This window comes from Hymenobacter arcticus, from assembly GCF_054779975.1.
The window spans coordinates 1-178573 of the sequence record NZ_BAAGXF010000011.1 but is presented as its reverse complement, the minus strand read 5'-3'; the positions used below and the strand labels follow the sequence as shown (position 1 = coordinate 178573).

Here is a 178573-nt window from a genome sequence, read left to right as displayed (position 1 = left end):
GCCCGCCGTATTCGGCCCCTTACTCGTGCTCGCGAGCGTCCAGGCGGGCAATTACTTCCTCCAACGTCAAGACGCCCCGCACAAACTGGTCGAGCAGCAAGCGTTCGTACATTTTAGGCATTAACGGCGTGCCCTGGGCGATATTCAGCGCGGCCGTTACCAGGCGCTGGCGGCCGTGCTCCGTGTCCAGCAGCGAAGGTTTCCGGCTCAGATGCAAGGAAAGGGAAGGCTTCATCCCCCAAAGTTCGCCCCGCGTGAAATGCTATACAAGCTGAACCAAGGCCGGCATTGCCGCCGGGCAACTGCGCCCGCTGCGCGGCCTGACGAGCCAGGAGGAACAGTTAGCCCAATTGCCCTAACGGGAATTTCTGTTCTTACTCTCGTATGATTGCGTGGCCTCAAGGTGAGGCCAGCCAGAAAAGGAAACGGGGACATCATCTTACTCTAAGTGCGGGGCCCTGGCGGTCTTGACACTGAGCGCTAGAAACGGTGCTCCGTTTTCCGTTTTGCCTGAAGACTGCACAGTATGGAGGGAGCGAGGAGGTCGCAAGGCCCGGAGCATCCCGCATTTGTACGAGAAAAGTTGCGGTAAAACCTAGCCTGGCTATGTCTATTTCCTCTTTTTATGTTGTTCGCATATGGCTGCGCTTCCCTCCCCCATGGCCCTCCTAAAATGCGTGGTAGGCATCGACATCGCTAAGGATAGCTTCGTCGCTTGCTTTGGCCAATCGTCTCTTAACCAGCAACTCCATTTCGGTAAAGAGACGACCTTCGACAACACGGCAAGTGGCTTCGCGGCGCTGCTCAGCTGGGTGGCCAAGCAACACCTGAGCGGCAGTCCTCTCTGGTTTGTGGTGGAAGCCACTGGAGTCTACTACGAAGAGCTGGCCTATTTCCTGGCGGATAACCAGCAGTTGTTGAGCGTGTTACTTCCTAATAAGGTAAAGCATTTTGCTCGCAGCACTGAACTCAAAAGCAAGACCGACCAGCTGGATGCGCGCCTACTTTGCCGCCTGGGTCTGGAGCGGGCCTTACCGGCCTGGCAACCACCCACCCCGGCCCTGCGTCAGTTGCGCGCCCTGGCCCGTGAGCGGCAAGTACTGGTGCGGCAAGCCGCCCAACTCAAGATTCGGGCGCATGCCTACCAGCATAGCTATCAACCCGATAGCCGGACGTTAGCCCGGCTAGCTGCTCAGCAGCAACTACTGGTCAGCCAGCTCAAAGCGCTGGACCAGGACTTGGCTGACCTGTTGAAAGCCGAGCCCGAGCTAGCCCGCAAACTAGGCCAGCTAACCAGTATTCCGGGCATCGACCTGACGACGGCCATCGTCATCGTGGCGGAAACGAATGGCTTCGTGCTCGTTGAAAACGAACGCCAACTGACCTCCTACGCGGGGTTGGACGTGGTGCAACGCCAAAGTGGGCTCTCGGCCCACGCCACGCGCATCTCGCGCCGGGGCAACGTGCGCTTACGCACGGCGCTCTACCTGCCGGCAGTCAGCAGCTTACGCTACAATCCCCAGCAAATGGCCTTTTATGCCCGCTTGCGGGCCCGTCAACCCAGCGGCAAGCCCGGTGTGATTGCCGTCATGCGCAAACTGCTCGTGCTCTGCTACTCGCTCTGGAAGAATGATTGTGTCTACGACCCGCACTACCACCCAGCGCACCTGACTGAAAAAGAAGTAGCCCCGACCACGTGAACGGGCCGAGGCTACACAGGATGAACTCGAAAGCTCTCCTTAAGAGAGCTAAAAATACAGAAATTTTGTCCGAAAAGCAACCCTTTTATCACAGTATCTAGCGCTACCCCTAGTGCTCGAGAGCATCAAAAAGTGTGGGGCACTTCCATTACCCGGTCAGTACTGGCGCAACCGTAATGCCTACTTTCCTAACCTGAAACAATCACTGATGGCCGCTTAAGCTTGACTGCCCCACACTTTTTGATGCTCTCCGGCCAGTAGACAAATCCCAGTTGGTAGACCCCAGTAACCTAGCCCACCATGCCACCGAACGCAACGGCTGCAACGGGCAACTGACTCTCGACGTGCTGCCCGCTACCAGCAGCGCGAGCGCGAGGCTCGCGCCATGTCAAGTTCCGTAATCAGCCCATCTCGTGAAGCTACAGCTGGAAAGTGCGTTAGCGGAGTTGCCTGTTCTTACTCGTGTGCTCCCCGAAGTAAGGCACTGGTTTGGGCGATGGCGTAGGTCAGGCTCGCTACGAGTTGCGGGACTTCGTGCCCATCGGCAAACATAGCCTTGGCCACTACCAGCGGGTTGCGCGTTAGTAGTTCGCGCCACTGATGCGTCCACTGCGGGGCGGGGGCCACGGGCCGGGCAATGCCCAGCGCCTTGGGTCCCAGGTAACCGTGCGGAAAATTCAGGCCGTTCTGGAGCGCCGTCAGGGGGTCGGCCGTTGAGTAGTAGGCCTCAATCAGGTACGCCTGGGCCAGCATATACTGGTGGGAGAAGCAAAACGGGTAGCGGCCGACAGTGTTGGCGTGTAGGCCAGCAGCATTGAACGTGTAGCCCCGCGCCCCGGTCACTACCGTGGCGGCGGCGGCCAGCGTGCCGCCGAGCGAGTGGCCCGTCGTCTCCAGCAGGTGAACCGGCTTTTTGCGGGCTACCGCCTTGGCTAACTCCATGGCTTTTTTGTACTTGGACTGCGTCGTTTTCAAGCCCAGGCCCTGCCACACGTCTGCGAATCCGCCTTTGGTCAGGCTGGTCGTGCCCGCATAGGCAATGACGACCTTATCCGGGTGCTAGAAGGTACTTTTGTATAGGGCAGCCTGAAAATCGATTTTAGCGTCGAACAGCATCGCGGGTGACACGCCGAGTGCGGTCAGCTCCTGGGGACTTAGCAACTGCCAGCCTGCGGGTTCGGGCACCTGGGGACTAGCCCGAAGCTGGTACACATGTTCGCTAAGCCGGGCGCGTTCCACGGCCACGCGGAGGCGTTCGAGGTGGGCCAGGGTGACTGGCACCTCGGCGTCGGGGAAAGGCAGTAGCCTGGCCCGCGCCGCTTGCAGGAGGTAAGATTGGGCCTCGGGGCAGACTGGATGCATAAATAGGGAAGTAAACGGAAAAGAGCAGTTCCTGCGGCAGGAGTTGGCCAACCTCAGTCGGACGGGAGGCGGGTAACCTAACGTTTCACGAGATACGAATAAAGCGCCTTGATAATTAGTAACGTAGGTACCATAGTTAGGACTTACGCAAAAGCCAGTGTTGGCTGTATTAATTCATGGCGCCTATACGCATCTAAAAACCCTTGTTTAAGTTGATAGACGGTCTTTTGGGTCTGGTAGGCGGCTTGTTTGAGGCGGGTCCAGGCCCGCACGGCCAAGGCAATGTGGTTGCGCTGGCTGCGGGCCAGCCGGCACTGGCAGGCTTGCACGCCGGTAAGTTGCTTGAGTTCGCGGTGAAACTGCTCAATCGTCCAGCGGACACTGCTTTCTTGCGCAGCAGCGGCCGTATTCAAGGGCTCGACCTCATTGGGGAGGAAGTAGTCCGTCCGGTGGGGGGACACCAGTACGCGGAAAAGTTTCAGCTTGCAGTCCTTCGGCATGCCCTTCACTTTCAGAGTTTTGCCGGTTTATACCGCCGCCGACCAGGGCAGGCCACGGGCTGGCAGGGCGGTTGGTCGCCCGAATCGTCGACGAGGCGGTTGCTCCCAAACGCTTGAAGCGCGTTTTCAGCGGGCAGTAAAACGTTTTTTCTGCTTTGAGCAACCACTTGAACAGGGCCGTGGTCGCGTACCAACTGTCCATCAGCACGGTGCGATACGAAATACCCCGCGGGGCCAGTTGCGCCAGTATTTCGGCCACATGGTCCAGCTTCGTCTTGCCGTCGGTTTCGGGGGCGAAGAGGCGGTAGTCGATGAGCCAGAATTGGTCGGTTTCGGGGTTGACGTACACGCAGGTGACCAGGCCGATGCCGGCAAGCACGCCGTGGGCGTTGCCGCTGTACTGGCGGCGCACCAGCTCGATGCGCCAGCTGTGGTGCTTGTCGAGCACCGTGTCGTCAAACAGGACGTAGCCCCGCGCACTCAATACGACCTGCGGGCGCACTGTTGCCAGAGCTGGCGCGGCGTGAAGTGGCTGGTCTTGAGAAAGTAGCGCCCGTTGTCGTGCGTCAGGCCCTGCAGGTGCTCGGCCAGGTACGTGCCCGTGTAATTCACCTGGCTACTCACCAGAAACTGCCCGTAAAGTTGTGCCGTCACTTTCATGGCTTTTCTTTTCAAGTTACCCCTTTTGCGTAAGTCCTAACTTTGACAATGAACATCGACTACGCCCGCGTCTCGACCCGCGACCAGAATCTGGAACTACAACTTGATGCCCTGAATAAGGCCGGGTGTGAAACCATCTTCCAAGAATATACTTCTGGGGCCACGAAAGCACGCCCCGCTTGACAAAAGTCAGGCAAACACCTGATGATTGTTAGGTAACAGACTGAAGCAGAAGGATACTTTTAGGTCCCTGTCTGGGCCGTTACCTCGGCTCCATTAGCGAAGGAACCTCGGGCGCTGCCCCGTCCCGCTTGCCATTTACCCTTGGCCAGGCCCCCATTTAGCCTTAGCTCTTATGCCTGCGCTTTCAAGTCCTTCCGCGCAGCCGGTTTTCGCAACGGTGCTCCTGGTGCTACTGCCGGCGGTTACGTCGGCCGCGGCGCGGCGCGAGCGGGCGGCGACCCGGGTGGCCCTCGATGGGTTGCAGCGGCACCTGGGGACGGCCATCAAGGTGCTGCCCGTCGACGCGGCCGACCACCCGGCCGTTGTTCGCAGCTTCGACGGCCGGGACCTGCCCGCTTGCGTGCTGCTACGCCACGGCGTGGAGCTGTGGCGGCAGCAGGGGCTGCCCGACGGCGCCGGCCTCGCGGCCCTGCTGCTCCAATCGCCCCCGGGAGCGGCCACCGGCCCGCTTTTGCCGGGCAACCCGCCGCTGAAACCGTGAAATCGGACCATTACTAGCGCGATTCAGGTTAGTGCCCAAAAGGCAGGACAGCACACCATATATGCGCCATATGCAAGAGAAATTGGCTGAGTCGTTATCGCTGGTTGAGAACCGGGCAACAAAATCAACGCTAAGAAGATTTTTACCTATTGCTCACCTATCAGTGCTTCATTCCTATTTACCGCACGCGCAGCGGGTGCCGGATTCATGACTCAAAATATAAACAATTGCATTTGAGCACAAGGGAGGGGGCAGCAATTGTCGGGAAACATGCACAAGTGAGTGACTAATGACCTATGGTCAGGCTTACGAGCTAAGCGGCTGGCAGCACATAGGCCCGAATTTGTTGAATCTGGTGCCTGTCCAGCGGCTTTTGCAGAAGCCCGGCGACCATCGGATACGTTTTGGCGCGGGCTTCATCGGAGGGAGCCACTAAGGAGGTGAGCAGGTACACGATGCATTGGTCTTGCAACTGCACCTCGTAGCGTTTTAGTAAGTCCAAAAAGTCCCAGCTGCTTAGCAAGGGCATGTGCAGGTCCAGCAGAATGACTTGCGGCACCAGGCCGTTGGGTATCTGCTGCCGCAGAAACGCCAGGGCGTCGGTGGGGGATTGAAACGAGGCGGCCGTGTCCGACAAGCCCTCGTGCCAGAGGAGGCGCTCCGTCAAAAACGTGGCAATGGGGTCGTCATCAACTAAGAGCGTGTGCATGGCTAACGGGCTCAGCGGAAGGTGATGGTGAATTGGGTGCCTTCGCCTACCACACTGCTTACCTTGATGCCCCCGCCCAGGCTCTCGACGTGGGTTTTGGTCAGGTACAGGCCCACGCCGCGGCCGGGGTACTGCGGGTGGAACCGCTGGTAGAGCTTGAAGACGTCCGCGCCCGCCCGGGCCAGGTCGATGCCCAAGCCGTTATCGGCTACGACGATTACCTGGCCTTGTTCCGGTTCCTGCGTCGCCGTCAGCCCCAAGCGCAGCGGTCGGCGGGCATCGCGGTATTTGATGGCATTAGACAAGAGGTTATAAAAGATGCTGTAGAGGTAGGCCCGGTTGCCGCGCACCCGAAAACCGGCGGGAATAATGGTCCGCAGCGTGCCACCGCAGTCGTGGAGCGGGGCGTGCAGGCTCTGTTGCACCTGCGTCACCACGTCGGCCAGGAGCACCTCTTCGGGCGCGGCCAACTTCACCTGGTCACGAATGAGTAGGATGGTGTTGATGTCAAGCAGCACTTGGTCGAGCTGGTGCAGGCTGGTTTGCAGCAGGGTCCGGGCAGACTCAAATTCCGGGGTGTTCGCCTTTACCAGGCCCAGCATGTCGGCCAGCCCAAGGGCGTTGGCCAGCGGCGCGCGCAGGTTGTGCGACACGATGTAGGTAAACTGCTGCAAGTCGGTGTTGTGGGCGAGTAGCTCCTGCTGCTGTTGGGTTTTTTCGGTGATGTCCCGCGATACCAGCTGCACCCCCACCACCTGGCTGCCCTCGCATACCGGCAGCAGCACCACGTCCCAGTGCCGGGGTGCCGAGCTACCTTGCGCGGTATACGCTTCGAAGCGGACGACCTGGCCGGTGAAGGCTTCCGCCAGCTTTTCCCGGTACAGGCCCCTGGCTTCCAGCGACAAAAACTTGTCGTACCGGTGGTTTACCACTTGCTCCTTCGTCTTTTGCACCAGCGTGAGAAAGGCTGGGTTGGCGTCGAGAATAAAAGCCGCTTCATTCTGATACACAATGAGTTCGGACGTGTTCTCGAACAGCGCGCGAAACCGGGTGTCGGGGCTAGCGAGAGGCGCAACGGCTGGCATAGGCGGGGGAGGTTAAAAGCGCGGCTGCTTCCGGGGCGCAGCACCTGGCCGGGGTACGGGGCCCGCCTAGGTCAACTTGTTGCGTTCGAACTGCAGGTCGCCGCTCAGCGACTCGTGCTTGAGAATGGACTCGTGCACGATGCGGGCCTGCCGGCCGGTTTGGTCGGCTTTGCTGAAAAACAGGGTCGCCACGGCTTCCTGCAGGTTGTCAGCGAAGTGGTGGCCGAGGTTTTGGAGCAGCATCTTGGTTTCTTCCAGCCCGCGCATGGCCTGGTAGAGCAGGCTTTCGACCGACTCGGTGACTTCGCTCAGCAACGCGCTGACGGTGTAGGCATGGCCGGTGTGGCAGCGGTAGCGAATCAGCTTGCCTTCCACGAGTTGGGTGAGCGCGCCGTGGCAATCGGGGCAGGTGAAGGGCGTGAGCTTGCCTTTGTCGATGATGCCCAGCTCGAAGCCGCCGCCCTGCTTGGCAATGGTCAGCTCGATTTTAAGCAGGTCGAGCTCGGCGGCGGGCAGGCGGGTTTTGGCGGGGGCCCGCTCCTGGGTGAGGCGCACGAGCAGCGCCGGCAGCTGGGCTAAGGGCAGCACGTAGTCGGCCGCCACAAATTCCAGGGCGTTGGTGGGCATGGAAGGCTGCTCGGCGTCGTGGGGCTCCTGGACTACCGATACGCCGCCCATGCGCTGTACGCTCCACAGGCCGGAGGTACCGTCGTCGAGGTAGCCCGTGAGCACCACGCCAATCACGCGCGGCCCGTAGGTGTAGGCGGCCGAGCGGAACAGGGCGTCGATGGAGGGCCGGAAGCGGTTTTCCTTGGGGCCGCGCGTCACCAGCACCCGGTTGTCTTCGAGCAGCAGGTGATGGTCGGGCTGGGCCACGTAGATGACGCCCGCTTCCACCACGTCCCCGTTCTGCGGCTGCCGCACTTTCAGGGCCGATACCGAGCCGAGTAGCTGCGGCAACAGGCTGGGCGAGTCGGCCGCCACGTGCAGCACCACAAAAATGGGGGCCGGGAAGTCGGCCGGCAGGGCTCTGGCCAGTTCCGTGAGGGCCGCTACCCCGCCGCTGGAGGCACCGATAACGATAACGTCGCGGAAGGGCTTGCGGGTCTTTGCAAAGGGGGGCATGCGCGTCGGTTTAAGTTAAGGGTGGGGGGCTAGCGGCAGCGCCAGCCAGGACGGCGTCCGCCGGGAGCGCCAGCTCATGCAGATGAAACACCGTACCCAGCTTTAGCCCGTGCAGGTAGTGGCGCAGCTTGGGGTGCACCTGGTAGAGCCAGATGCGTGTGCCGCGCAGGTGTAGGTGCAGCAGCTGCGTCACAAAGCGGCACACGCCCAGCGGGTGCGGTAGCAGCTGCTCGCCGCAATCGACCAGCAGTTGGGGGGGCGGCTCGGCCAGCAGGCACGCCAGCTGCCTGGGCGTTAGAGCGGGCAGGCGCACGGGCAGCAGCGTGGGCGCCTCGCCGGGGCCAGTCATGGAAGTGGGGCAGGGAGCTGGCATAGCACAAGGGGGAAGTGCGGCGCAAACCGCTGGTGACGTAACCCGACCGGCCCGCCGTAGCGGGCCACCCTTCAGGGCCAGCGGTATTGCCGCTGGCCCTGCTAATGCCTTGCCAACAAGGCGTTCAGGCACTTGTACAAAGGAAAAGCCCCGCTGCGGGCCTCGCCACCGCATATGTACCCCATTTGCCGGGGCGGATACCCGTTTGCATCTCCGTATTTATACGGCCCCTTTGACCCGCCTAGTCGCCAAAGTGCCGCGTGGCTAAGTCACGCCAAGTCAACCATTTGAGATGGGCACTGCGCCGGCCGGCGCGGGGCCGTTAAGAATGGAGCAAGCCGTACTCCATGGCGTACTTCACCAGGGCCGCCGTGTTGCTGGCACCCGTTTTTTCCAGCAGGTTCTGACGGTGCGATTCCACGGTGCGCTTGCTGGTGAAGAGCTGGTCGGCAATCTGCTGATTGGTGAGCCCGGTGGCCACCAGCTGCAGGATTTCCCGCTCCCGGTGCGTGAGCGGGACACCGGGGGCCGCCTCGGGGCGGGCGGCGTCCAGCAGCAGCATTCTGTCCAGCAGGCCCAGCCCGATTTCTGAGCACAAAAACCGCTTGCCCGCCGCCACGCCCTGCAGGGCGGCCACCACTTCGTACTTGCCCGCGTTTTTGAGCACGTAGCCGTGGGCGCCCGCCGCCAGCGCCTCCCCGATGGTGTGCTCGTGGGTCATCATGGAGAGCAGCAGGATGCGCAGGTGCGGGTGCTCGGCGTGGAGGCGGTGGGTAGTGGCCAGCCCGTCGAGCACGGGCATATTGAGGTCGAGCAGTACCACGTCGGCGGCCACGGTGGGCAGCTGGTCGAGCAGCTCCTGCCCGTTGCTGGCCTCGCCCACCACCTCAAAGAGCGGGTCGGCGGCGAGCAGCGTGCGCAGGCCGTCGCGGATAAGGACGTGGTCGTCAACGATAAAAATGCGAATCATGGCTAAGAAAATAGGGGTAGGGGAATGCGCAGGCGAACGTGCGTACCAAATTCGGGCGAGGAGTCGATGGCCACGGTGCCGCCCAGCAGGGCCACCGCGTTGCGCAGGGTGCGCAGGCCCAGGCCCTCGGCTGCGGTCTGCGGGTCGAACCCGTGGCCGTTGTCCTCGGCCCGCAGGCTCACCCAGCCGGGCAGGGTTTCGAGCTCCAGCAGGGCCTCGGTGGCCCCGGCGTGCCGCACAATGTTGTGGGCCAGCTCCTGGGCCAGGCGAAAGAGGGTGACCTGCACGGGCTGCGGCAGCGCGTGCTCCTCGCCCCAGATTTGGCACTCGACCCGTAGCGGCGGCACCGATAAATCGCGGCACACGTCGCGCACGGCCACGGCCAGGCCAAATTTGGCGAGCGAGGTGGGCACCAGCTCGTGGGCCAGGGTGCGGGTCTGGCGCATGGCTTCGGCCAGCAGGCGGTCGGTTTGCTCGTGCAGGGCAGCCAGGGCCGGCAGCGCGCGCAGCGCGGGCGTGTCGAGCTGGTCGAGGTGCAGCTTGGTGGCGTAGAGCACCTGCCCCAAGCTGTTGTGCAGCACTTCGCCCAGGCGCTGGCGCTCGTCTTCCTGGGCTTGCAGGATGGCCAGCAGCAGCTCCTTGTGGCGGTCCAGCTTCAGGGCCAGGTTTTCGGCTTCCAGGCGCTGCGTGTCACTCACGTCGAGGCACACGCCCAGCACCCGCACCGGCGGCCCCGGCGTGGGGGGCAGCGGCACGGCTTTGAAGCGCACGGTTTTTACGGCCGCCCCCACGCGCAGGCGCAGCGCCTCGTCGAAGCGGTCGGTGCCGGCCATCAGGGTGCGCAGCAGGCGCGCGGCCAGGGGCCGGTCGTCGTCGAGCACGGCGTCGAGAAAAAGCTGGGGCCGGACCGGGCTGCCCACCGGCCGGTCCAGCAGGTGGTAGAGGCCGTCGGACCAGGTGAGCTTTTGGGTGCCCAGCTCGTAGTCCCAGCTGCCCATGCCGGCCACCTCCTCCGACTGCTGGAGCAGGGCCAGGCCCTGGGTCTGGCCCTGCTCCAGCAGCTTGCGGGCCGTGATGACCTCGGACGTCAGCACCAGCAAGCCGTCTTGCCGCACGGCAATGTGGCGAAACCAGTGCTGCATGCCTTCGCCCTCGTACCACCCCTCGAAATCGGCCGGCTCCCCGGTGGTGGCGACTTGCAGCAGCCGGGCCAGGACGCCGGCGGGTACCGTTTGCGGAAACATGGCCGTGAAGCGTTGCCCCGCCAGGTCGTCGCGGCCCACCACTTGCTTGTTGAACGCGTTGAAAATCAAGATTTCAAAATCCTCGGCCTGGTCCGTCACGTCGCGCAGGATGCGCATGACGACAAGGGCGGTGGGCGAGGCGTCGAACACGGTTTGCAGCAGGTGGCGGCTTTCGTGCAGCTCCTGGGTGCGCTCGGCCACCTGCTGCTCCAGCCGGGCGTTGAACTCCAGCAGCTGGGCCTCGGCCTGCTTGCGGACGCTCACGTCGCTGGCCGCGCCCAGCCAGCCCGTGAGCTCGCCCCCCGCCCCGAGCACCGGAATGGCCCGCGAATACGTCCAGCCCACCGTGCCGTCGGCCCGCCGCACGCGGTGCTCCAGCTCAAACGGGCTTTTGTGGCGGATGGCCTCGGCGATGGCGGCCCGCACGGGGGGTAGGTCTTCCACCGGCAGGTATTCCTCCACCCAGGTGTGGGTGGGACACGGCGTGTCGGCCAGGAAATTCTTGCCGATGAGCTGCTCCATGTGCGTCCAGTCGGCACTCATCCGGTACACGGTGTCGGAAGTGACCGTCACGAGCAGGCGGAACTGTTCCTCCGATTGGCGCAGGGCTTCGGCGGCTTCGTGGTCGGCCGTCAGGTCGAGCAGTACGCTGCTCACGCGCACCGGCTTTTCCTGCTGCCACTCCACCACGCGGCCCACTTCGGAGAGCCAGCGCACGGCCCCGTCGCTGGAGCGCACGATGCGGTAAGTGGCCCGAAACTCGCCGTGGGCCTCCACCTGCTGGCGAATGCCCGCCCACGTCGCCCGGTCGTCGGGGTGGGTCAGGGCCACGGCCTGCGCCAGGGTCAGCGTGCCCTGCGCGGGGTCGAGGCCCAACATACGAAACCGCTCGTTGTTGCCCCGCATGGTGTCCTGCTGGTAGTCCCAGTGGCAGATGCCCAGGTGGGCCAGCTCCACGGCCTGCCGCAGCTGGTCTTCCGATTCGCGCAGGGCTTCCTCCGTGCGCTTGCGGGCCGTGCTGTCGGTGAAGAGCACGCCCACGTGCCGGTTTTCGAGGGCCCCGATGGGAAAGGCATTCACGTTGAACCAGCGCCCCAGCGCCTTGCCTTCCGCTTCGAAGCGCGTCGGCTCGCCGGTCTGGGCCACCCGGCCGTAGGTTTCGAACCAGTGCTGCTCGTGGGCGGGGGCCAGCTCGCGCATGGTTTTGCCCAAGGCGTCGTGCAGGCCGGTTAGCTGTTCAAACACCGGATTAACGTCGAGGAAGCGGTAATCGGTGGGGCACTGCGCCGCGTCGAAGAAGACTTCCAGGACGCAGAAGCCCTCGTCCATGGAGTTGTAGAGCGTGGCGTAGTCGTCGGTGGCGCGCTGGGCCAGCTCGTCTTTCAGGCGCAGCAGCTCCTGGGCCGCCTGCTCGCGCTCGGTCACGTCCTGCATCAGGCCTAGCAGCCGCACGGGCTGGCCCTGCGCGTCGCACTCGACCCGGCCGTGGGCCTCCAGGGTGCGCAGCTGGCCGTCGGGGCGGTAAATGCGGCGCTGGTAGTAGTAGGGCTGGTGGTCGGCCACGGCCTGCGCCACCACCTGCGCCACGGCCGCCACATCGTCGGGGTGCGCGCGGGCCTCAATACCCGGCAGGTCGGGCACGAACGCGCCGGGCTGCTCCCCAAACAGCCGGAACAGGCCGTCCGAAAAATGAAACTGCCCGGTGGCCAGCTCCAGCTCGTAGCTGCCGGTGCGGGCCACCACCTCGGTGCGCCGCAGCAGCGCGTCGGTGGCGGCCTGCCGGGCCTGGGTCCGCAGCTCTTCCTGCTTCTGCGCCGTGATGTCCTGCCAGTACACCACCCAGGTATCGGCCTCGCGGGAGCTGGCCATGCCAATCCACTGCTGCCGCTGGGGCAGGAAAAAGGCGCCCGGCGGCGGCGGCAGCTCGCTCGGCACCAGCTGCAGGGCCCGCTGCAGGTCGGGGGGCAGCGTGCCGGTGGTGGCCGGCCCCAGCCGCTGCCCCTGCAGCGCATCGGCCGGGGTGCCCCACCACTGGGCGGCCTGCTGGTTCACGCGCAGCACCGTGCCCTGGGCATCGAGCACCACCACGCCCCACGGCAGGCCCTGGAGCAGGGCTTCGGTATCGGTGCCAGTACCAGCGGCAGCGCCGGCAGCTAGGGGGGCAGCGGGTAGCCCCGTTGGCGCATCGTGGGGGGAAGGAGTTTGGCGCATCCCCAAAGGTCGGCAACACGGAGTAGCTATTTGCTTATCCAAAAAAGGTTTAGGCCTGGCCTCCTGCTAAAGAGCAGAAAACTACCCCACGCAGCGAGGCGAGCCGGTGGCCCGGCCAGCTAAGCCTGGGTGGTTGCGTGCAGGGTGGCGTGCACCTCCAGCCAGCTCAGCTCGCCGGCCACGTAGCCGGCGTACAGCTGCCGGGCCAGCGCGGTGGTATGCCTTTTCAAACTGGGCAGGGCGTCCTGCATCTGCCCAATTACCCGTGCCCGCTGCTCCGGGGTTTGGGCACTGGGGCCAAAGCGTGTATCGTAGGCCATCTGCTAGCAGTTACTGAAGAGCGCCGGGATACGCTTCAGTAAAGGTCCGGCCGCGAAAAGCGCAACGCACTGCGTTCGATACCCGAATAGGGCTGCGGATTATACGTGGTTTTGCCCTAAAAAATCAGGGAATAGTTTTCCCGCTACCCACCTACATGGGGGCCTGCCAATCAGCTGGTACCGGCTGCCGGCAGGGGCTACCAGAAGCAAACCGGACTGGGCTGCCGGCAGCATTTCCGGTAATTAACAGGAGCAGTTATGGTATAAATACGTAGTGTAAACCACGTATTTACCCCGCCAAAAACCGTAATCAAGCGGAGGTACCCGGCTTGGCCGGGCTGTTCCTTTGTAGCCTTCCGTAGTGGCTGGTGGGATGCCAGCCTTCGGCAGCTGCCAGGTTTGCTGGGCCGCCCAACGCGGTGACTGCACCGGGCTCAGCGGTCTTATTGCCTTACTCCCTACCCCCGTTTTTATGCGTTCCCCTCCTGCCACGCCGCTGGCCGAGCCCGCCGCTACCGCCCTCCTGCTCGTGAACCTGGCCGCCGTAGATGCCGCGCTGCTGGACCGCATGCGGCGCCAGCCCCAGCCCCAGCTCCTCATCAATTGCGGCATGCAGCCCTGCCGACGGGGGCTGGGCGTCTGCCACTTCCTCTCGCAGCTGCTGCTGTTGCGCCAGCGTGGAGCCAGCGTCTGGCTGTGCAACGTGGACCCGCTGCTGCGTCGCTGCCTGCAGCAGCTGGGCCTCGCGGCCAGCTTCTTTTTGACCGAGTAGCCCATGAGAGCGCTGGCCATCCTCACTGACCCGGTCTACACCAAGGCCGCCGCCCCATCCCGGCTGCACCGCTGGCTGGCTCGCTTCGTGCAGGACGAGCGCGATATGCCCTTTGCGTACCTGCTGCTGCAGCTAACGGCGCTGCTGCCGCTGGCGGGCCTGCTCTTCGTGCCGGCCCTGCGGGGGGTAGCGTGGTGGGGGGTGGCCGGCCTCTACCTGGGGCTAAGCAATCTGCGCTTCAAAGGGCCCTTCGGGCTGATGCTGCACTGCACCAGCCACCGGGTGCTGTTCCGAAAAAAATACGGTTGGCTGAACCACTACCTGCCGTGGGTAATCGGGCCGCTGTTCGGGCAAACCCCCGAATCCTATTTCACCCACCACCTGGGCATGCACCACCCGGAGAATAACCTGGCGGATGATACCAGCTCGACCATGTTCTACCAGCGCGACTCGTGGGTCGGGTTTGTCTGCTACCTGGCCGACTTTCTGGTGCTGGGCGTGGCGCGCCTGGTGGGCTACTTCACGCGCCGCCGCAAGACGACGCTGCGCCGCCGCCTGCTGCGCGGCGAGCTGGCCTACCTGGCGGCCGGGCTGCTGCTGGGCTGGCTCAACCTGCCGGCCACGCTGGTGATGCTGGTGGTGCCGCTGGTGCTTTCGCGGGTGGTGATGATGCTCGGCAACTGGGCGCAGCACGCCTTTATCGCGCCCGAAGACCCCGGCAACTGCTACACCAACAGCGTGACCTGCCTCAACACCCGCTACAACCACCGCTGCTGGAACGACGGCTACCACACCAGCCACCACCTCCAGCCGGCGCTGCACTGGACCGACCACCCCGCCCACTTCCGCCAACACCTGGCCGAGTATGCCCGGCACGAGGCCATCGTGTTCGAGGGCATCCACTTCCTGCACATTTTCTGCTACCTCATGGGCCGGCGCTACGACTTGCTGGCCAGCCACTTCGTGGAGCTGGCGACCCCCCCGCGCAGCGAGGGCGAAGTCATCGCCTTGCTACGCACGCGCACCCAGCGCCTGCCCCGCCAGGTAGCGTAGCCCCGCCGGGTAATTTGCCAATCTGTTCTGCCATACCCTATGAAATCGACTTATTCAACGTTCCCTTTTTCCGCTTACCTGCCGTATGCCCTACCCCCCGCTGCCGGGCCAACCCAGCCAGGTGCGCTGGCGCTGGAAGCAGCGAAATCGGCTGGTTACCAGCATTTAAGGCAACTGCTGGGGCAATTGCCGGTAGCCATGTACTTGGTGCGGGGGCCGGCGCACGTGCTCGAAGTAATGAGCCTACCCGCCGCCGCGGCCTGGGGCTGCTCGGTAGACCAGGTGCGGGGCCAGCCCTTCTTCGAGGCCCTCCCTCACTTGCGCGGCCAGGGCTACGAGGCCGCCTACGCCACCGTGTGGCAAACCCACCAGGCAGTAACGTGGCAGGAGGCCCCCCTGACAGTGGCCCAGGAACTCCCGGGGCCGACGGGGCTGGGCTATTTCAACGTGTCCTTTCAGCCTTTCTACGAAGGCCGGGGCCGCCTGACGGGCATTTTGGTAACGAGCCAGGACGTAACCGAGCAGGTGCTCGCCCGCCAGCAGGTGGACTACGTCGCGGCCGAGCTAGCAGCCACCAATGCCGGCCTGGCCGACTACGTCCGGGAATTGACCCAGGCTGCCCACGCCGCCCAGGCCCACGCCGAAGCCCAGACCACCCTGTTGACCCAGTCGCTGGAACAGGTGCCGGGGGCCATCGGGCTGCTGGTAGGCACCGACTACGTAATTGAGGTGTGTACCCCCGGCCTGCGGGCGCTCTGGGGGCGCACCCTGGCGCAGGTGCTGCACCAGCCGCTGTTTGCGGTGCTACCCGAGCTGCAAGGCCAGGGCTTGCCCGAGCTGCTTGCTGAGGTGGCCCGCACGGGCGCGCCCCTTGCCGGCCACCAACTCCACCAACTGCCTGGGCCGAGCGCACCCACGACTGCCGCAGTCCAATTTAGCTATTACCCCTTACGTCCTGCGCAAGGCCACCCGAGTGCCATCGTCGCCGTGGCCAGCGTCGGGTGCGCACCCCAACCAGCCGACCAGTAGAGCCAGCCACTCCCCAAACTCCACCCGCCCGTCACCGGGCCAACGAATGAGATTACCTAAACAAGAAGAAGAGCACCTCCTTATCCAGCGCCTGTACGCGCGGGACGAGCTGGCCATGACGCATTTTTACCAGCAATATAAACCGGCCTTGTACTACCGAATTTTTAGGGTGGTGCGCCAGGCGGAGCAAGCCGAAGATATCCTGCAAGAATGCATGCTCAAGTTTTGGCTGGCCTTCCCCACGTACGATGTCAACAAGGGCCGCCTGTACACGTGGGCCTTAAGCATTGGTCATAACCTGGCTATCGATAGCCTGCGTAAGCAACGGCAAACGGCCCCGCTGACACACGCGCTTTCCGAGGAATTGGCGGCCGGCCTGCGAGCACCTACTCTCTTTTACCCCGAGCATATCGGCGTTCGCGAGTGGGCCGGGCGGCTGAGTCCGGCCGACCAGCAGCTCGTAGACTTGCTTTATTTCCAAGGGTATACGCAGGTGGAAACTTCGCAAATGCTGGCCCTGCCGCTGGGCACCATCAAGTCTCGTTCCCGCCGCATTATTCGCACGCTAACGCAAGCGGTCACCTAGCCCGGTAGAATAGAACGATTAGCCTAGCCGTTGAGCCAGCCAGAAGTAGGGGAAACCGACCCGCCGTTTCGCTACCTCCGGCTGTAGCTGACAGAACCTGTCGTTTAGCTCATTAATAGCTTTATTCTCTGGCGATTGAACAAGAAAATCAGGCTAATCGATGGCGACGAGTCAGGTGCTTTAGTGGCAGAATTCATTGGTGCCTTCTCCACTCCTATTTAAGATGGCCTTCCTTCTATCTACCTGAATGCTAGCCGAGACACTGCTGCTCGGGGCAAAACAACGGTGGGCATACCCCGTGTCAGGCAACAAGGCGGGAATCCCCACCGCACGGAGCATCCCGATAAACCAGTTAAATGCACTTCTTATAGATGCTACTTCAGGCAAATGAATAAATCATCTTCTCTCACTGTCGCCGAACAGGTTGTAACCGCCGAACTGGCTTACTACCAGCAGGGTGCGAGCTGCCTCCTGACCGTAGCCGACCAAACCACGTGGCAAAGCCAGCAAGCGGCGTACCAGTTGCTAACAATGCCAGCGCCGGTAACTTTTGGGCGCTTCGTGCTGGAACGGCACGGGTATTCGCTGCACCACTTCATGGCCACGCACCTAGACCCAGCTGCCTGGCATTACTGGTTTGCCCAAGGCGGCTTGCTCATCCCTTTTTGAAGGATAGTATAGCTTTGATTGAAAAGCTAATTTAGAAGGCAACCGGTTAGCTTTTTGCTTATTCATGTCTCTTCCCGGCTGATTTCGCCTGGTCCATCCTGCTCGGCGGCCCAGTGTGCCAGCTCGGCGGGCGAGAGGCGCGCCGCCAGGTAAGCGCCCATCGAGTAGCCCCGGCGCTCCAATACGTGCCGCCGAAAGCCGGGTAGCGTCAGCCAGTTGCGGGGGCTCAAGAGCGACAGTTCCGCCTGGTCAGCGGGGGGCAGGGCTTCGTACCAGGCTAGTAGCTCGGGCATGGTAATCGGCTCGGCATCAGCCAAGCGGTAATACGCGAGTACCGTCGCGGCGAGCTGCTCAGCCGGCGTGAGGTCGGAGGGAGGAAAGTCCATGCGTAGTAAAAATGGCTGCCAATGCCTCTTGGTCGAGCTAGTCAGGTACTTCACGTGAGGAAGGACTGCATCGCGGCCAGGGTTTCAGTCGGGGCGCTCAAGTGTGGGCAGTGGCCCTTAGCTTGCAGTGTGCTGCTGAGCCAATGGCAGCTGCACGTAGGTTTCCAGAAAGGCCAGCCCGTTGAGCACGGGCATATTCAGGTCGAGCAGGATGAGCCGGGGACACGCCGCCGTCGGCGGGGCGCTGCAGGTCTGGTCGAGCGTGCGCAGGGCCTGCTCGCCGTTCTCGGCCACGAGCACCTGCTGGGCCACGTCCATGCGGGTCAGCAGCAGCTTGTTGAGGTAGTTAGTAGTGGGGTCGTCATCGACCAGCAGCACACTGGCTAGAGGTGGCATAGAGTTGGGGGGCGCTTAGACGGGGAACGTAACGGTGAAGGTGGTGCCCACGTTGGGCTGACTCCGTACCTGGATGGAGCCGCCTGGGTGGGCCCGGTGTGCGCCAGCTGGAGCCGGGAAATATCGGTGAGCTGGGCAATCGTGAGCTGAAAGCGAGCCACCGTGTCGTCGAGCAGCGCCAGCAGGCGCGCCACTACCTCGTCTTGCTGCACCAGCGGGGGCAGGGTGTCGCGCAGGGCTAGTAGGATGCCCTCGATGTTGGTAATCGGGGCTTTCAGGTCGTGGGAGGCCATGTAGACGAACGTGTCCAGGTCCACGTTGGTGCGCCGCAGCTGCTCATTGACTTGCTTCAGCTCGGTGATATCGATGGCGGCGCCCACGTAGCCAAACAGCTTCCCGCCCTGCAGGTAGCTCGGGGCGCCCTGGGCCAGCAGCCAGCGGTACTGCCCGTCGTGGCGGCGCATCCGGTGCTTGAGTACGTAGGGCAGGCGCTGCGCGATGGCCTGCGTTAAAGTATGCTGGGTGAGGTCCACCTCGTCCGGGTGGAGGTAGGGGCCCCAGCCCGTGGCGAGGTACACTTTCTTTATCGACTTCCCTTAGCCCGCTACGTGGCAACCTTTGGCAGGGACACTTTTACCCGATAGCCCGCCGTATTCGGCCCCTTACTCGTGCTCGCGAGCGTCCAGGCGGGCAATTACTTCCTCCAACGTCAAGACGCCCCGCACAAACTGGTCGAGCAGCAAGCGTTCGTACATTTTAGGCATTAACGACGTGCCCTGGGCGATATTCAGCGCGGCCGTTACCAGGCGCTGGCGGCCGTGCTCCGTGTCCAGCAGCGAAGGTTTCCGGCTCAGATGCAAGGAAAGGGAAGGCTTCATCCCCCAAAGTTCGCCCCGCGTGAAATGCTATACAAGCTGAACCAGGGTCGATTAGTGGCTGATTTCCAGGCGCGCCTCATTCAGGTTGCAGAAGCTGCCGCCATCGAGCAGTTCTGTCTTGAGTCGACTCCAAAACGATTCGGCGTGGGCATTATCGTAGCAGTTACCGCGGCGGCTCCTGCTTTGTACGGCTTGGTGGCGTGCTACTAAGTCCTAAAAGTTGGTGGCTGAATACTGACTGCCTTTGTTGGAGTGGACAAGTAGGCCAGCTGGAGGCTGACGTATGGCCAGGGCCCGGCGCCTTGCCTCGCTCACTAAGTCTTCGGGCATGGATTCGCGCACGTCCCAGCCCACCACTTTGCGGGAGTAGCGGTCGAGCCAGGTGGCCAGGTACAGCCAGCCCCCGCCCTGTTTGGGCACGTAGGTGATAGCCATCCAGTAGGAAAGAGCCCCCGCATGGCCAAAAAGGCTATGCGGGGACTCTTTCCTACTGGATGCTTCACCAAACCCACAAGTAGCTTGGTAAGGAAGCTAGCTTATTGGCGCTCGATGTGCAGCGACTGAACCAAGGTCTTGCCAGAGTAAAGCGAGGCAATATATTGGCCCGGTACTATTGACGCGTTGGGCTGCCATTTAATATCGGTTACGCCAGCCGGGTAACTTTTTGCCGCAATGGTGGCTACTTGACGGCCTAGCACATCGCGAATCTGCACGGTGAGGGTAGTGGCCTGTGCCAACTCTAAATGCAGGGTGGTGAGGCCCGTCGAGGGGTTAGGATATGCGGTGGCCATCGTGAGGGTAGGCGCTAGTCCCAGCGTTTGGCTGGGAGCTAACTGCGCTAGCGCAATGAGTTGTGCTTTCGTGCCGCTCCAGGGAGCTTGCACGTAGGGGAAAGCAGCTTTAAGCGTCGTGTCGTTCTTTTCGATGCCGGTCGTGAAGGTCAGCACGTTGCTGAGCTGCAGCGTAACCGGGTCGGTAGCGGTGGCATTGAAGTCGTCATACCACAAACCCAGGGAGGCCAGCACCACACCGCTCACCGTTTGCAACTCAATGCGGGGGGCGTCATCTTCGAGGCGGCGACCATTCGGAAAGCCATCCATGTTGGGAATGAACTGGAGCGCCGCGCTGGTATTGTAGCGCGCATCTGTCAGGCCGAGCTTAGCGGCGGCCAATAGTCCCTCCGAGCTGAAGTCGGGCGAATTACGCGGCGTAGTTGGCACGGCCATATTCAGGCGCAGCATATCCCCGATTACGGGCAAAAAGTTGTTGATAAAGGGCTTACCAGCGGCCAGCGGATTGCCGCCCTTGCCGGTAGCCAGTTGGAACGGAATGGCATTTGGTACCCCAGTCAGGAAGATGGGCAGGATGTCCACCGAACGCGGCTTGCCAGCTTGCAGCAGGATGGGGCCATACGTGGGGTCGGCAAATACCGTTCCCGCCCGCTGAGCGGTGGTGAGCACCGAGAGGCCATCGGCCCCGTTGCGGAAGTCAAAGCCATTGGCGGGCAGGCCCGCCCGGCCGGCCAGCGACTTCGATTGAATGCGCAGCTTGCCAAAGCCGGGCACTGCTTCGCCATAGTACGTTTGACCGGCTGGCTTGGGCGCCGCCCCATTCACGGGCGTATTATCGGCCATGTACAGCGCTAGCTCGGGGTTCACGAAGTTGGCCTGAAACGCCGCATTTTCCGTGTAGGGCGTGCGGGCGTTGAACTCGTCTTTGTTGCCTACTGGGTTCACCACCTCATTGTCAAGCGGCATGCCCAGGCGCGATACCTGCACGTAGTTGCCCGAAAAAGTCTGCGCGCCAGTGGTAGTGCCAGTAGCAGTGGGTTCTACCAAGGTCTTTAGCGAGGGGCGGCTAGCTGACGCCCACACCCCAATGACATAGTCTGGGTCCAGGATATTAGCGGCCATGGCCCCCGTTTTACCTGTTTTCTGCAAGGCGGAAATCGGAATTTGCAGGGCAATGGTATTGACGTTCTTCCGCGCCAACCCGTCGCGAGCGTTAGTAGGCCGCACGCCGCCCAGGTCCTCAATGGCGCCAATATCCACGAAGAACGGGTCATCCACGGGGCCGCAGAATACTTTGCCGCCGCCAGCGGTGGTAATGGCACTGGTAATCAAGGCGTCATAGCTAGGGGCGCCCAAGCCCGCCGGCCCGCTGATGGCGCGCGGCCCGACGTTGTAGGCCGGTACCGTGCCCGCGGCTACCACCGTGGTAAAGGCGGCCCCCCGCAGGCTCTGCTCCAGCTTGTAGGTCGTCTTCAGGTTTTCTCTACCCAGCCGAATATTGAAGTGGGTGGTAGGGTCCTCGTTGGTACGCGTGAAGGTGAAGCGGTACGTAATGTCATCGCCCGTCGTGGTGGCGTCGTTCTTGATGTGAATCTCATACCGAATATTCTCGCCGAAGTGGTAGTAGTTCGGCCCCCCCTGCGGCAGCTGAAACGGAATAAAGTCGGCGATGATGTCAATCATCTCCGCATTGTTGGGGTCCCGGAAGGCATACACGTCCGTGTTGTCAGCCAGCGGGTCATCGGCAATGAGCGGCGCCTCGCGGTGCGAGGAGGCCTCCAAGTAATTGGTATGTCCGCTCCACGTGAGCAGGCCGCCGATAGCGGCAGCAGCTAACGCTACTTGAAGGGCAGGACGGGTAAGCAGTTTTTTCATGAGGAAAGAAAATGGGGAATAGAAACTGAAGGGTGGACTAGCTGCGCAGCAAGTGCTTAAGACGTAAAAAATGAGTTGTTTACACCGCTATAAATATAGGTACGGCGAATCTTCCCCCGCAGATTAAGTCCGGCGCGAATACGCTTGAAATAGGTCCTGTACGCTTCTTTATTTAGTAGGCCAATGGTCAGGCCCCCAAAGGGGCACCATAGGGAATCAGGGCTTACGCATCAAACAGCTTACACGGCTTTTCCTGCACTTGGAGGCACATTCGGTTAGGAAACCTGGCGACAGTAAACGGTAGTAAAATAGCTCTGGAAAGCGCGAAATCACTTGCTGAATTTTGATGCGTAAGCCCTGGCATAAGCACTCGGCCAATTTTGATGCGTAAGCCCTGACCTAAAATAACCCTAAAATGCGTAAGTCCTAAAAGGGAAGCTGACAGCAGGTAGAAGCCTGCGGGCGCACCGCATCATTTTCAGCTCCGTTGTAACCGGAACTTTCGTTACTGCTAACAAAAAGCGCGCTGAACAATTAGTCAGCACGCTGCTGATTTTGAGTAAAGACAGGCAATGATTTTCTGCCCGTAATCACCGGTAAAGCACGTTACTTGCTATCCGTATCCAGGCTTTTCAGATAGGCCACCAGCACGCCGCGCTGTGCGGAGGTGACGACGTAGAAAGGGTGGGGCGACGTTTTACCGCGCTTGGGGTCGAGCAGCTCGTCGAGGCTGTGCACCGAGTCGTCGTGCAGGAACACGGGCTTGCGCGCCAGGTCCAGCAGCAGCGGCAGGGCGTTGCCGCGAATGCCGCCGCCAGGGCTGGCATCCACTACTATCATCTTATCGTCAAACGTACCGGGCGCATTCTGGATGGGCGTGAGCGGGGGCTGGCGCTGGGCCAATACCTTGGGCACGTAGCCCGGCCAGATAACGTTCATCGGCACGAGCTTGCTTTGCACCGCGATGCCCTGGTTCGTGTTGTGGCAGTCCGTGCACTTCTCCGAAACGAAGAGGGCACGGCCTTGCGCGACCAGTGCCGGGCTGGTGACCACGCCTTTGGGGGCTTGCAGGCTGTTGACGTAGGCTTGCAGGTCGCGCAGCTTTTGCTCGTCAACGCGCTTGCCGGTGGGGGTCGGCGGGTCGCCGGCCTTGCCCTGCATATGAGCCGTCACGTAGGGGTAGCCCGTGACGCCGGTGGCGGCCAGCACCCGCTTGTAGCCGGCCAGCATCGAGTCGCCGGCCGTGGCCCCGAGGCCGTGGATAAACTGCATTCCACCGGGCGACAGCAGGTTGCTCTGGTCAAACAGGGCCGTGTACACCGTGTTGTTGAAATCGTTCAGGTCGCTGTTCTGACCCGACGAGCCGTAGGGCGCAGCCAAATCCTGGCGGAAGAAAGGCGTGATGTGCACCGGGTTGCCGTTGCCATCAGGCGAATCGTCAAACATGCCCACCGGGTAGTATTTCGGGTTGCTGAAGTAGGCATCAAACTCCGCTTCCGTCGACTTAGCCGTCAGGCCTTTCGGAGCGCGGCCGATGGTGCTGCCATCGGGCCCGACCAATTGCGAGGTGGTAAAAAATGCCCGCGTATTACCACAAGTAGCCAGTAGCTTGCCCACGTTGAGTGAGTGGGGAGTAGGCCCGTCGATGCGCTTGCCGATGGTGCCTTTGCCCGTAAGCTCATACACCGACTTGTCGGTGACGGCGTGGCACAGCGCGCAGGTCACGCCCACTTTACCGCCCTTGGGTACCATGCCAATCACGGCGTTGGCCTGCACCAACTGGTCCAGGATACCGGGGTCGTTGAGGTGAGGCGCTTTACCCGGCGAATGGTCCGTTTTGACCTCGCTGGCCAGGGTAGTTTTCAGGCTGGCCGGAATGGCATCAGCATCGAAGTTCACGCCGGCTTGCAGGGCTTGCAGCACCGTGAGCTTAGCCGTTTTCATGCCCTGGGGCATCCGGGCGGCGTCGGTCCAGAAGCCCTCGTCGCCGAAGGTCTCGTAGCGGTACACATCGCGGCCGGCCGCGATGCTGCCCGCGTGCAGGGCGGTGCTGGTGGCGCCGCTTTGGGTGGTGTCGCCCACGGCCTCGTGGGCGGTGGTCGCCTCGGTGGTGGCGGTCGAGCCGCCGCTGTTGCAGGCCACGGCCGCCACTACGGCCAGGCCCGACGCCACCAATGCGGGCCCTCTGAAATATTGAAAAGTGAACATTGAGTAGGGGTGAAGGAGGTGGAGAAGCACAGTTCCCTAGTCGGGCAGCTGGTTGATGTCGGTCGGCTCAACCTTGGCCACTACTGCGGGTCGCAACGTCTCAGAAGCGGGCCGTCCCAAAAGAGAGTTCCGACCCGGCACCGGGTCGGAACTCTTGCTGGATGGGTGGCTACGCGGCTGGTTCGCCGCGCACTTCGAGCTTGGTGGCAAAAGCGATGAGGTCGCGGTTAAACTTGTCCTTCTCCGTAATAAAGAGGCCGTGAGGAGCCCCATCATACGTAATATAGGTCGTGTGCTGCAGGTGCTGGCGCATGCGCTCGGCGCTGTTTTGGATAGGCACTGTCTTGTCCGCCTCGCCATGCACAACGAGTGCGGGGACCGTAATGCTTGCCAGGTCCTGGCGGAAATCGGTTTCCGCGAACGCGTGGCCGCACGCTACCGTGGCCTGGTGCGAGCCCAGCGCGGCCAGCCCAAACGACCAGTCCAGCACGGCCTGGCTGACGGGCTTCGAGAGCAGGCCTTCGCCGTAGAATTGCTTGCCGAAGGTTTGCAGAAAGTCAAACCGGTCCTTGGCGAGGTTCGCCTGAATATCGTCAAAAGTAGATTGGTCCACCCCGTCCGGGTTATCGTCCGTCTTCAGCAGGTACGGCGTCACGGAGGAGACGAAGGCCACCCGCGCCACGCGGGCCCCGCCGTGGCGGCTCATGTAGCGCGCCACTTCGCCCCCACCCATCGAAAACCCGACCAGCGTGACGTTTTGCAGGTTCAGCGTGTCGAGCACGGCTTTCAAATCGTCAGCCAGCGTGTCGTAGTCGTAGCCTTCAAAGGGCTGGGACGAGTGGCCGAAGCCGCGCCGGGTATAAGCAATTACGCGCAGGCCGTGCTTGGGCAATTCGCCCAACTGGTAGGTCCAGGCCTCGTGGCTCTGGGGCCAGCCGTGAATCAGCACCACGGGCGCGCCCTGCCCTTGGTCGGTATAGTGAAGTTTAATGTCTTCGCCGTTGGCGTCCTGACCGACTTTGAGGTAGCGCATAGGAGAGAAGAGAAAAGCAAGTGATTGCTAACGGCGACTATTGGAAAGCCGCTTTGAGCCGCGTGGCGGCAAAATCCTGCGCGTCGTTGGCCGGCGGCACCACGGCATAGGTGCCGAAGAACTCGTGCGTGGTACCCGCGTACAACTGGTAGGTAGTGGTGACGCCCGCCGCCGTCAGCTTGTCGCGCAGCGACATGCCCTCGGTTTGCAGCGGGTCAATTTCAGCGGCAATGATGGTGGTGGGGGGTAACCCTTTCAGGTCAGCCACGTCGACCAACGAAATCAGACGGTTGTCGCCATCGGCGGGCGTGGTAAAGTACAACCCGGTGAAATACTGAATATTGGCTTTGTTGAGCGGCACCGCGTTGGCGTACTGCTGGTAAGAAGCCGTGTTCAGGTTATTGTCGGCCACGGGGTACACCAGCAGCTCGTGCACGGGCAGCGTCAGGCCGCGCTCGCGGGCCAGGATGCACACGGCAGCGGCCATGTTGCCGCCCGCGCTCTCGCCGGCCACCGCAATTTTAGCGGGGTTCACGCCGAGGGTCGCCGCATTGTCGCGCACGTACTTATAGGCGGCGTAGGCGTCTTCGTGGGCCGCCGGAAACTTGTTCATGGTTTCGGACGCCAGCCGGTAGTCCACCGAAAACACGATGGCCCCCGTGCGCTCGGCCAGAGTCTGTGCCGAGGGCTCGTACACGTCGAGCGAGCCAATAACCCAGCCGCCGCCGTGGTAATACACGATAGCCGGGCGGGCACCGGTGGCCGCGGCCGTGGGCGTGTACACGCGCACCGGCACGCCATCAGGGGCTGAAGCCGCCGTGTAGGCTTTGGGCAACACCATTTGGCTGACGGTGACGGCGGCCGCCGGCGCACTGCGGTTATTCTTGGCCAGCAGCGTGTTCACGGCATCGGTCACGCTATGCGTCATGCGGGCCTGGCGGGCCGAGAGGGTGGGCAGCATCGGGTCATTGAAGGCCATAAACTGCTCAATGACCGCCCACATCTGGTCATTCTCGTTGGGCGCGTAGCTGGGCTTGGCCGTAGTGGGCTGGACGAGGCTGGGCGACGAGTCGCCGTCTTTCTTACAGGAGGCGAGCGGGGTGCCCACCGTAGCCGCGAGGGCAGCGAGCACGAACACGCGCGGCAGGCGGCCCAGCGAAGAGCGGGTTGGGGATGAATGAAGGTGTGGCATAGAGTTGGAAAAGGAAGCTGGGTAACGCATACGCACCCTAGCCGGGCTGCTCAGCGCGAAGGGACGAGCTGGCCGCTACCAGGGACGAGTTGCTTGCCCAGGCCGGTGAGCGGTCCGCCGACCTTTCTTTAGGAAATGAACTGCTGGAGAAAGTGTTGCAAGCTTTCGCTGTAGCTGCGCGAGGAGCTTAGGTGCGTGCCATCGTGCAGGGTCATCAGGAACTCGCCGTGGGCCCAGGGGTGCAGTTCCTTGACCTGCTGCATGTTCACGATAAGCGAGCGGTGGATGCGCAGGAACTGGGCCGGGTCGAGCTGCTGCGCCAGCTGGCTCAGGGTGGTGCGCAGCACGTGCTCGGTGCCCTGGGCATGCACCGTGACGTAGTTGGCCGCCGCTTCCAGGTACTGGACCTGGGCCGTGGGCACGAAGTAGTAGCGGCCCGGCTGCTTGATGAGCAGCTGGGCCGGAAAGGTGGTCGCAGCGGGCGCCGGCGGCAGGGTGCCCAGTAACGCGGCAAGCGGCTGTTGGAGCGCGCCCCCCTGCTGGTGCTCGAGGCGCTGGCGTACGTGGGCGAGGCAGCGGGCAAACCGGTCCGGGTCCAGGGGTTTGAGCAGGTAGTCGACGGCGTGGTGTTCAAACGCTTGCAGTGTGTACCGGTCGTAGGCCGTCACGAACACCACCAGCGGCAGGCGCGGCACGTGCTGCACGCGCTGGAGCACCTGCACGCCGCTGAAGTCCGGCATCTGCACGTCCAGGAAGACTAGGTCGAGGCTGCTATCCCCGCTGAGCGCCGCCACGGCTTCCGTGCCGTTGCTGCACTCGCCCTGGATGGTGAAATCGGGCCGCTCGGCCAGCAGCTGCCCAATGCGGCGGCGGGCCAGGGGCTCATCATCGACGAGCAGGGTGCGGATGGGTTCCAAGGGCGGGGGCGAGGGCTTAGGTTAGAAAAGGCAGTTCCAGGTGGACGGTTGTGCCCTGGCCGGGGGCCGGGCGCAGGGCCAGGACGTAGCGGTCGCCGTAGAGGGCCCGCAGCCGCTGCTCGGTGTTGGTGAGGCCCACGCCCCGCGGGCCGGCCGGCGTAGGACCGGGGCCCGAATCCCTTACTTCCAGGATAAGTTGCCCGTCGCGCCGGTCGGCCTGGATGTGCAGCTGCCCTTGGCCGCCCGCACTCAGGCCGTGGCGCACGGCGTTTTCGACCAGCGGCTGGAGCAGCAAGTGCGGGACCAACGCGGGCAGGGCCGCCGCCGACACCTGGTACGTGACGGCGAGCCGGTCGGAAAACCGCAGCTGCTCCATTTCTAAATAGAGCCCGATGAAGTGCAGCTCGTGCGAAAGCGGCACTTGCTGCGACTCGGTGTGGTCGAGCACCATGCGCAGAAATTCGCCGAGCTTGGCCGTCATGCGCTGCGCTTTGTGGGGCTCGTCGCCGATGAGGGTGGCAATGGCGTTGAGGGTGTTGAAGAGAAAGTGGGGGTTGAGCTGCTGCTTGAGGGCCAGCAGCTGGGCTTGCACGAGCTGCATTTCCAGGCGCACAGCGTCTAGGTTGCGCCCCTGCCATTTGTCGTGGTAGTCCAGGGCGTAGGCCACGAATAGGACCATCCAGTAAATGGGAATCCAGACGTTAACTGACGCCAGAATGAACGCCCACGACGCTTGCACCCCAGGCGCGCCGCTTAGGTAAAGCGCGCCGACGTACAGGCTGCGGTAGAGGATGGTGAGCCCCACGCTGGCCCCAGCGTGCACCAGCAGGTAGGGGAGCCAGTGTGCGCGGCCCGCCGTCAGGTTGAAGCGGGTGGCCAGCCGGAAGACGACCGGGGTAAGCAGCGTGCCAATCAGCCCGTAGATTAATGGGCCCAGCAGCAGGGTGCGCCAGTGCAGCGGCGTGGCCCCCGTCAGAGCCTGCCCGTACGCGAGCACCATCATGAAAAGCGTAAACACGCCCCAGGCCAGGGCCACGCGCAACCAGGTAATGCGATGAAATAAGGACATGCGGAAGAAAACGAACAGGCCCTCTCCAACGCGTAATCCAGGAGGCGAGTTGGCGACGCCTTCCTGCTTGGACGTGCGGGTGCTGGGGCGTTGCTTCGGGGCAAGCGCGTTATTAACCGGCAACCGGCTACCTGTAGGATTAGCCCCTTTTTAAACGCAGCGAATTACTCCTCTGTTTGGCCAGGACCCAGGCAATCATTCCAGCGTCCGCCGGTTTGCCTGGCGGGAAACGGGCAGGTAGTCACCTGCGCAAGTCGCTTTCTCCCCTAGGCAAACGCCGGGAAGGCGGGTGCGTATAGCGCCGACTTTATTTAGGTTATTTGATAGGTTAGCCGCCATGAGTGAACAGATTGTAAAAACATGTTTAAATAATATTAATGTCTTGACTGTCAAAATATTAACAAGGATACTAGTTAGTTCTTTGCGGGCTTTTGTTGCGCTCTGCAACCAACACTTGCCGGCTAACTATCTACAGCAGCGTTAGTGTTTCGCTCAGCTAGCTATCAGCTACTTGTTCCAAGCTGACCGGTAAGCGAGCTACTAACTAATTTTAAGGAATGACTATGCTGCCCCACCTGATGCTTCAGCCCCGCTCGCGGCGTTCCCAACAGCGACGTCGCCGCCGCCGCATGCTCTTGGTCGTGTTGCTCGGGGCTGCCTTAGCCGGCGGTGCGTATTTGGTCCACTAAGAAATCACTGAATGTGCCGGATAAAGGAGGGCCAACCAAATTTTAACTTAGTGCCGATGGGTAAAGGTTATTATAACTTGTTCTCTAATTTACTTAACTGGGCGATAAGTACGATAACTAACGCTTATCGTACCCAAACTATCATTTCTGAATGGCAATCCTGAATTGTCTTCAGCGCAGCCTTTATAATTAGGAGTAGTTAGATTCTGGTTAAATAGGTAGCGTTCCTGACAGGTAGGGGAGAACAATATTTACTTACCGCTACCTAGTTGAGCTGAGTGAAACCAGTCATTTCACCCACCGACAAGAAACGCTTTTCTCCACTGCCAACTGGCTCACTTTACTGGGAAGCGTACACCCCGCCGATTTTACAGAGGCCAGCCAGAAAGAAGACGAGTAGGGGTTTGAGCAATGCCAGCATGGAGCACGAGTTGAGAACATAAGCGTTAGCTGTTGAGATAGGTGCTGCGGCCTATTCCCGATGACTTAGCGCAAACGCGACGCCTAACGAGACTTCCACGCCGCCAGGGGAGAGAAAATGCACGGCGTCGCGCAGCGACTGTCGGGAAGACTCCGCTAGGTACTCGATGGGGTCGTCGCCGAGCACGAAGCCGTAGCCGAGGGTGCCCAATACGGCAAAGCGCGGCGTGGGCTGCCAGCGCAAGCCGCTGCGCAGGTGCAGCAGGTTAGTGGAAAGGAAATTGATGTGGGCTTCCTCGCTGCTGGTGTAGGTATGGTCAAAAACGCGGTGCGCCTCCGTTACGTGTACGTCCTGCCGGCCACCGCTGTGTACCAGGTTAGCCCCGAAAAAGGGTGATACCCGGTGCTCAGGGGCGAGGTAATAGGTAGCGCCCACGCCTATTTTGATGCCGGTGATGCTAGCCCCTACCCCGGCGTTCAGGTCCAGCCGGTGGGTGAGGAGGTGGCTGACGTCTAGGCCCCACCCGTAGGGAGCACCCCACCCGAGCGTGAGGCCGAGCGAGGTGCGCGGGTAATGGCAGGCCGGTGCGGGAGCATCCTGGGCATGGGCAGCAACCGCTTGGACGGAAAGGGCAAGGGCCAGGAGGATAGGGCGAGAGAAGCACATGAAGAAAAGGTTGTTTTCGAGGTTGAAAAGGGTGCGGCTAAGAATTCAAGCTGTTGACGGAGGCGGCCGGGGGCTCGGCCCGGGCCAGCAGGCCCACCCGGACGTACTGCACTAGGCCGGCGCGGTTCCAACAGAACAGCCCCGCAGCCAGGGCGATGTACCCCCACCCCATACCGGTGAGCAGCCGCACGCTGCGGGCCTCGTCGTGCTGAAACACCCACGCCAGGACAAACTGGACGCCGAACAGGACCAACAGGATGGCGGCGCTGGCCAAGCTCAGCCGCAGGCGCAAGAGCAGGGCCACGGCGAACAGGGACTGGGCAGCAGTGAGAAAAAACTCCTCGTGCTGGCGGGCATCCAGGGGAAACGAAGTGAAGTGGCCAGCCCCAAGGGCATACACTACCGGAATCATGCCCACGAGCAGGGTCCACTGATTGATTTTATCGCTGACCAGGGCCCCGAGGGCGGCCGTGGGGCGATTGTTGAGCACGAACAGCACCACCAGTACCACTTCGGGTACCTCGCTGGCGAAGGGCGCTACCCACTGCACCAGCAGGAACTGGTTAACGCCCAGGGCGCGGCCGGCAGCGAGCAGGGCTTCGGCAAAAGGCTCAGCGGCCATGACGATGACGGCCACGGCCACCGCGGTCAAAACCCCCATAATCAGCCACTGCTGGCGCACGGGCAGGGTAGCCAGCACGGCGGCGGGGCCGACTTCGTCGTCGTCATCCTCGGGTTCGTCGGCCTCGCCGTGGTCGGCTTTGGGCAGCTGGCTCAGGCGCCAGAGGTAGGCAGCGAAGATGCCGACCAGCACCCCGAAATCAACGAAGCCGATGCGGCCTTTCCAGACGATGACGAAAGAATAGAGGCTAGCAAGAGCCAGGTAGGCGATTTCGGCCGCATTGTCCCAATTCAACGCCACGGCCCGCTTGCCGCTGTGCCACCAGTAGAGCCCCACAATGAGCGGCCAGCCCGCGCCGATGAGCAGGCGGTTGGCGCCGGTCATGTTGGCAGCCGAAATGCCGGCGTAGGCGGACGCTGGGTGCAGGCCAGCCTAATAAGTGTAGTATAAATCCACGGCGTACTCGGGCAGCACCGTGACCAGGGCCAGCACGCCGATGACCAGGCCCTGCGAGACGTGCTCCTCGGCCGCCTCGGCACCCCACGAGAGCAGGAAGCCCGCGCCCAGAATAGCGACGAAGAAAATGGCGGCCTCCAGCACCGGGGCCGCATGGGTGCCGGTCAGGCGCAGGTAAAAGCCGGGCAGCGTCGCGGCCACGGCCAGGGCCACGTAAAGGAAGAATTTTCTCATGCCTAGAAAAGCCTAATGAAGTAAGGAAGTAGATCAGGTAGTGCCGGTGAGGGCGCGGGCTTCGTGCCAGGCGTGGCGGGCTTCCCAGAAGCAGTAGCCGGCCAGGCCCAGGCCCACGACCGTATCGGCCCACCACCAGCCCCGCCAGGCGTTCAGCCCCAGGCCCAGCAGCACGGCCCCCGCCAGGGCTGCGTCCACCAAGGTCACGCGCCCCTCGGTTTGCAGCACGGGGTTGCGCAGCTGCCGGCCGATGCGGTGCTTGCCCCAGGCCAGGGCCAGCATGAGCACGCAGGTGAGGGTTATCCAGCCCACGCCCAAAGTTGAAGGCGCCGGGCGGACGGCATGGGCCCAGCTCCAGCCGCTTTGCGCCACCAGGTACAGGCCCAGCGCCAGAAATGCCCCGCTAAGCCACCGCAGCGCGGGTGCCTGCCGGCTGCCCCCCGTGCCGCGCAATTCCCACAGCACCACGGTGGAGGCCCCGATTTCCAGCAGCGTATCCAGGCCGAAGCCCACGAGGGCTACGGAATGCGCCGCCGGAGCCGCCCAGGCGAGCACCGCCACCCCCAGCACGTTCCAGCCCAGGGTGGCGTATTCCAGGGCGATGCCGCGTCGCAGCAGCGTAGATTCATTCATGAGAGCCGGAACAAAAGAAGTGAGCGTGAGCGGAAAGGGAGGAGCAGGAAGGGATTTTTACCGGCACGGGAGTTGACCGGGGCCTACCCATCGCCTTACTCGATTTAATCGTCGTCGCCGTCGCCCTTTCCGCCACTGCCCTTATTTTGTTGGGCCTGGAGATAAAAGGCCCCGTTGACCACGATTTGGGCGTTGGCGGGCAGCTTATCGACCGGCGTAACGGCGGTGAAGCCCTTGGCGGCGGCGCCGGTGCGCACCTCGTGCTTTTCGTAGATGTACTCGTTGCCGGTGTCCTCGCGGCGGGTTTTGACCAGCGTATAGAGGTAGCTGGCCTCGCCTTCGGGCACGATGGCCGCGTCGGGTACAGTAGCCACGGCGGCGGGCGCGGCGGCCGGGTCCACGTCGATGACGGCATTGACGAACAGGCCGGGCAGCAGCTGCTCGTTGCGGTTGTCTTCGATGAGCGCGCGCACCTTCACGGTTTTGGTGGCGGCGTTAAAGGCCGGGTCGATGTAGGATACCTTGGCCTCGGTAGCGGGCAGACCGGGCAGGCTGGGAAAGGTGACGTGCACGGCCTGGCCCACGTGCACCTTGCCGAAATCCTGCTCGAATACCTGCAACTCAACGAACAGCCGGTGGGTGTCCAGCACCTCGAACAACGGGCCAGCCGGCGAAACCGAGGCCCCGAGGGCTAGCCCCGGCAGGTAGCGCAGGCGCCCGGCGAGCGGCGACCTGACCGGGATGCGGCTCACGAGGCGGCCGGCGCGCAGCGGCCCCAGGGCAATGCCCAGGGTCGTGAGCCGGCTTTCCAGGCTGCGCAGGGTGGCGCGGGCGGCGTTGTAGTTGGCGGCGGTCTGCTGCACGTTCTTGGCCACGCCCACCTGCTCGGCCAGCAGGGCCTTCTGGCGGTTATAGTCGGTTTCGAGGAACACGAACTGGTCGCGCTGGGTGAGGTAGTCCTGCTGGAGCTGCACGAAATCCGGGTTTTCCAGCTCGGCCAGCACCTGGCCCTGGCGCACGGCCTGGCCCTCGGTGACGGGCAGGGCGCGGATGATGCCGCCCTGGTAGGCGCTCACGCTGGCCCGGCGCTGCGGCGGCAGACTGAGCGTGCCGGTGGCCTTGACTACGTTGCTGACGTCCTGGGTGGTGAAGCGGCCCAGCCGGAGGTGGATGGCCCGCACCTGGTTTTCGGACAGCTGCACCTGGTTGGGGTCCAGCGGCGGGTCGGCGGCTTTAGCGGCCGCCGGGGCTTTGTCGTCGCCGTCGTCGGCGTCTTTCTGGCCGCAGCCGGCCAGGAGCAGCGAACAAACGAGCAAGCGGCCCACGGTGAAATAGGGAAACGTCATGGCAAGGGGGCGGCTGCCGGCGCTAGTAGCGACCGAGCAGGTAGGTCAGGGTGATGATGCTTTGGTTATAGAGATTCAGCGCGTCGAGGTACTGGCCGCGGATGCCGTAGGCCTGCGTGAGGGCCGCCACGTACTCCACGTAGCCGACCTCCCCGGCGCGGTAGCTCTTTTCGGCCACGCGCACGATTTCGCGGGCCTGTCCCAGCCCCGCGCTTTCGTAGTAGCGCAGCGCCTCGTCGGCTTTGCTCACTTCCTGCACCTGCTGAATAAAGGCCGTTTGCACGTTGTTGCGGGTGTTGGCCAGGTCGGCTTCGGCTACCCGGATGGCCAGCTCCCCGGCCTGGGCGCGGCTGCGCTGGGCGCGGGAGAAGATGGGTACGTTGATGGCCACGCCGTAGCCGTAGTAGCCGCCTTGCCCGGCCTGGGTCTGCTGGTTGTAGGCGGCCGAGAAGTCGGGCAGGTTGCGGGCTTTGAGCACGCGCTGCTGGGCCTGGGCCACCACGAGCTGCTGCTGAAAAAGGGCGAGGGTGGGGTTGTCACGGGCCAGGGTCGTATCGGTCAGGGCCGGGGGCAGCGGCAGCTTACGCAGGGCGTCGGCGGGCAGGGCGAGGGCCTGGGGGGCCCCGAGCACGCGCTGGAGCTCGCGGTCGAAGATGCGGCGGTCGGCCTCGGCCTGGCGGTGGGCCACCTCTACCTCGCGGGCGCGGGCGGCGGCCGATACCTGCTCCAGGTAGGCCGCTTCGCCGAGCCGGTAGCGCACGGCGGCGGCGCGGGCGAAGTCCCGGTAGAGGCTGTCCTGATTGGTGAGCAGCCGCAGCCGGGCCTGCCCGTAGGCGAGCTGGTAATACGCCGCCTGCACGTCGCGGCGCAGCCCGGCCTGGGTGAGGGCGCGGGTGCGCTCGCTCAGGGCCACCTGCTGGCGCAGGGCCTTGGTCTGCCACGTGTACACGGTAGGAAACTCGAAGCTCTGGGCGACGCCATAGGTTTTGTTGCCGAGCAGCACCGCGTTGTTGTCGTAGCTGTAGCTGAAGCTGGTGCGGCCCGGCTCCACGGCCGTGCCGAGCAGCGCCTGCTGCTGCTGCACCGAAAAGTTAGCGCTCTGAATGCCGGGGTTGCTGCGCAGGGCCTGGTTCAGGGCCGCGTCCAGCGTGAGGGGCGTGGGACCGGGTTGTGTCTGCCCGTAGCTGCGGGTCGGCAGCAGCCAGCTGCCCAGCGCGAGCAGGAGCACCAGCCCGGTGGTCTGCCCCGGATGGCTCCTGGTGGAGGAGGTTGGCGCGGTTTCCGTTTCGCCAGGGCTTGCCGCAGTCCCGCGCCCCCCTTTGAGAAAGAGGCTGTAGAGAATCGGCAGCACGACGAGCGTGAGCAGCGTGGCCGTAACCAGGCCGCCGATGACCACCGTGGCCAGCGGGCGCTGCACTTCAGCGCCGGCCGTATTGGACAGCGCCATCGGCAAAAAGCCCAGCGAAGCCACGGCCGCCGTCATCACCACCGGCCGCAGGCGGGCCGCGGTGCCCAGCCGCACGCGCTCCAACACATCGTGCACGCCCTCAGCTTCGAGGCGGTTGAACTCGCCGATGAGCACGATGCCGTTGAGCACGGCCACCCCGAACAGGGCGATGAAGCCCACGCCGGCCGACACGCTGAATGGCAGGCCCCGCGCCCAGAGCGCCACCACCCCGCCGATGGCCGAGAGCGGAATGGCCGTGAAAATCAGCAGTGACTCTTTCAGCGAGCCGAAGGTGAAAAAGAGCAGGCTGAAAATCAGGGCCAGCGCGACGGGTACCGCAATGCTTAGCCGCTGCTGGGCCTCGATGAGGTTCTGAAACTGCCCGCCGTAGCGGATGTAGTAGCCGGGGGGCAAAGGCAGCTGCTTACCCAGGACCGCCTGAATATCCTGCACCACGCTTTGCACGTCGCGGCCCCGCACGTTCAGGCCCACGGTAATGCGGCGCTTGCCGTCCTCGTGGGATATCTGGGCCGGGCCGTCTTTCAGGTCGATTTGCGCCACTTCGCCGAGCGGCACCTGGTTGCTGTCGGCCAGGGCCACGGGCAGGGCCCGCACGTCGTCGATGCCGGTGTGGTGGGCCGAGTCGAGGCGCAGCACCAAATCGAAGCGCTTAGCCCCTTCGTAAACCGTGCCGGCCGTGGCCCCGGAAAAGCCCGTGGCCAGCACATCGGATACCTCGCTCACGCTCAAGCCATATTGGGCCAGCCGGTCGCGGTTAAAGGCCACCGTGATTTGGGGCAGGCCGGCGGTGCGCTCGGCGGCCACGTCCTGCGCCCCGCTGATGGGGGCGATAAGGGCGGCGGCCTGGGCGCCGAGCGTGGCCAGGCGGGCCAGGTCTTCGCCGTAGATTTTTACGGCTACGTCCTGCCGTGCCCCGGAAATCAGCTCGTTGAAGCGCAGCTGGATGGGCTGCGAAAACTCGTAGCTCACGCCGGGCAGCACCGCCAGGGCCTTTTTCATCCGGTCGGCCAGCGCCTCGCGGGTGCTGGCGGAGGTCCACTCGGTCTGGGGCTTGAGCAGAATGGTGACCATCGCCACCTCGATGGGGTCGGGGTCGGTGGGAATGTCGGCCACGCCGATGCGGCTCACTACGCTCTTCACTTCGGGGAACTGCCGCCGCAGGATGTCCCCGACCTGGCCGGTAGTAGCTACGGTCTGGCCGAGAGCGGTGCCGGTGGGCATGTGCATCTCAATGGCCATGTCGCCCTCATCGAGCGTGGGAATAAACTCGCCGCCCAGGGTACGGAAGAGCAGGTAAGCGCCCGTCAGCAGGGCCACGGAGAGGCTGAGCACCACGGTACGGTGGCGCAGCGAGGCAGCCAGCAGCGGCGTATAGCCCCGCTGCACCCGCGCCATGAGCCGGTCGGAAAAGGTCTGCTTGGTATCCGCTTTGCGGCTGAGCGCCAGCGCGGCCATCATGGGCACGTAGGTGAGCGAGAGCAGCAGGGCCCCGATGATGGCAAAGGCCACGGTTTCGGCCATCGGCCGGAACATTTTGCCCTCGATGCCGGCCAGTGCCAGGATGGGCAGATACACCATCAGAATGATGATTTCCCCAAACGAAGCCGACTGCCGGATGCGGTGGGCCGAGTCATAGACGGCCGCGTCCATCTCGGCGTGGGTTAGCGCGGGGGAGCCGGCGGGCCGGCCGTGGGCCACCCGCGAGACGATGGCCTCGACGATGATAACCGCGCCATCCACCACCAGGCCAAAGTCGATGGCCCCCAGGCTGAGCAGGTTGCCCGACACGCCGAACAGGTTCATCAGGCTGATGGCAAAGAGCATGGCCAGCGGGATAACCGAGGCCACGACCAGCCCCGCCCGCCAGTTGCCGAGAAACAGGATGAGCACGAAAATCACAATCAGCGCGCCTTCCTCCAGATTTCGGGTGACGGTGTGGATGGCCCGGCCAATCAGGTCGGAGCGGTCGAGAAAGGGCTCGATGAGGACGCCCTTGGGCAGGGACTGCTGCACCTGGGCCATGCGCTCCTTCACGCGGCTTACCACCTGGTTGGAGTTTTCGCCCTTGAGCATGAGAATCACGCCGCCCACGACTTCGCCCTCGGTGTTGCGGGTCATGGCCCCGTAGCGCACGGCCGCCCCGAAGCGCACGTTGGCCACGTCGCGCACCAGCACCGGGGTGCGGCCCCGCACGGCCACCACCGTGCGGGCCACGTCGTCGAGGTTTTTGACCAGGCCCAGGCCGCGGATGAAGTAGGCCCGGGGACCTTTCTCGATGTAGGCCCCGCCGGTGTTACGGTTGCTGCCCTGCAAGGCCGTCAGCAGCTCGCTCATGGTGATGCCCACCTGGCGCAGGCGCTGCGGGTTCACGGCCACCTCGTACTGCTTGCGGTAGCCGCCGAAGCCGTTGATTTCGGCCACCCCGGCGATGCCGGCCAGCTGCCGGCGCACGGTCCAGTCCTGCAAGGTGCGCAGGTCCATCGCGCTGAACTGCCGCTCGTAGCCCTTCGCGGGGTGCAGCACGTACTGGTAAATTTCGCCCAGGCCGGTGCTGATGGGGGCCAGCTCGGGCGTGCCCGAGCCGGGGGGAATCTGCTGGATGGCGTCGAGCAGCTTTTCGCTCACCAGCTGGCGGGCCCGGTAGGGGTCCATGTCTTCGCGGAAGACGATGGTGACGTTGGAGAGGCCGAAGCGCGAGATGGAGCGTACCTCGATGACACCCGGCACGTTGGCCATCGCCAGCTCGATGGGGGCGGTGACGGTCTGCTCGATTTCCTGCGTGGCCAGCGCGGGCGAAATAGTATTGACCTGCACCTGGTTGTTGGTGATGTCGGGCAGCGCGTCGATGGGCAGCTGGGTGAGCGAATAGCTACCCCAGGCTACGAGCAGCAGCATCAGAAAGCCGATGACCAGCTTGTTGTGGATGGAGAAGTGGATTATCTTGTCAAACATGCGCGCATCGGCTCGTACAAGCGGGGTAGTACCCCGCTAAAAAAAGGTCGTGGTGAGGCGGTTGCGGAGCCAGCACTGCGCCCCCGACGTTGCCGGCCCGACGTTGCCGGTACAAGGCTACATGCCAATTCTATGCGGAGCTTATGCCGCAGTCGGGCGGGTGCTCACCCGCACTATATGCAGCCCTTCGGCCGACTCGTAGGTGTAGCGCAGCCCGAAGCCGTAGTGGCGGCACACCTGCTGCACGATGGACAGGCCGAGGCCCGGCGAGGCCGAGCCGGGCTGCTGCTTCTGGAACCGCTCGAAGTACCGGGTGGGGTCGCCTGAGAGGGCGGGGCCGGTATTGCGAACTTCCAGCGTGTGCGGGCTCAGCCGCACGGTCAGCGCGCCGCCGGGGTGATTGTGCTTGATGGCGTTTTGCAGCAGGTTCACCACCAGCGAATCGGCCAGGGCCGGGTGCATCCGCACCGGCACGGGGTCGGCCGCCTCATACGTCAGCGTAAGTTCTTTGCCGCTCACCAGCTCTTCCAGCAGCACCAGCTTTTCGGCCACCACTTCCGCCAGTCGCAGGGGCACGGCGTCCGGAAACTGGCCGTTTTCAATCTTGCTGAGCAGGGTCAGGCCCTGGTGCAGGCGCGAGAGGCGCAGCGTCGCGCCGTACGCGTCGCGCAGCAGCGGGGCCATTTCCGGGTTGCGGGCCCCCAGTTGCAGCAGGCGTTCCAGCTTGGCCTGGAGGATAGCCAGCGGCGTTTGGGTTTCGTGCGCCGCGTTTTCGGTGAATTCCTTGAGCGACTGATACTCGGCCCCCAGCCGTTCGCTCATCTGCGTGAGGGCCTGATTGAGCTCCGTAAACTCGTCAATGCCCGTGGCGGGCAGGTGCAGGGTGACGGGCTGACGTTGCAGCTCGTAGCTGCGCAGGGCGGCCAGGGTCTGGTGAAACGGCTGCCAGAGCCGGCCCGACAGCCAGCGGTTGAGCGCGGCCAGGCTCAGCAGCAGGCCAATGAGCACGGCGGCCAGCACGGAGAGTACCACGCCCAGGGGACTGTCGTTTTCGAGCAGCGACTTGCGCAGCGTTACCCAATAGGTCACCCCTTTTACCTGCACCGGGAAGTGCAGCTGCCGGAAAGGCTCCCAGCGCCGCCCCACCGGGTCGTATTCCAGCGTGTCGCTGAAGCCGGCCGGCCGGGGGTGGCGGCTCAGCGTGCGCTGGTCGCCCAAGGGCGCGGGCAGCCGGCCGGTGCGCTGCAAAATGGGCGTGAGGTAGCCCCGTTCGGTGACGAGCTTTTCCTCCATTTCCGTGCGTAGCGCCCACACCAGCCCCGCGTAGAGCGCGGCCGTGCCGGCGGCAAAGAGCAGAGCTGCCAGCAGCAGGTAGTAGCGGGTAGTGGTGGCCAGCAGCTTCATTCGGCGCTCAGCTCGTAGCCCAGCCCGTACACCGTGCGGATGTAGTCCACGGCCCCTTTCTCTTGCAGCTTTTTGCGGAGATTTTTTAGGTGGTTGTAGATAAAGTCGAACGAATCCGACGTGTCGGCCGCGTCGCCCCACAGGTGTTCGGCGATGCTTTCCTTGGTGAGCAGGCGGTTGGGATTGGCCAGGAAGTAGAGCAGCAGCTCGTATTCCTTGCGCGTGAGCGCCAGCAGCTCGTCGCCCACCAGCACCTGGGCCCGGTCGGGGCGCACGGTCAGGTCCCGGAAACGCAGTTCGTTGTGCCCCTGAAAGTGCCGGCGGCGCAGAATGGCCTGGACGCGGGCCGTCAGTTCGGCCAGGTGGAAAGGCTTGGTGAGGTAGTCATCCGCGCCCAGCTCCAGGCCCCGTACTTTGTCGTCGAGCGCCCCGCGGGCTGAAATGATAAGTACGCCGGCCGGCAAATTATCGGCTTTGAGGGTGCGTACCAAGTCCAGGCCGTCGCCGCCCGGTAGGGTCAGGTCCACGAGTACGCAGTCGTAGCGGTAGAGCTTGATTTTCTCGTGGGCCTGGGCGTAGGTGGCGGCTTCCTCGCAGCGGTAGCCGTCGCTTTGCAGGTGGGCCACCAGCGAAGTGCGCAAGGTGGGCTCATCTTCCACAATTAGAATTTTCACAATCGAACGGCTCAACGGGTATATCGTATTTGAGCTACGGCCCAAAATATACCGGAAATCATCCTCTCGGACGTAAGCTGAGCGTTAATAATGAAGCTAGTGTACGTCCGAGAGGATGATTTCAGGCAACGCAGTAGCACCCGGCGGCCCTGGGGGTACGGCGCCCCACTCATACCCCGTTTTGTAAGGCGTTTGTTGAGCGTAGGGCACCAGCTGGTAGTGAAAGGAAAGGACCTGACCTTCTTGATAAGTCACGTTCGTGGGCAGATTAAATACCTTGGCCTGCGCGTAGAGCTTGCCTTGATAGCCTTCCAATGTTAGCGGAGCCACATCGACTATCCACCGCGGCTGGGTGTTCTGCCCCGGCATATCGTAGGTCAGTTGCATTTTTACCAATCGCCCGGTCGTGGCCCCGTCAGCAGGAGAAACCTCTCCTTTTTTATTGCATCCGCTCATAGCTAGCAGGCTAATACTGGCGAGGGTCAGGAGTCGATAAGCTTTCATAGCGCACGGAAAGGTTTACTAAATTGTAAAATACTTGCTTATAATCCTGCCAACTGCTCAATGCGACAAGGCGAGTTGCGTATCGGAAACGGTGAGTTCGGGTAGGAGAAGCGTCCAATACGGCATCGGGCCCAGATAATACGTCTCTACGAATGTTTTCCAAGCCGACTGCTGGGCGTAGGGTACGAGGTGGTAATGAAACGTAATGGGTCGCCCGGCTTTATAAACTGCCGTATCAGGCAGGTCGAATACCTTGACCTGCTGGTAAAGCTTGTCCCGAAATCCCGGTTATGAATCAGGCGCGATGTCCACAATCCAGCGGGGACGGGAATTCTTATACTGAGGGTCTGAAATCATTTCTACCTTCACCAAGCGGCCAGTTACCAACTCAGTCGCCGGTGTTACATCGGCCTCTTTCTGGCAGCTGTTGCTCATAGTCAGCAGACTAATAGCAAGCAGGGCAACGGGTAGACGAGCTTTCATAATGCGGGCGATTTAAACGGTGTGTTGCGCAAGCACCGGCACGGCGAGCACTGGGCTAGCAAGTCGTAGTAAGAGCAGTTTCTTCATAGCCGAACGGGCAGGCGCACCGCTGGTTTACGCGCGCACTAGTGAAGAGCCTACAGACTTCTAATTGGTTGCATAGCAGCAGTATTAATCTAAAAGATATTGCTTTGTATCTTAAAGCAAGAAAAAGGCCGGTCCTTGCAAACTAGCAGTTTCTGCTTAAAATTCTACTTATCGCTACCTATATGAGCCGAGTGAAACCAGTCATCTCACCGACTCCTTTGGTGCGATAAGGAAGTCTTATAATACCTAAACTCCCGCTAGTCTACTCGGGCATACCTGAACCCAGATGCGATAGTAAGGAACCCTGTGCATCCCGGAATGGCTGCATTACTTCGCTTGGCGTGCCCAGCAAATTTGATAGTAGACCTGCTACTTCGTTGGCATAAACCATTGCTTCAAACCAAAGCGTGCATTCTATGGCCGGTGGGAGTTGGATAAATGAGGTGGTCGAGTGAAACAGGAGAGAATTGAGTGCTAATTTCCCCATCTCATGGAAAAAGCCTCTTCCTCCAAACGGCCGCGCTATGATGCCGCCTTCCGGGCCGAAGCCCTTCGTCTGGCCAGCGAAAGTCGCTCGACGCTGGCCGCCGCCCGTGCGCTGAATATCAACGCTAAGCTGCTCTACCAGTGGCAGAAAGCGGCCCAGCAGCCCTTGCCCGCTGACCCGGTGGAAGCCGCCGAGGTGCGCGCCCTGCGTCAGGCCAACAAACGGCTGGCACAAGAGCTGGAAATTTTAAAAAAAGCCATCGCTATCTTCTCGACTACCCCGACCCCGTGAGCCAGCTGCAGTTCATTGACCAGCAACGACTTCACTATTCGGTGCAACTGCTCTGCCACGTGCTGGCTGTCGTGCCTAGCCGCTATTACGCCTGGTGCCAGCGGGCCGAACCCACCGCCGAGCCTGCTTGGGAAACCGCGATGGTCGACGTGTTTGATGACCATCAGCGGCGCTACGGCACCCGCCGGCTGCAAGTCGAACTGCGCGCGTTGGGCCACCGCGTGGGGCGACAGGCCCTGCGCACGGCCTTGCGTCGCCACGGCCGCAAAGCCTTGCAGCCCAAGGCTTTTACGCCCCGTACGACGGATTCGACCCACGGCAAGCGCTGTGCCCCCAACCTGCTGCTTGACCAGCCGCGCCCGACCCAGGCCAATCGCGTGTGGGTCAGCGATATCACCTACTTACCCCTGGCCAACGGCAACTGGGTTTATTGCTGTGCCTTTCAGGATGTGTGCACCAAGCAGGTGGTGGGCTGGCAAGTGCGGGCTGACATGCCCGAAGCTCTGGTGACCAGCGCTTTACAACGGGCACTGCTCGCGCAACGACCCCGTCCAGGTCTGATTGTCCACTCCGACCGCGGCGGTCAGTACGTGGGCAAGGTCTACAAAACCCTGCTGCGCAACGCCAAGGCCCAGCTCTCGCACAGTCGCCGCGGCGAGTGCTACGACAATGCGCAGGCGGAGAGCCTCTGGGCGCGCCTCAAAACGGAGCTACTCGAAGCCCGCGAGTGGCCTGTTTTTACGGACCTAGCCGATGCGCAAGCCAGCGTCGCCGATTATTTTGACTACTACAATCACAAACGCCGCCACTCCAGTATTGGCTATTTAAAGCCTTATCTCTTTCATCAACAACGACTTGCCAATATCGCCTAATTCTCTCCTGCTCAACTAGAACACCCCATTTGACTACGAGTTAAGCTTTTCTGAATTGGGCATGACGGACCTCTTTGTGCTGGATTTGGTACGGTTCTCCCATCAGATAGCCTCATTTCAAGTTGAAGTTTATAAAACCTCGTGGCCAGTCGAAAAGCCTTTCGGCAACGACATTGACACATTCGTGCAGGACGCGACGGGCCACTACGATTGGTACGCGCTGCAAGCCAAAGTAATGTCGCACGAGGGCGTGTTTAAAGACCTTAAAGTCAAGAAGCCTGGAACGGTTGAAGAGCAATGGCACAAATTGCTACTGCATGAGTACCTGTTTGGCAGCCAAGCATTTTATCTGCTTTACGTGGGAAAGTCAAAAACCAGTTTTCCCACCACGCCGCCAATCTGGTCGGACTGCAAGGGGCCGGCATCGATTGCCGATTTTGGTCTAACGCTGGTAAAGGCGCTGGATATCATGAATACGGTTGCCAGCACCTCGCCCATGCCGTTTAGCGATGTTTTCCCCAGCGTAGCAGAGCCGCTACGCTCGCTTTTCTGCTGTCCGCGTAAAGCACCAGAAAGGGCCACTAAATTTAGCAAAAAAGATATCCTGCCCCCCGCTTATAAGCGGGTATATGCGCGAGGAAAAGGTGACGACCCGTACCGGGGCTATAACCACTCGGATAATTTCCTACCGGATGGCTTTGCCCCTATCCGCATTTTAATCGACCTCAACCCGGATGTGGTGAATGAGAAGGCTACTAGCTAGGAAGTGGTAACAGTCACGTAACCACAAGACGGTCGCCGCCAAATGCACGAAAGCCAAAAAATGCGCGTCGAGCTTGTCGTAGCGGGTCGCCACGCGGCGAAACTGCTTCAGACGGCTGAAAAGTCGCTCAATGGCTTGGCGCTGAGCGTAGCGCACGGGGTCGTAGGCGCGTGGCTGACGTCGTTTACGTCGGGGTGGAATCACGGCGCTGGTGCCGCGGGCGGCCAAGGCGGCCACGAGCGGGTCGGCATCGTAGCCGCGGTCGGCGAGGAGATAGGCCGGGGCCAAACTGCCGAGCAGCGTCAAGGCCTGCGGCGCGTCGTGGCGCTGACCAGCTGTCAGGCAGCCACGTACGAAGCGGCCTTGGGCGTCGGCGAGCACATGCAGTTTGCTGGTCAAACCGCCGCGGCTGCGCCCGATGGCTTGCGGCCCGTTTTTTTGCGCGCGCCGCTAGCGTGCTGGTGGGCCCGCACGGTGGTCGAGGCCAGCAGCAACGTGTGCAGGGCATCGTCTTGTTGCACAGCCGCTAAGACCTTGGCCCACACCCCACTGCGCGCCCAGCGCTGGAACCGGGTGTACGTGGTGTGCCAGTTGCCCCACTCCGCGGGCAAGGCCCGCCAACGGCAGCCGTTGCGTGCCAGCCAGAGCACCGCTTCCACAAAGCGGCGGTTGTCTTGCCCACGGCCACCCTTGCACCCTTCCCGGCCCGGAAGCAATGGGGCAATCCGCGCCCACTGCGCGTCCGTCAACAAATACTCCATGCCCAAACATACCCCAGACTGTTAACACTTCCAGCTAGTTAAGTCAAGTGGTAGTTGGTGGAACTGAAACGAGCCTTGCGCAAGCTCACGTGTGTAGGTTTTCACCTAGCCGTGTACGGCCCGAAACTGGGCCATAATTTCTTTCTCGCTGCCCGTAGCTTAGGCCGGGTCAGGGAAATTATAGTTTACTTGGCTGAGGAAGAAAACCCTGGGCAGACCTCATTGGCGTGGTCACCTACCGTAATTACGTAGTTGAACGGCACGGCGGCGTAGTCCTCGACGTGGTTGCTAGTGTGGTGACTAATAATTCGGCAAGACGCATTTTTACGACTTCCTTTTCTCTCCTAGCCAGGCAGATAGCTATTGCGCTATCAAATAGTGGCCGTAAACGTTACCAACTCCGCTAATGAGATTTCAAGCCCTTCGGCCAAGCAAACGAGCACATCCAGCGTAGGCGCTGTCTGGGCCGTCTCCATGCGGTAAATCGTCTTCTTGGTAATGTCGGCCGCATCAGCCAGCGCCTGCTGGCTCCAGCCTCGTGCCTCGCGTAGGCGCCGTAGGTGTTGCCCAAACGCCTGAATACTGGCCGGTTTCTTCATTTCCGCAAGCTCCGGCTAGCCCGGCTGAATTTTGTGGACATATAGTTCTCCTTTTGCAAAAAGGCGCGTAAGTTTGCACATCTGCTCTCCCTCTAGCCCAGCAGCTCGTTGCCCTTATGTGTTACCGTAAACACCTACGCCAGGTGCGCCACGCCCGTCGCCGGGCCAAGGCGCAGCAGCGGGCGCTGCTGGCGCTGGAACTGGAAGGCTTCGTGGCCCTCACCCTGCACACCGTTACGGAAACGCTGACCGTGCCCATCGAGCGGGCAGTGGGTGCCCAGGTGGCCGATACGTTACGCGAGGCCTTACGCGAGCGCCGCCGGGCCCTCAAAACCGAGGCCGGGCAACTACGGCGCGATGGGGGTGAAAATGCTTATCGACAGGGTAAAGCCGCAACGGTGCCGGCTGCCCAGCCCCCGGAAGACCCTATCGACCGGGCTCCCCCGCCGAGCGAGGCGCCGGCCCCACAGAACTGACCAACTCGGCCAGCGAAATCTCCAGGGCCCGGGCCAGCGAGACGAGCACGTCCAGCGTCACGGAGTAGCGCGCCGTCTCGATGCGGTAAATCGTGGGCTTGGAGATATCCGCCTCGTCGGCCAGCACCTGTTGGCTCCAGCCGCGCGCCTCCCGCAGCTGGCGTAGGTGCTGCCCGAAGGCCTGCAAAATCACCTCATTTTTCACTCCGGCAAGCTGGACTTAAAAATCAGCGCCTCTGTAATCACATGTGATTGCTTTTATACTTTCTTTCCTATCTTGCAACCGCTTTTGCGCCCCAGCCATTCTTCTTGTCCATGATTACGCCATCTGCTTCCGTACTCGCTGCCCCAGCTACCCGCGTGCCCTACACCCAGGCTACCTCCCGCCAGTTGGTCCAGGTCTTGGATTACGTAGTAGTCGAATTGACGCAACACTTTCCAACCCTGAATTTTCCATCCTGGAGCCATTGCCTGAGCCGGGAGCAGCCCGATTTATGGGTGGATGAGAACGGGGCTTTTCTCGATGACGAAGACCTAACCCGACTAACGCAGCGCTTGGCTACTTCGCCGGAGCTACCGCAACTCAGCCCCGCCATTTATCCCGACCAAGCCTGCTACCTAGCTCGCTACGTGGTCAACTGCCAGGACCAGGCCCTACGCGCGCTGACGGAAATTGAGGCGGCACCCCACGCCTTTGGTGATAGGGTGTACGCGTTGGTGCTTGACCTGGCGGCCGGCAACGGCATTGCCCAGCAAGTCTACCGGGTCACTCACCGGCAAACTCCCCCCCCTCTGGCCGTCCTGACCCGGCCGTCGCCCGCCTGGCTGCGCCCGCCCGTATCGCCGCCGTGCGCCACGCCCGCGGCGAGTTGGCTTATGCCGATACGGAGTTCACAGCGGCCGCAGCAATCCTTGGCACGGAAGCAGGGCAGTAAGCACCAGTCTTTCTCATGCGCACTGCTTTGCACCGACCAATTGCCTTCTGCGTCAGTCTGTTCACCCACTCACGCGGTTCCGGCACCTATTCAAGGCACCATTCTCTCCTGCTTATACAGGAATCATGCTGCTTAGCGACTTATGTGGCTGCCTGGTCTTTACTAGCGCCCTGCCCGAACTGCTCAAGTACTTGCTGCTGACCACGCTCAGCTCCGCGCCTCGCCTGCGCGGGGGCTGGCCGCCATAGGACTGCTGACGCTGGGCATAGGCCTAGCATTCGGAACCTTGCTAGGGGTCGTAGCGCCCCATATAGCTGACCCTTTTTTCTGTAATCGCCTACCCGTGTTTTTATGCCGCCGCTCCGCTTTACTTATTCTTCACTTCTACTAGTTACCGCCACCCTGCTGGGCAGTTGCTCCCAGCAGGGGCCGGCGACTTCCTCCGCTGACTCGGCTGGAGCATCCGTCCCTAAGCCTGCTCCGCAGTTTCCCTTTGGAACTAAAGTTGACTCGCTTAATGGCGTGGCGGGCCATTTTTTCGGCCAGCCGCTGAGCGCCTTCCCAAAAATGGAACTGCTCCCGGCCAATCCGGGCGAGCCCACCCGCACCTACCGGGCCCCGCAACTGGCCACCGGCAACTGGTTTGCTAAGCACCAGCGCGAGGTACCCTATCAGTACTATGACTTCGTTAACGGGCAGTTCTACCGCTTCCGGGCCGTGGGCGAGCCAGCCACGCTACGGGCCGAGGCCGAGTTTCTCTTCGGGCAGGGTCAGCAGGCAGGACCGCAGCTCTTTTGGGAGGGAGCCCAAGCGCGGGCTGTCTACTCTGAGCAGGCCCGGGGGCTGGGCCGCGAAGGCATGCTCCACGTACTCAGCAAGCCGCTTGAGGCTGCGCTGGCTGCCCAAGCCCAGGCCAAACTTAAAGCGGAAAATGCGCAATAAGCGAACACAGGATGCTAAATAGCTGACCGGCCTCTAACGCTAACAGAATGCGTGAGCTGTCCCGACTGGTGAGCAGGGGTCCTGCGGCTCAGCATCCCCTGGCTGGGTCACGTCCAACTCCTATACGCTACTGCCGACTACGGCGCTGGCACTTGCAAAACAGTTAGGGATAGAGATAATTGGCACCGGCCAGCCACCCTACCTGCTACCCGAGTTAATTTGCCAGCGCGACTCTGGCTGACCTGGCGGCCCGGTAGGAACGCACTAACCCGCGCCTGGGCCTGCGCACGTTGGCCGCCCCGCGCCTGATTACCAACGGGTAAGGAGCTGCCTGGGCTACTTATCTCCACCCGGCCAGCAACTGCCCCATGCTTTTTTCGCTCCCCACCCGTCACGCCCCCTGGGTTGCGCTAAGCTGCTTAGTGGCTCTTCCTGCCTCGGCTCAACAGGCCGGCGGCTTTACCCTCAGCGGCCAGGACGCGCGGCTGGCTGACCAGACGCTTTATCTACTACCCGCCGAGCGCCCCGGGCACGGGCAGCCCTGGCCGGCGCTGGACTCCGTGCAAGCTGACAATACGGGTCGTTTCGCGCTGCGCGGCCGAGTACCCAATCCAAACGCGTACTGGCTACGCGCTGGCCGTACCGGGCTCCCGCAGCTCGTCCCCTTAGCCAACCAGCAGGAGCAGCTAACGGTGCGGATTACGGAAGCGTCCGGCAGCACCCGGCAGGCGCCGGTTTACCGACTACTACTCAGTGGCTCCCCTGAGGTGGCGCTTTTGCAGACGCTGGCCCCCTACGTGGCCCTGCGTAGCCAGGCCGCGCCGGCCGCCGACGCGTCGCTGCGCCGCTTGCAACAGCTAGTGCGCCAGCAAGCCGCTTCCTACCTGGCGCCCTACCTGGCTTATACCTACCTACGCCCGCAGCCCCAGGCCCGACCCCTGTTGGACTCGCTCATCATTCGCTTCGCTCACGAGCAGCCCGCCTCTTCCTACCTGACTCGCCTGCGGGCACGGCTAGCCGCGCCCCGTTCCATGGTCGCTGGCGAGAGGGCGCCCGACTTTACCCTGCCCGACGCGCAGGGCCACCCGTTGACGCTGAGCACCCTACGGGGCCGCTACGTGCTCCTCGACTTCTGGGCCTCGTGGTGCGCCCCCTGCCGGGCCGCCAACCCGGCGCTGCTGGCTGCCTACCGGCGCTACCACGACCACGCGCCCGGCTTTACCATACTTAGCGTTTCCGTGGATGAGCAGCCCGCCGCCTGGCAGCGAGCCGTGACGCAAGACGCCTTGCCGTGGCCGCAGGTACTCGACCGGCAGGGCCTGCAGGGGCCTACCGGCAGGGGCTACCAACTAGTGGGCGTGCCGGCTACCTACCTACTGGACCCCGATGGGCGTATCATGACCACAGCGCCAGCCGGTCCCGCCCTGGAGCGGGAGTTAGCCCGTCACCTGCGGTAAACCCCAATGGCCAGCCGCTCGGCTCCCAGTCTTTACTTAGTAATCTGCGAGATTTCCAATTTTTTATCTCGTTTACTTAGGTCCACTACCCCCTGCCTAAGTGCCTGCGCGGCCTGGTCGCCCTGCCTTACTTCCGCACCGCTTAATTGCGCCCCACCCAACATACCCTGCACCTGTTCGTTGCGAGGAGTGTGGGTGTGATAATGCACCTGTACTTCCAAGTGCCCGTGGCCATCATTGAGGACTTCGCTAACGGCCGCCCCACATTTCAGCAGCTCTTCCCGAACGCGGCTGGCTAAGTGAGGGCTATCCGACTTCCGCAGCTCAAACACCAGCGTAGCCTGGTTGAATTGCCCCTCCCGCTCACTCCACTGCGCCTGCGGCACGGCTACCCCCGTCGCGGGCGCATCGGGTGTGCGCAGGGGATGGGGTGCTTCGTAAATACGCGCCGCGCTCCTGTCCTGCAGTTCGTTCAGCTTGGAAGCAACCTGCTCCTGGTTGCCCTGGTGCACCGCAAAGCAGTAGGGTAAGTGGGCTAGCTGCCCGGCCGTAGCGGGCATCACCTGTCCCGTGGCAACCCCGACAGCTGACAAAAAGGTGCGGCACTTTTCCAGCCGCTCTTCCGCTGAGAAGCTTGCATTAGCGTCCAGTTCAATAAATCCGTACTGCACCAGCAGGCGTCCCATAACTGCTTGGGCGGCGGGCGGCACGGGTACTTCGTCCGGCGTGAACAGCTCCCCGCTGGCTCGGTGCCGAACTCCAACCAGTTGGCCGCTCTCCTGCGTCACCACTTCCAGGCCCTGGCCGTTCAGTAGGAACGCGAAGGAGGCGCCCGTCTGCTGGGCCGTAGTGGCGGCAGTAGCTACCTGCTGCCGCGTCTGGTCTGCCAATTCTTCCCGAACCTTCCACGCAGCGTCCCAGGCCGCCTCATTTGCTTCAGCTTGCTTGGCGGCTTCCCACCGTTCGAATTGCTCGTCCAGCGTGAGCGGCGGCTCGCTGGCTGGGGAGTCTCCTGACGAGTCCGGTTTCTCGGCCGGCACCTCAACCACTGCTGCTAAGGGCGATTTAAATTGTCCCGTTTCGGAGGCAGCCGACGGTACCGAAGGCACGGTCACCAAACTTTCTGCTGCTTCGCCGGGCTGCTGTGCATACGCTTGCTGCTGCGCTACCAGGGTACGAGAGAGTGCCTGCAGCGTGCGCTCCAGCGACTGCTGCGCGTCGGGAAAAATCAGCTTTTCCTCCGGAAAGGTTACCAGTTCAGCAGTGGGTGTTGGCAGTACGGTAGGCACCCTAGCAAACGCCTCTGCGCGCTGAACCAGACCCGTTGTCAGGTACGCGTAGGGCGCGGGAGTGTAAGTTCCTCTTTCGGAGTTTAACTCGATTTGCCGCAGCCGACGGTAGAAAATAACGTCATAGCCGCGTGCTTCAGCGGCGGCTTTTACCTGCTGCGGGTCCAGCTGCTGGTACTCACTCCGCTTACTGTTCACCCGCACTACCTGCCCTTGCAGCCGCTTATCCCGGGCTTGCAGCTGCGCGGGAGTAAGCGCTTTTTTCTGCTGGTTGGCGGCGGCCCGTGCCTGAATATCGAGCGCCTTTTCCGCCACTTGCTGTTCCCTACTTGGAGCTACCTCACCACTAGGAATATGAAATTTTCCTAACCCCAGTTGCTCGTCCAGCTGCACGCACGCCTGCGCCTGGTACTGCACCCGACTGAAATGATTAACCGTTGCTAGCGGGTTGAGCGTGTGCTTTTGCGTCGCATCGCGGGCCGACACGATAATATGCACGTGCGTTTGCAAGCCCGGCTTTAGTTGTCCCTGTACACCTACATCAGTACCCCGACTTTTCCGCTCTTCGTGCACCGTCGCCGCCCAGACCAAGTCCGCTTCGCGCAATTTGTGTCCTGATTTGAATTGAAAGTTTTTTGCGTATAAGTCCATCGCCTGCTGCATGTACGCCGCCAGTATTTGCCCGTCAGCGCCTAATGCTGCTAGTTCTTCTGCGCCAGGACTAAGCACCAGCGAGTAAAATTTAGCTGACGTCGCTCGCAAGCCTTTTTGATTACCATCAATCAGCGCTACTACCTCATCAGCCATGAGTAGTGGCTTGTCGGGTGATGTAAAAAAAGTCGCTTCTCGGCCGTTTTCTTTAGCCTCTTTTTCCAGGTAATTAGTCGTTCGACGGGCACTACCGGCATTATCAAACACCTTTTGACCATTGGTCTTAGGATTAATAACCTTAACGTACATTGCAAATCAGGGCAGAAAAGATACAACAACAGCACGCGAAGCAAAGAAACAACCAGGCGTAATACGTGCTAAATAAACCACACCCAAGGAGCCCATTCGTTAAGGTACGGGCTCATTATCTGGTAAAATAATTTGTGAAAATAGCTTAGTTGGCAGTGGGCGAATAGCCAGCGTGGTCAATTCAACTGGCATAGTTTCCATCAACTTGCGCAGCTCCACTACCCTGTGAAGCGTGACATGCATATCGTGCCTCTGACTGCTAGCGGTAAGGTCTGCAGCCGCAAGAGGCATATCCTTAAATTTGAGTAACAGCTCCTCCAGCAGCGTGCGATTCAAATGCGTTTCTACACCCACCCCAAGAATTTTCTCTACTAACGGCGTAAGAATCTGCGTCTGCATTGTAGTTTGCCGGAGGAGAATACCGGCTTCAATCCGTGCCAGATAAGTCATCATTGTTACCTCCTGTGCCATTTGAAATCTGTACATATCTTGTTCCAAGGTGTGCAGCTTTTTGGTCAAGTCATCACTTACCTGGCTCAGAAGTTTGCGCATGTTGTGACTCATCTCATTGATTTCAGCCCGCGTCTTAGCTGCCTCCATTAGCACGCTGGTCTTCGTGGGGTCCAGGCCAAGTTCCGCGTAATTACGAATTGCCGCACTAGCAAAATTCCTTTGATGCGTGTTCAGCTTCTTAGAAATTCGCACCAGCATGGTGTACGCATCGGCTTCGAGTGCCACCCCTGTTTTAATTGAAGCAGTAGATTTTGATGCAGTTTTTTCTACTGACCTGCGTGCGGCGGACCGTTTAGGTAGTAAGGATTCTTGCATGATACGCAGCGGCTTAGAACGCTGATTCCTGGATAGCTAGGGATAAAAAGCCGGTTTTTAACACCTTGATAAAAGAGCAACTAAAACCTAAATTGAAACAATTTATTACCAATTCTACTCTGATTTTCAGCTACTTAAAACATTTTATAATTTTTAAACTCATTATTAATTGATAATCAATGAATTAGCTTCATTTTGAGCGCGTCCTCTAGCTAACTAATACTATCAATTACCTGCCTAAGCCACTGTAACCTCTGTAAGCTACTACTGAAAGTTGTATTAGGCTAGCATCCATTCACTAGCAGCGCCATAATCCGAAGCTATAAATGGAATACAATCTCTGTTAGATGCCCAGTAGACTGATTACTTCCCTAACCTAAGTTGGTACCAGTACCTGCTATTTCTATCACTACTAGAACACTACTTATTTGCACCAGACGCACTGTTCCATGTCAGTTTCTGTCAACTATTTTGTCTATAAGTGGTCAGTAATGACAGCACATCGGTCACCAACCATTAGTACTAAAGCAGCAAGCTTAACCTCGCACTCTTGTGATACGGGGCTCCTACTCTTCCAAAAAGAATGGCTAATAAGCTTACAAAGGCTGCCGCATAAATGACAAGTACTTGACTACTCCTCGCTTATACTAGCAACAAAATGCATCTTACTTGAGCGTGCTTTCCTCTGCTTAAGTTAGCCATTCTAAATAGTACTTGCCATCGATTGTCAACACATAACCACTCAGTACACATCGTTTTTTGTGACAACTAATCTTCAACTGAATCCCACCTTGGTTTCGCTATGAGTTATTCAAAAACAAGCCTAGTGACTAGTAAGCCATTTATTTAGTACGCTCTTCTAAACGCTAAGTTGACACAACACCCTGCGCCTAGAGTTGCTTTACGTTGGTTATTCCGTGCGTATTATTGCCCTGCGTTGCGTTTACCTTGCAGCATGTAGCACCACTATTTCTTCACTCACCCTATTTTCACCGCCATGAGCACAGATTCAACTCCCACTAATAGTAAACCAGTCAAGCTAGGTTCCCCTAAAAGAGGACGTACCCGTGTTAAGAAGGCCGTCGCTCTGCCAGATGCTCCCATTATTTTGCCGAAAGAATTGGCAATGGTTGTAGACTATCATGCGTACATGAGCAAGCATTCCGGCACGCAGCTGACTTATGAGGAAGTGATTCAGGAAGCTATCATCAACCATGTCGAAGCATTAAACAAGGTTGGCATCCAACTACCTCCCATGATGGCTGAAAGTGTCGCAAGATTCAAGGCTACTCATCCCACGTTTCGAACCGGTTCTGCTACAGCCAGCGAATAAGTACCTACTATTTTTTCTTGTCTTAGCTGGTTAAGTACGTTAAACTAACCCCTGGAAAAACGTTTGCCTTAACTGTCACTGCTGTGGGCCCAAGACGATTCCACGTAACCAGCTGAGTCAAATGTTTTATTCTATTTGTTTGACAGCACCTAGTAACGACGCTTAAGTTTCGCTGCCTGCTGGGGGCGACTGAACGCTTACTCGCAAGGTCAGCATTGCTTAGCTAAGGCTCAATAAAAAGTAGGCCCTGGCAGCTTCCTAGTAAGTAGGTGTGCGGGTGGTTCACCTACCGTTAGTAGCGAGCACCAACTTGCGTAGACTGTGTAGGGAGTAGCGAGGGCCAGGCATTAACCTGGTGTAAACAAGCTACCGAAAGCTAATTTGGCCTTCTTCCCTTCGTTGCTTCTTCACAAAGTCAGTTTCGAACCAAGCAGGAATAAGTAGCAGTGGCTATTAATTGGCAATGTCATCCCGCCGTCAGCTCACGCGCTCTTTTCATCGGTCTTTCTATTTCGTTTTCTTTATGATGCCTGCTTCCACCAATACGCCTGCCAGCGTAGCCACCCTGCGTAAACAAGCCCTCCAGGACTACGTGCTAGCAACCGTGAAAGGCCGACGCGTAGCCGGGGCTGCGGTGGCGATGGGAGTCGGTAAAACGCTCATTGGCCTACGTGATATGGAGCGCTTGCTACCCCCTGGCCCGCTGACTGAGCCAGGTACCAAGCCATTTCTAGTAGCCGCCCCTACCCAGGCCATCCTGGATTCCTGGCCGCAGGAAGCCCACAAGTTTGGGTTGGAGTACCTTCTGGAGCATATCGACTTTACCACCTACCGCTCCCTGAGCAAGACCCTGAGTAGCGGCCACTACCACAAGCTCTACCTCGATGAGTGTCACGCGCTCAAGGATTCGCACGAGCCCGGGTTGAAAGCCCACGTGGCGCGGAAGAAAAGCATCCTGGGCCTGACCGGCACCCCGCCGGCGCAACCAAATTCCGAGAAGGGCCGACTCGTGGCTACCTACTGTCCGATACTCGTGGACTATACCACCGATGAGGCTGTGTTAGCGGGGCTGCTCAATGACTACCGACTAGTCGTGCATCGATTGCCCTTGAGTACCGTGCGCGACTACCAGCTCACCTTCAAATCGGGCAGCCAGCTGCTGACCAGCGAGCGGGAGAACTACCACTACTGGACGAACCGGCTGGCCAACGCGGCCCAGGACTCACTACCGGTGGATACGCTGCGCATCCTGCGCATGCAGGCGCTGATGAACTACCCCGGCAAGGGCCGTTACATGACTCACCTGGCCAGTCAGTTCTCGGAGAAGGTACTGTTCTTTACCTGCAATCAGCAGCAGGCTGAGCAGCAAGCCGCGCATACTTATCATTCCAAGAACAAGCATAGTCAGGCCAACCTGGAGAAGTTTAACGCGGGTGACATCCAGCGCCTGGCCTGCGTGGCCCAGCTCTCGGAGGGCATCAATATTGCCAACCTGCGAGTAGGCATTATCTGGCACGCCTTCGGCAACGAGCGCAAGGCTGCACAGCGCATCGGCCGGCTACTGCGCCTCAATCCCGACGAGACGGCTACGGTACACCTGCTTATGTACCAGGATACCGTCGACGAGCAGTGGGTGGCGCAGGCGCTGGCCGCCTTTGACCCTACCAAAGTCAGTTACGTGGACGCCCACCTGCCGCAACTGGGAAACAGCGAGGTAGCCTAGATAGGCAGCCCAACGGAGAAGTCTATTACCCTTGCAGCCTTGCTACCTGGAATAGTTACGCTGGCAGATATTGAAGGCAGCGGTAGAACTGACGCTAGCTAACCCAACTGCTTATCAGTGCAAGGCGTTTAAATAATGTAGATACACGGGTCTGCCACCCTGCGAAGCCTTTTGTTACACCATTTACTTCGATTCGCCGCTTAACTTTCTGAAAGTCATTACTTAAAGACTCAAAAAAATCGACTCACTTTGTTTTGAGTCTTTAAGACTTCTTTCTCTTTCTTTAACTTATTTAGGTGCTGCCTAACTAGCTGAATTTCAAATTTTTATTAGACTTAACTAGGGAAGAAATGCCGCCTAATTGGGGAAGGAATGCCGTCAACTAAGGAAAAAATGTCGTTGAAGTGCGGAAAAAATGCCGCAAACTAGGGAAGAAATGCCGTTAACTAGGTTGTACGGACAATTAGCGCAGCCACAATAGGGCGGAAACAAAGTGGACCATTCCCAAGAAGCTACTGGCTGTTTTATCGTAGCGCGTGGCCAGTCGGCGAAACTGCTTGAGGCGACTGAAAAAGCGTTCGACTTTGTTGCGGTCGCGGTAGAGATTGCGGTCAATTATGCGTTGGACAAGGCGATTCTTTTTACTTGGAATCACCCCTTGGGCTCCCAAGGCTCTCACGCAGGCGAGTACAGCGTCCGTATCATAGGCTTTATCGGCCAGTATGTTGCCTGCGCCTTGGGCGGCCGACAGCAGCTCCGCTGCCCGCCGGCAATCCGCCTGCTGGCCGGGGCCGAGTACCACGCGCAGTGGGTTGCCCAGCGCATCGACTACGGCGTGGATTTTGGTCGTCAGCCCGCCGCGGCTACGGTCAAGGGCTTCGTCGCCGACACGGCTTTTTTTCGGCTGCCTGCCGCTTGGGCGTGGGCCCGCACCACGGTCGAGTCAAGCATTACCCAGTCCAAATCGGGTTCCTGCACGGCCTCGAACAAACGTTGCCAAATACCTTTTTGGGCCCAGCGCCGGCTACGTTTGCGCAGCGTGTCATGCTTGCCAAAGCGGGCCGGTAGCGCGCGCCAGGCGCAGCCGTGGCGCGCCACCCAAAACACGGCGTTGAGAAAGAGTCGGTTATCGACGCCTGTGCGGCCTACATCGCCAGCTTTACCCGACAAATGGGGCGCCAAAGCGGCCCACGCATGGTCACTGATTTCATCCAGATTAGTCACGAACGCAAAGATAATTGCCCGTACAACCTAGGGAAAATTTCTAATTTCTTCCTTGGTTTGCGGCATTCCTTCCTTGGTTTACCTCCCCCATCCATGAAAGGGCTCCAGACCACGAAGCTGAACGAAGTCGCTTTCCTGAGCAACACCATTATTCGCTCTCCCCTGTACCTCAGCAATATCGAGGCCCGGCTGTTTGCGCTGGCGCTGGGGTGCCTGCACCAAAAAGAGGAGTCGCTGGAGTTCTCCGTGCACTTCAATGACGTGACAACCACCTCCCGCAATGGAGGCAGCCAGTAGACGGTGCTGCACGAAGCGCGCGCCCGGCTTACCCAGCCCCTCATTACGCAGGATAAGAGCAAGGGCAAGCGGCGTAGCGATGCTATTCCGCTCTTTACTATCATCACCCTGGACGAAGGTACGAGCCTGGTCACTGGCCAGTTCAACCCCATTCTGAGGGAGTATTTGCTCGGCCTTGCCGGCAAGTTCACCACCGTGGAGCTGGAGTCGCTGCTGACGCTGAAAAGCGCTCATAGCCAGCGCCTGTTCTGGATTCTGCGCAGCTACCACAATCAGACCTGGCAGGAGCCCATCTCGTTTGAGCAGCTGCGCGAGTGGCTGTTCGGGGAAAATTCCGACGTCTACCCTCTCTGGAACGACTTTAACCGCTACGTGCTGAAGCCCGCCTTACTGGAGTTTCAGGCCATTGGCTGGGCCGTGGATGTGACCGTCGAAAAGCGGGGCCGCCGGACCGATGCCCTCCTGTTCAAGATGACGAACACCCAGGGCAATGCCGAGACACCGGAACTGGGCAAGTCCAAGAAAGCGCTCACCTTAAGCGAGATTACCGAGTTTCGTGAGCTGCTGGCGGCCAAATACAAGGAACTGCCCGCGCTCTACGACCGGCTGCGCCTGGACTTTGAGCTCAAGGAGTACCAGGCCCGGGAAGTAGTCAATAATATTACGGACCTGACGGCCTATCAGCTGGCCACCAAAGTGCTCTACGAGGTACGCCTAGCCCTTTCGAACCGCAAGCCCCTCAAATCGCTGGCCGCCTATACCCTCAAGCTAAAGGCCGTGCTGCCCGTGTATCACAGGTGCTGGGCGAGGGAGGGGGGACCCCGGCCGAGTCGGCCCCGCAGGGCAAGGCTACCAAGAGCCCGCAACAGCAGCAACTCGAAGAAGCCCGGCTGCGGCGGCAGTTCGTACAGCAGGAACCCCCGGCCATCCTCTTCTCCGAGCAGGAAAAAGCGGCCCGAACGGCGGAACTGGAAGCTGAGATTGCTTCCTTGACGAAGCTGGTGCCTAAGCTAAACGAGTAAGTCGGACATCCTGCCTAGCAGGAAATCTGCCTTTCTGTGAGAAGCCCCCCGGCAGCGCGTCTAGCTCTTTGACTGTGGCAAAGGCCAATGGTGAGCGCGGCAGGTAAGCCGCAGGGTGGTGATAGAGTCGCCAATCTCCTGCTTTAAGGCAGAGCTTAATTTAGCCAAAAAACCGTCTTTAAAATGGCAAATTCAGGGTTCTCAGCGTATCTTGAAGGATGGAAGAAGCCCTTGGAAAACCGTCTTTTTGGGCCGAGCAAGGCCCACAGTTTACCCATTATAAGGAGTTGGATACGTTTCTACGCATGTCCAGCTTCGCGTGGCACGCGGAGTTAGCGTGCCGAAAGTGGCTGGAACGGGCCGCCACGTTTCCCAGTGGACTTGACACGCCCAAAACCACGGCGTGGATGTCGTTGCTGAGCTACGTGAACCCGGTGCTCGATGCCGGCCAGCAGTTCGGTATCTCCCCTGCCGATGCGCCGGACGTGGCCATTCTGCGGGCGTACCAGCTGCTGCTATCGGGGCTGACCCCTGAGCAGGTGGCGCAGCAGATGGAGGAAAATCCATTGCCTGATACGTTGACCGATTTCTTAGTAAGTGGCTAAAATTGACCGCCTCAATAGGGAATCAAGGCCGGCTGGAGCTCCTTATCGAGGGAGCGTACACGAGTATGCTTCTAATGGCATACCTTCGGCCCCGATTCTCCCACCCGCCGGGAATGCCCATCAACAGCATGTATGCCCGCTCTAGACCGCTCCCAACCGAACCGTCCGCTATCTTTAAAAAGGGTGCTGACACTGGTGCGAAGGGGTGCTCGCTTCAACGAGCGTACCAACGCCAGGCTACCCGAGTTTAACCGGCTGTACCGCTTCTACTCCCAGTTGGAAGAAGATAGGCTTCAGACAGTGCCAGTCCGTGATGAGCGCCAGCGGGAAGATACTTTCAACGCCCAAACCGACCCGGAACCATCTTTCGCCGATGAGCTGGCCCGGCGCAGTGCTCAGCAGCAGGCCGTATAGGCCAAATACCTGGATTACCCCGGCTACTACGCCCTGTTGACCAGCTTCTACACAGCTTTCATTGCGCCTTTAGAGCAGGACATTGCCATCGCCGAAACCTGCGAGGAGTTGCAGCTAACCACGTTGGAAGTGGGTCCGGGCCGCCAGCCCGTGCCTATTCTAGTGGCCGCCTTCGACCGGCAGGCTGCCCAAGCGGCGCGGGTCGAGATAACCGGGTTGTTCAATGCGCTGGGAACTGCGCTCTCCCCGGTTTTTATCGTCACCGACTTCATGCGCGATGCCCGCCGCCAAGCTCAGGACGATAATTACTAACGCCCAGCGCCGCAAATCTATCCCGATGACTGCCGCCAAATTAGAAATCGACACGAAGCTAAAAAGCCTGTTTGCTGCGCTCAACGCCACCGATACGCTGTTTCCGGTCACAAACCCGGGCAATCGGTACGAAGTCTACACCTACCTGCGGCTGGCCCGGCAACTTGGGCGTTCCGCCAGCGTGTCGGCGCTCACGCCGCACAGCAAAACCGTTGGCACCTTTCGCTTCAAAGCTGCCCCTAGCTTGGTTAACAACAAGTTTAGCTACTACAGCTTCCAGCACAATGGCCATCCGTTTGAACTACGCAACGGCACCGAGTTTCAGGGCCACGGCATGTGCCACGAAGTCGATATCTCCGTTAGCACCCCACTCGTTACCGGTCAGTATGGCCCACACCCTGCCCTGCGGCTGGTCATCGAGTGTAAGTACCATAGTAATACCAGTACTGAAAGGCATGCTCCGCAGCCAGGTGGGGGCCGTACTCGACCTCAATGGCCATCACCACTACCACAGCGGCTGCCTGCATTGCGGACAAACATTTAGCGCCTTTTTTACCTCTCAGCACCCTATGACCAACGCCTACGGCTACCTAACCTACCTGCAGAGCTACCATATCGGGCCGCTGTTTAACTTTCACCCCGCCACCAGCGACCGGGCTATTATGTATAGGTTGGTGAAGAATCTTCTGCCTCGTTTGAAGCCGTGAGGGTCCTAGGTGTAGGCGTATGAAGCAGATGAGTTGCCCCGTGATGCTGTAAGCCGACGCGTGGAATTCATCAACGGCCGCAATCTGCATTGACCCCTATGCGAATGGCTTGGCGTGGGATTATATAAGCCCGCCGACCGGCCATGGCGAGCGGGGCCGTATACTCGAAGCCGCTCCTGCAGTCCTTCGACTCTGTGACCACCTATCTGCAAGCCATCCTGGGCTTTGTGGGCATGACCGACGTGACAGTGGTGCGGGCCGAGGGCAGCAGCATGGCGGGAATAAAGAAAACGGCTCTAACCCAGGCCTTCGCCGAAGTGGACCAACTGCCGCTGGCCGCCACCTTTACGTAAGCAGAAACAGGCCCGATTTGCGCTAGTAGCCGGGCCGTTGCGCCAATTTTCACGAAAGCGCTAGACCGTGAGGCTGGCGCTTTTGTTCGTTGCTTTGGCTTTTCAAAAACTGCTATGAGTATGGACAAAGCAAAGAACAGAGCAGCTACCAAAGCTGCTCACGCACAAGGCGATATTGACGCTGAAAAATTCGAGCTGTCGTCCATAACTTCTTCAGCGTCAGAAGATTTTCGACATCGCTTATGGTCAGTCGAAGCGCAGTTGGCGCCGCTGACATTTGAAGTAGCCTTCTTGTATTCAGCAGACGGAACGGAATGTAAGCGTGTAAAGGGCACGGCAACAACAATTTGCATCGAGCTCACTGATGAGCAGCAGGAGCAAATGCAGGACGGCATCCTGACCCACAATCACCCTGATGGCTCTTTTTTCAGCCTGGAGGATATTAGGCTCTCATACAAACTTAACTTGACGGAGCTGCGAGCAGTGAGAAAAGGCGAACCAGCACAAGTGCTTAGTACCCGTCTGCCAATCCGGAAATGGCTCACTCTAGAGAAATTCAATACCTACTGGGAACGAGAAGAAAACCTACATTATCAGCAGGAAGTCCAACGCAACGACGAGCAGGGAAGGCCGCTCCAAAGTGCGGAAGCGGTAATGGACAAAGCGAATGAGACATGGCCGGCGTACTTCCAGAGCAGGCTCATAGAACTCGGGTTTGAGTACGAAGAAGCGGTGTTGGTGAACTGACGCCGGCCAAGTACAAGCAGCACGCCCACGAATGGTTGATTCAGCACGGCATGAAAGTGTGCGTGGCCCGCAAGCCCCACTGCGAAGAGTGCCCGCTGACCAAGCTCTGCGAGTACTATAAAAACCACGTCTAGGCACATTTCAGAGCGGTTTCCAGCGTCAGTGTATGGCTGGGTATAGAGACGCATCTTTGCGTTTCACGTCAGGCTAGCCCAACAATGACGAGCTGCAAAGATGCGTTTCTACACTGGTGCTTAAGCTACTATAGGTCAAACAACTGACCCCAAATTGGAGAGCATCAAAAAGTGTGGGGCAATCGGGCTAAGCGGCCATCGGAAGAGTCTCCGCTGGCAGTGGGCGAAAGCCGGAGTATTGCTGCCGAAAACAGTCTTCCCACTCCTCGTTGAGCACCTTGGTGCGGGCCTGCACGAGCAGGTGCGCGCCTTTTTTAGTCCACTGCATTTGTTGCCGTTTCACCAGGCGTTTGGCCAGCACCTGGTTGACCGCTGACTCTACAAAGCCGGTGGAGACGCGTTCGCCGTAGCGCTGGCGCTCGGCGTAATCGACAATAAAGCCGCTGTTCTGTTCTACGTAGGTGTGAAAATCAGCAATTAGCCGGGCCAACGGCTTGCACTTGCTGTGTCTCCCGGCCACGAGCGGGTCGTCTTGGTGCGCGGCCAGGGCGTCGTCCAGGTCCAGTATTTTCTCCAGGGCCCGCTCGGCGTTGCCGTGCCAGAGGTGCCATTTGATGCTGGCCAAGCCGTCTTGCAGCGCTTTTCCCCCGGCCGCGTCGACCTGCGCGAATCCCAGCGCGTACTGGTGCAACACCGTCAGACGCATGGTCAGGTGAAACCAGTCCAGGATATGCGTGGACTCCGCACTCAAATAACTGGTCAGCGATCGCAAAACCGCGGCACCGTCGGTGAAAAATTCCACCGACTGATTGGCCTGCAGCCCCTGCGAACGCAGGACCTCAAACACCCGGCGTCGCGGCTTAGCGTCGACCTCGGCCTTGGTTAAAAGTTTGGTACGAATGTTACATCAGTCCAGCTACCGAACTACTAAACAAGCACGAGGCACGAAAAGGGGCGTTTTTCGGTACCAGCTTCCTACTGCCTCTTGGTAGCTGCTAGCACGACGAAATGCGGTATCCGAAACCCATAGCGATAATCAAATTATCCGATAGGCACTCTTGACGGCTTTCCGGTACCCTAATTGGGGTGCTCTCAGGAAACGGAAAATATAGCATGTTAAGCGGTAGACCCCAGGTAGCAAGCATCTTAAGGGTGTGCCGCGTTTGCGCGCTCATGCTGCGTAGTCGCCTAGTTTCCGGCCAAGGAGGGCTAGCCGGAAGGACCCGTCGCTGGCGCGATTTCCCAAGCGCTGCGCATCGCCTTTTTTCCTTCTGCGCCAGTAAACCTAGCCCGGTCACTTAACGGCCCAAAATGCATAGGTGCTTCGCTGCGCAGCCCGCCAAGAACCCAGCGACGTAGCTCCCGTACTTTTGGTTACGCCTTACCCTTGTTGCTTGTATGCCTACTCCGGTGCCCCTCGCCGATTTATTTGCGCCCGCTGACTGGCTCGCTTTACTCAACGTCTCGCTCACGGGTATTCAGTTGCTGCGCCCCGTCTACGCCCCGGATGGGCCGGCCATTGTGGACTTCACCCTGGAGTACACCAACCCCACCGGGCTGCGCATGGTAGGCTTTTCGGAGCCGCCCAGCGGCACGTTGTTGCACCACTTTCCCGCCACGCTCGCGGCGGGGGTATTCGCCTACTATCAGCGGGCGTTCGCCACAAGCGAGCCGCTCACCTACGAAGCTAATTATCAGGCCGACGGGGTGGACAACTACTTTCGGTTCAGCGCCCAGCGCAGCGGCGAGCGGCTGCTGGTTAACTTCACCGATACCAGCGACCAGGACCGCAACGCCGTGGAAGAGGCGCTGCGCGAAAGCCAGGCAGCCGAGCGGGCCGCCCGCGCCGAGGCCGAGCAGCGGCAGGGCGAGTTGGAAATCCGCGTGCAGGAGCGCACCCGCGAGGCCCTGGCCCTGCACGCCGAATTGCTGGCCGCTGCCCAGCGCCAGGTGCGGGAGCGGGAGGAGTTCTACAACGTGTTCGAGCAGGCGCCCGTGATGGTGGCGCTGCTGCGCAGGCCCGAGCACTTTTGGCACTACTGCAACCCCGCGTTTCAGGAGCTCTTTCCGGGCCGGGCCCTCACCGGCCAGCGCTACGCCGAAGCTATGCCCGAAGTCGTGGCCATCGGCCTGATGCCGGAGCTGGACCGGGTGTACGCCACGGGCCAGCCCTACTACGGCGCGGCGCTGCCCGGCGTCACCACGCCGCCCGACGTCTCGCCCCCCACCTGCACTACTACGATTTCATCTACCAGCCCCACCGCGAAGACGGGCGCATTGTGGGCACCTCCATTTTTGGCTACGACGTCACGGCGCAGGTACTGGCCCGGCACGAGCGCGAAGCGCAGCAGGGCCAGCTGCAACGTTTGTTCGAGCAGGCGCCCGTGGCCATCTGCATCTTCCGCGGCCCCGCCTACGTGCTGGAGCTGGTGAACCCGCCGATGGGCACCATGCTCGGCCACGCCGCGGCGGCCCTACTGGGCCAGCCCTTTTTTGAGGCCCTGCCCGAGCTGGCTGGTCAGGGCTTGCGGGAAGTGCTCGACGGGGTGCGCCGGACCGGCACCGCTTTCGTGGCGCAGGAGCGGGCGATACGCCTGGCGCATCACTCCGAAGAGGTGGGGTTCTACACCTTTACCTACGAGCCCCTGCGCGACGAGCAGGGCCACCTGGTGGCCATCACCTGCATCGCCATCGACGTCACGCCGCAGGTGCGGGCCCGGGAGCGCGTGCAGGAGCTGAACGAAAAACTGGCCATCATCAACGAAGAGTTGCAGGCCAGCAACGAGCAGCTGGGCGAAAGCAACCGGCAGCTCACGCGCACCAACGTGGACCTGGACACGTTCGTCTACACGGCCTCGCACGACCTGAAAGCACCCATCACCAACATCGAAAGCATTGTGCTGGCCCTGCGCGATACGCTGCCCCCCGCCGTGCGGCAGGACGAGGTGGTGGCTCACCTGTTGGAACTGCTGGACCACACGGTGACCCGCTTCCAATTCACCATCGGCCAACTCACCGACATTTCCCGCCTGCAACTGGCCCATGCCGGGCCAGCCGAGCCCGTCACCCTGGCCCCCGTAGTGGAGGCCGTGCGCCTGGACCTGGTGCCCGCCCTCACGGCCGCCACTACGCAGCTCACCGTGGCGGTGGCCCCGGACCTGGTGTTGTCCTTCTCGCCCGCCAATTTGCGCAGCATCATCTATAACCTGCTCAGCAACGCCATCAAGTACTGCGACCCAGCCCGCCCCTCGCAAGTGCAGGTGCGGGCCGAGCATCAGGGCCCCGCGGTCGTGCTCACGGTGCAGGATAATGGCCTGGGCATGAGCCAGGTGCAGCAGCGCTAGCTCTTCGGCTTATTTCAGCGCCTGCACACCCACGTGGAGGGCACGGGCGTGGGCCTCTACATCACGAAGCGCCTCGTCGAGAATGCGGGCGGCACCATCCAGGTACAGAGTCAGCCCAACGTGGGGACCACCTTCACCGTTACGTTTCCTGTCTAAGTATCCCCCCGCTCTATGTCCCCCTTAGCTAGTGTGCTGCTGGTCGATGACGACCCCACCACCAACTACCTCAATAAGCTGCTGCTGACCCGCATGGGCGTGGCCCAGCAGGTGCTCGTGGCCGAGAACGGCGAGCAGGCCTTGCGCACGCTCGACCAGACCTGCACCGCCCCGCCAACGGCGGCGTGCCCCCGGCTCATCCTGCTCGACATGAACATGCCCGTGCTCAACGGACTGGCCTTTCTGGAAGCCTACGCGCAGATGCCGCTGGCCCGGCAGCAAGCCATTGTCATCGTCATGCTCACCACCTCGCTGCACCCCGTGGACCTGCACCGCGCCGAGCAGCTGCCCATCGCCGGCTTCCTCAACAAGCCCCTAACCAAGGAAAAAGTCACCGCCTTGCTGGAAGAGCACTTTGCCCAGTAGCCAAGGGGTAGGGTCCGGATTCGGAAGTAGTAAGTAGCGGCTGGATGCCCTTTGGACGCTCGCTACTCGTGGCGCACGGCTTAACGTGCTATATCTTCCATTTCCTGAGAGAACCCCTAATTCAAGCGAGTGGGTTGGCCATGTAACATCCGTACCAAACTTTTAACCAAGGCCATGGTTAGGGAGTGGCTGCTATTAAACGGCGCGAGCAGGAACGCCAGCAGCCGTAAGTTCAGCGCAGAGCCAGTCCTGAGGCCCAGCGGGCGCGCCAGCATCTTGGGCAGCCCCACCTCGGCAATAATCTGCGCCGCGTCCTCCGGGGTGGTCACCTAGGGAAGCGTACACACTTTCGACCGGCCCAGTAAACGGGAGGAGGTTAGGTGCCCGCTACCCCCGGTGCTTAGGGCCCGTTAAGGTCAGCCCATTTTGCTGCGTAGCTCCTTGTACCGGGAGCGGCCGATGGGAAGCAGCTCGCCGTTTTTGAAGAGCAGCTGGTAGCTGCTGCCTTCCTGCACGATGATTTTTTCGGCTTGCGAGAGGCAGGCAATGTAGGACTTATGAATGCGCTCGAAGGAAGGGGGGAGCAGCTGCGCCAGCTTTTCGAGGGACTTGTCGTGCAGCTCTTTCCGGCCGTTTTGCAAGTGCAGCTCGGTGTAAATGCCGGCGCCTTTGATGTAGCGAAGGTCGTTGACGTCAATCAATACCAGGCTACCCTGTTTCTTCACGGTCAGGAACTGGAGGGCGTGTTCGGGCTTGGCGGTAGGCGTGGTCAGGCGGGCGAAGGCCTGGGCGAGGCGCTCTTCGGTGAAGGGCTTAGGCACGAAATCGAGCACGCCGTGGGTAAAGGCGGTGATGGCTTTTTCGGTGTATGCCGAAACGATGATGGTGTGGAAGGCGCCGGCCGCGATGCTTTTCAGCAGCTCGAAGCCGTCCTGGCCGTTCAGGTTCAGGTCGAGCAGCAGCAGGTCGGGCGCGGCGGTGTCGAGGGCGCGCAGGGCTGCGGGCAGCGAGTCGCAGCTGGTGAGGCTGGCCAGCTGAGGGCCAAAAAACGCGCGGGTCATGCGCTCCAGCCGCCGGGCAATGCGGGCTTCGTCTTCAACCAGGAGAATGTTCATGCCAGCGGGCCGATGGTGATGGAGGTTAGCCAGCCTTCCGGCACGGCGTGCGACGTGAATTCCCAGTGGCTGCCGAAGCTTTCCTTGAGGCGGGCTTCGATGTAGTGAAAGCCGGTGCCGGGCGGGCCGTGGCGGGCTTCGGGCCGGTTGCGGGCGTAGGTGCGTAGCGTGTAGTGCTTGGTGCGGCCGGTGCGCGCAAAGCAAAGCTGAAACCGGATGCGGCCATCGGCCAGGGGCAGGCTGTGGGTGATGCCGTTTTCGAGCACGGTGTGGAAAATGGCCGGCGGAATAAGGTCGTCCGGGTCGATGCCGGACGTTTCCAGCTCGTACTGGATTTCCTTGCGGAACTGCATTACCTGCAAATGGTGGCGGCAGAGCGCGATTTCCTGACTCACGGGGATGAGCGTGGCCTCGGCAATGTCGTTGAGAATGTCGAATTCCTGGGCCAGCGCCTGGATGAACACGGCGCCTTCCTTGGGCGATTCCTCCACCCAATCGAGCATGGACGTGAGCGTGTTCTTGATGAAATGGGGCTGAATGTTTTTCTTCAGCAGCTCCAGTTTGAGGCGCGCCGAAAGCAGCTGGGCGGCCTGGTGCTCGGTTTCCATGGCCCGCACCTGGATGGTGTGCAGGTACAGCATGCACAGCACGATGAGCGTGAAGGAGATGAACAGGCCAAAGTCATGGACCAGAAAATAATTGACCACCGCGCTGGCCAGCAGCCCGGCCAGCACCACCCTCCCCCCCGGGGCTTTGCGGACAACGGCCACCGCCACCACCGCTACCGACGCCAGCCACATGGCGTAGCTAAAGCGCATGGCCGTGAGGTCGTAATGGTGGTAGTTACTGAGGTAAATACCAAGAAGCACGGCTAGTAATAACCCGGCCAGCAGGCCCTTACGCTTGAACCCAAACTGGATGGCGAAGTACAGCGGCACCAGCAGGGAAATGGCAAAAGTGAGCCAGCCAATGGCCTCCAGCCGCAGGTAGAATTGCGGGTAGGGAATGGCCACGTAGAACTTGACGTACTCCAGAATCAGCAGCGCGAAAAACAGAAAGCAGCTGCCGCTGAACACCAGCACCGCCGGCGCTTTTCGGCGGCTGTTGATGAACAGGAACAGGTAGTACACGGCCGCAATGAGGAAGGCTCCGGCCATCAGGTTCATAACAGACATGATGAGAAGCGGGCCCTGGAGCAGCCGCAGGTAGCTTTCGAGGTGGAGGTGGGTGCCGCGCTCTTCCTCGGGGAGGTAGGTTTGGGTGCTGCGCAGGGCCACCAGGTGCCGGCCGGGCCGGGCCAGCGAATCCGGCACCGGGTAATAGCTGGTTTCCGTGCCGGGCACCTCGGCCTGCCAGCCGGTGGGCAGCTGCCCGTTTTGGCCGATGCGGGTGCCGTCCCAGTACACCTCAAACGCGCCGAATGCGTTGACCTGCAAGCCCAGCGGCGTGCGGGGGTCGCGTTGGTGCAGCGTGACCCAGCTGCGGTTCCAGAACATCTGGGGGCTGACGACCCCGCGCTCGGGCCGCCAGTGGGCGTCGTCGTACTGCCGGGCGGCCCAGCGCGGGTCGTCGCCGGGGTGGTACACGGCGTCGGCCGCCGCGTAACGCACCTCCGATTGGCAGGATGCCAAGCCGAGCAGCAGCAGACAAAAGAGCAGGAGCCGGGCCATGGGAAGCGGGTTGGGGATTCGGGGAAGCGAGTCAGAACAGGCAAGCCACGCCGGACGACGGAGGACGGTCCGGCAGGCAGTTTTCATTCCCTGCAATCCGATGTAAAGGTAGAAGGCCCCCAACAGCGCTTTACTGCTGTTGGCGAGGCCCTAGAGCCGTTGGCATAAATTTGCTAAAAAGCCGGTTTAGGGCCGCCTAACCTTGGGGCATGAAAGCATTGCTCCACCTCTGTTTCGCCCTCTTACTAGCCAGCGCGGCGCAGGCCCAGCAGCCCACCACCGGCCCTAGTCGCACCATTGCCGGGAAGGTGCTGGACCACGGCTCGAAGGCCCCGGTACCCTACGCCAACATCAACATAAAGGACGCCGCTGACCAGTTGCTCACCGGGGGCATCAGCGACGAGCGCGGGGCTTTCCGGCTGGAAGGTGTTCCGCCGCAAGCCACCACGGTGGAGGTCCGGTTTGTGGGGTACGGGGTTGTTAGCCAGGCCTTGCCGGCGAGCCCCGCCACGGGCACGCTGGACTTAGGTACCGTGCGGCTGACGCCCGACGCCACCCAACTGAGCGAGGTGACGGTGACGGGCGAGCGGCCGGCCATCAGCCTACAGCTTGATAAGAAGGTGTTTGAGGTGGGCAAGGACATTTTATCGCAGAACGGCTCGGCCAACGAGGTGCTCAACGGCGTGCCCTCGGTGGCGGTGAGCGCGACGGGCGGCGTGAGCCTGCGCGGCAACCCCAACGTGACGGTCCTGGTAAACGGCCGCCGGTCGGGCCTGACGCAGAACAACGCCCTCGACCAGATTCCGGCCGACCAGATTGAGCGGGTCGAAGTCATTACTAATCCTTCGGCCCGCTACGACGCGGCGGGCAGCGCGGGCATCATCAACGTGGTGCTGAAAAAGAACAAAAAGGGTGGCCTAAGCGGGCAGCTGCGGTTGGTGGGTGGCCTGCCCAACGATAACCGGGTCAATCCGAGCCTGAGCTACAAGTCCGACAAATTCAACGTGTTTGCCACGGCCGCCCTGCGCCTGTCCGACTACGTGGGCCGCTATAGCACCGACCAGGTAACGGGCGCGGGCAACCGCCAAACCAGCCTACGCCAGCAGCAGCGCGAAAACCGGCACGACGACGGCCGCCTGCTCTACTTCGGGTTCGATTATTACCTCAACGAGCGCAACACCCTCACGGCCTCGTTTCTGAAAAACGCCACCCACGACCACGACCGCACCGCGCTGCAATACACCTACGCCACCCCCGGCGCTGCCACCGACAGTACCCTGCTGCGCAACGGCGAATCCTGGGAGCGGCGCAGTTACAACCAGCTGGATTTCAACTACACCCGCCTCTTCGCCCAGGCCGGCCGCAAGCTCACCGCCGACCTGCAATATGACTTCTGGGACAGCGCCAAAGACTGGGTGCTGGCTACCCGCAGCACCGCGCCCGGGGCGCGGGACTTGCCCGGCATTCGAACCAGCTCGGTGGGGGCCAGCCAGGATTTGGTGATGCAGACGGACCTTGTGCAGCCCCTCAGCGAGCGGTATACGCTGGAAGCCGGGCTCAAGCTCGAAAGCCGCCGGGTCACCAGCGACTTCCGGGCTGAAGAGCAGCTGGGCCCGGACTGGGTTATTTTTCAGGGTATCAACAACAAGCTGCAATACCAGGAGCTCATCAGCAGCGCGTACGCGCAGTTTGGCAGCAAAGCCAAGAAGTTCTCCTACCTCCTGGGCTTGCGCACCGAACTGACCCGCATCACGATACAGGACCGCGAAGGCGCCTACAACAACCAGAAAAACTATGACCGCCTGTTCCCGACCCTCAACCTGAGCTACCAGTTTGGCCCGGGCACCACGGCCCAGCTCAACTACAGTAAGCGCATCAACCGGCCCGCGCTGTGGATGCTCTACCCCTTCAATGAGCTCACCGACCTGAACGCGCAGTACGTCGGCAACCCCGATTTAAACCCGTCTTACGCCGATGTTTTTGAGTTGAGCTTGCTGCGCAGCTGGAGTGCGCTCACGTTTAATCCGTCGGTGTACTACCAGCGCAATGCGGGCTTCATTCAGGACTACGTGTTCCGCAACGCGGCGGGCACGTTCATCAGCTCGCCCATCAACCTAGGCCAGGAAGTGCGCCGGGGCCTGGAGCTGACCGTGCAGTACACGCCCCTGAAATGGCTGCCGCTGAACGCCGAGCTGAACGGCTACACTTTTACGCAGCGGGGCAGCTACCAGGGGCGGGACCTTGATTTCTCGGGCCAGGTGGTGACCGGCCGGCTCAGCGCGCAGGTGAGGCTGCCGGCGAAGTTTGGCGTGCAGGGCCGCTACAATTTCACCGGGGCCCAGCGCAATGCCCAGACGCGTACCCTGGCCATTCACACCCTAACCCTAGGTCTGAGCAAGAACCTGCTGCGCGACAAAGCCTCGCTGGTGCTGGATGCCACCAACGTGCTGAACTCCGACCAGCGCCGCACCCAAACCACCAGCGAGAACTACGTATTCAACCAAGTCAGTAGCCCCAATGCTGCCCGCTACCGGCTCAGCTTCGTCTACCGTTTCAACCTGAAAGACGGGCAAGCCGTGCGGCAAGCCAAGGGCAGCAACCGAAATTAAGCGAGCGGCGCAAACGCTGGAGGAGATTGGCAAGCTATTTAGCTTGACCCGCGAGCGGGTGCGGCAGGTTAAAGAAAAGGCCATTCGCCGCCTCAAGCACACCTCGCGCTCGCAGTCGCTGAAATCATATTTGGGCTAACCTCTGCCCGTGCCGTGCGGCTATCGGGGTTCTTCTTCCAAAAGGATACTGTTGGCGAATTCGTTTCAAACCGTTAGTCCAGATACGTCAGGCAGCTTTCAAGCGATTAACACCTCCCACAACGGCTTAATAATCAATTCGCTAATAGTATCTTTTTGGAAGAAGAACCCCTATAAGAAGGCCCGTGTGGTGATGGGTATCTTAGTGATGGAGCTGAACCGGCAAACTCAGTGGGCAAGCTTCTTAAATACATATGCCCCATTATAAAGCACGCTGGCTACTTCCCCAGTACTAGGGTCTTTGGTAAAAACGGCTTTCTCGCCGCTGTTCATATCAATAAACGAGTCAGTTCCGGTGGGTAGGAACACGTTCTTTTTACCATCGTTGGGGTCTAGCAGCACCAAGTGGTTATCCGGGTCCAGGCTCATAGTCAGGTAGTAGTTGCCCATCTTCTCGAACTGGTAGCGCCCGGTGTAGGCGGCCAGGGTGGCGGTAGGCAGGGCTATGAGCGCCACCCGCTGCGGCTGGCTGTCGTCGATGCCGTACTCGGCGGTAAAGGCGCGCACTACCTCGTCGCGCAGGGTGCCGCCCTGGCTGCTGTTAGTCATAATCACGATGCCGACCCCTTTTTCCGGGTAATTCATCATCAGGCACTCGTAGCCGCCGGGGTTGCTGCCAGCGTGAAAGAAACGGCGCTGCGGGCCCTTGCCGCGCACTACCATCCCCAGCCCGTAACTGCCCGGACCGGGCGTGAGCATGGCCTGGGCCAACGGGGCCGGCAGCGCGGCGTGCGGCCCGCCTGTAGCGGCCTGCTGCACGGCCAGGCTAAACGTGGCCAGGTCGGTAGGCGTGGTCCACAAGCCGGCGGGGCCTAGCTCGGGGTACACGCGCCAGCCGCCCGGGCAGGCCTGGCCGTCGCGGCCATACGCCAGGCTGGCGTTGGCGGCCGGCGCGGGCCCGAAGGTGCTGTGCGCCATGCCCAGCGGCTTGAACACCTGTTGCTGCACAAACTCCGCAAATGGCTGTCCCGACACGTCTTCCACCACTTTTTGCAGCACCAGGTAGCCACCGCCCGAGTAGGCAAATTTGCTGCCGGGCACTGCAACTACCGTTAGTTTGGGGCTGTGTCCCAGTCCATTCAGCACCTGCGTGGCGCTCGGAATCGTCTCCGATTTCGAGTACCCCAGAAACCCGTCATCCGGTAAGCCGGCGGTGTGGCCCAAGAGCCGGCGAACCGTTGCTTTTTCCTGTTGGGTAAACTCGGACTCCGGTATCTTCCAGTCCTTCAAATAGGTGTTCGCGTCCTGGTCGAGGTTCAGCCGGCCCTGTGCCACCAGTTTAAGCACGGCAAACGCCGTTATCGATTTGCTGATGGACGCGGCCTGAAACTGCGTCTCGGGCGTCACGGGGCGCTGCTGCGCCGCATCGGCCCACCCGTAGCCGCGGCGCCAGGCCACTTTGCCCCGCTCAAAAACGGTGATGCTAACGCCCGGCACGTTAAAGAAGCGCATCCGCTCCGCTAAGCTGTACTTGGTGGGCGGCGCGCTGCCGGCCACCACCGCCGTAAGCAGGCCCTGCTCGACACCCGCCACGCGCGTGCTGGCAACTGGTTTGGTGGTGCTGCAAGCCAGGCAGCAGAGCGTGGCCAGCGGCACAAGAATTTTGTTCATCTTCATGGAAGCAAGGCTGTTGAGGGAAGGCATTAATTCGCAGCTAAGTAGATGAGTTGAACCGGGCCGTGCGCAACCACGGCTACGAAGCATTTCGCAGGGCAGCAAAGAGTGGGTAGCGACCCGAAGAATTTGGGCAAAGCGGTGGCTGGCAGTGGCTAAAAGCCCCGCTGAGAATGCCCGTAAGTGGGGTTGGCCGCGTGGCTGCGTGGCCGTGTGGCTACCGTGCGCCGAGCTTGTGGAGGTGCTCCACGGCGTTTCTATTCTCTGGATTCAGGGCCAGGGAGCGGCGGTAATTTTCGATGGCCAGCGGTTTGTCGCCGATGCTTTCGTAGGTTTCGGCCAGGCTGTCGTAGGTATTCCATCCTTGGGGAAACAGGCTGACGTTCAACCTAAAAAGCTCCAGTGCTGGTTGCGTCTGGCCCTGCCGGAGCAGCACATAGCCCCAGCTATTTACATAGTCCTCCGTCAGGTGCAGCTCGGGGTGCTTTTTTTTCACGGCTGCCACTACCTCGGCGGCATGGCTGAATTTCTGAGCGGCCAGCGCCGTCCGCAAGGCCTGCACGGCGGGCGGCACACCGTACAGCGCTTCCACAATCTGCCCGGCCGTGGCCTGCAGGGCAGATTGCGTGCCCTGGTCCGATTCGTTCGAGAGCAGCACAATGCCAAACTTTTGGTCTGGGTGCAGCTCGCAGTAGCTGGCGTAGCCAAACGTGCCGCCCGAGTGCTGGAGCCGGCGCTGGCTGTCCACCGTCAGGTCCAGGTTCCAGTTGAAGCCAATGGCCTCGTCATCAAGTCGGCCCCAGGTGGGCTGGTGGCTCAGCGCCACGGCTTTGTCCGACTCATTCAGCTGGTATTGCAGGTACTTCACCATGTCGGCCGGGGTGTATTGCAGGCCGCCGGCCGCCAGCGCCGTTTCGATGGTAAGGTAGGGCATCGGGTTGCCCTTGCCATCGTAGCCGGTCGATTTTGGCCCCGTGCCCGCCGCACCGGCCAGGTGCAGCGGCTGGTTGACGTAGCGCGTCAGCAAGTTGGCGTAAGAAGTCTTGTACACGCTTTCCAGAATGTAAGCCAGCAACTGCGTGGCCACGTTGGAATGGCGCGGCAGCAGGCCGGGCACCGTGTCCAGCCGGGCCTGGTGGAGGTCGGCCAAGAAGCGCTGCTTCGTGTAGCCCCGCATGTTTTTCACCGCCAGCACCGCAGTCGAATCTGGGTTGGCGGCCTGGAACAGATTTTCCGGCAGGTTATCCGGCAGCCGGGAGGTAGTGTTAGCTAAGTGCTTCAGCGTAATGGGCTTCCCGCCAAAGGCTAGGTTAGGGTAGGCACCCGACAGGTATTTTCGAATGTCGTCGTCGATGCCCACCCGCTTTTCCAGCACCGCATGGGCTAGCAGCAGGCTGGTAAACGTCTTGCTGATGGACCCGATTTCATACCCTGTGTGCTGCGTCGCGGTTTGACCTTTCCCCTTCTCCACCGTGCCAAAATGATAGAAGTGCGTCTGGCCATTTTGGGTGATGCCGATGGACAGCCCCACCCGCGCCGGCTGCTTCATGAAAGCGGTTCCCAGCCGCTGCACCACGGTATCCATCCGTGCTTTTGAAAGGGTAGCGGGCACGGTTCGCACCTGCCCAACGGCACTTTCCAGCGTCAGGGCAAGCAGGCCGGCGAGGGCAATAAATCGGAAAGCTTTCATGCGGCTTGCAGGCATTAGGAGTGGGTATTAAGCTTGACAAGACAGTTGTGGAGACGCGTACCGGCGGCTCGTCGCTGCACGACACCGCCCACGAGTCCTGAGGGCAAAACGCCGGTATGTGCCACCACCATTACCGTCCTATTTGGCCTTGCGTAGGAAAATGTCGCCGTTGAAGGTCTTCATCATCAGCTCCGCGCCGCCGCTGTTGATTTTGCCGTAGGTCCAGTCGTCGGTGCTGAGACGGTTGAGGCCGTTTTGGCTGGTGCGGGTTACTTTAGGCTGGCCTTTGGTCACGGCTACGTCGAAGTCGCTGTATACCTCGCCGCGGTCCGACTTCATTTTGAGGGCGGCGCTGGCGTTGGCCGGCAGCGTCACGTCCACCTTGCCATTGAGGGTAGAAAAGGCCATGGGCGCGCCGGCCGTGATGCCGGTGAACGTGGCCCTGAGGTTGCCGTTCACAGTATTCGCCACCGCCGAGCCGGCTACTTGGCTCAGCGTAATGTTGCCGTTCGTATTGGTCACTTCCAGCTCGCCGACTACGTTGTCGATGGTGATGTCGCCGTCGTTCACGGTGCTCACTTTCAGCGAGAAATTGCGGGGCACCTGAATGGTTAAATCGACCGGACTTTTCCACGATTCCGTCGTGATTTCGACGCGGTTGTTTTTCTCCTCCGCCGCCAGGCTGAGGCTATTGGCAACCGAAATTCGCTTGAGGCCGGCGGCGCTGCCGGGGCTGGTACTGGGGTGCTTGCTGGTACGGGCTACGGCGTCAATCACCACGTCCTTGCCGCCGTAGCCGGTTACGCGAATGCTGCCATGCACCAGCTCCACTTCCAGCGAGCCGGGCTTGCCGGGTGCGGTGAGGGCCACCGTGAGCTGCTCTTTGGCGGCCTCCTGCCCGAAGCTGGGCCGCACGCTGCCCAGCAGCAACAGGGCCAGGAGGGCGCTTTTCCCCAGCGCGGTTCGGAATGAATACGTCATTGCTACTAAGTTGAATGTCTATTGTTTGGTAATGGTCACGTCGCCGTTCAGGGTTTCGAACCGAAAATCAGCCCCGCCCTTGCCGATGCGCACGGCCGTGTCTTTGGTGAGCTGGTACACCGTGCCCTCGCCCTTGCCCTGCTTATTTCTAGTAACCTGCGCCGGCAGCACCGCCGTGTTGGCAAAATCGGTGTAGAACTCGCCGTGCATGCTTTTGAAATGCAGGTCGGCGGCAAAATCGGCCGGGTATTTCACCTTAATCTGGCCGTTGATGGTGTGGTACGACGACGCGCCGGGCGGATTGGCGGCGTAGTCGGCTTCCACGGTGCCGTTCACGGTGTGGGCCTGGGTGGTGCCGTTCACGTGGCGGAGCGTGATGGGCCCGTTCACGTTGCCGATGTCCAGCCGGCCGGTCACGTCCTGCACCAGCACCTTACCGTTATTCACGGTCGAAACGTGCAGGTTGAGCGGATAGGGCACTTTTACCACGTAGTCGATGGCATACTGGTAGGCGATGCGCACGTGCTCCGAGCGGTTGCGCTCGTTATGGGGCCGCGAATCGTAGGGCGCGGCCGTGTATACCACCACGCTGTCGCCGTGCTGCGCAAACCCGAGTTTCAGCTCACTTTTTCCGGTTTGCAGCGTTTTCGCATCAGCGGCCGTGATGGTTTGGGTGGCTTCCACCAGAATCTTGCTGCCGGCATAGCCCTGCACCGTCACCGAGCCGTTGATATCGTAGAGGGCCAGCGTGCTCTGCCCCGCGGCGGCCGTCGGCACAAACTCGCGGCTGACAACCTCCACCGATTTTAGGGTCTGGGCCCGCAGGTAGCCGCTGCTACACAGCAAGAGCAGGGCGCTCAGCCCGAGGGGAAATATGCGTCTGGTCATGGCGTTGGGGCGTTGGGGGCGCGGTAGGTCGGCCCACGGATAAGGTGTAAATACTCTCCTCAATCTTGCTTTTCACCGTGCTGTCGAGGTCGGCCTGCTTCAGCAGCGCCCGCAGCCGAGGCACCGAGCGGCGCTCCTGCAGCTGCACCATCACATCGGCTAGGGCCGACTGCACCAGCGGCGACTCCTGCTGCGTAAGGGCGTGCACCAGGCCCAGCCGCACCGTGGGGTCGGCGGCCAGTGGAGCCAGGGCCTCTAGCGTGGCCAGCCGCACGTTCACATTGTCGTCGTGGTTGAGGGTACTCAGCAAGGCCTCAATCACCTTGGCATTGGCCGCGCCATTCAGCTCTTTGGTGTAGCTCACGGCCCGTAGCCGCTGGGTGGCCGAGGGGTTGTCGATGAGCGCCAGGAGCATCAGCTGGCGCATTTCGCCCACCTGGGCCGCCAGGGCGGTTATTTGCTGCTGGTCGGCGGGCAGGGTTTGGGGCTGATTATTCAGCCAATAGCCGCCCGCCCCGCCCGCCGCCAGCAGGACCACGCTGTAGGCCAGCCGCCGGGCTGGCTGCGGGAGTTGCAGCGCCCGCAGCCACCGCCACAGGCCCTTTGGCGAATAAGGAGACTCGGTTTCCAGCGTGTCTTTGAAGTCGGCCAGCATGGCGTAGAACTCGGGCCGCAGGTTGGGGCTGGGCTCGGGCGTGGTCACCTGGCCCAGCGTGTGCCACACGCGCTGCAGGGCCACCAGCTCTTCGCGGCACGCGGGGCAGCCGGCCAGGTGGGTTTCCAGTGCCCGCTGCTCGGCTTCGGGGAGCTGACTGGTCAGGTATTCGGCCAGCTGGGCTTGGGTGGATTCGCAGTTCATGGGCAGGTCAGTTTTCAATGCGCAGAAAGGCTATTTTCAACTCGTTCAGGGCGCGGTGGGCCCGCACTTTCACGGCGCCTTCCGTCGTGTTCAGCAGCACGGCTATCTCGCCGTATTTCAGCTCCTGAAACCGGCTCAGCACCAGCACCTCGCGGTGGTCGGGGCTTAGGCGGGCCAGCGCCTGGTGCAGCTGGGCCGCCTCCTGGGCTTGTTCCAGGCCGGCATCGGCGAGGTGGCCGCCGGCCAGGGTTTCGGCCACGTCAGCCACGTCGGCGTGGTGCACGGCGTGGCGGTTTTTCCGGAGGTGGTCGGCCAGCACGTTACGGGCCAGGTGGTACATCCAGGTTCGAAACTCGCCTTCGGCCGAATACGTGTGGCGGTATTTCAGCATGCGGTAAAACACGTTCTGCACCAAGTCTTCGCTGCTGGCCCGGCTGCCGCCCAGCATGTGATACAGGAAGCCGAGTAGCGCCCGGTGGTGGCGTTCGAAGAGTAGCCCCATCCGGTCGACATCGCCGGATTTCACTTGCAGCATCAGCGCGTTATCCGTGAGCGAGTTCAAGCTGCTGAAGGGGTTGAGTAGGGTATTCAGGGGTGGACACCACGCTAATCCAACTAGGTTACAGAAAAAGCAAACTTTTTTCTGATTGTCCCGCAATAGGTATCAGCTTCCCACTCAAGTGAACGAGTGAGCAATGGAGCAAAGCTGTAGCGTCGTTACCTATCATCTGCTCGGCTAGTACCAAATAGCATCTCTACGCCCCTCCTTATTATCCTATGTTCAGACTGCCCGCCTGCTTTAGGGCAGCACCTAGGACGCGCCGAACTGCCCGTATGGAAACATTCCAGAGTGGGTGGGGTATGATAAGAATGACGAAGTTTTTGTCCGCTTCCCTAAATCAGGATATAATCGCCTACTTTCCATCGCCGGGCCTGATGGCCACCAACAGCCGCCATAACAGGCCTGCAAGGACCAGCGAATCACGCTTCCCCGGCTATTGCAAGCCCCTCTCAACTGGAAAACGAGTGAAGATGCATATAGGTGCTTAACCCCGGGGATGCTATTGAAAAAGTAGCCCCGGACCAGCGTGAATCAAGCAATCCACTGCTTCAGCATAAAGAGCTACGGAGGAACACCCTTTGCAAAGGACTTGAAGGGATGCCGGTGGCCCATAATAGGGCACTAAGGCGTCTTCTTTAACTAAATCAATACGCAATCTGACGCACTAACAACATGGAAAACTACAAAAAAGCGTATGTGGCCGGAGGCTGCTTTTGGGGAATGGAGGACTTGTTCCGCGTGCGTCCTGGCGTACTGGAAACCAAAGTTGGGTACATGGGAGGACTGAATGAGGGGCCAACCTATGGCAACCATCCGGGTCACGCCGAAGGCATCGAAATTACCTACGACGCGGACAAAACGTCGTTTAAAGCTATTCTGGACTATTTTTTTAGAATCCACGACTCCACGACGGTAGACAGACAAGGGAATGACCGGGGGTCCAGTTACCGCTCGGCTATATTTTTTCAAACTCCAGAAGAAAAGGCAACCGCAGAAGAATTCATCCAGCTTGTAGATGATTCCGGTCGTTGGCCCGATGAGGTGGTTACCACCTTGGAGCCGTTCGACGAGTTTTGGCTGGCAGAGGAAGAGCACCAAGACTATCTGCTTAAGCGTCCGAACGGCTACACGTGTCATTTCGAGCGGTTTGGCACCTATCTATAACTAGTACCGCTCGCCAAAACCAATGGCGAAGACCGCTCAGTTAAAGCCTTGCGCGGAGCGGATGACGTTGCGGCGAGTGCGGGGAACACGGGAATAGGTGCGCCGAAAAGGAAATAAGCAGCAGTGTCCGCTTCCCTTCATTGAGGACCAGTAGATGCTGGAGCCTGACTGTACGATTCCCGCCTATGAGTGACCTCCTCCCATTTACTGGGCCGGTTGAAAGTGGAGCATCAGGCGTTCTGAAGCTCGACAGTAGTGGCGGCCGCCACCACCTCATCGGGTGTTAAATCCTGTAGCGAACTGTGCGGTCGGAAGCCATTATACTCCTGGCGCCACTGCTCGATTTTCTCCTGTGCATCGGTCAACGACAGAAACCAGTGTACGTTCAAACACTCGTCGCGGAAGCTGCCGTTAAACGACTCAATGTACGGATTATCGGTCGGTTTGCCCGGCCGCGAGAAGTCTAGCGTAACATGCTGGTCGTAGGCCCAGCGGTCGAGCGCCTTGCTAATAAACTCGCTGCCGTTATCGACCTGGATGCGCTCAGGCACCAGACCTAGCTCTTGATGTAAGCGCGTCATAACGACCACCACATCTTCGCCTTTGAGTGACTGGCCGACGTGGATGGCCAAGCACTGGCGACTAAAATTATCGACTATAGTTAAAGCCCTGATTTTGCGGCCATCGAAGAGATTATCGGCTACGAAGTCCATGCTCCAGCTCTGGTGTAGTCGACCCAGCGGCAGACGTTCCAACCGATGGGCAGCGGCCCGATTGCGTCGCGGACGCTTGCTGCGTAAGTTCAAGCCTTCCAGGCAGTAAAGGCGATGCACGCGCTTGTGGTTATCTAGCCAGCCTTCTCGGCGCAGCAGGATATAAAGGCGCTGACTCCCATAGCGCACCCGCACTTGCGCCAACTCACGCAAGCGCTGGCGCAAAACGGTGTCATCACGACCACGTGTTTTGTAAGCGAAGCTGGCGCGTTGCAAGCCAAGTACTCGGCAGGCGCGGCGAACCGAGATGCGATAGGCGTCAAGTAAGTGTTGGGCCGCATGCCGACGCTGCACGGGCCTTAAAACTTTTTTTTGAGCACGTCCTGCAGCATCTGCTTGTCGAGACTCAGGTCGGCGACAAGCTGTTTGAGATGCTGATTTTCCTCTTCCAACTGCTTGAGCCGCCGCAGTTCCGGTACGCCTAGGCCGCCGTACTTTTTCTTCCAATTGTAGTACGTGGCTTCGCTGATGCCCATCTTCCGACAGACCTCGGCGACGGTGATGCCCGTGTCGGCCTGGCGCAGGGCGAACACGATTTGAGCCTCGGTAAACTTGGTCTTTTTCATGACATTGTCTAGGGTTTTAAGGTACGACAAATGCCCGATTTCTCTACTTTACAGTGGCCTAGTTTCTTGGGAAGAGGTCATGAGAACCAATCAGTAAGAGAGAAATTTTTCCTTCGGTGAGTGAGGTAGCTGGTTTCGCGTAGCTCAGATAGGTGGCCTTGGTTAAAAGTTTGGTCCAAAAGTCGCATTTGGCGGAAACTGCTTTATAGATAGTAAGCAGCTTGGAAAATGAGAAATCTAATCCACCATAGAAGAGTCGTCTCTGCTGGAGGGCTAGCCACCGCTATTTTTCCGCTAGTTCGCGCAGCATGTTCGCCGCGTTGCTATTGTGCGGGTCCAAGGCTAGGACGCGGGCGTAATTGGCCTGCGCTTGGGTTTTGTCCCCGTTGCGCAGGCAAGCTTCGGCGAGACTGTCAAAGGCATTACTGCTCTGCGGATAGAGGCGCGTGGCTAGGGTGAACACGCGTAACGCTTGCGTCGGCTGTCTTTCCTTTAGTAGTTGGTAGCCCACGTGGTTAAGGTGCCCTTCCTGCAAGGCAGCCTCGTCGGGATTCTTAGTTTGGGCCTGTTGGTAGGCCTCCACGGCTGGCTCGAGCGCGCCCCGCAGGAGCCCGTCGAACGGCACCTGCTCGCCGGGGGCCAGGCGGGCGTGCTCGTAGCGCGGTGGGGTGCGCGGCATTTGCAATAGTAAATGACGGGTGGCATCGGCCGGGTTCACCGCCAGCTGCACCGGTGCCTCCCAGCTCCGGCGCATGTACGTCTGGTCGGCCACCTTGAACAGCTCCACCGGGTCTTCGCCCACTTCCTTGAGAAAAAGGCGGGACCCGCGCCCCACCACTTGCAGGGCCTCCAGCGGACCCGCCCGGTAGCGGCCGGTCAGCTGCACGGTATCGGCGGCGGTCAGGGGCGGGCGCGGGTAAGCGGGGGTGTTGTAATTGGCCCAGTGGTAAGTTTCGGTCACGGCCCGGATGACTTCGTTGACGAACAACGGCTGGTTGGCATTGGTGAGCACCACCACCCCGTACCCCTTGTCGCGATGGGCCACGAACTGGCTCGAAAAGCCTTCGTTCCAGCCGCTGTGCTCGAAGTACACGTCCTGCTGCTGGTCGCCCAGCGGGCGCACGAAGGGGCCGGGGGCGGCGTAGTCCGTGAGCACGGGCGTGAGCCAGGTGGCGGCCATGGCGGGCGAGAGCACCCGGCGGCTTTTGCCCTTCAAGGTCCGCTGCACGTCGATGGGAAACCGGGCCAGGTCGGCAGCCGTAGTCCACAGGCCGGCCGGGCTCATTTCAGGGTATGTGTGCCACTGGCCCGCCACGGCGGTGCCATCGGGGCCGTAGCCCGTGGCCGCCTGCGCACGCCACGCGGCGGGCAAGGGCTGCGCATACGTGCTGGCCTTCATGCCCAGTGGGCCCAGAACTAGTTGCTGCATCAGGGCCGCAAAGTCAGTGGTGCCCGCCGCATCCAGCATCAGCTGCTGGGCAATGCAGTAGCCGCCGCCCGAGTAGCGAAAGCCGGTGCCCGGCATCTGCTCGACGCGCACTGGCCCCGTATTGGCCGGGGCTTCCCCCTCAAGCACCTGGCGTAGGGTGGGCACGGGCGCGGTGGTCGTATACCCCGGAAAGCCATCCACCCCCACGCCGGCCGTGTGGCTAAGCAAGCCGCGCAGCGTCACCTTCCGGGTTTGCGTGAAGGCATTATCGGGCAGATGCCAGTTGCGCAACTCGTCATTTACATTGCCGTCGAGATGCAACCGGCCCTGCTCGACTTGCCGTAGAGCCCCGTAGGCGGTGACAGCCTTGCTGATAGAGGCGGCCTGAAACAGGGTGCGGGTCGTGACGGGCACGTTGCTGGCACGGTCTACTACCCCGTACGCTTTCGTCCAGATAACTTTCGAGTTGTAAATGACGGCAATGCTCACCCCAGGTACCCCGTAGTGCTGCATGCGGGCGGCCATCGTCCAAACCGAATCGCCCACGAAGCGCACGCTGGGCAGTAAGCCCGTCTCGACGCGGCGGATTTGCTCGGCACGGCCAGGTAAGGCTTGCGCCTGCACCGACTGGCTGACCGGAGGAAAGGCTAGGAACAGAACCAGCCGCCAGGCCCAGGGGGGGGAGGTAAGCACCGGAAATTGTTTCATTAAAAAGGGGGAAAGAAGGTCAGCCAACAAGCGAAGCAGGTTATTCCACTCATTCTTGGTCGTACTGGCCTAGATGATGCTGTAGGGGCACCGGTTGCCTGAGCGAAGGGGAGCGTTTCAGAGTTGGCTTCGGTGCCTATGCTAACTGCTGTCAAAAACCGGGTAATCCAATCGGTCGCTTCCTGCTTTTGCGGCCCTAATAGGGTATGCTAGCAGCCAGGAGGGTAGCGAACGGGCTACTCGCCCGGTGACCGTTACTCGCATTTTTTCACCGTGACATAAAAATCAGGGCTGATGGTCAGGGCATCCGGCAAGGCGGTACTTCCCAGGGCCATGGACTGCCACTGCGTGGTTGGATAAAGCCATTGCGGCTGTGGTCCTTGCGTTTTGATACCCATGGTGAACCCGGCAATGCAGTGGGTGAAGCGGTAGGCGTAGCCGTTGCCCGTCATTTTGTATTCCAGCACCGGTACACTGGCCGACCGCAGGTACTGGTCAAACAGCCGACTGAAATCGATGCCCGCTTGGCGACTGATGGCGTGTTCGACCTGGGCCGTCGTGACGGTGCCGTAACGGAAACGGCGGTTAAGATTTTGCAGGATGGCACTGAATTTCGCGTCGTTATTGAGGGTGGCTTTTACCATGTGCAGTACCGCCCAGCCCTTGATATAATTATCGTCGCTGCCGTTCTCGTTGATGCCGTAGCGCCCAATGATGGGTTTGTCGTTCTCGATGGTGCGGTAGCGGCCCGCAAGAAACGCGGTGCCGGCCTGCTGGCCGCACAGGTCGGCCAGCACCAACTCTTCCGCCAGCCCCGCGAAGCCTTCCTGCACCCAGCGGTCGGCCAGGTCACTGGCCGTCAGGTTGTTGCCAAACCATTCGTGGGCCATTTCGTGCACCACCACCCGGTCGGTTTTGCGGCCCCAACCCGTGTTGGAAATATCGCGGCCTTTGTACGTGCCTTTGGTGAAATTATTGCCGTAGGCGATGGCGCTCTGGTGCTCCATGCCGATGTAGGGGGCTTCCACGATTTTGAGGCCATCGGCGTAAAACGGGTACGGCCCAAACCAGTGCTCCAGCGAGCGCAGGGTAGTGGTTGCCTCGGCCGCCAGGTGCTGCACCGCTGGGTCCCGGTGGTAATCAAGCACCCAGTAATCCGTCGTGAGTCGGCCCTGCTTCCCGGCATATACCCCGCTGACCGTCCGGTACTTGCCCACGTAAAACGTGAGGCCGTAGTGACTGATGGGGTTGGTAACGCCCCAGCGGTAAGCGACCGTATGGCCGGCGGCCGGCGCCTTGCCCAGCAGGCGGCCGTTGCCCACCGCCACGAGGGTATCGGGCACGACGATGGTAACCGAAGCCCCCTGGTCGCACTTGTCCTGCATCGTGTTTTTGCACGGGTACCACACCCGGGCCCCGGTGTACTGGCAGGCCACCGACAGCCAGGGGCGGCCCAACGAATCAGCGGCCCACACCACGCCGCCGTCCCAGGGCGGGGCCGTAGACTCCTTGGGAGCCCCTGAATAGTAAATGGTTAAGTTGTTCGTGCGTGCAATCGCTCGCTTGGGAATATCCAGGTACCAGACCTCGCCCGTGCGGGTGCAGGCCACTTTCTGGTTACGCTGAAAAGCGCTGTCAATGCGCAGGGACTGGACCAGGTCCAGCTGCATCCGGTAAGCCGGCCGTTTTTGGGTGACCCGATAGCGGATAACGTTTTGGCCGGTCAGCGTTTTGCGCCGGTAATCGGGCGTGATGGTCAGGTCGTAGCGCTGCACGTCCCACCAGCCTCTTTCGGGGGTAACCGAGCCGTTTAGCGTGTCTTGCCGAGTGGGACGGGGTGCCGAGGCGGGCGCTTGCGCAGTTGCTGGCCCACTCAGGCGCAGCAGTAGCGCAAGTAGCAAAAGGCCAGCTAACGGGAGGCGGCGAAGGGCGGACAAGTCAAAGAACATACTACGGATAACCCGGGGCATGAATGAACGGATTCACCACCCTATTCCTGCCTCAGGCAGGTGTTGGCGGTGTTGCTCCAGCAGCCAGATGATGCCCCCGATGCCCAGCACCGAGGCGGCTAGTGAGGTGGCCAGGACGGCGGAAACGGCTACCGGCACCGCACAGGTGACGAGCACCAACAGGCTGGCCAGCACGAGTAGAATGGCTTTACCCAGCCAGGCCCCGGCCCGAAATGGCTCTGCTTGCGGGGATGCGTACCGGGTCACCACGAGTTGCGTCAGCGACGCGGAAAAGGCAGCGGAAGGCTGGCTCAGGCCATGCGCCTGCAACAGCGCTTTTATTGGCTCGGGGGGGGTGGGGCGCGGTTTCATAGGAGGTGCTGAAATTCGGTGGGTAGCAGCTGGGTAAGCGCCCGTTCGAGCTGCTTACGGCTGCGGAGTAACTGCATTTTAATCGCCGAGGTTTTCTTGCCCAAGATGACGCAAATCTCGGCAATGCTTTGCTCACCCAGGTAGTGCAGGGTGAGCACCAGGGCATCTTCCAGGGGCAGGCGGGCCAGCGCCAGCGCCAGGTACTTCTGCTGGTCGGCCCGCCGCACGGCTTCCCATCCATCGGCGGTCGCGGCATCTTCGGCAGCCGCTTCGAGGGTCGGCGTCAGGTCGCTGAGCAGGGGCCGGCTGCGCTTCTTGGTAAGGGCCGTGTTGTAGACGATGCGGTAGAGCCAGGTCGAAAACTTGGCCGCCCGCTGAAACTGGGCCAGGGCCGCAAACGCTTTAAGGAAGGCATCCTGCACGACCTCCTCGGCATCCTGCGGGTTGCCCACTACGCGCAGGGCTACGGTGTAGGCCAGCGCCTGGTAGCGCCGCACCAGCTGGGCCAAGGCCTGGGGCTGGCCCAGGCCCGCCTGGCGCAGCAGTAGGTCTTCCGCAGAGGAGGGGTGAAAGAAATCCATGTGCGGGCTTAGACTACGGCGGGCCGCCCTTGGTCACACCATGTGACCAAGGGCGGCCCGCCGTAGTCTAAGGGCAAACTACTTCTCCTTTCTCTCATGGAAAATTCTTTGGCCGCGGCCATCCCAATTGCCATCACGTTCACCTTGTCTGGGTTCGGCATCGCCTACTACTACCTCACGACTCGGTCCCGGGAGCGCTTGGCCTTGATAGAAAAGGGCCTGGCGTCCAGCGCATTTGCACAGTCGAAGAGCTACTTGCCCCTGCTGCTGCTACTGGGGGTGCTCGGCATGGGCATCGCGGCCGGCATTGCGGCGGGGGCCGGGCTGACCAGCTTAGTGGGCAACCAAAGCTACGTGTATCCGGCCACCATCTTCTTTTTCGCCGGCCTGAGCTTGGTCGTCGCTTACTACCTCCTGAAGGCCCTACCCGCCCCTAAATAGGACTTGTATCAGTAACCAGGCTTAAAAATTCACTATTTTCTCTGCCGCCATAAAATGACCAATCCCCTTTTCGCACTCCTCACCTTCCTCTTTTATGACCGCCGGTGGCTGGCAATTATGGGGCTAGTTATCATTATCGCTGTTCGGCCGGTAGCGGCCCAATCAACGGCGTTTCGCACCGAAGACATCAAATTTACCAGTATGGGCAGCACGCTAGCGGGCACAATGCTAATCCCCCGGCAGCCGGTGGCAGCGGTCGTGCTTGTCCACGGGTCCGGGCAGGAGAAACGGCTGCTGGAGCTGGCGACGCGGTTGGCCGGCCGCAGCATCGCGGTGCTGACCTACGACAAGCGCGGCGTGGGGGAATCGGGCGGGTTGTACGTGGGACCGGAAGTCGGCACCAACAACGTGGACGCTGCCAACCTCGACTTGCTGGCAGTCGATGCCAGCGCCGCCGCCAGCACGCTGGCGGCCCAGTTGCCCGCCCGGCATCGGACTGTTGGCCTGGTAGGCTTTAGCCAGGCGGGCTGGGTTATTCCGCTGGCGGCCGCCAAGAATCCGGCCGTGAGCTTTATGGTGTTGTTTAGCGGCCCCGTGGTGACGGCCCGCGAGCAACTGCGGTTTCAGTTTTTTACGAATGGAAACCGCAGTTTCTGGGATACGCACACGGAGGCCGAAGCCCGCGAGCACCTGCGTCACGACTCCGACCGGTACCAGTTCGCCGACACCGATGCGGGCGCCCTGCTCGCCACGCTCGCGATTCCGGGGCTTTGGCTGTTTGGAGGCCAGGATATCCAGGTGCCCGTGCGCGTATCAATGGAGCACCTCGATACGCTCAAAGTTCAGGGCAAGCCCTATCAGTACCAGTTATTTCCGGCCCTGGGTCATAACACGGCCTTCGCAAAATCGAACGAACCCGTCGAGGCAGCTATTCGCTGGATGGAAGCACTGCCTCGCCTTAAAAAACAGAAGAAGCGGGGTTAGGGAGTAGAAGGAAGCCAGCGTGGTCTACGGTTCCACTCTCTCGAAAATTATGCAAGCGCCCCCTACCGCGTCAAATGCGACTTTTGGACCAAACTTTTAACCAAGGCCGATATTCTCTACTTTCTAGGCTACGAGGTAGACGAGGACTTGCCCTGGCACTCCACTATTAGCCGCACGCACCAGCTGCATACTGCAAAACTTACAGGGTCAATAAGTTACGACTTTTTGGACCTCGCTCGAAATGGCTTAGAGTAACTTTACCCCCTTGTTGCTATAAGAAGGCCTAATTGCTATGATGCGTAAACTGCTCGTGCTCTGCTACTCGCTCTGGAAAAACGATTGTGTCTATGACCCACACTACCACCCAGCGTACTGGGCTGCAAAAGAAGTAGCCCCAACCACGTAAACGGGCCGAGGCTACACAGGATGAACCCGAAGGCTCTCCTTTAGGAAGGCTAAAAATACAGAATTTTACTCGCCAGCGAATCCTTTTATCACAGTACCTCGTGCGACCCCTGTTATTGTCTAGTTAAGGCTAAACAAGTAGCTAAGTGAGGCTTGAAAAGCTCGGTTGTAATACGGGGTATAGTCAAAGGCAATCGGACCAAAGCCAGATTCTGCCTGCACATTACGCAAACCCAGGCTGTAGCCTGCTTGGAATACTACTTCTTTGTAGCGATACCCTATCCCGGCTTGCAAACCGGCATCCCAGCGATGCTGAGGCCGGCTAGGAGTAGTGGAACTAGATTTCTCGGCCGTTATCTGGCCGCTCACCTCCGCAAGCAGGTTGCCGTTGGCTCGGCTGCTTTCATAGAAGTGGCCACCTAGCAGTGCTCCTACATAGGGCCCGGCAAACAGCTGGAAGCCTTGGCCATCGGCTTGCTGCCGATAAACCAGATTAACGGGCAGGGTGAGGTAGTTGAGGCGGAAGTCGTCATAGTTGGCAATGAGCGTAGAGCCAGTATTAAATTCATCCTGGGCATGGTAGCCTTTCTGCGCATACGCCAAGGTGGGCTCCAGAGCCAAGTGCCCGAAGCCAAGCGAACCAGTCAGGCCGGCCTCGAAGCCTGGGCGGTAGGTAGTGGTGGTGGTAGGGCGGTCGGTATAGTGAACCGTTGAGACGTTGAGGCCTGCGTGTGGACCGACGCTGAATGTAACTTGAGCTTGTGCAGAAGTGGCAATTAGCACGAGACTAACTGCTAAAGAAACAGAAGTGCATTTAAAAAGCATAAATTACAAAGGTCTGAAGAATTGTTTTTTAGTACTTATTAATGGAGTAAACCACAATACAAGAGGCGTCAGACCTTGCAGGCGTTGAGGCGGTCCACGTAGTCGCCGGTGCGGGCGTGGTCAGGGTACGAGAGGCGCGTTTCGGCCACGTGGGTGAACTGGCCTGCTTTTAGGAAAAGCTTTTAAAGTAGAAAAGGTCATCTGTAGTGGGCTAGATGGGGTCGTTGAGGCGGATGAACCAACCATAGACGTTGTCTACGTTCTAGGTGAGGCGGTCTGTACCTAAAGTCTTGTACATGACCTGGCTCAACTCGTTAAACACCATGTATACACGACAAAAATAGTCACAACTTATGCTGCACTGAGTTCGCGCCAATCTGAGGAAAATAATAAATTATTTAGGATTATGTACTAAAGGAGAAATATGAAGAGTTGGTCCGTAAACATAGCACCTCAAATAAAATGGTCTTGATTTTATCGGACTTTGGTAATAGCTTACAACCTCCGCTAAGGAAGAATCCGCATTAATGTACTTTTGGACATAAACTGGCGAATCAGAAGTTAAGCCATTCAATGGAAATTCTATTGCAGGATTCTGTCTATTTTCGATGGCATGATAATATTTAATGTAGGCGGCAGAGTCATTCAAATCTGTTATATAAAGTGTCGCACTAGGAGCACCTCTAGACAGGTCATAACAATACATTTTTCGGTGAGACCTAATACTGTCATGAAATTTTTCAAGATGCTTTGACATTAAAAAAAATCCTATTCCAAACAAGGCTGCCGTAGCAACTAAGAAAAGTACTGCTTTTCTACCCATAGCTATTTCCTGGATTTTTGGTCTTCGTTCATGTATTCAGCTGATTGCCAGATATTAGATGGAACGGTTAAACCATTTTTATCCTGAGCTATCGTTGAAAATATTGAAATGCCCGTATCAATTTTTCTGCCCTTGGTGTCTAGTGTTCCTACAGTGGCTCGAAAACCAGTAGGGGTTCCGTCTCTACCAAGCACAGCTCTAGGATTACTCACATCCCATGATTCAGTTATTATATCAGTGGCATTGCTGACTCTGCTAGCTTGCTTATCTGTCAATGATATTGATTGTTCGACTACAGTGGAAAGACGACTGGCCTTGGCTCCTATTTGAGGGCCAAAACTTAATGAAAAATCATCAGGACTTACTGCAACCCCTACACCAAGCTCTGCTTTCATACTTGGGGCACCAGTAGGTGAACTCCACTGATGAGTAGAAGCATCTTCAATATACTCACCAAATGTATTATGAGTCCAATTTTGTGTAACTCCTACTGCCAAGCCAGCACTAGCTCCTATGACAAGTTGGGGGTTATTACTTCCATCCTGTAAATTTTGATTAGTAAGATAACTTGTAGAAGTCATTGAAAAGTGGGTCTTGCCGACTTTATCGTAAGCAATACCTTCTTGCCGCGAATAATTTAAAGCATATCCCATACCAGCACCTGCTTCACCTTGTGCAAAGACAAATGTGATACCAGGCCAGGGGCTCATTCCATCTGGGTCAACAAACCGAATAGGATTGTCAAAGGCGTAATTGTAAGGGGAATGCCGCCGCATCCTATCAGCTAATGGGTCCACGCTATTCCAGCGCCCTACTTGGGCATCATACATGCGCGCGCCATAATCGGTCCAATTGAGATTAAAATCTTCCTGCTTTTCCTTGCCGTTGTACTGAAAGGCCGAATTGGGTACGTCGGCCTGCTCGATGCCGACCAAGTTAAGACCGAAGGGGTCATAGTGGTTTTCCTGGTAAGGAGTCGCCGCTACTATGCCCAGGGCCAGGTCATCGAAGTAGGCGGCCGTGCCGCTCTCGTTGACCAGGCTCACGTGCGCGAAGCCCGCGCTGTCGGCCTTGGTGCCGGCTTGCAGATGCTGCCACTCGTCGCTAGTAGTGCGCCGCAGGGCCTGGGTGCGGGTAGCCACCAGCTGGCTGTCCTTATTGAAGAGTTCGTAGCGCAGGTAGGCGGTAGGCAGCTCGGCCTGTTTGACTTTGAGTAGCTGGGGCACGATGGCCAGGCTGGCGCCCACGAAGGGCAGCCAGTGCCGCCGGGTGGCGAGGGGTTGGGTCTGGTCAGAGCCGGCCTGACCGGGCACGCTGATAGTGGTGCCGCCGACAACCAGGGCCCCTTTTTGGAGCAGGGTAGCGGCGCCGCTTTCGCGGTCGTAGCGGGCGTAGACGTCGGCGCGGAGGCTGTCGCCGGCCGCTACCTTCAGGCGGATGCTGGGGCCCTGGCGGCGGCCCGTGCGGGCGTTGAGGCGGGCCACGTAGTCGCCGGTACGGGCGTGGTCGGGGTCGGCCAGGCGGGTTTCGGCCACGTGGGTGAACTGGCGCTCCTCTTGGGTGGCATTGACGGGCTCCATGCCGGCTTTTACTTGCGTAACGGTGCCCCCATCCTGGTCGGCCCGGAAGGCGAAGCGCAGGTTACCCAAGTGGTCTTTAAGATGATACTCGTACTTCCAGGGCAACGGAACATTGTTATTCGGCAGGTAGAGGACCTAAGTCTTCGGCTGCCTGCGCGAATATGGGGGCTAGGTCTGCTCACAGCGCGGTTGTAATAAGTAGGCCAGCCAACCTTGCAGCACCATCTCTCAAGTGTGCGGCTTATACCCTTACCTCACTATTTACCAGTAAGCCTATTGTCTCCACAAAATTAATACATTTATTAATTGGATATTTTTATATACAAGTAATTTTTTATTTAGTGATAATTACTTTTGGACACTTTTTTGTATCTTTTTTTATAAATAAAAATACTTCTATACCATTCATGCCATTTGTACAAATCGCTTTTATAGCAATCGAACTTCCCAACATAATTTCCACCAGTTGCTGCTTCTATTCCAGTGGCACTTTCCATAAAACGGATAGAATAAAAGCAATTTTCAATTATTTCATTTTCTGAAATAATTGACAGAGAATCTAATATCTTAAAATGATATTCAAATTCATGAATTAACCTTTTTCTACTTTGTTGCCCATGTGCAAGGGTTGATATTGAGAGCAGTATTACTAAGAAACGTATCATACATCTATTTTTTTGATTGTTTACTGCTTTTCATGTATTCAACATTATTATCCTTCACTGAAAAATTTAAAAGATAATTAGTCTTCCCTTTACTATAGGGGATACTTGCCGCTCCATTATAGAGTCCGCCTAGTTCAACGATAGTACTGTTAAGCAAAGTGTCTTGCCTAATAAATCCTGAAACTCCATTCTCAGCATTTATCCCCTTCCTATGAGCAGAGTTGTATTCATTGCCATCTATTTGCTTAGCTTTTTGCTCTTGTAATTCGTGCGCCAATAAACTTTGTGGTGTGACAACTTCATTTCCAGAAGCTTTTGACATATCCGAAGGGTCTATTTCCTCGTTCTTAAAGTTACCTATGAACGTATCTTCGTCATTTAGAAAAACGCCTACCTTTACGTCTTCTTTTTGATTAATGATTCCATTAATTATATTAAAAAAAGCTTTTTGCGAATCCGACATTTTGCCTTTCTGCCCAGTTGACGCCAGTGTAACACTACCCCTTTCATTTCGTTTTGCAGTATAAAATCCGCCTAAGCCATCATTGATAAGCCCATCTACTGCATTAAGGGCTGCATCTTTTCCTGTTCCATCACTATGAAACACGAGTGAATCACCATTTACATCTATGAAACTTATCGGATTGTTTCCTGCATAATGATATGGAGATAAAGAATAATACTTTTCGGCATATCTGTCTAATGTATTCCACCGGCCAAGCTGAGCATCATACATGCGCGCGCCATAATCCGTCCAGTTGAGGCCAAAGTCCTCCTGCTTCTCCTTGCCATTGTACTGAAAAGCCGAATTGGGCACGTCGGCCTGCTCGATGCCGACCAAGTTAAGACCGAAGGGGTCGTAGTGGTTTTCCTGGTAAGGAGTAGCCGCCACCGTGCCCAGGGCCAGGTCATCGAAGTAGGCGGCCGTGCCGCTCTCGTTGACCAGGCTCACGTGCGCGAAGCCCGCGCTGTCGGCCTTGGTGCCGGCTTGCAGATGCTGCCACTCGTCGCTAGTAGTGCGCCGCAGGGCCTGGGTGCGGGTAGCCACCAGCTGGCTGTCCTTATTGAAGAGTTCGTAGCGCAGGTAGGCGGTAGGCAGCTCGGCCTGTTTGACTTTGAGTAGCTGGGGCACGATGGCCAGGCTGGCGCCCACGAAGGGCAGCCAGTGCCGCCGGGTGGCGAGGGGTTGGGTCTGGTCAGAGCCGGCCTGACCGGGCACGCTGATAGTGGTGCCGCCGACAACCAGGGCCCCTTTTTGGAGCAGGGTAGCGGCGCCGCTTTCGCGGTCGTAGCGGGCGTAGACGTCGGCGCGGAGGCTGTCGCCGGCCGCTACCTTCAGGCGGATGCTGGGGCCCTGGCGGCGGCCCGTGCGGGCGTTGAGGCGGGCCACGTAGTCGCCGGTACGGGCGTGGTCGGGGTCGGCCAGGCGGGTTTCGGCCACGTGGGTGAACTGGCGCTCCTCTTGGGTGGCATTGACGGGCTCCATGCCGGCTTTTACTTGCGTAACGGTGCCCCCATCCTGGTCGGCCCGGAAGGCGAAGCGCAGGTTACCCAAGTGGTCTTTGAGGTGATACTCGTACTTCCAGGGCAGGGAGCCATTACTAGTTGCCAAATAGAGCACCCGGCCTTCGCCTGTCTGCGCGAACACGGGGGCTGAGTTCTGATGGGTAAGAAACTCAAATACGGCCGGGCCTACATAGTCCGTTGTTTTGCTTAGCTGGCCCGCCGTGTAAACTTCCTTACGCAGCTTGGTACCCGTGGCCGTGTAGCTATACTGGATGGTATTGCCAGAGGCAAACGTGATAATGGACGGTTGGTTGAGTCGCGTGTAGCTGATGCTGGTGATGCCTTTATTGGCATCTTTTAGCAAGCTACCGTTGTTGTCGTAGACGTATTCGGCATTACCGCTTGGGTTGTAGGTGCTGCCATTATCCTTGAAGTCGTGCGTTGATTGATAAGGCGTTGCGGCGTCATCCACGCCTAGTAGTTGGTTGCTAATTATGGTCTGCCCAGCGACAACTTTCGAGTAGGAATAAGTAAGCTGGTCGAGCTTGCCTTTTTGAGGGGTATCATCGCGGCCATTGGTGGTGCCCATCCGCGTCATCTTGAGCAGATTGCCATTGCCATCGTACTCGATTCCTGAGACGCTGAAATCAACCGGCTGATTAGTGGCATCCCATCCTGAAGCGGTATGGGTAGTGTATTGCGCACCCAGAAGTCGGTTGGCCGGGTCGTAACCATAGTTATAGGCGCGTAACAGATTATTCTGCGTCTTACCCTGATTGGGACTGCGCGTTTGCCACATGGCCTGCGCGATGTTGCCGTTATACTGGGGTAGCGCGCCGGCCTGCAACAAGTTGTTGTAGCGCAACTCCAAGGCAAAGAGGTCGGGGTCGGCCTGGGCACCGTCGGGGTCGGCTGGCTGGCCTTCGACCGCAGTGCCGTTAGTTAGGTCGCGGTCATTGATATTGGTGAGCCAGCCGCGAATGTTATAGCGGTAGTCTACCTTTTGCAGAAACTTCGTGCCATCCGTACTGTGCAGGCGTTTGGCGATGAGCTGGCCGATTTCATTGTAGCTGTTCTTGGCTAAAAGAATCTCGGTTTGATTACCGGTAACTTGATAGGTGGCTTCGGGCCGCCCGCCGGCATCATAGGTGAAGCGCTTGGTATCTGTGTAGCCCGGCAGCGCAGTAGCAAACTGCGTCACCTGCGTACTGCTGTTGAGTAGCTTGCCCGCAAAGTCATAAGCCATAGTTTGGCTGGTTATCCCGCCGGGGCTGGGCGCACTGGGCACCAGCTGATTCTGGGCCTGGGTTTGCACCGGCCGGTACTCCTTATCGTAGTACGTGGCGGTCGTGAGCCAATCGCCGCTAGTCCCATCGGGCAATATAATGCGCACGCTCGTGCCCGTTACTAAGCCTCGTACGGAAGCCTGCCACCGGTCGGCACTGAGTGTGCAAGCAAGCTTGGTATTAGTTAGAAGAGGAGCTTTGTAGTTATCGTAATACGTGACGGATAGCAAATTATACGTGCTCAATGCCGTGTTCGCGGTGCCCATCGTACGAGGATAAGCCTGCGTAAGTGTGTACCCGACACCAGAAGTAGACGGGTCTATCGCCTCGGTCAATACAGTTTCATTATCAAGCGTGGTTTGCAGTGATTCCTGGGTGGCGCCCGGTATTACCACTACCCCCGTCATGAGGGAACGGCCTAGCCCATCATACTTGGTGAATGACCACTCGGGCGTTGCCAGCTGGCTCTGGTTGCCGTCTTGGGTAAGCACGACCTGGTTGCGCTGGTTGTAGACCAGGGAGACAGGCAGGGTACCGGGCGTCTGCTTGCTGATGACGCGGTGCCGCCCGTCGTAATCGTACTGAAAGCACCAGCGGCGAATGAATGGGTCGGTGGCGGTACGAGTCCACGAGCCACTAGCGGCCAGCTCGTTATAGCCCTCGGGTTGAATAACCAAGCGTAGGTTATCCAGGTCATCATACACGTAATAGGTTAGCAAGTCGGTCGCAGCACCAGCTTGCGCGTAAGTAGCCTCTACCTGCAAGTATTTACCCGAGCCTGAGTACGGGTCAGGCCCTAGTCTTTGATAATCGATAGGAACGGAGATGGCAGCATTCGGTAAGTTAACCAGCCCCTGAACGTAGCTCGTTACATTGGCACTCTGGCTAGGTTCGAACACGGCATCAGCACAGGTGCTACCGGAGAGGAGCCGGCCAAAAACGGCCCGACGGATACTAGTTAATACGCCACCCGGGGCTGCCAATGGCAAGGAGCCACTACCCTCGTAGACTAGCTTGCACACCGTAGCCGCAAGGGAAACGCGCTTGAGCACGGTTTTGCCCTGCTTGTCAACATATTCGGTTACCAACTGATTTTGCTCATCCAGGGTTTCCTTTACTAAAAGCTGCCCTACCGCGTAGATACCAGGCGAGGAATAAGTTTTGGTAACTAAGTCATAGTTCCACTGCCGCACCGCATCGGCGTCGGTATTTGCGCGTTGCTGAGATTTTACCGTATGATTTGTGCCCGGCTGCCAGGCGGTACCCGGCGCGCTTTGCTCCAGCACCCGGTTTAGCGGCGAGGCCTCGTAAACGGTCTTTGCCACCGGGGCGACATCGTTGGCAACGCGGTCGGGCTCAGAAGTGCCTAATCGGGTATCGCGCTGGTAAAACGCAGACTGCTGGGCTATTGCGTCCTCCTGGTAAATACCATTAGTGCCGGCCCCAGTGTTGGTGCTGCCTGTATAGGGCAGGTAGGAAGTAGACGTGCGGCCCAGCGCATCATAAGCAACGGGCGCTACGATGTCCTGCTTCGTGGTGCTCGCCTGAATCTGCACCTGCTGCATGGGGCGACCTAACCCGTCGAAATACGTAATCTGCTGCTGGCGGACGGCATTGGCCGTTGCTACACTGCCCGTAGCAGCGTCAAAGTTAGCCATGCTGCTGATGTCGGTGACAGTCAGCTTGTTTGGTATTAGTATCGTATTGGTCGTGATATAATTGCGATTGGTCAGCGCTACCTGAACGGTTACTTGGGCAGTGCCTACGAGGCTATTGTTACAGCCCGTGCCGGTTACGACGTACGTAGTCGTGTAGGCGGGAGCGACCGTAATGCTGGGGCCGCTGCCAGCGGGCACCCCGTCGCTGGTGGCCCAGGTGAAATTGCCAACGACATCACCGGTTACGTTCAAGGTTGCGGAGTTGCCCTTGATTATTTCGAGTACGTTGCCTGGTTGAAGCTGCGGACTGGACGTGAAGGTGATGGTAGGCGTGAATTGGGGCGTGACAGATAAAGTAAGGCGCAGGTTACCAGTGCTGGTGGAGTAGCCTTCGGCAATAATAAAATAGTCGCCGGCGGGTAAGACTGCTGGTAAAGCGTTAGCCAGCGTGTTTCTAGGCGTAGCATTGTCGCTCTTGGGCAGTGATGACAAATAGGAGGTGTAGCCGCCGCACCCAACTGCCGGGTGGCCGCCTGAGTCGTCATTATCCCAGGTTTGGCTAGTAGCAATAGATACTAGATGGAGGTAGGTATCGAAATCGGAACCGCAGGTACTAATGGTCACTTGGCTCGGCCGAGAGAGGGTAAGCCGATAGTAAATATCCGGCGAAGGCTGTGCACTGGGATTATTAGATGAGCTATAAGTATAGCTATTGCGGTAACACCCGGTGGTTGTATTAGCCGTGAATACTTGTGTCCCTGGGCAAATATCATAGCCCCCTGCGCTTAAGTACGTGGTAGGCGTGCCATTTGGTCGGCAAGAAACCACATTGACGTTCAGGGTATAATTAGTCGTACTGGTACGATAGGCAATAGTGGAGATACCCGTTGCGTTCCAGGTTACAGTAGCTCCGTTGGCGTTCGAAGAGTTTATGGTACCCGACCCTTGAATAATTGCCCAACCCGTGTAGCCGGCACTGCTGTTGTACCAGCTGTACTCCACTGCGGTATTAACCGGCGTATTCTGCGGGTCTTCCCGCGGCGAGCCAATTTGTTGCGCCCGCGCCTGCTGAGCTGGAAGCACGGCCAGCGACGCCACCAGACATAGGAGGCTAAAAAACCAGGCCGGGTACCGGTAAAGCTTGATAACTGTCTGGCAGGAAGTAGAGGTTATTACCATGATAAAGAGTAGACAGGAAACGATTTAACAAGCACTGCTAAGTAGTCAGCACCTAGCGCTGGTAATGATATTGGTAGTGCTTGATGATGTTGCGGTTTTGGTCCCGCACGAGCCACAGCCGACTCAATTCATCGTAGTCATAATAGACCGGGTGGTTGTTAGCATCCGACATGCTGCTCACGCCTATTAGGGGAGAGTGCGTATAGGAGGTCATTTGGGCGTCGGCGGGGTGAATCCGCACGTCATCGAACCAAACGCCCCCGCCGTTAACGCTTGCAGCCGCCCTACCCGCGTCGTTCCAGAAGTTGGTCAATCGCAGGGTCAAGAGTGTCGCGTTGGCTGGCACGTCCACCTCCTGTTCCAGAAAAACCCACTGCCCGGTCACGTTGGTGCTCAAGTTGACCGGCGTCAGGTTATTATTTAAGTAGTCGTAATAATTGATGGTCCCGTCGGCATTGCGGGCACCGGCTTGGTTAATGAGGAGCCAGATTTGCGCGGCCGGGCCGTTGCTGTACACCCAGCCGGAGAATATGAATCGTTTAGCGCGGCCCGGAATCGTCAAGGTGGGACCAAAAGCCTGGCCCTGTTCACCTTGATAAGTGGTATACATGGCGGCCGCCAACTGCCCCGTATGCGCAGCGTTGCGCAGCGAGGGCCGGTCGCTTGGGGTGGCTTCAAATTTCAAATAACCATAAGGGCTGAACCACGTGCCCGGAACGTCGGGCGCGGCCGTGGCAATCATTTTATCTTCTTCGAAACTACTGTGGAAGATTTCGGCAGGGACAGCGTTTTCTACTTTAGCCAACGGCAGCGTATTCTGGTAGCTCCACAAATAACTGCTGGTGGTTCCCCCGGTAACCGTATAATCAGCATTCGTGACCCCATTTTTAACCAAGTTCAGCAGGTTGCCCTTGGCGTCATACTGGGTAAAGGTGGCTTTTAACTGCATCTGCGGTATCCCCCCGCCGATAATCATTTTACTGCCCGATAAATTGCCGTACGAGGTGGGTGTATACTGGCTCAGCGGCTGGGCTGCTTCCAAGCTAAAGTATTGGAAGGGTAAAATGCTGCTATTATTCAGTCCGCCCAGGCGATAAGTCTGCACCGTAGCGGCGGTGACCAAGTCGTTGCGGGTGGTAATCGTCTCAATTGGGGAGCCAATCATGTTTTTTGCCGTCATCGCATAGACGGCACTGGCAACCGGGTCAGTCAGCGGCTGGGTGGCAGTGCTACTCCCCGGAAAAGTGATGTCGAATGGGTAGCGGTAAGTGGTGGTAATGGTTTGATTTTTGCTGTCCGTGGAAGACTCGGACGTCACGAGCCGATAGCCCAGTGAACTATACGCTTTATTTCTAACCGTCGTAATTGGGTTATTGCCGCTAGGGTCGTAAAGCGTCTCGGTTTCTCGGATTGGTAAATACGAGTAGGTGTATAGCTTGTAAGAGGCACCTTCGTCAAAGCTGGCAGGTGATTCGACACATACTTTAGCACTTGACCCATTTATTGCGCGAACAAACTCCGTGTCTTTATTAAATGCCACGTAGTCAATCACCTTTTGCCGAACGCGTTGGCCGGCACTATTGAATGCTTCTTCCCGAAGCAGCTTGCCGCGCTCTTCCTCCGTAGAGCAATAGGGAGCATATAAGATTCGATTGGTATCATTAATATCAGGGTCGGTAAACTCGACTTGCAATTGATTGAGGGGTGGCTCATCAAGGTGACCAGGGTCGCCATTGCCCGCGGTAAAGTTGCTGTAGGCATACTGGGTGTAACTACCATCACTGCGCTTTTCGACGACGTTGCTGTACCCGATGTGGCTGCCGGCCGAGTTGCTGCTCGCCGGCAGCACTGACTGCGCGGAGAATAGCGTGCGGCTGTAAGAAGTTGCAGGTTGGTTCCAGGACCGTGCCTTGTAACTGCCCCAGGTATAACGGGACCGTCCACCTAATACGCCACTAGATGGCAAGCTTGCCGGGTTAGGTGCGGAGGCACCACTAGCAAACCCAATTACGTAGAAGTACTCTTTTTCCAGTTTCTGATTGGGTTGGTCGGGCGAGTAACTGGTTATCTTTTTGATGCGAACTCCCCCGGCAGGAGTCTGTGACCTAGGGGCAGGAGGGACAACATACCGGTTCTCGGCCAGTTCTGTGCCGAATCCATGCTGTTCGAATTGGAAATCAGTGACTCCACCCGTAGGGTAAACGATGCGCGTTAACATTCCCGCTAGGTAGACAGCTGAATCCTGGCTTGGCTCCCGATGAGAGTAGAAGCCTAAGTAGTTGGGAGAAGCATTACCACGTTCAACGTAATTCTTATTATAAAATCCCCAATGGTCGTTCCGGTCAAGCAAGTACTCCGGCAGGTTGTGATACTTGTTGTAGCCGAAGCGGTACGGCGGCTTAGCTGAACCAATTGAAGAGCCTTGCTCAGTCACACCCAGCAGCGTAAGCCGCTCGTTAGCGTTGTTGTTATACCTAAACGTAAATCCTTTGACTGACTGGCCCAAGCGAGTAGCAGTCGTAGTAGTGCTTATTTTGATGTCCGTCAACTCTTGCCATTGGAGGCGGTCTAAGCAGTAGGGATATTGTAGATAAGGCGTTCCCTGCATTAGGTAGCTCAAGAATTCCGCTCCCCCTCCAGGATTGTGGCCTTGATACGCGGATTCAAGGTCCGTTCCTTCTCGGTACCGAAGTTGCACCGATTGAGCCCGGCCAAAAGTGACGGTGCAGAGGGAAGTTTTTATGGTCGTCAAGTAAACCGGGGCAATAAGCTTTCCTGAGATAGAATTGTAATAGGATGGTGGCCCTTGGAAGCCACTGCAAGGGGAACTCGGCGTTGGGTCAAAGAATCCCGTATTGTTGTATTGAATTTTTGTTGAGATAATGCCTCCTAAATTGTAGTACATCTGCGAGACGTATTCTCCACTGATGCGCTCGTAAGTGAAATCCACGCGGTGCCCATCAGGATGAATGATTTGGGTCAAATTCCAGGTTCCTGCTGCCCACTCCCTATCGAGTTGACCAAATAGGTCGATTTGATATTCAATAGCAGTTTTAGTACCGCCAAATATGTATTGAGTACCGTTTTCAGTGGTGACGACGAAGCCCGCAAATGTTCTAGAGGCACCTTCCCGAAAGTGATTATGGTTAAATTGGAGCGGAATGGCACAGTCAAGGAAGTAAGAGGCTTGTCCATCTACCGTTACCGAGTAAGGTGCTACGGTTACAGGTTTATTACATTTGACCTTCCATTTGCCTTCTGAAGAAAAATAAAATTTGCCACTGTATTCGCCAAAGTTGAACGCGAACTCGTCTGGCTCTGGGTCCTTACGGGTGGACGTATTAGTTTGCGCTACGTTAGCGATGGATTGTACATCGAACCAGTTGGACGAGTTTAACAGGGCGGAGTTGAAATAAAAACCCGCCTTACCGGTCAGATTTGGATTGTCGTACTCGTCCGGTATATAATGCACCGTTCGGCTAATGGCCCCACCCGCGTTCAGGTTCCACCCCATGCCTACCCAACCGGGATGCATGTCTGGCCGGAAACCGGAAGCGTGGTAGCTGAGAGAAAGTGGAACTGTAATATTTCCTTCCTGCACCGTATAGAGCGGAATTTCAATATTAGGTAATCCAGTAAACAATGATACGGGTATATCTCCATACTGCCCCAAACTGGCGGCATTGGGCCCTTGTACAGTGGTGGGTTCGCCGGGAATCTGGGCCCGCACCGACCAGCAAAAACTTATTAAAAGGAGCAGCAGTAACCGTTTTTTCATAGTGCTTAAATTGCAATATTCTGGTGCTTGTAGGCTAGTAGGCAGATGCCTCTTTTTATGCTTAGGGCGGTTAAGATTTACTCTATTGTTATTCGCCTGGCCCCGGCAAGGCCGGGGAGCTGGACGATGTAAAGTCCGGGCGGCAGGGCCTTTAACTCAATTTGAAAGGTTCCTCCCGTAGCGGGGCGGGCGGTGAAATGCCCGACAAATTGCCCAAGACTATTGATAAGGTCAACCCCGTGGCCAGCGTCGGCTCCCGCGAGGGTTAGCAAGCCCGCAGTTGGGTTAGGATACACCACCCACCCCGTGCTTGCTGCAGCGGGCGCGGTGGCCAGCACCGCATCGGCTACCCACACGGTAAAGTCACGCACCTGGTCGTAGTCCTCGTCGCGGGTTTGGGGGTCGGGCACGGGCCAGACTGTTTTGTAATCGTCGCCGCGCAACCCGTGCCAGAAGAGGCGCAGGCGCAGGGGCCGGTTGCGCAGCGCCGTAGTCGGGATGGTGAACGTGCCTTCTTTCAGGGGGATGTTGGAAGTCGAGGTCGAAACGAATAGCTTTTCGCTGGGGTCGAATACACCATCATCGTTGGCATCGAGCCATAGGTAGACAAAGTGGTAAGCAAAGCGGTCAGTGCGCCTCACGGCGATGGGATAGCTACTGCCCGCGGCTAGATGCAGCGCTGACTGCCGGCAGGTTTCGTCGCGGTAGCCGGGTTGGTTTTCGCCACCCTGGTACGTGAGGGTAGCCAGTTGGGCCTGGGCAATGCCATTGGTGCAGCAGAGCTGCCCCGTTGATAAAGCCACGGCGGAGGAGCGGGGGCCCTGGCCAATGCCCGTCACGGTTACGTAGCCGGACCGGGAAATGGTACTGGTCCCGTAGGTGTTGCGGGTTTGCAGCGATACCGGGTACTGGCCGGCCGTGGCGTAGGTGTGAAGCGGATTGGCCACGGTCGAGCTGGTGCCGTCGCCAAAGTCCCAGCGCCAGTTGGTGGGCGTCGACCACGTGGTATCGCGAAACTGCACCTGCCCGCTGCACGAGGTAGTCAGGTCTGCTGTAAAGCCGCTGCGCGGCGCTACCTGCTCGGGCAGCACCACGACGCTGTAGTCTTCGATGGCGGCGGTCGTCCCCTCGGGCGAGCAGCCATTACTGGCGTACAGGTCAGCGGCCAGATAAATAACCAGGCGCACCCGAGTGGCGCCCAGACGAGCGTTGTGCGGAACCTGGAAGGAACCGCCTTGCGGGCTATAGCCGGTATAGTGGCCCGCCTGCTCGGAAGGGCCAAACTGCCCGTCTTGGTTGTAGTCAATCCACACGACGCTCTGCGTCCAGGGACCCAAGCCCCCACTACTGAACGGCAGCGACTCGGTGAGCACCGACACGGTCTGGCCCTGGCGCACGGTGGCCACGTAGCGGGTGAAGTCGCGGTAGCCCACACGCGGGGCTCGGTATTCCTTATTATCCACGTCCGCCACTTTCACCCGCGTGAAGTGGAGGGGCGAGTCCTCATTGCCACCCCAGCCGCCGGCAGTGCAGTAAGCGGGGCAAGCGGCGGCCACAGCGACTTCGCGTTGGGTTGAGTCTATCTGGGTGGGGCTGTAGGCCAATAGCCGCAGGGTGTATACGCCCGGCGTGGTATAAGTATGTACGGGGGGCGTAGCAGCCGAAGAAGTGGTGCCATCGCCAAAATCCCAACGGTAGCTGGCGCTACCGAGGCTGGCATTCGTGACGGCCACCTTCACTGGCCCGCATACCTGATTGTACGTCAGTGCGAAAGCCGCGTGAGGCACGCGTGTGTTCGGGAGCACCTGCACTGCATAGTCGGCCACCTGGCCCCATTCAGGCGCCACACATGGGCCCACGGCAGGGCTACCCGCATAGTCGGCGCAGATGCGCAGTCGCAGTGGTTGGTTATAGACTAATCCGGGACTCAGCGAGTTGAGGCGCAGCACGATGTTCGGACTACTGACGCTTAGGCCCTGGTAGAGCAGTTCACCCGTTGGATTGAACTGACCATCGTTGTTGAGGTCCAGGTACACCCTTACGTCATGGGCGGCCTGGCCGCCGGTGGTAATATGCAGCGTGTCGGGCCAATCGGCGCGGAGCGTAGCCCGGTGGGCGCAGCTCGCATCTTGGTAACCAGCCGCGCCGCCACCGGGCCGGTGGTCAAGCTCGGCCAACTGCACCCGCGCTACGCCAAAGTCGCAGCAGTACGCTCGCGTGGCGGGCTGACAGGCAATTGGCTTGGGGCTGTTCCCACGCATGGTAATATAAGCGGGCTTGGTTAGTGAATCGCAGCCACTGGCGTTGCACACGCGCAGCCTTACGGCGTAGCTACCCGGCGCGTAGTGGTGACTGGGATGCTGCTGGGTGCTAGTCGTGCCATCGCCAAAGTCCCAGCGCCAACTGGTGGGCGCATTACGGGAGCGGTCCCGCAAGACGATGGTACCTGAACAGGTAACCGAATCGGCAGCGGCAAAGCGTGCCGCCGGCTGCGGCAATGGAACTGTCGTGACAACGACCCGGTAGTCTTCCGTTTGGGAGTACTGCGGTGTGGTGCAAGGGCCCGGCACGGGAGAGTTCACGTAGTCGGCCGCGATGCGTAGGCGCAGAATACGGCCGGGGGTAAGTGTTGGCGGTACGGTGAACTCGCCTACGTGCTGCCGTCCTACCGAGGAGAAAATCAATTCACTCAGCGGGTCGAAGACCCCATCCTGGTTGAAGTCGGCCCAGGCGCGCACCTGCTCGTCGGCTTTAGGCCCGGTCGTCACCCGTAGCGTATAGGTGGTGCCGCGGTTCAGAAGAATGGCCCGGCGACAGCTATAGTCCTGGTAGCCATCGGTGGCCCCGTCCGTGGTGGTATCGACATTAGCCAGTCGTAGCCGCAAAATACCGAAGCCCAGGTTCAAGGAATTGGTAGGTGCGCCGCCGGGCTGGCAGCCGGCCGCCGGTAGGCATTGGGCCCCGGCCTGGCAGTATACCAGTAGCCCGAACAGCAGCCCACCCACCCAGCGGAGCCAGGAAAAATACCAAAAAGACTGGTAGTCGTGGGCCATAAATCAGGGAAGGAAACGATTAATTGCAGGCAAAAACTGCTTAGCTATCAGTAGCGTCTAACAGCAGCAGTAGTTAGGTTCATCGTAGCTTACCACCGAGCCGAAAAAGGCGTTTTGGGCAAAAGCTTAACCAGAAAATCAGCAAGTAAAAAGCGCGCGAATGCTCTAAAAAGAAAGGGCAAAGCAATAAAATCTTAGTATCCGAGAGGATAGTAAGGTATTCTAATGCAACCCGTAAAATAATAATTAGAGCGAAAGGGGAGCGCGGGTATATCGACGTTGACCGGCAGTTCTGTAAAGGTGCTGCAAGTATAACAGGAACGCTTAGTTTGCAAGGTAAAAAAAATACAATAGCAAAGATTATGCAAAAAATATGCTTATATCCTATCAATAACAAGCTAACAAAAGTGTGTGTATTTGTAATAAAATTAATAATATAGTTTAATAAAATTTTATATTAACTATATAAAAATTAAACCGAATGACGGAGCTGCTAGAACTAGACCCGACCGACGTTTTTGCCGTGGTGTAGCAGCAATTGAAGGACGTACCATCATCGATGAACAGAAAGAAGAAAGGAGAGCATCAAAAAGTGTGGGGCAATGGGGTTAAGCGGCCATCGGCATCGGCTCTGCTGGCACTGACCGGAAGCCCGGATACTGCTGCCGGAAACAGTCTTCCCATTCCTCATTGAGCACTTTGGTACGGGCCTGTACGAGCAGATGCGCGCCCTTTTTAGTCCACTGCATCTGCTGTCGCTTCACCATTCGCTTGGCCAGCACTTGGTTCACCGCCGACTCCACAAAACCTTTAGACACCCGTTCGCCGTAGCGCTGGCGCTCCGAGTAGTCCACGATAAAGCCGCTGTTCTGCTCCACGTAGGTGTGAAAATCAGCAAGTAGCCGGGCCAACGGCTTGCACTTGCTGTATTTCCTGGCCACCAGCGGGTCGTCTTGGTGCGTGGCCAGGGCGTCGTCTAGGTCCAGTATTTTCTCCAGGGCCCGCTCGGCGTTGCCGTGCCAGAGGTACCATTTGATACTAGTCAAGCCATCTTGCAGCGCTTTGCCCCTGGCCGTGTCGACCTGAACGAATCCCAGCGCGTATTGCTGCAGCACCGTCAGGCGCATGGTCAGGTGGAACCAGTCCAGGATGTGCGTGGACTCCGCACTCAGGTAGCTGGTCAGCGACCGCAGAACCGCAGCGCCGTCCGTGAAAAATTCCACCGCCTGATTGGCCTGCAGCCCCTGCGAACGCAGGACCTCAAACACGCGCCGCCGCGGCTTGGCATCGACCTCCTGCACGAAGCCGAAGCATTTGGCATCCCCTTCAGCAGGGATGCTTTTGCCCGCAATCACCTCGAAACAGCCTTTTTTATGCCAGTGCCGGACGTAGCCGCCGTCGAGGCCGACAACCAGCGGGCGGGCCGGGCACGGCAAGGCCTCGCGGTCGCGCTGGCAAACGCCGTGAAAAGGGGCCACTTCCTGCGGCAGCTGCTGTTCCTGCGCCTCGACCACCGCGTGCAGGTGCTGTTGGATGGTCGTGCCCGATAGTTTCGCACTCAGGGGCAGCACGTCGTGGAGCAAATCGGCCGTTTTCTGGTAGGGAATCAGGCTGGCCCACTTAGTTTCCAGGTACAGCCGCTCTGGGGTCACGTGCTGCGGAAAGAGGTGCTGGAGGGGGCTGAAGGTCTTAGGCCCCGCCTCGGTGGGCGGCAGATAGTAGCGTGGGCTCTCGACGGTGACGTTACCAAACAAAGTTTTCAGCTGGAGCGGGTAGCTGCCTTTCTTGCGCAAGTCGACGGGCTGCTGCGCCTGCAGATGCGTCGCCACCTGCTGCGTAATCATCATTTGCTGAAGACGTTGCAGCAGTTCTTTTGATTCGGCCAGCGTCAGGCCTACGCTGGCTAAGCTCAGGTCCTCCCGGCTCCAGGTGAACACGTCTTCGAGTAGGGGCTCTTCGCCTGCTGAGGGACAGGCCACCAGTTGTAGTTTGAAGTTTATGGGGCTGGGGGGGTAAGAATTACAGCAAGACTTTCACTTTGCGAACCGTATTGATGGCCACGTCGCACAGCTTTGCCGTGTTACGTACGCTCAGGCCTGCGCGCAGCTGCCGGGCGACGGCCGCATACTTTTTCAGAAAGACGGCTTTTTCTTCCGTCGCGCCTACCGGGCGGCCAATCTTGATGCCCTGCCGCCGCGCCTCGTCCATGCCCGAGAGAATGCGCTCGCGCAAAGTCTCACGTTCCAGCCGGGCGAACTCGGCTAGCAAGGTGAACATGAACTGGGCCACCGGATTCCGCTTACCGTTTTTGAGCGTTTCGATACCAAAGTTTTGGACGTAGATGCTAATGCCCAACTGGGTCAGTTCCTCGACGATTTGTAGTACTTCGACCGTGGAGCGGCCCAGGCGCGAGACCTCGCTGACAATACTTTTTGAATGGCTCCTTGCCGACTCAGCTCCAACAACTGCTGAATCCCCTCCCGGTCCTGGTTCCGCTTGGCTCCGCTAATCTTCTCCGCAATCTCGGCTACCACCTGCACGGCCTGGCTCTGGGCCACGGCGCGCAGGTCCTCCACCTGCCGTTGGTAATCCTGCTCCTTCTTGGAGACGCGCACGAAAATGACGGCCTGTTGCATGGCGCAAAGCTATTCGTGCTGTATCAGATAAACCACTTGGTTTTGCTGATACAGTTTTCAGGCTTTCAAATCCGCGAAAAAGTAGTCGTAGCCGCCTTGCGAGAGCAGAAAATCGGGATTACCCTTAAGTTGATACACTTTGGCCAGCTTTCGATTGACGTAGTCCTTGTCGAAGTGCTCCGGTTGGTAGGTCCAGAACCAGGTCGGCACGTCGTCTTCCCGAATGTCCTCGCCAGCCAGCCAGCGGTCATGAGCTTCGTAACGCCAACTGAACTGGTCGAGCGTGCGCTGGTCGTAGCCACCGGGGCCACCAACTTCTTCCGGTGGGCAGGCCCGGCGACCACTCACGCAAATCGGAGTAACCGGCACGGCCGTCGGCGGCAGTAGTTTTTCGACCCGCACCTGGTGCTGCCAGTAGTCGCCGAAGTCGTAGGTGTAGGTGAACTTGTCGTTCGCCTGCCACGCAAAATCGCCCAGGTGGACCCGGCGGGCATCATCGGCATACCACGTGCCGCCGGCGTAGCTCAGGCCGTAGTCCTTGCCCCAGAGATGAAAGCAGTGCAGGTGCCAGTTCTCCCATCCCATCACGACCTGGAAGATGTGGTGTAGCTCGGCTAGGGTGGTATCGCCCCGCACCAGCACGCGCCGGCTGATTTGCGGGCTGATGCCCAGCAGATGAATCTTGAGCTGATAGCCCACCGCCAGGCGGTCAGGAGGGGAAGTAGCAGGTGGTTGGGTCATGGTCTTCCCCGACAAGTACGGCTTCCCAAGTTAGCCGCAGAAGCTGCTGACCCCAACTGCCCCACACTTTTTGATGCTCTCCTCTATGAGCAGACCCAGAGTCTCTACAGCCACACGGGCCAGCCCTCACTCGACTCGGTAGTCTTCTTTAAGTTGATGCTGGTCAGTCGGCTGAAAAATCTGGTCAGCGACCGCCGCCTCGTCGAGCACTGTAGTCTGCTGCTCGATATCCGCTATTTTCTGGGCTATGAGGTGGACGAGAACCTGCTCTGGCACTCCACTATCAGCCGCACCCGCCAACTCTTTCCGGCTGCCGTCTTCGAGTACCTATTCGAGCACGTTTTTGCCCAGTGCGTGGCCGCCGGCCTGGGCCTGGGCCACACCCAGGCCGGCGACTCGGCCTTCGTCAAGGCCAACGCCTAGCTGGAGAGCTTAGGCGAAAAACAAGCAGCCGAAGCTGCCGCGCCCACGTTACACGTGGCCGACGAGCCACTGCCAGCGGTGTCCGTCCCCGCCCCCGCCCCAGCTGCCTTACTTTCCAGTCCCGCCCATCAGCTGCAGCGCCTAGCCTTCACCCACGCCCGGTACCTGCGCCATACCAGCGGCCCCTTGGGGCGCGGCCGTCCGCAAGCCCGCCTATTGCGCAACAAGACGCACTATAGCCCCGCCAACCCCGACGCCCGCATCTCCGTCAAGTCCGGCAAAGCGCGCGCCCTTAATTACCTCTGTAGTATGGCCGTGGATGAGGGCCGGGGCGTCATCAGCCACATTTAAGCGGACTTCACCGACCAGCGGGACTGCACCCTGCTGCCGAGCATCGTTGCCCCGCCGGCAGTTCGTGGGCAGCTAGGTGATGGCGTAGTGGCGCGACGATACCAGGCAGCAGGGTGCAATCACGCTGGCCGGTGAAGTCGGCCTGCATATGACTGTAACTCTGTGCTCCTTGTCCACGGTCATAGTGGGTACGGCAGCTTCAGCGGTTAGCTCTTTACACAGCCAAATGGCTGTGTAATATAGTAGCCGTTTGCGGTAGCTATTGAGACCACTTACTTGGTTAAAAACATGAACTCTTCGGCGCCCCCTAGTGTGCGCAGCCAGACTACTCTAGTGGTAGAGAACGTTGGTAAGCTTCTGAGCAAGCTGATTCTAAAAAAAATCACTAGACTAGTCTTTACTACTTATTAACTCTTATAAGTCTTATAGGCGCCATAACTAGTTGATACACAGTGTCCCCAGCGCCCATATCCCTACCAAAACCCCGTCAACCCCCTACCAAAACCCCGTTAACCCCCTACTAAAACCCCGTTAACCCCCTACTAAAACCCCGTCAACCCCCTACTAAAACCCCGTCAACCCCCTACTAAAACCCCGTTAACCCCCTACCAGAACCCCGTCAGCTAATTCAACATCCCCTACCAAAACCCCGTCAACCCCCTACCAAAACCCCGTTACTAGCCAGCAGCTACTTGTACCTAGTCAGATACAAGTAACTCTGTGTCTTGTATCTGACTAGGTACAAGGTCTGTACCTGACTAGGTACACAGTAATCTGCTTTCTGTACCTGACTAGGTACAGCTTATTAAGTGGTACCGGGCCGTAGCTGACCACTTGGAACTCCTACCAAAACCCCGTTTTGGCGGTATCTAGTCCTGTTGCTAACTGGTAATCCCTACCAAAACCCCGTGTCTGCTGCAAGGTAATCCCTACCAGAACCCCGTTCCGGTCGGAAGCTTCTAAGCCTGTATCAGCTAATCCCTACCAAAATCCCCCTCTTGCTGGGAGCTAGAAGGTCAAGCCTGGCGCTGTAGTACTTGTAGGTGAATGCAGTTGATAAGTAATAGAGGCGGGTTGTATCTTAGCCGGTGCTCATGAATTTACCTGCTCCTTTGAAGAAGCCCCTGATACCGATTCAGGAATCAACGGCATTAACTGAAATAAGGCAGCATAATGCCTTGATTAACAGTCCATTTGAATTAAGTACATTGGAATGGCGGGCTTTTACTGCTCTGCTGCAACGGATTAGTCCTGACGATGAGGAGTTAAAGGAACACTTTATTCCGGTAGCAGAACTGGTAGATGTGGGTAAAGGGGGAGGTAAGGCCTACGCGCAGATTGCGGAGCTGAGTGACCAGATTACTAAACGCAAGCTTTGGGTAGAGCAGCTCGGGCCTACTGGAGAGCGTATGAAAAAGCCTGACTACCGGGTAATTCCTCTTCTGGCTCTGGCCAGCTACATTGAGAAGCGCGGTGGAGTAGTGCTCGTACTTAATCCGCTTTTTCGGCCGTATCTGCTACAACTTGCTGAAAAAGGCAACTTTACGAAGAGCCGCGTAGCCGAGCTTAAGCACTTGAAGGGTAACTATGCTTTTAAGCTCTATTGGCTGCTGTCGGAATATCGGACCTTTGGCAGCCGTATGTTTACCATTGCTGACCTGCGTTTTCGTTTGGGGATTAAGGAGGAAGAGTATAAGGGTCGGTTCGATAATTTTAAGGCGAAAGTGCTGGACAAAGTCCAGAGAGAACTGGCCAAAACTGACTTGGCCTTTCGGATGGAGATGGTGCGTAAGGGATTAACGGTGGAGCAGATTCGCTTTACATTCAACGCCCAGCCCTTAGCATTGGGTGAGGTAGCTAACAGTGAGCCGTTCGAATTGCCCGTGATTACTGTGCTAGCGGAGGACCCAACGCTGGAATCCTGGGTGCAACAGTTGCGAACGCAAGGAATCAGTCTGGAAGGATGCGAGTTGATTCGGCGCCACTTGGCCGAAGGACAATATCCGGAAGCATATCTGAACTACGTGCTGACCGTGTTGCAGAAGCCGCGTAAGACGCCAATACGTAAGCCGGCAGACTATCTTTTTAAGTGTATTACCGGCAAGCTGCTGCTTGATGAGTTTAAGCGCAGCTTGTTGCCTCCAGTGATTGCACCGGGTAATCCAGTTCGTGCAAAAGCCGCCAAGCCAGTGGCCAAGGTTCCAACTGAGAAAGTATACGATTTGACAGAGGTTAAGCAGATGTATGAGAACCCTGGTCCTTTTTCTAAACGCTTGAATCTGGCTGCGACTTTTGAGGAGCATTTGCAGCTAATATACCTTAATCAGGGGTTTGTACTGGAAAGCAGGGGGGGTAAGGAGGTGCTGATACTACGGTAGAATTAAAAGTAATAAACAGTACAAATTTGATTAGAATTTTGTACTGTTTATTACTAGTAGTCAGTAGTTTACGTATTGTAGGATGGAAAGCTTACTAAGCAAGTTCTAGCTAAATAGCCAACTGCTTTTGCAAGCCTAACATTAACTCCCTGTTTCTTATCTGGTGCCGGATGGCTATCGCTTCGACCCAGGCTTTCTCTCGCTTATTCTTCTGGAATTGGCCGTAGTAGCTCCTGGTCTTGGCGGGCAAAGAACTCCGTGAGTGCTCGCTCTAACAGTACTCGTTCGTTGCGCCGACTCCAGAAGGCAAGCCGGCTCAACTGCTCTTTATGGGTAGCCGTGATACGCTGGCCAAACGCTACTAGCCTCTCCCCTTCTGCAGGCAATTGTGCGGCGGACGTAGAGGGTACGGCTGGCATAGCGGGTGCGCTAGGTGCAGCAGGTGCATTGACGACCGACTGCATCAGCATGTCGGCCATGCTTTGAATAGGCTTTTTCATAAGGCTGCGAGAATAGCATGAGTGAGCAACTGGTAATCCTGGGCAGCCCGGCTGCCAGGCTCGTAGGCGCATACCGTCTGCTGGGTAGCCTGGGACATGGGCACGGCCATGTCCTTGCGAATATTGGGGAGCAGCGCCTGCTCGCCGTAGAGGCGACGAGTAGCCTCTACGGTACCATGGTTAAGCGTACCGCGTTGATTGGGATGGTAAGCCGTGAAGAAGATGCCCGCCAGCGCCAAGCGCTCGTTCAGGTTTTCCCGCACGACGCCGGCGGCCCGCACCATGTCGTGGAGTCCATCGAAGGCTAGTTGCTCGGCTTGGCAGGGAATGACGTAGACATCAGCCGCCGTAAGCGCCAGGCTAGTTAAATCACCCAGGGAGGGTGGGCAGTCGATGACCACGTAGGCATAGCCACTGAGCTGCGGCAGCATTTTACGCAGCAGCCCATGATAGCCGGGAATCCGTTGGAGCCGTGATTCCTGGCTTAGCAGCTGAATGGAGGCTGGCAGTAAATCTAGGTTGGGCTCTTTGGACTCCACAATGATGTCCTCCAAAGTAGCTTCCCCAAGCAGGACCGAGAGCAGCGTGTCGCCGCGGTACCCTCGTTGGTGTAAGACGGCCGTTAGATTACCGGCCTGGGGGTCTAGGTCAAGGGCCAGCACGGGGTGGCCCTGACGGGCTAGTTCTCCGGCAATCGCGGCGGCCGAGGCAGTCTTCCCTACTCCCCCCTTGTTATTAGCCACGGCAATCACCCGAGGGCGAATAGGCGAAGGCGTTTGTGTTGAAGTCGACATACTAGTAGCACTAGAAAAGCTAGCACGTGTGCTGTGATAGCGCTGCAAGATATACTGTAGATACAAGCTTGTCTAGCGTCTCTTTTAATAATATTTTTACTAGTAATACTAGAATTGCTAGCAATAGAGTTTTCAGCGGGTCAGTCAACGGATTAAGACTGCACTGACTTACAATTTTATTTGTTGAAAATGAGTAACTTATAATAATTTTCGATTACATATCAACGTACCCTTCAATAGAAACTAGAAACACTAGAAGTGCTAGAAGCACTAGTGAAGAAAGTGTGACTAGCTACAATAAAACTTCTTGTGCTGCTGTATCATCTTTTATGACTAGTATAAATAGTATTGCTAGCGCAACTTGTATTGCTAACCTAACTGTCACTATTAGTGTACTATATATTGTGTGCGGAATAACGGGCAGACGAAGAGAAGCAGCGATAATATGCTCAGTCGAGGATTTAGACTGACTTAAACTCTTCCATTCAATTAGAGCGAGTAGCATTGACACCCAGTCGCCAGCACTTGTTCCGGATGGCGGTTACTAAGCCTGCTTGCAGGGCGCGTAGGGGAGGGGAGAACTGGTAACAACCTAAGCTACCGGCTACGCCACCCTCCATAAGCAGCTTTTCAGCTTGGGGCAGTGTAGTGTGGTTGACTTTCACTACTATTCTCCGCTGTGCGGCTGAGTAGAAGAGAAGTAACTGGCAAACTATCCGAGGCACGTAGCCCGCACTACCAATCGACGGTGCGGTTCAAATACCACTTGAAGTTCGTCACCTACGCCGACAGATTGGTCCAACCGGACTGGTGGAGCATGCGTGAGGCTGGGGCAATAAATTAGCCACGACCATCGAGCTTCAGTAGCCGTGATATTGGAGTCAAGCTGACATACCCAATGACAGCTTGATGCCATGCCACAGTGAAATCACATAGTGCAGTTGATACACGCGCTTCAACAGGCAGTTCACCAGCTGTACAGCCATGCTCTAGTGGTCAGGTTTGAGGTTGGGGCGATAGTCGGCCTTACGCTATGCAGATACGAGAAATAGTATTTATTCCCCACTGCCTAACCTACTGTTGGCCGAACAGACTGCCGTCTTACGCTTTAAATGCATCAGATGAGGAGGCCCGGCCATCTCCAAGGGTAGGCCCAATTATCTAAACAGGAGCACCCCTCTTACGCAAGGCGGCGAGCAAACTCCTGCGACTAGCCCAGCGGTGGGTAGCCTTTACGCCACGCGGCTAGTCGCACTACCAGCTCCTTTTGCTGGTCTGTCAACTTATTGCTGGAAATCTGAGGCGTAAAAATCCGCTCAACCCAACCGCGACCGAATTCGGCAGACTGCCCGGCTCGCCGATAAGCGACTGCATAGTCAGTCAATCGGTCTAATAGGGGATTCTGGTTATTGTAGCTTGGCATCAGGGGGTGATGATGCAAATCATACTCCGCAAAGCGGTAGAGTTCGGTAGCTTGTTGACCATTCAAGCTACCGCCATATGTGGCTGCCAAGGTATTGATTAACGCCTCGTTGCCAGTTGCCACTATTTGGCTCTGGCGCGGGTCGGGCGAGCGCTCCAAGGCCTCTAGGCATAGCAAATCTTTGTTTAGCTGCTCATCGCTATCATCGTCGTAGACGACCACCTGGCAGGCTTCTAATTTCTCAAGTGAGATAGCAGGGATGCCCAGTAGCTTATACGCTAAGAGTCGGTGGTTCCCGCCCGTGAGCTGCATAATTCGGCTGTTGGCGAAATAAGTGATGCCTATCTTCTCTGGGTATAACGTGGCCCCCTGAGCCAGTGTCAGCACCGCCCGGGCCGTCACAGCCGGTGTTCTGACGCCTCCTTGGTAAACTTGCCGCTCGAAATCAAGTTCCCAACCACCATTAACTGAGCCGTGAAAGTCCATCCGGTCGAACGCAATGGGCAATGCCGCACCGGGCGATATTTTCTTGCTCCGCTGTTTAGTTGCAAGCCATACAATGTAACTATTAGCCACCTGTTTTGCCACGATACGGCAGCCCGTGTAGTAGTCCTGCCGAATGACGGAGTCCTGTGCGAAGCGGTCCAGTAATGTCTGATAAGCTACTGCCCCCTGTTGTTCGTTAGTAGTTGTAGGATTGAGGTTAAACTCATCTAGTATCTGCGTGGCGATTTTCCATACCTGGACTTGACCGGCCGATAGGTGTGAGTAAGTCATGGTCTTCTTACAGCAGATAAGAAATAAAATTGCGTTAGGACCTAACGATGACTGGCTTCGGGTGGAGTTATGGATGCTGCTGCCGGACCAAAAATGAGAAGCCATTGCCTAGCTACAATAAAGGCTCCTATAAGTGCGTGCTTAGGGATTCTCATTGCAACGGGGCGAAAAGTTACGTGGAGCAGCGTGTACTACCTTCTGCAAATTTTTAGTAGCAAAGCCTCTCCACTTTCTGCTACCCTCACGCTTACTGCACCGAATACTTCTTCGGTTTTAGGCCGACGTGTTGCGCACACACCCTTAAAAAATGGCTCAGGCTGGTAAAACCCAACTGGTAGCGCACCTTCTAAAACGTCAGGCGCTGCTCTTTCAGAAAACGGATGGCTTCCTGCATGCACAGCGTCTGGTAGTAGTCAAACACGCTTTCCCCCAAGAATCTGCCAGAACAGTTTTCGTAGCTCCGGCGCACTCACGTTGGCCTCTTTGACCAGGGCTGCGATAAGGAGAGCTTCCCCCAGGCACGATTGGAAACGCAGTTTGTTGGCATGAAGTGACACCTGTTAAATGCCGTATTAGTGAACGCTACGCACTACCCGGTGCTCCTGATTGAGTTGACTCCAGACCAGCCAACTGGCTGCTTACTTATCCGGTCACTGCCAGCCGCTGCCCAACGATAGCCAGCGTGGCGGCTATGGCAGCAGGGTCTGGCAGGGTGCCGTGCACCAGTTGCCGAAATATCCCCAGGTAGGTAGGCATCACCTGCCGCCATAGTTTGCCGCCATCGGCGAAAAGCGGAGCTTCCCCCAAGGGACGACTGGCCCAGTCTCCCTGAAACTCCTGGTTGCGGGCATCGTCGGCCCGGGCTTCGGTCAGCAGGGCCTCGAAATTCATACTAGCCAGGAAATCCCGCAGCTCAGGTTGTTGCAGCAATTGATGCAGGTCGTAGGCGTGCCGGACTTTCACTTGCAACTCAGCCAGCGGGTCGGTCGCGTAACCCGCCCGCACCAAAGCCAGTATCTTCTCCACTAGCGTGCGCTCCAAAGCCAGCGTCAGCACCTCGAAGGCCGCTAGCCCGAACTCGGCCACCGCCTCCGGCTGGCCAGCCTCCGTGAGTGCTTGCCCGATGTAGGATTGCACGAGCCGCCGGTGGCTGGGGTAGGGACGGGCAAAGGCATTGATTTCAAGTAGTACCGACCCCGCCCGCAGCTGCGGTAGTAAAGCGGCCGGGTCGTGGGCAGTAGGAAAACGGTGCGCCGTTTTACGAAAGTGGCTGCCGCGCACGGTGCCGGGCGCCGTAGGGTCAGCGGCGAGGTCCTGCGTGATATGGCGGGCCGCGTCATCCATCAGCTTTTTAACCCGGTTGTTGCTCCAGCCCTCCGTGCCGGCGATGGCCAGGTCAACATCTTCGGAAAACCGCGCAATCAGCCCGTAGGCCTTGGACAAGGCCGTACCGCCCTTAAACACCACCTGGTCGCGGTAGGCGGAATCGGCCAGCGCCCGCAGCACGTAGCTGACCCAGTAGTCCTTTTCCACCAGCACGGGCGCCAGCCCCAACTGCCGGACAGTGGCGGCCAGCGCTTCAGCAAACGCTGCTGAGTCGAGGTGCAGCGTCATTGGATGTGCCATGCGGAGCGGTTCGGTAAGGCGGCGGCGCTGAGGCCGAGGCGATAGGTGGTCAGCGGGTTGAGGGTGGCGCGCAGCTGCGCCGCGCCGGCGCGACCCGGCAGGGTGTCAAGCAAAGCCCCCAGCAGGGCGCGGGCGCGGGGCGGAGCCTGGCCCAGGGCCAGTACCGTGAGCCGGTGCCGCCGAGCAGCGGGCCAGCGGCGCAGCTCGGTGGCGAGGCAGGCGACCACCTGGTCGGGCGAGGCGTCGGGGATGCGGCGCACGTCGCGCAGCACTTCCAGCCACTGCAACAGGGGCACGTCTGCCAGCTGCTCGGGCGCGGGGCGCACCACGGCGCGCAGGCGAGCCGGCAGGCGGCGGCGTGGGCGGGTGGTGGCCACGGTGAGCGTGGCGGGCACCTGGGTAGTCAGGCCGAGCGCATTGTAAACGGCCAGGCCGGTAGGGTAGGGGGCCGGCTGGCCGGGCGCAGCGCCCACCGCGGCCACCACGGCCGCCTCGGTAGGCGGCACCGGCCCGAAGCGCCCGGTCACGGGCCGGTAGTAGTAGCCTTTAGCTAAGCGTTTTAACTCCCCCCGCTTACTCAGGCGACTCAGCGCGGCCGCCACGGCCCCGAACTCGGCGGGCTCGCGCACGAAGTCGGCGTAGCCCACCGGTTGGCCGGCAGGTAGCTGGGCGAGCTTGGCGCGAATACGCTGGGTGGTGGCGGACATAGTAAGCAGGTTCGAACTCCAAAGAAACAAAGAAGCGCGGCAAAAGTGTCAAGTTTTTACGTGTAAAAACTTGACACTTTTGCCGCGCTTCGGACTGGTACCCGAACGCCTCCGGAAGGGTAGCCCAATTTGGCGTGGTGAAAACACACCGCACCTGTCCTTTCTAAAAAGGAGAAAATCCCCGTCGACTACCCCACTGCCTTCTGTGCGACGGGCCGGAAGGTTTCGGGCGCAATCAGGTGAGTAAAGTGGGGGAAGCCCAGGCGGGAAGCTGGGGCAGAAACGCGCGCAGGTCGTCTGCCTTGTGGCGGAGTAGCTTGCGCTCGTCAAGCAGGTAATGCCGGCGCGCGTTGCTAAAAATCGTTTTCAACTCCTGCTCCTGGAAGAATGGAAACAGGTCCGGCGACCGAACAGGTCCCAATTTAAAGCAGCCGGAATAAGAGGTCCCAACTCTTCCGTAAAACCAAAGAAGCGCCACTTTTTTCAACAAGTGGCGCTTCATAGGTCTTGCTTTATTCTTCAAGTCATGCCGGCGTTTTACCGCTGCCTGCTTGCCGTAAGTGCAAAAGTCTGTGCTCTACCTCCGGGCTACCGGGGGCCGGTCCGCCGCCGGGCACACCGGGCGGCAGGGGCCGCCCAAACGCCAGCCCCCAGCGCCGGGCCTGCACCACTTGCCCGGCCACGTGATTGCCGCGGGCCAGATAGCGCACCAGGGCATACAGCCGCGGGCAGCTACCGGACCCCAGCGCTTCCAGCTCGACCAGGGCCCAGACGGCCAGCTCCGCGGCGTACAGGTACTGCTGCGCCAGGTAAAGGGTCGGCGGCGCATAGAGCGGCGGGTCCAGCACGGGCAGCTCCGGCGAGTCACTCAGGTAGTGAGCCAGTTCTTTCAGAGTTTGGTCAGTGAACCAGACCTGGTCGTTCGCCACCTGGAGGTCGGGTTGAAACAGGACCAGGGCGTCAGCCCAAATGTGGTCGGCAAGCGCGGGAAAGTGAAAGCGCAGCCGATGCCGCAGGTAAGCCAGTGCCTGCACCCGCTGCTGGGACGTGGCCTAGGCGTAGGCAATGGACCTAGTGTTTGCTGCTTCAATATGAGAGAAGGGGAGGGTATTCATAAAAATTACGTGTTAGAATAGAAGGGACGCGTCGGGGCTACCCGCTGGCCAACCAGCGGGGAAAAGCATCTCAATCGGGTGGAGGGGTCCCTAGGGAAGGGGAGCAGGCGTCGGAGGTGTCAGCCGGCCTTCCAGCCATTCATCTTCCAGGCAGGCCTGCCGGACCTGCCGGGCCTCGGCCGCGCAGGCTTGCCGACGGTCACGCAGGGCTTCGCGCAGCACGTCTACCAAGGGCGCGCCGGTCAGGCGCTCGATGGCGATGGTCAGGTGCTGCGTGTGGGTGTACAGGGTGACGGCGGTGAGACCCGCCAGTTCGAGCTTAGCCAGCTGGCGCTGCTGACGCCTGGCCAGTTTACCAGCGCGGCGTAGCTGCTTGAGGTCGCGACGGTGGCTCATCGTGCTGGGCGGCTAAGCAGGGAGACAAAAGTCAGCGCGTCGGCGGGCTGGAAACGGGCGGCGGCCAGGTGGTCAAACGTGCCGGCCCAGCGGTCGGCCCGGTCGGGGAAGAAGGTCCCGGGTATCCAGGTCGGTGTGGGCCGACGCGGGCGGGAGCGGTGACCGCGGAAGCTACCGGAACGCAACTGACGCAATGTGATGCCCGTGGCGAGGTCGCGGCGCTGGCGGGCAGCTTCGGCTTGGCGTCGGGCGATTTCGGCTAGGACGTTCGCACCCCAGCGGGTGAGACGGGCGATATCCTCGCTTTCGTGAACGAAGTGGTTGGCCCTTAGCTGTTCCGCTTCACTGAAAAGGGGGTTGCCGATGAGGGGCAAGAGGACGTGCTGGCGTAGCTCGCCCAAGGAGACGGAAGGTTCGGCAATGGCCATAACCTGTCCCTTTACATGATTTTTCATGTAATTTTGGAGTGTGAAGGGTTTGCAATAACCCAGCTAATAGTACCTGCTGTAAACAGGTGCTATAATTGGAGGTCACCCCTTGCCGGGGGTGGCCTCTTTTGCTTACTACAAGCTGGGTACTCCGCTCGGAGTGTTGCAAATATACAAACAACATACAGAAAAACGTCTGTCGTCTGTATGTTTTATATTTGTCGAATGGAGAAGAAAGTGAAGCCGCCTTATCAGGTTCGGATGTCAGACGAGCTTTACGCGACTGCCATGGCTAAGGCAAAGTCATTGGGCTTATCCTTTGCAGCTTACGTGCGTTACCTGATTTCTCAGGACAATAATAAGAAGTGACCATTTTTTAAGATTTCAAGCCTTCTACATACAAGCCTTCTACATAGTTGAGTGAGCCAGTCGTTATATAAAAACGAGAATAATCTCATTACCTGACGACTGTGAGATGAAAGAAGGACGCCTCAGCAAGGCACAAATCGCAGCGATTTTATAGAAGCAAGTCAGCGAGTAGGATTATACATGCGCATGGCTTGGACAAAGCCACGCTCTACGTGTGATGTCTGTGTGAGCATGAACGAGTCGACCTAGCTCAGATGGCTTGACCGACGTTGATTTTTCTAATGACTACACCTTTTCCATACCCCTGGGAGCGGCGCTGGCTGCCCATTTCATCTGCATCCAATCCGTTTGAGCCTCCTTATCAATTTGATAGCAATGGCTACATTGTGAGTCATCGCACCGGAGCAGATTTTCGCACCCGAGAACTGATAGGAGTCAAACTGGATGACCTAACTGACAAGCAGATTTGCGTAGTGCTCCTTGGCGAGCCCGGCATGGGCAAATCGCAGGAGTGGGCCGCGCAACAAAAACGGTTAGAGGACGACCCGCACCATGCCTTTTTTAATTTGGGTGCTTTCAGTTCAGAAGACCGATTAGAGCGAAAGATTCAATCGGACCCAAAAGTGCTTGCCTGCCAGACCGAAGATGCAGTGTTCACGCTGTGGCTTGATAGCTTGGATGAGGGGCTGCTACATATCAATACACTCCAAGAGTCCCTACTTGACATCTTGCGGGGCCTGAAGCTGCGGCAACTACGGCTGCGCATAACCTGCCGCAATGCTGTGTGGCAGCCATCGTTTGCGGGTGCTCTGGAACAATTGCTGGCTCCGGCAGGAGTAAAGCCAAGCGAGGTGCTAACTATGCTGCTATTGAGTCCATTGAGCCAGTACCAAGTGAGTCAAGCAGCCGAGCAAGAGGGGTTTGGGGTGAACTCGTTTCTTCAAGCCGTGGCGGCGGCCGATGCGCAGCCATTAGCAGGACGGCCCGTTACGCTCGGGCTGCTCATTCAACTGTATAGACATCACCAACCTCATTTTGGGGACACTGGGCCTACTAGCCGTAACGAATTATACGAACAGGGATGCCTAGTGCTCTGCGAAAGGCCTGACCACAGGCGTGCGGATAGGCACCGTTCTAACCCAAAGCCGAGGTTGCTACTGGCTGGTTACTTGGCTATGGTAATGGTTTTGACTAATCGGCGTTTGGTATACACTGAACTGGTCGGAGGCAGCCTATTGGCACATGAATTAGACCCATATGCTTTAGGTGGAGGAAGCACTGTTGCCTGGCAAGGAGTGCAAGCATCTATCGACCCCGCTAGTTTGCGAGACTTATTCAAAAATACAGGTTTGTTTACCGACCTAGGTGCGGGGCGCATGGTGTGGGCTCACCAGTCATATGCGGAATTTCTAGCAGCGTGGTATCTCAATCTAACCGGCATGACCGCAGCCAGCCTCCGCCCACTATTTCGCTCTGCGGCCGACAGCCAGGGTGGTATCGTCCCGGCCTTGTTAGAAACTGCCGCCTGGCTGGCAGATTTGCAACCCGCTTTCTGGCACGAAATCTTGGCCATTGACCCGGTAGCGCTGCTACAGTCGGACTTGCGTCGGTTAACGGAAACGAAGCGGGGCTTACTGGTTGAGCGGTTGATTCGCTGGTTTGGTAGCCTAGCGCGCCCCCCCTATCAAAGCAGTGGGTTTATGCAGTACCTGAGCCACCCGGGACTAGCAGACCAGCTACTACCCTTACTGAGCGATACGACTGCTTTTAACGCAGTCGAACGATTTGCGAGTGATTTGGCAGTAGCCTGCAATGTATCGGCACTGCTCCCATTATTGGTAGACCAAGCCTTCGAGGTATCGTTGCCTTACTACGTACGTCGGCGGGCGCTCCACATCCTGCGAGGTATCGCCGATGATGATTCTCGTCAAAAGCTGCGTCCCCTACTGACAGCTTTGCCGGAGGAAGATGAGGATGACCAGTTTCGGTATGAACTGCTGCATATCCTGTGGCCGACCCATTTAGCTGTCAACGAGCTATTACCCATTATAGTCGGTCGTAGGAAAACGAGAATGATGGGGGATGGATTTAGTAACTATTTCATCGATTTTGGGGAAGGCAAATTTAATCCTGCACCTTCCGCACTGTTGGCTAGCATGCAGTGGCTGACGACACATATTAAGCACCTAGACCAAGTCGGGGAACTTGAAGAGTTATGGGGTAAAGCAGGGACATCTTTTTGGAAAGAAGTATGGAATGTGATGGACGACAAAACTATCGCACAAGCGTATGCCGACCTTTTTGTAGCTGCCGTGCGTAGGTACAAGCAGCCCTCCGCTGCCGGAACCCAGACGCAGAGACTCCTCATTTTCAGCTTGTTATTAGCACGGCATGACCGGCCCGACGCATGGCGCACGCTATACCATCTGGAGCAGGGCGAATCGTTGATAAGAGATGCAGACTGGGAAGCCTTAGAGCCCCTGTTGCATGGCCGGCTGTCGGCCACGGCAAGAGCTTGGCTCACAGATGTACTAACGCGGCTGCTGATGCATCAGGTGACAGAAAATTCGGTGCCAACGGATTTTACCCCCCGCTTTACGAAGCTGTATGGAGTTATGAAAAAGTATCGCTCAGCCCGGATGACGTTTCGGGCATGGTGCGGCCCCGCAAAGGTGAAAGATAAATCCCGGCTGGAAAACCGAAAGTGGCAATTGGAGGACCGCGTAAGGGAAAAGAAGAAACTGCGCACTGCGCAACAGCGTCGGCGTTCTACCTTACGGTTCTTGCGCAAAAGGTACTGCCGCATTGCAGAGCTGCTGGATAATGCGACGACTGGAACATTGCGTCATTGGGAGATTCTGCTGCACTACGTAGGGGAAGAAGTGGTGAAAGACGGTACCTCTGAGCCTCACGACGTAACTCGGTCACAGGGGTGGAGTAAACGGCTCACGGAAGAGCAGAAAACGCAACTAGTGGATTGGGCTTGCGCAATTGTTGCGCAGTATGCCGACCTACCCGCCGAGTGGTGCAGCTTAGATAATGTTCAGTACTATGATGCCCAGCGAGTACACCGCGCCTACATTGTGTGCTGGCGGCAGCGGCCAGCGTTTTTAGAAGCCCAGTCAGTCTCTTTTTGGCAGCAATGGGTAGCCTTTTTACTCAAGTTTGGGGGCAACAGCGCGGAGGATACAAAATTTGATTCGCTTCAGCCAGCGGCGGCCATTGTGCCAGCGGCTGTAGACGAGGCTATTTTGCGGGTAGTATCGGCAAACAACGCTCAGGGTAGTTCGGGATGGTATGATTTCGACGAGATGTTTCGGGCACTGCCGGGAAATGATTTTTCAGGTCTCCTGCTTCAAGAAATTAAGAAGGGGACGTGGCGGGAGGACTTTGCAGCTAAACTCCTAGTAAATATGCTGGAAGTAGGCTACCAGCCCGCTTGGGAGTATGTGGGTACGCTGATTCCAGTGAGTATTGTAGCCAGTACACCGGAGAATACCTTACGGTCGGTATTGATTGTCGCAACGTACTGCTGGCTGTTGTTTAACCGGAAATCATCGGCCGAATGGTGGTATTGGCTTGAGCGGCTGATGGTTCAGCCAACGCTGGCTGCACAAGTGCTCGGCGATTCTATTAGCCACTTGTCACCTGGGGAGTTACGTCAGCTTGGAAAGCTAACGGAGCAGCAACTTGGCGAGTTGATGCGCTGGCTGTCAAACACTTTTTCACTGACGCCTGCGGATGTAGATGACTGGCAAGAAAATACTCCCAATGGTCGTATTGCCTCATTGCGCTCTGCGGCAGCATCCGAACTTGCCACTCGTGGCACGCTAGGAGCGTGGGATAAGCTGCAGGCCTTTTCGGATTCACTAAAGAATCCGTTCTGGCTACAAGTGCGGGTCGACCAAGTACGAGAAAATCTGCGTCGTAATTCCTGGGAGCCCTTGGACCCAATTGCGCTTATTCAGCTCAGTCAACGAACTGACCGGCGCTGGGTGCGGTCGGCTGATGACCTAATGGGACTGATTCAGGAATCGTTGACGCGTTTTCAAACAGATTTGCAAGGTGCGCTAAATGCGGCCGAACAATTGTGGATGCCCGAAAAAAGCGCGAAGAATGCCACGATTGGACAGCGCATTCACGACGAGAACTATTTGTCCAACGTTATCCGGCGGCACCTGACCCAAGACCTCAAGAGAGGCGATATTCTTATCAAGCGGGAAGTAGAAATCCTGCCTTCTGCTGGCAAAGGCACGGGGCAGCGCGTAGATATTTATGTTGAGGCATTCACGCCTGGAGCCGACAGGACCAAAATTGACGTGGTGACGGTGGTGATAGAAGTGAAGCTGAGCAAGAACGAAGAAGTTGAAACAGCTATCAACAACCAACTACTTGGTTATCTGAAAAACCAAACCTATAAGCACGGTATCTTCCTAGTCGGTTGGCATTATGGCCAGTACTATAAAAAGCCTTCAAAGAAAAAGGACATAGAAGAGCTACAGCAGCTACTAAACCAGCAGGCTGCCGCTGCCGTCACTGCAGGTTGCGTTATTTGGGCAAAAGTGCTTGACCTAAGGCTGCCGTCCGATACTAGTTGGTCAATTTAATGGCTTAATCTTTTAAACTTTTAGAGAGGCTTCTTTTTGCCTCATAGGTTTTTGAAAGCTAGCTAAGAACAATTACCCGATGTATTAGCACAGGAGTACCTGTTCATTGTGATTACTTCAGTTCTACCGAAAGGACCGCATCTCTTTGATTATGCTGTCCATTTTCGCAACTACTTGTCCTAATTCAACTTCCGACTTATTAAAAAGGCCCCGTTGAAGCATCGGCCATGACGTACCAGCAGCAGTTATTTCCTGCCTTATTTCTTCGATAGCTGGATTAGGTCGATTCCAACGCGAGCGTTGCATAAACCGGCCGTACCGAAAATCCCCAGCAGAGCTATCGTTGGCCCGTATCATTTCGTTGTAAAAAGCGAGCGAGACGAGGTACTCGAAACGGTCAAACAACTCATCATAAGCGAAATCATCCGGTAGTATCTCCCGGAAGGTAGGGCGAAGCACCTGATGCAGGTGATAGTGGATAAGAAATGGCTTCTCCTGCTCGTACAGCCCTGTTAAGTAGTGTGCTTCAATTGGTTCGTACAAGCGGCTATGTGGCTTTTCTATCTCATGGTGTGCGCCTTTCCGTAGCTTCACGTCTAGCAGCAAAGCCAGTAGCAGAGAGTCGTCATTCGCAGCGGTAGCGCCAAGCCCAACTGCATAAAAAGCTAATAGTAAGGGATAATCGCGCAGATTCATCCACGCTCCGTAGCTTCCGGTGTTTTCTACTTTGAGCTTGCTGAGTCGCGTTACTGATTGCAGCCACACAGTCTGGTGAGCAGTGCCAGCCCAATAGGAGCCGGTGACAAGCAGCTGAATGACCCGTTCGCATAGCTTGTCTAAGCTTCTAACTGTCTGCGCAATCAATTCTAAGGTAGGGGATGCTGCCGGCGTAAGGGTACCGGCCTGCTCCCACACGTGTTCTACCTCGGCAGTTACTAGCTCGTGCAGGCGGATACGAGAGGCATCCACCAGCAGATAGCGCTTGAGTGTGGCTACCGCCACGGCCGTCGTTGCGGGGTGTGATTGGGCTAGGTCTTCCAGTGCCGCGACTTTTTCAGCCAGTGACTGGAAAAAGCTGTCCGCGCCCGTCGGAATCGAAATAAGCTGTGCGGCTCGCTGTTTGGCTAGCACCTGTGCTGGCGCGGCCAGGCCGCCCATGACCGCCCAATAGGTTGTAAACCGACGGGTAGGGCAGCGGAGCAGTGCTTCCCGCAAGGCAGTGTCCCACACTCCCGACCAGCCGCAGATAAGTAGCCCGTACTCGTCAAATACGCGGTCGAGCAATTGGTTCAGCGCTGGTTCGTAGGTGGCCAGCTCGTGCGGGGTGTTACGCAAACGAGTATCCAGGTAGTGGCCATGCAACTTGATAATCGTTACTTGCTCGTGCTGTAAGGGCATCATGCCCGCCAGTGCCGACGCATCACTTACCACAGCAGGCTGCACGCCTTGCGCCTCCAGGGCCTGTTCTAAAAGCGAATCGAAGTTGGTGGTTAGAATGACTTTGATGTAGCCCTTCGCTACCAACTCTGCAATAGCGTGGTGCGCCTTAGTCGGTACTTTCAAGCCCAGTTCCCGCTCTTCTTCCGTTGGCACGAAGTAGCTACGCAGTAACCGCTGCCGCTCGGCAGGGGTAGGGGCAAATCGCTCCACTAGCTTTGCATAGTCAGGCTCCTCGCCGTAGTTCGCCTGATACCAGGCAGCTGGGTCGGGCCCCGCGCTCTGGCCCGCAACTGCGGCCGCTTTCTGCACCAAATCCAGCGTAATACCCCAACCTGTCGGAATACCCGCCGCCGAAGAAATACCCGAGCCCAGCAGCAGGGCCGTAGCCCCTTTTGTATTGGTCAGCGTGATGGCTAGGCTTAATGTAGCGTCCATAGTGGTTGGTAGCTCCCTATTTGGTAATGACTCTTTTTATTTCCCCTTTGTTGAAAGCAGCCTCAATATTGGCGACGAAAAACTTGGTAAAAAGATAGGTTACGCCATCCTGCTCCTTGAAAAAGAGGATGTTTTGTCGCTGAGATGCGAGCCGGCTGTCGGCAGGCTTAATAGGTTCATTGAAGCCATTTAGCAGCTGTACGTACATAAATTGGCCATTGGTGCCGGTTCCCTCGGTCAACATAACAGCGTCCCCTACGTTGAGCGTATCGCCTTTCTGGCTGACGTATGGCAGCAGAATCTTCTTTTCCCGACTGATGCTTTTGCCTTGGCCAAACGCGGCGATGCTACAGATGGTAAGCGCCGCAGTAAGTAGGTATCTTTTCATTTATTGGAGGGTTACCGGCTAGGGGATAAGTTAGCGTGCTTATCTAGATGCGCTACCACTGGACCCCAAAGATGAGGCTTCTAGTGGAACTCAACGGCGGCCCAGGCCACATCAATTTCTGAATATTCCTCAACGCTGAGAAAACCGCCGGTCAATAGCTCGGCCTTTAGCAGCGCGCAACGCTTCATAAGTGGGAGTAATTCGCGCCAGATAATCCGTAGCGGCAGCGACTTCTTCAGCCAGTCCTGCCTCTGCCCGGCGCTGGGCGGTGTCGATAAGCTCGGCTTCGCGCTCACGCGCTGCCACTCGGTCTGCATGACCTGCTCGACGCTGCTGAGTTGCAGTTTCCGCTGCTGCAAAGCTCGCTTCTTCTCGCTCAGCGTCTGTTTCCTGCTCGTCAAAGCTTGCTTCCTCTCGCTCAGCATCTGTCTCCTGCTCGTCAAGACTTCTTGACTGGGTACGTCGCCACTGGGTATCGGATGGCTCGTAAACCACCTCGTTAATTCGTCGTTGCAGCGCATCTCCCGCACGGCTGCTGCGGCTTTCCAGGTAGCTACTAAGGCGGGCAAGTCGGTCCTGCGTTGCATGTTCTGTTGCTGTAGCTGTATCAACGTAAGCGGTGCTTGCAGCTGCTTCTCGCTCAAGCTTTTCTTTAGCGTGTTGAAAGCGTTGGTCAAGGTCAGCTTTTTCGCCGTCAAGTTGAGTTCGTAGCTGCTCTCGGCTTGCTGCAACAGCGTGTTCTGTTCCGCGATACGTCGCTCGGCGTTCTGCCACTCGCTGTCGTAACCCAGGGGCAGCTCGCTCGCAAGCTGCTCGGACGTCAGGTTCAGCAGCCGCGATTGCTCGGCCAAGGCTCGCTTGCTCACTTTCAAAGACTCGCGCAACGTCTGCTTTTTCAGCTCCCAGCGCTGCTTTTTGGCGGCTAATTTCTGCTTCCTCCTCTGCAAATTCTGCAAGTAGGTCTGCCTCAGCGCGGGCAAGAGCTGCTGCATCTTCGCGGGCCTCTCCGTGCTCCGCTTCGTCAAGCTCGTCGCGCGCTGTTGCAAGTCGCTGATGGAGTGATCCCACTGCAGCTCCGCCCATAAATTTTCTAAGGTTTCTAACTGCTTCCCTAATTTCGTGGAGCTGGCAATCAAGGGATTCTGGCTCGTCCTCCAATGCTTCTTCCGTATCGTCTCCACCAGATGGCGCAGGGCCGGCGGCATCACATCCAACGGGGTCAGTAGTTTCTCGCTCATGGTTATACAGCCATTTGGTATTGGCATGGGAGGCCAGTAATTTTTCTATTTCCTTGGCCGATAGGAAGTAGGGAATTGTAATTTCAATGGTGTCAACCTGCGCCCGCCGCAGGCCGACGAGCTTCTTATAATCTACTTCGTGGGTGACGTGGATTTCAATGAGGAGCAGCATCTTGTCGTCCGCATCGGTGAAGATTACGTCTGGCCGGCACACGAAATCCTGCTGGCCCTTCATCGGTACAAACTTTTCCTTCTGCCGCTGAAAGTCCAGTCCGCACTCGGCGTTTTCATACACTGTGCGCTCGTTGTACACGTGCACGGCCTCCACCGTGCGGGCCTCGCGTAGCGTGGGCACCGGCCCCAGGTAGTCTTCGGCGCGGCGCGCCATCACGGGTGGCACCCGCACCCACCGCTGCTGCTGCAAAATGGCTTTGGCCTGCCGGTGGGCATAGGTTTCGTCTTGGTAGTCGCAGTGCTCACCTGGGGCCCACACCTGCACTTTGTGGCGAAAGTGCCGCGTCTGGTTGATGTCGCCGTAGCACAGCACCACAGGCTTGCCGCACCCCCGACAGGTGTAGTCTTTGTAGAGCTTATCGGCCTTGTCGGCCGGCACCACGTTGAGCTGCGCATCGTGGGCAAAAGCGAACTTAATACGCGCAGCTATTGAGTAGAAAACGAGCCATAAATTAACAACTTTGCAGGAAAAGGAACTTTTATCTCAATTGCAATTTCACGGCCAAACTCCGGCAATTCCTTGCCAAAAGCAGTAAGTTCGGAGTCTGATTCTCGTCCCGGTTTTACCGGCCTGCCCATTACCTGTGAATTATTCTGACTTCGAAGCCCGCTGGCTGCGCTCCGGCGGCGCCGAGCACGCCAACTACGGCCTTTTCCTGCAAGACCTCTGCGACCTGCTGGACGTGCCCCGGCCCGACCCTACCACCGACGACCCCACCCAGGATGCCTACGTGTTCGAGCGCGGCGTAACGTTCGACGACGGGGCCAGCAAGCGCAGCACCGGCCGCATTGACCTCTATAAGCGCGGCTGCTTCGTGCTCGAAACCAAGCAGGGCACCGATACCCCTGACCAGCAAGCCAAAGCCGCCAAGGCCGAACTGGGCCAGGCCGAGGGCAAGCGCCGCAAGGGCCACGCCGTGCGCGGCACCGCCAAATGGGGCCAGATGGTGGAAGCCGCCCGCGAGCAGGCCCTACGTTACGTGCGCGCCCTGCCCGCCAGCGAGCCACGCCCCCCTTTCGTGGTGGTAGTCGATGTAGGCTTCTCGATTGACCTGTACAGCAACTTTGCTGGCGTGGGCGATAGCTACGTGCCCTTCCCGGACTCGGGCAATTTTCGGGTGCTGCTGCCGGCCCTGGTCGACCCTGAGGTGCGGGCGCGCCTCAAGCTGCTCTTCACCGACCCGCAGCAGCTCGACCCCGCCCGGCTGGCGGCCCAGGTCACGCGCCGGCTGGCGGGGCACCTGGCCGGCCTTAGCAGCCAGCTTGAAAAAGCAGGCCACGCCCCCGACGTGGTGGCCCAGTTTCTGATGCGCTGCCTCTTCACCATGTTTGCCGAGGACGTGGAGCTGATACCCAAAAAGTCGTTTTCCAAGCTGCTGGCCGAGTATGCCGACACCGCCGAGGCCCGCGCCTACCTGCCCGAAGCCCTGGCCAGCCTGTGGGCCACGATGGACAAGGGTGGCTTCTCGCCGGCGCTACGCACCAAAGTGCGTCACTTCAATGGCAAGCTCTTTCACGACGCCACCGCCCTGTCGCTGAACGCCGACCAAGTGGCCCTGCTTCAGCAGGCCGCCGCGGCCGACTGGACGCTGGTAGAGCCCGCCATCTTTGGTACCCTGCTCGAACGTGCCCTCGACCCGGCCGAGCGCCACAGCCTGGGCGCGCACTATACTCCGCGCCGCTACGTGGAGCGCTTGGTGCTGCCCGTCGTGATTGAGCCGCTGCGCCAGGAGTGGGCCGCCGCCCAAGCCGCCAGCACCCAGCTCCTCGAAGAAGGCAAAGGCAAAAAAGCCGTGGAGGATGCCCGCGCCGAGTTGCTGCGCTTCCTGCACCGGCTCACGTCGGTACGGATTCTGGACCCGGCCTGCGGCTCGGGCAACTTCCTGTACGTTACGTTGGAACATCTCAAGCGCCTCGAAGGTGAAGTGCTTACCTCCCTGGGACAGCTTGGGCAGTCGGGCCGCTTGGAGCTGGGCGACGGCACCACGGTGGGCCCCCGCCAGTTGCTGGGCTTGGAGCTGAACCCGCGCGCCGCCGCCATCGCTGACGTGGTGCTGCGCATCGGCTACTTACAGTGGCACCTACGCACCTACGGCCTCACCCAGCTGCGCGAGCCGCTGCTGGATGACTACCAGAATATTCAGCAGCAGGATGCGGTACTGAGCTATGATGGGCCGGACTTCGCCAACGCCCGCCCGGCCGTGTGGCCGGAAGCAGATTTCATTGTAGGCAATCCGCCGTTCATCGGCAAAGGTCGCATTCGGGAAGCACTGGGCGATGCTTATGTAAATGCTTTGCGCAAAGCCCACCCTCATATTCCGGATAGTGTCGACCTAGTGCTGTACTGGTGGGACAAAGCTGCGCAGGCAGTGCGGACTGGAGCTACGCAACGTTTTGGCTTTATCACCACCAATTCGATTACTCAGACATTCAACCGGCGAGTAATTCAGGCTCATTTGGAAGCACAGGATGCCCCGGCAGAAGTCGTATTTGCCATTCCTGACCATCCGTGGACCGATAACTCTAACGGTGCGGCCGTGCGGGTAGCTTTCACCGCCGCCGAGAAGGCGAAAGGGGAGGAAGGAACCCTTGTGGTGGTTATCAGCGAAAGTAACGCTACCACCGATGAGGAAGCTATTTCAGTTGAAATGACCGAGCGCCGGGGGCGTATCAATGCAGACCTGACTATTGGGGCCGATGTGACGCAGGTGCAGTTGTTGCAAGCTAACGAAGGTCTTAGCAGCTTCGGTCTTATGCTGGCTGGGTCTGGTTTTATCGTAACACCTGCCGAAGCGCAGGTTTTGGGGTTGGGCACGATTCCGGGAATTGAGCAACACATTCGGCCTTATCGGAACGGCAAAGACTTGGCAGCGACACCTCGCGGGGTGATGGTGATTGACTTATTTGGCCTAAGTGAAGCGGAGGTAATAGGTAAATTCCCAGCGCTCTATCAGCAGGTTTTTACCCGTGTAAAGCCTGAGCGCGATACTAACCGCGATAAAGCCTTGCGAGAAAGGTGGTGGTTGCATGGCCGCTCTCGCCAAGAGTTGCGCAAAGCATTGGTAGGTCTTTCTCGTTACATTGGAACACCAGAAACGGCAAAGCATCGAATTTTTCAATTCTTAAATTCTACCACAGCTGCTGACCACATGATTGTGGCACTGGCGTTAGATGATGCATTTCATCTAGGCGTTTTGTCTAGTAAGATTCATACGCTGTGGGCTTTCACGGCAGGGGGTAGAATGGGAGTGGGAAATGATTCGCGCTACAATAGCTCACGCTGTTTTCAGCCCTTCCCATTCCCCGCCGCCACCGAAGCCCAGCAAGCCCGCATCCGCGAGCTTGCCGAAGCCCTCGACGCGCACCGCAAGCGCCAGCAGGCCCAGCACCCCATCCTCACGCTCACCGACCTCTACAACGTGGTGGAAAAGCTGCGTGCTGGCCAGCCCCTCACGGCCAAGGAGCAAATTACCCACGAGCACGGCCTGGCCGCCGTGGTGCTCAGCCTGCACCAGCAGCTCGACGCGGCCGTGGCCGAGGCCTACGGCTGGTCCGCCGACCTGCCCGAGGCCGATATTCTTACCCGCCTAGTGCAGCTCAACCACGCCCGCCAGCAGGAAGAAGCCGCCGGCACCATCCGCTACCTGCGCCCCGCCTACCAAGCCCCCGACGAGCAGCAGGCTACCCTCACGCTACCGGCCGCCGCGGTCACGCCCACCGCGACCATTGAAACCAGCCCGCAGCCCTGGCCCGCAGGCCTGGCCCAGCAGATGCAGGCCGTGCGCGGCCTCGTGCAACAGGCCGGGCAGCCTCTGAGCAGCGCCCAGGTCGCGGCCCGCTTCCGGGGCAGTAGCGCCAAAAAGGTGCAGCCTCTGCTCGATACACTGGCCCTGATGGCGCTGGTACGCTTCGTGGAAGAAGAGAATAAATACGCCGCTTAATTGCTGCTGCAATCCCAATCACTATGGCCGACAACACTGCCGATTCCATCATCACCGCGACTGAAAAGTACGTGGTACCGCTCTGCCTTATTTTGGCGCTTACCACGGGCATCCTATTGTTCTGGCCCGCCGGCGCTACATTGTTTCAGCTCACCCGCCTACCAACCTGGATAACTGATTTCCAGGGCCTGATTTTCATCTTTAGCGTAATCATAATGGTGCTGCTGCTAGGCCGGGCCATCGGCCGCAGCATAGCGCGCCGCCGCTTTCAAGCTGATTATCGCCAGGCTATTGTGAAAAACCTATGGGCGCTCAGCGGGCAGGAACAGGCCATTTTGCGCGAGTTTTTTCTCTTCGATTCCGACGTACAAGACCTGCCCATGCAGGACCCCGCCGTTCTTTCGCTCCGCAACAAACGCATCCTGTCGGTGGCCGCCACATCGGGGCTGCTGAAAGGCCGCAATATGGAATTCCCGTTTCAGCTACCGCCACGGGTAAAGGAACTGGTCGAGCCCGAGATGATTGCGCTACCCGAAGCCCAGCAGCTTTACAACCGCGATAAAACCAAGTTTGAGGCATCCCGGCCCCACTTCCGGCAGCAGAACTCCTATTGGTAGAATCAGCACCAATGGCCGAAAACCTCTTTCTAACCACTAAAATACTGCTCCGCGGTAGTTGTAACGATGGCCTTCTGGGACGAGCCGATAGTAGACGAAAATGCGAAAAAAAGCGAGGAATCGGTCAATGCCGTGAAGTCCTTGTTAACGCGCCGCCGCGGCTTCATCAGCCGGGTCGAGGAACCCGATTACGGAGTCGACCTCAACGTGGAGTTGATGCACCAGAGTGGAGCCGCGTCGCAGATGTTTCCCGTCCAGATTAAGAGCACGGCGAAAGTCGTACTAGTTGAACGCAACGGAAAATCCTTTGCGCCACTTGTCTTCAAAACTTCCCGGCTGGGCTATTTGTGCCGGCGCGCCCCCGTTAGCGGCATCATTGTGCTGTACGATGATGCTACCGCCACCTGCTACTTCGACTATGTAGAGGATATCGTGGCTCGGCTAAACGCGCAGCACGGCGAGCGGGACTGGTGGCCCCAGGAAACCGTAACCATCCAGTTACTTGCGCAGCCCCTCGACGCGGTCGCGCTACTAACGCTGCACCAAAAGTTTACGCAAGCCCATCATCGGCATCAACTGCTGCTGCTCAACTACGGTGGCCGCTACGACCTGACGGCTGTGGTTCCCACGGCATCGGGCAAGCCGCCCTTTGATATCACAGACCCACAGCAGATGGCGGACCTGCTGGAAGAGTTTAGTGGCTTGCTGCACAATCAGCAGGAATTCCCCCTGCTTCTGGACCTATTTGGGCGGCTACCCGCCCCACGGATAAGTGCCTCCAAAACCTTGCTGTTTTTTGCAGCTCTAACATATATTCAGGCCGGCAATGTTATTGAGGGTGAATATTTTCTGAATAAATGTTTTCGTCGACGCGAGGAGTTCGACGCGGCTTCACTGGAACTATTGGAGTTTGCTCATATCCGGGCCGATTTTATAAAAGGAGAGAATTCTCCCAGCACGTACCTCGACAAGCTAACCGCCCTTCAAGCCAGCACCCATTCCCCCCTGAATAAGCTGACATTTGAGATAAATAGCATCCACATCAGGCTTGTGGAGGATTTTGATGGTAGCGCAATTCCCGACGCGGCCGTGATTACCGACTTGTTTCCCGCTATCGAGGCGGCCCCGATTGCGGAAAAAGACAAGCAGCTGCTCAAGCTTTTCAACAGCGAAAACCTGCACACCTATGGGTGCGAACAGCTGCTGAAGCTTGCCAGCCAAATTAAAGTTGGTGACAAATTCGGTATTCCGGTCACGCCATTTACTCGCTTTGAGCGAGCCCAAGCCATCAATGCACTGGTCACGCAGGCCATCAAAGCAGTAGAGTCGGTGGCTGCATATGCCAAGGCAGAAAGCGACCAATTGCTTAATGCCCATGCGCTGCTCTACAGTAGCCGTTTTTTCTTCGCGTTGCACTACTGCCTCATGATGGGTCACTTCGACAAGCCGATTGTGCTTACAGATGTGCTACACACGCAGTACAATCGAAAGTATAATGCCAGCGGGGAAGCTCATTCACTTTTTCGGAGCCTGGGCCTGTTCAAGGAGGCGCACCACGCACTCAGCACGGCTTACGAGCTACAAGCGCTTTTCCAACTTCGCTATAATAACCAACTAAGCCCTCAGCCCGCAGATGAGCTATTGCAAGCCCTGCGCGCCCTTGAAAAAGAGAATGGCTTCCCGTCATTTGAGTCGGCAGTAAAGCCAGCGCACGAAGGGATGAGTGGCCTGCTGGTCCGCCCACCCATCAAGCTGCTGGATGTCCCGGACGGTCAAATACAAGCTGTTGCTAAAAGGTATCTTGAGCTGGTTGATTTACCACCTGACCGGCTGCCATTTCTGGTGGCCGATATTCAGGCGTTTCAACTGTTCGCTCGTGAGTGTGAAAACGAAGAAGTGGAAATGATAGCGGAAGATGGCCACCTGCGCAACAGTGGAACCGCCTATGCACAACCAGTCGCTTACCGACTGCACCACAAAGGCACGGGCTTTCAAACCCCGCTTAGTGATGACGTGCATCAATTGCTGTCAGCGTTCGAATACTTGATTAAAAATTCATAATGTCATGAGCGACCTCACTATGTACTCTGTGCGGCCTAGCTAGACCACCTCACAGTAGCTTGGGAATGATATTTAAAGCATGAGCAGCGAATTGCGTCGGGGAGGGCGCCGGCAAAGCGCAATGCTCCGACGCGGAAGGCACCGTAACGGCGGCGTTTGGTGGGTTGCAGGCTGTCTTTCATGATATGCGACAGACAAGACCTTATTCTGTCCACATTTACCCGACCACCTCAGTTAAGGCCACGTAGGCTGCATGAGTAAGTGTGATATTTTTGTTAGTGGTAAATTATTTTCGATTTTGGTAAATTTATCATATCTTTGTCACGTTAGCTATTGAGCAGCCAACAACTATGATAATGAGATATGGGATAAAGTAAAAAAATAACAAACAGATTATGAATGTTTTAAGTAAAGAAAAAATTAGAAGACATGCTGTTGAACACCTAGACGTAGCGACTGCCATTCTAGAGCTCTACGACGATATGAAGGCCGCCAACTGGGCCAACGCTGCTGAGGTGAAAGCCTTTGACCCGAGCGCGACCCATGTCGGGAACAACCGCTGGGTTTTTAACTTGCTGCGCAACCGCTACCGGATGGTGGTTAAGATTAACTACTCCCAATTGCCGGCCTTCACCGGCCAGATTTTTGTGCGCTTTATTGGGACCCACGCGGAGTATGACCGCATCACCGATATAGCGAATCTATGAGCCAGGGGGTTATCCACTAGCTACTTGTACATGATAAATGACCGTAACCATGACTATCCAAAATGATGCAGCGTACCAGGCAGGCATGAGCCGCCTGGAAGCCCTCGACAGCAACAACCCCGCTAACCTGGCGGAAATGGAGACGCTGGGCAATGCCCTCGAAGCCTACGAAGACAGCCACGGTCACGCGCCTGTCCGGCCGGATTCGCTCGTTTTTCGCATTGAGCGCTATATGTTCGAGCATCGCCTGAAGAAGCAGGAGCTAGCACAGCTACTCGGTATCACGAACAGCCGCCTAAGTGAAGTGCTCAATGGCAAGCGGGCAGTGAACATGGACCTCGGCCGGCGCCTGTACACCAAACTGCACATTCCCGCTGAGTTTGTGCTGATGCACCCCTAGCACGTCTGTTAATTAACCAGAAGCCCCGCTGTATAGCGGGGTTTCTGGTTTTAGGGACTGACAGCCGATTTCTGGCGAGCATGCTGATTAATGAGCCCGAATAATGCTGCCGCGTGTCGGCTCTTAGCAAGGTGACTAATGGCCCGATAGGCTAGCCAGATAATCCCCAGGATTAATACGCAGAGCATCAAGGCCAGCCAGATAAGCTGGTCTGCGGGCATTCGTTCGGCAATAGTCCCAAGGACTTTCCATAAACCAGCTGGGGTAGTATTAGGAAGGATAGAAAGGAATAAAATTGTACGCATGTTCATAAGAGTTGTAGTTAATTTATTAGCTCGGCAGAAAGACGTTCAAAGCGGCCACTACTGAAGTGGTGGTGCAAAATTAGCAAGCCCCAAAAAGCACGAATTCAGTGTTTAGTAATAGGACGAAAGTGTAATAAGACTGATTCAAGCTTGTAGAGGCACTTTTTAAAGTAGTATGCTTCGGTGAGAGGAAGCGGTCACCGCAGCTAGCATAGAAAAAGGAAGGAGGAGCAGTGCGCGCCCTGTCAACACAAATAGCTTGCTTGGGATGAAGGGAAGAGCATTCAGGGTAGGGCTATAAGTAGGTCGGATGGGAGGGCTGGTTGACGCGGCTGCATACACCGAAAAGCCGCGAGGCTAATTTTCTTGCTAACTCCCGGTTATCAAACTTCCAAATCGAAGTGCTTTTAAAAAAGGACACGAAATCGGCCATCTAAAAAATGCGTCTCCAGGCAGCATGGGCACTTTTTGAAACTTGCCTAAAACGGGGCCGTTGGTTAGGAGCCAAAAAAGCCCGCTGCTGAGGCAAATCCTGAGCAGCGGGCGAGGCCGTATTGGGGGGAGCTAAAGCTGATGAAGAAACGTGTATTTTGCGCCGTGCAATACCAGGATTTTGAAAGCCGCTGGCGGAAGTCAGGCGGCGTGGCGCGAGCTAACTACGTGCTGTTTCTGCAAGACTTCTGCGACTTATCGGGCGTACCCCGCCCTTACCCCACTACCGACAGCTCCACCCAGGACACCTATGTGCCAGAGCGGGCTGTGACGTTCAATGATGGGGGCGCCGGGCTAGCCCAGCAAATGCCCGCCGTGCGCGCCATTATCCAGCCGGCAGCCGGCGAAGCCTTGAGCAGCGCCCAAGTAGCACCACGGTTCTGGCGTACCAAAGTTGACAAGGTGAAGCCCCTACTTGATATGCTGGTTATCATGGCGCAGGTTTGTCATATAGAGCCGCAGGATACCTGCGCTGCTTAGTAACCGAGTAAGTAAGGCAGCCTATTGCCAGCACCTGTTAAATCCATACCCACTTCAAGCTGGCTTTTATGTCATTTTATCCAGTTCGCGGCCTGCATGTTTTTGGCTATCAAGGAACGCCTACACGAGTAGGTACTTTCGATGAAGTAGATAAGGCATTCATGGCCGCAAAGAACATAAAATATCACACTGATATTTATATGCAGACCATTTTGGGTAAAACGAACCCGAACCTTATATAACTGCAAAAACTGCGAAAGGCGCATCTGGAACAACAGTACGAATCGCTTGGTAAAACAGCATTTATAAAAAAATGGGTTGAATTTTCCTTTAGTGGAGACGAAGCTATTGGGGCTTCCGCTCTAATTATTGATAATTACTTCCGCATCAATGGAAACGGTTTTGTATCGCGGGCACCAGGCACTGATTCCCGCTCAAAGGAACACTATGAGAAAACCGACTTTGAAATGTGGGATAATAACCTTTATATCAATCTAATATATGAGTCCAGAAGGAAGCAGAAATGGTGGCATACTAAGCCGCAGCCCAACGTGTTAGCCTTTCACATCGATACGCTCAACATAGAAGAAATAAGCGGTACGCTTGATCAGTTTACCTTAAAAACAAAAACGCATATTTTACGCTTTTCGTGGCATATTATTATTGAAGAAAATCTTAATAAAAAATCTAAAAGCAAAACCAGCTAGCTTCTCCCTCTACGCATTGCATTAATCAAAAAAACTAATACATGAAATGAAAATTACTTTTGCTGCCCATGATTTTTTAGCAGAATGTCGGTATTTAAAAGTGGCACTATCCGTTCTCTTCTTAGTTTCTCCTTTACTGGGAAACGCTCAGCGAACTTATAAAATACTTTTATGGAATCCTGCAATATTGGATGAACGGGTGCCAGTTCGAAACGGGCAAGGATATTATGTAAATGGCGGTCAGCAATTCGGTGGAGGTAAAATCATCATTTATCCTACTAGCTTTGCCATCACAACTGAGCGGGGAGCTATTCGTCCTAATATTACGGGGCGTATTACCCGGAAGGAAACGAAGTCCGACCGAGTAACTTATTATAGCAGTACTTCTTGGTTGGTTGTATTTCCGCTTGGGGAAGAGGACAGGCAACAAAGGCAGCAGATTCAATATGATGCTGAGTGGAACCCAACCATGAAGCTGTTTGGGCAAAGGATACTCTTTGTAACATCAAGCGTACCCACTGTCAGTGAGGCTGCTTCGGCGGCGAAGCAGCAAGCTCTTGAACGTAAGTCTGAGCAACAGCAAGCCTACAACGTATTGAAGGAGCAAATTGCAGCAGGCAAAGTATTTAGCGGAGATGAATTAGCCACCTGCCAACGCTTTACAGGCAACCCGCAAAATCTTATTGCCTACTATCAGGGCGTTAAGTCCCAGCAGTTCTTTATTCCTGTAACAGTTGATGAAATCGGGGAGGTGTCGGTAGGAGAAGGGAGCGGAATCACTATTGATTTAACGAAGATTCAACCGTTAATTAAGTTCAGTATCGGAAAAGTAGCTATTGCTCGCGATACGTTTAAAGTTAAAACATTGACCGGACTTCAATTCGAGCCGGATAAATATGCGCGCCAGACGGAAACCTTAGTGGCGACTTATAAAGTAAAGAAGATTCGCAAAGCCCCGTTTTTTGAAACGGCCACTGATGCCACACCGGACATACAGGCTAAGGTTCGCAGCCTCATTAATTTTGAGCAAGTGTTAGCCGGTCGGGCAGATGGAGAATACCAATTTCAGTACCTGGAACAGCAGGTAACAGCTCATATTTCCGTCAAGGGCTCCCTGGGGTGTGAGGCAATGCTTATCGCTTCTCAACCAGTGCCAAAACCACTTTTCAAGTATCGAAAAGTAGAAACATATGCAGATTGGCACGTAGTGCCTTAGTCCGCTTCATTTCTTACATACCCACCTATGCAATCGGAAATAGACTACCATCAATTTGAGTTTACGCCCCGCCAGCGTGACATGATGCTCGAACTAGCCGAGACCACGCGTTTGGAGCTGCGAGAGCGACGAGAGAATGCGGCAGATGAAGAACGGGATTTTCGTGAGCCATTAGAACTCATCGACCAGTTGCTGAACGATGTATCTAAGTTCATCTATCACGTACCGGATACCCAATACCAAAAAATAAGCTTAAGTAAACCGCTGCTTCTGCTACTGGTTTTCCAGTTAATGAGGCGATTAACCCCAAGTGTTTCGGACCCAACCTCTGCGCTGGGTGCGGAGCAGGATGAGCAGCTACGCCTATACTATTTCCTTAGCTTCGGCTTCAACTATCACTTTGCTATGCAGGAGTTTTACGGATATATTGACCAGTTTAGGTCGGCCGAGGAACTAGCGCGCAGCAAGCAGTTTGCCCACCACTATATAAATACCGCAGGTATGAATGAAGTGGCCGTTTTTACCGCTCTTTACAATGCGGCGAACCCCCAGGGTATGGGCTTTCACCAGGATGACCCCCAGAATATTATGGAGGAAGAAGGCGCGAAACTTTACTATGCAATTAAGCCGGTACACGAAGGCGGCTTCCTGTATGATGAAGAAGAAGGTTCTTTGCCAAGTATGTTCGACTATGTAAATGGCCGCCGTATGAAGTTGAGCCGCCGCGATATTGAGCGAGGTTACATTGATGTAACAAACTATGAGGTTGGCAATGGAATTGGTTCGGCGCAGCGGGCGGTTGAGCACTTGCCGCGAATCTGAAGCCAAAACATAACACCTCTACTACCCATTCGTTGATATGCCCACTGGTTCGAGTAAATCCCGCAACTATAAGTTACTTGGGACAAAGCGAGTAGCTGAAATCCTTTTGCCATTTACTGGCAGCGGGGCCGAGTGGTATATGACAGCGACACAGCTATTATCCCGCGAATCAGCAGTTCCAGCTCTAGAGATAGTAGTATGGGAGGCAGGGCATGAACTTGGCCGCTGGCCGCTACACGCGATGGCTTATGGAAGCCTGGTTAGCGGATTGGTGCAACAACCGGAAGGGCCCTTTGCTATTCCACACGCGAAGGGCTTTGTTTATGATGAATACGCCCAGGTGAGTAGCCGCTTAGCAACGGCGGGGCAAGTATTGGCTGAGCTTATTCCCCCATATAATGCCTTGCTATACCGCATGGCCCGCACTGAGCGGACAGCGGGCTTGTCAGTTAGCCAGGTTAGAAGTTGGCTAAAACAGGCTGAGCATACCCTCATTACTACTAAAGGACAGGTTTTACAGCAACTTATGAGTGAAGTTGGCCCACCTCGCTACGCTTCGCATTCCAGTTGCTTGCCCGACTTGCTACCCACCGTGCAGCAAGGAACACAGCTATTGAAGGAGTTTTTAACCAATTCTCTACCCCCTACCAGCCCACCAGGTGCGCGTGAGCGGACTACTGTTGGCGCCGAAGAAAGTAGATGGGATTGGGCGCAGCTAAGCTTCAGGAGGCGCGGAATGTCTTCAGAGCTTGCTATGAAGATGTATGAGTATCTGCCAGAAATAGAAATTGTTTATGGGCCGTATAAATTTCCTGATGAAGAACCAGAAATTGAACCAGACGCAATCCAACCATTAAAAGCTATTGAACAATCCTTAGAAAGCGCAATTCGTACTCAGCTACTTGACATTCGGCAGCGAGTGGATAACTTACTGGCAATCCTAGATTAGTTTCTAAAAGCAGGTGCTGCAACCATCGGCAAAAAGTCACCGCCCTACCATGCCCTGCGTCTGATAAGAGCTTGGTCTGCCTTAAAGGCGCAGGATTTGCAATAAGTGGCCGTATCGGCTAGTGACCGATAGGCCAGTGTAGCTTTTAAGCTGCGTAAAGTGGCTTCGTGTTGAATCTGGTAGTCGTACTCGCGGAGCTTAGCCACGGTATTGAAGCTGGCCAGAAACTCACGCGCCGTAGCCATCGCCGTAGCGTGGTCTGTGGTACGCTGCCTGGCATAATAAGCCCCGGCCACTGGCTGGTCGAAACCCGCGCCCCCAGGTCCACACTTGCCACATACGTAATGCGGGGCCATTGTCGGACGGTGCCGGATGCTGAGCGAGCCGCAGTGGGGGCACATTTGCCGGGGCTCCCCCGGCCCGATGTGAGCGGCCACTTCCTGGTCGGTGAGCTGTGCGTCCACTTCGGGTAGCAGCTGCTCCCGAAGCTGCGCCTTTACAACCTGGCACGTTTCCTTAAAGGTAAGCGTCGGGGTTAAATGCTGTAAGACAAATGGCCCCTTGGTGGTAGCGCACACCGCACAGCTGTCTTGGATTAGCGTGGCCCGTCTCTCTTTCCATTCAGCGGTTTGCCAGACTTTCGGCAGCGACGTTACCCGTTGCAGGGCCTGCTCCCAGGTAATCGTGCCGGCCTCTAAATCATTAAGGATAACGGTAATCTCGGGAATATGCATGTAACCTTCGTACTAAATTCTTAATCAGAACTAAGCTTGCGAGTAGCGGCAAAATTACCAGTGACTACTAAATAAGGTCTAGAGTAATTATAGCCGAGGGGTGCTAATTTGATGCTTTGGAGTAGTACCAGATTTGTTAGATGGAACCAACACAAGAAATAATGAAGACAAGACCACTGAGTATGCAGCGGGTTGCTGATGTATTACAGCAGTTCGCCAGTACTGGCGCGGAGTGGTTTATGTCTCCCGCAAGCTTTTTGGAGGGAGAAATCTTTTACCGGCAGCCTCGCATAGCAGACCTTGTAGTATGGCTAGATGGGCAGGAGATAGGACGGTGGCGACTGCTGCCAATATCGTATGGTAGTTTGGTTACCCGCCATGCCCAAGTACTTAGAGGGACTTTTGCAATTCCTCATGCTAAGAACTATCGGTATGACGAATACAATTTATTAAAGCCGTTGAAGCAACAGGCGCAGTTGCTGCTTGATGCCCTTGTCCCACCCATTAACGCCTTATGGAAGCAGGTTTACGCTCTGGATGATACACCAGGAGTGCCCTTAAGCTTAGCGGAAGGCTGGTGGAACCAAGCCGAGCAAGTACGTGAGAATACGTGGTGGTCACGGTTAAGGGAGCTACAACGGCAGGTAGGTGCTCCTGACTATTTACAACACACCAGCCAACTTGCTGAAGTGTTACCCAAAGCTCAGGAAGGCTTGCAGCAACTTCAGAAATTTCTAGCGGAAGTACCCCCACCAACCGCAGGGGTGTTTACAGATGATAGCAGTGAGTTGACGCTAGGCGATGGTGCGCGCTACCAACTTCGGCATTCGGTATCTCCCAACATCAGTTCAAGTGGAATGTACTTCACTTCAAAATTTGGCCGGGGAGGCTTTGGGGCTACACCATTTGGTGATGAGGAGGAAGTAGAAACGGACATTCCCGCTTCATCTTCCAATACATTACGTGAACAACTACTTGACGTGCGGAATCGCATCGACCAGATTTTAAGTCAACTAGAATAACTCACTGATATTTTCACGCGAAGCCTTGGTTCAGTAGGTTAGCTTGGGAATTAGCAGGTAGTAGGGTTTTGCTAGTGGCAGGCCCTAATTCATAAATTGTACTCATGAGCTTGACTGCCATTCTCCAAAACCCACCTTACGCTAACCTGACTGACTGGCTTAAGTATCATTTTCCTAATAATACTCCAGCAGTTACTGCTCCCATCTTGGTAGCGAAGGAAGTACACCCCAATCTAGACTACTCACGTATCGGAACCGCTTTTGACTACCTCTTTCGATTTCAACTCGAACGAATTAACGCGAAGTTTCAACAGGAACCGAGCCAGTGGATTGCTGAACACGGCTTGGATAGGATGGTGAACTATCAGGCAAGACGCACCAAGCCCGAGTCAGCCACTCGAAGCCACCCTTCGGCTGCCGACTTATTGAGCGTTTTTGAGGAAGCCAAACGCCAACACCAAGCATTTATCAGCAGTGGTATTCTAACAACAGAACTGATAAAGTCCTGCTTATTTTTAGCAAATCTTGACGTGGTTTTCCGTACCGGCAGGACTGATTATGTGCTTAGGCAAGAGGCAGACGAGGAAAAGGCAACTGCTGAAGTCGAACAGGTAAGGAAGCTTTTTCACGCAGTCAATTGGCATCCCTTCCTGGCTCAACGCCAGTGCGTGTTGAACCCAACCTTTGGTCGTGCAGGGGATTTAGTCGGCGGGGCAGATGCAGATATAATCATTGATGGCGTACTGATTGACCTGAAGGTGACCGCGACGCTAAGCGTCAAGCGTTCGCATCTAAATCAGTTAATTGGCTACTATCTGCTTTCGTTGATGTATACCAGAAAATGCAAGCCTATCTACCCCATTCACACGATTGCCCTCTACTTTCCCAGAGCAGACTACTTGGTGAAGATACCAGTCGCCCATTACTTTGATAGAGCTGGTTTCCAACAACGAAAGGCTGAGTTTATCGGCTTGGTTAGGGACCGTAACTTAGACTTAATCGATTGGAAGAACAACGAATACTTATTCAATGATACTTAGGCTGTTAAGTACCGGGTTGACCGCCATGATTTCAAATGCCCCTACTGCCAGGCTGATAAGTACTCCATTGATGCCGCTGGTGAAACGCCCTCAGGTAGATACAGGTACAAGTGCAGGAGTTGTAAGAAAGGATTCAGCACCGCTTTTAGTGCTTACTTATCCATCGAGTCGGTAATTCAGTTAAAAATATTTGAATATAGGTTGCTCTATGAAGAGAAGGATTGTTTACAGAAAGAGCTTCGAGAAGGGTTGATTTTTAAAAAATGAACTTACTCTCCTTGCCATGAGGTAAGCTATCGGTCTACATAAAAAAGCTCTCTACGCAGCAGCGTGTAAAATGACGAAGTGAATGAGCAAAAGCTCGAAGTAGTTGAGCGCTTTTTACAGGTACAAAAATGGCTGGCCTATTCTGCTTTCAAGCGCTACCCTACTACTGTTCTTCGACTACTAGCCCTACCTGCGCCAACGGCCCCAAAAACACCGTTTTCAGGACCGTTTCGCGAGAGGGTTTTCGAACGCGCCTGTTGGGTCAGAAAGTACCGGTTTCCTAACAATGATTTAGAACCTACTTCTTGAGCTACTGAGGCACCCCCTAGGCTAGCTTTTAGCACTTATTATGGGGAGCCTCAGTATGGCGCACCTTTCGGGCTAGGCTCAAGTTGTCAGGTTCCAATGTAACTAGCCTGTTTTTAAAGAAAGTGTATAGAAGAACTGCGCCAGCTTATGCGGAATTTGATTTTCTAAAATAAGACTCAACTTATTAAGTTAAGGCTTTTGTGTTTATAGTATATTATTAAACCAACTAACTTGTGATATGAAATATCTGGATGAAAGTTTTCAAATAAAAAATACACTTGATTATTGTAATTTTATATTTGCAAAACACGGTTTTTACAAAATATTTCCTGGTGTAGAGGACGAACTGGAAAGGTATTCCGAAACAATCAATAAATCCTTAAAAATAAAGGGCCCTATTGATGGATGTCAAATGTTTGGCATTCCAATTTATATGATGGTAGAGGGTGACTTGTATCATTTGCACTGGAAGATTATAAAGCCGGAATTATACAATATAAAACCTGTAATGATTTCAATAGAGAACGATAATATCCACAGCGATCCCGAGCACGTTAATCAAGAAAAAGTGGCATACTATAGTAGGATGGATGTGATACCACCAATTATTATTGCTCGTCACTTTGCGATTAAAAAATCTATTGTTATAGATGGAAATCACAGGCTTCATGCTTTGAAGACAAAGGGTATAAAGCAAGCGAAAGCAATTATTTTAGATCCTAATCAACATATAAATTATTTATTATCAGATCAAATGAAAGCATTATACAAGATGCATCATAATCTATCATTTTTGTTGAGAATATTTGCTGAACCATTAAGTAATTTAAGGTGTTATTCTGATCACAGCTTATCATTAAAATCGTATTATCCTCTTGTAAAGTCGATAAATTTTAGAAAAAGAAATAATCTGCTTTGGTCAGTGTACAGACTACCGAGGTGGTTGCCCAACATCATTGAGAACGTGTTTGGATATCGACAAAAAACCTAAACGTATCCTTAGTAATGCTAGCCCAAAAAAGCGCGCATTTCAGGGCCTAGAGGTAGATAGACGCTGGCTTGTATTGGCATTATTTTGAGGGAAGCTTACACAAGCATGCCTGGCTTTGTAAAGAAACCTGACTCTTCTTTACAAAGCATCCTGACCCATATAAAAGAAAGGGTCGTTTCCTTTACAAAGAGTCGGTAACCGTCGGGGGCTGGATTAGCCGCGGGTAGCAGGCCTAGCTTTCGGTAACACGGGATTTTGGCAAAAGTAAAGAGTCAAGAACGACCATTCTTAGTTAGCAACGCATTCAAAATACGTCCTGAAAACCGCATTTCGGAGTTGTTAAGTGAGGTATTGGAATTGTTCAAAAAAGAACTCTGTTTCGAATAGTAGCTTTAAGGTCATGAACGTACCTGAAGGGGCTAAAAGCTTGCGAAGAGTTATGCGCTTTCGCGGAAGTGCGAAAAGCTTACGCAAAGAGTGGATTGCGGACTTGTTTTTAAAGCATCTATCCAGAAGGAACGTAGACGGGCCGGAAGCTATTCTACTCAACTTTTTAGATGATAAGAATATCTACCATGATGCTGATAGCTTGCGGGGTGTGCTAGACCTACTGCTAGAAAAAAACTTATAAAGGAGATACCCAATACAATGGCAGCTGTCGCCTATTTCGATGCTTTCGAATCTGCTATCCCAGGTAGGATACTTCATCCATCTGCCTGGCTTAGCAGTGTTGAATGGACAATTCAACAATCAGAGATTACTCCTAAAGGAAAAGACTTTATAAAAAAAGGGCAGAAATTGGATGTTGTATGTTTGGCTGAAGCGAAAGCAAATCGGGAGAAGTGGAAGGAGCGATTAATTACACTAGGAATAGCTCTTATCACTGCTGTCTGCGTCACATTGCTAACCGAACCTATCAAGCAGTTTTTTACTGAACGTAAAAAGGACGAGAAAAAAAGTATAAATGAGAGTAGCCCTGTGCACCCGCATCTCGACTTACGACAAAGACCAGAACCCGGAAAACCAGCTAGTGCTACTGCACCGCGAGGCCGAGCGGGCCGGTAATATCCTTGTAAGAAAGTGCATCAATAAGGAATTCAGTGGTAAGGCTAGCCGCACACCGTTCCAGCAGTTGATGAAGAATGCAGAGAAGCGGCAATGCGACCTAGTGCGCGTGTTTGCATTCGACTGCTTCAGTAGCAAGGGTATAGAAGCCTCGTTTGAGCATACCACCCGGCTCGACCAGTGTGGGGTAGCCTTCTGGAGTTCCTGCGAGCCAATGCTCAATACCACTGGTCCAATGGCCACTTTACATAAGGCGGCTATTGCTTGGGCAGCTGACTACCGTAATCAACGCCATAGCGAAAACGTGCGGCTGGGTCAGGTCCGGAAGAAAGCTCAGGTAGGAAAGTCTAGTGAGCAGTACCCGTACGGCCGCTAGCCGGTTACTGGGGATGTGGCCACAGAGGTGCGCGAACTGGCAGTCTAGGACCTGAGCTAATGTAAGATTGCTGAGGCGGCTGGTGAGTCAGTATTCACCGTGCACAACTACTTAAGAGTAAATAAAATATTTTTTTAAGCGGTCAAGTATTATGAACGGAGTGTTTAATAGGAGTATAGTAGAAATTCCAAAAGGAAAACTACTTGCAGGGGGCTTTATTATGCCATATCATATGCCATTGATGAATGGTATGTATGCAGAGCTATTTGAGCAATTGCTGCTTTTTGATAAAGTCAGCTTTATGTTAGGGCCTATTGATAGTACACCCGTAGCTGCTTTGTTTGATAGATTCACGTTGGACGACTTAGAAAAGGCGCTTAGCACTGAAGCTATTGAGATAGTATTACCCAGTGTAATGTCTATTGTCAATACAGGTGCATTTGGGGAAGGGGAAAAGAACCCGGCTCTCCTGAAAAAAGGACCACCAGTATTATATGGCAGGCCTAGTGATTTTGGACCAGAGCGACTTATCACAGAAGCCCTGGCTTACACAAACAAGTTTTTTGAGCGTGACAAAGAAGCAATTGTTAAAATGATATCTCCTTATATAAAATTAGGACCGCTTGAGGATGGTGATAATGCCAACAAATTTGTATTAGAGGCATATAATTCTAATTCGTTAGCTCCAATTGGAATGCCGTTTCAAGGTGACGCCTTCGATTTTGATGTTCCGACTCGAATGAAATTTCAACGTCACGTCTCTGATGTAGAAGATTTACTATTCACAGCGGAAAGGGATTATGGGTTATATAAAATCCCTTCCGTCTATAGTATTGCAAAGCAAACTATAGGCAATATTGAAGATGCGCTAAATGTGCAAAATAGTAATGATAAAATTCTAACTGAGCACTTTCTGCCCAATCTCAGACTGTTATATACTTCTGGCCGCGCAAGTTTTAAGACGGCGATGGCGTTGAGGGATACGCCAGAAAATATCAGATTTAGAGAGTGGCTTCCAACTATTTCTGCCCCTAACGAGCGCGAATATGTGATGAGGAAGTATACAGCGGCTATCGCTAGGCCCATTGGCTATACTGAAAGCTTTCTAGGTAAGCTAGTGAAAGGCCTAGCTATGCAAGGACCCAGTCAATTAGTATCATTGAGCGCTGGTATCGTAGCAGCGGCGGCTGTCAGTGCTACACCAGTGGGCCTGATACCGGGCGCAGCCGTAGCAGCGGGTAGTATAGTAAAAGCTTTAACTGAAGTCACCGGCAACATATACTTAGATAAAGTAGCTGGCTACGTTCTGAATGGATGGACACCTTTTCAGTTTGTAGAGAAGCTTCAAGAAGTGGTTGAAGGCAAGAAGTAAGCTAGGAGAGGTCTGTCAAAGCTGGACTATAGTCATTTTCTAAACGTCCCTCTACAAGGCGTCTCATTGGGAGCTAATTTCTGGTTGAATAAGTCTGCTGTGGCTTGAGCTGCCAGCGTGGCAGCCCTCTTTCAGTAGTAGTTGAGTTTTTTTACATATTGTAAACGAACGTTTACAATATGTAAAATCACTAGCTTTGGGGAGGTTTTGTACTAGTCTGCCCTGTTTGTACCATGTCGGCCCTCCCCGCTGCCAAATTCTACACGCCGTATTATAGAGTTTCTACGCAGAAGCAAGGAACCTCGGGCTTGGGCCTCGATGCCCAGCGTGCCGCGGTGCAGGCCTTCGTTGCCGACTCGGCCCAGCTCCTGACGGAGTACGTCGAAATCGAGAGCGGCAAGAAGAACCAACGCCCGCAGCTGCTGGCCGCCATCGCCGAGGCCCGGCAGGTGGGGGCGACGTTGCTCATCGCCAAGCTGGACCGACTAAGCCGGAACGCGGGCTTCATCTTCGCTTTGCGCGACTCGGGGGTGGACTTCGTCTGCTGCGATATGCCCGACGCCAACACCCTTACCGTGGGCCTCTTTGCGGTTATCGCTCAACATGAGCGCGAGACCATTTCTAAACGCACAAAGGATGCGCTCGCCGCTAAGAAAGCCCGTGGCGCGCAGCTGGGCAGTCCGCAGAATTTTACCACGACCGTGATTGCGCAGGGTCAGGCGGCCATGCAACGCAACGCGCGCGAGCACCAGGCCAACCGGCAGGCGGCACAGTTGGCCGAACTCCTACGGGCCAAGGGGCAGACCTTATGGCAAATTGCGGCCAAGCTCAACGAAGCGGGCTATCGTACCCGGCGTGGGAAAGAGTTTCAGGCCACTACCGTGCAGCGCCTGTTGCCTTCCGTACCCCAAGCTTAACTTTTACTCTGCCATGAATTCTACTCTCGCTGCGCTGACTGACCAGATTGCCCACGTTCATAACAGCACGCAGGTGGCCGCCGTGCAGCAGGTCAACTATTGGCTGACGGCGCGCAACTGGTTAGTGGGTTGGTACCTGGTGGAATACGAACAGCAGGGGAGCGACCGCGCCGCCTACGGCGACCGTTTGCTGGGAGAGTTGGCCCGCGCGTTGCCGGCGCGCGGGGTGCGGGGGCTGGGGCTGACTAACCTGAAGCTGTGCCGGCAGTTCTACCAGACCTACCCTGCTTTGCTGGCGTACGAAGCGGCCACCTGGCAGCAGCTCGGCGTACCGTTACCGGCGGGGGCAATTGGTCAGACAGTGTCCGACCAATTGCCCCCGCCTGCTACCCTGCCCGGCTTGGCGCCGACCTTGCTGCTGAGCCGGCTCAGCTTTTCGCACTTTATTGAGCTGCTCAAGCTCGATACGCCCCTGCACCGGGCCTTTTACGAAGTGCAGGCCGTCAGGAACAACTGGTCGGTGCGCGAGTTGAAACGCGCCTTAGACTCGCTACTCTACGAGCGCACTGGGCTGTCCACTGACAAAGCCACAGTGCTGGCAGCGCACGCCGGCACGCAGCCGCTCACGGTGGCCGACGTGGTCAAAAACCCCTACGTATTGGAGTTTCTGGGCCTGGAGGAGCGGTCCGGCTATCGGGAAAGTGACCTGGAGCAGGCGATTATCGACCATTTGCAGACCTTTTTGGTGGAGCTGGGCCGCGGTTTTTGCTTCGAGGCCCGGCAGAAGCGCATTACCTTCGACAACGAGCACTACTTCATCGACCTGGTCTTCTACCACCGCATTCTGAAGTGCCACGTGCTGGTGGACCTGAAGCTGGGGGCCTTCTCCCACGCCGACGCCGGGCAGATGAACGTGTACCTTAATTACTATAAGGAGCAAGAAATGACCCTGGGCGATAATCCGCCGGTAGGGCTAATTCTGTGTGCCCAGAAGAACGACACGCTGGTTCGCTATGCTACCTCGGGCCTGAGTGAACAAGTGTTTGTGAGTAAGTACCAAGTCAATCTACCTACTGAGGCAGAGTTGCAGCGGGTTATTCAGACAGAGCAGCAGCGGCTTCAGCCAGAGTAGGTAGCCAGGGTATGACAGGACTTTTCATGGCGTTTGTGAAGAACTGTTTAATAAGCGTTCTAAACTCTTCCCGACAAGCCAAGGGGTGCCTTACTTGAACAGAAAACATGCTCTAACATGCTAAATCTGATAGTCCCGACCTTTTGACGAAGGTCAGGGCTATCTATAACACCTATGGTTCCTAAAGTCAAAAGCCAGAGTTTAGAAGGGATTGAATTTACTCGTTAAAGCAGGAAGGGAGCAAAGCCTCAGGCTAAATTTACCAACCAAATTTTCCTGTATCCTTACTGATTCTATTTTATGACGCAACGCTACTTTCTGCCGTTCCTACTCCTTATTATAAGCATCCCCGCGCTGGCCCAGCGGCCCAAGCCGGCGGCCGTGAGCTTGCCCCCGGCCGATACCTTGTATTTCGACCGGGACTGGGAGCGCACCGAAACGCTGGAAGAAGTTTCCTACGCCCGCATCGCCCGCCACGACGCGGCCGGCAAAACGGTGGGGACCGTGCGCGACTACTTCTATCCTTCCTGGAAGAAGCAGTGGGAAGGCAAGATGGCTGCCGAAAAACCCGACAAGCCCACCGGGCTTTGCTGCGGCTGGCACGAGAACGGCCAGGTCAGCTTTCGGGGAACTTACATAAACGGAATACAGCAGGCGGACTTCCGCAGCTGGCAGCCCGATGGCCGGGAAATCAAGTGTGCCGCTCGCCTAATGGAGGCGCTGCCGTTGAGTACCGCCGCCATCCATTGCAGCAACTGTATGCACTCCAGCCGCACGGTGTTCACGGTCGATATTCCGGCTGGCACGGTGGGCGTCGTCTATAAGCTCGACGTGCGCGATGAGGGCCAGCCGCCGGTGTCGTGGTCCACAGCCCTGGCAATGGCGGCGGTGGTGGGCAGCGGCGGCTCGGCAGCTCCGGCCTTGCTGGGCACGGCCGCCTCAGCTCTTACCCGGCAGGGAAATAGTGCCCCGCCCACGGTCAGCACCAAGTGCCACTGGTACATCACCCCCGACCCGGCTGAGGCCAACCAGTTTATGGCCACGAAAGGCACCATCACGAACGCGCAGGCCTGCCTGCGGGCGGCGTCGAACACGCCCCAGGAAACCCGACCACTTACCCTGCCGCCCGGCACGCGCCAGCTTTTCGTGTGCGTGAACAATGACAACTACACCACCGACGCAACGGCCACGCTAAGCGTGAGCGCCTTGGTACAAGCCTGCAAATAAGGCGACTTGCGCTAACAAAAAACGCCCGACTAAGCCGGGCGTTTTTAATAGAGAGTATGATACGCGAGCAGCTTAAGCCGCAGCAATCTCGAAGCCAGCTTGCTTGACAGCCTGCACTACTTGCGCCGCAGTGAGCTGGTCGGAGCTGACCGTGAGAATTTTGTCGGAGTTGGCCGTATCCACCTGCCAGTTGCCGGCCCCGGCCTGCTCGTTGAGGGTAGGCGTCACCGCTTTAATGCAGCCGCCGCAGTTGATGTTGGTTTTGAATTGAAGCGTTTTCATGACGAGTTGAGTTAAGGGACCCACACCGGGCCCGTGTCCATACAACACGCAAAGCTGCGGCCAGAGTAGCACCAGCGGGGTACAGAATTGCGCAGGGGGCTTGCATGATTTCCCGTCATCCCGCCATCGGTGACAAAGCAGGCCTAGGCGGCGGTGCTGAGGCCGGCGCGGCAGGCTTCTTCGCAGCGGCGGCAGGCCTCGGCGCACTCCTTGCAGTGCTGCATGTGGGCTCCGTGCTTTTCACACTCATCGCCGCAGGCCTTGCAGATTTCGGCGCATTCCTTCAGCAGGTGCTGGGCGTGCTCCGAGCCACGGGCCACGAAGCGAGCCAGCAGGGCGCAGATGTCGGCGCAGTCGCGGTCGAGGCTGATACAGCGGACCATCATTTTTACGTCGGCTTCCTGAAGGCAGGCCGTGGCGCAGTGCTCGCAGGAGGCGATGCAAGCGTTGAGGGCATCGAGGAGGGCTTGATTCTGGGTGTGCATAGGGAAGGGATATTAACCGGATGATGAAACAAAGCCGGTACTAACGCTTTATACCCATCGGCTTGACCCTGGTTTTACATCAATTATCCATTTGCTTGCATCATTTGGTCTTCTGGATGACCAAATAAAGTGCGTACTTAAAACCTGATTTCAAGTCGTTATTTCCTAGTGCCTTATCAGTTTTGGTGAATGAAATTTATTTGTAAGCGGCCTTGGCCTGTTTACTCACTACTGCCTACTGTGGTGGCTAGCTTCAAAGCTCAAAGGGCGCCACTCGTTAGTCGATTATCCCTCCTCTACTTTAAGACTAATGAGCATCAGTGACACTAATTTCGGGTAGGGCCGTGGCCCCAGGTGGCATGGCAGGAACGGCAAGCCATTCGTAGGTGGTCTTCCACGGCGTCTGCTGAGCGTAAGGCACTAGCTGATAATGGAACGAGATGCGCTGCCCTGCCTGGTAGTCAAGATTGGCAGGCAGGTTAAACACCTTAACCTGGGAATATAATTTTGCCTGGTAGCCCTCAAGCGTAATCGGTGCCAGGTCTATTATCCACCGGGAGCGTGGGTTTTGCCCCGTCCCATCAAGAGTAGTCTCCAGTTTTACCAGCTGCCCGGTTGTGAAGGCGGACTCAGGGGAAACATCGCCGTCTTTAGTACAGCCAGTGCTCGTGGCTAAGACACTACTACAGGCCAAGGCTAAGAGTTGACGAGCTTTCATTGCGCAGGTAGTTCGATAAAGTGGGAAAAAGCTGGCAGTTCACGGCAGACATAAGGCCTCAAGTAGGCGTAGCACCTACTGCCTGAATCGCGCAAATGTGTTAAGCGAAGAGTCTTTTTATGCTTAATGAGTTGCACGACAGGTGGTTTATTTAACTTCTGGGGGTATATCCGCGTCGGTTTCACCAACCCGCTGCCGGTAGGCCGAAGGCGAGCACTGCGCAAACCGCCGGAACTGGCCGGAGAAGTGCGCTAGGCTGCCGTAGCCCAGCTGCCGGGCAATGCGCCCGATGTCAAGCTTGCCGGCCAGCAGCAGCTTCTGCGCATAGGCGAGCCGCTGCCCCGTAATGTAGCTGATGAGGCTTTCGTGGCCGGGCAGGTGGGCGAAGGCGGCGTGCAGGCGGCGGCGGTCCAGGCCCATTTCGCGGGCCAGCGTCGGGATGAAGTCCCGGTGCCGGAGGGTGCCGGGGCGGTGCAGCAGCGCGGCCACGGCTTGCTTCACCCCGGCGGCCAGCGCGTGCTGGGGGCTTTCGAGCAGCGCGAAGCCGGCCGTGGCCAGGGCGGCCCGAATGCGTGCCCAATCCAGCTCCGCGCCCAGGCCTGCGACCGTCGCGGCCCCCAACCGCACGTCCAACACCCGCAGGCCCAGGCTTTCCAACTCCTGCCGCACCACCCGGATACCCCGCGCGCAGACGATGTGCTTGATGTAAAGCACGCAGCTAGGCATTGCGGAGGCAGGAGGCAGCGGGAAATTCATGGAAAGTCTTTAGCCGGCGGACTGCACCGGGTTCAGGTCGGCTGGGGGGGTAAGGGGCTGGGCGTCCAGCTCCTGCGGGTGGGCATCGAGGCCGACCTCGTGGTGGCCGCGCTGGTACTGGGCCAGGGCCTTTTCGCCGAAGAGCCAGAACACGACAGGCGTCACCACGATGTCGAGGAAGGTGGAGCTGAGCAGCCCGCCAAGAATGACGGTGGCCACCGGGTAAAGGATTTCCTTGCCCGGCGCGTCCTTGGCCAACGTGAGCGGCACCAGGGCCAGGGCTGCCACCAGGGCCGTCATCAGCACGGGTACCAGGCGTTCGAGCGAGCCCCGGACTATCATCTCCTTGCTGAACTTCTCGCCTTCGTGCTCCACGAGGTGGATGTAGTGCGAAATCATCATGATGCCGTTGCGCGAGGCAATGCCGGTGAGCGTAATGAAGCCCACCAGCGAAGCAATGCTGAAGGTGCCGCCCGTGAGCAGCACCGCCACCACCGAGCCAATGAGGGCCAGCGGAATGTTGAGCATAATTTGACCCACCAGCAACCCCGACCGGAAGTGCGAGTACAGCACCAGGAAGATACCAGCCAGCGAGAACAGGCTGAGCCAGAGAATCTTTTGTGAGGCCGACTGCTGGCTTTCGAACTGCCCGCCGTAGGTCAGGTAGTAGCCCGCCGGCAGCTTCACCCGCTGGTTGATACGGGCCTGCACCTCCTTGACGGTGCTGCCCAGGTCGCGCCCGGCCACGTTCATCGAGATGGTGATGCGTCGCTGGGTGTTTTCGTGGTTGACGGTGTTGGGCCCCGGCTCGTAGCTCACGTCGGCCACCTGGCTCACCGGAATCAGGGCCCCGGACGGGGTTTCGATGCGGGTCTGGGCGATGGTGGCCACGTCGTTGCGCTGGGCTTCGGGCAGCTTCACAATGAGGTCGAAGCGCTTTTGCCCATCCAGCATCTGCGATACCACGTCGCCCTGAAACAGGGTTTCCAGGGTAGATACCACCTGGCCGCGTTCCAGGCCGTAGGCCCGCAGGGCGGCATCGCGGGGGCGCACCAGCAGCTGCGGAATCTGCACCTGCTTTTCGACTTGCAAATCCACGACGCCGGGCACCGTGCCGGCGGCCGTGCGCACCTCGTTGGCGTAGCGGCGCAGTTCCAGCAGGTCGTTGCCGAATACTTTGATAGCGACCTGCGCCCGTACCCCGCTCAGCAGGTGGTCGAGTCGGTGGCTGATGGGCTGGCCGATGTTGACGTTCACGCCCGTTATCAAAGCCAGGCGTTGGCGCAGGTCGGTAAGGATGGCCTCCCGGCTGCGCATGGTCTTACCCTCCTTTTTCAACTCCTCGGGCGTCTTGAAGGCCACCTCGATTTCGGAGTTGTTGACCGATTCGGCGTGCTCGTCCAGCTCGGCGCGGCCGGTGCGGCGGGCGGTGTAGGCCACTTCGGGCAGCTGCAAAATCTGCTCCTCGCCCAGCGTGCCCAGCTTGTTGGACTCGTTGAGCGAGGTGCCGGCCGGGGCCGAGAAGTTGACCGTGAGCGAGCCCTCATTGAAGGGGGGCAGGAACTCGGTGCCGAAGAAGGGCACCAGCGAGGCGGCCAGCGCGAAGAGCAGCCCGGTGAACGTGAGCACCACTTTTGGGTGGGTCAGGCCCCAATTAAGTAGGCCGGTATCCTTGCGCTTAAGCCAGCGCACTAAGCCGCCCTCGTGCTCGGCGGCCTGAATCTGCTTCATCTTGGGCAGCAGGTAGTAGCAGAGTACCGGCGTCACGGTGAGCGACACGAACAGCGAGGCCACGATGCTGGTGATGTAGGCAATGCCCAAGGGGGCGAAAATGCGCCCTTCCATGCCTTCGAGCGCAAACAGCGGCAGGAACACCAGCACCACGATGATGGTGGCGTACACAATAGAATTGCGCACTTCCGAAGAGGCAGCGTAAATCACCTGCAAGGCCGGCTTGGGGGTGGGCAAGTGCTGGTTCTCACGTAGTCGCCGGAACACGTTTTCCACGTCCACAATGGCGTCATCCACCAGCTCGCCGATAGCAATAGCTAGGCCACCCAGCGTCATGGTGTTGATGCTGATGCCCGCGAAGCGGAATACTAATGCTGTCACCAGCAACGACAACGGAATGGCCACCAACGAAATGAAGGTGGTCCGCACGTTCAGCAGAAAGGCAAACAGCACGATGACCACCAGAATGGCCCCGTCGCGCAGCGCTTCTTCAACGTTGGTAATCGACGACTCGATGAAATCAGCCTGTTTGAACAGGCGCGTGTTCACTCGCACGTCCTTGGGCAGCGAGGGCTTCAGCTCGACCAGCGCCTTTTCCACGGCCTGGGTTAGGCCCACCGTGGCGGTGCCGGGCTGCTTCTCGATGCTTAGAATAACGGCGGGCTTGCCGTTCACGCTGCCGTCGCCGCGCTTGAAGCGCGCCCCGAAGGCCACGTTGGCTACCTGCTTCACGCTGATGGGCGAGCCTTCGCGGTAGCCGACGATGATGTTCTCGATGTCGGCCACCGAGCGCAGCCGCCCTAGGTTACGAATGAGGACTTCCGAGCCGTTGCGGTCGAAGAAGTTGCCGGTGGTGTTCAGGTTAGAGCGGCGCAGGGCCTCCTCTACCTGCGTCACGGTCAGGCCCGTGGCGTTCAGGCGGGGCATGTCGAGCAGCACCTGGTACTGTAAGTTGTCGCCGCCGATGGGAATGACCTGGGCCACGCCCGGAATGCTGAGCAGGCGCTGGCGCACGGTGTAGTTGGCCAGCGTGCGCAGGTCGGCCGCGTTGGTCTGCTTGCCCCCCGACAGGCCCACTAACATTATCTGGCCCATTACCGAGGAGATGGGCCCCAGCACTGGCGTAATACCGGTGGGCAGCTGCCCGCTGACGGTTTGCAGCTTTTCGGCCACAATCTGGCGAGCGGTAAAAATGTCGGTGCCGTAGTCGAAATCCACGAAGACCAGGCCCAGCCCGATGGCCGAGTTGGAGCGCACGGCCGCCACGCCCGTCGCCCCGTTCAGGGCTGTTTCCACGGGCAGCGTCACCAAGGCCTCCACTTCTTCGGGGGCCATGCCGGCCGCTTCCAGGAATACGGTCACGCGGGGCCGGTCCAGGTCGGGTAGCACGTCCACGGGCAGTTGGCGCGCCGTGTAGGTGCCAGCAATGAGTAGGCCCACGGCAAAAGCCAGCAGGAGCAGGCGGTTTTGCAGGGCAAAACGAATGATTTTATCGAGCATCCGCTATTGGTTGAGGTAGATGGATTTAAGCTGGTAGGTGCCCACGCTTACCACCCGGTCGTTTTCGTTCACGTCGCCGCTCAGCAGCACCGTTTGCTCGCCATTGGCGGCACCCGGCTGCACGTAGTGTATTTTGAAGGTTTCGGGGTCGGTGTGCACGAAGACCACCGGCTTGCCATTCAAATCGGTCAGCGCCGAGGTGGGCACCACCAGCTGCTTTTTGCCGCCGCCGCTGCGGCCCAGCACCTGCACGTTCACGGCCTGGCCCGCCCGGAACAGGTTGGTGCCGGTGGGGTCGAGTTCGAGCACCAGCTGGCGGGCCTGGTTCACCGGGTTTACCACGTTGCTGAACACCACCAGCCGGGCGGGTACGCTGCCGGTCTGGCCTTGCAGGCCTTCCACCTGAAATTGGGCCCCAGCGGGAATCTTGTCCAAGTCCTGGGCAAACACCTGGGCTTCGACGCGCAGCTTGCCGGGGTTGAGCACCCGAAACAGCTCGTCGCCTTGCGTCACCTGCTGGCCTACGGCCAGGGTGAACACGTCCACAGTGCCGCTGATGGGCGAGGTGATGGTAACCCGGCGGTTGCTGGCCTGCCCATTCAGGATGCCCGCGTTCTGGCGGGCCTGACGCAGGCGCAGCTCGGCGGCCACCACGTCCTTGCGGGCTGCAATGTCGGCAATGGTTTGTAGGCGGGCGTAGTCCTGCTGGGCGGCGCGCAGCTCGGCCTGGGCGTTGGCGCGCTCGGTGCTGAGGCCGATTTGCTGGGTTGCGTCGAGGGTTTGGTCAACAACGGCCAGGGCCTGCCCGGCGCGCACCGGTTGGCCTACTTTGGCCGAAAGGCTGACGATGCGCCCGGTCTGGGGTACTACTACCCGGCCTTCGCCGCCCGCTGCCGCCGAAACGGTGCCGTAGAGGGTGAGCCGGTTGTAAGTATCGGAGTAGCCGGCCAGGGCCGTGCGCACCCCGAACAGGAACTGGCTTTCTTTGGGCAAGGCCACGGCGTCGGTCATCGCCACACCAGTTGAGGCGGGCGCGGCCCCGCCGTGGTCTTCGCCGCCGTGCGCCCACAGCGCGGCGGGCGGGGGCAGCAGCACGGAAAAGGCCAGGCCCAGGGCGGCCGTAGCGGCGAGATACTCATGCGTGGTTTTCATAAACAGCGGGCGTTGAAGTGGGGACCACCGCGGCGGAGCGGCGGCGCATAACCAGGGCGGTGACGGCAATGCCCAGCGCGAACGCGCCGAAAAGCAGCAGCACCGTTTTCCAGGAGCCGATGAGGGCGGGGGCCGCCAGGGCCGGAGCCGCCGCCACGGGCAGCAGCTTGCCGACCTCGATGCCCGAGAGCAACATCAAGTCGGCCTTGTCGCCGGCCACGATGTTGACGGCCAGGCTGTATTTCTTATCGGCCGGAAACATGCCCTCGACCAGGTAGGCCCCCGGCGACTTTTCGCTGACGGCAAACTTGAGGTCGGCCGCTTCGGGACAGGTCACCGTCAGCTTGGCCCCCTTGATGGGGGCGTTGGTGGCGTAGTCCGAGATAAAGAGGCGCAAGTCCGCGTCTTTCCCCTTGGCCAGGGGCTCGAAGCGCAGCAGCAGCTCGAAGCTTTCGGAGAGCGCGGCTACCGAAAACGTGGTGGCCACCGCCCCAGCCGAGGGCTTGGCCGCGTCGCCGTGGTCCTCGCCGCCGTGGGCGCGGGCCCCGGTAGCCAGCAGCAGGGCCAGCAGGAGCAGGAGAAGGTTCTTCATTATTGTCCCCGCAGGTAGTTAAGTGCAACGATGGCCTGACGGTAGTCGCGGATGGTGGTCAAGTAGGTATTCTGAATGGTAAAGGCCTGGTTGAGGCTCTGAATCAGCACCAGGTAGCTGATTTCGCCGGCCTTGAACAGGCGCTGCGACTGGCTGATGATGGCCCGCGACTGGGGCAGGCCGGTTTGCTCGTAGTAGGTGAGCGAGGCGGCGAACTTGCGCGTGTCGGCCAGGGCCTGTTGGTACTGGGTGCCGAGGTCGAGGCGCTGCACTTGCAGCTGGGCCTGGGCGGCCTTGCTGCGCGCCGTAGCCGCTTGCAGCTGAGCGCGGTAAGTCCAGAACCAGATGGGCACCGACGCGCCAAACTGGAATCGGTAGCGGGTGGGCGAGTCGCCGTAGGCTTGGTTTTGATAGCCTACCGTTAGGGCCGGGGTGCGCCGGGCGCGCACCAGGCTGATGCCCGACTGGCTCAGGGCCACGCTCTGGCCATAATAGGCCAGCGTGGGGCTTAGGGCCACGGCGGCGCTGTCCTGGGTGGGCAGCGTACCCAGCAGCTCCGCGCCGGCGCGGGCCAGCGCGGGGCCGGTCTGGCGTAGGTCGGCATCGGCCGTCAGGTTGGCTTCGGGCTGCCCGAGCAGCAAGCCCAAGCGCCGCTGGGCCGAGCGCTGGTCCACTAGGGCCTGGTCGAGCTGGTTGCGCACCTGCCGGGCTTCGGCTTCGGTGCTCACCCGCTGCAAGGCCGTTACCTCGCCGGCCTTAAATAGCCGCTCGGTGGCCAGTTGCAGCGTTTGAAACAGGCTGTCCTGGTAGGTGAGCTGGCGCACCTGGGCTTCCGCAAATTGCAGGCTCAGGTAGGCCTGGCGTACGTCGCGCCGTACGGTGGCCCGATTCACGTCGAGGCCCCGCTCAGCGAGGGTAATGCCGGCCTGCGCGGCCAGCGCCTGCCGGCGGTACACGGTGGGAAAGTCAATGGTTTGCACCACGCCGGGCGCCCACCGCTCGCCCGTAGGCGCGGAGAACAGAAAGTCTGGGTTGGTGGGCGAAAAGCTGCCGCGCTTAAGGGCGCGCTGCTCCTCAATTTCCTGCGCCGACTGGCGCAGGCGCGGGTGCCGGCGCAGGGCCTGGCGCTCGGCGCTGTCGAGGCGAACGACGACTTGTTGCGCCCACGCCGGCCCGGCCAGCAGCAAAAGCAGCAGGAGCGCAGGCAGGCGGTTGCGAGGGAGAAGGTTATTCATGGGCGTTGGGTGGGCCGCTAGCCCAGCCGCCGACGAGCAGCCAGCGGGCGGATGGGTAGGGGACCGGGAAGACGGTTGGCAGCCGGTAACCGCCAACCGCCGGGGACTAGGAGTTTTTGACCAGGGCCATGCCGCACTTCGGGCATTTGCCCGGTTCGGTGGCCGCTACTTCCGGGTGCATGGGGCAGGCGAAGGCCGCACCCACGGCTTTGTGGGTGTGGGCCTCATCCAGCTTGTCGAAGCGCACGGTCAGCGCCTTGCCGTCGGCCGTGTTCAGCGTCACGATGGCCGTGCGCACCTTGGCCCCGGCGGGCAGCTTGGCAACGAGGTGGTCATCACCGGCCGGGGCCAATGGGACGGTCACGGTGGCGTTGGTGCTCAGCTGCACCAGCACCGAGCCGCTCATGCCCTTGTTGGGCACGGCGCTCATCTTGGCCCCGAGCAGGTAAAAAGCCAGTTCGGTGGGCTGGGCTACCAGCTCCAGATGGTAGGGGCTGGCCGAGCGCACCACGCCGCCGTGCGGGGCGACGTGGGCGTGGGTTTCGCCCGCTGCCATTTCAGCGTGCTGGGCGTAGGCGAGGGGCGCGGTGGCCAGCAAGGCCAGTGCGGCGAGGAAGGTGCGGAACATTCTCATGAAATGAATCAGTGGGTTTAGAGTAGGATTAGGCCTTTTTCAGTTCCATGCCGCATTTCGGGCACTTGCCGGGCGCGTTGCTTTGGCCCCCGTCGTTCATCGGGCACACGTAGGCGGCAGCCGTCGCTTTCATCTTGCTGCTATTCTTGGCGTGCCAGTCCTTAAACTGCTGGATTTCTTTATGTTGCGCGGCTATCATCATCTGCGCCATCTCCTTGAGCTTGCTGTCCTTGCCGTGGGCCAGCTCCGCTTTGGCCATATCCACGGCGCTTTGGTGGTGCACGGTCATGAGCATGTTGAAATTCATGTCGGCATCGGCTACCATCGTGGGCATGTTCTGCTTCGTGTAGTCCATCGCGGCCTTCAGCTGGACGGTGAAGGGGTCGGCCGGGTTCTGGGGCTTGTAGTTGGTCGGGGCCGCGTCGAGGCGCTCGGCAATGGGCTCCAGCTCACCGATTTCTTTCTGCTGGTCGGCCTTGATTTTCCCGGCCAGCTGCTTCATAGTCGCGTCTTTGCCGTCGCGCAGTTCAATGTCAGCCATCGCAATGGCCCCCTGGTGGTGCATCAGCATCATGTGGGCAAAGTCGTGGTCGGTGTTGCCCTTCATCTTCATGGCGGCCATCTTGGCCATCATGTCGTCCATTGAGGCCATCAGGGGTGAGGTGCCGGCCGCCCCGGTCGCCATTTTGGAGTGGTCCATGCCGGCCATGTCGCCGGCCGCAGCGATGGTGTCGGTCGGGGCCGCGGCCTTTTCAGTAGCCGTGGTGTCGGCCGACTTGTTGCCGTTGCAGCTGCCAAGCAGCAGGGTGCCCGAGCACAGGGCGGCTAGGAAAAGTGCGGACTTTTTCATGGGGTTTGGGTTGGAATTAGGATTAGAATGAAAAATGAGGGATAAATCCGGGGGTTACGCCTTGACGTTGATGGTGAAATTGCCGGTGTGAATCTGCCCACCGTGGTTGAATTGCAGGAACACGCGGTACAGGCCGGGCTTTTCGAAGCTGGTGTTGAAGCCGATGACGGGCCCCTTGTCGGCTTGGTCGTTGGGGTGCACATGGAGGTAGCGCTCGGTGTCTTCGCTGATGACCACGACGTGGCCCAGCGCCCCGAGGTACTTGTCGAGGTCGGTCACGGGCTGGTCATTCTGGCTGAGCGTGATTTTCATGCCCAGCAGCTGGCCTACTTTCAGTGCCTTGTCAAAGGAGAGCGTGGCCTGGTAGCCGTCTTGGCTCCACTGCATCTGGTCTTTGCTGAACTTGACGGGCGTGTACTTCGGGCCCTGCACGCTCACCACCTGGCGGCCCAGCTGGTGGCCGCTGCCGTCGGGGGTGTAATCCTGAAACAGCACGTACTCGCCGCCTTTGGGGAAAGTGAACGAGGACTTGTAATTGGCATCGGCCGTGAATTCGGGGTGCTCGTGGTCGAACACCGATAGGTCCTTGCGCACGATGATGAGGTGGATTTTCTTCTCGTGCACCACGGCCAGCGGCACCGGGGCTTTTTCGTTGCCGAGTTCCTGTGGGGTGTAGGTGAGCGTGACGGGCTGGCTAGCCACTAGCTGCATGGGCTTGGGCTCAAACTTCATCTGGTAGCTTTTGCCGTTGCTTACCTGGTCGTTGTGCACCAGCTCCATGCCGCACTTGGAGCACTTCTGGCCGGGCTTGGTACTGGTTACCTCCGGGTGCATGGGGCAGGCGTAAGTATGGCCCCCGGCGTGCGCGGCAGTGCTGTCGGGCGCGGTGCCCGTGGGGGTGGTAACGGTATTGGTGGCGCTGCTGCTGGACGAATCCGAGGAGCAGCTGGCAACGGTGAAAACGCTGGCAGCGGCCAGCAGCGGAACAAGAAAGCGAGTCATGAAAACGGGTAAGGGATGGATGATGCGGCCCTGAACGGGCCGGTGGGGCCTACGCCTGCCACTGCTGCCAGAGCACGAAGCCCAGCACGGCGGCCAATCCGGCGTAGAGCAGGTAGGACAGCCAGCGACGGCCCGGCCCACGGGGGGGCGGCGCGCCGGCCTCCTGACAGCAACGCTGCCTTGCGAGGGAGGAAAAACCAGGAAAATGGGGGGAAGGAGCGCGGCTTAGCCACGCGGACGGGCAAATGAAAAGGCCCGCCCCGGACATAGCATAGCTATGCCGGCGCGAGCCTTAGCGCGTCGGAAGAATCAGACAGTCAGCGACTGAATGAAAATGCGGATGTCGGGTATTTTGGGCTTAAGCTGCCGGGGCGGAACTAGGGCAACGGTAGCCGTGCGGTCCCATTTGCCCGCCAGGGGCCGGAAATGAAACTCAATCGCCGTCGGTAATATAGCCGGGGCGGGTATAAACAGGTGCTTCTGGGCGGGCGTCGTCAGCGAGGAAAGCAGCGAAGCCGACTTGTCCTTGCAGCAGTCGTGGCTGCGGTTCGGCTTGGACGAATGCCCGTGCTGCTTGGGGTTGTGCTCCGCCACGGCCCCGTGCCCGTGGCAGCCGGGGTGCGCTGGCTTCTCTGCTTCGTGGTGGCTCATCGCTGCCATCGGCGGAGCCAGCAGGGCAGGATTTACCGTTGCGCACCAGCACTGGCCCACGAACACGTTGACGAAGACGAGCAGGAAGCTCGTCGCCAGCAGACGGCGGAAAGGAAACAGGCTACGGAACATAACGGGCACTAAGCAGCCGCAAAATTAGGCTTATCTCTCAAAAGGAGTTAAGCTGCTTCTTTACCCGCAATGCTGCGAAAGGGTTCCAGTAGCCTGGTCGGGCTTGCGGAGAGGTAGAGGTAAAATAACTTCTGTTAGTGACCTAGGCCCCTTTGCTGAGATAATGAGCAAGAGTCGGGTAATGGCTCAGCGCAAAATTATGCAAGTGTGCGGCGTGATTTTGTAAACTGTAGTTGCCCTAAATAAGCGGAAGTTGAAAACGTTGAGCAGTTAAGTTAAACTGGTCCGCAGCCCACCGGTATTTATCATAAAAACGGGTAGAAGGGCCAGCACTCAATCCATCGACAATGATGTTCCGCAAGGAATCGTATTGCATAGAAGCATCACCTTCGTCCCACCCAAAACGGTTATCGTAGTCGGTGAAATAGTCCAAATAGTAAATGCCCGGAGTTAGTTCTTTGCAGTTTTCAGCTAGGTAATTTACTTCCTCATCGCCATAGCCTTCGTTGCCCATCGACGGATACTGGTTTGCCAAGTCATACAGTGCTTGGTCAAACTTGATGATTGGTAGCTTTTCGGCAGCCTCGGTTTGGTATGCTCTCACGAATGCTTCGCCAAACATCAAGGAGCCTTTGTGATACATCTGACCTACTGTAATGGCTCCCCTACATAAGAATCCATGACGAATAAGCGTGTGGATAGCATAAGAGCAGTCAAAGAGCATTGAGTAGATACCTCCTTTCTCCTCAGCTAATCGGGATATAATTAGGCTGTCAGAGACTTGGATTGTCTGGGTGTCAATCCGTAAAGCTTTTTTGCCCTCCTCACTATCTCCCTTCATAGGGTCATTAAATGTTTCCTGTAACTCGGTCAAAGCGTCATGGATGACCTTGAAAGCATTTGCATCAGTGTAGCTCTTTATCAGCTGATTCTTGAAGCCTAGAATATCAATAAAGGCAACTACACGTTGCTCGTATTGGAAGGGAAAATTTTGACTGCTCAATTTGGAAATGTGGGATTAGTCGAACGTTAAAACGAGTAAGCGAAGGTACAGAATTGGTCACTGTATAGGGCGTTAACCCGTTAAATTATGCTAGTCTGCGGCGGTATTTAGTACCAACTTTGAGATTCGGTGGACGTTCCTTTGTAGGGTGATTATGGGCTTTAGCCAGCCGGCTAATAGCCTCTAAAATCACATCTTACGCTGCTTTTTATGGAACCTGCCACTAAAACCGAGACCCTCGACATCGAAGGCATGACGTGCGCCTCGTGCGCGGCCTTTGTCGAGAAGTCGCTCAGCCGCACGCCGGGCGTGCAGCGGGCGATGGTCAATTATGCCACCGAGAAGGCCACCGTCGATTACTTGCCTACCCAAGCCTCCCCGGCTACCTTGAAGGAGGCGGTCATCAGCGCCGGCTACGGCGTGACGGAGCGGGCGCCCGACACCAGTGCCGCCGAGCGTAGCGCCGAAATCGACCGTCAAAAGGCGCTGGCCTACCAGAAGCTCAAGCGCCGCTTCGGCGTCGCGGTAGGGTTGGCCGTGGTCATCATGCCCCTGAGTATGCTCATGCTCTGGCCAGCCATGATGCAGCGCGTCAACATGCAATGGCTGAATTACGTCCTGCTGCTACTGACGCTGCCCGTGCTGCTCTACAGCGGGCGCGAGTTCTACGTGTCAGCCTGGAACGGCTTCAAGCACCGGGCCGCCAACATGGATACGCTCATTGCCGTGGGTACCGGTGCGGCCTTCCTCTACAGCCTGGCTGCCACCGTGGTGCCCGATTTTTTCACCAGCCGGGGCCTGCTGCCCGAGGTATACTACGATACTACGGCCACCATCATTGCCCTCATTTTGCTAGGCAAGGTGTTGGAGCTGCGAGCCAAGACCCAGACCTCGGCGGCCATGAAGTCGCTTATAGGCCTGCAAGCCAAAACGGCCCGCGTGGTGCGGCCCGATGGGGCGGAAGTTGACGTGCCCATCGAACAGGTGCAGCTGGGCGACGTCGTGATGGTGCGCCCCGGCGAGAAGGTGGCCACCGACGGCCTCATCACCGACGGCTCCTCTTCGCTCGACGAGGCCATGCTCACCGGCGAAAGCCTGCCTGTGGAGAAGCAAGTGGGCGACCCCGTGTTTGGGGCCACGCTCAATAAAACGGGCTCTTTCCGCTTCCGCGTCACGAAGGTGGGGGCGGATACCATGCTCTCGCAGATTGTGAAGCTGGTGGAAGACGCCCAGGGCAGCCGCGCCCCCATTCAGCGGCTGGCTGATAAGGTAAGCGCCATCTTCGTTCCCACGGTGGTCGTCATTGCCATTCTCACGTTCGTGCTGTGGTTTGATTTGGCCCCGGTCGGCACGCGCCTGCCGCTGGCCTTGGTCAACTTTGTGGCTGTGCTCATCATTGCCTGTCCGTGCGCCCTGGGGCTGGCCACGCCCACTGCCATCATGGTGAGTACCGGCAAGGGAGCCGAGCACGGCGTGTTGATTCGCAACGCCGAATCCTTGGAAAAGGCCTACAAAGTCAACACCGTGCTGTTGGATAAAACTGGCACCATTACCCGTGGCGAGCCCGCCGTGACGGACTTCTGGACGCTGCCCGGCCAGGAGGCGGGCCAACTGCTGCAAGTGGTGGCTGCGGTGGAGCGGCAGAGCGAGCACCCGCTGGCCGAGGCCGTGGTGCGTCACGCCGACGCTCAGGGTGGGGCTAGTTTGACTGCCACCGGCTTCCGAGCCGTGGAAGGCAAGGGGGCCGCTGCCACCGTGAACGGCCAGGCCGTGCTGATTGGCAACCGCCGCCTGCTGGCCGACGAAAACGTGCTTCTCTCCCCCACTCTGATTGCCCAGGCTGAGCAGCTGCTGAGCCAGGCCAGAACCGTACTTTACGTTGCTGTGGCGGGCCAGGCGGTGGGCCTGCTGGGCGTGGCCGACACCGTGCGCGACACGTCGGCCGCAGCCATCAAAAAGCTCCAGGCGCTGGGCATCGAGGTGGTGATGATGACGGGCGATAACCCTGAAACAGCCGCTCAGGTGGCCGGGCAGGTGGGCATCACGCGCTATTTCGCCGAGGTGCTGCCCCAGGACAAGGCCAGCAAAGTGAAAGAGCTGCAAGCCGAGGGCCGCACCGTGGCCATGGTCGGCGACGGCATCAACGACGCACCCGCGCTGGCGCAAGCCGACATCGGGCTGGCCATCGGCTCGGGCACCGACGTGGCGATGGAAGCGGCCGGCATCACGCTCATGCGCTCCGACCTGAACGGGGTAGTCACGGCCATTGAGCTGAGTCGCCAGACCATTCGCACCATCAAGCAGAACCTGTTTTTTGCCTTCATCTACAACACGTTGGGCATTCCCGTCGCGGCCGGCCTGCTCTACCCCTTCTTCGGCATCCTGCTCTCGCCCATGCTCGCGGCCGGGGCCATGGCCCTCAGCTCCGTCTCGGTGCTGACCAATTCGCTGCGCCTGCGCAGTTTCGACAACCACTAATCCTTCCTTATTATGGACACGACCGCCATTATTGTGACCGTAGCCGGCCTGGCTCTCGCCGGGTTTGTGCTGTGGTACTTTTTCTTCTCGGCTCGCCAGACGGCTAGCGCCGTATCCTCTTCCGGCGGCGTGCAGGAGGTGGCCATTACTGTCAAGGGCGGCTATTCGCCCGACGTGATTGAGGTAAAGCGCGGCCAACCCGTGCAGCTGAGCTTCTACCGCGACGAGGAAAACAGCTGCTCGGAGGAGCTGCTGATGCCCGACTTCAGTATCCGCCGCGACTTGCCCGCTTTCAAAACCACGCTGGTGGAGCTGCTGCCCAAAGAAGCCGGCACATTTTCATTTACCTGCGGCATGGGCATGCTGCGGGGTAGCCTAGTAGTGAAATAATGGCGCATCCCATGAAAGCCGACGTTAGCATCGCCCACGTTTTGCCGCCGCCCGACTCGCACCGGCTGCTGATAAAGAACATGGTCTGCCCGCAGTGCATCCGGGTGGTGCGCGAGGACCTGACGGCACTGGGCCTGCACGTCCACCGGGTAGCGCTGGGTGAGGCGGACGTAGCAACGCCCGCCGGTGCGGCCCCGGACTGGGTGGCCATCCGGGCCAGCTTGCACGAAGCCGGATTTGAGCTGCTGGAAGACCCCCGCGACCAGCTGGTAGACCGCATCAAAACCCTGCTGGTGGCCCTGATTCACTACCCGCCGCCCGGCCCGCGCCTGCTCAACTACTCGGATTATCTGGTCGAGCACCTGGGGCGCGACTACCATTATCTTTCCCATCTGTTCTCCGCTGCCGAAGGCCTCACGATTGAGAAGTTCATCATTCGCCAGAAGGTGGAGCGGGCCAAGGAGTTGATTGGCTACGGGGAACTGCCCATTGCCGAGGTAGCGCAGCAGCTAGGCTACAGCAGCCCGGCGCACCTCTCGCGGCAGTTCCGGCAGGTAACCGGCCTCACGCCGACCGAGTTTCAACGCCTGGGGCCGGCCAGCCTAGCCCGGCGCAGCCTCGATTCGCTGATTTAAAGGCCGCGTTACCTGAAGGTGACGTAAGTCACACAGGGTCAACATTGCAAGTAGTGGATAGGCAGCGGTCCGATTAACGGGCCGCTGCTTTTTTGTGTTACGGACCGTAGAGCGCCGACCATCACCCCCGGCCTCGCCTCTCCTGGTTATGACCCGACAGCTTCTCGTTGAATTCGATGACTTATTTACCGGGCCCGCGCAGCCCATTCCCGACTACCTGAGTGGTATTAGCCGGCTAGACCGCTTGCAATGCGTCTCGCACTTGCTTGGCTATCTAAGCCAAACGCCGGCTCCTAAGCGGGACTACGTGACGGACATGCAGCAGTTTTTCGGGCCGCAGCATAATGAGCTTTTTGCCAGCCAGGTATACCAGCAGACGCAGGCTTTAGCGCGCCGCGTCAAGTCCAAGCTCAACTTTCTGCATCCGAAAACGGCGCTCCAACTTTATAGCCTTTGTTTTGAGTTGGCCGATGAGCCAACCAGGCAGACCGAGCCTGAACTAGAATGCAGCTTTTTTGTGGCCTGCCTGGCCCTAAACGAATTCTATATCAAAGAGCAGTACCAGGCCATGACCGTTGCCCAACAGCTGCTGCCGATGCAGCCGCTCGCAGCTACTGCTTTAGCAGGTACGTTCTCGGATTTTGAGTTGGTGAACCACCGTCTGCACCACATTGCGATGCTGCAACTGATAAAGTCGGTGCGGCTGTTCGAGTTTTTAGAGGCTGAGGCCCGTTTTGCGCCCCTGCTGCAAGCATTTTTGCGCCGGTTCAACTGCCAAAGCTGGCAGGAGTATTTCCGTCTGTTAAGCGGCGTAGTCAAGCCTGTTACGCAGGCAGAAAACCCCGGCCGAATTGCGATTGAGGTGCCCGCTGGGCCTGATTACGAGAAGGCGTGCGCGTTTCTGCGGCATTTCACGCTCCCCGAAGGGCAGCCGCTGGACATGGCCGACTTCACCAGTTTACGGGCCACCCCGCTGTGTGAGGAATCGCCCGGCACCTTCGTGCTGGTGTACCCGGTATTGGTGCTGGAAACGCTGCACAAGGGGCTGTATTTTCAGTTTAGCCTAGCTAATCGGGCCTTGCCCAAAGCCGAACGGGAAAAGGATTGGCGGTCGGTTTACTGCGACTTGTTTTCCGAGCAGTACCTGCTCTACCTGCTGCTGAACGCCACTTTTCGCGGCCGGGGGCTGGCGCTGAGCGGGAATGCCATCAAGGCCGGGTGGACGCTGAAAAAGCAGTCCGAGCCGGACTACTATTTCCGCCACGGCCACCGGGCGGTGCTGTTCGAGTCGAAAGACGTGCTGGTGAACAAGAATGCCAAGGCGGGCCACGACTTTGCCACCTACTTGGAAGAGCTGCGCTATAAGTTTGACGAGGACGTGGACGCACACCCCAAGGCGGCGAAGCAATTGGCGGGCAACGTTGAGCGCCTGTTGCAGCGGCAGCTGCCGTTCGACACCGATTTTGACCCGGCAGGACTAATTATCTACCCGGTGGTAGTGGTTCACGACCGCCTCTATAACCAACCGGGCCTGAACGTGGTCGTCAACGACTGGTTTCAGGAGGAACTGACCAAGCTGGAACAGCAAGGCCTACCCGTGCATAACGTTCGGCCGCTGATTATCATCGACGTGGATACGCTGCTGGCTTTTCACGAAGATTTCCGAGATGGGCGGTTGGTACTCGAAGACGTGCTGGAAGAATACGTGGCCTACCTGCGTGCCCCGGCCTGGGCCGGCATCAGCGCGGCCGAGGACGAGCAGCGGCAGATGCAGGCCATTCACCCCTTCGCGCTGTTTTTGGAGAACTACGCGGAAAAGCGGAATATGCTGGGCATCCCGAAGGAGATGCTGTACCAGATTTTGCCCATTATTAACCGGAAGGGCGAAGCCGAATAACCTTGCGCAAGCCCGGTTAGCCAAGGTGTGTGACTGCTGGCTAGAAATTATGCAAGCGGAGCGACGAAAGTGTACAAATCATGAGGGAGGTGGGGCCGTTTTAGTCGCAGTTAATCCCTCATCACTACTTACCCCTATGAACCGTTTACTCCGCTTTCCCACGCTAGCATTGCTTTGCCTGGGCCTCGCCACTACTGCCTGTAAAAAGGACGAGGGCCTGCAAGTGCAGTCCCACGACCAGAGCACCCTGATGACCATCATGCACGCCATGATGATGGACATGGGCATGATGAAGCCCACCGGCGACCCCGACAACGACTTTGCCCTGATGATGACCATGCACCATCAGGGGGCCATCAACATGGCCAACGAGGAGTTGAAAAATGGCAAGGACACTGAGATGCGGGCCCTGGCCACCAGCATCATTGCCAAGCAGCAGGACGAAATCAAGCAGTTCAATGCTTTTCTGACGGCGCACCCCGCCCACACGCCGTTCCTGCCTGATTTTGCCATGATGCAAGATGCGAATATGATGCGCATGGACCAGGCCAACGACCTACGCCCCCTGACCGGCGACACTGACTACGACTATGCCCAGCTTATGGTGGACCACCACCAGAGCGCCGTTGAAAACTCCGACCTGGAGCTGAAGTATGGCCGTGAAGCCACTACTAAAACCCTGGCGCAGAACATTATTACTGACCAGAAGATGGAAATCGACCAGTTCCAGGCCTGGCTGCTGAAAAACAAGAAGTTTTAGGAAGCCAGCACCATGAATTACCAAAGCAGCGGGGCCGTGGCCCCGCTGCTTTTTAGTATTAATCGTCGCTACGGCGACTTGTCGATGCGGCCGGGCGGGGCGATGGGGCCGATACCGGGCAGGGCTAGCGCGGCCAGGTAGCGGCTCCCGCAGCGCAGGGCGACAACTATTCAAAAACTTTGCAGTAGACCATTTGCTATGAAATCGTTACCCTTTGCTTCGCTGCTGCTATTGACCGGTCCCGCCGCACTGGCCCAACAACCCATGCCCGGCATGACGATGCCACCCGCTCCGGCGGCCAAACCCATGCCCAGCAGAACCATGCCGGCCGATACGGCTAAGAAGATGCTGGGCATGAAAGCCAGTCCGTCCATGAGCGGCATGGAGATGGACAGCGCCGGCAGCATGGGCATGGGGGGCATGCGCAACTCGTTTTCTAAAAACCTGCCCATGACCCGCCAAGGCTCGGGCACGAGCTGGCACCCCGACAACTCGCCGATGTACATGAAAATGTACCAGCCCGGCGGCTGGGACGTGATGCTGATGTACTCCGTGTTCCTGCGCTACACGAGCCAGAACGTCAACCACCGCGACTTGCGCGGCGACGCCGATTTCCGGTCGAACACCTACGTGATGGCGATGGCCAACCACCTGGTGGGCCAGCACGGGCTGTTTACCATCCACGCCATGCTCTCGGCCGACCCGTTCACGGTGGGCGGCAGCGGCTACCCGCTGCTGTTCCAGACCGGCGAGTCGTGGCAGGGGGTGAAGCTGCACGACCACCAGCACCCGCACGATTTGGTGAGCGCGCTGGGCGTGGCCTACACCCAGGAAGTGAGCCCCGACGTGGACCTGACGGCTTACGTGGGCTACCCCGGCGAGCCGGCCATCGGGCCCCCGGTGTTCATGCACCGGCCCTCGGCGGCTAACTTTCCCTCGGCCCCGCTGGGTCACCACTGGCAGGACGCCACGCACATTCAGTTTGGCGTGGCCACGCTGGGCGTGCGCTACCGCAACGCCAAGCTCGAAGGCTCGCTCTTCACCGGCCGCGAGCCCAACGAGAACCGCTACAGCTTCGACCGGCCCCGCTTCGATTCCTACAGCGCCCGGCTCTCGGTGAACCCGGCTCCCAGCCTGGCCCTGCAAGCCTCCGTGGCCCACATCAAAAGCCCGGAGGAGTTGGAGCCGGCCGCCAACCAAGAGCGGTTCACGGCCTCGGCGCTGCACAACGCCGCGCTGGGCGGCGAAACCGTTTTGTCGTCGGCCTTCGTGTGGGGCATGAACCGCAACAGCGGCGTGGGCGACGTGTATTACTCCCACTCGTTTTTGCTGGAAAGCAACTGGCAAGCCCGGCAGTTCAATGTCTTCGCCCGCCTCGAAACCTTGCAGCTCAACTTCGACGAGCTGCTGCTGCCAGCCCCCACCGAAGGGGCCCTGCACGAAAACCACCAAGTGTCCGCCTTCACCTTGGGGGCATCCAAGTACCTGGCCAAGACCAGCGCCGCTTGGGTGGACCTGGGCGCGACCGGCACCCTCAATGCCTACGACACCGGCAACGCCACGCTGCTGAGCAGCTACGGCCGCACCCCGCTTTCATTCGAGGTGTTCGTGCGCATTATTGCGCCGCGCATGAAAATGCGTATGGGCGGCGGGGGCCACGGGGGCATGAAGATGTAAGCAAAGCAGCCGAGTTAGCCAAGCGGCGCCTTTCGCGGGGCGCTGCTTTTTTGGGGCCGTGCTGGTTACTGGTAGCCGGCGGTGCATCTTCGCTGCCCGGTTTATTTTACTTTATCCAATGTCCGAACATTTACCCCCGCTGATTCAACGCTACAAGGCCGATTCCGAGTCCGTTTACAACACTTGGTTCATCAACAACGAGGAGCGCCTGAAGGCCTTCCGCTCCATCCGGCGCGGGGTGCAACAAGTGGTAAAGGACATCAAAGCGGGCAGCTTTGGCAACGATTTTAAAGGCACCTCGCTCGAATTCGTGCTCAGCGTCATTAGCGAGCAAAAGCAGGTGTTCCAGGGCGCGGCTCACCCTTTCTATTGGAAGCCCAAGTTGCGCATCCCCGACATCTACGAGCACGAGGACAACAAGCGCGCCTTCGGCCAATTTCTAGAAAGCTGCCTGGCTGCCACTACTGAGCAGCAGCTATTGCGCGAAATCGACATTTTGGACCGCCGCAAAATCAAGGGCCTGGGCCCGGCCGTGGCCAGCATTCTCTACTTTCTGCACCCCACCCTGATGCCGCCCTGCAACACGGCCATCGTCAACGGGTTCAACGCCTTGTTTGGAGAGAAAATCAAGCTCGGGTCCTGGTCCGAGTACCTGCGCATGCGCGCTCGGCTGCGCGACCTCAACCAGGAGCACCGCCACCACTTGAGCCTCGACTACGGCGCGTTGAGCGGCTTGCTTTTTGACGTGGGCGTAAAGAAGATGATTGCCGGTGACCAGCAGTTTGCCACCGACGAGGACCGCGACAAGTACCAGCAGCAGGCCCAGAAGCGCCACAAGGAGGTGCAGTTCGAAGCCCAAGAGGAGAACCAGCACACCGAGATGCAGCACCACCTGCTGCGCGTAGGCAAGGCCTTGGGTTGTGATGTAACGACGGCCATCAACGACCGCAACCGCCTTTGTGGCGGGCAGAAGCTTTCGTTTCTCTGCCTCGACCAGCACCCCGCGCTACCGGTGCCAGCCGACGTGGCCAGTACCATTCGCCTTATCGACATCGTGTGGTTTGCGCCCGGTACCAACCGCGTGGTGGCCGCCTTTGAGGTCGAGAAGAGCACCAGCATCTACAGCGGTATCCTGCGGCTGACTGATTTGGCGTTCTCCATGCCTGAGCACGAAACGGCCTTATACCTAGTAGTGCCCGACGCCCGCGAAAAGGAAGTACAGGCCCAGCTCTCGCGCCCGGCTATCCGGGCCGCCGGCGCGACCATTCGCTACATTCTGTTTTCGGAGTTGCGCCAGCACTGCGAGGCGCTGTGCAAATTTGGCGACTCGCCGGCGGCCATGCTCAAGATTGCGCGGTCAGTTTCTTAGCGCTGGTTTATGAATACCAGCAAGTTGTAGGAATTTCTGCATTATAGGCAAGCATCAATGAGCATTTGCAATTACACCAGCCATTTTTCCCGCAGGGCATTTCGGCACCTTTCCGAAGTATTTAGCTACGAGTTAAGCTTTTCGGAGCTAGGTATAACGGACCACTTTGTGTTGGACTTGGTAAGGTTTTCCCAGCAGGTGGCCCCCTTGCAGGTGGAGGTCTACAAAACGTCGTGGCCGGTCGAAAAACCTTACGGCAACGACATTGATTTATTCGTGCAGGATGCCACAGGCCAATACGACTGGTACGCGCTGCAAGCCAAGGTAATGTCGCACGAGGGTGTATTTAACGACCTGAAAGTCAAGAAGCCAGGTGCGATTGAGGAGCAATGGCATAAATTGCTGCTACACGAGTACCTGTTTGGCAGCCAGGCTTTTTATCTGCTGTACGTAGGGCAATCCAAAACCAATTTTCCCAACACACCACCAACTTATTCAGACTGCCGGGGGCGCGCATCAATTGCCGAGTACGGCCTGACCCTAGTGAAGGCGCTGGACATCATGAATACGGTTAGCAGTACCTCGCCCATGCCGTTTAGCGATGTTTTTCCAGGCCTAGCAGAGCCGCTACGCTCACTCTTCTGCTGCCCTCGCAAAGCACCGCAAAGGGCCATTAAATTCAGCAGAAAAGACATTCTACCCCCGATTTACAGACGGGTATATGCGCGAAGCAAAGGGGATGACCCGTACCGGGGCCATAACCACCCGGACAATTTCCGCCCCGAAGGCTTTGCCCCCATCCGCATTCTGATTGACCTTAACTCAGATGTGGTGGATGGAGATAGTGATAATTAGGCCATGCTGAATGCTCTTGCCATGACCGGACTACATGGGTTGAAACTGCGCCTGCACGAAGTCGTGGGCGTAGTCTTTAACTTGGTCGCACGCTATTACCGAAGCGCGTCGCTGTTGCTAATGGTGCCAAACGGCTGTTTTTTCCCAGTCCGACGGAAAGCCCATTAGGGTAGCATCAATTTGGTATTCCCGAATTAGCTCTTCGACCTTCCTCGTGAAAGAGTTGCCTGGGTTGAAGCACTTCAGCAGATGGTTGACGAGCGCTGCTGCCCCGTACATCGTGGTGTTCGCATCCTCGGGCATGGGTACGGGGAACTTAAAAGCCTTGCGGGAGGGAATGGTGGGGCGGTCAGCCGAGATAATTCTGTTCCAAAGCCGGCCGTGGTGCGCACAAACGTTCCGAACATTGGCCAGCCAAAGAAACCACGTATCCAGGGTGGCAGGAGCTTGCTGGAACTCAGCAGCAATTTGCAGCTTCGTTTCACTAGTTAGCAGGGCCCTGAATAAGCGCGCAAGCTCTCCCAGTGATAAGGTCTCCAGGGCCATTTGTGACGGTGGAAATGGCTCATCGGGATAATTCCGCTTGAACGTCTTCAGAAATAACTCTTTAGGTAGTTTGAATTCTTCCTGTAGATTAGCTAATAGCGCTTGCCACTGACCTTTATACTTTACGTCAATCAAGTTTTCGTCGGTGTACCAGAAGAAGCCGTGCGCCAGACTGTAGTAATTGGTCAGCTTGGCTCGCAGCCCCACCTCCACGCGTTCCATGTACTCCATCACGATGGCCCGCAGCCGCTTATCGAATTTGTAAGCGTTCACTACGTCATCGAAGCTCGTGCCTTCCACGAAGCGGTGCGCCCGGCCAGCCACTTGCAAAGGGTACATGTAGCCACTGAGCCGGTAGTAGCCAATGCTATCCAGGTAGCGAGTCGCGCGGACCTCGTCCGGAATAAGTAGGTTACGACTTTTGAGTAGGGCCAGTAGCTCCGCGCTGGAGAGTGGCTGCTTGCGGTACTGCTGGGGCATGCTAAACCATCTGAAACGGCAACGCCCCTAGCAGCTAAGCTAGGGGCGCCGTGATTTCGTTAAGAAAGCCCCGCAGATGCGCTTGCGTCAGTGGCGTGCGGGGGATTAATAGTACAAATGTACGGCGCATTTTTTAATTCCACCAAATTAGCCGGGTGAATGTCGTAGTGGTATTGAGCTTCGCATCCTGCTGGGCTTGAGGTAGGCGTTTAAAGGCTTCCAGAAACGCGATGCCGCCCATGCCGGCGGCTCTTATTGTAGAAGAGCGGATTTACACGCTAAGCAATCAAATTGCTGATTACTAGCGTACTGATAGAGGCTTTAACTTGCTCAGTCAAAAAGGAAATCCTTTCTTATATGCTTGATATTCGCTCTCGATTGCTTGAAACCGCTTATTTCATAGGTGTTTGAAAACCAGTCTGTTTGATAAAGGGCTTAGCGTGTAAATTCGCTTTTCTGCAATAAGAACCCTTAGCCGGGCTAAACCCTGAGCAGGCGGCACAACAGATGGATGCTAACCCGTTGTCTGATACGCTAACCGATTTTTCAGTATGTAATTGAGGCCCCTGCTCAAGGGAGCGCAGGCCATTAAAAAGCCGTTTTAACTCTTAGCCTAGCTTACCGCATGCAACCTAGTTGAACAACAACCGCTTTATCCTAATCCTCAAGAGCTACGCACGCTGGGGACGGATGAATATTACCAGCTCTATTACTACGCAGTATTCCGCAGCAGCACGCAGTTGGTTGGCAGTATCAGGTACCGGGCCGCTTTGGTTTGCGTTTCCTGCTGCTTGCGGTGGATGACGCATTCACTACTCTAAAAAGCAATAGTTTCGCCTGCCTCATCCAAGATTAATCTCGTCTGCTGGTATTAGGGGTAGCGCAAGAGTAAGAACAGAAATTCCCGGTAGGTTTTCTATAGTGTCGGAATTCAGCGCTTGGAAGCCGTTTCCGTCTCATTAAGTCAGCTATTGTGGCTAGTAAGAGCTACTGATTAACGAGATAATCAAACAATACGCTTTTAAGAAGCAAATGGCCCTCAGTATTCAAAACTGCCTTAAACACCTTAAAACGAATGTTTCACTGTACAAAACTGCCCTGACAACCTCTAAATGCGGGACGTGAGTTGTGGGTGCCCCGTTTGGAAGCGACTCGCTTAACTTCTGTACCAAACTTTTAACCGAGGCCACTCTTGCGCCACCCCAAGTAGGCGGGCCGCTAGGAAGCTAGCGTTTAAAATAGATGCGAAAGGTGGTACCCTGGCCTACGTGGCTCTCTACCTCCAGCCGCCCGCCGTCGTTTTCCACCAGCTTCTGAACCAGGTAGAGGCCGACGCCCGACCCGTCCACGTGGGTGTGAAACCGCTGAAACAGGCCGAAGCTCGGCCGGCCGGGCGGCAAGGTCAGACCCAGGCCGTTGTCCGCTACTTCGAGCACCCAGAAGTGGGCCTCCGTCCGGCACCGCACGCGCACTTCGGGCGGGCGGTCGGGGTGACGGTACTTGACGGCGTTACTGAGCAAGTTGTAAACTATCGAGCGTAGGTTCTTTTCGGAGAAATTGACGGTGGGGCAGTCCGCCACGTCCACCGTGAGCTGCGCGCCGGCTTCGGCAATGGGCAAAGCCAGGTCCAGCAGCACGTCGCGCACCACATCGGCCAGGGCCACGGGCAGCGCCGGCTCGCCCGTCTCGGCCTGCGCCCGGGCGATGGTGCTCAAGTGGGTCAGCGTGTGCTGGAACCGCTCGACGGAATCGTGCAGCAGCTCCAGGATATGGGCTACCGGGGCGGACCGGTCGGAGGCCGGCAATTCCTCGCGCAGGGCGTGCAGCAGCCCGTCGAGGTTATTGAGGGGCCCTTGCAGGTCGTGGGAGGCCGTGTAGACGAAGGCATCCAGGTCGCCGTTGGTGCGCGTCAGGTGTTGGTTGGTGTCGCCCAGCGCTTCGTTGCTGACCAGCAGCTCTTCGTTGACATTGCCCAGGTCGGCGTTATGCGTTGCCAGCTGCTGGTTGAGCGCCTGCACGTGCTGCCGGCTGCTTTCCATGGCCTGCCGGGTGCGCACCTGCGGGGTGACGTCGTGGGCAAAGACCACCACCCCGTCTACTATCCCCTGGGCGTTGCGGCGGGCCTGGTAGGTGAAGGTCCAGTAGCTTTCCTCCAGTTGGCCCGCCGCGTGGCGGGCCAGTTGCAGGGGCAGCTCCTCGGCCACGTGGGTTTCGCCCGTGTCGTACACGTGGCGGAACAAGCCGGGAATCGTTGTGTCGGCTAGTTCGGGCAGGGCGTCGAGCAGGGATTTGCCCAACAGCGCCCGGCCGGGGAAAAGCTGCTGATACGCCGGATTGACCAGCTCAAAAACCAGGGCCGGGCCGGCGAGAATGACGATGGGCCCCGGCGCGGCCATGAACAGGGCGTGCAGCTGCTGCTGCTGGCGTTCCAGTTCGGCGCGGGCCGCCACTTGCTCGGTAACGTCGTTGATAAGGCAGTAAAACCCCACCACGCGCCCCTGCTGCACATCCGGCACGAAACTGGTGCGGATGTGCTTCACCAGGTCGTCGCGATAGGGCATGAGCGCCTCAAAGTTCACGTGCTCGCCCGCCAAGGCCCGCGTCATATAGGGCGCGGCGGCGGCATAGGCCGCTTCGCCCACCACCTCGCGCACGCGCCGGCCCCGCAGCTGCGCCGGCGACTGGTGGAACCAGCCCTCGTAGGCCTGGTTGTTGAACTGGTAGCGCTGGGCCTGGTCCACGTAGGCGATGAGCACCGGCAGGGCATCGGTCACGAGCTGCCGCTGCCGGGCGCTGTCCTCCCGCTCCTGGCGGGCCCGCACCTGCTCGGTTACTTCGTAGGCAAAAATCAAGATGCCGTTAATTTGGCCGGCCCCGTCGCGGGTGGCCTGGTAGATGTAGGTAACAAAGAGGTACTCCAGCCGGCCGGAATGGGTGCGGTCCAGCGTCACGGGCGCGTCGGTACCGGTGTAGGTCGCGCCCGTGCGGTACACCTCGTCCAGCTGGTCAAAGAAGGGCTGGCCTTCCAGCTCGGCCACGGCCTGGCGGTAGGGCCGGCCCACCAGCTCGCGGTGGCCGAACATGGCCCGAAAGTCGTCGTTGGCTAGTTCCACCACGTGGCCGGGGCCGGTGAGCACGGCAATCAGGGCCGGGGCCTCGGCCACGAGCCGGTGCAGGCGCTGGGCGTCGGCATCGGCGCGGGCGTACTCGGTGGCCTGGAGGCTGTCGGTGATGGTATCGACCAGCCCGGCGTTGGTGAGGGCCAACTCGTCGTTGAGCCGGCGTACGGCTTGTTCGGACCGGCGCAGCTCGTCGGCCTGGGTGCGCAGCTGGCCGTTGGCTTCCAGCAGCTGCCCATTGGCGACCTGGAGGCTTTCGTTGCTGACCAGCAGCTCCTCGTTGGTTACGTCCAGCTCCTCGTTGGCCACCGCCAGCCGCTCGTTGGCCGTGGCCAGCTGCTGGGCAGTGCTGGCCGGCGGGGAGCCGGCGGGAGGCCGTTGCTGCGCTTCGACGTGGGCACTCACGTTGTAGGCAAACAGCAACAGGTCACTCACCGCGCCCGCCGCGTCGCGCACGGCCTGGGCGACGAAGGTGAAATAGACGGGGCCCCGCGGGTCGGCGCGGGCCGCGTCCTGGAAGACAATGGCTTCGTCGCCATGACAAGTGGTACCGGTGCGGTAGGCCTCGTCCAGCCGGGCAAAAAAGGGCTGGTCCCGCAATTCGGGCAACGCGTCGTGGAGTCGCAGTCCGGTCAGCGGCCGGTCGCCAAACAGCTGCCGAAACAGGGGATTGGTGACCGTGACTAAGTGGGAGGCCCCGGCCAGGCTCGCCAGGCCGGGGCCTCCCGCACGAAGTCAGCGAGTCGCTGCCGCTGCGCCGCTGCTTCGGCGGGGTTCTCGGAGTCGGCGGGAGGGGTAGCGTCGGGCATAGCGGGGAAGGTACGTGTTCGGGGGCTACCCGTCAGCGGGAGGGGGTCGGGCTACGCCTGCTTTTTGGGGTAGAATTGCAAGTCGCCGCTCAGGGCTTGCTGTTGCAGGATGGACTCGTGCACGATGCGGGCCTGAAGACCAGATTGGTCGGCTTTTTCAAAAAACAGCTCGGCCACTGCGGTTTGCTGCAATTCGGTGAAGTGCAGGCCCAGGTTGTGGAGCAGCATCTTGGTTTCTTCCAGCCCGCGCATCGATTGGTAGAGCAGGCTTTCCACCGACCGGGTGACTTCGCTCAGCAGCGAGCTGACGGTGTAGGCATGGCCCGTGTGGCAGCGGTAGCGAATGAGCTGGCCTTCGATGAGCTGCGTTAGGGCCCCGTGGCAATCCGGGCAGGTAAAGGGCGTCAGCTTCCCCTTGTCAATGATGCCCAGCTCGAAGCCGCCGCCCTGCTTGGCAATGGTCAACTCAATTTTGAGCAGGTCCCGCGCGGCGGCGGGCAAATGGGTTTTGCCGGGGGCCGGTTCCAGGGTGAGGCGCACGAGCAACGCCCCCAGCTGGGCCAGCGGCACCACGTGGTCGGCCGTCACAAATTCCAGGGCATTGGTGGGCATGGCGGGCTGCTCGGCGTCGTGCGGGTCCTGCACAATGGCCAGCCCGCCCATGCGCTGCACCGACCAGAGGCCGGAGGTGCCATCGTCGAGGTAGCCCGTGAGCACCACGCCCAGCACGCGGGGGCCGTAGGTATAGGCCGCCGAGCGAAACAGGGCGTCGATGGACGGCCGGAAGCGGTTTTCTTTCGGGCCCCGCGTCACCAGCACCCGGTCGTCTTCCAGCAGCAGGTGGTGGTCGGGCGGGGCCAGGTAGATGGTACCGGGCTGCACCACTTCCCCGTTTTGGGGATGCTTGGCGTGAAGCGCCGACACCGCGTTCAGCAGCTGGGGCATGAGGCTGGGCGAATCGGCCGCCACGTGCAGCACCACGAAGATGGGCGCCGGGAAATCGGCGGGCAGGGCCTTAGCCAGCGCCAGCAAGGCGGTCACGCCCCCGGCGGAGGCCCCGATGACGACAATATCCCGGCGATGCCGACCAGTTTTTCGAGTGGGATTGGTAGCCATAATTATCAGGTTCAATAAGATACCATAGGAACTATGGGCAGACGGAAGAAGGCTTCTGTTTGTCCCTTGTTGGCGGACGAAGGTATCGGCATTTCGGAATACGTCGCCCAACCCGCCGCTTTTCCTTTCGGCTCCGTCCACTATTCCACCAAAAAGCGAACAACCTTTAAGCTAGCCTCAGCCCTACTATATATTGTCGGACAACTCCTTGAATCAGGGCGGCTTTCAGTCGTTCCTAAGCACTCGCACTTGGTCGCATTTCTCCGCCATAGGCCTCAAAAACCTGGCTGATTTCGCAGCCGCCCACCCGTTCCGCTAGCACTCCCCCGGCATGGTACCATCACGCTAATTTTTAAGCTCCTCCTTAGGATAGCGCGTATCTTACCCGCTCCTCCAAACTTGTACCATGCCCCCGAAGTCCACGCCAACGGCCAAACCGCGCTCCCTTCGGGCCGAAAATGATGCGCTGCGCGCCCAAATCCAGCGGTTGCGCGCCGACCGAACCGCGGTGGCCAAGGAGAAGAAAAAAGCCGACGCGTACGAGCAAAGCCAGGTGCGCTTCCGCACCGTGTTCGAGAATTCGCCCCTGGGCCAGAAAATCATCAACCCCGACCTGACCATCCGCCAGGCCAACCCGGCGCTGGTGGCCATGCTCGGCCTCACCCACCCCGACGAGGTCGAGGGCCGGCGCATCCTCGAATTTACCCACCCCCACTACCGTGACGACTGGAACCACTTGCAGGAGCGCCTCTGGGGCCACCGCATCCCCAATTTCACCTTCGAAACCTGCCTGGTGCGCGCCGATGGGTCCTCGTTCTGGTGCCAGGTGCACTCCATCCTGTTCCCCGACGAAGGCGAAGAGTTGGGCTACACCACCCTGGTGGACACCACCGCGCACAAGGAGCTGGAAACGTCCCTCAAACGCCTGTACGACACGCAGGAAACCATCCTGCACTTGGTGGCCCACGACGTAAAAACCCCCATCGCCCACATTCAGATGCTGGTGGAGCTGCTGCGCCGCGACGGGGCCGGCCAAGCGTCGGAGGCGCCCAAGTTTCTGGCCCTGGTGGAGCGCGCGTGCGCCGAGGCCAACGCCCTGCTCAAGGACGTGCTCTACGTCGGGGAACTGGACGCCACCCGGCTGAAAAAGGAGCCCACCAACCTCAACGCCTTCCTGGATGCGCAACTGACCCTGCACCGCGTCGCCGCGCAGGAAAAAGGCATTGACTTGGTGTTGGAGGTGCCGCCCCACGCCGTGACGGCCCCCCTGAACCCCAACAAGTTCAGCCGGGTCGTGGTCAACCTGCTCACCAACGCCCTGAAATTCACCCCGGCCGGGGGCCGGGTAGTCGTCGGCTTGGCCGAGCCCGCCGGTCGGCCGCGCCTCTCGGTGCAGGACACCGGCATCGGCATTGCCCCGGCCTTGCAGCGGCACATCTTCGACAAGTTCAGTGCCGCCGCCCGCAGCGGCCTGTACGGGGAATCCACGACCGGGCTGGGCTTGTTCATCACCCAGCAAATCGTGCGGCTGCACGGGGGCAAAATCTGGCTCGAAAGCCACGAAAACGAGGGCACGACCTTCTTTATTGACCTCCCTTAGCCCGCTACGTGGTAACCCCTGGCAGGGGTACTCTTACCCGGTGGCCCGCCGTATTCGGCCCCTTACTCGTGCTCGCGAGCGTCCAGGCGGGCAATTACTTCCTCCAACGTCAAGACGCCC

The 178573-nt window shown here is 58.2% G+C and carries 149 protein-coding genes and 6 pseudogenes; 66 read left to right on the top strand and 89 right to left on the bottom strand.

The genetic code is table 11. The features are described from left to right. Nucleotides 1-19 precede the first annotated feature (19 nt). A complete protein-coding gene (locus tag ACYVGC_RS17795; protein WP_460585194.1) occupies nucleotides 20-235 on the bottom strand; it encodes a hypothetical protein in 216 nt (71 codons plus the stop codon). A 424-nt stretch (nucleotides 236-659) separates the two neighbouring features. Here ACYVGC_RS17795 and ACYVGC_RS17790 point away from each other — a divergent pair, with 424 nt between their 5' ends. Beyond that, a complete protein-coding gene (locus tag ACYVGC_RS17790) occupies nucleotides 660-1700 on the top strand; it encodes an IS110 family RNA-guided transposase (RefSeq protein ID WP_460585193.1) in 1041 nt (346 codons plus the stop codon). A 456-nt stretch (nucleotides 1701-2156) separates the two neighbouring features. Here ACYVGC_RS17790 and ACYVGC_RS17785 read toward each other — a convergent pair whose 3' ends face one another. The 3 genes and pseudogenes from ACYVGC_RS17785 to ACYVGC_RS17775 form a co-directional block, all read right to left on the bottom strand. Beyond that, a complete protein-coding gene (locus ACYVGC_RS17785) occupies nucleotides 2157-2642 on the bottom strand; it encodes a hypothetical protein (RefSeq protein ID WP_460585192.1) in 486 nt (161 codons plus the stop codon). A 117-nt stretch (nucleotides 2643-2759) separates the two neighbouring features. Continuing rightward, on the bottom strand, nucleotides 2760-3062 hold the full coding sequence (locus ACYVGC_RS17780; protein WP_460585191.1) for a hypothetical protein: 303 nt from the start codon (nucleotides 3060-3062) through the stop codon (nucleotides 2760-2762). Between the two features lie 143 nt (nucleotides 3063-3205). Next, nucleotides 3206-4222: pseudogene (locus tag ACYVGC_RS17775) on the bottom strand (IS701 family transposase). Between the two features lie 48 nt (nucleotides 4223-4270). Between ACYVGC_RS17775 and ACYVGC_RS17770 the strand changes: the two are divergent. Further along, complete coding sequence (locus tag ACYVGC_RS17770) at nucleotides 4271-4405, top strand: recombinase family protein (protein WP_460585190.1); 135 nt, start codon at nucleotides 4271-4273, stop codon at nucleotides 4403-4405. Nucleotides 4406-4577: 172 nt separating this feature from the next. Then, nucleotides 4578-4946, top strand: a complete 369-nt coding sequence (locus tag ACYVGC_RS17765) for a thioredoxin family protein (RefSeq protein ID WP_460585189.1) — start codon at nucleotides 4578-4580, stop codon at nucleotides 4944-4946. A 313-nt stretch (nucleotides 4947-5259) separates the two neighbouring features. Here ACYVGC_RS17765 and ACYVGC_RS17760 read toward each other — a convergent pair whose 3' ends face one another. From ACYVGC_RS17760 to ACYVGC_RS17730, 7 genes are all read right to left on the bottom strand, one after another. Next, the gene (locus ACYVGC_RS17760; RefSeq protein WP_460585188.1) at nucleotides 5260-5655 is read right to left on the bottom strand and encodes a response regulator; all 396 of its coding nucleotides are present in this window, start codon (nucleotides 5653-5655) and stop codon (nucleotides 5260-5262) included. An 11-nt stretch (nucleotides 5656-5666) separates the two neighbouring features. Then, nucleotides 5667-6740: a sensor histidine kinase gene (locus ACYVGC_RS17755; protein WP_460585187.1), complete on the bottom strand. Its 1074-nt coding sequence runs from the start codon at nucleotides 6738-6740 to the stop codon at nucleotides 5667-5669. Between the two features lie 66 nt (nucleotides 6741-6806). Continuing rightward, complete coding sequence (locus tag ACYVGC_RS17750) at nucleotides 6807-7865, bottom strand: chemotaxis protein CheB (RefSeq protein ID WP_460585186.1); 1059 nt, start codon at nucleotides 7863-7865, stop codon at nucleotides 6807-6809. A 10-nt stretch (nucleotides 7866-7875) separates the two neighbouring features. Then, complete coding sequence (locus ACYVGC_RS17745) at nucleotides 7876-8238, bottom strand: hypothetical protein (protein ID WP_460585185.1); 363 nt, start codon at nucleotides 8236-8238, stop codon at nucleotides 7876-7878. A 322-nt stretch (nucleotides 8239-8560) separates the two neighbouring features. After that, nucleotides 8561-9208 (bottom strand): response regulator transcription factor, encoded by a 648-nt coding sequence (locus ACYVGC_RS17740; protein ID WP_460585184.1) that lies wholly within the window; start codon nucleotides 9206-9208, stop codon nucleotides 8561-8563. 2 nt (nucleotides 9209-9210) lie between these two features. Next, nucleotides 9211-12663 carry a PAS domain-containing sensor histidine kinase gene (locus tag ACYVGC_RS17735; protein ID WP_460585183.1) on the bottom strand — a complete coding sequence of 1151 codons (3453 nt, stop codon included), beginning with the start codon at nucleotides 12661-12663 and terminating at the stop codon, nucleotides 9211-9213. A gap of 119 nt (nucleotides 12664-12782) precedes the next feature. Next, nucleotides 12783-12983 (bottom strand): hypothetical protein, encoded by a 201-nt coding sequence (locus ACYVGC_RS17730; protein WP_460585182.1) that lies wholly within the window; start codon nucleotides 12981-12983, stop codon nucleotides 12783-12785. A 472-nt stretch (nucleotides 12984-13455) separates the two neighbouring features. Between ACYVGC_RS17730 and ACYVGC_RS17725 the strand changes: the two genes are divergently transcribed. From ACYVGC_RS17725 to ACYVGC_RS17705, 5 genes are all read left to right on the top strand, one after another. Beyond that, entirely contained in the window at nucleotides 13456-13755 is a 300-nt protein-coding gene (locus ACYVGC_RS17725) for a hypothetical protein (protein WP_460585181.1), read from the top strand. Between the two features lie 3 nt (nucleotides 13756-13758). Next, on the top strand, nucleotides 13759-14808 hold the full coding sequence (locus tag ACYVGC_RS17720) for a fatty acid desaturase (RefSeq protein ID WP_460585180.1): 1050 nt from the start codon (nucleotides 13759-13761) through the stop codon (nucleotides 14806-14808). A gap of 39 nt (nucleotides 14809-14847) precedes the next feature. After that, nucleotides 14848-15837, top strand: a complete 990-nt coding sequence (locus ACYVGC_RS17715) for a PAS domain-containing protein (RefSeq protein ID WP_460585179.1) — start codon at nucleotides 14848-14850, stop codon at nucleotides 15835-15837. 46 nt (nucleotides 15838-15883) lie between these two features. Next, on the top strand, nucleotides 15884-16423 hold the full coding sequence (locus tag ACYVGC_RS17710) for an RNA polymerase sigma factor (protein ID WP_460585178.1): 540 nt from the start codon (nucleotides 15884-15886) through the stop codon (nucleotides 16421-16423). Between the two features lie 387 nt (nucleotides 16424-16810). After that, nucleotides 16811-17092: a hypothetical protein gene (locus ACYVGC_RS17705; RefSeq protein WP_460585177.1), complete on the top strand. Its 282-nt coding sequence runs from the start codon at nucleotides 16811-16813 to the stop codon at nucleotides 17090-17092. Between the two features lie 62 nt (nucleotides 17093-17154). Here ACYVGC_RS17705 and ACYVGC_RS17700 read toward each other — a convergent pair whose 3' ends face one another. The 21 genes and pseudogenes from ACYVGC_RS17700 to ACYVGC_RS17600 all read right to left on the bottom strand — a co-directional run bounded on the left by ACYVGC_RS17700 (nucleotide 17155) and on the right by ACYVGC_RS17600 (nucleotide 39906). Beyond that, complete coding sequence (locus tag ACYVGC_RS17700) at nucleotides 17155-17478, bottom strand: hypothetical protein (protein ID WP_460585176.1); 324 nt, start codon at nucleotides 17476-17478, stop codon at nucleotides 17155-17157. Nucleotides 17479-17595: 117 nt separating this feature from the next. After that, on the bottom strand, nucleotides 17596-17874 hold the full coding sequence (locus ACYVGC_RS17695; protein WP_460585175.1) for a response regulator: 279 nt from the start codon (nucleotides 17872-17874) through the stop codon (nucleotides 17596-17598). Next, the gene (locus tag ACYVGC_RS17690; protein WP_460585174.1) at nucleotides 17862-18452 is read right to left on the bottom strand and encodes a PAS domain-containing protein; all 591 of its coding nucleotides are present in this window, start codon (nucleotides 18450-18452) and stop codon (nucleotides 17862-17864) included. Before ACYVGC_RS17690 ends, ACYVGC_RS17695 begins: the two co-directional genes overlap by 13 nt. An 84-nt stretch (nucleotides 18453-18536) precedes the next feature. Beyond that, nucleotides 18537-18752, bottom strand: a complete 216-nt coding sequence (locus tag ACYVGC_RS17685) for a hypothetical protein (RefSeq protein WP_460585173.1) — start codon at nucleotides 18750-18752, stop codon at nucleotides 18537-18539. A 51-nt stretch (nucleotides 18753-18803) separates the two neighbouring features. Next, a pseudogene (locus ACYVGC_RS17680) lies at nucleotides 18804-18926 on the bottom strand (integrase core domain-containing protein); the annotation flags it as partial. A 39-nt stretch (nucleotides 18927-18965) separates the two neighbouring features. After that, on the bottom strand, nucleotides 18966-19187 hold the full coding sequence (locus ACYVGC_RS17675; RefSeq protein WP_460585172.1) for a DDE-type integrase/transposase/recombinase: 222 nt from the start codon (nucleotides 19185-19187) through the stop codon (nucleotides 18966-18968). 101 nt (nucleotides 19188-19288) lie between these two features. Continuing rightward, nucleotides 19289-21418, bottom strand: a complete 2130-nt coding sequence (locus tag ACYVGC_RS17670) for a DUF4331 family protein (RefSeq protein WP_460585171.1) — start codon at nucleotides 21416-21418, stop codon at nucleotides 19289-19291. A 606-nt stretch (nucleotides 21419-22024) separates the two neighbouring features. Beyond that, nucleotides 22025-23626, bottom strand: coding sequence for a hypothetical protein (locus tag ACYVGC_RS17665; protein ID WP_460585170.1), 1602 nt, complete (start codon nucleotides 23624-23626; stop codon nucleotides 22025-22027). A 169-nt stretch (nucleotides 23627-23795) separates the two neighbouring features. After that, on the bottom strand, nucleotides 23796-24659 hold the full coding sequence (locus ACYVGC_RS17660; RefSeq protein ID WP_460585169.1) for an alpha/beta fold hydrolase: 864 nt from the start codon (nucleotides 24657-24659) through the stop codon (nucleotides 23796-23798). Between the two features lie 37 nt (nucleotides 24660-24696). Continuing rightward, on the bottom strand, nucleotides 24697-25851 hold the full coding sequence (locus ACYVGC_RS17655; protein WP_460585168.1) for an alpha/beta hydrolase: 1155 nt from the start codon (nucleotides 25849-25851) through the stop codon (nucleotides 24697-24699). 128 nt (nucleotides 25852-25979) lie between these two features. Beyond that, nucleotides 25980-26768 (bottom strand): LytR/AlgR family response regulator transcription factor, encoded by a 789-nt coding sequence (locus tag ACYVGC_RS17650; RefSeq protein ID WP_460585167.1) that lies wholly within the window; start codon nucleotides 26766-26768, stop codon nucleotides 25980-25982. 16 nt (nucleotides 26769-26784) lie between these two features. Further along, nucleotides 26785-27837, bottom strand: coding sequence for a sensor histidine kinase (locus tag ACYVGC_RS17645; RefSeq protein WP_460585166.1), 1053 nt, complete (start codon nucleotides 27835-27837; stop codon nucleotides 26785-26787). 1161 nt (nucleotides 27838-28998) lie between these two features. Continuing rightward, nucleotides 28999-29613, bottom strand: coding sequence for a hypothetical protein (locus tag ACYVGC_RS17640; RefSeq protein WP_460585165.1), 615 nt, complete (start codon nucleotides 29611-29613; stop codon nucleotides 28999-29001). Between the two features lie 37 nt (nucleotides 29614-29650). Then, the gene (locus ACYVGC_RS17635) at nucleotides 29651-30619 is read right to left on the bottom strand and encodes a sodium:proton exchanger (RefSeq protein ID WP_460585164.1); all 969 of its coding nucleotides are present in this window, start codon (nucleotides 30617-30619) and stop codon (nucleotides 29651-29653) included. A 48-nt stretch (nucleotides 30620-30667) separates the two neighbouring features. Next, nucleotides 30668-30925 (bottom strand): hypothetical protein, encoded by a 258-nt coding sequence (locus ACYVGC_RS17630; RefSeq protein ID WP_460585163.1) that lies wholly within the window; start codon nucleotides 30923-30925, stop codon nucleotides 30668-30670. Nucleotides 30926-30958: 33 nt separating this feature from the next. Beyond that, the gene (locus ACYVGC_RS17625; protein ID WP_460585162.1) at nucleotides 30959-31558 is read right to left on the bottom strand and encodes a cation diffusion facilitator family transporter; all 600 of its coding nucleotides are present in this window, start codon (nucleotides 31556-31558) and stop codon (nucleotides 30959-30961) included. Nucleotides 31559-31662: 104 nt separating this feature from the next. Next, nucleotides 31663-32904 (bottom strand): efflux RND transporter periplasmic adaptor subunit, encoded by a 1242-nt coding sequence (locus tag ACYVGC_RS17620; RefSeq protein ID WP_460585161.1) that lies wholly within the window; start codon nucleotides 32902-32904, stop codon nucleotides 31663-31665. 22 nt (nucleotides 32905-32926) lie between these two features. Then, a complete protein-coding gene (locus ACYVGC_RS17615; RefSeq protein ID WP_460585160.1) occupies nucleotides 32927-37324 on the bottom strand; it encodes a CusA/CzcA family heavy metal efflux RND transporter in 4398 nt (1465 codons plus the stop codon). Nucleotides 37325-37465: 141 nt separating this feature from the next. Further along, nucleotides 37466-38728, bottom strand: coding sequence for a sensor histidine kinase (locus ACYVGC_RS17610; RefSeq protein ID WP_460585159.1), 1263 nt, complete (start codon nucleotides 38726-38728; stop codon nucleotides 37466-37468). After that, nucleotides 38725-39402 carry a response regulator transcription factor gene (locus ACYVGC_RS17605; RefSeq protein WP_460585158.1) on the bottom strand — a complete coding sequence of 226 codons (678 nt, stop codon included), beginning with the start codon at nucleotides 39400-39402 and terminating at the stop codon, nucleotides 38725-38727. Before ACYVGC_RS17605 ends, ACYVGC_RS17610 begins: the two co-directional genes overlap by 4 nt. A gap of 96 nt (nucleotides 39403-39498) precedes the next feature. Further along, nucleotides 39499-39906 (bottom strand): hypothetical protein, encoded by a 408-nt coding sequence (locus tag ACYVGC_RS17600; RefSeq protein WP_460585157.1) that lies wholly within the window; start codon nucleotides 39904-39906, stop codon nucleotides 39499-39501. A 1060-nt stretch (nucleotides 39907-40966) separates the two neighbouring features. Between ACYVGC_RS17600 and ACYVGC_RS17595 the strand changes: the two genes are divergently transcribed. The 3 genes from ACYVGC_RS17595 (at nucleotide 40967) to ACYVGC_RS17585 (ending at nucleotide 42889) form a co-directional block, all read left to right on the top strand. Beyond that, nucleotides 40967-41254, top strand: coding sequence for a transposase (locus ACYVGC_RS17595; protein WP_460585156.1), 288 nt, complete (start codon nucleotides 40967-40969; stop codon nucleotides 41252-41254). Beyond that, nucleotides 41251-42126: an IS3 family transposase gene (locus ACYVGC_RS17590; protein ID WP_460585155.1), complete on the top strand. Its 876-nt coding sequence runs from the start codon at nucleotides 41251-41253 to the stop codon at nucleotides 42124-42126. Before ACYVGC_RS17595 ends, ACYVGC_RS17590 begins: the two co-directional genes overlap by 4 nt. 61 nt (nucleotides 42127-42187) lie before the next feature. Continuing rightward, nucleotides 42188-42889, top strand: coding sequence for a hypothetical protein (locus ACYVGC_RS17585; RefSeq protein WP_460585154.1), 702 nt, complete (start codon nucleotides 42188-42190; stop codon nucleotides 42887-42889). 15 nt (nucleotides 42890-42904) lie between these two features. Here ACYVGC_RS17585 and ACYVGC_RS17580 read toward each other — a convergent pair. Together ACYVGC_RS17580 and ACYVGC_RS17575 are read right to left on the bottom strand one after the other, a co-directional pair. Further along, a pseudogene (locus tag ACYVGC_RS17580) lies at nucleotides 42905-43650 on the bottom strand (IS5 family transposase); the annotation flags it as partial. Between the two features lie 371 nt (nucleotides 43651-44021). Further along, nucleotides 44022-44249 carry a helix-turn-helix domain-containing protein gene (locus tag ACYVGC_RS17575; protein WP_460585153.1) on the bottom strand — a complete coding sequence of 76 codons (228 nt, stop codon included), beginning with the start codon at nucleotides 44247-44249 and terminating at the stop codon, nucleotides 44022-44024. Between the two features lie 116 nt (nucleotides 44250-44365). Here ACYVGC_RS17575 and ACYVGC_RS17570 point away from each other — a divergent pair, with 116 nt between their 5' ends. Next, a complete protein-coding gene (locus ACYVGC_RS17570) occupies nucleotides 44366-44725 on the top strand; it encodes a hypothetical protein (RefSeq protein WP_460585152.1) in 360 nt (119 codons plus the stop codon). Here ACYVGC_RS17570 and ACYVGC_RS17565 read toward each other — a convergent pair. Further along, nucleotides 44676-44930 carry a helix-turn-helix domain-containing protein gene (locus ACYVGC_RS17565; protein ID WP_460585151.1) on the bottom strand — a complete coding sequence of 85 codons (255 nt, stop codon included), beginning with the start codon at nucleotides 44928-44930 and terminating at the stop codon, nucleotides 44676-44678. The two genes, ACYVGC_RS17570 and ACYVGC_RS17565, sit on opposite strands and share 50 nt — an antisense overlap. 855 nt (nucleotides 44931-45785) lie before the next feature. Between ACYVGC_RS17565 and ACYVGC_RS17560 the strand changes: the two genes are divergently transcribed. The 3 genes from ACYVGC_RS17560 (at nucleotide 45786) to ACYVGC_RS17550 (ending at nucleotide 48059) form a co-directional block, all read left to right on the top strand. Next, nucleotides 45786-45908, top strand: coding sequence for a hypothetical protein (locus tag ACYVGC_RS17560; protein ID WP_460585150.1), 123 nt, complete (start codon nucleotides 45786-45788; stop codon nucleotides 45906-45908). A 319-nt stretch (nucleotides 45909-46227) separates the two neighbouring features. Continuing rightward, the gene (locus ACYVGC_RS17555) at nucleotides 46228-46602 is read left to right on the top strand and encodes a hypothetical protein (protein ID WP_460585149.1); all 375 of its coding nucleotides are present in this window, start codon (nucleotides 46228-46230) and stop codon (nucleotides 46600-46602) included. A gap of 422 nt (nucleotides 46603-47024) precedes the next feature. Continuing rightward, a complete protein-coding gene (locus ACYVGC_RS17550) occupies nucleotides 47025-48059 on the top strand; it encodes a TlpA family protein disulfide reductase (RefSeq protein WP_460585148.1) in 1035 nt (344 codons plus the stop codon). Between the two features lie 32 nt (nucleotides 48060-48091). Here ACYVGC_RS17550 and ACYVGC_RS17545 read toward each other — a convergent pair whose 3' ends face one another. Both ACYVGC_RS17545 and ACYVGC_RS17540 read right to left on the bottom strand, forming a co-directional pair. Next, nucleotides 48092-50308: a DUF5712 family protein gene (locus tag ACYVGC_RS17545; protein ID WP_460585147.1), complete on the bottom strand. Its 2217-nt coding sequence runs from the start codon at nucleotides 50306-50308 to the stop codon at nucleotides 48092-48094. A 99-nt stretch (nucleotides 50309-50407) separates the two neighbouring features. After that, nucleotides 50408-51136, bottom strand: a complete 729-nt coding sequence (locus ACYVGC_RS17540; protein ID WP_460585146.1) for a hypothetical protein — start codon at nucleotides 51134-51136, stop codon at nucleotides 50408-50410. 997 nt (nucleotides 51137-52133) lie between these two features. On the opposite strand from ACYVGC_RS17540, the gene ACYVGC_RS17535 reads away from it, so the two are divergent. After that, nucleotides 52134-52469, top strand: coding sequence for a hypothetical protein (locus tag ACYVGC_RS17535; RefSeq protein ID WP_460585145.1), 336 nt, complete (start codon nucleotides 52134-52136; stop codon nucleotides 52467-52469). A 523-nt stretch (nucleotides 52470-52992) separates the two neighbouring features. Beyond that, a complete protein-coding gene (locus tag ACYVGC_RS17530) occupies nucleotides 52993-54192 on the top strand; it encodes a DEAD/DEAH box helicase (protein WP_460585144.1) in 1200 nt (399 codons plus the stop codon). Nucleotides 54193-54655: 463 nt separating this feature from the next. Here the strand turns inward: ACYVGC_RS17530 and ACYVGC_RS17525 are convergent. Continuing rightward, nucleotides 54656-55407 (bottom strand): IS5 family transposase gene (locus ACYVGC_RS17525; protein ID WP_460585197.1). Its coding sequence is split into 2 segments (ribosomal slippage): nucleotides 54656-55072 and nucleotides 55075-55407, totalling 750 coding nucleotides; the frame shifts between segments, so codons are not numbered across the junction. A 102-nt stretch (nucleotides 55408-55509) separates the two neighbouring features. On the opposite strand from ACYVGC_RS17525, the gene ACYVGC_RS17520 reads away from it, so the two are divergent. The 9 genes from ACYVGC_RS17520 (at nucleotide 55510) to ACYVGC_RS17480 (ending at nucleotide 60007) form a co-directional block, all read left to right on the top strand. Beyond that, nucleotides 55510-55713, top strand: a complete 204-nt coding sequence (locus ACYVGC_RS17520) for a hypothetical protein (RefSeq protein ID WP_460585143.1) — start codon at nucleotides 55510-55512, stop codon at nucleotides 55711-55713. Between the two features lie 3 nt (nucleotides 55714-55716). Further along, nucleotides 55717-56706: a replication initiation protein gene (locus tag ACYVGC_RS17515; RefSeq protein WP_460585142.1), complete on the top strand. Its 990-nt coding sequence runs from the start codon at nucleotides 55717-55719 to the stop codon at nucleotides 56704-56706. Nucleotides 56707-57040: 334 nt separating this feature from the next. Further along, nucleotides 57041-57340, top strand: a complete 300-nt coding sequence (locus tag ACYVGC_RS17510; RefSeq protein WP_460585141.1) for a hypothetical protein — start codon at nucleotides 57041-57043, stop codon at nucleotides 57338-57340. A gap of 450 nt (nucleotides 57341-57790) precedes the next feature. Continuing rightward, entirely contained in the window at nucleotides 57791-58066 is a 276-nt protein-coding gene (locus ACYVGC_RS17505; RefSeq protein ID WP_460585140.1) for a hypothetical protein, read from the top strand. A gap of 25 nt (nucleotides 58067-58091) precedes the next feature. Beyond that, complete coding sequence (locus ACYVGC_RS17500; RefSeq protein WP_460585139.1) at nucleotides 58092-58610, top strand: hypothetical protein; 519 nt, start codon at nucleotides 58092-58094, stop codon at nucleotides 58608-58610. 25 nt (nucleotides 58611-58635) lie between these two features. Beyond that, complete coding sequence (locus ACYVGC_RS17495; RefSeq protein ID WP_460585138.1) at nucleotides 58636-58773, top strand: hypothetical protein; 138 nt, start codon at nucleotides 58636-58638, stop codon at nucleotides 58771-58773. Between the two features lie 143 nt (nucleotides 58774-58916). Continuing rightward, a complete protein-coding gene (locus tag ACYVGC_RS17490) occupies nucleotides 58917-59126 on the top strand; it encodes an NAD(P)H-dependent oxidoreductase (protein WP_460585137.1) in 210 nt (69 codons plus the stop codon). Nucleotides 59127-59246: 120 nt separating this feature from the next. Further along, nucleotides 59247-59873 (top strand): hypothetical protein, encoded by a 627-nt coding sequence (locus ACYVGC_RS17485; protein WP_460585136.1) that lies wholly within the window; start codon nucleotides 59247-59249, stop codon nucleotides 59871-59873. Between the two features lie 50 nt (nucleotides 59874-59923). Further along, complete coding sequence (locus ACYVGC_RS17480) at nucleotides 59924-60007, top strand: hypothetical protein (RefSeq protein WP_460585196.1); 84 nt, start codon at nucleotides 59924-59926, stop codon at nucleotides 60005-60007. Nucleotides 60008-60194: 187 nt separating this feature from the next. On the opposite strand, the gene ACYVGC_RS17475 is transcribed toward ACYVGC_RS17480, so the two are convergent. Next, complete coding sequence (locus ACYVGC_RS17475) at nucleotides 60195-60854, bottom strand: hypothetical protein (protein ID WP_460585135.1); 660 nt, start codon at nucleotides 60852-60854, stop codon at nucleotides 60195-60197. A 551-nt stretch (nucleotides 60855-61405) separates the two neighbouring features. Between ACYVGC_RS17475 and ACYVGC_RS17470 the strand changes: the two genes are divergently transcribed. The 3 genes and pseudogenes from ACYVGC_RS17470 (at nucleotide 61406) to ACYVGC_RS17460 (ending at nucleotide 63933) form a co-directional block, all read left to right on the top strand. Then, nucleotides 61406-62440: a PAS domain-containing protein gene (locus tag ACYVGC_RS17470; RefSeq protein ID WP_460585134.1), complete on the top strand. Its 1035-nt coding sequence runs from the start codon at nucleotides 61406-61408 to the stop codon at nucleotides 62438-62440. Then, nucleotides 62392-63507: pseudogene (locus ACYVGC_RS17465) on the top strand (sensor histidine kinase). Before ACYVGC_RS17470 ends, ACYVGC_RS17465 begins: the two are co-directional and overlap by 49 nt. Nucleotides 63508-63522: 15 nt before the next feature. After that, a complete protein-coding gene (locus tag ACYVGC_RS17460; protein WP_460585133.1) occupies nucleotides 63523-63933 on the top strand; it encodes a response regulator in 411 nt (136 codons plus the stop codon). 416 nt (nucleotides 63934-64349) lie between these two features. Here ACYVGC_RS17460 and ACYVGC_RS17455 read toward each other — a convergent pair whose 3' ends face one another. Together ACYVGC_RS17455 and ACYVGC_RS17450 are read right to left on the bottom strand one after the other, a co-directional pair. Continuing rightward, a complete protein-coding gene (locus ACYVGC_RS17455) occupies nucleotides 64350-65048 on the bottom strand; it encodes a LytR/AlgR family response regulator transcription factor (RefSeq protein ID WP_460585132.1) in 699 nt (232 codons plus the stop codon). Then, nucleotides 65045-66718: a LytS family sensor histidine kinase gene (locus ACYVGC_RS17450; protein WP_460585131.1), complete on the bottom strand. Its 1674-nt coding sequence runs from the start codon at nucleotides 66716-66718 to the stop codon at nucleotides 65045-65047. Before ACYVGC_RS17450 ends, ACYVGC_RS17455 begins: the two co-directional genes overlap by 4 nt. 209 nt (nucleotides 66719-66927) lie before the next feature. Here ACYVGC_RS17450 and ACYVGC_RS17445 point away from each other — a divergent pair, with 209 nt between their 5' ends. Next, on the top strand, nucleotides 66928-69327 hold the full coding sequence (locus ACYVGC_RS17445) for a TonB-dependent receptor (RefSeq protein WP_460585130.1): 2400 nt from the start codon (nucleotides 66928-66930) through the stop codon (nucleotides 69325-69327). Nucleotides 69328-69340: 13 nt separating this feature from the next. Beyond that, a pseudogene (locus tag ACYVGC_RS17440) lies at nucleotides 69341-69466 on the top strand (sigma factor-like helix-turn-helix DNA-binding protein); the annotation flags it as partial. Between the two features lie 227 nt (nucleotides 69467-69693). Here the strand turns inward: ACYVGC_RS17440 and ACYVGC_RS17435 are convergent. From ACYVGC_RS17435 to ACYVGC_RS17410, 6 genes are all read right to left on the bottom strand, one after another. Continuing rightward, on the bottom strand, nucleotides 69694-71136 hold the full coding sequence (locus tag ACYVGC_RS17435) for a serine hydrolase domain-containing protein (RefSeq protein ID WP_460585129.1): 1443 nt from the start codon (nucleotides 71134-71136) through the stop codon (nucleotides 69694-69696). A gap of 220 nt (nucleotides 71137-71356) precedes the next feature. Then, nucleotides 71357-72829 (bottom strand): serine hydrolase, encoded by a 1473-nt coding sequence (locus tag ACYVGC_RS17430; protein ID WP_460585128.1) that lies wholly within the window; start codon nucleotides 72827-72829, stop codon nucleotides 71357-71359. Nucleotides 72830-72967: 138 nt separating this feature from the next. Next, entirely contained in the window at nucleotides 72968-73810 is an 843-nt protein-coding gene (locus ACYVGC_RS17425; RefSeq protein WP_460585127.1) for a DUF4097 family beta strand repeat-containing protein, read from the bottom strand. Between the two features lie 18 nt (nucleotides 73811-73828). Next, on the bottom strand, nucleotides 73829-74698 hold the full coding sequence (locus ACYVGC_RS17420) for a DUF4097 family beta strand repeat-containing protein (protein WP_460585126.1): 870 nt from the start codon (nucleotides 74696-74698) through the stop codon (nucleotides 73829-73831). After that, complete coding sequence (locus tag ACYVGC_RS17415) at nucleotides 74646-75557, bottom strand: zf-HC2 domain-containing protein (protein ID WP_460585125.1); 912 nt, start codon at nucleotides 75555-75557, stop codon at nucleotides 74646-74648. Before ACYVGC_RS17415 ends, ACYVGC_RS17420 begins: the two co-directional genes overlap by 53 nt. A 7-nt stretch (nucleotides 75558-75564) precedes the next feature. Further along, complete coding sequence (locus ACYVGC_RS17410; protein WP_460585124.1) at nucleotides 75565-76119, bottom strand: RNA polymerase sigma factor; 555 nt, start codon at nucleotides 76117-76119, stop codon at nucleotides 75565-75567. A 672-nt stretch (nucleotides 76120-76791) separates the two neighbouring features. On the opposite strand from ACYVGC_RS17410, the gene msrA reads away from it, so the two are divergent. Next, nucleotides 76792-77283, top strand: a complete 492-nt coding sequence (gene msrA / locus ACYVGC_RS17405) for a peptide-methionine (S)-S-oxide reductase MsrA (protein WP_460585123.1) — start codon at nucleotides 76792-76794, stop codon at nucleotides 77281-77283. A 230-nt stretch (nucleotides 77284-77513) separates the two neighbouring features. Here the strand turns inward: msrA and ACYVGC_RS17400 are convergent. The 5 genes from ACYVGC_RS17400 to ACYVGC_RS17380 all read right to left on the bottom strand — a co-directional run bounded on the left by ACYVGC_RS17400 (nucleotide 77514) and on the right by ACYVGC_RS17380 (nucleotide 83661). Continuing rightward, nucleotides 77514-78622 (bottom strand): IS3 family transposase gene (locus ACYVGC_RS17400; protein ID WP_460585122.1). Its coding sequence is split into 2 segments (ribosomal slippage): nucleotides 77514-78367 and nucleotides 78367-78622, totalling 1110 coding nucleotides; the frame shifts between segments, so codons are not numbered across the junction. Between the two features lie 283 nt (nucleotides 78623-78905). Then, complete coding sequence (locus ACYVGC_RS17395; protein WP_460585121.1) at nucleotides 78906-80759, bottom strand: serine hydrolase domain-containing protein; 1854 nt, start codon at nucleotides 80757-80759, stop codon at nucleotides 78906-78908. 254 nt (nucleotides 80760-81013) lie between these two features. Next, the gene (locus ACYVGC_RS17390; RefSeq protein ID WP_460585120.1) at nucleotides 81014-82660 is read right to left on the bottom strand and encodes a M1 family metallopeptidase; all 1647 of its coding nucleotides are present in this window, start codon (nucleotides 82658-82660) and stop codon (nucleotides 81014-81016) included. 81 nt (nucleotides 82661-82741) lie between these two features. Beyond that, on the bottom strand, nucleotides 82742-83080 hold the full coding sequence (locus tag ACYVGC_RS17385) for a hypothetical protein (protein WP_460585119.1): 339 nt from the start codon (nucleotides 83078-83080) through the stop codon (nucleotides 82742-82744). Then, nucleotides 83077-83661, bottom strand: a complete 585-nt coding sequence (locus ACYVGC_RS17380) for an RNA polymerase sigma factor (protein ID WP_460585118.1) — start codon at nucleotides 83659-83661, stop codon at nucleotides 83077-83079. Before ACYVGC_RS17380 ends, ACYVGC_RS17385 begins: the two co-directional genes overlap by 4 nt. A gap of 96 nt (nucleotides 83662-83757) precedes the next feature. On the opposite strand from ACYVGC_RS17380, the gene ACYVGC_RS17375 reads away from it, so the two are divergent. Together ACYVGC_RS17375 and ACYVGC_RS17370 are read left to right on the top strand one after the other, a co-directional pair. Then, entirely contained in the window at nucleotides 83758-84102 is a 345-nt protein-coding gene (locus tag ACYVGC_RS17375) for a DUF6249 domain-containing protein (protein ID WP_460585117.1), read from the top strand. Nucleotides 84103-84156: 54 nt separating this feature from the next. After that, nucleotides 84157-85086, top strand: coding sequence for an alpha/beta hydrolase family protein (locus ACYVGC_RS17370; RefSeq protein WP_460585116.1), 930 nt, complete (start codon nucleotides 84157-84159; stop codon nucleotides 85084-85086). Between the two features lie 525 nt (nucleotides 85087-85611). Here the strand turns inward: ACYVGC_RS17370 and ACYVGC_RS17365 are convergent. The 8 genes and pseudogenes from ACYVGC_RS17365 to ACYVGC_RS17330 all read right to left on the bottom strand — a co-directional run bounded on the left by ACYVGC_RS17365 (nucleotide 85612) and on the right by ACYVGC_RS17330 (nucleotide 105221). Continuing rightward, nucleotides 85612-86274 (bottom strand): porin family protein, encoded by a 663-nt coding sequence (locus tag ACYVGC_RS17365; protein WP_460585115.1) that lies wholly within the window; start codon nucleotides 86272-86274, stop codon nucleotides 85612-85614. 867 nt (nucleotides 86275-87141) lie between these two features. Next, nucleotides 87142-88788: an RHS repeat-associated core domain-containing protein gene (locus ACYVGC_RS17360; RefSeq protein ID WP_460585114.1), complete on the bottom strand. Its 1647-nt coding sequence runs from the start codon at nucleotides 88786-88788 to the stop codon at nucleotides 87142-87144. Between the two features lie 600 nt (nucleotides 88789-89388). Then, complete coding sequence (locus ACYVGC_RS17355) at nucleotides 89389-94458, bottom strand: DUF6443 domain-containing protein (protein WP_460585113.1); 5070 nt, start codon at nucleotides 94456-94458, stop codon at nucleotides 89389-89391. A 607-nt stretch (nucleotides 94459-95065) separates the two neighbouring features. After that, entirely contained in the window at nucleotides 95066-98791 is a 3726-nt protein-coding gene (locus ACYVGC_RS17350; protein ID WP_460585112.1) for a hypothetical protein, read from the bottom strand. Between the two features lie 77 nt (nucleotides 98792-98868). After that, the gene (locus tag ACYVGC_RS17345) at nucleotides 98869-101844 is read right to left on the bottom strand and encodes a GEVED domain-containing protein (protein ID WP_460585111.1); all 2976 of its coding nucleotides are present in this window, start codon (nucleotides 101842-101844) and stop codon (nucleotides 98869-98871) included. Between the two features lie 608 nt (nucleotides 101845-102452). Further along, nucleotides 102453-103781 (bottom strand): ISKra4 family transposase, encoded by a 1329-nt coding sequence (locus tag ACYVGC_RS17340; protein ID WP_460585195.1) that lies wholly within the window; start codon nucleotides 103779-103781, stop codon nucleotides 102453-102455. Nucleotides 103782-103863: 82 nt separating this feature from the next. After that, nucleotides 103864-104480: pseudogene (locus tag ACYVGC_RS17335) on the bottom strand (recombinase family protein). Nucleotides 104481-104537: 57 nt separating this feature from the next. Continuing rightward, entirely contained in the window at nucleotides 104538-105221 is a 684-nt protein-coding gene (locus tag ACYVGC_RS17330; RefSeq protein WP_460585110.1) for a plasmid pRiA4b ORF-3 family protein, read from the bottom strand. On the opposite strand from ACYVGC_RS17330, the gene ACYVGC_RS17325 reads away from it, so the two are divergent. The 3 genes from ACYVGC_RS17325 to ACYVGC_RS17315 all read left to right on the top strand — a co-directional run bounded on the left by ACYVGC_RS17325 (nucleotide 105156) and on the right by ACYVGC_RS17315 (nucleotide 108373). Next, nucleotides 105156-105644 carry a transposase gene (locus tag ACYVGC_RS17325; RefSeq protein WP_460585109.1) on the top strand — a complete coding sequence of 163 codons (489 nt, stop codon included), beginning with the start codon at nucleotides 105156-105158 and terminating at the stop codon, nucleotides 105642-105644. The two genes, ACYVGC_RS17330 and ACYVGC_RS17325, sit on opposite strands and share 66 nt — an antisense overlap. A gap of 78 nt (nucleotides 105645-105722) precedes the next feature. Further along, entirely contained in the window at nucleotides 105723-105995 is a 273-nt protein-coding gene (locus tag ACYVGC_RS17320) for a hypothetical protein (RefSeq protein WP_460585108.1), read from the top strand. Nucleotides 105996-107089: 1094 nt separating this feature from the next. After that, nucleotides 107090-108373: a RepB family plasmid replication initiator protein gene (locus ACYVGC_RS17315; RefSeq protein ID WP_460585107.1), complete on the top strand. Its 1284-nt coding sequence runs from the start codon at nucleotides 107090-107092 to the stop codon at nucleotides 108371-108373. A 203-nt stretch (nucleotides 108374-108576) separates the two neighbouring features. Here ACYVGC_RS17315 and ACYVGC_RS17310 read toward each other — a convergent pair whose 3' ends face one another. From ACYVGC_RS17310 to ACYVGC_RS17270, 9 genes are all read right to left on the bottom strand, one after another. Beyond that, nucleotides 108577-108873 carry a hypothetical protein gene (locus ACYVGC_RS17310; RefSeq protein WP_460585106.1) on the bottom strand — a complete coding sequence of 99 codons (297 nt, stop codon included), beginning with the start codon at nucleotides 108871-108873 and terminating at the stop codon, nucleotides 108577-108579. Next, entirely contained in the window at nucleotides 108870-109667 is a 798-nt protein-coding gene (locus tag ACYVGC_RS17305; protein ID WP_460585105.1) for a ParA family protein, read from the bottom strand. Before ACYVGC_RS17305 ends, ACYVGC_RS17310 begins: the two co-directional genes overlap by 4 nt. Before the next feature lie 1210 nt (nucleotides 109668-110877). Beyond that, nucleotides 110878-111867, bottom strand: a complete 990-nt coding sequence (locus ACYVGC_RS17300; protein ID WP_460585104.1) for a hypothetical protein — start codon at nucleotides 111865-111867, stop codon at nucleotides 110878-110880. A gap of 642 nt (nucleotides 111868-112509) precedes the next feature. Next, nucleotides 112510-113493 (bottom strand): nucleotidyl transferase AbiEii/AbiGii toxin family protein, encoded by a 984-nt coding sequence (locus ACYVGC_RS17295; protein ID WP_460585103.1) that lies wholly within the window; start codon nucleotides 113491-113493, stop codon nucleotides 112510-112512. Continuing rightward, nucleotides 113478-114200 carry a DUF6088 family protein gene (locus ACYVGC_RS17290; RefSeq protein WP_460585102.1) on the bottom strand — a complete coding sequence of 241 codons (723 nt, stop codon included), beginning with the start codon at nucleotides 114198-114200 and terminating at the stop codon, nucleotides 113478-113480. The genes ACYVGC_RS17295 and ACYVGC_RS17290 overlap by 16 nt, the downstream gene beginning before the upstream one ends. 235 nt (nucleotides 114201-114435) lie before the next feature. Further along, on the bottom strand, nucleotides 114436-114702 hold the full coding sequence (locus tag ACYVGC_RS17285) for a hypothetical protein (RefSeq protein WP_460585101.1): 267 nt from the start codon (nucleotides 114700-114702) through the stop codon (nucleotides 114436-114438). 22 nt (nucleotides 114703-114724) lie between these two features. After that, nucleotides 114725-115234 (bottom strand): hypothetical protein, encoded by a 510-nt coding sequence (locus tag ACYVGC_RS17280; protein ID WP_460585100.1) that lies wholly within the window; start codon nucleotides 115232-115234, stop codon nucleotides 114725-114727. Nucleotides 115235-115405: 171 nt separating this feature from the next. After that, entirely contained in the window at nucleotides 115406-115711 is a 306-nt protein-coding gene (locus ACYVGC_RS17275; protein WP_460585099.1) for a hypothetical protein, read from the bottom strand. Beyond that, complete coding sequence (locus ACYVGC_RS17270) at nucleotides 115708-116139, bottom strand: hypothetical protein (protein ID WP_460585098.1); 432 nt, start codon at nucleotides 116137-116139, stop codon at nucleotides 115708-115710. Before ACYVGC_RS17270 ends, ACYVGC_RS17275 begins: the two co-directional genes overlap by 4 nt. Before the next feature lie 650 nt (nucleotides 116140-116789). On the opposite strand from ACYVGC_RS17270, the gene ACYVGC_RS17265 reads away from it, so the two are divergent. Further along, a complete protein-coding gene (locus ACYVGC_RS17265) occupies nucleotides 116790-121115 on the top strand; it encodes an NACHT domain-containing protein (protein WP_460585097.1) in 4326 nt (1441 codons plus the stop codon). Nucleotides 121116-121238: 123 nt separating this feature from the next. Here the strand turns inward: ACYVGC_RS17265 and ACYVGC_RS17260 are convergent, their stop codons facing one another. The 3 genes from ACYVGC_RS17260 to ACYVGC_RS17250 all read right to left on the bottom strand — a co-directional run bounded on the left by ACYVGC_RS17260 (nucleotide 121239) and on the right by ACYVGC_RS17250 (nucleotide 125166). Further along, nucleotides 121239-122990: an SIR2 family protein gene (locus tag ACYVGC_RS17260; RefSeq protein WP_460585096.1), complete on the bottom strand. Its 1752-nt coding sequence runs from the start codon at nucleotides 122988-122990 to the stop codon at nucleotides 121239-121241. 16 nt (nucleotides 122991-123006) lie between these two features. Further along, nucleotides 123007-123378 carry a hypothetical protein gene (locus tag ACYVGC_RS17255; protein WP_460585095.1) on the bottom strand — a complete coding sequence of 124 codons (372 nt, stop codon included), beginning with the start codon at nucleotides 123376-123378 and terminating at the stop codon, nucleotides 123007-123009. Between the two features lie 129 nt (nucleotides 123379-123507). Next, nucleotides 123508-125166 carry a hypothetical protein gene (locus tag ACYVGC_RS17250; protein WP_460585094.1) on the bottom strand — a complete coding sequence of 553 codons (1659 nt, stop codon included), beginning with the start codon at nucleotides 125164-125166 and terminating at the stop codon, nucleotides 123508-123510. Nucleotides 125167-125434: 268 nt separating this feature from the next. On the opposite strand from ACYVGC_RS17250, the gene ACYVGC_RS17245 reads away from it, so the two are divergent. The 9 genes from ACYVGC_RS17245 to ACYVGC_RS17205 all read left to right on the top strand — a co-directional run bounded on the left by ACYVGC_RS17245 (nucleotide 125435) and on the right by ACYVGC_RS17205 (nucleotide 137547). Then, nucleotides 125435-128791, top strand: coding sequence for a class I SAM-dependent DNA methyltransferase (locus tag ACYVGC_RS17245; protein WP_460585093.1), 3357 nt, complete (start codon nucleotides 125435-125437; stop codon nucleotides 128789-128791). 23 nt (nucleotides 128792-128814) lie between these two features. Then, entirely contained in the window at nucleotides 128815-129408 is a 594-nt protein-coding gene (locus ACYVGC_RS17240; RefSeq protein ID WP_460585092.1) for a super-infection exclusion protein B, read from the top strand. Nucleotides 129409-129474: 66 nt separating this feature from the next. Beyond that, the gene (locus ACYVGC_RS17235) at nucleotides 129475-131469 is read left to right on the top strand and encodes a DUF4365 domain-containing protein (RefSeq protein WP_460585091.1); all 1995 of its coding nucleotides are present in this window, start codon (nucleotides 129475-129477) and stop codon (nucleotides 131467-131469) included. Between the two features lie 395 nt (nucleotides 131470-131864). Then, a complete protein-coding gene (locus ACYVGC_RS17230) occupies nucleotides 131865-132176 on the top strand; it encodes a type II toxin-antitoxin system HigB family toxin (RefSeq protein WP_460585090.1) in 312 nt (103 codons plus the stop codon). Nucleotides 132177-132213: 37 nt separating this feature from the next. Continuing rightward, on the top strand, nucleotides 132214-132576 hold the full coding sequence (locus tag ACYVGC_RS17225; protein ID WP_460585089.1) for a helix-turn-helix domain-containing protein: 363 nt from the start codon (nucleotides 132214-132216) through the stop codon (nucleotides 132574-132576). An 878-nt stretch (nucleotides 132577-133454) separates the two neighbouring features. Continuing rightward, a complete protein-coding gene (locus ACYVGC_RS17220) occupies nucleotides 133455-133853 on the top strand; it encodes a hypothetical protein (protein ID WP_460585088.1) in 399 nt (132 codons plus the stop codon). A 753-nt stretch (nucleotides 133854-134606) separates the two neighbouring features. Continuing rightward, a complete protein-coding gene (locus tag ACYVGC_RS17215) occupies nucleotides 134607-135776 on the top strand; it encodes a hypothetical protein (RefSeq protein ID WP_460585087.1) in 1170 nt (389 codons plus the stop codon). A 27-nt stretch (nucleotides 135777-135803) separates the two neighbouring features. Then, nucleotides 135804-136598 carry a hypothetical protein gene (locus tag ACYVGC_RS17210; protein WP_460585086.1) on the top strand — a complete coding sequence of 265 codons (795 nt, stop codon included), beginning with the start codon at nucleotides 135804-135806 and terminating at the stop codon, nucleotides 136596-136598. Between the two features lie 37 nt (nucleotides 136599-136635). Further along, the gene (locus ACYVGC_RS17205) at nucleotides 136636-137547 is read left to right on the top strand and encodes a hypothetical protein (protein ID WP_460585085.1); all 912 of its coding nucleotides are present in this window, start codon (nucleotides 136636-136638) and stop codon (nucleotides 137545-137547) included. A gap of 44 nt (nucleotides 137548-137591) precedes the next feature. Here ACYVGC_RS17205 and ACYVGC_RS17200 read toward each other — a convergent pair whose 3' ends face one another. Then, entirely contained in the window at nucleotides 137592-138281 is a 690-nt protein-coding gene (locus tag ACYVGC_RS17200; protein WP_460585084.1) for a hypothetical protein, read from the bottom strand. 140 nt (nucleotides 138282-138421) lie between these two features. On the opposite strand from ACYVGC_RS17200, the gene ACYVGC_RS17195 reads away from it, so the two are divergent. The 10 genes from ACYVGC_RS17195 to ACYVGC_RS17150 all read left to right on the top strand — a co-directional run bounded on the left by ACYVGC_RS17195 (nucleotide 138422) and on the right by ACYVGC_RS17150 (nucleotide 147999). After that, the gene (locus ACYVGC_RS17195) at nucleotides 138422-139303 is read left to right on the top strand and encodes a hypothetical protein (RefSeq protein ID WP_460585083.1); all 882 of its coding nucleotides are present in this window, start codon (nucleotides 138422-138424) and stop codon (nucleotides 139301-139303) included. A 104-nt stretch (nucleotides 139304-139407) separates the two neighbouring features. Further along, complete coding sequence (locus tag ACYVGC_RS17190; RefSeq protein WP_460585082.1) at nucleotides 139408-140343, top strand: hypothetical protein; 936 nt, start codon at nucleotides 139408-139410, stop codon at nucleotides 140341-140343. An 814-nt stretch (nucleotides 140344-141157) separates the two neighbouring features. Beyond that, complete coding sequence (locus ACYVGC_RS17185) at nucleotides 141158-141910, top strand: ParB N-terminal domain-containing protein (protein ID WP_460585081.1); 753 nt, start codon at nucleotides 141158-141160, stop codon at nucleotides 141908-141910. A gap of 400 nt (nucleotides 141911-142310) precedes the next feature. Continuing rightward, complete coding sequence (locus ACYVGC_RS17180; RefSeq protein WP_460585080.1) at nucleotides 142311-142541, top strand: hypothetical protein; 231 nt, start codon at nucleotides 142311-142313, stop codon at nucleotides 142539-142541. A 17-nt stretch (nucleotides 142542-142558) separates the two neighbouring features. Then, a complete protein-coding gene (locus ACYVGC_RS17175) occupies nucleotides 142559-142975 on the top strand; it encodes a hypothetical protein (protein ID WP_460585198.1) in 417 nt (138 codons plus the stop codon). Then, nucleotides 142875-143351: a recombinase family protein gene (locus ACYVGC_RS17170; RefSeq protein WP_460585079.1), complete on the top strand. Its 477-nt coding sequence runs from the start codon at nucleotides 142875-142877 to the stop codon at nucleotides 143349-143351. Before ACYVGC_RS17175 ends, ACYVGC_RS17170 begins: the two co-directional genes overlap by 101 nt. Before the next feature lie 151 nt (nucleotides 143352-143502). Continuing rightward, nucleotides 143503-144723 (top strand): hypothetical protein, encoded by a 1221-nt coding sequence (locus ACYVGC_RS17165; protein WP_460585078.1) that lies wholly within the window; start codon nucleotides 143503-143505, stop codon nucleotides 144721-144723. A gap of 233 nt (nucleotides 144724-144956) precedes the next feature. After that, nucleotides 144957-145640, top strand: a complete 684-nt coding sequence (locus ACYVGC_RS17160) for a recombinase family protein (protein ID WP_460585077.1) — start codon at nucleotides 144957-144959, stop codon at nucleotides 145638-145640. A 13-nt stretch (nucleotides 145641-145653) separates the two neighbouring features. Continuing rightward, nucleotides 145654-146772, top strand: coding sequence for a PDDEXK nuclease domain-containing protein (locus tag ACYVGC_RS17155; RefSeq protein ID WP_460585076.1), 1119 nt, complete (start codon nucleotides 145654-145656; stop codon nucleotides 146770-146772). 300 nt (nucleotides 146773-147072) lie between these two features. Next, entirely contained in the window at nucleotides 147073-147999 is a 927-nt protein-coding gene (locus tag ACYVGC_RS17150) for a toxin-antitoxin system YwqK family antitoxin (protein WP_460585075.1), read from the top strand. Between the two features lie 72 nt (nucleotides 148000-148071). On the opposite strand, the gene ACYVGC_RS17145 is transcribed toward ACYVGC_RS17150, so the two are convergent. The 12 genes from ACYVGC_RS17145 to ACYVGC_RS17090 all read right to left on the bottom strand — a co-directional run bounded on the left by ACYVGC_RS17145 (nucleotide 148072) and on the right by ACYVGC_RS17090 (nucleotide 160722). Next, nucleotides 148072-148281 (bottom strand): heavy-metal-associated domain-containing protein, encoded by a 210-nt coding sequence (locus ACYVGC_RS17145; RefSeq protein ID WP_460585074.1) that lies wholly within the window; start codon nucleotides 148279-148281, stop codon nucleotides 148072-148074. A 143-nt stretch (nucleotides 148282-148424) separates the two neighbouring features. Then, the gene (locus tag ACYVGC_RS17140; RefSeq protein WP_460585073.1) at nucleotides 148425-148766 is read right to left on the bottom strand and encodes a four-helix bundle copper-binding protein; all 342 of its coding nucleotides are present in this window, start codon (nucleotides 148764-148766) and stop codon (nucleotides 148425-148427) included. 865 nt (nucleotides 148767-149631) lie between these two features. Next, nucleotides 149632-150210, bottom strand: coding sequence for a helix-turn-helix transcriptional regulator (locus ACYVGC_RS17135; protein ID WP_460585072.1), 579 nt, complete (start codon nucleotides 150208-150210; stop codon nucleotides 149632-149634). Nucleotides 150211-150249: 39 nt separating this feature from the next. Continuing rightward, nucleotides 150250-153471, bottom strand: a complete 3222-nt coding sequence (locus tag ACYVGC_RS17130) for an efflux RND transporter permease subunit (protein WP_460585071.1) — start codon at nucleotides 153469-153471, stop codon at nucleotides 150250-150252. A gap of 3 nt (nucleotides 153472-153474) precedes the next feature. Further along, on the bottom strand, nucleotides 153475-154623 hold the full coding sequence (locus ACYVGC_RS17125) for an efflux RND transporter periplasmic adaptor subunit (protein ID WP_460585070.1): 1149 nt from the start codon (nucleotides 154621-154623) through the stop codon (nucleotides 153475-153477). Then, the gene (locus ACYVGC_RS17120; protein WP_460585069.1) at nucleotides 154607-155215 is read right to left on the bottom strand and encodes a hypothetical protein; all 609 of its coding nucleotides are present in this window, start codon (nucleotides 155213-155215) and stop codon (nucleotides 154607-154609) included. The genes ACYVGC_RS17125 and ACYVGC_RS17120 overlap by 17 nt, the downstream gene beginning before the upstream one ends. Beyond that, nucleotides 155215-156450: a TolC family protein gene (locus tag ACYVGC_RS17115; RefSeq protein ID WP_460585068.1), complete on the bottom strand. Its 1236-nt coding sequence runs from the start codon at nucleotides 156448-156450 to the stop codon at nucleotides 155215-155217. The genes ACYVGC_RS17120 and ACYVGC_RS17115 overlap by 1 nt, the downstream gene beginning before the upstream one ends. Nucleotides 156451-156556: 106 nt before the next feature. Then, on the bottom strand, nucleotides 156557-157078 hold the full coding sequence (locus ACYVGC_RS17110; RefSeq protein WP_460585067.1) for a heavy metal-binding domain-containing protein: 522 nt from the start codon (nucleotides 157076-157078) through the stop codon (nucleotides 156557-156559). A 34-nt stretch (nucleotides 157079-157112) separates the two neighbouring features. Then, nucleotides 157113-157934, bottom strand: coding sequence for a DUF305 domain-containing protein (locus tag ACYVGC_RS17105; protein WP_460585066.1), 822 nt, complete (start codon nucleotides 157932-157934; stop codon nucleotides 157113-157115). A gap of 54 nt (nucleotides 157935-157988) precedes the next feature. Continuing rightward, entirely contained in the window at nucleotides 157989-158936 is a 948-nt protein-coding gene (locus tag ACYVGC_RS17100) for a heavy metal-binding domain-containing protein (protein WP_460585065.1), read from the bottom strand. A gap of 309 nt (nucleotides 158937-159245) precedes the next feature. After that, the gene (locus tag ACYVGC_RS17095) at nucleotides 159246-159719 is read right to left on the bottom strand and encodes a hypothetical protein (RefSeq protein ID WP_460585064.1); all 474 of its coding nucleotides are present in this window, start codon (nucleotides 159717-159719) and stop codon (nucleotides 159246-159248) included. Between the two features lie 238 nt (nucleotides 159720-159957). Beyond that, complete coding sequence (locus ACYVGC_RS17090) at nucleotides 159958-160722, bottom strand: hypothetical protein (RefSeq protein WP_460585063.1); 765 nt, start codon at nucleotides 160720-160722, stop codon at nucleotides 159958-159960. Nucleotides 160723-160932: 210 nt separating this feature from the next. Between ACYVGC_RS17090 and ACYVGC_RS17085 the strand changes: the two genes are divergently transcribed. The 8 genes from ACYVGC_RS17085 to ACYVGC_RS17050 all read left to right on the top strand — a co-directional run bounded on the left by ACYVGC_RS17085 (nucleotide 160933) and on the right by ACYVGC_RS17050 (nucleotide 170783). Next, nucleotides 160933-163200, top strand: a complete 2268-nt coding sequence (locus ACYVGC_RS17085; protein WP_460585062.1) for a heavy metal translocating P-type ATPase — start codon at nucleotides 160933-160935, stop codon at nucleotides 163198-163200. 12 nt (nucleotides 163201-163212) lie between these two features. Continuing rightward, nucleotides 163213-163590, top strand: a complete 378-nt coding sequence (locus tag ACYVGC_RS17080; RefSeq protein WP_460585061.1) for a cupredoxin domain-containing protein — start codon at nucleotides 163213-163215, stop codon at nucleotides 163588-163590. Nucleotides 163591-163601: 11 nt separating this feature from the next. Further along, nucleotides 163602-164225 (top strand): helix-turn-helix domain-containing protein, encoded by a 624-nt coding sequence (locus ACYVGC_RS17075; RefSeq protein WP_460585060.1) that lies wholly within the window; start codon nucleotides 163602-163604, stop codon nucleotides 164223-164225. Between the two features lie 148 nt (nucleotides 164226-164373). Beyond that, a complete protein-coding gene (locus ACYVGC_RS17070) occupies nucleotides 164374-166122 on the top strand; it encodes a hypothetical protein (RefSeq protein WP_460585059.1) in 1749 nt (582 codons plus the stop codon). A gap of 136 nt (nucleotides 166123-166258) precedes the next feature. Beyond that, on the top strand, nucleotides 166259-166882 hold the full coding sequence (locus ACYVGC_RS17065; RefSeq protein WP_460585058.1) for a DUF305 domain-containing protein: 624 nt from the start codon (nucleotides 166259-166261) through the stop codon (nucleotides 166880-166882). 198 nt (nucleotides 166883-167080) lie between these two features. Continuing rightward, the gene (locus ACYVGC_RS17060) at nucleotides 167081-168559 is read left to right on the top strand and encodes a hypothetical protein (RefSeq protein WP_460585057.1); all 1479 of its coding nucleotides are present in this window, start codon (nucleotides 167081-167083) and stop codon (nucleotides 168557-168559) included. Nucleotides 168560-168677: 118 nt separating this feature from the next. After that, nucleotides 168678-169928 carry a hypothetical protein gene (locus ACYVGC_RS17055; protein ID WP_460585056.1) on the top strand — a complete coding sequence of 417 codons (1251 nt, stop codon included), beginning with the start codon at nucleotides 168678-168680 and terminating at the stop codon, nucleotides 169926-169928. 168 nt (nucleotides 169929-170096) lie between these two features. Beyond that, nucleotides 170097-170783 (top strand): hypothetical protein, encoded by a 687-nt coding sequence (locus tag ACYVGC_RS17050; RefSeq protein WP_460585055.1) that lies wholly within the window; start codon nucleotides 170097-170099, stop codon nucleotides 170781-170783. A 117-nt stretch (nucleotides 170784-170900) separates the two neighbouring features. On the opposite strand, the gene ACYVGC_RS17045 is transcribed toward ACYVGC_RS17050, so the two are convergent. The 4 genes from ACYVGC_RS17045 to ACYVGC_RS17030 all read right to left on the bottom strand — a co-directional run bounded on the left by ACYVGC_RS17045 (nucleotide 170901) and on the right by ACYVGC_RS17030 (nucleotide 176853). Continuing rightward, nucleotides 170901-171809, bottom strand: coding sequence for an Abi family protein (locus tag ACYVGC_RS17045; RefSeq protein ID WP_460585054.1), 909 nt, complete (start codon nucleotides 171807-171809; stop codon nucleotides 170901-170903). Between the two features lie 1226 nt (nucleotides 171810-173035). Further along, a complete protein-coding gene (locus ACYVGC_RS17040; protein WP_460585053.1) occupies nucleotides 173036-175537 on the bottom strand; it encodes a PAS domain-containing protein in 2502 nt (833 codons plus the stop codon). Nucleotides 175538-175611: 74 nt separating this feature from the next. Beyond that, nucleotides 175612-175737, bottom strand: coding sequence for a hypothetical protein (locus tag ACYVGC_RS17035; RefSeq protein ID WP_460585052.1), 126 nt, complete (start codon nucleotides 175735-175737; stop codon nucleotides 175612-175614). Nucleotides 175738-175788: 51 nt separating this feature from the next. Next, the gene (locus tag ACYVGC_RS17030; protein ID WP_460585051.1) at nucleotides 175789-176853 is read right to left on the bottom strand and encodes a chemotaxis protein CheB; all 1065 of its coding nucleotides are present in this window, start codon (nucleotides 176851-176853) and stop codon (nucleotides 175789-175791) included. A gap of 406 nt (nucleotides 176854-177259) precedes the next feature. Here ACYVGC_RS17030 and ACYVGC_RS17025 point away from each other — a divergent pair, with 406 nt between their 5' ends. Continuing rightward, complete coding sequence (locus tag ACYVGC_RS17025) at nucleotides 177260-178453, top strand: PAS domain-containing sensor histidine kinase (protein WP_460585050.1); 1194 nt, start codon at nucleotides 177260-177262, stop codon at nucleotides 178451-178453. Nucleotides 178454-178573 lie beyond the last annotated feature (120 nt).

Bases quoted from the DNA above. Each gene is read 5' to 3' on its own strand.
- ACYVGC_RS17695 (WP_460585175.1), bottom strand. From the start codon at position 17,874: ATGCCACCTCTAGCCAGTGTGCTGCTGGTCGATGACGACCCCACTACT.
- ACYVGC_RS17075 (WP_460585060.1), top strand. From the start codon at position 163,602: ATGAAAGCCGACGTTAGCATCGCCCACGTTTTGCCGCCGCCCGACTCG.
- ACYVGC_RS17595 (WP_460585156.1), top strand. From the start codon at position 40,967: ATGGAAAAAGCCTCTTCCTCCAAACGGCCGCGCTATGATGCCGCCTTC.
- ACYVGC_RS17100 (WP_460585065.1), bottom strand. From the start codon at position 158,936: ATGACTCGCTTTCTTGTTCCGCTGCTGGCCGCTGCCAGCGTTTTCACC.
- ACYVGC_RS17665 (WP_460585170.1), bottom strand. From the start codon at position 23,626: ATGTTCACTTTTCAATATTTCAGAGGGCCCGCATTGGTGGCGTCGGGC.
- ACYVGC_RS17175 (WP_460585198.1), top strand. From the start codon at position 142,559: ATGGCAGCTGTCGCCTATTTCGATGCTTTCGAATCTGCTATCCCAGGT.
- ACYVGC_RS17500 (WP_460585139.1), top strand. From the start codon at position 58,092: ATGACTGCCGCCAAATTAGAAATCGACACGAAGCTAAAAAGCCTGTTT.
- ACYVGC_RS17625 (WP_460585162.1), bottom strand. From the start codon at position 31,558: ATGAATGAATCTACGCTGCTGCGACGCGGCATCGCCCTGGAATACGCC.
- ACYVGC_RS17585 (WP_460585154.1), top strand. From the start codon at position 42,188: ATGACGGACCTCTTTGTGCTGGATTTGGTACGGTTCTCCCATCAGATA.
- ACYVGC_RS17210 (WP_460585086.1), top strand. From the start codon at position 135,804: ATGCAATCGGAAATAGACTACCATCAATTTGAGTTTACGCCCCGCCAG.
- ACYVGC_RS17205 (WP_460585085.1), top strand. From the start codon at position 136,636: ATGCCCACTGGTTCGAGTAAATCCCGCAACTATAAGTTACTTGGGACA.
- ACYVGC_RS17070 (WP_460585059.1), top strand. From the start codon at position 164,374: ATGACCCGACAGCTTCTCGTTGAATTCGATGACTTATTTACCGGGCCC.
- ACYVGC_RS17160 (WP_460585077.1), top strand. From the start codon at position 144,957: ATGTCGGCCCTCCCCGCTGCCAAATTCTACACGCCGTATTATAGAGTT.
- ACYVGC_RS17095 (WP_460585064.1), bottom strand. From the start codon at position 159,719: ATGTTCCGTAGCCTGTTTCCTTTCCGCCGTCTGCTGGCGACGAGCTTC.
- ACYVGC_RS17270 (WP_460585098.1), bottom strand. From the start codon at position 116,139: ATGGCCATTGCCGAACCTTCCGTCTCCTTGGGCGAGCTACGCCAGCAC.
- ACYVGC_RS17345 (WP_460585111.1), bottom strand. From the start codon at position 101,844: ATGGCCCACGACTACCAGTCTTTTTGGTATTTTTCCTGGCTCCGCTGG.
- ACYVGC_RS17460 (WP_460585133.1), top strand. From the start codon at position 63,523: ATGTCCCCCTTAGCTAGTGTGCTGCTGGTCGATGACGACCCCACCACC.
- ACYVGC_RS17225 (WP_460585089.1), top strand. From the start codon at position 132,214: ATGACCGTAACCATGACTATCCAAAATGATGCAGCGTACCAGGCAGGC.
- ACYVGC_RS17025 (WP_460585050.1), top strand. From the start codon at position 177,260: ATGCCCCCGAAGTCCACGCCAACGGCCAAACCGCGCTCCCTTCGGGCC.
- ACYVGC_RS17395 (WP_460585121.1), bottom strand. From the start codon at position 80,759: ATGAAACAATTTCCGGTGCTTACCTCCCCCCCCTGGGCCTGGCGGCTG.
- ACYVGC_RS17655 (WP_460585168.1), bottom strand. From the start codon at position 25,851: ATGCCACACCTTCATTCATCCCCAACCCGCTCTTCGCTGGGCCGCCTG.
- ACYVGC_RS17710 (WP_460585178.1), top strand. From the start codon at position 15,884: ATGAGATTACCTAAACAAGAAGAAGAGCACCTCCTTATCCAGCGCCTG.
- ACYVGC_RS17660 (WP_460585169.1), bottom strand. From the start codon at position 24,659: ATGCGCTACCTCAAAGTCGGTCAGGACGCCAACGGCGAAGACATTAAA.
- ACYVGC_RS17645 (WP_460585166.1), bottom strand. From the start codon at position 27,837: ATGTCCTTATTTCATCGCATTACCTGGTTGCGCGTGGCCCTGGCCTGG.
- ACYVGC_RS17705 (WP_460585177.1), top strand. From the start codon at position 16,811: ATGAATAAATCATCTTCTCTCACTGTCGCCGAACAGGTTGTAACCGCC.
- ACYVGC_RS17510 (WP_460585141.1), top strand. From the start codon at position 57,041: ATGTCCAGCTTCGCGTGGCACGCGGAGTTAGCGTGCCGAAAGTGGCTG.
- ACYVGC_RS17700 (WP_460585176.1), bottom strand. From the start codon at position 17,478: ATGGACTTTCCTCCCTCCGACCTCACGCCGGCTGAGCAGCTCGCCGCG.
- ACYVGC_RS17170 (WP_460585079.1), top strand. From the start codon at position 142,875: ATGAGAGTAGCCCTGTGCACCCGCATCTCGACTTACGACAAAGACCAG.
- ACYVGC_RS17200 (WP_460585084.1), bottom strand. From the start codon at position 138,281: ATGCATATTCCCGAGATTACCGTTATCCTTAATGATTTAGAGGCCGGC.
- ACYVGC_RS17635 (WP_460585164.1), bottom strand. From the start codon at position 30,619: ATGACCGGCGCCAACCGCCTGCTCATCGGCGCGGGCTGGCCGCTCATT.
- ACYVGC_RS17715 (WP_460585179.1), top strand. From the start codon at position 14,848: ATGAAATCGACTTATTCAACGTTCCCTTTTTCCGCTTACCTGCCGTAT.
- ACYVGC_RS17725 (WP_460585181.1), top strand. From the start codon at position 13,456: ATGCGTTCCCCTCCTGCCACGCCGCTGGCCGAGCCCGCCGCTACCGCC.
- ACYVGC_RS17385 (WP_460585119.1), bottom strand. From the start codon at position 83,080: ATGAAACCGCGCCCCACCCCCCCCGAGCCAATAAAAGCGCTGTTGCAG.
- ACYVGC_RS17190 (WP_460585082.1), top strand. From the start codon at position 139,408: ATGAGCTTGACTGCCATTCTCCAAAACCCACCTTACGCTAACCTGACT.
- ACYVGC_RS17755 (WP_460585187.1), bottom strand. From the start codon at position 6,740: ATGCCAGCCGTTGCGCCTCTCGCTAGCCCCGACACCCGGTTTCGCGCG.
- ACYVGC_RS17145 (WP_460585074.1), bottom strand. From the start codon at position 148,281: ATGAAAACGCTTCAATTCAAAACCAACATCAACTGCGGCGGCTGCATT.
- ACYVGC_RS17745 (WP_460585185.1), bottom strand. From the start codon at position 8,238: ATGCCAGCTCCCTGCCCCACTTCCATGACTGGCCCCGGCGAGGCGCCC.
- ACYVGC_RS17675 (WP_460585172.1), bottom strand. From the start codon at position 19,187: ATGGCTATCACCTACGTGCCCAAACAGGGCGGGGGCTGGCTGTACCTG.
- ACYVGC_RS17485 (WP_460585136.1), top strand. From the start codon at position 59,247: ATGGACAAAGCAAAGAACAGAGCAGCTACCAAAGCTGCTCACGCACAA.
- ACYVGC_RS17495 (WP_460585138.1), top strand. From the start codon at position 58,636: ATGACCAACGCCTACGGCTACCTAACCTACCTGCAGAGCTACCATATC.
- ACYVGC_RS17530 (WP_460585144.1), top strand. From the start codon at position 52,993: ATGATGCCTGCTTCCACCAATACGCCTGCCAGCGTAGCCACCCTGCGT.
- ACYVGC_RS17685 (WP_460585173.1), bottom strand. From the start codon at position 18,752: ATGAAGCCTTCCCTTTCCTTGCATCTGAGCCGGAAACCTTCGCTGCTG.
- ACYVGC_RS17770 (WP_460585190.1), top strand. From the start codon at position 4,271: ATGAACATCGACTACGCCCGCGTCTCGACCCGCGACCAGAATCTGGAA.
- ACYVGC_RS17570 (WP_460585152.1), top strand. From the start codon at position 44,366: ATGTGTTACCGTAAACACCTACGCCAGGTGCGCCACGCCCGTCGCCGG.
- ACYVGC_RS17640 (WP_460585165.1), bottom strand. From the start codon at position 29,613: ATGTGCTTCTCTCGCCCTATCCTCCTGGCCCTTGCCCTTTCCGTCCAA.
- ACYVGC_RS17615 (WP_460585160.1), bottom strand. From the start codon at position 37,324: ATGTTTGACAAGATAATCCACTTCTCCATCCACAACAAGCTGGTCATC.
- ACYVGC_RS17115 (WP_460585068.1), bottom strand. From the start codon at position 156,450: ATGAATAACCTTCTCCCTCGCAACCGCCTGCCTGCGCTCCTGCTGCTT.
- ACYVGC_RS17735 (WP_460585183.1), bottom strand. From the start codon at position 12,663: ATGCGCCAAACTCCTTCCCCCCACGATGCGCCAACGGGGCTACCCGCT.
- ACYVGC_RS17480 (WP_460585196.1), top strand. From the start codon at position 59,924: ATGAAAGTGTGCGTGGCCCGCAAGCCCCACTGCGAAGAGTGCCCGCTG.
- ACYVGC_RS17720 (WP_460585180.1), top strand. From the start codon at position 13,759: ATGAGAGCGCTGGCCATCCTCACTGACCCGGTCTACACCAAGGCCGCC.
- msrA (WP_460585123.1), top strand. From the start codon at position 76,792: ATGGAAAACTACAAAAAAGCGTATGTGGCCGGAGGCTGCTTTTGGGGA.
- ACYVGC_RS17760 (WP_460585188.1), bottom strand. From the start codon at position 5,655: ATGCACACGCTCTTAGTTGATGACGACCCCATTGCCACGTTTTTGACG.
- ACYVGC_RS17105 (WP_460585066.1), bottom strand. From the start codon at position 157,934: ATGAAAAAGTCCGCACTTTTCCTAGCCGCCCTGTGCTCGGGCACCCTG.
- ACYVGC_RS17290 (WP_460585102.1), bottom strand. From the start codon at position 114,200: ATGTCCGCCACCACCCAGCGTATTCGCGCCAAGCTCGCCCAGCTACCT.
- ACYVGC_RS17535 (WP_460585145.1), top strand. From the start codon at position 52,134: ATGAGCACAGATTCAACTCCCACTAATAGTAAACCAGTCAAGCTAGGT.
- ACYVGC_RS17575 (WP_460585153.1), bottom strand. From the start codon at position 44,249: ATGAAGAAACCGGCCAGTATTCAGGCGTTTGGGCAACACCTACGGCGC.
- ACYVGC_RS17255 (WP_460585095.1), bottom strand. From the start codon at position 123,378: ATGAAAAGATACCTACTTACTGCGGCGCTTACCATCTGTAGCATCGCC.
- ACYVGC_RS17180 (WP_460585080.1), top strand. From the start codon at position 142,311: ATGAACGTACCTGAAGGGGCTAAAAGCTTGCGAAGAGTTATGCGCTTT.
- ACYVGC_RS17600 (WP_460585157.1), bottom strand. From the start codon at position 39,906: ATGAAAGCTTATCGACTCCTGACCCTCGCCAGTATTAGCCTGCTAGCT.
- ACYVGC_RS17275 (WP_460585099.1), bottom strand. From the start codon at position 115,711: ATGAGCCACCGTCGCGACCTCAAGCAGCTACGCCGCGCTGGTAAACTG.
- ACYVGC_RS17350 (WP_460585112.1), bottom strand. From the start codon at position 98,791: ATGAAAAAACGGTTACTGCTGCTCCTTTTAATAAGTTTTTGCTGGTCG.
- ACYVGC_RS17140 (WP_460585073.1), bottom strand. From the start codon at position 148,766: ATGCACACCCAGAATCAAGCCCTCCTCGATGCCCTCAACGCTTGCATC.
- ACYVGC_RS17155 (WP_460585076.1), top strand. From the start codon at position 145,654: ATGAATTCTACTCTCGCTGCGCTGACTGACCAGATTGCCCACGTTCAT.
- ACYVGC_RS17470 (WP_460585134.1), top strand. From the start codon at position 61,406: ATGCCTACTCCGGTGCCCCTCGCCGATTTATTTGCGCCCGCTGACTGG.
- ACYVGC_RS17195 (WP_460585083.1), top strand. From the start codon at position 138,422: ATGGAACCAACACAAGAAATAATGAAGACAAGACCACTGAGTATGCAG.
- ACYVGC_RS17415 (WP_460585125.1), bottom strand. From the start codon at position 75,557: ATGAACTGCGAATCCACCCAAGCCCAGCTGGCCGAATACCTGACCAGT.
- ACYVGC_RS17315 (WP_460585107.1), top strand. From the start codon at position 107,090: ATGAATTTACCTGCTCCTTTGAAGAAGCCCCTGATACCGATTCAGGAA.
- ACYVGC_RS17305 (WP_460585105.1), bottom strand. From the start codon at position 109,667: ATGTCGACTTCAACACAAACGCCTTCGCCTATTCGCCCTCGGGTGATT.
- ACYVGC_RS17670 (WP_460585171.1), bottom strand. From the start codon at position 21,418: ATGAAAAAACTGCTTACCCGTCCTGCCCTTCAAGTAGCGTTAGCTGCT.
- ACYVGC_RS17065 (WP_460585058.1), top strand. From the start codon at position 166,259: ATGAACCGTTTACTCCGCTTTCCCACGCTAGCATTGCTTTGCCTGGGC.
- ACYVGC_RS17630 (WP_460585163.1), bottom strand. From the start codon at position 30,925: ATGAGAAAATTCTTCCTTTACGTGGCCCTGGCCGTGGCCGCGACGCTG.
- ACYVGC_RS17445 (WP_460585130.1), top strand. From the start codon at position 66,928: ATGAAAGCATTGCTCCACCTCTGTTTCGCCCTCTTACTAGCCAGCGCG.
- ACYVGC_RS17150 (WP_460585075.1), top strand. From the start codon at position 147,073: ATGACGCAACGCTACTTTCTGCCGTTCCTACTCCTTATTATAAGCATC.
- ACYVGC_RS17045 (WP_460585054.1), bottom strand. From the start codon at position 171,809: ATGCCCCAGCAGTACCGCAAGCAGCCACTCTCCAGCGCGGAGCTACTG.
- ACYVGC_RS17450 (WP_460585131.1), bottom strand. From the start codon at position 66,718: ATGGCCCGGCTCCTGCTCTTTTGTCTGCTGCTGCTCGGCTTGGCATCC.
- ACYVGC_RS17220 (WP_460585088.1), top strand. From the start codon at position 133,455: ATGAAGAAACGTGTATTTTGCGCCGTGCAATACCAGGATTTTGAAAGC.
- ACYVGC_RS17125 (WP_460585070.1), bottom strand. From the start codon at position 154,623: ATGAAAACCACGCATGAGTATCTCGCCGCTACGGCCGCCCTGGGCCTG.
- ACYVGC_RS17435 (WP_460585129.1), bottom strand. From the start codon at position 71,136: ATGAACAAAATTCTTGTGCCGCTGGCCACGCTCTGCTGCCTGGCTTGC.
- ACYVGC_RS17610 (WP_460585159.1), bottom strand. From the start codon at position 38,728: ATGAAGCTGCTGGCCACCACTACCCGCTACTACCTGCTGCTGGCAGCT.
- ACYVGC_RS17055 (WP_460585056.1), top strand. From the start codon at position 168,678: ATGTCCGAACATTTACCCCCGCTGATTCAACGCTACAAGGCCGATTCC.
- ACYVGC_RS17430 (WP_460585128.1), bottom strand. From the start codon at position 72,829: ATGAAAGCTTTCCGATTTATTGCCCTCGCCGGCCTGCTTGCCCTGACG.
- ACYVGC_RS17455 (WP_460585132.1), bottom strand. From the start codon at position 65,048: ATGAACATTCTCCTGGTTGAAGACGAAGCCCGCATTGCCCGGCGGCTG.
- ACYVGC_RS17215 (WP_460585087.1), top strand. From the start codon at position 134,607: ATGAAAATTACTTTTGCTGCCCATGATTTTTTAGCAGAATGTCGGTAT.
- ACYVGC_RS17785 (WP_460585192.1), bottom strand. From the start codon at position 2,642: ATGGAGTTAGCCAAGGCGGTAGCCCGCAAAAAGCCGGTTCACCTGCTG.
- ACYVGC_RS17545 (WP_460585147.1), bottom strand. From the start codon at position 50,308: ATGTACGTTAAGGTTATTAATCCTAAGACCAATGGTCAAAAGGTGTTT.
- ACYVGC_RS17265 (WP_460585097.1), top strand. From the start codon at position 116,790: ATGACTACACCTTTTCCATACCCCTGGGAGCGGCGCTGGCTGCCCATT.
- ACYVGC_RS17080 (WP_460585061.1), top strand. From the start codon at position 163,213: ATGGACACGACCGCCATTATTGTGACCGTAGCCGGCCTGGCTCTCGCC.
- ACYVGC_RS17135 (WP_460585072.1), bottom strand. From the start codon at position 150,210: ATGCCTAGCTGCGTGCTTTACATCAAGCACATCGTCTGCGCGCGGGGT.
- ACYVGC_RS17110 (WP_460585067.1), bottom strand. From the start codon at position 157,078: ATGTTCCGCACCTTCCTCGCCGCACTGGCCTTGCTGGCCACCGCGCCC.
- ACYVGC_RS17795 (WP_460585194.1), bottom strand. From the start codon at position 235: ATGAAGCCTTCCCTTTCCTTGCATCTGAGCCGGAAACCTTCGCTGCTG.
- ACYVGC_RS17740 (WP_460585184.1), bottom strand. From the start codon at position 9,208: ATGATTCGCATTTTTATCGTTGACGACCACGTCCTTATCCGCGACGGC.
- ACYVGC_RS17165 (WP_460585078.1), top strand. From the start codon at position 143,503: ATGAACGGAGTGTTTAATAGGAGTATAGTAGAAATTCCAAAAGGAAAA.
- ACYVGC_RS17295 (WP_460585103.1), bottom strand. From the start codon at position 113,493: ATGGCACATCCAATGACGCTGCACCTCGACTCAGCAGCGTTTGCTGAA.
- ACYVGC_RS17300 (WP_460585104.1), bottom strand. From the start codon at position 111,867: ATGACTTACTCACACCTATCGGCCGGTCAAGTCCAGGTATGGAAAATC.
- ACYVGC_RS17035 (WP_460585052.1), bottom strand. From the start codon at position 175,737: ATGCCCGACGCTACCCCTCCCGCCGACTCCGAGAACCCCGCCGAAGCA.
- ACYVGC_RS17555 (WP_460585149.1), top strand. From the start codon at position 46,228: ATGGAACTGCTCCCGGCCAATCCGGGCGAGCCCACCCGCACCTACCGG.
- ACYVGC_RS17425 (WP_460585127.1), bottom strand. From the start codon at position 73,810: ATGACGTATTCATTCCGAACCGCGCTGGGGAAAAGCGCCCTCCTGGCC.
- ACYVGC_RS17380 (WP_460585118.1), bottom strand. From the start codon at position 83,661: ATGGATTTCTTTCACCCCTCCTCTGCGGAAGACCTACTGCTGCGCCAG.
- ACYVGC_RS17620 (WP_460585161.1), bottom strand. From the start codon at position 32,904: ATGACGTTTCCCTATTTCACCGTGGGCCGCTTGCTCGTTTGTTCGCTG.
- ACYVGC_RS17235 (WP_460585091.1), top strand. From the start codon at position 129,475: ATGGCCTTCTGGGACGAGCCGATAGTAGACGAAAATGCGAAAAAAAGC.
- ACYVGC_RS17560 (WP_460585150.1), top strand. From the start codon at position 45,786: ATGCTGCTTAGCGACTTATGTGGCTGCCTGGTCTTTACTAGCGCCCTG.
- ACYVGC_RS17030 (WP_460585051.1), bottom strand. From the start codon at position 176,853: ATGGCTACCAATCCCACTCGAAAAACTGGTCGGCATCGCCGGGATATT.
- ACYVGC_RS17120 (WP_460585069.1), bottom strand. From the start codon at position 155,215: ATGAAGAACCTTCTCCTGCTCCTGCTGGCCCTGCTGCTGGCTACCGGG.
- ACYVGC_RS17765 (WP_460585189.1), top strand. From the start codon at position 4,578: ATGCCTGCGCTTTCAAGTCCTTCCGCGCAGCCGGTTTTCGCAACGGTG.
- ACYVGC_RS17285 (WP_460585101.1), bottom strand. From the start codon at position 114,702: ATGAAGCGCCACTTGTTGAAAAAAGTGGCGCTTCTTTGGTTTTACGGA.
- ACYVGC_RS17370 (WP_460585116.1), top strand. From the start codon at position 84,157: ATGACCAATCCCCTTTTCGCACTCCTCACCTTCCTCTTTTATGACCGC.
- ACYVGC_RS17540 (WP_460585146.1), bottom strand. From the start codon at position 51,136: ATGCAAGAATCCTTACTACCTAAACGGTCCGCCGCACGCAGGTCAGTA.
- ACYVGC_RS17185 (WP_460585081.1), top strand. From the start codon at position 141,158: ATGAAATATCTGGATGAAAGTTTTCAAATAAAAAATACACTTGATTAT.
- ACYVGC_RS17130 (WP_460585071.1), bottom strand. From the start codon at position 153,471: ATGCTCGATAAAATCATTCGTTTTGCCCTGCAAAACCGCCTGCTCCTG.
- ACYVGC_RS17230 (WP_460585090.1), top strand. From the start codon at position 131,865: ATGAATGTTTTAAGTAAAGAAAAAATTAGAAGACATGCTGTTGAACAC.
- ACYVGC_RS17520 (WP_460585143.1), top strand. From the start codon at position 55,510: ATGAAAGGGCTCCAGACCACGAAGCTGAACGAAGTCGCTTTCCTGAGC.
- ACYVGC_RS17490 (WP_460585137.1), top strand. From the start codon at position 58,917: ATGGCGAGCGGGGCCGTATACTCGAAGCCGCTCCTGCAGTCCTTCGAC.
- ACYVGC_RS17750 (WP_460585186.1), bottom strand. From the start codon at position 7,865: ATGCCCCCCTTTGCAAAGACCCGCAAGCCCTTCCGCGACGTTATCGTT.
- ACYVGC_RS17325 (WP_460585109.1), top strand. From the start codon at position 105,156: ATGAATCTTGAGCTGATAGCCCACCGCCAGGCGGTCAGGAGGGGAAGT.
- ACYVGC_RS17780 (WP_460585191.1), bottom strand. From the start codon at position 3,062: ATGCATCCAGTCTGCCCCGAGGCCCAATCTTACCTCCTGCAAGCGGCG.
- ACYVGC_RS17790 (WP_460585193.1), top strand. From the start codon at position 660: ATGGCCCTCCTAAAATGCGTGGTAGGCATCGACATCGCTAAGGATAGC.
- ACYVGC_RS17420 (WP_460585126.1), bottom strand. From the start codon at position 74,698: ATGACCAGACGCATATTTCCCCTCGGGCTGAGCGCCCTGCTCTTGCTG.
- ACYVGC_RS17260 (WP_460585096.1), bottom strand. From the start codon at position 122,990: ATGGACGCTACATTAAGCCTAGCCATCACGCTGACCAATACAAAAGGG.
- ACYVGC_RS17375 (WP_460585117.1), top strand. From the start codon at position 83,758: ATGGAAAATTCTTTGGCCGCGGCCATCCCAATTGCCATCACGTTCACC.
- ACYVGC_RS17240 (WP_460585092.1), top strand. From the start codon at position 128,815: ATGGCCGACAACACTGCCGATTCCATCATCACCGCGACTGAAAAGTAC.
- ACYVGC_RS17085 (WP_460585062.1), top strand. From the start codon at position 160,933: ATGGAACCTGCCACTAAAACCGAGACCCTCGACATCGAAGGCATGACG.
- ACYVGC_RS17060 (WP_460585057.1), top strand. From the start codon at position 167,081: ATGAAATCGTTACCCTTTGCTTCGCTGCTGCTATTGACCGGTCCCGCC.
- ACYVGC_RS17730 (WP_460585182.1), bottom strand. From the start codon at position 12,983: ATGGCCTACGATACACGCTTTGGCCCCAGTGCCCAAACCCCGGAGCAG.
- ACYVGC_RS17330 (WP_460585110.1), bottom strand. From the start codon at position 105,221: ATGACCCAACCACCTGCTACTTCCCCTCCTGACCGCCTGGCGGTGGGC.
- ACYVGC_RS17310 (WP_460585106.1), bottom strand. From the start codon at position 108,873: ATGAAAAAGCCTATTCAAAGCATGGCCGACATGCTGATGCAGTCGGTC.